The organism is Collimonas sp. PA-H2 (assembly GCF_002564105.1).
In the GTDB taxonomy this organism is placed as follows: domain Bacteria; phylum Pseudomonadota; class Gammaproteobacteria; order Burkholderiales; family Burkholderiaceae_D; genus Collimonas.
Genome location: NZ_PDBX01000001.1, coordinates 1262256 through 1492941, shown reverse-complemented (window position 1 = coordinate 1492941; position 230686 = coordinate 1262256). Strand labels below are relative to the sequence as shown.

The following is a 230686-nucleotide window of genomic DNA, read 5'->3' as shown; positions in this document are numbered from 1 at the left end:
CGGGCGGCAGCGCTGAAGCAGGCGATGCTCCCGACGCAGCATCGGAGTAAAGCAGGCAATGCGCGGCTCAGCCAGCCTGGGCCGCGCAGGTTTGATTCACCATAAAGCAACAACACAGTAACGCCATCGCTGGACCACAGTTTTCAAATCAGTTCTACGTAGTTTCTGCAATCCCGGTTCTTTATCTGACGACATTCATCATGCCTATCTATAATTTTTCTGCTGGTCCTGCCGTGTTGCCAAAAGAGGTGCTGCAGCAAGCTGCTGCTGAAATGCTGGACTGGCAGGGCAGCGGCATGTCGGTGATGGAGATGAGTCATCGCGGCAAGGAATTCATGTCTATCCTGGCCGCCGCGCAGCACGATTTCCGCGAACTGTTCGCGGTGCCGGACAACTACACGCTTCTGTTCATGCAGGGTGGCGCGATTGCCGAGAATGCGATTGTTCCGCTCAACCTGCTGGGGCGCGGCGGTCGCGCCCAGCCGGCGACCAGCGATTACATCAACACCGGTTCGTGGTCGACCAAGTCGCTGAAAGAAGCGCGGCGCTACGGCAACGTTAATGTCGCCGCTTCTTCCGAAGACAGCCATTTCGCGCAGATTCCCGAGCGCGACAGCTGGCAGCTGTCCAAGGATCCGGCTTACGTGCATATCTGCACCAATGAAACCATCGACGGCGTCGAATACCAGTTCACGCCTGATGTCGCCGCTGAAACAAACGACGCACCGCTGGTGGCCGACATGTCGTCGCACATCTTGTCGCGTGTGGTGGACGTTTCCAAATACGGCGTGATCTATGGCGGCGCACAAAAGAACATCGGCCCCGCCGGACTGACGCTGGTGGTGGTGCGTGAAGACTTGCTCGGCCATGCCTTGCCGGCCTGTCCCTCCGCCTTTAACTGGAAAATCGTCGCCGACAACGATTCGATGTACAACACGCCGCCAACCTATGCGATCTACATCGCCGGGCTGGTGTTCCAGTGGCTCAAGAAGCAGGGCGGCGTCGCTGCGATGGAGCAGCGCAATATCGCCAAGGCGGCACTGCTGTACGACTACCTGGATTCCACCGACTTCTACCGGACCAAGATCGCCAGCAGCTGCCGCTCGCGCATGAACGTGCCTTTCTTCTTGGCCGATGAAACGCTCAACGAATCATTCCTGAGCGGCGCCCAGGAGCAGGGTTTGCTGCAGCTGAAGGGCCATAAATCGGTAGGCGGCATGCGTGCTTCGATCTATAACGCCATGCCTTTGGAAGGGGTGCACGCGCTGGTGGCGTATCTGAAGGAATTTGAAAAGCGGCGCGGCTAGCGTGCCATGTTGCGCGCGCTTTTGCGGCAAGCGGTTGCCGATGTGTGCCGGACCCGGTAGTAGAACCAGAGATAGAAACAAACATGAGCGAAGACAAACTCCTACCCTTGCGTCAGCAGATCGACGCGATTGACGCCGAAATCCTGGCCTTGCTGAACCGACGCGCGAAAATCGCGCAAGAGGTCGGCCACGTCAAGGCTGAAACCAATGCCCCCGTGTTCCGTCCAGAACGCGAGGCGCAGGTCTTGCTCAAGGTCGCCGAACGCAATCCCGGACCGCTGCAAGGCGGCGATGTACAGACCATTTTTCGCGAAGTGATGTCGGCTTGCCGCGCGCTGGAAAAGCGCGTGACGGTAGCTTACCTGGGACCGGCCGGCACCTTCAGCGAACAGGCGGTGTACCAGCAGTTCGGTCACGCGGTGGAAGGCCTGCCGTGCGTCTCGATTGACGAAGTATTCCGCGCGACGGAAGCTGGCACCGCCGACTTCGGCGTGGCGCCTATCGAGAACTCGTCGGAAGGCGTGATCAACCGCACCCTCGACCTGCTGCTGCAAACCACGCTCAACATCAGCGGCGAAGTGTCGATTCCGGTGCATCACAGCCTGATGACCAAGGAAGGCACGATGGCCGGCATCGCCCGCATTTGCGCCCATTCGCAGGCGCTGGCGCAATGCAATGCCTGGCTCAACCAGCACTACCCGAATATCGAACGGCAGGCGGTGGCGTCGAATGCCGAAGCGGCGCGCATGGCCAGCGAAAATGAAGCCGTGGCGGCGATCGCCGGCGAGATGGCTGCGCAAAAATACGATTTGCAGATTGTTAGCGCGAATATCCAGGACGACCCGCACAACCGCACCCGCTTCGCCGTGGTTGGCCGTCTGCAGAACGGCGCCAGCGGCAAGGACCAGACTTCGCTGGTGCTGTCGGTGGCGAACAAGGCCGGCGCCGTCTACAAACTGCTGGCGCCGCTCGCCAAGCATGGCGTTTCGATGACCCGTTTTGAGTCTCGGCCGGCGCGCATGGGCGCATGGGAATACTATTTCTATGTCGACGTCGAAGGCCATGCGGCAGACGAGAAGGTAGCCAAGGCACTTGACGAACTGCAGCAGAACGCGGCGTTCTACAAGCTGCTCGGATCGTATCCGCGCAGCTTTTGAGCGGCGCCTGGGCAGGCACTTATTTAGCTCATTTACTTAACTCATTTACCTAATTATCTCGTTCAATATTTCGTCCTGAAAGCAGACAATGTCAATTCAATTTGGTCCAGAGTATGTACGTGCTATCGCCCCGTATCAGGGCGGCAAGCCGATTGCCGAAGTAGCGCGCGAATTCGGCCTGGACGAAGCCAAGATCATCAAGCTGGCCTCCAATGAAAACCCGCTGGGCATGCCGGAGTCGGCGCGCCTGGCCATGCAAAAGGCAGTGGCCGACATCGGCCGCTATCCGGATGCCAACGGCTTCGACCTGAAAGCCGCGATCACAGCCAAGTACGACGTGCCGGTAGAGTGGATTACGCTGGGCAATGGCAGCAACGACATCCTGGAGCTGGCGACCCATGCTTTCGTCCAAGCCGGGCAAGCCGCCATGTATGCCGAATATTCTTTCGTCGTGTATGCGCTGGCGACGCAGGCGGTCGGCGCCCGCGCCATCGTGGTCAAGGCCAAGGATTATGGCCATGACCTGGAGGCGATGGCTAATGCGATCACCGCCGACACCAAGCTGATCTTTATCGCCAATCCGAATAACCCTACCGGCAGCTTCATTCCGGCCGCTGAGCTGGAAGCATTCCTGGCGCGCGTGCCGCCGCAGATCGTGGTGGTGCTGGACGAGGCCTATAACGAGTACCTGCCGCCGGAATTGCAATACGAGTCGATCTCCTGGGTGCGCAAGTATCCGAACCTGCTGGTGTCGCGCACCATGTCCAAGGCCTATGGCCTGGCCGGCCTGCGCATCGGCTTCGGCATCGCGCAACCGGTGATCACCGATTTGCTGAACCGCATCCGCCAGCCGTTCAATGTCAACTCGCTGGCCCAGGCTGCGGCCGTGGCCGCCTTGAACGATACCGAGTTTCTGCAGCGCAGCGCGCAGCTGAACCGCGACGGCTACCGCCAACTGACGCAAACCTTCGATGAGCTGGGCCTGGAATATGTGCCGTCGTTCGGCAACTTCGTGATGGTCAAGGTCGGCGCCGACGAAGGCGCCGGCGCGCGCGTCAACCTGGCGTTGCTGAAGCAGGGCATCATCGTGCGCCCGGTCGCCAACTACGGTTTGCCGCAATGGCTGCGCGTCACCATCGGCCTGCCGCAAGAGAACGCGGCATTCATCGACGCATTGAAGAAACTGCTGGCCTGAGCGGCAGGGTCCTGATTAATCTTTATTGAAGCAACGCTAGTGTTCAAGAAAATCGCAATTTTCGGTGTCGGACTGATCGGCGGATCCTTTGCCCTGGCTTTGAAAAAAGCCGGTGCGGCGGAGCAGATCGTCGGCGTCGGCCGCCATCTCACGACTTTGCAGCGCGCGAAGGAATTGGGAATCATCGATCAGATCGCCAACGGCGTGGCTGATGCTGTCGCCGATGCGGACCTGATCCTGATCGCCGCGCCGGTGGCGCAGACCGGCGCCATCCTGGCTGGCATCGCGCCGCATCTGCAAGCCGGCACCGTCGTCACCGACGCCGGCAGCACCAAGTCTGACGTGGCGCTGGCGGCGCGTGCTGCGCTGGGCAGCAAGATCGGCCAGTTCGTTCCCGGTCATCCGATTGCCGGCCGCGAACAGAATGGCCCGGAGGCCGCGCTGGCGGAGCTGTATGTCGGCAAGAAAGTGGTGCTGGCGCCGCTGCCGGAAAATTCGGCCGCGGATGTGGCCAGGGTGGCCACTGCCTGGCAGCAGTGCGGCGCCCTGATCCACCAACTGTCGGCGCAGCAGCACGATGCTGTGTTTGCAGCGGTCAGCCATTTGCCGCATGTGCTGGCGTATGCGCTGGTGGACGACATTGCCAACAAGCCGCATGCGGCTTCGCTGTTTCAATACGCGGCCAGCGGTTTTCGCGATTTCACCCGCATCGCCGGCTCGTCGCCGGAAATGTGGCGTGATATTTCATTGGCCAACCAAAGCGCCTTGCTGGGCGAGCTGGATGCTTACATGATTCAGCTGAGCCGTTTGCGCGGCTTGCTGGCAGCCGGCGACGGCCCGGCGCTGGAAGCGATCTACAGCAACGCGCAGCAGGCAAGGCACAACTGGATCAGCGCCATCGAGGCTGCAGAACAACAGAACAAGGAAGGTGGCGATTAATGACTATGCAACGTAAACAGAGTTATCCCGAATACCTGGATTTGCATCCGGTAGCGCAAGTGCACGGCACGGTGCGGCTGCCGGGTTCGAAAAGTATTTCCAATCGCACCTTGCTGCTGGCCGCGCTGGCCAACGGAGCCACGCAAATCCACGACTTGCTGGCCTCGGACGATACGCTGGTGATGCTGACTGCGCTCAAAAAGCTGGGTGTCGCCTGGGAACAAGCGGAAGGCACCCAGACTTATACTGTGCACGGCTGTGGCGGCGCCTTTCCGGTGCACCAGGCCGATCTGTTCATGGGCAACGCCGGCACCGCGATCCGTCCTTTGACGGCGGCGCTGGCAGCCATGGGCGGCGACTACACGGTGCACGGCGTGGCGCGCATGCACGAGCGTCCTATCGGCGACCTGGTCGATGCGCTGAATGCAGTCGGCACACGGATTGCGTATACCGGCGTGGCCGGCTTCCCGCCCTTGCATATCCAGCGCGGCCAGCTGCATAGCCAGCGGATCCAGGTGCGCGGCAATGTTTCCAGCCAGTTCCTGACCGCGCTGCTGATGGCGGCGCCGCTGATGGCGAAGCATGAGGCGGTAACGATAGAAGTGATCGGCGAACTGATTTCCAAGCCCTACATTGAAATCACCCTGAACCTGATGCAGCGTTTCGGCGTCACCGTCGCGCGCGACGGCTGGCAGGCGTTCACGGTGGCTGCCGGCGCGCAGTATCAAAGCCCGCAAGCGATCCACGTCGAAGGCGATGCCTCGACTGCTTCCTATTTCCTGGCGGCTGGTGCGATTGCAGGCGGCCCGCTACGGGTTGAAGGCGTCGGCAAGGACAGTATCCAGGGCGACGTCCGTTTTGTCGAAGCGCTGGAACAGATGGGCGCCAGCATCACGCTGGGCGATAACTGGATCGAAGTCTCATCCAACGGCGCGCTGAAGGCCATCGACGCCGATTTCAACCATATTCCCGATGCCGCCATGACGATTGCGATCGCGGCGCTGTACGCCGAAGGCACCAGCACCTTGCGCAATATCGCCAGCTGGCGCGTCAAGGAAACCGACCGCCTGAGCGCCATGGCGACCGAGCTGCGCAAACTGGGCGCCACCATCGAAGAGGGCAGCGACTATTTGCGCGTGACGCCGCCGGCGCAGCTGCAGCCGGCGACTATCGATACCTATGACGACCATCGCATGGCCATGTGTTTTTCGCTGGCCTCGCTGGACGGCGCCGCGCGGCGCGGTACTACGGTGCGTATCAACGATCCGCAATGCGTCGCCAAGACCTTCCCGGATTATTTCACCGTGTTCGCGCAAATCGCCGAGCAGAAATTATTGTAAATGACGGGTCGCGCATGAGCATGAATCTGACACTTGCCGATGTGCGCGACCTGTTTCGCCAGGTAACCTACGATCGCGGCCAGGAATACGTGCGCCAGCGCCGCGTGCTTGCGCTGGAACAGGACGGCGACGTCCTCAACGCTACGGTCCAGGGCAGCGGCAGCAACGTCTATCAGCAGGAAATCACGCTGTCGATGTTCCGCGATGCGCCGGACATCGATAGCGTCTGTTCCTGTCCGGTCGGCTCCAACTGCAAGCATGTGGCAGCAGCCTTGATCGAATATCTGCAGCGTCCTTCCGCCGATCAGCTGGCGCTTGCCCCTGTGCCGTCAGCGCTGCCGTCGCCGCCCGCCGTCGCCGCACCCAAGCCGGCGGTCGCCAAAGCTAGCCTCCCGCCTGCTCTGGCACGGCCGATGGAAGCCTGGCTGAGCCGGGTCCAGGGCGAAGTTGCTGGCGCCGCCGCCATCGCCCCGCAGCAGCAACAGGCCGGCCTGCGTCAAAAGGTTGCGACACATCAGGTGGTTTTCGTGCTGACCTCGGCCTACAACGGCAAGAAGGCGGTGCTGCACCTGTGCAAGGCGCAGCCGCGGCCGAATGGCCAGTTCCAGGCTGCGCAGCCGGTCACCGACGTGCCTCGCCTGCTGGCTGATCCGGCGTTGTTCCTGCGGCCCGAAGATCGCGATCTGATCGGTCTGTTCGTCGCTCAGAACGACGGCAATCATGCCCAGCATGCGGCCTGTGAGCTGAGCGGGAAACTCGGCGCCCAGCTATTGCGCGCGCTGCTGCAGCAACAGCGTCTGCTGTGGGCCAATTCCCTGCCTGACCTGGCTAAGGGCACCGCCTACCCATTGCAACTGGCGGCGCCGCGCCGCGCCAGCCTGACCTGGCATGAAGCGCCGGACGACGGCCGCGACGCTGCGCGCGATCTGTGGCAGCTGGGCTGGCAATTTGAAGCGGAAGCTGGGAGCGGGCCGGCGTCTGTGCGCAAGAGCCTTGACTACATGCTGCCTACCGAACCGCCCTGGTATATCGACAATCTCTCCTGCGGCGAGCTGCTGCTGTCGCAGCGCGATATCCGCATTTCCAGCAAGGCGCTCAACGATCTGGTGATCCAGGCGCCGATGCTCGACCCTGACGATAGCCTGGCGGTTGCCCAGCAATTGCTGACGCAGGGTTTGAACGATGTGATTCCCTTCCCGCCGCAGGTGATACAAACCGTGCGCCGCGACATTGCGCCGCAGCCCTTGCTGGTGCTGGGCAATCTTCCCAGTGTCAGCAATCCATCGATGCAGGATTTCGCCGAGCTGCATTTCCGTTATGACGGCGCGATCGTCTCGGCCCGGTTTGCCGCGGCGCTGAGCCGCAACACGCCGGCGGGGATCGAACAGATCATGCGCGACCAGGCCGCTGAAAACGCGTTGCAGCAAACCTTGCTAGCGTTTGGCATGCGAGCGCTGGAAGGGACCCAACATCCGCTAGCCATGATGCCCGGCATGTTCATGCTGCCGGACCAGTCAGCCTGGCTGCGCTTTGCGAAAGAGGGATTGCCGCAGTTGATCGCGCAGGGCTGGCAGATCGAGAAGCGTGCCGAATATCGTTTCGATGTGGCCGAAGTGGAAGACTGGTATGCCGAGATCGCCGAGGCAGACCAAGCAGACGATACGGCAGGCAGCGCCGGCGCTTCCTTCGACCTGCAGATGGGTATCGTGGTCAACCGCCAGCGCGTATCGCTGCTGCCGCTGTTGGTGGATTTGATACGTCACGCGCCGCAGGATTTCGATCCGCGCGCCATGGCCTTGCGTGATGACCAGGACGAGCTGCTGGTGCGCCTGAGCGACGGCGTGCATGTCGCCATGCCCTGGGGCCGCATCAAGCCCATCCTGAATACCCTGGGCGAATTGTATTTCACTGAAAAATCCGAAGGCCCGGTACGCTTGTCGGTGCTCGACGCCGCCCGCTTGGCCGAGCTGGATGCCGGCAACCAGCTGCGCTGGGTGGGCGGCGAACGGCTGCGCGGCATGGGGCAGAAGCTGCTGACTTTCGGCGGCATCAAGCAGGTGTCGGCGCCGCCCGGCCTGCAAGCCACCTTGCGCGACTACCAGCTGCAAGGGCTGGCGTGGATGCAGTTCCTGCGCGAATATGACCTGGCCGGCATCCTGGCCGACGACATGGGGCTGGGCAAAACCGTCCAGACCCTGGCGCATATCCTGATCGAAAAGCAAAGCGGGCGCCTGACCGCGCCGGCGCTGGTGATTGCGCCAACCAGCCTGATGGATAACTGGCTGCAGGAAGCGGCGCGCTTTGCCCCGGATCTGCGGGTGCTGGTATTGCAGGGCAAGCAGCGCCTAGAACAGTTCGAGCAGATCGCCGGCTTCGACCTGGTGCTGACCACCTATGCCTTGCTGCCGCGCGATGAAGAGCGCTGGCGCGAGCACGCTTTCCATCTGCTGATCCTGGACGAAGCCCATTACATCAAGAACCCGCGTTCCAAGGTGGCGCAAAGCGCTGCTTTGCTGAATGCGCGGCATCGGCTGTGCCTCAGCGGCACGCCGGTGGAAAACCATCTGGGCGAGCTGTGGGCGCAGTTTCATTTCCTGCTGCCGGGTTTGCTGGGCGATGAAAAGACTTTTAACCGCGACTTCCGGCATCCTATCGAAAAGCAGGGCGATGCTACCCGGCGGGCCTTGCTGAGCCGGCGCATCAAGCCCTTCCTGCTGCGCCGGACCAAGGACAAGGTGGCCAAGGAGCTGCCGCCGAAAACCGAGATGCTGCGCAGCGTGACCTTGAGTGGGGCGCAACGCGATCTCTACGAAAACGTGCGCCTGGTGATGGATAAGAAGGTGCGCGAGGAAATCGCCAAGAAGGGCGTTGCGCGCAGCCATATCGTGATCCTGGAAGCGCTGCTGAAGTTGCGCCAGGCTTGCTGCGATCCGCGCCTGCTCAAGACCGACCAGCCCGAGGTTGAGGCAGCGCAGGCTGAAATGCCGTCCGCCAAGCTGCTGGAGCTGTTGGAGATGGTGGAGGAGCTGCGCCAGGAAGACCGGCGGATTCTGGTCTTTTCGCAATTTACCAGCATGCTGGCGCTGATCGCCGCCGAATTGCGCCAGCGCGATATCGGCTATGCGCTGCTGACCGGCGCCACCCAGGACCGGGTCGAGCCGGTGCGCCAGTTCCAGGAGGGCGAAGTGCCGGTGTTCCTGATCAGTCTGAAGGCCGGTGGCGTCGGCCTCAACCTGACCGCGGCCGACACTGTGATCCATTACGATCCGTGGTGGAATCCGGCCGCCGAAAGCCAGGCGACCGACCGCGCCTGGCGGATCGGCCAGGATAAGCCGGTATTCGTCTACAAGCTGATTGCCAAGGGCACGGTGGAAGAGAGCATCCAGCTGCTGCAGCAAAAGAAGGCCGACCTGGCGCAAGCCATGTTGTCGCCGCAAGGGGATGAAACCCAGAACGTCGCCCTGACCCAGGACGATCTGCAGGCGATTTTTGCGCCGCTGGCTGAGTGAGATGTTTTCGAACTGGTCAAAAAATAACTAACTGTATCAATTCAACAATAACAACTGAGTATTCCTATGCCTAATTCCCCTATCCCCGTCATCACCATCGATGGCCCCACGGCATCCGGCAAAGGCACTGTCGCGCAAAAGGTTGCGCAGCATCTGGGTTTCCACTATCTCGATTCCGGCGCGCTGTATCGCTTGACGGCCTTGTCGGTCCTGCGGCGCAATACTCCGCTGGATGACGAGCATGCGCTGGCCAAGGCGGCCGAGCATCTGCATTGTCATTTCAACGGCGCCCACATTTTCCTGGCGAACGAGGATGTCACCAACGATATCCGGGCCGAAGCAGTGGGAAATATGGCCTCGAAAATTGCTGCAATACCAACGGTGCGCCAGGCCCTGTACGGTCTGCAATTGAGTTTTCGGCAACATCCGGGGCTGGTGGCCGACGGCCGCGACATGGGCACCGTGATATTCCCCCATGCCGCCCTCAAGGTGTTTTTGACCGCGAGTGTTGAAGCGAGGGCCCAACGGCGCTATAAGCAATTGATTGACAAGGGTTTTTCTGCTAATATGGAAGACCTCTCAAAGGATTTGACGGAGCGTGATGCGCGCGATAGCAACCGCAGCTCGGCACCGTTAAAGGCCGCGCCAGGGGCGTATCTGCTGGATACTTCTGCGATGACTGCCGATCAGGCGGTCGAACAGATACTCAGCTGGCATGCCGCTGTCAAGCCGATCTGAACGGGAAATAAGTTGTGAATAAGCTGTAACCCGGCGTTTCTAGCAGCAAGCAGTAACAAAATTTGTTGTTTTTTTGCAGTACCTTGGTGTCCGGTCTGACGCAAAGTCTGGCCGGACGTTGAAAAACCTAACCCAATATTGACCGCATCTTAGTAAGTACTGTTGTAACCGCCGCTGTAAGCGGTTTCCTAAGTACTTTGTTTAGATAAGGCGGCAATACTGTCAACTAGTCAAAACTATGTCCATCACTGTTCTGTCCCCCGCATCTGCCGGCGCCGATGAATTTGCCGCGCTGTTTGAAGAATCGCTGTCACGTCAAGACATGCGTTCTGGTGAAGTGATTTCTGCTGAAGTCGTGCGCCTTGACCATAACTTCGTTATCGTCAACGCTGGCCTCAAGTCAGAAGCCTTCATTCCAATTGAAGAATTTAAAAATGACAACGGCGAACTCGAAGTAGCTGTCGGCGATTTCATCTCCGTCGCTATCGAATCGCTGGAAAACGGTTTCGGCGACACCATCCTGTCGCGCGACAAGGCCAAGCGTCTGGCATCGTGGCTCTCGCTGGAAAAAGCGATGGAGTCCGGCGAGATCGTTACCGGTACTGTCAATGGCAAGGTCAAGGGCGGCCTGACCGTTCTGACCAACGGCATCCGTGCCTTCCTGCCGGGTTCGCTGGTCGACACCCGTCCGGTCAAGGACACTACGCCGTTCGAAGGCAAGACCATGGAGTTCAAGGTCATCAAGCTCGATCGCAAGCGTAACAACGTTGTGTTGTCGCGTCGCGCGGTTATCGAAGCTTCGATGGGCGAAGAGCGCCAGAAGCTGATGGAAACCCTGAAAGAAGGCACCATCGTTACCGGCGTCGTCAAGAACATCACCGACTATGGCGCATTCGTGGACCTGGGCGGCATCGACGGCCTGTTGCATATCACCGATCTGGCATGGCGTCGTGTGCGTCATCCTTCGGAAGTGCTGACAGTCGGTCAAGAGATCACTGCCAAGGTTCTGAAGTACGATCAAGAAAAGAATCGCGTTTCCCTGGGCGTCAAGCAACTGGGCGACGATCCTTGGACCGGTCTGTCGCGTCGTTACCCGCAAAGCACCCGTCTGTTCGGTAAAGTCACCAACCTCACCGACTACGGCGCATTCGTTGAAGTCGAACAAGGTATCGAAGGTTTGGTCCACGTTTCCGAAATGGATTGGACCAACAAGAACGTGGCGCCAAACAAAGTTGTCCAACTGGGCGACGAAGTTGAAGTCATGGTTCTGGAAATCGACGAAGACCGTCGCCGTATCAGCCTGGGCATGAAGCAATGCAAGGCTAATCCTTGGGACGATTTCGCTGTTACCCACAAAAAGGGCGACAAAGTTAAGGGCGCGATCAAATCGATCACCGACTTCGGCGTGTTCATCGGCCTGGCCGGCAACATCGACGGTCTGGTGCATCTGTCCGATCTGTCCTGGACTGAAACCGGCGAAGAAGCCGTTCGTCGCTTCAAGAAGGGTGACGAGCTGGAAGCCATCGTTCTGGCAATCGACGTTGAGCGTGAGCGCGTTTCCCTGGGCGTCAAGCAACTGGAAGGCGATCCATTCAACAACTTCGCTGCAATGAACGACAAGGGCGCACTGGTTTCCGGTACCGTCAAGTCGGTCGAGCCTAAGGGCGCAGTGATCCAGTTGTCGGACGAAGTCGAAGGCTACCTGCGCGCTTCCGAAATCTCCCGCGACCGCGTGGAAGATGCCGGTACGCACCTGAAGGTCGGCGATACAGTCGAAACCATGGTCATCAACATCGACCGCAAGGCTCGCAGCATCCAGCTGTCGATCAAGGCGAAAGACAATGTTGAAACGCAAGAAGCAATGCAAAAGCTGTCCTCGGCTTCGGACTCCAATGCAGCTTCCGGCACGACTAGCCTGGGCGCTCTGTTGAAGGCCAAGCTCGACAACAGCAAGAACTAAGCAATAACTAAAGTAAGCGAGTCAAGCTAATGACAAAGTCGGAGCTGATTGCCCGCTTGGCCGAACGTTATCCGCAACTGGTAGCCAAGGATGCGGATTACGCGGTGAAAACCATACTCGATGCAATGGCGGATGCCTTGGCAACCGGCCAGCGCATCGAGATTCGTGGATTCGGCAGTTTTGCGCTGAATCGGCGGCCACCGCGGATCGGGCGCAATCCCAAGTCCGGCGACAAGGTGATGGTGCCCGAAAAACGGGTGCCGCATTTCAAGCCTGGCAAGGAGCTGCGCGAACGAGTCGATGCGATGGTCGGGCAACCGATCCGGGAAGACTGAGTTATAAGTTTTGTACAAGCTACTTGTACGAGCAAAATCGAAACGGCATCTTCGGATGCCGTTTTTTTTCACATAGGGCCTGTCCCATCCGATTTGGGAGTGCGAACGCGCGGCATGCGACGCCTGCAGCCGTTCCCGGAAGGTTCAAGCCAAAATGCGCGCTGGCCGCGTTGCATGGCTTGCAGGGGCGGCCCGCCCCTGCTACGCCACGCGCCTTGCCACCACGCATTTTGGCTTGAACGCATCTCCCAAATCGGATGGGACAGGCCCTATAATTTCGCATCATTTAAAGTTATATTGTTTGTGTATTAGGTGAGAATTTGCAAAAATGACAATGGTAAAGCCGGTCAGCTGCAAATCGGACTAACTCATCAGCCACCATTACCCAATCACACGGAAAGGCATCATGAAAATCATTTCCAGAATTCTTTCGATCCTGCTCTTCGTCGTATTTTTCGGATTCGCGCTGCAGAATAAAGATAGCGTCAATCTCCAGTTCTTCCCCGGCACCACCATGCAAGGGCCGCTGGTGCTGTTCCTGCTGGGTTTCTTTGTGTTCGGCGCGATCCTGGGCGTACTGGCGATGGCGCCAGCGGTATTCCGGCACCGCCGCAATGCCACAAAAACCAAGAAAGCCCTGACCTCCATGCAGAAAGAACAAGAAGCACAACGGCTGGCAGAGTCACAAGCACCGCAACCGGACAGCATCAAGAATATATAATGCCGCTAGGTTCCGTTAAGACATAAGTTGGGCATTTGTGCGGCCGTAGCTGGATGCGATGCAAGGCGCCCGACGCGCCGCAGTGCGAGCATTGCAAGCGGTGGGCAACACAGCAGCGCGCCAGCTACGGCCAGCACAAATGTTCAACTTATGTCTTAACGGAGCCTTAGTATCAAATCGCGTGTGCCGCTGCCGTCGTAGCGGCGCACGCGATTTGCCGGCATCTTCACACCTGGGTTCACACAGAATCCAGGTCACGCATAAAGCACACCCGTATGGAATTTGAAATTTGGTGGTTACTCGGCATCCCGGTCTTTTTTGGACTAGGCTGGATTGCCGCACGGGTCGATATCAATCAGCTGATATCCGAGTCACGCAGTTTGCCCCGCGGTTATTTCAAGGGTTTGAATTTCCTGCTCAACGAGCAGCCTGACAAGGCCATCGACGCCTTCATCGAAATCGTCAAGCTCGATCCGGAAACCGCCGAGCTGCATTTCGCGCTCGGCAATCTGTTCCGCCGCCGCGGCGAAACCGAACGTGCGATCCGGGTCCACCAGAACCTGCTGGCGCGTCCCGACCTGGCGCAGGAACATCGTCTGCATGCCCAGTATGAGCTGGGGCAGGATTACCTGAAAGCCGGCCTGCTGGACCGCGCTGAAGAAAGCTTCCATTTGCTGGCCGGCAGCCAATACGGCGCGCAAGCCGGCCGCGCGCTGCTGGAAATCTACCAGCGCGAAAAGGAATGGCTGCGCGCCATCGAGGCGGCCCAGACCTTGCAGCAGTCCGGGGCAGGTGGCCGGCAAAAGGAAATCGCGCAGTTTTATTGCGAGCTGGCGCAGGACGAACTGGTCGACGGCCATCCCGAGCAAGCCAAATCCTTGCTGGACCAGGCCCTCAGCAACGACCGCAACAGCGTGCGCGCCACCATGCTGCTGGGCGATGTGCACCTGGCGCAAGGCGACGTCGAGGGCGCCTTGCATGTCTGGCGCCGGGTTGAGCAGCAAAGCGTGCTGCACGTGGCGCTGGTAGCGCAGCGCCTGATGGATGGCTATCGCGCTGTCGGCCGGCCGCACGAAGGCGTCAGCCTGCTGCGTTCCTACCTGGCGGAAGCTTCCTCCATCGATTTGCTGGAAGTGGTGTTCAAAGCCGTGCTGGAACTGGATGGGGTGGACGCTACCAATCAGCTGGTGAGCGATGAACTGCGGCGTACACCGACCTTGCTGGGACTGGATAAGCTGCTGGAAGCGCGCTTGATGAAAATAACGCCGGAAATGCATACCGAGCTGTCGGTAGTCAAGAATCTGGTGCACGGCTATACCCAGAAGCTGGCGCGTTACCAATGCAGCCACTGCGGCTTCAAGGCGCGCCAGTTCTACTGGCAATGCCCGGGTTGCAGCCGCTGGGAAACCTACCCGCCGCGTCGTACGGAAGAATTGAACGTAATGAATTAATCCCGCTGGCCCGCGCTGGTTGCGGCGGGCAGCGCATTCACGGAATAACATGAAAATTACTATTATCGGTACCGGTTATGTCGGCTTGGTCACAGGCGCTTGCCTGGCCGAGCTGGGCAACGATGTATTCTGCCTCGACCTCGATCAGGCCAAGATCGCCATGCTGAATGGCGGCGGCATTCCTATCCATGAGCCTGGCCTGGCTGAAATCGTCAGCCGCAACCGCGCTGCCGGCCGCCTGCATTTCTCCACCGACGTCGCTGCCAGCGTGGCGCATGGCCAGGTGCAGTTCATCGCCGTCGGCACGCCGCCGGATGAAGACGGTTCGGCCGACTTGCAGTATGTGCTGGCTGCGGCTCGCAACATCGGCAAGCACATGACCGGCTTCAAGGTGATCGTCGACAAATCGACGGTGCCGGTGGGCACTGCCGACCGCGTCAGCGCGGCGATCCAGGAAGAACTGGACGCGCGCAAGCCAGCTGGCGATGGGATCCAGTTTTCAGTGGTCTCGAATCCGGAATTCCTGAAAGAAGGCGCCGCGGTGGAAGACTTCATGCGGCCTGACCGCATCGTCATCGGCTGCGACGAGAGCGCCGCCGGCCAGCAGGCGCAAGCGCAGATGAAGCAGCTGTACCTGCCGTTCAACCGCAACCACGAACGCACTTTCTGGATGGATGTGCGCTCCGCAGAATTCACCAAATACGCCGCCAACGCGATGCTGGCGACCCGCATCTCGTTCATGAACGAACTGGCCAACCTCGCTGACAAGGTGGGCGCCGATATCGAAGCCGTGCGCCACGGCATCGGCTCCGACCCGCGCATCGGCTACAGCTTCCTGTACGCCGGCTGTGGCTACGGCGGCTCCTGTTTCCCCAAGGACGTACAGGCGCTGGAGCGTACCGCCCGTACCTATGGCCAGGAATTGCATATCCTGCGCGCGGTGGAGCAGGTCAACAACAACCAGAAGCACGTGCTGGGGCAAAAGATCAGCGAGCGCTTCGGCGCCGACCTGAGCGGCAAGCACTTCGCGCTGTGGGGCCTGGCGTTCAAGCCGAATACCGACGACATGCGGGAAGCCTCGTCGCGCGTGCTGCTGGGCGAACTGATCGCGCGCGGCGCCACGGTGGCGGTGCACGATCCGGTGGCGATGACCGAGGCCAAGCGCGTACTGGCGCTGGATCTGGCGGCGACGCCGGGCGCCTTCGAGCGCATCCGCTTCTGCGACAACCAGACCGATGCCTTGCAGGACGCCGACGCGCTGGTCATCGTGACGGAGTGGAAGACATTCCGCAGCCCGGACTTCGACCAGGTAAAAACGCTGCTGAAGACCCCGATCGTGTTCGACGGCCGCAATCTGTACGAGCCTGAAGTCATGGGCGAGCAAGGTTTCGAATATTACGGCATTGGCCGTTCGGTATTGGCGCGCGGATAAGACCATGACTAAGCAAAGCTATAAGCTGCCGGCATCTCTCGAACATGTGCAGATCCTGGTGGTCGGCGATGTCATGCTGGACCGTTACTGGTTCGGCGAAGTCAGCCGCATCTCGCCCGAGGCGCCGGTGCCTATCGTCCGCGTTGAAAAGCGCGAAGAGCGCTTGGGCGGCGCCGCCAACGTGGCCCGCAATATCGTCACGCTGGGCGGCAGCTCCGGCCTGCTGGGCGTGGTAGGGCAGGACGAAGCCGGCGACACCGTCAACAGCATGCTGCAGGAAATGGGCGTCGACAGTTTCCTGACCCGCGACCCGACCATCTCCACCATTATCAAGCTGCGCGTGATCGGCCGCCAGCAGCAGCTGCTGCGCATCGATTTCGAAGAAGCGCCGACCGACGCCGTCTTGCGCGACAAGCTGACCCGCTTCAATACCTTGCTGCCGCAATATCCGGTGGTGGTGCTGTCCGACTACGCCAAAGGCAGCCTGGTCAACGTCGCTGAAATGATCGCCGCCGCCAAGCAGGCTGGCAAGTGCATCCTGGTCGATCCCAAGGGCGACGATTTTTCGCGCTATGTCGGCGCGACCGTGCTGACGCCGAACAAGTCGGAGATGAAGCATATCGTCGGCAACTGGAAGAACGAAGAAGAGTTGACCGTGAAGGCGCAAAACCTGCGTGAGTCGCTGCAGCTCGAAGCCTTGCTGCTGACCCGTTCGGAAGAAGGCATGAGTTTGTACACGGCCCAGGAAATTCGCCATTTCCCAGCCATGGCGCGCGAGGTGTACGACGTCTCCGGCGCCGGCGACACCGTGATTGCGACGCTGGCGCTGATGCTGGGGGCAGGACTGCCGATCGCCGACGCCGTGGCGCTGGCAAATCGCGCCGGCGGCATCGTGGTCGGCAAGCTTGGCACCGCCACGGTCAGCCGTGAAGAGCTGTTAGGTTAAGGCCCCGTTAGGTAATAAGCAATTTCTCATTTATGGTGTAAACGTCAATTTCTCGTTTGTGCGTGACTATAATTAATTGGACGTTTTCGCGTCTGATTGATTTTTCAGTCACCACCACAACTACGGGAGATAGACGAAATGCTGAAGAGAATATTGCTGATAGTTTGCATGCTGACGGCGTCTGCCAGCTTTGCCCAGGTCGATGTCAATAAAGGCGACCAGGCTGCCCTGAGCAGCATCAAGGGCATAGGCGCAAGCACCGCCAAACGCATTGCCGACGAGCGCACCAAGGGCGGCAACTTCAAGGATTGGGGCGACTTTGAAAGCCGTGTGCAGGGGATAGGCGAGAAGAAAGCCGTCAAGCTGTCGGAAGCCGGCTTGCAAGTGAACGGCAAGGCCAAGGGCGAGGCAGCTGCGGCGCCTCCTGCGAAAGCCTCTTCAAAGCCTGCAGCCAAGCCCAAGTAGACTGATCTGCAGGAGGATCAAAGGCCGGGCTGGGCGGACCAGCCTCGCCTTGATCGCAGCCTGCTTGTCATGCTGTTCCCGGATAGTGTTTATCAGGCTTTCATACGCGTAGCAAAGTCTCATATTAAAATGGGTTCTTTGCACACCACGCCTGATCGCACACTATGCCTTATCTGACTATCGAAGACACCATCGGCAACACCCCCCTGGTCCAACTCAAACGCATTCCCGGCAGCGATGCCGAGCAGCGCAATAACGTGATCCTGGGCAAGTTGGAAGGCAATAATCCCGCCGGTTCCGTGAAAGACCGGCCGGCATTGTCGATGATCAAAAATGCCGAAGCACGCGGCCAGATCAAGCCTGGCGACACCCTGATCGAAGCTACCAGCGGCAATACCGGCATCGCGCTGGCGATGGTGGCCGCCATGCGCGGCTACAAGATGATATTGCTGATGCCGGAAAACCTGAGCGAAGAGCGGCGCCAAAGCATGGCGGCATACGGCGCCAAGATCATCCTGACGCCTAAGACCGGCGGCATGGAATATGCGCGCGACCTGGCTGAAAAAATGCAGAAGGATGGCGAAGGACTGATCCTGGACCAGTTTGCCAATCCGGACAATCCGTTGGCGCACTACGAAACCACCGGTCCTGAAATCTGGCGCGACACCGAAGGACGGATTACCCATTTTGTCAGCGCGATGGGCACCACCGGCACCATCATGGGCGTCTCTACCTATTTGAAAGAACAGAATCCGGCTATCCGCATCATCGGCGCGCAGCCGGAAGAAGGTTCGCAAATTCCAGGCATCAGAAAATGGCCGGAAGCCTATCTGCCGAAAATATTCGACCATTCGCGGGTCGACCAGACGGAGTCGGTCAGTCAGGCGGCATCCGAGCATATGGCGCGCAGGCTGGCGAGTGAAGAGGGGATTTTCTGCGGAATTTCGACAGGAGGGGCTTGCGAGGTGGCGTTACGGATTTCGCAGCAAGTAGAAAACGCGACGATTGTGTTCGTCGTCTGCGATCGCGGCGACCGCTATTTGTCTACAGGCGTTTTCCCCGCCTAAAGCGACTGCAAGCAGCGCGCTCTAGGCAGGGACGGAGTCGGCATGCTGATTACTTCAGCTTTTCGGCTTCGATCTTGCTCTTTGGCTTGAACTGCTTATCGCTGATACGGAATTTTTCTCGGCGGTCACCCATCAAGGCGCGCAATTCACGGATCGTCAGGTCGCTGACTTCGTGCATGCGAATCAACAGTGAAGCGCCAACCGGCAAGCGGCGATGGCGGATTTTGCTGATGACCGGTGGCGCTACTTCGAGTGAGCGCGAAAGAGCCGCATCGTTCTTCAAGTGCAACTTGTCGATGAGCGAATCCAGCAAGTGATTTGGATCATAAGTCACTTGCTCATCAAGCTTGTTGCTGATTGGTGCGTCGGGGGTAGTGTTCATAGTCATAATCAATTGATTCCGTTATCCTAGTTGATATTTGGGAAGTGGTTGTGCAATAAGTACAAAACTATTACCAAGTGCACCTCCCAGTTTTATTGGCAAACTTATAAGCCGCCGTATTTTATACTGATTTTGAGCACATTTTTATCATAAAGAAACTCCCTATTTATTTCTTCATGGAACTACAGATACAGCTAAGTACATTGCACAGCATCTTGTACGTTCGGTTGGTGACAAACAAGGTACGTCTGTTTAGTGACCAAATATACAAATAAGTTGCACAAGCTCAATTTAAAATTTTCTTGTTACGATGTCTATTACTATTTGGTAACTTTCCGTAAAAAATTGCAGAAAATACCATTTTTGCAACAGTAATCAGCCTACATGGCATCAATTCAGGCGCGTTTTTGTCCCTCCCCTAATATTTTCTGCCAGCCATCGAGTCCCAGTTGCTGCAGGGTTTGCATGTTCTTGTCGAATATTTCCGAGGCCTCCGGGAAGGCATCGACCGCGCGCCCCACGCTGATTTCACGTAATAGATGCAAAGTCGGGTAGGGCGAGCGATTGGTATAGTTGCTGATGTCATCGACGTCGCTGCCGGCAAACTGATATTCCGGATGAAAGCTGGCTACCTGGATCTCGCCGCTCAGGTCTAGCTCTTCGACCGCGGCATCGGCAACATCGAGAAAATCGTTATAGTCCAGGAAGTTGCGCAGTACGTCGGGGTGAATCAGCAACGTGGTGTCGATCTTTGCCGGATCGGCCTCCTGCAGGAATTCCAGCTCCCTGATCAGGTCGGCCACCAGCTCTTCCGGCGTTTGCGCGCTGCTGACCACATAGCGGATCTGATCCTTGATATGCACGGCCTTGGCAAACGGGCAGAGATTGAGCCCGATCACAGCACGCTCCAGCCACGTCTTGGTGTGGGCGATTACTTCGCTGGAGAATGTCGTTGTTGCTGTAGGGGAAGCGGTTTTCATTAAGTATGTAATAACATCTGTAAACAATTTATACCATATAGGGATGGATGCCGCGGCATCAAGCCCTGCCACTGCCGCCGTGTCGGCGGTCATTTATATTTTCCGTGCCGCCAAATCGGGTTATTCTTCCGATCCCGTGAGTGCGACACACCGGGTTTGATTCATCTTTATATAACAATAGGCGTTATGGCCCTTAAAGCAACTATTTTTAAAGCCGATCTGCAAATTGCCGATATGGATAGGCATTACTACCAGGAACACGCCCTGACCTTGGCCCGCCACCCGTCAGAAACCGACGAGCGCATGATGGTGCGTCTGCTGGCGTTCGCCCGCCATGCATCGGCTGCCCTGGTATTTGGCAAAGGCCTGTCAGATGCGGAAGAACCGGATTTATGGGCCAAGGATCTGACCGGCGCCATCGATCTCTGGATCGAAGTCGGACAGCCGGACGAAAAGCGCATCCTCAAGGCTTGCGGGCGTGCCGCGCAAGTGGTGGTGTACAGCTATAGCAGCACCAGCCATATCTGGTGGAATCAGATCGCCAGCAAGGTGGCGCGTGCGCGCAACCTGACCGTCATCAATATCGCCGCCGCCAGCAGCGAAGCCCTGACCGGCTTCGCCCAGCGCAATATGCAGCTACAGTGCACCATCCAGGATGCGCAGATCTGGCTGAGCGCTAACGGCCAGACGGTCGAAGTCGAACTGACGGTCAGCAATCCCTGACGGCTTGCTGTCGCTTCTGCTATTGAGGAGTGCGCGCAACCCTGACTGCGCGCCCCAGATCAACCACTGACATGGCGTAGAAGAAGCTGCGGTTGTACTGTGTAATGGCGTAGAAATTTTCGGTGCCGATCCAGTATTCGGCCGGATTCTGGCCGTTCTGCAGGTCGATCAGGCCGAACCGCATGTCGCTTGGCAGCACCACGCCCGGCACCACGCCGGCCGCCGTCAGCTCGTCCAGCGAGTACTTGGCTTCCAGGCCTTGTCCGATAAATGCCTGCCAGCGGTTTTCAGCGCTGGTGTCGGTCGACAAGGTCACCGGGAAGACAATCGGCATGCCGCTTTTCCAGCCGTGCTCGGCCAGGTAATGGGCGACGCTGCCAATCGCATCGACCGGCGAATTGCGCAGGTCGATCTTGCCCTTGCCGTCAAAATCCACGCCGTACTGGCGTATGCTGCTCGGCATGAACTGCGGCCAGCCGATGGCGCCGGCATACGAACCCAGCAAGGTGAACGGATCGATGCCTGATTCCTTGGCGTACAGCAGGGTGTTTTCCAGCTCGCCGCGGAAGAAGCTCATGCGTGCTTCGCGCGTCGGCGTGTTGGGATAGTCGAACGCCAGCGTGGTGATGGCATCCATTACCCGGAAGCTGCCGACATTGCGGCCATATACGGTTTCAACGCCGATGATGCCGACGATGATTTCAGCCGGCACGCCATATTGCGCTTCGGCCCGGCTCAGGGCATCAGCATAGGTATTCCAGAAATCGACGCCGGCCTGGATGCGCACCGGCTCGACAAAGCGTGCACGGTAGGCTGCCCAGTTTTTCGGCTTGCTGGCGGGCGCCGGCTTCATCAGCTGGATGGCGCTGTCGATGTAGCGCACCTTGTTGAACATGGTCACTAGTTCGGCGCGGTCGAAGCCGTGCTTCTCGACCATCTGGTCGATGAATGCGGAAACCTCTTTCCAGTCGGCGAAATTGGCGAACTCGCCGTCGTCGGCGTTATTCATGGCTTTGCGCACGCTGACTTTGGCCACGGTGGCTTTGCCGCCGCTGCTTTGCTGCGCCAGCAGGTTTGGGCTGATGCTGATCGCCAGGGCGAGAGCGCACAGCCGGGCGACGGTATGGAGACGGACAGTTGATTTCATCGACATTGGGAGAGCAGTAATTTGAGTTGTGCCATTAAATGCGCCGGCGGCTTGTTGTGCGGCCCGTTGCCGGACTCGGCGCCATACTGCAGGGTTTCGTACAAAGCGATAAAGCGCTGTACTGCAATCTTGACAGGCGGCGCCAGCGGTGAATTACTGGCGCACAGGCGCTGGCCGTACGTGCTCGGGCCTTCATGCGCTTTCCGATCCAGGCCGCGCCGCGCCATCTGCGCGCACAGCGAGGAGTATACCGCATCAAGCGGCTTCTTCTTGTTTCGGGCCAGCAGCAACGGCAGCGTGACGCTGGCGACCGCCACCGTACCGATGGTCAGCATCAGGATGCTGAGAGTGCGCCAGTCCAGCTGATCGAAGCCGAGCCATTGCATGAGGCCCATCTGCCGTGCCGGCGTGTAATTTAGCACCCATTGATTCCAGCCGTTGCCGAGCGCTTCCCAATTGGCGCGCAGCAGCGCGACGCTGCTGTTCAGCGTCGACCACCAGTTTTCACGGCCGGGAGCGGCGCCCAGCAGATCGCCGAAAAAAGAGCGCGGCATCAGATTGCCGAGCTGGGTTTCGATCCGGCTTGGCGCCACCGCGGCAGTCGGGTCGACCCGGACCCAGCCACGCGGCGGCAGCCAGACTTCGGCCCAGGCGTGGGCGTCGGACTGGCGCACCGTCATCATACCGTCGACCGGATTGATTTCGCCGCCCTGGTAACCGGTCACCACGCGTGCCGGGATACCGGCGGCGCGCATCAGCACTACGAAGGAGCTGGCATAGTGCTCGCAAAAGCCGGCGCGGCTGGAAAACAGGAAATCGTCGACACTATCCTTGCCCAGCAGCGGCGGCTCCAGGGTATAGCTGAAATTCTCGCGGCGGAAGAAGGCAAGTACGGCATTCACCAGCGCCGCGTCGTCTGCCCATTGCTGGCGCAGGCTGGCTGCGAATTCCCGGGTGCGGGGATTGAAACCGGGCGGCAGCATGCGCGCTTGCTGCAGGCTGCTGACGGTGGCCTGCTGCGTCGGAAGCGGTCTGAGATTCGAGACGACGTCGTAGCGCACGCGCTCGCCGATGGCGCGTGCGGCGCGGAGCTGATGATCTGCCGTCAGCCTGACCGGGATGCCTTCCAGGGTTGGCGCCAGCTGGGGTGTTTCCAGCGCAAACAGCCAGCGCTGGCCGTTTGGTTCCATCGTGATCTGCTGGCGCACTTCGGCGTCTGGATTGAGTGGCGCGGCCATGGCGACCTGCTGTAAATGTTCGGTCGTTTCGATGTTGGCGCGGCCGATCTGCCCCTGAGTCCAGGTGCGGCCATCGAAATCGTTCAATACGGCGCCGCGCCAGTAGCGTTTGGCAGGCGCGGGCGCGATATCCGCGAATTTAACGCGGAAGGCGATGTCGTCGGACATGGCCAACTGGGAGATATTTCCCGGCGCCATGCTGTCGGACAAGCCTGTGCGGCCGCCATGGGCGTCGCCAGGCAAGCCCCACAACGGTCCCTGGATCCGCGGAAACAGCAGGAACAGGATCAGGGTCAGCGGCAGCGCCATGGCGAGTATCAGGCCGCCCAGGCGCAGCCTTTGCCTCAGCGGCGGCACGCTGCCGGTGTATTGAAACGATAGCTGGGCGGTCAGCAGCAGTACCAATGTGGCTATCATCCACAGCAAGGACAATATCGACTGCGAATAGAAAAAGGTAGTGAGCAATAAAAAGAAACTCAGCAGCAGCACTACGAACAAATCGCGCCGGGCGCGCATTTCCAGCAGCTTGAAGGTCAGCAGCAGCGCCAGCATGGCGACCCCGGCGTCGCGCCCGAACCAAGTGCGGTAATCGAGATAGACCGCGCCCATGGTCAGCGCCGCCAGCGGCATCAGCAGCCAGAGCGGTGGCAGCCGTTGGCCGCGTAAGGTGATCCAGGCACGCCACAGCATGAGGCCGCCGCAGATCAGCGAAATCCACCAGGACAGATGCAGGAAGTGCGGCAGCAGCACCATGGCGCAGGCCCCCAATAACAACAGGGTGTCGCTCTTGTCGCGCGGCAGTGTCTTGACGTAGGTGCTGGAAATGCGGAACAGCGGCTTGTTCTCAAGCTCGGTCCGGAGTTGCTGCAGCGTGGCGGTTTTAGGCGCGAAGGTCATATCTGCCCCTCATACAAGGCCAGCGCCCGCAGGCAGGTGCGCTGATGCGCCGGGCCCAGCGCAGCCGCGTAGACGCTGTCGCCGAGACGGAAAGCATAGGGCAGCTGGCGCGCTTCCGCTTCCAGTATCCAGCGCGTCATGCGCGAAAGCTTGCTTTCCACCGGCATGCCATATGGCAGCGCTTCGTAGTCGATTGACAGGTCGCTGACGGCGCCGCCTTCGAATTGCTTGGTGATGAGCTTGGCGTCTATGTCGGTATCCAGTCTGGCGATCTGGCGCCACGCCAGGTGTTTGGGCGAGTCGCCGCTCTGGTAGCTGCGGATTCCCGCAAAATCCTGGTGACCGGCGGCGCCGTTGCCGTCGCTTTTTTCGATAGGCGCAAGCGGCAGCGGCGGCGTAGAGATCGACTCTTCCGGCTGCGGGTAGACCAGCGCCTTGCTGTCTGGCTGCCAGTAGCTCCAGGCGCGCAGCAGGCCAAGCGGGAAGCGCGTTTGCAAACGTATCCTGGGCGCCGGCTGCCAGCCGCGCCGGCTGGTCGTCACCGCCAGCGTCAGATGGCTGGCGCCATGCGCCGCCACGTCCACGGCCCGCTCGATGGCTGGCAAGCCGCGGCCGATGAAGCCGAGCCAGATCGCGTAGCGGGCATGCTTGCGGCGATTGATCAGGTGCAGTTCAAACAGCGCATCTTCGCCGGCAAATACCGCCGCTGTCTTGCCGGCGCTCAGATGCAGATAGGCTAGGTTGCGGAAGGTCAGATGCATGTCGATGACCGCGCATGCAGCCAGCAGGAAGGTCAGGCCGAAGCCAAGACTCAGGTTGTAATTGATAGAACACAAAAACAGCAGCACCAGCATGAAAGCGAACGCCAGCCCGGGCCGGCTCGGGACGATGAACACGCGGCGCTGGGTGAGCAGCACTTCGCCCGGTTCGGCATCGCGCAGCTGGAATAAGGAGTGATCCAGCCAGTGGCGGATTTGCTTGCGCAGAGACGTCAGCATGGGAGAAGAAACGCCTAAACCGCGACCGACTTCATCAGTTGCAACACCAGGTCGCGCGCGCCCAGTGCGCTGCCGGTGTGGGCTTTGAGCGGACGCAGGCGATGGGCGGCGACCGGCACCAGGACCGCCTGCACGTCTTCCGGGATCACGTGGTTGCGGCCCTCAAGGGCGGCCCAGGCGCGTGCCGCCTGCAACAGCGCGATGGCTGCGCGCGGGCTCATGCCGTCGGCAAACAAGCCGTTCTGGCGCGAGGCGTGCGCCAGCGCCTGGACATAATCGACCAGCGCGCTGGAAGTATGGATCAGCTTCAACGCTTGTCGGGCTTCGATCAGTTCTGCCGCCTGCATCACCGGCGCCAGCGATTTCAGCAAGGTGCGGCGGTCTTCACCCATCAGCAGCGCGCGTTCCGCGCTGGCGTCAGGGTAGCCCAGCGAAAGGCACATCAGGAAACGGTCCAGCTGGGATTCGGGCAGGGCGAAGGTGCCGACCTGGTGCGCCGGGTTCTGGGTGGCGATGACGAAGAACGGTTCCGGCAGGTCGCGCGTCACGCCTTCCGCGGTGACCTGGCGCTCTTCCATCGCCTCCAGCAGCGCCGACTGCGTCTTGGGCGTGGCGCGGTTGATCTCATCGGCCAGCAGCACCTGGGTGAACACCGGCCCGGGATGAAATACAAAGCCGCTTTTTTCACGGTCGAAAACGGAAATTCCGACCACGTCTGCCGGCAGCAGGTCGCTGGTGAACTGCAGGCGATTGAAACGCAAGCCGAGTGAAATCGCCAGTGCGTGCGCCAGGGTGGTCTTGCCGACCCCGGGTACGTCTTCGATCAATAAATGGCCGCCCGCCAGTAGGCACACCAAGGCTTGGCGGATCTGGTGGTCCTTGCCGACGACTATCTGGCTGACTTGCAGGGCAACTGCGTGGATTTTTGCGAACATGGCATCGTATGTGAGGGCGGGATTGCCGAGAGAGAATCATACAAACTTCCCCCAAGTTAACCTAGTTTCTTTGAGAAAATATTATTTGGAGCGGTCCGGCATATACAACATCGTTTGGCCAGTTCCATGTGAATTCAGCCGGGAATTGTTCCGCGTGTACACTATCAGCATTTCCAGCAAGACTTTTGGCGAGCTCAATTGACTACTGCTTTCTATACTCATCCCGATTGCAAGCTGCACGACATGGGCGCCGGTCATCCGGAATCGCCGGCGAGATTGCAGGCGATCGAAGACCAGCTGATTGCCAGCCGTATCGATCAATTGCTGGATTACCGCAGCGCGCCGCTGGCGCTGGAGAGCGAGCTGGCGCGGGTGCATAGCGCCGCCATGATCGCCCTGGTGCGCGAGCGCAGCCTGGCCTTGGCCGGCACGGCCGGCACTTATCCGCTGGATCCCGACACGGCAGTCAATGCGCATAGCTGGCAAGCGGCATTGCGCGCGGCCGGCGCCGCGTTGGCGGCGACTGATGCCGTCATCGCCGGGGAGGTCGACAACGCATTTTGCTCGGTGCGCCCGCCCGGCCATCACGCTACCTCCACTACACCGATGGGATTTTGCCTTTTCAATAACGTTGCGCTGGCCGCGCGCCACGCGCTGGAGGTGCACGGACTGGAGCGGGTAGCGATCGTCGATTTCGACGTCCATCACGGCAATGGCACCGAGGAGATCTTTGCGCACGATCCGCGGGTACTGATGGTGAGTTTCTTCCAGCATCCGTTCTATCCCTTCAGCGGCGCCGAGGCGAGCGGCGGCAAGGCAGTCAATATTCCGCTGCCGGCCTACAGCGACGGCAAAGCGGTGCGGCAGCTGGCGACCGAACAATGGCTGCCTGCCTTGCAGGCGCACCGGCCGCAAATGATTTTTGTCTCCGCCGGCTTTGACGCGCACAGGGAAGACGACATGGCGCAGATGGGTTTGGTCGAGGCCGACTACACCTGGCTTACCAGGCAGATCATGCAAGTCGCGGCAGAACACGCGCAAGGCCGGATTGTCAGTTGCCTGGAAGGTGGCTACGACCTCTCGGCGCTGGGGCGCAGCGTGGTCGCGCATATGAAAGTGCTGGCAGAACTGGAATAATTTACTTGTCTTGGTGCAATACAATAAAGTGCCAGCCCCTCCCTGAGGGCGATCTGGCACGCTTCGCCATGCAACGCTTGCGGCCGGGATTGCGGTAGAACCGGAATAAGTCCGTACAATAGCGGTTTATTTTAGTCAGACAAGACAACGCATGTCCATACAATGGTTCCCAGGTCATATGAACGCCGCCCGCAAGAAGGCGGCGGAAGCTATGGAGAAGGTCGATCTCGTGATCGAAGTGCTCGACGGCCGTTTGCCGCAAGCTAGCTGCAATCCCATGATTGAGCAGCTGCGCGTGCATCGCCAGCGTCCCTGCCTGAAAATCCTCAACAAGAGCGACCTGGCCGATCCGGCCGCTACCCAGGCATGGCTCAACTTTTACAACGCGCAAAAAAATGTGCACGCGGTGGCCCTGAGCTGCAAGAAGCCGTCCGATGTCGCCAAGATCCCGGGCTTGTGCCTGACGTTGGCGCCGCATCGCGGCACGCCGCTGAAGCCTTTGCGCATGATGATCATGGGGATTCCCAACGTCGGCAAGTCGACCTTGATGAATGCCTTGCTGAAGCGCCGCGTGGCGGCCGTCGGCGACGAACCGGCAGTGACCAAGGTGCAGCAGCGTCTGTATTTGGGCAACAACATGGTGCTGATCGACACTCCCGGCATGCTGTGGCCGAAGATCGCTCACCCTAGCGATGGCCTGATGCTGGCCGCCAGCCATGCCATCGGCAGCAATGCGCTGATCGAAGAAGAGGTCGCAACCTTCCTGGCCGACGAACTGTTGCTGCGCTACGCGCCATTGCTGACGGCCCGTTACGGCATCAAGACCGATGGCATCGATGGCGTCAGCGTCATCGAAGGCGTGGCGCTGCGCCGCGGCTTCCGTCTCAAAGGCGGCGACCTTGACCTGGAGAAGGCGGCGCACACTCTGCTGCAGGACTACCGTACTGGCGCGCTTGGCCGGATCAGCCTGGAGACGCCGCAAACACATGCAGCACTGCTGGCTCTGCATGCGGAAGAAATGGCAAGGCGCCAGGCCGAAGCGGACGCTGAAAAAGCTGAACAGGATGAGCGGGACAATAACAATAGCCGATAAAACTGCTTATTCCTGAGCCTGCAATGACGATGTGATTGCGGGCTTTTTGTTGCCCGGACCGGCTGCTGCTTTAGGCTATTGCCGGGTTGGCGATCAATTTTACATTTCCATCTGCGTGCCCGCGCCTTGCTCGCACCTGCCCAAGATCTTTTTTCAAGCATGTATCCCATTGTACGGACATACAGGTCTGTACGCTTAATCACTTCCTGATCTTTGCTGGCCGCGCCTGCTTTTGCATTTTTTACGCGAAGTTGCCATTGATGCTAGGCAAAATGGCATTTTTCCGCAATTAATTTTCCAGCCTGCACCCCCTAAACGACGTCCTCGTATGGACATTTTCTTTCATTTCAAATAGTTAATATTGAAAAACACATTTATCATTTCCGTGAGGAAATAAAGTGTCGAAATTGTTGCCTGTGAGAATTTTTATATCCGAGAGCATCTAATTATTCTCTCTAAAATTAGTTGTTTGCGGGTAACTGTAAATTTTAGATATTTAAAATTCATATATCTTAGAAACCCCAATATTTATAAGTACTTATAGGTAAATTTTGCGGTTATTTAACTAGAAATAGAAGAAAAATGGCAGCTTTTAAAAATAGTTCCAACTGTCATATATGAATAAATTCGTTGTTTATTGGCGACTTTAGGGAACTTATTTAGGTGACATAAATATTAATTGAAATTAACATTTGGCACTTTCTCTAATTTATGAATATGGACATTTATTGATGTCTAAATTGAAACGATGAGGAAGTGCTAAAAGCAGCAAGATATAGCGCATGCAGACTAGTAGCAATATCTTTACTTTCAGCAAACTGCTTCGATGAATACGACGCGGTTCTGATGTGGTTTTAGTGTTTTTATGCAATAAATTGGCTGGCAAAAAAACAATCTAAAGCGTCAATGAATATTACTTAAAGTCCAATATTGTTACTTTAAGTAAAGCGCAAAAGCAGTAGCACTCTCCGTCAGTTTTACCGGTTTTCCGAGCTCTAAATTTTTCGATCGAGATACGAGGTAAGTGGCGTGGCTGCTTGAATCTCGGCTCCCCGGTGCGATGAGGCTGAGTTCTTTGTGGTCGTAGAGGCATCAAATTTTCAGGGTGGAAAATGAAAAAAACAAATCAAATGATGCGCCTCAAGGCTCGGCTCGCCAAAGTTGAGCCGATCGCTATCAGACTTAGCCGCGTCGTTAATTTCGGCAAGCTGTGTTTGCTGTTCACTGTTGGCATGCTGTCCTCTGCCGGCGCGATGGCGCAGCAGGCCGCGGCAGCCGATTCGGCAATTGGCGTCGCCCGCCATTGGCTGAGCCTGGCCGATGCCAATCAGACGGTGCAGATGTGGGAGCAGAGCAGCGCGCTAATGAAAGCGCAATCGGATCAGAACACCTGGGTCACTTACATCGGCAGCATGCACGATCAGTTTGGTCCGGCGCCAGACTCGCGATTCTGGCAGGCGCTGGAACATCAGCTTGATCATCCCAGTTTGCCGCCCGGCGAATTTGCAAGCGTCACCTTTGTGTCCGGCTATGCCAAGGCGCGTGCCTGGGAGAAGGTTGCCCTGGTCTGGCAGAACGAACATTGGGTGCCGGTCGGATACCAGTACGGTCCCATAGAGACCATTGGCAAATGACGCTGCGCCGGCAACAACTATCTGTCTTCCGTTAATTCCCTGATTTTTTCGCATTTTTCCATGTGATCTCGCTTGCGCGAACGGTCTGATCCCATGCTGCAAGCCGTACCACCTTTTGCATAGAGCCCGTCATGAATAAAATTTATCGCACCGTGTACAGTGAAACGCTTGGCACCTGGGTTGCCGTTTCTGAAAACACGGCAGCACGCGGCAAGCGCAGCAAGTCGACTGTGGCGGCAGCGGTGGCCATTGCTGTTGCTGGCGTAGTGGCGGGTTATGCGCCGGCGGCGCAGGCAAGTTATGTCGGTAGTAGTTCGACAGTTGGTACGGCTAGCACTACCGGCATTGCAATTGGTGCGGGTACCACGACTGGTACAGGCCGAGCGACAGCCAACGGCACCAACGCGACGGCGATAGGTTTCAACGCAAACGCCAGTAATACCAATGCGACCGCGATTGGCAATGCCGCCAGCGCTAGCGGCACCAGCTCTGCCGCATTTGGCGATGGCGCGAATGCCGGCGGCAACAGTGCGACTGCGATAGGAGTCGGCGCGAACGCTTCCAATGTCTCCGACGTGGCCTTGGGCAGTGGAGCCAATGCCGGCAGCGGTGGCTCAGGCTACAACGTTGCTATAGGCAACAATGCGATGGCCAACGCCACGGGCGGCAGCTCGACCGCGATCGGTTCGGGCGCCAAGGCCAGCGGCACAGGCTCTTATGCTCTGGGGAATGATGCCGTATCCACCGGAGCCTCATCAGTCGCCATTGGTGGTGGCAATGGCGGCAGCTTGGCGGGCGCGACCGCCAATGGCGCCCAGTCGATTGCGATCGGGCAAACAGCCGTCACGTCGGCCGCAGCGACCAATTCCATGGCTTTCGGCAATGGCGCGACGACGTCCGTTGTCAATGGCATCGCGATCGGCACCGGGGCGAATGCGAGTAACGCCAATAGCGTTGCGTTGGGCAATAATTCAGCAACCACGGTTGGTGCGCAATCTGGTTACACCGCTTTTGGCCTAGCCGCAGCTCAAACGTCAAGCGGTGAAGTCAACGTTGGCAATCGTACTATCACCGGCGTGGCCGCCGGTACGGCTCAAACCGATGCAGTCAACGTTTCTCAATTATCTACGGTCGCGGGTTCGGTTTCTACTGGTATCGCATCGCTGTCGACTTCGACTTCGACCGGCCTGTCGAGCCATACCAGCAGCATCAATTCTTTGTCGACTGGACTGAGCACCACCAACAGCAGCGTATCGTCACTGTCGACTTCGACCTCGACCGGCTTGTCCAGTCACACTAGCAGCATTAATTCTTTATCGAGTGGTCTGAGTACGACCACTAGCAACGTCACTTCGCTGTCCAGTGGCCTAAGCACCACCAACAGCAGCGTGTCGTCACTGTCGACGTCAACTTCGACAGGTCTGAGTACGACGAACAGCAACGTTACTTCTCTGTCCAGCGGTCTCAGCACCACCAACAGCAGCGTATCGTCGCTGTCAACATCGACCTCGACCGGCTTGTCCAGTCACACTAGCAGCATTAATTCTTTGTCGAGTGGTCTCAGCACCACCAACAGCAGCGTATCGTCACTGTCGACGTCAACTTCGACAGGTTTGAGCACAACGAATAGCAGCCTGTCGTCGTTGTCGACCTCGACTTCGACAGGCTTGAGTACGACAAACAGCAACGTCACTTCGTTGTCTAGCGGCCTGAGCACGACTAACAGCAATGTGTCCTCGTTGTCGACCTCGACTTCGACGGGTCTGAGTACGACGAACAGTAACGTTACTTCATTGTCCAGTGGTCTGAGCACCACCAATAGCAGCGTGTCGTCACTGTCAACATCGACTTCGACAGGTCTGAGCACGACGAATAGCAGCGTATCGTCGTTGTCGACATCGACTTCGACCGGCTTGAGCACGACAAACAGCAACGTCACTTCGCTGTCCAGCGGTCTCAGCACCACCAACAGCAGCGTATCGTCGCTATCGACATCGACCTCGACCGGCTTGTCCAGTCACACTAGCAGCATTAATTCTTTATCGAGTGGTCTGAGTACGACTAATAGCAACGTATCGTCGCTGTCGACCTCGACTTCGACGAGTCTGAGCACGACGAACAGCAACGTCACTTCGCTGTCCAGTGGTCTGAGCACCACCAACAGCAGCGTGTCGTCACTGTCGACATCAACTTCGACAGGTCTGAGCACGACCAACAGCAACGTTACTTCGCTGTCCAGCGGTCTGAGCACCACCAATAGCAGCGTGTCGTCACTGTCAACATCGACTTCGACAGGTCTGAGCACGACGAATAGCAGCGTATCGTCGTTGTCAACCTCGACCTCGACGGGTCTGAGTACGACAAACAGCAACGTCACTTCGCTGTCCAGCGGACTCAGCACCACCAACAGCAGCGTGTCGTCGCTGTCGACTTCGACTTCAACAGGTCTGAGCACGACGAACAGCAACGTCACTTCGCTGTCCAGTGGTCTCAGCACCACCAACAGCAGTGTTTCGTCCTTGTCGACTTCGACTTCGACAGGCCTGAGTACGACGAACGGCAACGTTACTTCGTTGTCCAGTGGCCTGAGCACTACTAACAGCAGCGTATCCTCGCTGTCGACTTCGACTTCAACAGGTCTGAGTACGACGAGTAGCAACGTCACTTCGCTGTCCAGCGGTCTGAGCACCACCAACAGCAGTGTTTCGTCCTTGTCGACTTCGACTTCGACAGGCCTGAGTACGACTAACAGCAATGTGTCCTCGTTGTCGACCTCGACTTCGACGGGTCTGAGTACGACGAACAGTAACGTTACTTCATTGTCCAGTGGTCTGAGCACCACCAATAGCAGCGTGTCGTCACTGTCAATCTCGACTTCGACAGGTCTGAGCACGACGAACAGCAACGTTACTTCGCTGTCCAGTGGTCTGAGCACGACTAACAGCAGCGTATCGTCGCTGTCGACGTCAACCTCGACCGGCTTGAGCACGACAAACAGCAACGTCACTTCGTTGTCCAGCGGTCTCAGCACCACCAACAGCAGCGTATCGTCACTGTCGACCTCGACCTCGACCGGCTTGAGCACGACAAACAGCAACGTCACTTCGTTGTCCAGCGGCCTGAGTACCACCAACAGCAGCGTATCTTCACTATCGACGTCGACTTCGACCGGCTTGAGCACGACCAACAGCAACGTTACTTCGCTTTCCAGCGGTCTGAGCACCACCAACAGCAGTGTTTCGTCCTTGTCGACTTCGACTTCGACAGGCCTGAGTACGACGAACAGTAACGTTACTTCATTGTCCAGTGGTCTGAGCACCACCAATAGCAGCGTGTCGTCATTGTCAACATCGACTTCGACAGGTCTGAGCACGACGAATAGCAGCGTATCGTCGTTGTCAACCTCGACCTCGACAGGTCTGAGCACGACGAATAGCAGCGTATCGTCGTTGTCAACCTCGACCTCGACGGGTCTGAGTACGACAAACAGCAACGTCACTTCGCTGTCCAGCGGTCTCAGCACCACCAACAGCAGTGTTTCGTCACTGTCAACATCGACCTCGACCGGCTTGTCTAGTCACACTAGCAGCATTAATTCTTTATCGAGTGGTCTGAGTACGACCACTAGCAACGTCACTTCGTTGTCCAGTGGTCTGAGCACCACCAACAGCAGTGTTTCGTCCTTGTCGACTTCGACTTCGACAGGCCTGAGTACGACGAACAGCAACGTTACTTCGCTTTCCAGCGGTCTGAGCACCACTAACAGCAGCGTATCGTCACTGTCGACGTCAACCTCGACCGGCTTGAGCACGACAAACAGCAACGTCACTTCGTTGTCCAGTGGCCTCAGCACGACTAACAGCAGCGTATCGTCACTGTCGACCTCGACCTCGACGGGTCTGAGCACGACGAACAGCAACGTCACTTCGCTGTCCAGCGGTCTCAGCACCACCAACAGCAGTGTTTCGTCCTTGTCGACTTCGACTTCGACAGGCCTGAGTACGACGAACAGCAACGTTACTTCGCTTTCCAGCGGTCTGAGCACCACTAACAGCAGCGTATCGTCACTGTCGACGTCAACCTCGACCGGCTTGAGCACGACAAACAGCAACGTCACTTCGTTGTCCAGTGGCCTCAGCACGACTAACAGCAGCGTATCGTCACTGTCGACCTCGACCTCGACGGGTCTGAGCACGACGAACAGTAACGTCACTTCGTTGTCCAGTGGCCTGAGCACGACGAACAGCAACGTCACTTCGCTGTCCAGCGGTCTCAGCACCACCAACAGCAGTGTTTCGTCCTTGTCGACTTCGACTTCGACAGGCCTGAGTACGACGAACAGTAACGTTACTTCATTGTCCAGTGGTCTGAGCACCACCAACAGCAGCGTATCGTCGCTGTCGACGTCGACCTCGACCGGCTTGAGCACGACAAACAGCAACGTCACTTCGTTGTCCAGTGGCCTCAGCACGACTAACAGCAGCGTATCGTCACTGTCGACCTCGACCTCGACGGGTCTGAGCACGACGAACAGCAACGTCACTTCGCTGTCCAGCGGTCTCAGCACCACCAACAGCAGTGTTTCGTCCTTGTCGACTTCGACTTCGACAGGCCTGAGTACGACGAACAGCAACGTTACTTCGCTTTCCAGCGGTCTGAGCACCACTAACAGCAGCGTATCGTCGCTGTCGACGTCAACCTCGACCGGCTTGAGCACGACAAACAGCAACGTCACTTCGTTGTCCAGTGGCCTCAGCACGACGAACAGCAACGTCACTTCGCTGTCCAGCGGTCTCAGCACCACCAACAGCAGTGTTTCGTCCTTGTCGACTTCGACTTCGACAGGCCTGAGTACGACGAACAGTAACGTTACTTCATTGTCCAGTGGTCTGAGCACCACCAACAGCAGCGTATCGTCGCTGTCGACGTCGACCTCGACCGGCTTGAGCACGACCAACAGCAACGTCACTTCGTTGTCCAGCGGTCTCAGCACCACCAACAGCAGCGTATCGTCGCTGTCGACGTCGACTTCGACCGGCATGAGCACGACCAACAGCAACGTTACTTCGCTGTCCAGTGGTCTCAGCACCACCAACAGCAGTGTTTCGTCCTTGTCGACTTCGACTTCGACAGGCCTGAGTACGACGAACAGCAACGTTACTTCGCTTTCCAGCGGTCTGAGCACCACCAACAGCAGCGTATCGTCGCTGTCGACTTCGACCTCGACCGGCTTGAGCACGACAAACAGCAACGTCACTTCGTTGTCCAGTGGCCTCAGCACGACTAACAGCAGCGTTACTTCGCTGTCCAGCGGTCTCAGCACCACCAACAGCAGCGTATCGTCGTTGTCGACCTCGGCTTCGACGGGTCTGAGTACGACGAACAGCAACGTCACTTCGTTGTCCAGTGGCCTGAGCACCACCAACAGTAATGTGTCCTCGTTGTCGACTTCTGCATCGACCGGCTTGAGCACGACGAATAGCAACGTCACTTCGCTGTCCAGTGGCCTGAGCACGACGAACAGCAACGTTACTTCGCTGTCCAGCGGTCTGAGCACGACGAACAGCAACGTTACTTCGTTGTCCAGCGGCCTGAGTACCACCAACAGCAGCGTATCTTCACTATCGACGTCAACTTCGACCGGCTTGAGCACGACGAATAGCAGCGTATCGTCGCTGTCGACCTCGACTTCGACGGGTCTGAGTACGACGAACAGCAACGTCACTTCGCTGTCCAGTGGCCTGAGCACTACCAACAGCAGCGTATCCTCGCTGTCGACTTCGACTTCAACAGGTCTGAGTACGACGAATAGCAACGTCACTTCGTTGTCCAGTGGTCTCAGCACCACCAACAGCAGCGTATCGTCACTATCGACCTCGGCTTCGACGGGTCTGAGCACGACGAACAGCAACGTCACTTCGTTGTCCAGCGGCCTGAGTACCACCAACAGCAGCGTATCGTCACTATCGACCTCGGCTTCGACGGGTCTGAGCACGACGAACAGTAACGTCACTTCGTTGTCCAGTGGTCTGAGCACGACGAACAGCAACGTCACTTCGTTGTCCAGTGGTCTCAGCACCACCAACAGCAGTGTTTCGTCCTTGTCGACTTCGACTTCGACAGGCCTGAGTACGACGAACAGTAACGTCACTTCGTTGTCCAGTGGTCTGAGCACCACCAACAGCAGCGTATCGTCGCTGTCGACGTCGACCTCGACCGGCTTGAGCACGACAAACAGCAACGTCACTTCGTTGTCCAGTGGCCTGAGCACCACCAACAGTAATGTGTCCTCGTTGTCGACTTCTGCATCGACCGGCTTGAGCACGACGAATAGCAACGTCACTTCGCTGTCCAGTGGCCTGAGCACGACGAACAGCAACGTTACTTCGCTGTCCAGCGGTCTGAGCACCACCAACAGCAGTGTTTCGTCCTTGTCGACTTCGACTTCGACAGGCCTGAGCACGACTAACAGCAATGTGTCCTCGTTGTCGACCTCGACTTCGACGGGTCTGAGTACGACGAACAGTAACGTTACTTCATTGTCCAGTGGTCTGAGCACCACCAATAGCAGCGTGTCGTCACTGTCAACATCGACTTCGACAGGTCTGAGCACGACGAATAGCAGCGTATCGTCGCTGTCGACCTCGACTTCGACGGGTCTGAGTACGACGAATAGCAGCGTATCGTCGCTGTCGACCTCGACTTCGACGGGTCTGAGTACGACGAACAGCAACGTTACTTCGCTGTCCAGCGGTCTGAGCACGACGAACAGCAACGTTACTTCGTTGTCCAGCGGCCTGAGTACCACCAACAGCAGCGTATCGTCGCTGTCGACGTCGACTTCGACAAGCCTGAGCACGACGAACAGCAACGTTACTTCGTTGTCCAGTGGTCTCAGCACCACCAACAGCAGCGTATCGTCACTATCGACCTCGGCTTCGACGGGTCTGAGCACGACGAACAGTAACGTCACTTCGTTGTCCAGTGGCCTGAGCACGACGAACAGCAACGTCACTTCGCTGTCCAGCGGTCTCAGCACGACGAACAGCAACGTCACTTCGCTGTCCAGCGGTCTCAGCACCACCAACAGCAGTGTTTCGTCCTTGTCGACTTCGACTTCGACAGGCCTGAGTACGACGAACAGCAACGTTACTTCGCTTTCCAGCGGTCTGAGCACCACTAACAGCAGCGTATCGTCACTGTCGACGTCAACCTCGACCGGCTTGAACACGACAAACAGCAACGTCACTTCGTTGTCCAGCGGCCTGAGTACGATTAACAGTAATGTGTCCTCGTTGTCGACTTCTACATCGACTGGCCTGAGCACAACGAATAGCAGCGTATCGTCACTGTCGACCTCGACTTCGACGGGTCTGAGCACGACGAACAGTAACGTCACTTCGTTGTCCAGTGGCCTGAGCACCACCAATAGCAGCGTGTCGTCACTGTCGACCTCGACTTCGACAGGTCTGAGTACGACCAACAGCAACGTTACTTCACTGTCCAGTGGCCTCAGCACCACCGACAGCAACGTGTCTTCATTGTCCACGTCTACTTCGACAGGCTTAAGTTCGACGAACAGTAATGTCACTTCGCTGTCCAGTGGCCTGAGCACGACTAACAGCAATGTGTCCTCGTTGTCGACTTCGACTTCGACAGGCCTGAGTACGACGAACAGCAATGTCACTTCGTTGTCCAGCGGCCTGAGCACCACCAACAGCAGCGTGTCGTCGCTGTCGACATCGACCTCGACGGGTCTGAGCACGACAAACAGCAACGTTACTTCGTTGTCCAGTGGCCTCAGCACCACCGACAGTAGCGTATCGTCGCTGTCGACTTCGACTTCGACAGGCCTGAGTACGACGAACAGCAACGTTACTTCGCTGTCCAGCGGCCTCAGCACGACTAACAGCAACGTGTCGTCGCTGTCGACTTCGACTTCGACAGGTCTGAGCGCGACGAACAGCAACGTTACTTCGTTGTCCAGTGGTCTCAGCACCACCGACAGCAACGTATCATCGTTGTCGACCTCGACTTCGACTGGCCTAAGTTCGACGAACAGCAACGTTACTTCACTGTCCAGCGGCCTCAGCACGACGAATAGCAATGTGTCCTCGCTGTCCAGCGGTCTCAGCACCACCGACAGCAACGTGTCTTCATTGTCCACGTCGACTTCGTCCGGCCTGAGTACGACGAACAGCAACGTTACTTCGCTGTCCAGCGGCCTGAGCACCACCAATAGCAGCGTGTCGTCACTGTCGACCTCGACTTCGACAGGTCTGAGCACGACGAACAGCAACGTTACTTCGTTGTCCAGTGGTCTCAGCACCACCGACAGCAACGTATCATCGTTGTCGACCTCGACTTCGACTGGCCTAAGTTCGACGAACAGCAACGTTACTTCACTGTCCAGCGGCCTCAGCACGACGAATAGCAATGTGTCCTCGCTGTCCAGCGGTCTCAGCACCACCGACAGCAACGTGTCTTCATTGTCCACGTCGACTTCGTCCGGCCTGAGTACGACGAACAGCAACGTTACTTCGCTGTCCAGCGGCCTGAGCACCACCAATAGCAGCGTGTCGTCACTGTCGACCTCGACTTCGACAGGTCTGAGCACGACGAACAGCAACGTTACTTCGTTGTCCAGTGGCCTCAGCACCACCGACAGCAACGTATCATCATTGTCGACCTCGACTTCGACAGGTCTGAGTACGACCAACAGCAACGTTACTTCACTGTCCAGTGGCCTCAGCACCACCGACAGCAACGTGTCTTCATTGTCCACGTCTACTTCGACAGGCTTAAGTTCGACGAACAGTAATGTCACTTCGCTGTCCAGTGGCCTGAGCACGACTAACAGCAATGTGTCCTCGTTGTCGACTTCGACTTCGACAGGCCTGAGTACGACGAACAGCAATGTCACTTCGTTGTCCAGCGGCCTGAGCACCACCAACAGCAGCGTGTCGTCGCTGTCGACATCGACCTCGACGGGTCTGAGCACGACTAACAGCAATGTGTCCTCGTTGTCGACTTCGACTTCGACAGGCCTGAGTACGACGAACAGCAATGTCACTTCGTTGTCCAGCGGCCTGAGCACCACCAACAGCAGCGTGTCGTCGCTGTCGACATCGACCTCGACGGGTCTGAGCACGACAAACAGCAACGTTACTTCACTGTCCAGCGGTCTCAGCACAACCAACAGCAGCGTGTCGTCGCTGTCGACATCGACCTCGACAGGTCTGAGCGCGACAAACAGCAACGTCACTTCGTTGTCCAGTGGCCTCAGCACCACCGACAGCAACGTGTCTTCATTGTCCACGTCGACCTCGACGGGTCTGAGCACGACAAACAGCAACGTTACTTCACTGTCCAGCGGTCTCAGCACAACCAACAGCAGCGTGTCGTCGCTGTCGACATCGACCTCGACAGGTCTGAGCGCGACAAACAGCAACGTCACTTCGTTGTCCAGCGGTCTCAGCACCACCGACAGCAACGTGTCTTCATTGTCCACGTCGACCTCGACGGGTCTGAGCACGACAAACAGCAACGTTACTTCACTGTCCAGCGGTCTCAGCACAACCAACAGCAGCGTGTCGTCACTGTCGACCTCGACTTCGACAGGTCTGAGCGCGACGAACAGCAACGTTACTTCGTTGTCCAGTGGTCTCAGCACCACCGACAGCAACGTATCATCGTTGTCGACCTCGACTTCGACTGGCCTAAGTTCGACGAACAGCAACGTTACTTCACTGTCCAGCGGCCTCAGCACGACGAATAGCAATGTGTCCTCGCTGTCCAGCGGTCTCAGCACCACCGACAGCAACGTGTCTTCATTGTCCACGTCGACTTCGTCCGGCCTGAGTACGACGAACAGCAACGTTACTTCGCTGTCCAGCGGCCTGAGCACCACCAATAGCAGCGTGTCGTCACTGTCGACCTCGACTTCGACAGGTCTGAGCACGACGAACAGCAACGTTACTTCGTTGTCCAGTGGCCTCAGCACCACCGACAGCAACGTATCATCATTGTCGACCTCGACTTCGACCGGCTTGAGCACGACCAACAGCAACGTTACTTCGTTGTCCAGTGGCCTCAGTACCACCGACAGCAACGTGTCTTCATTGTCCACGTCTACTTCGACAGGCTTAAGTTCGACGAACAGTAATGTCACTTCGCTGTCCAGTGGCCTGAGCACGACTAACAGCAATGTGTCCTCGTTGTCGACTTCGACTTCGACAGGCCTGAGTACGACGAACAGCAATGTCACTTCGTTGTCCAGCGGCCTGAGCACCACCAACAGCAGCGTGTCGTCGCTGTCGACATCGACCTCGACGGGTCTGAGCGCGACGAACAGTAACGTCACTTCTCTGTCCAGCGGCCTCAGCACGACTAACAGCAATGTGTCCTCGTTGTCGACCTCGACTTCGACCGGCCTAAGTTCGACGAACAGCAATGTCACTTCGTTGTCCAGCGGCCTTAGCACCACTAACAGCAGTGTTTCGTCGCTGTCGACCTCGACCTCGACTGGTCTGAGCACGACCAACAGCAACGTTACTTCGTTGTCCAGCGGCCTCAGCACGACTAACAGCAATGTGTCATCGTTGTCGACTTCTACGTCGACCGGCTTGAGTTCGACCAGCAGCAGCATCGGCTACCTGTCGACCGGCTTGAGTACGACCAACAGCAATGTGGGGTCGTTATCGACGAGTGCTTCCGCTCTCAAAAGCTCCGGGGTTGTCAATTATTTCAAGGCAGACGGCAAGCAGAATGATCTGGATAATGCGTTTGTGAGCCCGGGTTCCAATTCGGTGGCGATCGGCGCCAATTCGAATAACGGTACGCGCCTTAACGTGGTCTCGGTAGGTTCGCTTGCCAATGAGCGGCAGATCATCAACGTGGCAGCCGGTACGCAGAACACCGATGCAGTCAACGTCAGCCAGCTGAATTCGCTGTCGACGGCTACATCCACTGGCCTGGGATCGCTGTCAACCGCTCTCAGCTCAACCAACAGCAATGTGAATTCGCTGTCGTCGTCGACCTCGACTGGTTTGTCCACCAACACCAGCAGCATCAATTCCTTGTCGACGGGATTGTCGGGCAGCACGTCGAACGTCAACTCGCTGTCGACCGGGCTGTCGACCACCAACGGCAATGTCAGTTCCTTGTCGTCGTCGACTTCGAGCGGGATCTCTTCTCTCTCGACCGGCATCTCGTCGCTGTCGACCGGCTTGAGCCAGGTTACGTCGATCTCTAGCGGCTTGAGCAACATCGCCAACGGCACTACCTCTTTGTCGACAACGCTGACATCACTGGTGGACGCGTCGAAGAATGCAACTGCGAATGGCGGTACGCTGGGTGGCACTACGATCGGCGGCGCTAACAGCAACGGCACGGTGCAAACGCGCGGCACCAGCGGCGTTGCAATCAGCAATGTGGTGGCGTCGACGTGCAGCAGCGTCAACGGCGTGGATGCCACCGGTTCCGGTTTGTGCGCGCAAGCGACCAAGGATGGGACAACGGCGATCGGCTCGAACGCCCAGGCTACCGACACCAACGCCACGGCGGTGGGGTTCCGTGCCCTGGCTTCGCAGGCAGGGTCGGTGGCGATTGGTTATAACGCCCGGGCAACAGGCGATCCTACCGTTGCAATCGGTAATAATGCCTTGGCGTCAGGTAACGACGCGGTGGCGACGGGAGCCGGCGCGCAAGCCACGGCGAACAACTCGGTTGCGCTGGGCGCTTATTCGGTGGCGGACCAGGCGAATACGGTATCGGTCGGTTCCTCCGGCAATGAGCGCCGTATCACCAATGTCGCTGCGGGCGTCAATCCGACCGACGCCGTCAATATGTCTCAGCTGAATAACGTGCAAAACCAGATCGGCGATGTCAAGCGCATTGCCTACTCCGGTGTGGCCATGAGCATGGCGATGTCGGGCGCGGTGACAAGCGCGTTGGAACGCGGTGAAGGCCGGGTAGGGGTCGGCATCGGCTCCTATCAGGGCTATGGCGCGCTGGCCTTGCAGTTCCGGGCGAAGAGCAGTACTGGCAATAACACCTGGGGCGTTGGCGTCAGCACCACCGGCAGCGCCTGGGGCGTATCGGCTGGCGTCGATTTCAAATTATGGTGATCCTGCCGGCGGATAGCTTGCTAGGGACCGCATGAGGTAAGCAGTAAGACGTTCTATATAAAAACCCGCAATGACTCAGTCATTGCGGGTTTTTTATCGCCTGGACTTTAACAATTGCTTCTGCTCGGTTGCTTAACAATTGTTTTCAGAAAATTTTAAATCGGGATTTTACTTGCCGTTCATCAATTTCAGTGGTGCGCGAGATACAAATAGTTGTTGTGCGGCAAATAAAGTGTGAACAACTGTTACTCACTGTCAAAGATTGTTAAGTTGCGAAAAATAGAACAGGGCGCGGTGATAAATTGCGGCTGTCTCAAGATTTATCTGAGATCTGAGCTCTTGATGTTTGAAGCGGCAGCAGGGATACGACAGATCAAAAAAAGCAAATCAGGTCAGTTCTCCCCGTCGCCCTTGATGTGATTAAAGAGTTCTTTGCGGTTAGGACAACGCTAAATTTCCGAGGGGAAAATATGAACAAATTGCATCAAGTGGTCAAAGTCCAGCCGTTGCTGGCTCCAAACATGACTCCTGACTTTGTACGACAAAACGGCGAGGGCCTTGCTGGCCTGGCTTTGTTGTTCCCCTTGGCCATTGTGTTTTCCGTGAGCACTGCAGAGCGCTTGCTGTCGGCCGTCAGCTACCTGTTTTCCATCTAGTTTTTCCAAATTATCTGTTTCTGCGCGATCGATTCGATCCCTTAAAGCAAGTTGTACTCACTTTTGTATAGAGCCAACCATGAATAAAATTTACCGCACCGTATATAGCCAAATCCTGGGTACCTGGGTTGCCGTCTCGGAACTGGTTGCCGCCAAGGGTAAGCGATCGGGATCGAGCCGCAGCGTCGGCGCACCTGCCGCGGCGCGGGGCGCTATATGGGCGGCTTTCCTGGAGGGCGGTTTGCCGCTGAAACCTGCGGTAGTAGCCTTGGTATTGGCGCTGCCGTTGTCCGGATATGCGTCCACCATCGCGAATACCGGGGGATCCGGTTGCGGTCCTACCTATACCGGGCCGGATGGCACGGTATTTACCGCACCGGGGCTGCATCTATGTACCAGACCGACGGTTCCGGCTATTTCTCGACGGTGGCCGGTTGTGGCGCTAGCGGCGGCGGTTTCACTGGTGTAACGTTGTTTGGCACCGGTACCCAGGTGACAGGAAATTACGGCACTGCATTAGGCTTCATGAGCCAGGCAGGGAATCTGGCGACAGCGGTGGGGGTGCAGGCAAATGCAGCTGGCCAGAGCAGTGTAGCTATTGGTTTATTGAGCCAGGCGGCTGCGCTGAATGCCGTTTCCATCGGTTCGGGCGGCAGCGCAACAACGCCGACCAAGGCCACTGCCACGCAAGCGGGAGCAGCCGGCGCGGTGGCGATCGGCGGCAACGCCACCAGCGGTGCGCAGGCGATGGCCGCTGACGGCCTGGCGATCGGCGGGCAGTCGTCGGTTGCGAATGGCGCAACTGCCGGCGTGGCGCTGGGACGCGGCGCTACGGCGTCGTATGCAAACAGCGTGGCGCTGGGCGCCGGTTCGACTACCGGCGCGGCAGCGCCTACCGGTACCGGTTTCCTGACAGGTACAGCGGCCCCGGCATCTGAAGTGTCGGTTGGTTCTGCCGCTGCGCTGCGCCGCATCACCAATGTGGCAGACGGCTCGGCGCAGCAGGATGCGGTAACCGTAGCGCAGCTGAGCACCGGCATGAGCAGTACTAACAGCAGCATTACTTCGCTGTCGACTTCGACTTCAACCGGCTTGAGCACGACCAACAGCAGCGTGACTTCGCTGTCGACTTCGACCTCGACCGGCTTGAGCACGACCAACAGCAGCGTGACTTCGTTGTCGACTTCGACCTCAACCGGCCTGAGCACAGCCAACAGCAGCATTACTTCGCTGTCGACTTCGACTTCAACCGGCCTGAGCACGACTAACAGCAGCGTGACTTCGTTGTCGACTTCCACATCGACTGGCCTGAGCACAGCCAACAGCAATGTGACATCGTTGTCGAGCGGCTTGAGCACTACTAACAGCAGCGTGACATCGCTATCGACTTCGACCTCGACCGGCTTGAGCACGACCAACAGCAGCGTGACTTCGCTGTCGACCTCGACGTCAACCGGCTTGAGCACCGCCAACAGCAATGTGACATCGTTGTCGAGCGGCTTGAGCACTACTAACAGCAGCGTGACATCGCTATCGACTTCGACCTCGACCGGCTTGAGCACGACCAACAGCAGCGTGACGTCGTTGTCGACATCGACATCGACTGGCCTGAGCACGGCTAACAGCAGCGTCACTTCGCTGTCGACTTCTTCCTCGACCGGCTTGAGCACCACTAACAGCAGCGTGACATCGCTGTCGACTTCGACCTCGACCGGCTTGAGCACCACCAACAGTAGCGTGACATCGCTGTCGACTTCGACGTCGACTGGTCTCAGCACGGCCAACAGCAGCGTGACTTCGCTGTCGACCTCGACTTCGACCGGCTTGAGCACTACCAACAGCACTGTGGCATCGCTATCGACCGGCCTCAGCACTAGCGCCAGCAGCGTAACTTCGCTGTCGACTTCGGTCTCGACCGGTTTGAGCACTGCCAACAGCAGCGTGACATCGCTGTCGACTTCGACCTCGACCGGCTTGAGCACGACTAACAGCAGCGTGACATCGCTATCGACCTCGACTTCGACCGGCTTGAGCACGACCAACAGCAACGTGACTTCACTGTCGACTTCGACTTCGACCGGCATCAGTACCGCCAATAGCAATGTGACCTCGTTGTCGAGCGGCCTGAGCAGCACCAACAGCAATGTGTCCTCGTTGTCGACTTCTACCTCGACTGGCTTAAGCACCGCCAACAGCAGCGTGAGCTCGCTGTCGACCTCGACGTCGACTGGCTTGAGCACCACCAACAGCAGCGTGAGTTCGCTGTCAACTTCGGCCTCGACCGGCCTGAGCACCACCAACAGCAGCGTGAGCTCGCTGTCGACCTCGACTTCAACCGGCCTGAGCACTGCCAACAGCAGCGTGAGTTCGCTGTCGACCTCGGCTTCGACCGGTCTGAGCACTGCCAACAGCAGCGTGACCTCGCTGTCGACCTCGACTTCAACCGGCCTGAGCACCACCAACAGCAGCGTGAGTTCGCTGTCGACGAGCCTGAGCACCACCAACAGCAGCGTGACATCGCTGTCGACCTCGACCTCGACGGGCCTGAGCACCACCAACAGCAGCGTGACTTCGCTGTCGACTTCGACATCGACCGGCCTGAGCACGACCAACAGCAGCCTCACTTCGCTATCGACTTCGACCTCGACCGGCCTGAGCACCACCAATAGCAGCGTGACATCACTGTCGGCCTCGACCTCGACCGGCTTGAGCACTGCCAACAGCAGCGTCGCCTCGCTGTCGACATCGACATCCACCGGCTTGAGCACGGCCAATAGCAATGTGACGTCCTTGTCGACCGGCTTGAGCACCACCAATAGCAGCGTGACATCACTGTCGACCTCGACCTCGACCGGCCTGAGCACGGTCAGCGCCGGCGTCGCTTCTTTGTCGACCAGCTCGTCAAGCCTGAAGGCTTCCGGTGTCTACAATTATTTCAAAGCCGATGGCTTGCAAAACGGCCTCGATGACGCCCGGATTACTGCCGGCAAGAATTCGGTAGCGATCGGTGCGAATTCGTTTGACGACGGCCGCCAGAGTGTAGTGTCCGTGGGCGATGTCGGTAAAGAGCGGCAAGTCATCAACGTGGCAGCGGGCACGGCGCTGACCGATGCTGTCAACGTCAGCCAGCTGACCTCTTTGTCGACTTCAACTTCGACCGGCCTGAGCACAGTCAACAGCAATGTGTCTTCGCTGTCGACCGGCCTGAGTACGACCAACAGTAGCGTGACTTCGCTGTCGACCTCGACCTCGACTGGCCTGAGCAGCACCAACAGCAGCATCACTTCGCTGTCGACCTCGACCTCGACCGGCCTGAGCACGACCAACAGCAGCGTGAGCTCGCTGTCGACTTCGACGTCTACTGGCTTGAGCACCACTAACAGCAGTGTGACCTCGTTGTCGACCTCGACTTCGACCGGCCTGAGCACCACCAACAGCAGCATCACTTCGCTGTCGACCTCGACTTCAACTGGCCTGAGCACGACCAATAGCAGCATCACTTCGCTGTCGACCTCGACTTCAACCGGTCTGAGTACCACCAACAGCAGCGTGACTTCGTTGTCGACTTCGACCTCGACTGGCCTGAGCACTACCAACAGCAGCATCACTTCGCTGTCGACTTCGGCCTCGACCGGTCTGAGCACGACCAACAGCAACGTGGCTTCGCTGTCGACTTCGACTTCAACCGGCCTGAGTACGACCAACAGCAGCGTGACTTCGCTGTCGACCTCAACCTCAACTGGCTTGAGTACAACCAACAGCAGTGTCACCTCGTTGTCGACTTCGACTTCAACAGGTCTGAGCACCACCAACAGCAGCGTGACTTCGTTGTCGACTTCGACCTCGACCGGCCTGAGCACCACCAACAGCAGCGTGACTTCGCTGTCGACATCAACGTCTACCGGCCTGAGTACGACCAATAGCAGCGTGTCATCGCTGTCGACTTCCACCTCGACCGGCCTGAGTACCGCCAACAGCAGCGTCACTTCGCTGTCGACTTCAACCTCGACTGGCTTGAGCACGACCAACAGTAGTGTGGATTCGCTGTCGACCTCGACTTCGACCGGCCTGAGCACGACCAACAGCAGCGTGACTTCGCTGTCGACCTCGACTTCCACCGGCCTGAGTACCACCAACAGCAGCATCACTTCGCTGTCGACATCAACGTCTACCGGCCTGAGCACCACCAATAGCAGCGTGACTTCGCTGTCGACCTCGACTTCAACCGGCCTGAGCACGACCAACAGCAGCGTGAGCTCGCTGTCGACTTCGACGTCTACTGGCTTGAGCACAGCTAACAGCAGCGTGACCTCGCTGTCGACCTCGACTTCGACCGGCCTGAGCACCACCAACAGCAGCATCACTTCACTGTCGACCTCGACTTCAACTGGCCTGAGCACGACCAATAGCAGCATCACTTCGCTGTCGACCTCGACTTCAACCGGTCTGAGCACGACCAATAGCAGCGTGACTTCGTTATCGACTTCGACCTCGACTGGCCTGAGCACTACCAACAGCAGCATCACTTCGCTGTCGACTTCGACCTCGACCGGTCTGAGCACGACCAACAGCAACGTGACCTCGCTGTCGACCTCGACTTCAACCGGCCTGAGTACGACCAACAGCAGCGTGACTTCGCTGTCGACCTCAACCTCAACTGGCTTGAGCACCACCAACAGCAGCGTGACTTCGCTGTCGACCTCAACGTCTACCGGCCTGAGTACGACCAATAGCAGCGTGTCATCGCTGTCGACTTCGACCTCGACCGGCCTGAGCACCACCAACAGTAGCGTCACTTCGCTGTCGACTTCAACTTCAACCGGTCTGAGCACGACCAATAGCAGTGTAGACTCGCTATCTACTTCGACTTCAACCGGTCTGAGCACCACCAACAGCAGCGTGACTTCGCTGTCGACCTCGACTTCAACCGGCCTGAGCACGACCAACAGCAGCGTGACTTCGTTGTCGACTTCGACCTCGACCGGTCTGAGCACGACTAACAGCAGCGTGGCTTCGCTGTCGACTTCGACTTCAACCGGCCTGAGCACGACTAACAGCAGCGTGACTTCGCTGTCGACCTCAACCTCAACTGGCTTGAGCACAACCAACAGCAGTGTCACCTCGTTGTCGACTTCGACTTCAACCGGTCTGAGCACCACCAACAGCAGCGTGACTTCGTTGTCGACTTCGACCTCGACCGGCCTGAGCACGACCAACAGCAGCGTGACCTCGTTGTCGACCTCGACCTCGACCGGCCTGAGCACGACCAACAGCAGCGTGTCTTCGTTGTCGACTTCGACCTCCACCGGTCTGAGCACGACCAACAGCAGCGTCACCTCGTTGTCGACCTCGACCTCGACCGGCCTGAGCACGACCAACAGCAGCGTGTCTTCGTTGTCGACTTCGACCTCCACCGGTCTGAGCACGACCAATAGCAGCGTCACCTCGCTGTCGACCTCGACTTCTACCGGCCTGAGCACGACCAATAGCAGCGTCACCTCGCTGTCGACCTCGACTTCTACTGGCCTGAGCACCACCAACAGCAGTGTCACCTCGCTGTCGACCTCGACTTCGACCGGCCTGAGCACCACCAACAGCAGTGTCACCTCGCTGTCGACCTCAACCTCGACCGGCCTGAGCACTGTCAACAGCAGCGTAGACTCGTTGTCGACTTCGACCTCGACCGGCCTGAGCACCACCAACAGCAGCGTGACTTCGTTGTCGACTTCGACCTCCACCGGTCTGAGCACCACCAACAGTAGCGTCGCCTCGCTGTCGACCTCGACCTCGACAGGGTTGAGCACCACCAACAGCAGCGTGACTTCGCTGTCGACCTCGACCTCGACAGGGTTGAGCACCACCAACAGCAGCGTCACCTCGCTGTCGACATCAGCCTCGACCGGCCTGAGCACCACCAACAGCAACGTCAGCTCGCTGTCGGCTTCGACCTCGACCGGCCTGAGCACCGTCACCAGCAATGTCAGCTCACTGTCGACTTCGGTCTCCAGCTTGCAGAAATCCGGCGTCAGCTACTACTTCAAGGCTGACGGCAAACTGGATGGCTCCGATGATGCTTCCGTCAGCGCCGGCTCGAATTCGGTGGCGATCGGTGCGAACTCGACCAACGGCAATCGCCCCAATGTGGTGTCGGTGGGCTCCGTCGGCCATGAACGCCAGATCATCAACGTTGCCGCCGGCGTGGAAAACACCGATGCGGTCAACGTCAGCCAGTTGAATTCGCTGTCAACCTCGACCTCGACCGGCCTGGGTTCGCTGTCGACCGGCCTGAGCTCGACCAACAGCAGCGTGAACTCGCTGTCGACCTCGACCTCGACCGGCTTGTCGACCAATACCAGCAGCATCAATTCCTTGTCCACTGGCCTGTCGAACAACACTTCGAACGTCAATTCCTTATCGACCGGCTTGTCGACGACCAGCAGCAGCGTGACTTCCTTGTCGACTTCCACCTCGACTGGAATCGCTTCCTTGTCGACCGGAATCTCATCCTTGTCGACCGGCCTGAGCCAGGTATCGTCGCTCTCAACCGGCTTGAGCAATATCACCAACGGCGCCAATTCGCTGTCGACCACGCTGACTTCGCTGGTGGATGCCTCGAAGAACGCGACTGCCAACGGCGCCACGCTGGGCGGCACTACCATCGGCGGTTCCAACGGCGATGGTACGGTACAGACGCGCGGCACCAGCGGTACAGCCATCAACAATGTGGTGGCGGCCACTTGCACCAGCGTCAATGGTGTCGACGCCACCGGTTCCGGCCTGTGCGCGCAAGCGACCAAGGACGGCGCAACGGCAATCGGCTCCAACGCGCAAGCGACCGATACCAACACCACTGCAGTGGGCTTCCGGGCCCTGGCTTCACAAGCCGGTTCGGTAGCGATCGGCAACAACGCAAGGGCCACAGGCGATCCGACCGTGGCGATTGGCCAGAATGCGCTGGCCTCCGGCAATAATTCGGTCGCCATGGGAGCGAATTCTCAGGCTGCGGCGGCTAATTCGGTGGCCTTGGGCGCCGGCTCGGTAGCAGACCAGGCGAATACTGTCTCGCTTGGTTCTGCAGGTAATGAACGTCGTCTCACCAACGTCGCGCCAGGTATCAATCCGACCGACGGCGTGAATGTTTCGCAGCTCAACAATGTGCAAAATCAGTTGGGCAATGTCCAGCGCATCGCTTACTCGGGGGTGGCGATGAGCATGGCCATGTCGGGCGCGGTGATGCCGAACCTGGAAGCGGGTGACAAAGGTGTGGGTGTTGGTCTTGGCACTTATCAAGGATATGGCGCGCTGGCCTTGCAGTTCAAGGAAATCAGCAAGACCGGCAAGAGTGCCTGGGGAGCGGGAGCAAGTACTACCGGTAATGCGACGGGCTTCAGTGTTGGTTACGGCTTCAAGTGGAAATAAGCCGTTCGATCTGATTCTTCTCGCAAACCGTAGTTATTTTGTATCGAGCCAACTATGAATAATATTTACCGCACCGTATATAGCCAAGTCCTGGGCACCTGGGTCGCGGTCTCGGAGCTGGTTGCCGCCAAAGGCAAGCGCTCCGGATCGAGCCGTTCCGTGGCTGCGCCGCTGACGGCAGGGGGATCTGCCTGGGAGGCATTCCTGACATCGAGGTTTCCGCTAAAGAAATCGGTATTTGCCTTGACGCTGGTTTTGCCACTCTCGGGTTATGCCGCTACCATCGCGAATTCGGGGGGGGTCATCTGCACTACCACATCGGCTTCGTCTTTTACTGGCCCGGATGGGACGACCTACAACGCGACCCAAACTGATGGCAACGGCTATTATTCACTTGTCGCTGGTTGCGGAGCTAACGGGAATAATTTTCTTGCCGTGACCCTGTTCGGAGCCGGCAGCAAAGTCAGCGGCGACTATGGAGCAGCCTTGGGTTTCATGAGTCAGGCCGGCAATCTGGCGACGGCTGTCGGTGTACAAGCAAATGCGTCCGGCCAGAGCAGTGTGGCGGTTGGTTTATTGAGCCAGGCGGCTGCGCTGAATGCCGTTTCCATCGGTTCGGGCGGCAGCGCAACAACGCCGACCAAGGCCACTGCCACGCAGGCGGGAGCAGCCGGCGCGGTGGCGATCGGCGGCAACGCCACCAGCGGTGCGCAGGCGATGGCCGCTGACGGCCTGGCGATCGGCGGGCAGTCGTCGGTTGCGAATGGCGCAACTGCCGGCGTGGCGCTGGGACGCGGCGCTACGGCGTCGTATGCAAACAGCGTGGCGCTGGGCGCCGGTTCGACTACCGGCGCGGCAGCGCCTACCGGTACCGGTTTCCTGACAGGTACAGCGGCCCCGGCATCTGAAGTGTCGGTTGGTTCTGCCGCTGCGCTGCGCCGCATCACCAATGTGGCAGACGGCTCGGCGCCGCAGGATGCGGTCACCGTGGCGCAGTTGAGCACCGGCATGAGCAGTACTAACAGCAGCATTACTTCGCTGTCGACTTCGACTTCAACCGGTTTGAGCACTGCCAACAGCAGCGTGACTTCGCTGTCGACTTCGACCTCGACCGGCTTGAGCACGACCAACAGCAGCGTGACTTCGTTGTCGACTTCGACCTCAACCGGCCTGAGCACCGCCAACAGCAGCGTGACTTCGCTGTCGACTTCGACCTCAACCGGCCTGAGCACGACTAACAGCAGCGTGACTTCGTTGTCGACTTCCACATCGACCGGCCTGAGCACCACCAACAGCAGCCTGACATCGTTGTCGAGTGGATTAAGTACGACCAACGGTAACGTTACATCACTCTCGACTTCCTCTTCGACCGGCCTGAGCACCGTCAACAGCAGCGTAAGCTCGCTGTCGACCTCAAGCTCGACCGGCCTGAGCACCGCCAGCAGCAACCTGACATCGTTGTCGAGCGGCCTGAGCACGGCCAAAAGCAATGTCACATCGTTGTCCACCTCCACTTCGACCGGTCTGAGCACGGCTAACAGCAATGTGACATCGTTGTCGACTTCCACATCGACTGGCCTGAGCACGACGAACAGCAGCGTGACTTCGCTGTCGACTTCGACATCGACCGGCTTGAGCACGGCCAACAGCAGCGTGACGTCGCTGTCGACCTCGACTTCGACCGGCCTCAGCACGGCCAACAGCAGCGTGACGTCGCTGTCGACCTCGACTTCGACCGGCCTCAGCACGGCCAACAGCAGCGTGACGTCGCTGTCGACCTCGACTTCAACCGGCTTGAGCACTACCAACAGCACTGTAGCATCGCTGTCGACCGGCCTCAGCACCAGCGCCAGCAGCGTAACTTCGCTGTCGACTTCGGTCTCGACCGGTTTGAGCACCACCAACAGCAGCGTGACTTCGCTGTCGACCTCAACCTCTACCGGCTTGAGCACGACTAACAGCGGCGTGACATCGTTGTCGACTTCGGCTTCGACCGGCCTCAGCACAGCTAACAGCAGCGTCACCTCGCTGTCGACCTCTACCTCTACCGGCCTCAGCACGGTCAACAGCAACGTCACATCGCTGTCGAGCGGCTTGAGCACCACCAACAGCAATGTGTCATCGTTATCGACTTCGGCTTCGACCGGCCTGAGCAGCACCAACAGCAGCGTGACCTCGCTGTCGACCTCGACTTCAACTGGCTTGAGCACGACCAACAGCAGCGTGACTTCGCTGTCGACCTCGGCTTCGACCGGTCTGAGCACCACCAACAGCAGCGTGAGCTCGCTGTCGACCTCGACTTCAACTGGCTTGAGCACGGCCAACAGCAGCGTGACTTCGCTCTCTACCTCGACTTCTACAGGCTTGAGTACTGCCAATAGCAACGTGGGTTCGTTATCGACCTCCACGTCAACCGGCCTTAGTACTGCAAACAGCAATGTCAGCTCGCTGTCGACCGGCCTCAGCACCACCAACAGCAGCGTTTCTTCATTGTCGACCTCGGCTTCGACCGGCCTGAGCACCGCCAATAGCAACGTGACTTCGCTGTCGACCTCAACCTCGACCGGCCTGAGCACCACCAACAGCAGTGTTTCCTCGTTATCGACCTCGGCTTCGACCGGCCTGAGCACCATCAATAGCAACGTGACTTCGCTGTCGACCTCAACCTCGACCGGCCTGAGCACCACCAACAGCAGTGTTTCCTCGCTATCGACCTCGGCTTCGACCGGCCTGAGCACCACTGGCAGCAATCTCGTTTCCTTGTCGACAGGGCTGAGCAGCACCAACAGCAACGTGGGTTCGCTGTCGACCTCAGCCTCTACCGGCCTGAGTACGGTCAGCGCCGGCGTCGCTTCTTTGTCGACCAGTTCGTCAAGCCTGAAGGTTTCCGGTGTTTACAATTATTTCAAGGCCGATGGCTTGCAGAACGGCCTCGATGACGCCCGGATTACTGCCGGCAAGAATTCGGTAGCGATTGGTGCGAATTCGTTTGACGACGGCCGCCAGAATGTAGTGTCCGTGGGTGATGTGGGTAAAGAGCGGCAAATCATCAACGTGGCAGCGGGTACGGCGCTGACCGATGCTGTCAACGTCAGCCAGCTGACCTCTTTGTCGACTTCAACTTCGACCGGCCTGAGCACAGTCAACAGCAATGTGTCTTCGCTGTCGACCGGCCTGAGCACCACCAACAGCAGTGTTAGTTCGCTGTCGACCTCGACCTCGACTGGCCTGAGCACCACCAACAGCAGCATCACTTCGCTGTCGACCTCGACCTCGACCGGCCTGAGCACGACCAACAGCAGCGTGAGCTCGCTGTCGACATCGACCTCAACCGGCCTGAGTACCACCAACAGCAGCGTCACCTCGCTGTCGACTTCTACCTCGACTGGCTTAAGCACCGCCAACAGCAGCGTGACTTCGTTGTCGACTTCGACCTCGACTGGCTTGAGCACCACCAATAGCAGCGTAGATTCGTTGTCGACCTCGACCTCGACTGGCCTGAGCACTGCCAACAGCAGTGTATCCTCGCTGTCGACATCAACCTCGACTGGTCTGAGTACAGCCAACAGCAGCGTGACTTCGCTGTCGACCTCGACCTCAACCGGCCTGAGCACGACCAACAGTAGTGTATCCTCGCTGTCGACATCAACCTCGACCGGCCTGAGCACGGCCAACAGCAGCGTAACTTCACTGTCGACTTCTACCTCGACCGGCCTGAGCACGGCCAACAGCAGTGTGGCCTCGCTGTCGACCTCAACCTCGACTGGTCTGAGCACTACCAACAGCAGCGTAGACTCGCTGTCGACTTCGACCTCTACCGGTCTGAGCACGGTTAATAGCAGCGTGACTTCGCTGTCGACCTCGACCTCCACGGGTTTAAGCACGGCCAACAGCAACGTAACTTCGCTGTCGACATCAACGTCTACCGGCCTGAGCACGACCAACAGCAGCGTGAGCTCGCTCTCGACCTCGACGTCGACGGGCCTGAGCACCACAAATAGCAGTGTCACCTCGCTGTCGACCTCGACGTCGACCGGCCTGAGCACGACCAACAGCAGCGTGACTTCGCTGTCGACCTCAACCTCCACAGGTTTGAGCGCCGCCAACAGCAGTGTAGACTCGTTGTCTACTTCGACTTCTACCGGTCTCAGCACGACCAACAGCAGCGTCACCTCACTGTCGACATCAACGTCTACCGGGCTGAGCACCACCAATAGCAGCGTGTCATCGCTGTCGACCTCGACTTCTACCGGCCTGAGCACCACCAATAGCAGCGTGAGCTCGCTGTCGACCTCAACTTCCACAGGTTTGAGCACAGCCAACAGCAGCGTAGACTCCCTGTCTACTTCGACTTCGACCGGTCTGAGCACGACCAACAGCAGCGTGGCCTCGCTGTCGACTTCGACCTCGACCGGCCTGAGCACCACCAACAGCAGCGTGACTTCGCTGTCGACCTCAACTTCCACAGGTTTAAGTACGGTCAATAGCAGTGTAGACTCATTGTCTACTTCGACTTCGACCGGTCTAAGCACCACCAATAGCAGCGTGAGCTCGCTGTCGACCTCAACTTCCACAGGTTTGAGCACAGCCAACAGCAGCGTAGACTCCTTGTCTACTTCAACCTCGACTGGCCTGAGTACGACCAACAGTAGCGTGTCTTCGTTGTCGACTTCGACCTCCACCGGTCTGAGTACGATCAACAGCAGCGTGACCTCGCTGTCGACCTCAACTTCCACAGGTTTGAGCACAGCCAACAGCAGCGTAGACTCCTTGTCTACTTCAACCTCGACTGGCCTGAGTACGGCCAACAGTAGCGTGTCTTCGTTGTCGACTTCGACCTCCACCGGTCTGAGTACGACCAACAGCAGCGTGACCTCGCTGTCGACCTCGACTTCTACCGGCCTGAGCACCACCAACAGCAGTGTCACCTCGCTGTCGACCTCAACCTCGACTGGCTTGAGCACTACCAACAGTAGTGTGGATTCACTGTCGACCTCGACTTCTACCGGCCTGAGCACGACCAACAGCAGCGTGACCTCGCTGTCGACCTCGACCTCCACCGGTCTGAGCACGACCAACAGCAGCGTGACCTCGCTGTCGACCTCGACTTCTACCGGCCTGAGCACCACCAACAGCAGCGTCACCTCGTTGTCGACCTCAACCTCCACAGGCTTGAGCACCGTCAACAGCAGTGTAGACTCGTTGTCTACTTCGACTTCTACCGGCCTCAGCACGACCAACAGCAGTGTCACCTCACTGTCGACATCAACGTCTACCGGGTTGAGCACGACCAACAGCAGCGTGACCTCGCTGTCGACTTCGACCTCGACCGGCCTGAGCACCACCAACAGCAGCGTGACTTCGTTGTCGACTTCGACTTCCACCGGTCTGAGCACGACTAACAGCAGCGTGGCTTCGCTGTCGACTTCGACTTCAACTGGCCTGAGCACCGCCAACAGCAGCGTCACCTCGCTGTCGACCTCGACTTCGACCGGCCTGAGCACCGCCAACAGCAGCGTCACCTCGCTGTCGACTTCAACCTCGACTGGCTTAAGCACCGCCAACAGCAGCGTGACTTCGTTGTCGACTTCTACCTCGACTGGCTTGAGCACCACCAATAGCAGCGTAGATTCGTTGTCTACATCGACCTCGACTGGCCTGAGCACTGCCAACAGTAGTGTATCCTCGCTGTCGACATCAACCTCGACTGGCCTGAGTACAGCCAACAGCAGCGTGACTTCGCTGTCGACCTCGACCTCAACTGGCCTGAGCACGACCAACAGTAGTGTATCCTCGCTGTCGACATCAACCTCGACCGGCCTGAGCACGGCCAACAGCAGCGTAACCTCACTGTCGACTTCTACCTCGACCGGCCTGAGCACCGCCAGCAGTAGCGTGACTTCGCTGTCGACCTCGACCTCGGGAGGCCTGAGCACCGTCACCAGTAATGTCAGCTCGCTGTCGACTTCGGTCTCCAGCTTGCAGAAGTCGGGCGTCAGCTACTACTTCAAGGCCGATGGCAAGCTGGATGGTTCGGATGATGCATCCGTCAGCGCCGGCTCCAACTCGATCGCGATCGGCGCCAATTCTACCAACGGCACCCGCCCCAATGTGGTGTCGGTGGGCTCGGTCGGTAAAGAACGGCAGATCATCAATGTCGCGGCCGGCACGCAGAACACGGATGCCGTCAACGTCAGCCAGTTGAACTCGCTGTCGACGGCTACCGCCACCGGCCTTGGTTCATTGTCGACCGGCCTGAGCTCGGCCAACAGCAACGTGAACTCGCTGTCGACCTCGACCTCGACTGGTTTGTCGGCCAACACCAGCAGCATCAATTCGCTGTCGACCAGTTTGTCGAGCAACACCTCGAACGTCAATTCGCTGTCGACCGGCCTGAGTTCGACCAAAAGCAGCGTCACTTCCCTGTCGACTTCAAGCTCGACCGGAATCGCGTCTCTGTCGACCGGCATTTCATCCTTGTCGACCGGTTTGAGCCAGGTATCGTCGCTCTCAACCGGCTTGAGCAACATCACCAACGGCGCCAATTCGCTGTCGACCACGCTGATTTCGCTGGTCGATGCCGAAAAGAATGCGATTGGCAACGGCGGCACACTGGGCGGCACCACCATTGGCGGTTCCAACGGCAACGGCATGGTGCAGACGCGCGGCACCAGCGGTACGGCTATCAACAACGTGACGGCGGCGACCTGCACCAGCGTCCGCGGTGTCGACGCCACTGGTTCCGGCCTGTGCGCGCAAGCGACCAAAGACGGCGCAACGGCAATCGGTTCCAACGCCCAGGCGACCGATACCAACACCACCGCGGTAGGCTTCCGTGCCTTGGCATCGCAGGCCGGTTCGGTAGCCGTCGGCTACAACGCCCGGGCAATCGGCGATCCGACAGTGGCGATCGGGAATAATGCGTTGGCCTCTGGGAATGACGCGGTGGCGCTGGGAGCGGAAACGCAGGCGCTGGCCAATAACTCGGTCGCTCTGGGCGCTTATTCGGTTGCGAACCAAGCGAACACGGTTTCCGTGGGATCTGCCGGCAATGAACGCCGCCTGACCAATGTCGCGCCGGGTATCAACCTGACCGATGGCGTGAATGTCTCGCAGCTCACCAATTTGCAGAACCAGATCGGTGACGTCAAACGTATCGCCTACTCAGGTATCGCGATGAGCATGGCGGCAACCGGTGCGGTGATGCCGACGCTGTATGGGGGTGAAAAGGGAGTTGGCATCGGTGTCGGCGCCTTCCAGGGATATGGCGCGCTGGCCTTGCAATTCAAGGCGGTCAGCAAAACCGGCAACAGCACCTGGGGTGTGGGCTTCACCTCCACCGGCAGGGATAGCGGCATCAATGTCGGTTTCGGCTACCGCTGGCAGTAAGCGGCCTGTCATGACATCGCAGGCAATTCCGAGGCGATAGCGGCAGACGAAAAAAAGCCCGCGCTGCAACCGCAGCGCGGGCTTTTGTCGTTCCAGGCTTATTACCAGGCAGGGATTACCGAGCTCTTGAACTGTGTCATGACGTATTGTTTTACTTCAGGGCTGTGATAGGCCTTCACCAGCTTGGCTACCCAAGGCTTGTCCTTGTCAGCAAGGCGTACGGCGATCACGTTGGCGTAAGGACCTTTTGCCGCTTCGATGGCGATGCCGTCCCGGGTCGGATCCAGTCCGGCCGATTCCGCATAATTGCCGTTGATTGCCGCTGCATCCAGGTCATCCAGCGAGCGTGGCAGCTGGGCTGCGTCGATTTCGACGATCTTCAGCTTCTTCGGATTGTCGGCGATATCCAGCGGCGTCGCCTTCAGGCCGGCATCGGCCTTTAGCTTCAGCAAGCCTTGCGCTTGCAGCAGCAACAAGGCGCGGCCGCCGTTGGTCGGATCGTTAGGGATGCCGATGCGGGCGCCGTTCTTCAGGTCCTTGAGCGATTTAACTTTCTTCGAGTACACGCCCATCGGGAAAGTGATGGTGTAGCCGACGTTCACCAGCTTGTAGCCGCGGTCCTTGATCTGCGCTTCCAGGTAGGGCAGGTGCTGGTAGCTATTGGCATCCAGGTCGCCGGCCGCCAGCGCCGCGTTGGGCTGCACGTAATCGCTGAATTCAACGATCTGGATAGCCAGGCCATCCTTGGCCGCCACTTTCTTGACGACTTCGAGAATCTGCGCGTGCGGGCCGCCGGTAGCGCCGATCTTGATCGGCTTTTCCTGGGCGGAGGCGATGACGGGAGCGCTCAGGCTGGCGATCACGCCCAGGCCGGCAAAGAATTGCACTAGTTGACGACGGTTCATTTTCTTCCTTTCAAAAATCATGATGAATCCGCAGCCTTAAAGAGGCAGCGGCAGCGGATTCTGAAGCGTTAGCGGTGGCTGAGGCGGCGCACTAGAATGTCGCCCAGCGTTTGCACCAGTTGTACGAAAACGATCAGGATCACCACCACCAGCAGCATCACTTCCGGCAGGAAGCGCTGGTAGCCATAGCGTATCCCCAGGTCGCCCAGGCCGCCGCCGCCTATGGCGCCGGCCATGGCCGAGTAGCCGACCAGGCTGACGAAGGTAATCGTCAGGCCGGCGACGATGCCGGCGAAGGCTTCCGGCACCAGCACCTTGTAGACGATTTGCCAGGTGGTGGCGCCCATGGCCTGCGCCGCTTCGATCAGGCCGCGGTCGACTTCGCGCAGCGCGGTTTCCACCAGCCGTGCAATGAACGGCGCCGAGGCAATCGTCAATGGCATGATGGCGGCCGCGGTGCCGATGGAGGTGCCGACGAAAAAGCGGGTAAAGGGAATCACCGCCACCAGCAGGATGATGAAGGGCGTCGAGCGCACCGCATTGACGATCAATCCGGCGATGCGGTTGAAAATCGGCTGCGGCAGAACGCCTTCGCGGCCAGTCAAGTGCAGGGCGATTCCCAGCGGCACGCCAAGCAGGGCGCCGAGGATGCCGGAGATGCCGACCATCATCAGGGTCTCGCCGAACGACGATAAAAACAGATCAAGCATTTCAGATGACATGGTTCAACTCCTCCACAGTGACGCCCTGGGCCGTCAGGTAAGCCATGGCGGCCTGGATATTTTCAGTGGTGCCGTTGGCCAGGATCGCCAGCGAGCCGAACGCCTGTCCTTGTATTTCGTCGATCTGGCCATGCAGGATGTTGAAATCGAGGTCGAACTTGCGTACCGCTTCCGACAGCAGCGGCTGATCGACGCCCGAGCCGGTGAAGGCGAAGCGGAACAGATGATCGGTGCCGCTGCCGGCATCGCTTTGCGCCAGCCGCGCGCGCAGGCGCTGCAAGACGCCTTGCGGCAGTTCCTGGGCGATCACGTCGCCGATCAGGGCGCGCGTTACTTCATGTTTGGGCGCGCGGAACAGTTCCAGAACTTCGCCGTGTTCGATCACTTCGCCGGCTTCCATCACCGCCATGCGGTCGCAAATCATCTTGATCACTTCCATCTGGTGCGTGATCAGCACAATCGTCAGGCCCAGTTCGCGGTTGATCTTGCGCAGCAGTTCCAGGATGGAGCGGGTGGTTTCCGGATCGAGCGCAGAGGTGGCTTCATCCGACAGCAGGACTTTCGGTTCATTGGCTAGCGCGCGGGCGATGCCGACGCGCTGTTTCTGGCCGCCGCTGATCTGCGCCGGATAACTGTCCTTGAGCGCGGTCAAGCCCACCAGCTCCAGCAGCGGCGTAACTTTGGCGGCAATGGCGCTTTTCGACAAACCGGCCAGTTCCAGCGGTAGCGCGATATTGTCGTAGACGGTGCGTGACGACAGCAGGTTGAAATGCTGGAAGATCATGCCGATTTCGCGCCGCGCGCCGCGCAGCTGCTCGGCGTTCAGCGCGGTCATGTCCTTGCCGTCGACGATGATGTTGCCGGAAGTAGGGCGGTTCAGCAGGTTGAGGCAACGCACCAGGGTGCTTTTGCCGGCGCCGCTGCGGCCGATGATGCCGAAGATCTCGCCCTTGCGTATCGTCAGATTGACGTTACGGACCGCATCGACCGGGCCGCGCGCGCCGTTGAAGCGCTGGGTGACTGCTTTGATTTCTATCATTTCAGAATGAAAAAAGGCAGCTGATTGTCGCAATATCAACAATCTCGCCGCCATTATGTTTTTTAGTAGGTGCTTATTTTATAAGCGTTTGTCAGGCAAGGGAAGGAACATTTAGACATGGTCATATTACTGTCATGTCTATACACCCACCACGACCACCAGCAGTAGTTCAATCGGGGTCAGAGTTGTTTTACAACGGCTGTATCGTCGTAAATTACTCTGACCCCGATTGAACGGGCTACGGAGCGCAGTGCGCGCGCAACAACCATTCTCTCTTCGGTTGCCGTCAATAGGGGACAGAGCTGCACGGGAAGTGTAACTCGCCGCGCTGCGGCGGCTCGCAAACTCTGTCCCCAATTGACTGCTATTGGCCGCACAATAAAAAAAGCCCACGACGGATAACCATCGCAGGCTTTTTCAAAGAAAAACAGCAAATGCTTTATCGGGACCGGAATATTCCGGCCCGTCAAAATTACATCATACCGTCCATACCACCCATGCCGCCCATGCCACCCATGCCGCCAGGCATGCCGCCAGCCGACTTGTCTTCTGGCTGTTCAGCGATCATCGCTTCAGTAGTCAGGATCAGGGAGGCAACCGAAGCGGCGTTTTGCAATGCCGAACGGGTAACCTTGGTTGGGTCCAGGATGCCCAGTGCAATCATGTCGCCATAAGTGCCGTCGGCAGCGTTGTAACCGTAGTTGCCCTTGCCTGCCAAGACCGCGTTGACCACAACCGATGGCTCGTCGCCAGCGTTGAATACGATCTGGCGCAGTGGCTCTTCGATCGCGCGCAGCACGATCTTGATGCCGGCTTCCTGGTCAGGATTGTCGCCCTTCAGGTCCTTGATATTGGCACGTGCGCGCAGGAATGCAACGCCGCCGCCTGGCACAACGCCTTCTTCAACTGCTGCACGGGTAGCGTGCAGAGCATCTTCAACGCGTGCTTTCTTTTCTTTCATTTCAACTTCGGTAGCAGCACCGACTTTGATCAGAGCAACGCCGCCGGCCAGCTTGGCAACGCGTTCTTGCAGTTTTTCACGGTCGTAATCCGAAGATGCTTCTTCGATTTGCGCGCGGATTTGCTTGACGCGAGCTTCGATAGTGATGGCTTCGCCTGCACCGTCGATGATGGTGGTGTTTTCCTTGCTGATTTCGATGCGCTTGGCTTGGCCCAGTTCAGCCAGAGTAGCTTTTTCCAGGGTCAGGCCGACTTCTTCGGCGATCACTTGGCCGCCGGTCAGGATAGCGATGTCTTCCAGCATGGCTTTACGACGGTCGCCGAAACCTGGAGCCTTGACAGCTGCAGTCTTCAGGATGCCGCGGATGTTGTTGACCACCAGAGTAGCCAGTGCTTCGCCTTCGACATCTTCTGCGATGATCAGCAGTGGACGGCCGGACTTGGCGACTTGTTCCAGGATCGGCAGCAGGTCACGGATGTTCGATACTTTTTTGTCGAACAACAGGATGAACGGATTTTCCAGAGCAACAACTTGCTTTTCCTGGTTGTTGATGAAGTATGGCGACAGGTAGCCGCGGTCGAATTGCATACCTTCGACGATGTCCAGTTCGTTTTCCAGCGACTTGCCATCTTCAACTGTGATCACGCCTTCTTTGCCGACTTTGTCCATTGCCTTGGCAATGATTTCACCGATGTCGGTGTCGGAGTTAGCGGAGATCGAACCAACTTGGGCGATTTCCTTGCTGGTTGTAGTTGGCTTCGACAGAGTCTTGATTTCAGCAACGATGGCGACAACAGCTTTGTCGATACCGCGCTTCAGGTCTGTAGGGTTGAAACCGGCGGCAACGTACTTGAAGCCTTCGCGAACGATAGCTTGTGCCAGCACGGTAGCGGTAGTGGTACCGTCACCAGCGTTGTCGGAAGTCTTGGAAGCAACTTCTTTCACGAGCTGCGCGCCCATGTTTTCCAGCTTGTCTTTCAGCTCGATTTCTTTAGCGACCGAAACACCGTCCTTGGTTACTGTAGGGGCGCCGAAGCTGCGCTCCAAAACCACGTTACGGCCCTTAGGACCCAAAGTGACCTTGACTGCGTTAGCCAGGATGTTGACGCCGTTGACGATCTTGGCGCGTGCTTCATCGCCGAAAATTACTTGCTTTGCTGCCATGTTTGATTCTCCTGAATAGGGTTGAATTCGATTGTGTAGTGCACGGACCTGATGAGGCGCGCTGGGCGCCGATCAATCAGATAATCCCGGTTTAACCGAAATTACTTGCCTTCAACTACGGCAAACAGGTCTTCTTCGCGCATTACCAGCAACTCATTGCCGTCGATCTTGACAGCCTGGCCGGAGTATTTGCCGAACAGAACGCGATCGCCAACCTTGACTGCCAGCGCACGGACATTGCCGTTTTCCAGAATCTTGCCGTTACCGACGGCCAGCACTTCACCTTGATCCGGCTTTTCAGCAGCCGCTTCAGGCAACACGATACCGGATGCGGTCTTGGTTTCCTGGTCGAGACGCTTGACGATAACGCGATCGTGCAAAGGACGAAGATTCATATGTGACTCCTTAAGATTCAACAGGTTATTTGTATTTGCAGCAACATCGCAGCAAAGCACCACTGTTCTGCTTTGCTATATATATGCGCCGCACAGTGACTAGTTAGTTCGGGGAGATTGTTAGCACTCTCTCCTAACGAGTGCTAAGTATAGGGACGCTCTGTTGATTTTTCAAGCCCGCATTCCGGTTTGCATTGATCTTGAATTGCGTAATTTGCAATTATCGATATTCGTTTAATGCTTAATGGCAATGATTGGGATCGACGGAGGCTCTTTTATTTCTGAAAAGAGTGTGCACAGCTATTGGCGCTGGTGCGAAGGCCGTCGAAAGGCAGAGCCGGAAATACCTGTAATGCAAACGGCCGCCGGGCAGCTTATCTGCCCGGCGGCCGGCACATCATGCAACACAGTCCTTAAGCAGACTACAGAGACCTGAGGAACGCCAGCAGGGCTTCGCGGTCGGTCGCGGACAGGGCCTGGAAGCGCTGGCGGGTGCGGTCCGCCTCGCCGCCATGCCAGAGGATGGCCTCGGTGAGATTGCGGGCGCGGCCATCATGCAGATAACCGACTTTGGCGCTGTTGCCCATCACCTTGTCGGTGTAGCCGATACCCCACAAAGGCGCCGTGCGCCACATGCTGCCCTTGGCCTGGCCCTCGACAAACTTGTCGGCAAGGTCGGCGCCCATGTCGTGCAGCAGCAAGTCGGTGTACGGGTGGATGGTCTGGTTACGCAACTCGGCAAACAGATGGCCAGATCCGGTCTTCATCTCCACTGCGTGGCAGGCGGTGCATCGTATGCCCTGGAAGACCTTGGCGCCGCTGCTTACCTGGGCCGGGTCGACGCGGTGTTCATCCAATGGCGCTACGCCCTTGGGGAAGCCGCTGGCAAGACTGCGCTGGGCCGGCACGCCCACCAGTGAAAGATAGTGCGAGATCGCTTGCAGATCGGACTCCGAGATGCCTTTTTGCACGCCGGCGGAGGCGCAACCGGCAGGGTCGGTGTTGCAGGCACGGTTGGGGTAGACCGGCGAGGTCACCGCCATGTCCAGCAGCAAGGCGGAAGCAGCTTGCTGGCGCAGTGTCGCCTTGGATGCCTTCCAGCCGAAGCGGCCCAAGCGCACGGCGCGGGTCTCAGGATCGAAGACGAAGTTAGGCAGGCCCTTGACGCCATCTTCATCCGGCGTCGCGCGTGCGCGCGCAAGGATGTCCGCTTCCGGCACGGCTTCCAGCAAGCCGGTGCCAATCATCGGCTGCGCGGCGCGCAGCGAGAAGGCGTCCGGCACCGGCCCCTCGAAGGCAAGCGTCGGCTTGCGCAACTCAACTGCCGTGCCGTCCGCCAGCTTCACTGAACGGCTCTCGAATCCGCCGACGTTGACGCTGTTGCCCCAGTTCTGCGAGGTTCCGCTCACCGACGCGCCGTTCATCTGTACGGCGGTGCCATACTGTGGATGCGGCAGCTGCTGTCCGCTGGCATCGATCATCGCCACCCGCACCGACATGCTGTCAAGGCGCTGGTTCAATGCACCCGGCGCGACGCTGCGGCCGTTGTTGACGTGGCAGGCGATACAGGCGGACTGGTTAAAGCGCTGCCCCTGCAAGCCGACGGCAGGTGCATAGCGGTCATTGCCCGGCTCGTTATGATCACCGGTGGTGAAGTTGGTATGCACCAGCCGCCGGCCTTCGACGAAGCGCTGCATGTTCTGCATGCCGACATTGTTTTGCGGCTGCTGGAACATGAACAGTCCATTGTTTGAATAGTTGTAGGACACCGAGCCGACACCGCCCGACAAGGTATCAGCCGGCAGCGGCACCGAGTTCAGGCGCGGCTGCACGCCGTACCATGGCCTGAGGCCGGTGCCCACCACGTAGATCCATTCGGCCGAGTAGTAGCGGATGCCGCCGTCGTCGCCTTTGGCCAGCATGGCGTCCTTGGTGGAGAAGAACGACGGCGAGACTTCGATCACATCGCCCACCACCAGCGGCCGGCCGGGAACGTTTTTGCCATTGGGGAAGCCGTCGGCGCCAAGGTCGCCGTGCCCCGGGTAGCCGCTGACAGTCAGGCTGCAGCCGTTGTTGTACAGGTTGGCGTTGGCCAGCTTGCCGTTCGGCGGGTAGGGTACGGGCGGGCAGATGGTGAGGCTGTGGTCGACCAGCTCGCCGGGATTCATCCAGCCGTAGCCGGTGACGCCAGGCCGGTCGAAGGCGCGGAACCAGGCCACGCCGCCGGGCAGCTGGGCTTGCTGGAAGTACTCGTTGACTTTCAGCGTCGGCTTGGTCACGCCTGCAACGCGGCTATTGTCGATGACCTCGAAACCCCAGGTGCGATTCTTGAAATATTGTGGCACGAAAGTCAGATAATTGCCCGGTCCTTTATCCACCGGCAAGCCGGTGACCGGGTCGACCGTTTCGTTGGGACCATAACCGATCTCGTTCCATTCCTCGCGGCGCTCGCGGCCGTGGCGGGCCAGGCCGCGCGCGCCGAAGCGCGTCACCAGCGTGCCGTCGGGCAGCGTGAATTGCAGCGTTTCCAGCGGCTCGGCGGAGCTGGGCAATGGCATCATGCCGTTGCCGCTGGCGGGAAATTTCAGCGCTGAGGTGGTGGCGCTGGGTAGTGTGTTGTCGCTGCCCGGTGTTTTGAACTCGACCTCGAACAGCGAGTAGCCATACTGCGTGGCCCGGGCTATTCCTTGCAATCGGATGTAACGGGCATTGGCGCCGAGATTGAAGAATTCCTCGGTGCCGCCCTGGCCGTTGCTCACGTAGCGTAGTTGCGACCAGGTCTGGCCGTCATCCGATACACGCAGCGTGTACTGCTTGCCGTAGGAGTTTTCCCAAAGCAGCTTCATGTAGCCGACCTGTGTCTTGGCGCCAAAGTCGAACTGAATCCAGGCGCCGTCCTCGGACGCGCTGGACCAGCGGGTAGTCATTTTGCCGTCGATCGCCATGGCGGCCGACAAGCCCGGATTCTCCAGAGCCGACGAGGTCGCCGCTACCGGCTTGATGGCCACACCCGGCTTGCTGGTGTCGACCGGCACGGGCACCGGATTAGATACGGGCGGCGCAACCGGGGTGCCTGAGAAGGCCTGGATCTCGAAGATGGAATAGCCGTACTGCGTCGACCGCTTGATGCCCTTCATGCGCAGATAGCGGCCCTGGCCTGAGAGCCCGCTCCAGTCCTCGGCGCCGCCCTGGCTATTGTCCACGGTCTTGATCGTGCTCCAGTTTGCATTGTCGTCGGAGACTTGCAGCAGGTACTGGAGAGCGTGGGCGTTTTCCCAGTCGATATGCACGCGATTGATGACCTGGGATGTGCCGAAATCCAGCGTCAGGTATTCATCGTCGGAGAATCCGCTGCCCCAGCGCGTGTTCTCATTGTGGTCGATGGCCGCGGCGGCGGACAGGTCGCCGCGCTCCACCGAACTGGCGCTGGCGCTCACCGGCGTCAGCACGATTTCGGCCGCGGCGCTGGCGGCGGCCAGGGCCTTGGCGCTCTTGGCCGCAGCATCCTGGGCAGCAGGATCGCCGCTGCCGCCGCCGCAGGCTGCAAGCAACAGGCTCAAAGCGAGGACTAGTCCCTGCGTGGAAAGGCCGCGTACGGATTCCGGTTTTAACCGATGCCGATATGGCAGTTTGTTCATGATGTATACCTTTGCTTTTTTGTTAGTGCGTTCTAATCAAAAAATGACCAGTTTGATCAACCGTCAAAACGTTTTCAGGTCTTGCTTGCAGATGAGGCGTTGGAGCAGCGGGCAGGTAGTCATGCGAAGCTTGCTTGCGGATTCGCCCGTGCCCGGGATGTATACAGATCAGATAAATTTCACTTGCCGATGAGTGCGCCATGACACAGGTCAAACGCCTCATTCCGCGAGCCGAGGTTCGCGAGAATTGATCCGTGGCGGATTCAGCGCGTTCGCAGTGCGGACATTTGCGTAGGAGCAAATGTTGTACCAGCAATATTGCTGGCATTTTCTTGACATTTAATGGCAGTAAAAAATTTATTGCCACGCGTTTGTCAGATACTGACATTTTTTGTCGGCGGGACTGATGCCTGTGACAGGCAGACGTTTACTTGTTTAGCGCGTCTTTGATTTGTTTAGCGCGTCATCAGCGCCGGCATTGCTTCAGGCGCGCAAAGGAGATATCGGGTGGCGCAGGAATGCGCCGCGGCAGTTGGCTGTGGTGAGCAAAGTCAGGCTTGATTGATAAGCGCCGATTCGACTGGTCGAGCGCTGAAGGGGAGTGCGCGATAATCCTCGAATCTTCGGATCCGCAACGCAGGGATTCGCGTCCTGTATAGGCACTAAAAAATGCGTCGCGAATTTCAGTCGCTGCGCGGGATTTTGTTAGCCGGATTCAATGCATCGTGCGATAGCCGGTAAAATTTGAGCCATTACTCGCTTTCTGCCAGGTGGCATCGTGACGACAAAAAAACGCGAATCATTAAAGCCGCGCAAGGTTCCCCAGCAATCGCGCGCCGGACAAACCGTTGCTGCGATCCTGGAGGCAGCGGCCCGTATTCTGGAAACCAAGGGAATCGAGGGACTCAATACCAATATCGTTGCGCAGCGCGCGGGCGTCAGCATCGGCTCCCTGTATCAATACTTCCCCGGCAAGGATGCGCTCATCGTTGCCTTGTGCCAGCGTGAGCGTGCCGTGTTCTTCGCCGAGGCTGAAGTGGCGCTGAGCGAACCGAGCGGCCAGCAAGCATTGATGCGCCTGATTGCCGCCTCGGTCCACCAACAGCTACGTCGACCGACGCTCGCGCGGCTGCTCGACGTCGAGGAAAATCGTCCCGCAATTGCCAAGGAGCTGGCGCCATTCATTGTCGCCATGAGCGAATTGATCCGAGAGATTCTTGCGCATGAGGATATTCCGCCGCAGCCGAGCATCGAGATAGCCGCCGACGACATCATCGCCATCGTGCGCGCCATGGTGGATGCGGCGGGATATCGCGGCGAAGTGGATCGCGCTGCTCTGGAGTTCCGTGTCAGCCGCGCCTTGTTCGGATACCTGGGGATCGTGGAGCGCCGGCCGGGATAGCCCTCGGACGGCTCAGGAAATGTGAGCAATCGCCCAGGCCGTTGCTGCGCCTGGCGCGCAAATCCCCCGTGGTTTCTATGGTCGCGTGCTGCAGGCAGGCGCCGGGGGCAATGCGAGTTTTAAAATCGAGCAATTACTCGCAAAATGGATGCCGTGGAGAGTTACATGACCGGCGCAGCCGCATTGGTGGCCGATCGGCGACAACTCCCTCCATCGCGTATTCCAACCTTTTTGCGAGAGCTATCATGCAGATTCATACACAAGCAAAGCTGAACCATTTGAGTTTCCCCACCACCAATGTGGCCGAGACGGCTGCATTTTTCGAAAAATACCTGGGCTGCGAAATCGTTGCTTTCGGCGACAGCTGCCTGCTCAAGCGGCACGATTTTGACATTGTCCTGGACTATGTCTCGGAGGAAGCGCCTGCCTGGCCAAAAAATTTCCACTTCGGCGTAGAGCTCGACAGCCTGGATGATGTCCATGCCCTCTATAAAGAATTTCTGGAAAACGGCGTCCATATGGAGACGGAGGTCTTCAACAACTCGCGCGGATCGCGTTTCTTTTGCCGTACGCCTGGCGGTGTCCTGCTCGAGGTCAACACCCGTGCGGATATGCAGCAACAGGAGCAATGGCAAAAGCTGTTTTCATAGCGGCTGCCAATAAGCTCCAGCATCATTGATCGCTTGAGCTGCAATCGTCGTTTCCAGCGGCCGGCGTGATTCCCTGCGCAATCTGCGCTTTCACCTGGGACATTTCGCTACGGGACAAGGGGCGCACTTCGACGCGGGCCGTGCCTTTGCTGGCGAAGCCCAGTTGCTTGGCCGCGCTGTAAGAGACGTCCAGTATGCGTTTACTGTGGAAAGGGCCGCGGTCGTTGACTTTCAGTATCGCCATCTTGCCGTTGCCAACATTGCGCACCAGTACCCAGCTATGCAAGGGCAGGCTCGGATGTGCTGCCGTCATGGCATGCATATTGAAACGCTCGCCGCTGGCCGATTTGCGGCCATGCAGCTTGGCGCCGTACCAGGAAGCCGTGCCGCGCTGGACTGGCTTCTTCGGCGCGTCCTCATCGGCGGTAGTCTTGTCATCGGCCGGCGCGGCACATTCGCTCGATGGCGACGGCGTAGTCATTTCATGCTGGGTCGCGGCTGCTGCAGCGTCGTCGTCGACGGCGGCAGCCGCCACCGTTTGCGCGGCAACGGCAGCCGGACTCGCCAGGACAATCGGCAGCCACAGCATGCCGGCGCAAGCGCCCGTGCGCAGGAGCTGCGCGAAGGTGCGGTGCGGCTGTCGGGGCCATTGTGGCATCTTGAAAATCGTCATCTGGCCAAGTCTACATTTCAACTTGCATTGGTGACCACTGATGTTGCAGAAAAATACAAATTGCATGCCGCCTTGTATATTCTGTCTTCGCTGGCACTGGTCGCCTGACGCGCTTGCAGCATGATGGCAAGGCCCTCTTGATCTCATATAGAAGAATCAACAAAACAAGCGGGAAGCAGGCTATTATTGCCGCTCAGAAATTTCGCCGATCCTTTTAAGTCACTGAGATAAATTGTCATTTATGTAATTTTAATGCATATTTCATAAAACCCGCCCCGATTGCATTCCATCCTGCGTTTTGGTCGATTTATCCCATCAATTCTGCAGATTGTCGCAATCGCGTACTCAGTAGCAATTTTCCTCTTTACAGTGTCGGCACACCCTGTACATTGGAGAGCTGCACAGAATAATCAAAGATCTCGTTACACCTTGTCAGGCAGTACAAAAACAGCATAAAACGATTAAAAAATCCCGCATTTGGGAGCCCCGCAAAAAAACTAAGTAAGGGAAAAAGGATGCGTTTACTAAAGATGCTCGGCAGCGTACCCCTGCTGTCCGTGATCGCCGGTTGCGTGGTCGGGCCTACCTATCAGGTACCCTCGCCAACCACATCATCGCAAGCAGTACTGCCGCAATTTCAAAGCGCTTTGCCGAAGCCGTCGGGAGCCGAGGGCGCAGCGACTGACCTGACGCGCTGGTGGTCGCAATTCGACGACCCGCTGGTGGCTGAACTGGTCGCCACGGCCGAGGCCAGCAACCCCAGCGTGGCGCAGGCGCTGGCGCGGATTACGCAGGCGCGCGCCACGGCCGGTACTGCCGGCAGCGCGCTCTATCCTTCGGTGGCTGCCGACGCCAGCAGCACGCGCAGCAAATCCCTATCGGGCCTGACCTCCAACGTGGGCAATGTCGCCACCGTCGCCACCAGCAGCAGCGCTACCTTCGACGCCAGCTGGGAGCTCGACCTGTTCGGCGGCAAGCGCAAGACTGCCGAAGCAGCCAATGCGCGGGTGTTTGCCCGCAATGCCGACTGGTACGGCGCCAAGGTATCGCTGGCGGCGGAAGTCGGCAGCGCGTTGGTGAACTACCGCGCTTGCGTGGCCACCGCGGCGATGCTGGAGCAAGACTTGAAGTCGCGCGAACAAACCGCCCAGTTGACCTCGCTCAAGGTCAAGGCCGGCTTTACCGCGCCGGCCGACGGCGCATTGATCAACGGCTCGACCGCGGACGCAAGGCAAAAACTGGTAGTGCAGCGCACCGAGTGCGACCTCGACGTCAAAGCGCTAGTGGCGCTGACGGATATTCCTGAACCTTTCTTGCGCGCCAAGCTCGCGCTGAACCAGCGTTTACCGCAGCCGCGCAGTTTCGTGGTCGAGAGCGTGCCGGCGCAAGCCTTGTCGCAACGGCCAGACATCGCTGTCGCCGAGCGGGAACTGGCGGCCGCCAGCGCCGAGATCAATGTCGCCCAGGCCAATCGCTATCCCAGCATTTCGCTGCTGGGCAGCATCGGCATAGGCGGCTTGCGCTTCGACGGCGGCAGTTCTCGCTCCGACACTTGGTCGTTCGGTCCCTCGCTCAAGTTGCCGTTGTTCGATGCCGGGCTGCGCAAGTCGCAGGTCGACCTGGCGCGCGGCCGTTATGACGAGGCCTATGCCGGCTACCAGGCGCAGGTGCGGAGCGCGGCGCGCGAAATCGAAGAAGCCTTGGTGCGCCTGGATGCGGCGGCGCGGCGTGAAGACGATGCGGCGCTGGCGGCGCGCGAGTACGAAAGCTACTTCCACGCTAACGACGACAAATTCAAGGCCGGCAGCGGCAGCTTGTTTGAGCTGGAGGATGCACGCCGCACCTTCCTGGCCGCGCAGCAGACCCAGATCAGCGTGCAGCGCGATCATGTGGCGGCCTGGATTGCCCTGTACAAGGCTTTGGGCGGCGGTTGGCGCAATCAGGCGGAACAGGCGGCCTTGCCGGCTGTATCGCCAATTGCAGCGCCAAACTCCGATCGTTCTTAATATAGACAAGTAAAGAAGAGAGTCTTCTCATGAAAAAGCCATCTTTGAAACTGGTAGCAATCGCGGCGCTGGTCGTCGTCATCGGTTCCGCCGCGGTCTGGGCTACTACAGGCAAGAGTAGCAAGCCTGCCGACAAGGAAGCCAGCAAGCCGAAAGCGTCCTTGACCGTCACCACCACCAAGGCGCAAAGCGCCAACTGGCCGCTGACATTGTCAGCCAACGGCAGCGTCGCCGCCTGGCAGGAGGCCGTGGTCGGCAGCGAACTGGGCGGCTTGCAGCTGGCCGAGGTGCGAGTCAACGTCGGCGATATCGTCAAGCGCGGCCAGGTGCTGGCGCGCTTCAGCAATGACAGCGTGGAGGCCCAGGTGGCCCAGCAAAAGGCCGCGGTAGAAGAAGCGCGCGCGGCGCTGTCGGAAGCCGACGCCAATGCCGAACGGGCGCGCACGCTGGTCAACAGCGGCGCCTTGAGCGGTCAGCAAACCACGCAGTATGAAGTCGCCGAGCGCAGCGCCAAGGCGCGCTTGCAGTCGGCCCAGGCTAGCCTGGAAATGCAGCAGATCCGGCTGCGCCAGACCCAGGTCCTGGCGCCCGACGATGGCGTGATTTCTTCACGTACGGCGACGGTCGGTTCGGTGGCGTCGCAAGGGCAGGAACTGTTCAAACTGATCCGCCAGAACCGCCTGGAATGGCGGGCCGAGGTGAATGCCACCGATCTGTTGCAGATCAAGGTCGGTCAGGAGGTCAAGCTGCGCGTCACCAACGGCGTGGTGGTAGACGGCAAGGTGCGTATGGTGGCGCCGACCGTCGATCCGCTCACGCGCAACGGCCTGGTGTATGTCGATCTGCCGGCGCCGGGCAGCGCCCATGCCGGCATGTTCGGCACCGGCCAGTTTGCGCTGGGCCACGCCGAGGCGCTGACCCTGCCGCAGAGCGCGGTGGTGATGCGCGACGGCTATAGCTACGTCTATCAGCTCGGCAAGGATGACAAAGTGATCCAGACCAAGGTGACGCTGGGACGGCGGGTTGGCGATCGCATCGAAGTCGCGGAGGGCCCAAGCGGCATCACGACGGCGATGACGCTGGTGGAAAAGGGCGCAGGTTTCCTGGCCGACGGCGATACCGTGCGTGTAGCACCGGAATCGAAGCCGGCTGCACCGCTGGCAATGAAATAAGCGAGGACCGGCCATGAATTTTTCCGCTCTCTCGATCAAGCATCCGGTTCCCGCCATCTTGCTGTTCATCCTGCTCACCATCATGGGCCTGATGAGCTTCAAGGACATGCTGGTGCAGGATTCTCCCGATATCGATTTTCCCTTCATTTCGATTTCCACCAGCCTGCCGGGCGCTTCTCCCTCGCAGCTGGAAACCGAGGTGGCGCGCAAGATTGAAAATTCGGTCGCTACCGTCACCGATATACGCCACATTTACACCACCATCAATGATGGCGTGGTGAATACCACTGTCGAGTTCCGCCTGGAAAAGGATATTTCGGAAGCGATGGATGATGTGCGCGATGCGGTCAACCGTGTGCGCAGCGATTTGCCCACCGACGTCCGCGACCCGGTCTACGGCAAGGCCAGCACTTCCGGCCAGCCTATCATCACCTATACCGTCAAATCCGACCAACTGGATGAAGAAGCCTTGTCCTGGTTTGTCGACAACGATGTTTCCAAGGCCTTGCTGTCGGTTGCAGGCGTTGGCAAGATCGCCCGCGTCGGCGGCGTCAACCGCGAAGTACTGGTGGAGCTGGATCCGGAACGGATGGCAGCCCTGAACGTATCAGCGGCGCAGATCTCGCGCCAGCTGCAGCGCGTGCAGCAGGAAGCGCCGGGCGGCAAGGCTGACATCAGCGGCGCGCGGCAATCGGTGCGCACCATCGGCACGGTCGGCAACGTGGCGGAAATCGCTGCCTTGCAGATGGCTTTGCCGGACGGCCATGTGATCCGCCTGGACCAGGTCGCCAAGGTGACCGACGGCATCGGCGAGCGCACTGCGCTGACGCTGCTGGACGGCAAGCCGGTAGTCGGCTTTGAAATCACACGTAGCAAGGGCGCTAGCGAAATCACGGTCTCCGACGCGGTCAACAAGGCGGTGGCCGAGCTGAACAAGAAAGCGACCCACGTCAAGATCGAGGAAGCGTTCAACAACGTCGATGCGGTCAAGGAAAACTATGCCGGCTCGATGTCCCTGTTGTACGAAGGCGCGCTGCTGGCGGTGCTGGTAGTCTGGTTCTTCTTGCGCGACTGGCGCGCGACGCTGGTGGCCGCCGCCGCGCTGCCGCTGTCGATTATCCCGACTTTCATGGTGATGAAGTTCCTCGGTTTCTCCCTTAACGGCGTGACCTTGCTGTCGCTGGCGCTGGTGATCGGTATCCTGGTGGACGATGCGATTGTCGAAATCGAAAACATCGTACGCCATCTGCGCATGGGCAAGACGCCGTACCAGGCTGCGATGGAAGCCGCCGACGAGATCGGCCTGGCGGTGGTGGCGACTACCTTTACCCTGGTCGCGGTATTCCTGCCGACTGCGTTCATGAGCGGCATCGTCGGCAAATACTTCAAGCAATTCGGCTGGACCGCTGCGATTGCCGTCACCACCTCGCTGGTGGTGGCGCGCTTGCTGACGCCGATGATGGCGGCATACCTGCTCAAGCCTCTGGTGCATGAGAAGAAAGAAAGCCGCCTGATGGCGAAATACTTGGCAGTCGCTTCCTGGTGCATGCACCACCGCGTCAAGACCATGGCCATGGCCGCGGTGTTCTTTATCCTGTCGCTGGCCATGATCCCCTTCCTGCCGACCGGTTTCATTCCGCCTAGCGACCGCGGCCAGACCCAGGTTTCGCTGGAACTGCCGCCCGGCAGCATCCTGGCGGAAACCCGCGCCAGTACGGAACAGGCACGCCGTCTGCTGATGACCAACAAGAATGTCGCCCAGGTATACAGTGCGATCGGCGGCGACGAGGCGCGCCGCTCCACCTTGACGGTATTGCTCAAGGATCCGCCTGAGCGCAAGGAAAAGCAGACCGAGGTGGACAGCGAATTGCGCAAGCTGCTGACGCAGCTGCCGGGCCTGCGCTTTACCGTGGGCGGCGGCGGCAACGGCGAAGAGATACAGCTGCTGCTGTCGGGCGACGATCCGCAGGCGCTGAGCTCGGTGACGCGGGCCATTGAGCGCGAAATCCGTACCATTCCCGACCTTGGCAACATCACTTCCAGCATCAGCCTGGTGCGTCCGGAAATCATCGTCACGCCGAATTTTGCCAAAGCTGCCGACCTCGGCGTGACGTCATCGGCGATCGGCGAAACCTTGCGTATCGCTACCTCCGGCGATTACGACCAGTTGGTCGCCAAGCTGAACCTGCCGGAGCGGCAGATTCCGATCCGCGTGCGTTTGCCGGAAGATGCACGGCACGATTTGAGCGTGCTGGAGCGTTTGTCGGTGCAGGGCAAGAACGGCAACGTGCCTTTGAGCTCGGTGGCGGATATCCGCTTCGACAGCGGCCCGGCGCGCATCGACCGTATCGACCGCAACCGCCGCGTGATCATCCACGTCGAGTTGAACGGCCACGAAATCGGTGAGGTGATGGCGAAGATCAATGAGCTGCCGAACGTCAAGAACCTGCCGCCTAACGTCAAGCGCGGCGCGCTGGGCGATGCCGAAATCATGAAGGAACTGTTCTCCGGCTTCGCGCTGGCGATGCTGACCGGCGTGCTGTGCGTGTACATGGTACTGGTGCTGCTGTTCAAGGGCTTCCTGCAGCCGGTGACGATCCTGGCGGCCTTGCCCTTGTCCATCGGCGGCGCCTTCGCGGCCTTGCTGATCACGCATAACTCGTTCTCGATGCCGTCGCTGATCGGTCTGCTGATGCTGATGGGGATCGCCGTCAAGAACTCGATCCTGCTGGTGGAGTACGCCATCGTGGCGCGCCGCGATCATGGCATGAGCCGTTTCGAAGCGCTGATGGATGCCTGCCACAAACGGGCCCAGCCTATCGTCATGACCACCATCGCCATGGGCGCCGGCATGCTGCCGATTGCTCTCGGGCTGGGCTCGGATTCCAGCTTCCGCGGACCGATGGCGATTGCCGTCATCGGCGGCCTGGTGACCTCGACATTCCTGAGCCTGCTGGTGATTCCGGTGGTGTTCACCTATGTTGACGACTTGCTGCTCTGGGCCAGCCGCAAGTTCCGCCGCAAGCCGGGCGAAAGCGTGGCGCATATGGTGGCCAGCAAGTTGCACATTACCGAAACCTGATCGCAACATGATCCAGAAAACGCCCGCAAGGGCGTTTTTTTATTGCCATGTGTTTTTGATTGCTTACCGCTCAGGCTGTTGCTGGTTTTATCCGGCGGCAGCCAAGCTACCTGCGAGTTCGGCGAAAGCCTTGGCGGCGGCGCTTTGATAGCTGTCCTTGCGCCACAACAGCGAGACGGTGCGGTGCGGCAGGGCAGGGTTCAGCTGGATTTCCTGCAGCCCCGGATGTTCGCGCGCAATCGCATCCGGCAGGATGGTGGCGACGCCGCCGCGGCGGACGATTTCCACGATCGCGCTGATGGTATTGGCTTCGATCGCGATCTTGGGCGAGATGCCCTGTTGCTGCAGATAGGCGTCGACAAAGGTACGGGTGGCGAAATCGCTGCTGAGCAACGCCAGCGATTGCTGTCCCAGCTCGCTGGCGGCCAGCGCCGTGGCGGCAGGGCGCTGCGCCAGCGGATGCGTCAGGCCGACCACCACGCACAGCTTTTCCACGAACAGCGGCCGGCTGCTGATTTCCAGCGAGCGCACCTGGCTGAAGGCGAGTCCCAGGTCGACCTGGTCCGCGGCCAGCGCGGTTTCGATCGCATCCAGCGTTTTTTCAATCACCTGCAGCGCGATACCCGGATAGCTGGCGTTGAAGCGGGCGATCAGCGGACCCGCCAGATAGGATGTCAGGCTGGGCGTCATGGCCAGCCGCAGCGTGCCGCGCGCCAGGTCGCGCACATCGTGGATCGCCCGCTGGCCAGCCTCCAGTTCGCGTAGCGCCCGGCGCGCGTAGGCGATATAGGCTTCGCCGGCGTCGGTGGCGCGCACCACTCTGCCGCTGCGGTCCAGCAACTGCACCCCCAGCATTTCTTCCAGCTGGCGGATCTGCTGCGACAAGGTAGGCTGGGAAACGTATAAAGCTTCCGCCGCCCTGGTGAAGTTGCCCTGTTCGACGACGGCGAGCAGGTAGCGAATGTGGCGTAATAGCATGTTTGATAACTATAGGTATTTATTATGGCAATGATTGTATATCGGTCTTAGACCTAATAGCTGAATACCTTCATCATGGCTTCGTTACTTCAACACCTACAAGGAGAAGCGCCATGAAGTCCATCGTCGATGGGGTCTTGAAATTCCAGAAACACACGTTCCCGGGCTTGTCCGGTCTGTTCAAGGAACTGGCCACTACCCAAAGTCCGAGCGCATTGTTCATCACCTGTTCCGACAGCCGCGTCGTGCCGGAGCTGCTGACCCAGCAGGATCCAGGCGACATCTTCGTGATCCGTAATGCCGGCAATATCGTGCCTTCCTACAGTTCGGCGCCGGGCGGCGTCACCGCCACGGTCGAATACGCGGTCGCCGTGCTGGGCGTGAGCGATATCGTAGTCTGCGGGCATTCGGATTGCGGCGCCATGACGGCCATCTCCAGCTGCAAATGCCTGGATCATCTGCCCGCAGTGGCCGGCTGGCTACGCCATGCCGACTCGGCCAAGGTAGTGAATGCGGCCCGTACCCATGCCTCGCCTGCAGCCCGGCTAAGCTCGATGGTGCGTGAAAACGTCATCGCCCAACTGGTGAACATCAAGACCCATCCTTCCGTTGCGCTGGCGCTGGAACAAGGCACCTTGAACCTGCATGGCTGGGTGTACGACATTGAAACAGGCTCGATAGTGGCGCTGGATGGCGCCAGCAATCAGTTCGTCTCGCTCGCCGAATTTCCCCAGACCGTTGCTACGCAAGCCAAGCGTAGCGCCCTGGCCGCTTAAGGTTTAACCATAGTCAGTTCTTAACCCGTTCTCTCACTGAAAAGGAAACATCATGCAACAAGCAAACGTATATCAAGACAACCGCGTCGCCCTCACTTCCCGCGTCATCGCCACCAAGGCGCTGAAGGACCTGTCCTGGAAACAGCTGGCCGAAGGCACCGGCCTGAGCGTGGCCTATGTCACGGCAGCGCTGCTAGGACAGCATGCCCTGCCGAAGGCTGCAGCCGAAGTGGTTTGCCGGCACCTCGGCTTCGAGCCGGAAGCGGCGGCAGAGCTGCAAATGATTCCTCTGCGCGGCAGCATCCCGGGCGGCATCCCTACCGATCCGACCATCTACCGCTTCTACGAAATGCTGCAAATCTATGGCACCACCTTGAAGATGCTGGTGCACGAAGAACTGGGCGACGGCATCATCAGCGCCATCAACTTCAAGCTGGACCTGAAGCGGGTGGAAGATCCGGACGGCGGTTCGCGTGCAGTGATCACCCTTGATGGCAAGTTCCTGCCGAACAAGCCTTACTAAAGCCGGCGTTGCCGCCTGGGGTGCATCAACCCAGGCGGCAATTGCGCATGTTTTTTTTGAATCAAGCGGAAAGGTAGTTGGCGATGGAAACAGGGACGTCTTCCAGGCTCAGTCCTGGCCTGGTGGCATTGATGGCGATGGCGACCGGCGTCGCGGTGGCCAGCAATTATTACGCGCAGCCGCTGCTGCATACGATAGCCGGCCAGTTCGGCATCAGCAACGGCGCCGCCGGGTCGATCGTGACAGTGGCCCAGCTCAGCTATGCCTTGGGCTTGCTGTTGCTGGTGCCTTTGGGCGACATGTTCGAGCGCAAGAAGCTGATCGTGGTAATGACTCTGCTGTCTGCCGCAGGGTTGGCGCTGACCGCGCTGGCATCGAATCTCGCGCTGGCATTGCTGGGGACTGCGCTGACCGGGATGTTTTCGGTGGTGGCGCAAATCCTGCTGCCGTTTTCCGCAACCTTGGCGGCGCCTGCAGAACGCGGCAAAGTGGTCGGCCACGTGATGACCGGTTTATTGCTGGGCATCCTGCTGGCGCGCACCGTGGCAGGATATCTGTCGGCCATCGGCGGCTGGAAAACGGTGTACTGGTTCGGCGCCGCCATGATGTTTCTCACTGCACTGGTGCTGGCGCGCGCGTTACCGCGCTATCACCAGACGCTGGGCCTGTCCTATCCGCGCCTGCTGACGTCGGTGCTGCGCCTGTTCGTTGACGAGCCAGTATTGCGCATGCGCGCCTTGCTGGGAGCGATTGTGTTTGCCGTATTCAGCATCTTGTGGACCTCCATTTCTTTCCTGTTGTCGGCTGCGCCATATCACTACGGCGACGGCGCCATCGGCTTGTTCGGACTGGTAGGCGCCGCCGGTGCGCTGGCAGCCTCGCAAGTGGGGCGGCTGGCGGACCGCGGCAAGGCAGGGCTGGCCACCAGCATCGGACTGGCGCTGTTGCTGCTGTCCTGGCTGCCGCTGGCGTTTTCAGAATATTCGCTGGCGGCTCTCCTGCTTGGCGTGCTGCTGCTCGATCTGGTGGCGCAGGCGGTGCATGTCACCAACCTGAGCGTGATCAATCACCTGCATGGCGCTGCCCGCAACCGTTTGACTTCGGGCTATATGACCTGTTATTTCATCGGCGGCGCCGCCGGTTCCATGCTCTCCACTTTTCTCTATGAACATGGCGGCTGGCTGGCGGTATCGGCCAGCGGCGCCTTGCTCAGCGCACTCGGCCTGGCTATATGGCGCTGCAGCTTGCGGCTGAGCGCCGCAACAGAGGCGCTCAGCCCGGGCTGATCTTGGGCCAGCTGCGGCCAGGAATACCTGCCTTCAGTCGGCTCTGGTAAAGTGCGCTTATTTACAAGCCGAGCAAAGGAAGCAGCGTCATGTGGTTCAATAATCTGGTTTTTCGTACCCACCCGCGTTTGATCATCGGCATCGTGGTGGGTTTGATCGTCTGGGCCGTGGTGCCGCAGAATTCGGCGATTACCCGCGCCCTGATCGGCTGGAACGCCGGAGTCTGGAGTTATCTGCTGATGCTGTGGTGGATGATGACCCGCGCCAGTTGCGAGCTGGTCAGGAAAAGAGCGGAGATCGAGGATGAGAATGACACCATGATCCTGATCCTGATTTGCATCGCTGCTGTCTCCAGCATTGCCGCAGTGGTGTTCGGCCTGACCCAGGCCAAGGATTTCCTGCCGGGACCGAAAGAGATCCGCTATTTGTTTACAGGTATGACAGTGCTCGGTTCGTGGTTCCTGGTCGGGACCATCTTTACCTTGCACTATGCGCGGCTGTTCTACGCGGCCGATGCGGAGACGCCGCCGCTGCGTTTCCCGGATGAGGAAAAGAATCCGAACTACTGGGATTTCCTGTATTTCTCGTTCACCATGGCGGTCGCAGTGCAAACCTCGGACGTCAGCGTCATGACGCGCTCCATGCGCAAGATCGTATTGTTGCAATCGGTGCTGACTTTCCTGTTCAATTCGGCCATTCTCGGCTTGTCGATCAATATCGCGGCAGGGCTGGTGGGATAGCTCAGGGGACAGCAGGCGGCGACGTTTGCTGCAGCCGAAAACAAAAAGCCAATCGTTTCTGCGATTGGCTTTTTGTTTTGTCCGGATGGAGATGAATATTGTCGTCTCCATCCGCAGGACTACGGCGGCTTTTTATTGCCAGCCGTAGCGCCTTGCGTACCAGCCCTTCATTGCCTGCGTCAGCACGGCATAAGCCACCAGGATAAGCGCCAGCCACGGGAAGTAGGTCAGCGGCAGCGCCTGCAGCTTGAAGTAGTGGGCCAGTGGCGACATCGGCAGCAGGATTCCGACCAGCATGATGATGATGGTCATGCTCATCAGCGCCCAGGAAGCGCGGCTCTGGAAGAATGGAATCTTGCGGGTACGGATCATGTGCACGATCAGCGTCTGCGACAGCAAGCCTTCGATGAACCAGCCAGACTGGAACAGGGTCTGGTGCTCCGGCGTATTGGCGCCGAAGATGTACCACATCAGGGCAAAGGTGGTGATGTCGAAAATCGAGCTGATCGGGCCGAAGAACACCATGAAGCGGCCGATCTCGGCGGCATTCCAGCGCTGCGGCTTTTCCAGGAATTCCTTGTCGACGTTATCGAACGGGATAGTAATCTGCGAAATGTCGTACAGCAGGTTCTGCACCAGCAGGTGCAAAGGCAGCATCGGCAGGAACGGCAGGAAGGCGCTGGCGACCAGCACCGAGAACACATTGCCGAAGTTGGAGCTGGCCGTCATCTTGATGTACTTCAGCATGTTGGCGAAGGTCTTGCGGCCTTCCAGCACGCCTTCTTCCAGCACCATCAGGCTCTTTTCCAGCAGGATGATGTCGGCTGCTTCCTTGGCGATATCGACTGCGGTGTCGACCGAGATGCCGATGTCGGCGGCGCGCAGGGCCGGCGCATCGTTGATGCCGTCGCCCATGAAGCCGACCACATGGCCCTTGTCATGCAGGATGCGCACGATACGTTCCTTGTGGGTCGGGCTGAGCTTGGCGAATACAGTGGTGGTGTCGACCGCGACCGCGAGTTCGGCATCGCTCATTTTCTCGACGTGGGAACCGAGCAGCATGCCATCCACCGCGAGGCCGACCTGGCGGCAGATCTTGGCGGTGACCAGTTCGTTGTCGCCGGTCAGGATCTTGACCGTGATGCCGTGTTCCTTGAGGGCGTCCAGCGCCGGCTTGGTTGACTCCTTCGGCGGGTCGAGGAAGGCGATATAGCCAATCAGCACCAGGTCGGATTCATCGGCAACGCCGTACACTTCCTTGGTCGGCGGCAGGTCTTTGGCGGCGACTGCCACCACGCGCAAGCCTTCGGCGTTCAGGCTGGAAGTGGTGTCGTAGATTTCCTGCAGCAGTTCCTTGGTGAACGGCACCACCTGGCCGTTATGGCGTGCGTGGGTACAGACGGAGACGATTTCTTCGACCGCGCCCTTGCAGATCAATTCATGGTGGTCGTCGCGTTCGCTGACCACCACCGACATGCGGCGGCGCTGGAAATCGAACGGAATTTCATCGACCTTGCGGTAGGCCGAAGCCAGCGCCATTTCACGCTGTAGCTCGGCATGTTCCAGCACGGCGACGTCCAGCAGGTTCTTGAGGCCGGTCTGGTAGTGGCTGTTGAGATAGGCATATTCCAGCACCAGGTCGTCCTGTTCGCCGAGGATGTCGGTATGGCGCTCCAGGAAAATCTTGTCCTGGGTCAGGGTGCCGGTCTTGTCGGTGCACAGTACGTCCATGGCGCCGAAGTTCTGGATCGCATCCAGGCGCTTGACGATCACCTTCTTGCGCGACAGCGCAACCGCGCCCTTGGCCAGGGTCGAGGTAACGATCATTGGCAGCATTTCCGGCGTCAGGCCGACCGCGATCGACATGGCGAACAGGAAGGCTTCGACCCAGTCGCCCTTGGTGTAGCCGTTCAGCAGGAACACCACCGGCGTCATCACCATCATGAAACGGATCAGCAGCCAGCTGACCTTGTTGACGCCCGACTGGAACGCGGTCGGCGTACGGTCGGAGGCGGTGACGCGCTCAGCCAGGGCGCCGAAATAAGTACGGTTGCCTGTAGTGACGACAATGGCAGTGGCGGATCCACTGACCACGTTGGTGCCCATGAAGCACAGGTTGTCCAGTTCCAGCGGATTGCTGGTGTCGAGGCCGCGATGGACCACGAATTTCTCCACCGGCAGCGATTCGCCGGTCATGGCCGCTTGGCTGATAAACAAATCCTTGGCAGTCAGCAAGCGCAGGTCGGCCGGGATCATGTCGCCGGCGGACAGCTGGACGATATCGCCCGGCACAAGCTTCTTGATCGGCAGTTCGATGCGGCGCGCGCCCTTGGGGTGCAAGGTGACATCGAAGTAGCGCAAGGCTTCTTCCGCAATGTCTTCGGCCAGGTCATGGCGCAGCACCGTAGCAGTATTGCTGACCATCGCCTTGAGCTTGTCGGCTGCGGTGTTGGAGCGCGACTCCTGGATGAAGCGCATCAGGGTCGATAGCACTACCATCGAACCGATGACGATGGTGGCCTTCATGTCCTCAGTCAGATACGAAACGCCGGCCAGCACCGTCAGCAGCAGATTGAAGGGATTTTTGTAGCATTGCCACAAGTGGGACCATTTCGAGATCGGCTTTTCATGCTCGACTTCATTCGGACCGGCACTGATGCGGATGTCATCGGCTTCGGCGTCGGTCAGGCCATCGGCGCGGCTGTGCAGTCTCTGGAACAGTTCGCTGACGTCGATGCTGGCTGCGGTCGACAGCGCATCCGCCAGCGTAGGCGGCACTTCCTTGTTGACCGGGGTGCTGCGGAACATGTCCGGGGCCAGCCGGCGGAAATGGCGATCCATGCCATGCGTGCGGACAAAGCTAACGAATGTATCTTTGAGAATATTCAGATTCATGGAATTCTTCTTTTTTCATGCAGTGCGGTCGGCTGTCGTCGATCAGAGGAGGCTGGCTGGGCGTTTTTAGCTTTATCGCCTTTAATTTTGTCGCATTAACCTTGTATTAACGACTTGTTATCCATATGGATGACAAGTTCTTTGCAAAAGGCAAAAAACGCTCAGCGCGGCACAGACTGTAAATTCGATCGGTGACATCTTGATGACAATATCAAGAGCCCGGAGACGGACGCTACATTCGATTACCCGGCGCGCGGACGCGGAACACGGGATTAGCCAAGCATGCAGCCGCTATAACTCGGCTGCGTAACTTTGCATAATTAGTGGACTGTAACAGCCAAATCAAGAGTGCCTGCCACGTATCCGACGCGCATGGCGGCGTTGCACATGCTCGCAATAGTCCCGCTATTGCTCCGCTGTGCGCCTTGCCCTGCGCGCCGGATACGTGTCCTTCACTCTCGATTCGGCTGTGACAGTCCACTAGATCAGGTGGTGGAATACTGCGTGCCGGAAAGATGCTCCGTGCACTGGGGATACCATCATCCGCCGCTGGCGAGATGACGGCAGGGGAATCCTGCGTTATCTTGCCGAGGCGATGCCAGAACGGGTCTGGCAACAACTGTCACTCGAACAAGTGCCCATTAAAGGGGCTCCATAAAATTTAGACTGGTGGATAGTAGCCGCGCAGTTGATGGTGGTCAAGAAAATTGTGCAGGACAGCAGAGGGTTTGTTGTACTTATTTTCATTGTCTTTTTTGAATATGTTGATCGTTGTCATTTTTTTATTCCTCCTTGCTTTCAGGCATGCAAAACCTATACTGAAATCACAAGTAAACCAAGGAGACGATCATGATCAGACTGATTATGGATAACCTGCTGTTCTTCGTGCCGATGGCAATTGCCGGGATCATCTTGTGCGGAGAAGTGCCGGTTGCGTCGAAACTTGCACGTGGCAGCTTGCGCGCCATCGGCGCCGTTTGCGGCGCCTTGCTGGCGCTGATTATCCTGGAAGCGATACCTGCACTGTTGTAAAAGCCAAGGGTATTGCTGCCGCAGCTGGCGAGACCCTGGCGTCTCGCGGTATTCCTCTTATTTTCAAATTTGTCACAACAACAAGCTTTGCATCGCGTGAACGCGTGGGATAATCCTTCGCAACTTTTCTTTTTTCGCCGGTGCTCACTTGAAAAAAATCTTCGCGCTAAGTCTCCTGCTTTCATCTTCTTTCCTGCTGGTTAGCGTTCAGGCGCAAGAATCATCCGTTCCCGCATCGTTTAGCAAAGCCTTGCAGCTGGCCGGCATCCCGGCCCAGAGCGTTGGCGTGTACGTGCAGGAAGTCGACGGCAGCGGCAAGGTGCTGGCTTCGTCGAATGCCGCCACGCCGTTCAATCCGGCCTCGACCATGAAACTGGTCACTACCGACGCCGCGCTGGAGCTGCTGGGGCCGGCCTATCGCTGGAAGACCCAGGCGTACGCTGACGGCAGCCAGGTCGGCAATGTATTGCAGGGCGATCTGATTTTCAAAGGCAATGGCGACCCCAAGCTGGTGCTGGAAAACTTCTGGCTGTTCCTGCGCCAGATCCGCGCCAAGGGTATCCGCGATATCCGCGGCAATATCGTGCTGGACCGCAGCACATTCGATGACAATGCCTACGACCCTTCCGAGTTCGACGGCGATCCGATGAAGCCGTACAACGTCGGCCCGGATGCCTTGCTGCTGAACTACAAGACGCTGACCTTCCAGTTCGTGCCCGACGCCGACAAGCGCCAGGTCAATGTCTTGCTCGATCCGCCCATGAGCGGCTACCAGGTCAAGCCGCCACGCCTGGGACAGGGCAGCTGCGATGACTGGCAAGGCAAGCTGCAAGCGGCGGTCGACGCCGATGGCGCCAGCTTCAACGGCGTGCTGCCGGCCTCCTGCGGCGAAAAAACCTGGTATGTGAATCCCTACAAGATGAACTCCACGCAATACTTCGGCGTGGTGTTCCGGCAGATGTGGAGCGATCTCGGCGGCACTTTCAGCGGCAGCGTCAAGAACGGCGTCACACCGCCCGATGCCCGTCTGGTCACTGAGTGGAACTCGGTCACCTTGCCGGAAGTGATACGCGACATCAACAAGTACAGCAATAACGTCATGGCGCGGCAAGTGCTGCTGACTATCGCCTCGGATATCCTGAAAGTCCCGGCCACCCCCGAGCGCGGCGCCCGCGCCATCCAGAGCTGGCTAGCCGGCAAAGGCATAGACGCCAGCGGCCTGGTGATCGAAAACGGTTCCGGGCTGTCGCGCAACGAACGGATCTCAGCCAAGACCATGGGCCGCATGATGACCTCGGCATTCCAGTCGCCGACCATGCCGGAATTCGTCTCGTCGATGCCGCTGGTAGGTTACGACGGCACCATGCGCAAGCGCCTGAAAGACCAGAGCGTCGCCGGCCAGGCCCACGTCAAGACCGGCACCCTGAACGACGTCCGCGCAATCGCCGGCTACGTCCTGGCGACATCGGGGAAATACTATGCGGTGGTGTGCCTGATCAACCACCCCAACGCTCCCAGAGGACAGGCAGCGCAAGACGGCTTGCTGCAGTGGGTATATGAAAATGGTTGAAATGCGCCGAAGATAAATCGACTCTGACCCCAATTACTTAATTGGGGTCAGAGTCGATTTGATTGAGGTAATTACAGGACTATCGGTTTGTCTGACAGCTCGTTCTTTTTCCGGCCCTGGTCCGGGAAATGCTGGGTCAGGTAGCCGTTCATTTGTTCCAGCGCCGCCAGGGTGCTGTCATGGAAGGCGCCGCTGGCGAACTCCTTGGTCATGGTCTTGCACACGGCTTGCCATTCCTCACTCTTGATGGCGCGGCCTACCGCGCGGTCGACGATGATCTCGACCTTGTGATCGGCCAGATTCACGTACAGCAGGACGCCGACGTTTTCTTCGGTGTTCCAGATGCGATAGTGCGCGAACAGCTCATGCGCGCGATTGCGGGAGGTCATGCCATTGAGCACGGCCGGCAGGCTGAGCGAGCCTTCCACTATCATTTTCACTTCCGCCCGGTGCGTGACTTCGCCTTCGGCGATCTTGTTCTGGATGGCTTTCAGCGTTGCCGCGGGAAAGGTGCGCCGCGCGCTGCCTTGCGTGGTCGTCAGGTGACGCCAGAGTCGTTGTAGAGTTCCCATTACCAATCCCCCGAGGCGCCGCCGCCGTCAAAGCCGCCACCGCCGCCGGAAAAGCCGCCGCCACCGCCACCGAAACCCCCGCCGCCGCCAAAGCCGCCACCGCCGCCGCGCCCACCCTGGCTCAGGATGCTGCCGATGATGACGCCGGCGGCATTACCCCAGACATTGCTGTTGAGCGCGCGGCCGGAACCAGCGCTGCCGCCGCGCGAGCGGGAAATGATGGTGATCAGGATGATGAAGCCGAAGAACAGCAGCGGCGCCAGGGCGCCCAGCAGGTCGGATGAGGGTTCTTGCGCTTGTGCCGGTTTACGGCTGGGCGGCGCAAAATTTTCCTGGTCCAGCAGCGGCATGATGGCCGAGATGCCTGCCGTCAGGCCGCCGTAGAAATCGCCCTTGGAAAAATACGGCGCGATGATTTCCTGCAGCACGCGCTTGGACTGGGCGTCGGTCAAAGTGCCCTGGACGCCGCGCCCGGTGAGTATCATCATGCGCCGCAAGGCCTTGGGATTATCCTTGGCCACCAGCAGGATGACGCCATCGTCGATGCCTTTACGGCCGAGCTTCCAGGCGTCGGCGACGCGCACCGCATAGTCTTCTATGCCTTCCGGCTCGGTCTTGCTGAGCAGAAGGATGGCAATCTGGCTGCCGGTGCGGGTTTCGTATTCGCTCAAGGTATTGTCGAGCGCGGCGCGCTGGTCCGGCTGCAGCATGCCGACCAGATCGGTGACATGCGACTGCAAGGGCGGCACCGCTACCTGCGTCGCCATGGTCTGCGCGGCGGCCGATAAGGAGGCCAGAAGCGCCAGCAAGCCAAGCAGCGCCAGCCATGCGGCAGGCGCGCGGATTACGCTACGCGACATTATTTTTTGCCGCCGAAATCGACATCGGGCGAAGTCGAAATCGCTTTTTCGTTATCCACCGTGAAAGATGGCTTGACCTTGTAACTCATCGCCATGGCCGTCAGGTTGGTCGGGAAGCTGCGCGCCAGCACGTTGTAGTCTTGCACGGCGACGATGTAGCGGTTGCGCGCTACCTTGATACGGTTTTCGATGCCTTCCAGTTGGGATTGCGCGTCGCGGTACAGGCCGTCAGCTTTCAGTTGCGGATAATTTTCCGACACCGCCATCAAGCGCGACAAGGCCGACGACAACTGGCCCTGTACTTGCTGGAATTTCTCGAACGCGGCCGGATCGTTCAGCACTTCCGGCGTGATCTGGAAGCTGGTCGCCGCAGAGCGGGCTTTGGTCACGGCTTCAAAAGTAGCTTCTTCATGGGTGGCATAGGCTTTCACGATCTGGGCGATCTTCGGCACCAGGTCGGCGCGGCCCTGATACTGGTTGACGACTTCGCCCCAGGCGGCTTTCACGGCTTCATCCTTGGTTTGGAAATCGTTATAGCCGCAAGCGCTTAGAAGAGAGGCGAAGACGGCAATTGCCAGCCATTTGAAGAAAGTTTTCATGGAATATCCCTGATAAAAGAAACAATGTAATGCACGTTAGCAAACTATCGCAGGCTGCTCAAGTGTTAAATAACGGAGAAAGGCAGCAAATTGCAAGCATATCGGCTTGTTTGCCAGTTAATCCCGGGGTTTTTGGATTTACAATGTGGGGTTAGCATTATTGAGGCCTGATCGTGACTTTTATAGAAAAACTATCCGCCGCCTGGCGCACCAACAATTCCTTGCTGTGCGTAGGCCTGGACCCCGATATTGCCAAATTCCCCGCACATTTGCAGCATCAGCCGGACGCGATCTACACTTTCTGTAAGGAAATTATAGACGCTACCGCCGCCACCGCCTGCGCTTTCAAGCCGCAAATCGCCTATTTCTCGGCCATGCGCGCCGAAGATCAGCTGGAAGCGATCTGCGCCTACCTGCGTGAAAACCACCCCGATATCCCGATCGTGATGGACGCCAAGCGCGGCGACATCGGCGCTACTGCAGAGCAATATGCACGTGAAGCTTTCGAGCGCTACGGCGCCGATGCGGTGACTGTCAGCCCGTACATGGGCTTCGATTCGGTCGCGCCCTACCTGGAATGGAAAGACCGCGGCGCCATCGTGCTGTGCCGCACTTCCAACGCCGGCGGTTCCGACCTGCAGTTCCTGACGGTGGACGGCGTGCCGCTGTACCAGCACGTTGCCCGCCTGGTGGCGGAGAAGTGGAACACCAACGGGCAGTGCGGCCTGGTGGTGGGAGCGACCTTCCCGCAGGAGCTGGCGCAGGTGCGCAGCATCATCGGCGACATGCCGCTGCTGGTGCCGGGCGTCGGCGCCCAGGGCGGAGATATCCAGGCGACCGTACATGCCGGCAAGACATCGAACGGCATGGGCATGATGATCAATTCATCGCGCGCCATCCTGTACGCCAAGCCGGACCTGGCGGCGGGCGAGGATTTCGCGCAGGCAGCCAAGCGCGTGGCGCTAGAAACCCGCGACGCTATCAATCTGCATCGCGTCTGAGGCTTGCGCCTGAAGCGCATCAGCGGGATTACTTCTGCGGGATTATTTCAAGAAGCGCAGCAAGCCCTGCAGTGCATGGATCACAGTCTGTTCACGCACTGCGCGGCGATCGCCCGCAAACACCAGCCGTTCAGTGTGAGTGTGATGACCCACTGACCAGCCGAAGCAGACCGTGCCGACCGGCTTGCCCGGAACCGCACCGCCGGGGCCGGCGATACCGGTGGTGGAGACAGTGACATCGGCATTGCTGTTAGCCAGCGCGCCTTCAGCCATGGCGGCGGCGATTTCCTCGCTCACCGTGCCATGCTGGGCGATCTCGGCTTCCGGGATATCCAGCAGTTCCGTCTTGGAGGCGTTCGAGTAGGTCACGAAGCCGCAATCAAACCATTCCGAAGAACCGGCGATTTCCGTAATCGCCTGCGACACGCCGCCGCCGGTACAGGATTCCGCGGTGGACAGGAACCAGCCCTTGGCTTGCAGGGCACGGCCGACTTGTGCTGCCAGATCAATGATTTGTTCAGTGTTGTCTTCGAGTGCGGTGTTCATGTAGCAACTCCTGTATTCTGCCTGGTCGGTGCTCACATACTGCCACTTGTTGCAGGCAGATGCAATCCGTCCGCGCCATGCCGCCAACTTAAATCAGGCGCTAAATCAGGCGCCACACCGCCAGTAACAGCAGGGTGTAGAAGGCTGCCACGATGTCATCCCACATGACGCCGAAACCGCCCTTGAAATGGCGGTCGAAATAAGCGATCGGCGGCGGCTTGACCATGTCGAAAAAACGGAACACGACGAAGGCGCCGAACTGCGCCGACAGGCTGGCCGGCGTCACCAGCACCAGCACCAGCCAGAACGCGATGATCTCGTCCCACACCATGCTGCCGTGATCCGGCGCATGCAAATGGCGGCCGGTGGTCTGGCAAGTCCAGACGCCGACCACGAAGCCGGCAACAATGATCACCAGCCAGTTGAGCGGCGTAAAAATTTCCGGCCAGCGCGTGGTCATCACCACATACGAGAGCCAGGCAAACAAGGTGCCGAAGGTGCCCGGCATGATGGGCGACAGTCCACTGCCGAAACCTTGAGCGATGAAGTGGGCGGGATGCGACAACATGAAACGAGGGCCTGGCCGGATCGGTTGCTGTGAAGGGTTGCTGTCCGCTGTTGTCATGTGGTTTGAAAGTGATCGAAAGAGCTGAGTTGCAGGTTGAGTGGCGCCAGGCTGGCGTCTTGCAGGCGCAGCCCCGGGGCTGCATCGATGCAGCCGATGCGCGTCACCGCAGTGGCGCTGGCCTGGGCCGCGGCCAGTATGGCATCGCGCTGGCTGGCGGCGGCGGTAAAGCACAGTTCATAATCGTCGCCGCCGGCCAGCGTGAAATGGCGGCGGATGGCTTGCGCTTGCTGGCTCAGTACGGGACCGGCCGGCAAGCTGTCGACCGCCAAGGTGGCGCCGACGCCGGAACGCTTCAGGATATGGCCAAGATCGCCGACCAGGCCATCGGAAATGTCGATGGCGGCATGGGCGATCCCGCGCAAGGCCAGTCCCAGCGCAACGCGCGGGCTGGGCTGATGCATGCGGCCGGCAGCCAGCAGGAAATTCTCGCTGCCGAGTTGCAGGTCGGGATTCAGCTGGCCGGCCAGTTCCTGGCGGTAAACCGCCAGCGCCAGCCGCGCATCGCCCAGCGTGCCGGAGACCCAGATGTCATCGCCCGCTTGCGCGGCATCGCGGCGCAAAGCCTGGCCCGGCAAGGTTTCACCGAAGACGGTAATGCAGATATTCAGTGGCCCCTTGGTGGTGTCGCCGCCGATCAATTCGCAATGATGGGCATCGGCCAGTGCCAGCAGGCCGCTGGAAAACGGCGCCAGCCATTCCTCGCGCGCAGCGGGCAGCGCCAGCGCCAGCGTAAACGCCAGCGGCCGCGCGCCCATCGCCGCCAGGTCGGAGAGGTTCACCGCCAGGCATTTATGGCCCAGCGCGAAAGCATCTGCATCGGGGAAAAAATGCCGTCCTTCCACCAGCATGTCGGTGGAAATGGCCAGCTGCATGCCAGCCGTAGGCGTCAGCAAGGCGCAGTCGTCGCCGACGCCAAGCGCAATATGCTCGATATTGCTGCGCGCGGTGCGAGTAAAGTAGCGGGAGATCAGGTCGAATTCGGACAACATACGCAGATTGTACCGAATGGCGGGCTGCTACATAGGCATTTTGCCAAAATTGAGTATCGGCAATGGCCGGATTGCTTCAAAACCCCGAGCCGCAGGAGGTGGTGCGCGAAACGGCGCCCTTTTGCATGATGTCTTCGCCCTTGGTGTTGCCGACCGAAATCTGGGTGACGCAATAGGTGCCGTTCGGCCCGGTCACCTTGGTGACCCGCTGGCCGTTCGGCAGCGTGATGTCTTCCATGGTGGTTTCTTTCGGCGAGCGAGGTTCCGGAGCCGCCGCGGGCGCAAGGCCCATTTCCAGTTTCTGTTGCATGGTCGGCGTTGCGGCCGCGGCTGCCTTCTCCTTGGGTGGCGCATCCTTGCGCAGTTCGCGGTCTATCTTGCCGGCATCGCGTTTAGCGGCCTCGACCATGCCTTCGGCTGACGGCCGGCCGGATGCTGTCGGCAATTGCGTCGCCGCGCCGGGAGAGGCGGGCTGATAGCGGGTGTCTTCAACCGTGATGGCTCCAGGCGGCAGCGGCGTTGCTTGCTCTCCCGCCTGCGCCAGAGAGATATGAGACAAGGCAAGCAGTGACGCCGAGGCAGCAAGCCTGGCGAGCCGGTTGTCGATACGGGGGAAAAATCGGATCATCAGCATACTGCGGCTTCCTCTAACAATTCAGCTCAAACGCGTGTGAACACCAGGTCCCAGACGCCATGCCCAAGACGCAGGCCGCGATTCTCGAACTTGGTCACAGGCCGATATTCCGGCCGTTCCGCATAAGTGTCCGCGGTATTCTTTAGCAGTGGCTCGGCGCTCAATACTTCCAGCATCTGTTCAGCATACTCCTGCCAGTCGGTGGCGCAATGCAGGTAGCCGCCCGGCGCAATGCGCGACGCCAGCAAGCTCACCAGCGGCCCCTGGATCAGGCGGCGCTTGTTATGCCGCGCCTTATGCCAGGGATCCGGGAAGAACACATGCGCACCGGCCAGCGAGCCAGGCGCAATCATGTTGGTCAGCACTTCCACCGCATCGTGCTGGATCAGGCGCAGATTGCTCAACTGCTGTTCGCCGATCAGTTTCAGCAAGCTGCCGACGCCCGGGGTATGCACCTCGACGCCGACGAAATTCTTTTCCGGCATGCCGGCAGCAATCTTGGCCGAGGTCTCGCCCATGCCGAAACCGATCTCCAGGATAGTCGGCGCAGTGCGCCCGAAAACCTGCGCCAGATCGACTTCAGCCTTGTTATATGAGACACAGAATTGCGGCCCCAGTTCCTCGATGGCGCGCGCCTGCGCCGTCGACAAGCGCCCGGCGCGCGTGACAAAGCTGCGGATCCGGTGTTCGGTCGGATCGTAAAAGAGAGGTTTGCCGGATTTGTTTTCTGACATGCTAATTAGACTTTAAGTGGAGCGAAGCAAGCGCTGGATTGCCCTTGCGGACCGGGCCATTGTAACGCCAGACAAATACCTGCCTCAAAAATACAAATGGCACCCTGAAATAGCGGGTGCCAACGCTGGTCTGGAGCGGGTAGAGGGGATCGAACCCTCGTCTAAAGCTTGGGAAGCTTTCGTTCTACCATTGAACTACACCCGCGACATCTGGATTTTACGCGGGATTTGACGTGGTTCGCAAACTTGAAAGATGTTTGAGGGGATGGGGAATGTGATGGTCGATTTATCTGAAATCTGATTGCTTGTGCTAGGCGCAAAGTAATATTGTGTGTCGCGGCGATGTTGTCGATTCGCATCGCGCCCGTTGGCCTGCAGAGGTTATGAAGACTTTCGGTGCGATCAACGGTATTGGCCCAGCGGATGGCGATGCCTTTCATAAATGTAATGTTGCTTTAGTAATTTCTAAGTGGCAACATACGTCAACTATTTCTGTCAAGTTTAGGTTTCTATTATTGACGCATACCCCTGATGGAAAAGCTGGCACCGTTCGAACTACGAAATCACAGGAGACGGTGAGATTGATGGCCAGTAGCAAGAACAACGAACGGCAACTTAACGCTCTCAGAACCAGTTTTTGCCAGTAGAACCCAACGGAAAAGTTCGTCAGACAACTTTAGATCAATAAAAACGGAAAATCTCGTGCATACAAATATTTTTGTGACTATCGGACTTCTTCTACTGACCGTGACTGATGTCGCAACCGGGGCCAACTCTCTGTGCAAAAAAAATGAAGAGGTTTATTTTTCTTGCGCTACAAATGGTGGAAAAATAATTTCTTTGTGCGGAGAGGTTTTTGACAGCGATAAAGATAAATTCGGAAACCCCATTGAATTGGACAGCCCATGGCTTCAGTACAGATTCGGATCGCCAGGAAAAATTGAATTGTCTTATCCCCGTCAAAAAAAGAATTCGCTTGAAAGATTTAAAGCACAGAGAATTCGAGCCCAAGGAGGAGATATTCGTCTGGATGCAATTGTTTTCGCCAGCGCTGGGATTGGTTACAGCGTAGAGCATGCCGTCCCGGATACACAAGAGATAATTGAAGGAGTGAGCGTTGGCGATCCGCGAGACTTCGATATTGAAGCTCTCGACAAATCCAGAAAAAAATATCCTCAAAGCAGAATAGATTGTGCGGAGCAGGCGGACACAAAAAATTTCTTTGATCTTGTCGATGACCTGGCCAAATGAAGAGTCCACTTCTTCTGGGAGATCGTATCAGCGTGCCTATCCTTCGCGCGTTCAATTAATCGACTTGCCTGAAGATATGTCAAAGCCAAATATCCGGACTCGCAGCATGAGATTTTTATTAATGCCAACCCTGCTATCAGCACTCACGTTCTTGACGATCGCACATGCTTCGACTTTTCCCAATTTGACCGCATTCAAAGACTCAATCTCGGCGAATACAGACAAAGCTGAAACAGTTTATGAAGCGACAGGGGATCTAAATGGTGATGGACTAGATGACTTCGCACTCATTGTTCGCAGAAATAATGGTGAAGCGGTTGGATTGACTCAGCAACTATATGTACTTCTGCAGATTCCATCGGGCGGCTACGTAGTCGCAGAAAAAACGGCAGAATCCTATTTCTTGGGAGGAGGGTGCTGTTATGTCGAAAGCATGGAAATACGGAATTCCAGCATCTATATACAAACCAATTTCATAGAACCTGATGGAGGAAGCGGAGCAACGACCAATCAATTCAAACTCTACAAAGGTGTGTGGAAGTTGGTCGGTATGAAAAGGTTTTACCATGAACCTGGTGGCGTCGGTAAAGAGACGCAAACTGACACGAATGCGCTCACCGGTTCAGTGATTGAAAAGACACAAATAAGCGACAACAAGCTTGTTATCAGAAATCGCAAGGTAGGAGTTTCGCCCCGATATCTGCGGGACTTCGATTTCGACGCCGATTTTGGAATAACCGGAAGAAAAGAACCAAGCCAATAAATTTCAGCTCGTTATCGTCACAAAATTCTTCGACATTGACCCTGTGGTCCAGATTTCCAGATCTCGTTCATTATAGTGATCGATGCATTGGCGATTTATTGCTGCGATTCGTATATCGAAAGCTGACTTCGCGTCAGTGCTGTTGGCTTTTCTGATCAGCATATGAGAACACTACCTATATTCGATATGACATGAAAATCATTCAGGCGTACGTCAATTTCATATGGGAATTTTTCGTGGCGACAATCAGCGATTTGTTGACGATATCTGAAAAAAATTACCCAGGATACCTACAAATTTTAGATGTCGACTCCCCAGGTTCGAGTCGTAAGTACTAAACAGAATGTAATTATTTCTCACGGTACTGCTAGCTATGAAACTGCTTGCCACCCCGCTAAATAACGTCCCCAGTGCCTGAGTCAAGTCATCCCGTTTATTGGCTTCCTGAGTGATTATTTGATGAATGTGCTGCTCATAGCTGTCTAGCGTAGGATTTGTAAATGCCAACAACCCTACAATCGATACCATTATGATGGTTGATGATAGTTTCATTCTTCGTGTCTATCCGGCGTCGCTTCATTGATAAACTGGTACGCAGCGAAAGGCAAAACTAATGTGCCAATTACCCACGCAACGCATTGTTTCCACTCTGTGCTATTGCGATATTTTGGGATGAATGGAATTTTATTTTTTGCGTAAATTTAATACTCTCTTCCAAAACGCCACCTCGAACAGAATACCTGCAGCAAAGAGAATTGCCGCCCCCGATTCTAAACCAAGAATGTACATGACTACGGCACCCGTTAAGCATCCTAGAGTAATGACGTGTTTCATTGGCAGATCCTTCCTGTCTGGTTCACGAGTTACGGCACGGTTGAATGCAAGTTTATCCCACATCATGTTGCAACTGCTCGACCAGTTTTTCAAGCAAATATCTACGATGCGGCGACAATTCCTGAGTTTTCGCCGTGAGACTGAGCAATTCCGGCGGTAGTTTCTTCACACCCTTCGCAGCCACGTCTTTTGCCTCAGGCATTAACTTCGTTGGCGTTGGTCCATAGTGCAACCAATGCTGATCCACATTTAACTATTTCGCGATTGTCGCCAGCTTGTCGCTGGTGGAAATCGCCCGTCCCGTTAGCCATTTGTGAGCCGTCTGCGACGAGATTGCATTTCCTTCGTGCCGAAGATTGAATCTCAGCGCTAGTTCTGTCGTGCCCAGAACTGATTCGAGGCTGCGTCGCAATGCAAATTCCAGGCGCTTCGTGAACGCCTCTTTTTCTGGGTTGATAGGCATGATCGCATTCTGCGATAACTTTAATCAATATACGTAGATGCCCTGGTTTACGCCAACGTCTTTCCGATTTGTAAAAACATCTCCATTTTGTTGTGAATTTTCCAATTGATAATGTAATATGCCATTTTTTCCATGCGGCAATCTCTTTTGGGTTTTGCCATTTTCCGGCCTGTAGCTATACGGCTTAATCAATTGAAATAAATGAGCTTTAATGGACGATGTATCTTCCACGCAAAACGGCGTGAGTAATGCCGCAAACCTCGGTATTCAGCCGAAATCCCATGCTTGCAGATGGCTTGCGGCCATTTCGATAGTCCTCTTCATATTGCTCACCGCAACGGCGTGGTATTCGGTTGATCAATACAACGGTATGCAACGCAACGATGAATTGGTTGATGCCGAATGGAGCCACATGTTGAATCAATACGCTCGCCGTACCGATCTGATTCCGAATTTGGTTTCAGTGGCCAAATCTTATGCCACTCATGAGTCGAAACTGTTCGCTGAGATCGCAGCTGCACGTAGCCGGCTTGTCGCTCTTCCGACCTCTCCAGAACACAGCCGAGACCCGCACGCCGTTACGCAATTCCAGCAAGCACAAGATCAATTGTCTGCACCGCTGTCTCGACTATTAGTACTTGCAGAAAGTTATCCGGACTTGAAGGCTAGTGAACTGTTCAGAGACTTGATGGTGCAGCTTGAGGGGACGGAAAATCGTATTTCCTATGCGCGTCAACGCTACATCGCAGCCGTCGCTGAATACAATCTCATATTGCGCCGCTTTCCAAGCAATTTGATCGGGAACTGGGCCGGCTACAAGGTTAGAGCAAATCTCAGCGCGGGAAACACTTCGGCGCTGCCTCCTGTACCGAAAGTAGAGCTGGAATGATGCTGCGCAGATTCTGGATCTTTGTGGCGCTGATATGCTGTGCCGCCGCTTATGCGCATGCCGCCGAAAATGCTCAGCAAGCTGAGGAAGCCTTTCCTATTCCCGATCGTTACCAGCTGGTCAACGACTATCTTGATGTTCTCGACATGTCGAAGAGACTGGAGATAAGCAAAAGACTCCAGGCATTGGAGAAGCGTAACGGAACCCAAATTGTGTTCTTGTCGGTACCGTCGGTCGGCGCTGACGGCCCGTATCCCTATGCGGTGAAAGTGGCCGAGAAATGGGACATTGGAAATAACGGGCAGGGAAACGGGGTATTGTTTCTGGCGGCTCAGGGCTACGGCCCCGTTATTTTGACAGGCCCCGGCATTGCTGGCGCGCTCCCCGATGCAAAGCTCGCACAAATCGTCAGAGAACTCATAGAGCCGCGCTGGAAAAAGGAAGAATTTGCCGAGGGAATTGAGGATGCTATCGATGCCATGATTCTAGCCGCGCAGGAGGAGGATACCAAAGCTACTTCCCATGAGTATCAGGCAGCCCAGGTCGCTCCCAACCAACCGAAGTATCTCTTGATCGGGGCTCTGGTCTTGCTTGGCGCCGGATACGCAGTAGTTCTATTCTGGTTTCGAAGCAGAAAGAAAAAGCATATTGGCGTATTTATCATCCTTGCCTGCGCGATTTATTTCGCTTCCACCTGGAAGACGGACCTGGAAAAATTAATGGTGCCGGTAACAACCTATGTGGAGTCACAGGCTGGCAATCGATTTGTTGCGGTCGACCCAGCCAAATTGCCTATTACCCCAAAAGATCTGACAGAGCCCGGGGTGACCACCGTCGTGTATTTTCATGACGATACCTGCGAAGCATGCATGCAACTGGATCGGAATCTAGCTGATTTTCAGCGCGTTCGTCCGGATGTCGCCGTGCGCAAGATACCTATCAGCAAAGGGACTAACGCATACTCGGAGGCGATCAGGGACTACCAAACGAGAATCTACAAGGCGCCTTTTATTTTGATTTTTGGCGCGAATGGCAAATTGATCGCCGCAGATGATCGCACCGATTCGACTGGCGAAGACCTTCTCGAGCGCTGGATGGCTTTAGAACTGGTTCAAGCCGCATACCGCAAGTAGTTCTCAAAATCCCCCCGATTTCGGCTTCGATGCGCGTCAATCGTCCATGTACCTCCTTCATTGCAACGAATGATAGGAGTAATGGAAGTAAGATGTTCAAAGGGATCGGGAATATGATGGCTACTTTATCCGAAGTGTGATCGCTAGGTCGATTACTTCGGCTGAGTCGGAGCCAATACAATTAAATCAATCGTCGATTTCATGATGAGTTACTGGGAAGGGGATATGCAGTGTAAAACTCACTTGCTATTTTCCAGGTGCCTTTCACCTTCAGGAGCTGGATGACTTTCCAGCCGTAACCACCTTTTTGCGATTTTGATTCTTTTGTCACGAAATCCAGAGACGCCTGCGCGAGCCTGCCGTCTTGCTCTATGCGGACATTATAGAAATGTTGTTCGTATTTCTTGTCGCTTGAGAAAACTGCCTGACGAAAATCTTCGTATTGGTGCGTGTCAAGACGCTTGTTGTCAGTACTGCGGCTATCCAGGGAATTTGTCGCCATGAAGGGTATTTGTTCATCAAGAAGAAGTGCCGCAAATGCCTTCTCGTCGCCGGTGTTCACCGACTTGGTGTATGAAGCCAGCAGCTGTTCGATAGCTTGTCTATCCTCAGGGGAGGAATGGTGGTCAGAAAGAAAAGACGGAGTCTCCTGTGCTGCAAGCGATGCAGTGACGAGCAGCAAAGCTATCGCTGCAAGAAAAGTCTGAGATTTCATTGCGACTCCCGGAATTGAAAATTATGGCATGCGACTACTTGGCGGAAATTTGTATGGTGCTGGTGCCGTACTGAGCGGAATTATCTGGTGTTGTCGTGGAGCCGATAGAGCCGGCGCCCGTGCTTTAATTGTATGGTCCGCGGGCGGTCGATAGCAGCGACTGATTCGACAGCAAGCTATTTGCTTCTAGGAACATATACTGGAAAGTATATTGGCGCTGCGGCACATGGAGTTCGAGTGGGTAGCAGGTCAAAAGGAAGGTATTCCAGTTTTCCTTGCAATGCGGGGAAATTTTTATCCAGATGTACCCGTGCAGCTTCCATGTCTTGGCCGTAGTGCACTTTCACGCTTTTGCCGCCGAACGTGTATTCAACATCACCCAAATAAATAACCTTACCCTTTGGCACTTCAAAAACCATCGTTTTTGTATCGTCACAGGGATGGAAGTTGGTGCCCAGAAATACGGAGCTGCTATCTTTAACAACGCGGACATTGGTTACAGCCACCACATCGCCTGCTGACGCTTTGCCGACGACATAGCCATCCTTGGCTGCGGCATAGACAGCAGCGGGCAAGAAAATATTTTGATGAAATACGCCATCTTTTATCGATCCAGGAAAGATCGAAACGCGATAGTTGTCTGGAGCCACCCCCATAATAAAAATCGATTCGTTGTCCGTAGGCGCAAGCGTGGTGCTGTCCAGTTGTCCCATTGAAGTACATCCGTTTAACAACACCAGCAAACTAACGGCTAATCCTACCCTCTTCATTGTTTGTCCTTTTATAATTTTATTTCAGACGTTAAGGCTTTTTTCGGCACACGTTGTCGAAGTACTGTCACAAAGGCAGGCGCACAGCTAAACGTATGGGTGACGCATGTTGCCACTAAGTAATCATTAACGCAATAATGAATTCCCGCCAGTATTGGCAGACTAACGCTGTTCATCTGGGATTCCGAGCTGGAACCTGTGGAAGACGTTCGTGGTTTGGAATAGTTGAGCGAAGGAGAGTATTGAAGGCAGATGTCCAGTCTTCTGCTACACGCATTTCCGATCGTGCCGATGGCATTTCCCTGGCAGTTATCGTGATTGCGGTGCGTGTCCTGCTCGGGCTGCCGGTTTGACCTATGCCGTGAGTGCTGCGGAGTGACTAAGGTTACAGGTGATGACTGCCTGTGGCCATTTGCTCCCACTCAGACCATCCTGTCGTTCGTCCAGGAAAAGCTATTGCCTTGAACGGCCACGCTTCCTTCATCCACGTCTGCAGTTCCGCCAGAACCTGTTCCGCGAAATTGCTGGTGTTTTCCCGGGTATCCAGCCAGAAGAAAGCTTGTGCGCCGTAGGCGGACTTGCGAAGATCGTTCTCAATTCTCGACTTGATTGGCTTGATGTAAAGGCAGCCCAGATAAGCTTCCTTGTCGTGGCTGAGGATCGCATAGGCGCAAGCCTCGCGCGCAAAGAATTCACGTTCGTGCCGCTCAAGATCTGCGAGATTTTCAGCATAGCTCATATGCGGATCAGGCCATCCATTCGCTGGGCCAAATACATGGCGAATGGCATTCGCACTGGCTGTCACGCTGGCGAAATCCTGCGCGGCAAATTGTGGAGACAAGATCTCAAGGCAAAATGAATCTGATTTGTAAGCTTGAGGCGGAGCGTAGCCATCCGGAATAAATGACATCGGTGATCGCAATCAGTATGTTGAGAAGTGGACGGATGTGAAGTTCTGCCATTGAATGAGATCTACGGCAGATCGATTTTACCCGGATTTGGACAGTTGATGACGACCTCGGATTGAGCCTTGAAAGTAATCAAGACGTAGTTCTCTTGTGATTCCTATTTTTTCCGCAACGGCACATCCTCAAACAACCAAGCCAACACAAACGCCAGCGCAATAATGCATCCCGCAACAATATAGACCGTGCTCAGTGCGCCGCCAAACGCTTGCAGATAATCATCGCGCAGTGCTGCCGGCAAATGATGCACCGTGCTCGGGCCGAAGGTTTGCGGCAGGTCGGTGCCGGCCGGAATCAGCTCGGCAAGCCGTGCGTGCAATCCCTGTGTGAACAGCGCGCCGAAGGCGGCGACGCCGATGGAGCCGCCGATCGAACGGAACATCATGGCGCCGGAGGTCGCCACGCCCATGTGTTTGTAGGCCACGGTGTTTTGCACCGCGAGCACCAGCACCTGCATCACCATGCCGAGCCCGGCACCGAGCAAGCCCATGTACATATACATCGTGCGCAGCGGCGTCGTGTTATCCAGGGAAGCAAGCAGGAACATGCCGATGCAGGCAATCAATGTGCCGGCAATCGGGAAGTAGCGGTATCTGCCGATCTTGCTGATGATCTGTCCGCCGATGATCGATGTGACGAGCAGGCCGCCCATCAACGGCAGCAGCTGCATGCCGGCTTCCGATGGCGTCGAGTTCTTGACCACCTGGAGGTAGAGAGGCAGGAAAGTCACCGATCCGAACAGGGCCATGCCGACGATGAAACCGATCAGGCTGCTCAGCACGAAGGTGCGTTCGCGGAAGAGTTCGAGCGGGATGATGGGTTCGGCAGCCATCCTTTCTTCATAGATGAAGCCGGCGATCGACAGGATGCCGAGCGCCAGCGTGAACCAGAGTTGCGGCGACGACCATGGCAGGATGGTGCCGCCCTGGCTGGTGAACATGATGATGCAGGTCAGCGCCGAGGCTAGGAAGGCGGCGCCCATATAATCGATTTCGTGCTTCACGCGCACGATGTGCGGCTTGAACGCGGTGCCGATCACCAGCAGCGCGACGATGCCGAGCGGCAGGTTGATGTAGAAGATCCAGCGCCAGGAAAGATGCTCTACCAGAAAGCCGCCGATCAGCGGGCCGACCACGGTCGCCAGCCCGAACACGCCGCCGAACATACCTTGGTAGCGGCCACGGTCTGCGGGTGGAATGATGTCGCCGATGGCGGCCATCGTCACCACCATCAGGCCGCCGCCGCCAAGTCCTTGCAGCGCGCGCAGCAGCACCAGTTGCGTCATGTTCTGCGCCACGCCGCACAGTACCGATCCCAGCAGGAACAGCACGATCGCCGTCTGCAGCACGATCTTGCGGCCGAACAGGTCGCCGAATTTGCCGTAGAGCGGGACCACGATGGTCGACGCCAGCAGGTAGGCGGTGACTACCCATGACAGGCTTTCAAGGCCGCCCAGGTCGCTGACAATCGTCGGCAATGCGGTCGACACGATGGTCTGGTCGAGCGCGGCCAGCAGCATCACCAGCAGCAGCGCCGAAAAGATCAGGCGCACCGGCGGATGGTCTTGTGCTTGATCACTGGCGTTGGCAGTGTCTTCAATGCTTACGGTAATATCGGCGCTCATAAGGTGGCGATCAGCTTGGAATTAATTAAATGATCGTTTAATATATGTGAAATTTCCTGGGTAGTCAAATGGCCGAATCAAAGATAGTAAAGAAGCAATCCTCCGTGCGTACGAAGGTTGCTGCGGACAAGGACGCGAAGCCGGCTGCCGCGGTCAAGCGTCCGGGGCGGCCGATGGGCAGTGCGCGCGGGCCGGAACAGCGCAGCCTCTTGCTTGACACGGCGCTGGCCTTGTTCGCACGGCAAGGCATCGCCGACACCACGCTGGCTTCCATCGCGCGCGAAGCCAAGGTGACGCCGGCGATGGTGAATTACTACTTCACCAGCCGCGAGCAGTTGATCGACGGCTTGATCGAGGACCGTTTCATGCCGGTGAAAGCTGCGTTGGGAGGCGTGTTCCAGAGGCATCCGGACGATCCGGTGGCCGCCATCACGGAGCTGACACAGCGGTTCGTGGATGTCGCAACGGCCAATCCATGGTTTGCGCCGCTATGGCTGCGCGGGATCATCACGCATGACAGCCTGCTCAAGCAGCGCATGCATGCGCGTGCCGGCGATGAAGACCAGAAGGCGGCGCTGCTATGCATCAAGAAATGGCAGCGCGACGGGCTGCTCAACGCCGACCTGGAACCGCCGCTGGTATTCATGTCGCTGATGGGGCTGACGATCCTGCCGCTGGCGGCGATCATGACGCGGCAAATCGGTCCGGAGAACAAGCCGATTGATGCCAAGGCAATCGCACGGCATGCGATTGCTCTGCTGGTGCAGGGGGTTGGAGCTTAGATTGACTGGATGATGTCATCTCCATAACGACAGCGTGCGCCACTCATTGCAATGTCGCTGAGATCGACGCCATCCTAATTCTGCGCTAATTGTTTACTGTTAGCGTGACGCCGGCTTATGAGAATATTGAGCCTGTCGTAGCCGATAAATTAGCTGTCCGGCACAGGAAATTCATCAACTCCTAGATCAAATACATGAAAAATTTCACCTTCAGCAGTTCGGCCATGGCTGCGGCCTGTGCCCTCGCGTTTTTGCAGATTGCCCTTGCCGCGACCGCCCACGCTGCCACGCAGGAGAACTACAAGATCGTCTCGCGTTTTCCCGTAACTGGCGTGGAGGGATGGGATTACATCGCCGTCGACAGCAAACGGGACCATCTGTTCGTCAGCCGCTCCGACCATGTCCAGGTCATCGATACCCGCTCGGGAGAAATGGTTGCCAACATAGCCGATACCGCCGGCGTTCACGGCGTGGCGATCGCGCAGGATCTGAAGCTCGGTTTCACCACCAATGGCCGCGCGGACACGCTGACGGTTTTTGAGCTCGATAGCCTCAAGACCATCGATACCATCAAGGCCATCGGCGCCGGCCCAGACTCGATACTTTATTACCAGCCGTTGCAGCGGATCTACAGCTTCAACGGCAAAAGTCAAAGCGTGACGATCGTCGATGCCGTCACGCGCAAGGTGATCGACACGCTACCGGTCTCCGGCCAGCCGGAGTTCGCCGTCAGCGACAGCCTGGGCCATGTCTTTTTCAATGTGGAAGACAAGAACGAAATTGCGGTGATCGATGCGCAGTCTTCAAAAATCGTCAAGCGCTGGACCATGGCTGCCTGCGACGGACCGAGCGGCCTGGCGATCGATGACCTGCATCACAGGTTGTTTTCGGTATGCGGCAACAAGAAAATGATGGTGGTCGATGCCATATCGGGAAAAACCATCACGACGGTAGACATCGGCGACAGGCCGGACGCGGCCGCGTTTGATCCGGCTACGGGGCTGGTCTTCGTTTCCAATGGTGGCGGAACCTTGACGGTGGTGCATGAAGATACGGCTGACAAATACACGGTAAGAGCCAACCTCGCCACGCAAAAGGGCGCGCGGACATTGGCGCTCAATCCGGAAAGTCATCTGGTCTACCTGGTAAGCGGGGCATTCGGCGCGGCGCCGGCGCCAACCCCAGCCAATCCGCGCCCGCGTGCTCCGCTGTTGCCGGATACCTTCAATGTATTGGTTGCCGCGCCAAATTAAGTAAGAGCGATAGGGATTTTCAACGATCCTTTCTCTTCACCGAAGAGCAAGCTAACTGCTGGCTCAATATCGATACCGCACCCGCTAGCGGAGATGCGCGCCCTTGTGCGCGCATGAAGTTCTTGATAGCAGGCGTGCAATGCGCTGACCAGGCTTGGCTTTTAGCGGATTAATGTTTTGATAGTAATTTGCGGCAGAAATGCCGCTTCTTTCTCTTCATGAAATGTTGCCTTGCTGCATTTTCATCAAGCCAGTACGATGTGAAATTCCAAGGCAGCAGGGCGAGCGTGGCCAAGCCCGTTCAAAAAAAAATGCGCAGTTTTGAATCCAAACTGCCATCCAGCCTCATCCAAGCAGGGTAAGCCTTTCACGAACCCCTTTCAGGAGACAGCATGAACTCGGAAACCATCTCAAACCTCGGCCCCCTCATCATTCCCGTGCTGGGACTGTGCATTCCCATCGTCGCTATCATCATGGGCGTGCTGGCCAAGATGCGCCGCGCCGAACTGATGCACGAAACGGTGCGTCAGCTGGTTGCGCAAGGCCGCGAGATTCCGCCGCAGCTGCTCGACGGCAGCTTGCTGGCGGATCGTCCTGCCGGCGGCAATTCCGGCTGGCAGAACAAAAGCGTCCAGCTGATCTTCGGCGCGACCAACGCGGCGGCGGGCTTAGGGTTGATGGTGATGTTTTACGCCATGCGGCCAGACGAATGGCTGTGGGCGATCGGCTGCATTCCCTTGTTTGTCGGCATCGCGCTGCTGGTGGTGTGGAAGATGGAATCCAAGTCCGCACCGCGTTAAACCTCTGTGAAACCCGACGTCGCCGCGCTGGCGGAAGATCCCGATCTCGCTCTGTTGCAGCGGGTGCGGCAGCATGACGATCGCCAAGCCTTCGGACTGCTGGTAAGGCGCCATCAAGGGGTTGTGCGGGCGCTGCTGCGGCGTCTGGCCAGAGGCGATGCGGCGTGGGCGGACGAGCTGGCGCAGGAGGCGTTTTTGCGTGCTTACCAGAACCTCGGCGGCTTTCGCGGCGAGGCCCGCTTCCGCACCTGGCTGATCCGTATCGCCACCAATGTGTTCCTGGAACAGCGCCGCCGCGGCGACGCCCAGCTGCAGGCGCAGACCCAGGCTTTGAACGATGAGACGGAACAGCATCAGATTGCAGCCGGGGGCATGGCTCAGGCGGACCATGCCCTGTCTTTGAGCGACACGGTAGCGCTCTCGCTGGACGTGCAGCGGGCGCTGGATGTGCTTAGCGAAGCCGAGCGGCAAGCTATCGTGCTGAGCTACTGGGGCGACCTCTCCCACGCGGAAGCCGCGCTTGCCTTGGGATGCCCGCTGGGCACCCTAAAAACCCATTTATTGCGTGGCCGCGCCAAGCTCGAAACGGCGCTTGCCGCCTGGGGCCCTTGCCAACCTTTGGAGCAGTGCAAATGAAGCAGATTCCCACTTCGGATTCATCCGGCTCGATGCGGCAAGATGAGCTGCAGAGAGAGGCAGTCGATCTTGCTTCGGACGGGAACGGCTGGCTTGCGGAGATATTACGCCGCCAAGCTCAGCTCGATGAACCTGCAGACGAAGGATTTGCCGCCGCCGTGATGCAAATTCTACCTGAGCGTTCAACCGGGTCTGTTGTGACTACCCGAAAGAGTATCTCGGGTGATAGCAGCACTTCCGTATTGCCGGGCTGGCTGGCGACGTTACTACCTTTGCTTGGAGTATATGGATTGGTGGTTACGGCCGCGACGATGCAGTGGTTAGCACTGACACTGGCGGTGATTCCTGGCGTCGGGGCGCCGCCGTTGCTTGGTCCTGGTGTGCTTGAAGCTTGGGAAAGTCTGGCTAATTCTCTTGTGATCGGTCTGGCTCACTGGCTGGCGCCGGCTATGATCCTGGGCTGGCTCGCCTGGTGGTTACACCAGCAGGAGTGGCTTCTGGAATAGTTGGCCGGATCTCCCAAAAGATACGGCCGCTGTGAAATTCTCTGGCTTATTGCTGAATTACTTCAATACTCTTTTCCAAAAAGACAGTTCAAATATCATGCTCGCGGCAAAGAAAATGACGACGCCGGATTCCGAGCCGATGGCGTACATGGCCAAGGCGCCGGCTAAACAACCGAGAGTAATCAAGTGTTTCATGAGAGTTCCTTAATCATTGGATATTAAGCTTGTGGTTAAGACAGTATCACGTTGAAACAGCCCCGGCTAATACGCCAGCTATTTGCCTGGATCAAAAATCCAACTTCCCAAAACAAAAAAGGCAGCGCTCCGGGGGGAGGCGCTGCCATCAATCGACTATTCAAGGAGACCCAAAGAGTCGAAGTTACCTAGTGTCCTGAATCGGAAGTTCGTTGAAGAAAAGCGATGAAATCGGCGCCATGCGTCGTTGCAAATACTCGCAAGGGACCACACCCTTGCTCCGTTTTGCGCGGGGCGGCCATCCGCCTAGCCTGACGCCGATTTCATCACTTTTCTTATTCAACGAACTTCCGATTCAGGACACTAGTTTTGCTAAGTCTTAAATCGCCCAGCCACCCGCATAGAAGACTGCCAGGGCAATCGCGATGGCGACGGTGCCGACGTTCAGCTTGCGGAATTCGCCAGACACCACGCGGCCGATCACCAGGGTGCAGAAGCCGAGCATGATGCCGGTGACGATGTTGCAGGTGAGGACGATGAATACTGCGCACAGCAGGCCGGACATGGCGTCGACCATGTCATCCATATGCATGCGGCTGACGCTGCCGAGCATCAGCAGGCCGACGTACATCAATGCCGGTGCTGTCGCATAGGAAGGCACCAGGCCTGCCAGCGGCGAAAAGAAAATCACGGCCAGGAACAGCAAGCCGACCACGACGGCGGTCAGGCCGGTGCGGGCGCCGGCTGCGGTGCCGACAGTCGATTCGATATACGCGGCAGCAGGAGCGCCGCCTACCAGGCCGGCGAAAATCGAGCTCAGCGAATCTGCTGTCAGTGCTTTGCCGCCATTGTGGATGTAACCCTTTTCATTGACTTGCCCGGCCTGGCCGGCGACGGCGCGGATGGTGCCGGTAGCGTCGAATACAGCAGTCATCACCAGCGCCAGCACGCTAGGTAGCACGGCCATGCTGAGCGCGCCCTTGATATCCATCGAACCGATCAGGCTGGCATGCCCTGGCGAGCTGAGTGCAGGCATGGAGAAGATGCCGGTGAACTTGACTGCCGGATCGAAGATCAGGCCGATCACTGACAGCGAGACCACCACCAGCAGAATCCCACCCGGTACGCGGCGGCGCTCAAGGCCGAAGATGGCGGCCAAGCCGACGATGCTCATGACGACCGGGAAGGCAGTGATGTGGCCGAGCGCCACTGGCAGGCCAGGACCGGCATTCTTGACCACCAGGCCGACGTCGTTGGAGGCGATCAGCAGCAGGAACAGGCCGATGCCGACGCCGGTGCCGTGCGCTACGCCGGACGGCAGGTTTTGCAGGATCCAGGAACGGATGCCGGTCACGGAAATTGCAGTGAACACCAGGCCCATCAGGAACACGGCGCCGAGGGCGACCGAAGGCGACAGTCCTTTGCCGAGCACCAATCCGAAAGCAGTGAAGGCGGTCAGTGAAATGGCGCAGCCGACGGCGATCGGCAGGCGCGCCCACAGGCCCATCAGCAGCGAACCGAATGCAGTGGTCAGGCAGACTGCGACGAATACCGCGCTGACGTCGAATCCGGCCTTGCCCAGCATGCCCGGCACGACGAACACGGAATACACCATGGCCAGGAAAGTGGTGATGCCGGCGACGACTTCACGCCGTTGGGTGCTGCCGCGTGCGGTAATCTGAAAGTACTGGTCGATTTTACCTTCGGCCACGGCGATAGGTTCACCCAGGCCCACAACAGGCTGGGGCTGGAGTTGTTGTTCCATCATGATCGAGCTGCTCCTTTGTATGTCCACTGCAGCGGCCGGTAACCGGCTTTGAATCGACTGTTAGCCGACCGTCAACAGGGTGTCTCGTGTTATGTTTTGAATTGCCAGCAACCGCACACCGAACCCTGGTAACTGGACTGCTCGTCGTTTGCAAAGAAGATCAGTTCGGCGAAGACAGCTTAGGGTATGGATAGCCGCGAATCCATCATGAGGGTTCAATAGACGCCATTCGCATTTCCATATGCGGGGCAAGGCGGCGCAATGAAAAGGCCGTTCGCGCAGAGTGAAACCGCAAGGGAGAAGGCAATCAGGGAGGGCGGCGCAGCCGGAATATAAATCCGCTGGCAAAACGGCAAGGCTTGCCGTGCGCCTACTTACTGGTGGATGGTGTAGGTCAGGTCGTGCCAGTTGTGCGAGGTCTTGGCGCCGCGGCTCTTGCCGGGGAAGCGCATTACCGCGATTTCGCGCTGCGCCCGTGCATCCAGTTCCGGATCGCCGCAGCTTTTCCTGATCGCCACATCGGTCACGTGGCCTGCGCTGTCGAGATACACGCGCACCAAGATCTTGACCGCCTGCGCGGCGGGCGCGGCGTTGGATGGGGCAGCTTTGGCGAGCAGTTTTTCGATGAGACTCATGGCGTATCCTTATCTGCAACAATTCTCTCTCACTTTACTTGTTTAAGATATAGCAGCATTCCATAAACATCGGGTCCGATAACAGAAGCCGTTACCGGGAGCCGTTACCGGGGGAACACAATGCGTCTCAGCTTGCTTTGTCCTTTGTTTTGCGCGCTGCTGCTGTCAGCCTGCGCGACCGTGCCGGAGGGCGCCGGCGGCGCTTTGTGCACGCAGGCGGGCGGCAGCAGCCAGTTGCAGGCCGAACTATTGTTTGGCCGCGACATCAATGGCCGCGGACCGGTAAGCGATGCCGAGCGCGCCGGCTTCATGGCTGAGGTGGTGACGCCGCGTTTCCCGGATGGCCTGACTACCTGGGACAGCCGCGGCCAATGGCGCGATGCGGCCAGCGGCAAGACCATCCAGGAAGACAGTTTCGTGATCCGCATCGTCGCCGCCGCAACGCCGGAGACGCTGACGCGGCTGGCGCAGATACGCAGCGCCTATACCAGCCAGTTCCATCAAGATTCGGTGGGTTTACTGTTTACCCCCATTTGCGCCTCGTTCTGAGAGCTGCGTGATCCACAACCGCCGCCAGCCTGGCGATGACAAATCGTTAGCTGGCGTGTCGTTCATCCGCAAGCCGCGCCCGCCCGCTGAAGCCTGGTGACGTATCAAATTGTTGCCATCGGGAAATATATCTGTCATTGTCGTTTTGCACATATTTGTGTGTAACTTCTCGTGGAGATGACATGACAACGACTATTGAATCGCTACAGCTTACCCTCAAGGAAAAGCACAATCTGTTGACAAATCATGCTGTTTTTTCGGCCATCTGCAACCAGAACGATTTGCGTCTGTTCATGGAGTGGCATGTTTTTGCAGTATGGGATTTCATGTCGCTGGTGAAGCGCTTGCAGATGGACCTGACCACCACCTCGATTCCGTGGTACCCACCGGCCAATCCGCATGCCGCGCGCCTGATCAACGAGATTGTGCTGGGCGAGGAGTCGGATATCACGCCCAAGGGAGCGATGACGCATTTCGATCTGTACCTGTCGGCGATGAAAGAGATCGGCGCCTCCACGCGGCAGATCAATCAGTTTTTAAACATGATCAGGAAAGGCGATACGGTCGCTACCGCGCTCAAGCGGGTGGAGGCGCTGGCGCCGATCCAGCGCTTTGTCACGGCCACCATCAACACCTGCCAGGAAGGGCAGACGCACCAGGTCGTCGGCAGCTTTTTCTACGGCCGGGAAAATGTCATCCCGGAGATGTTCCAGGCCTTGCTGAAGAGCTGGAGCATCGCGCCGGTGACCGTACCCGAACTCAACTTCTACCTGGAGCGCCACATCGAGGTCGATTCCGGCGACCATGGACCGGCGGCGCAACGCATGATTGAAGAGATCACCGGCAACGATCCGCTGCAGATGCGCGAGGTGCTGGAAGCCGGGATCAAGGCGATCGACGAGCGTCATCGCTTATGGGATAGCTTGCTGGCGGCCCTGCAGCATTCGCCATCCTGAAAGCGCATTGCCGGCAGCGCTTGCAGGCACGCATGGCCTGGGACGCCGAAATCATTTTTCAGCGCCGGCGGTGGTTTTATGAGCAAGGCGTTGTATTGGCAGGCGTAGTCCGCTGCTTCGGCCGGATGCCTTGGTCTGGCCGGAGCGGTTCTAGCATCAAAAAATATTTAAATTGCTATTAAGAAATTTATTTCCATGTGGAATTTAATGTACTATTGTTGTTGATAGGCAATCACAATAATAAGCAAGTAATACTCCGATAATTACTCCTGCACGGGGACTGGCGAGGTGAAATATGTGGCTTAAAACAATTTTCAGCAAACCCGCGACCAGTAGCCACGATGAGGAGATGCACGACGCAGCAAAAAAAACGCATAGCCAGCAGCCAGCAACGCCAGCCAGAGGACCCGCACCGATAGCCGAGCGGGCTGCACTGGAGCCGGCGAAAAGCGCCAGCCATCAGATCGAGTACGACGAAAAGCTGATTCCGCAACTGAAGGGCGACCATGCGGCGTTGCTGTTGATGTATTCGACGGTGGCGAACAGGATGAGCGCCGACAAATGGGATGCCGTGCCTGCCGCATTGCGCGAGATGCGGATGGCGATGTACGGCCATTTGCTGACTGAAGGCGTCAAGCTGTATTCCTACATGCGGCGCAGCCTGGCTGAAGATCCTGCCCTGCACGATGTCTATCGTTCCTATAAGCGGGAAATGGATGGCATCGGCCGCGTGGCGTTTGATTTTTTCGACAAATACCAGGGCAAGGAATGGATAGTCTCGCGCGATGCGCGCAGCACATTCAAGGATGAGTTTGAAAATCTCGGCAAGGTGCTGGTAGACCGCATCACGCGCGAAGAAAATATTCTCTACCCTCTGTACATCCCGTCATAACCGCTGCCGCATGGCGCGGCGGCTGGCGCCGGTTCACGGTTGCCAGGCGCCGCTCCGATACACCACTGCATCGTCCAGGTAGACCGCCTCGGTCACCGCAAAGACGTCGATATGATATCTGGCGCTGGCGCGCTTGATGTTCGCCTTGTTGTAGACCCCATGTTTGGCGCCGAGCGAAAGGTGGATGCCGCACATCCGCTCGTAGGTGCCGATGTCGCTCACCATGCGCTCCTGCGAAAACGCCCGGTTCATGCCGAAGCCAAGCTCGCGCAGCCACACTTCGCCTTCATCGGCGCGGATGTTGGCCAGCACCTGGTCGAAATCCGGAGTGGAATCGATGACCTCGGCGACCCGGCCTTTGCTGATCACCAGGGTGATCGGCTGCGCCGGCTGGTTGACCCGGAACGCGGTGTCGCCGAACACGAATATGCGCACCTTGCCATTGACCGCTTCCAGGTCCTGCGCCTCGGTGAAGACTTCGCCGATGGGGAACTGGCCGCCGACATTGTTCATCTCACTGTAGTCGCCGATATTCAGCTTGGCCGCCTCGAACGGTGAATCGAACACCAGCTGCGCGCCGCCGCTGTCGACCACGCCGCGCCGGGCGCGGTCGATGCGCGCCTTGAGCGCGTAACCGACGCCGCGGTAATAGGCAGGATCGTAAGCCAGCGATTCGATGTAATACAGCGCCTCAGGTCCAGGCATGCGCGACAGGTGCGGATGCTCTATTACCTTGAGGCCGCGCTTGAAGAGTTCGACGCGGATGCGGAACGCTTCCAGGCGGAAGTTGGTGGACTGCACCAGGATCACCAGATCGCCCGCCTGCAGCGGCGCAAAAGCCGCCAGTACGGCGTCCGGCGCGAGCGCATCGAAGTCGATGAAGGTGGCGTCCGGCAGGCAGCGCCGGTAAGCGGCGGTCAGCGTTACGGCCAGTTCGCAACGGGCGTCCGAGACCACCACGGCGGTATGCGGCGCTGCATGCTCGACCGCCAGCGACAGGATGTCGCGCAGGTGTTTTTCTGCAGTGTCCTGCGCGTCCTGGCTGATCACGTTGGCGGGGGCTTGGTTCTGTATCGGGTTCATCTTCACATTTATCTCGGCGTGGGAGATGGCATGCATGCTAGCCCTGCCACTCCTGTTGGAACAGCATTTTAATCGACAACCCGTACCGGAGGCGGTTTTGCCGGGAATTGCATGCAGGCTGGGCTAGTTCAAATCCGATGGCGCAGAGTAAAGATGCGGTGGTCCGATAAGTCTTTGTGGCTTGCTAGGAGTTACTTGGAAAAGCCGTAATCGACAAGGGTTTGCCGGGCTTCCGGCGTGAGCAGGAACAAGGCGAAGCGGTAAGCTGTATCGTGCGAGCCGCTGCGTGGATTCAATACGGTCAGGCCGAAATCGGCAGAAACGGCGAGCTCGGCCGGCAGCTCAACCTTGGTGAAGCGGGCGTCATGGGTGGTTTGCCGCGAGCTGCAGTAGCCGATGAAGGCATCGACCTGTTTTCGTTCCAGGAAATATTTCGCTGCGTCCTGGCCGGCCGGCGCCGGCGGGCTGTTCTTGCCGCCGACCAGCTGCTGCGCTTTGCCTTCCAGCAGTTCGCTGGCGCCTGGCTGGACCTTGCCGGCTTTGGCAAACAGTATCCAGGCATAGTCGCCGCCGGGGTCGGCCTTGGGAGTGGATGTGCCGATGTTGACGGCGGGATCGAGCAGCTTGGCCAGCAGATTTTCCGTGTTCAGCTGCAGCTCCGGGCGCGCCAGCACGCATACGCGGTTGCGGGCAAACACCAGCGGCGGGGTGGCCTTGCCTTCGCGCGCGAGTTGCCGGGGATGCGCCATATTGGCCGAGGCAAACACATCCACAGGTTCTCCCTGCTCTATGCGCTCCAATAACAACCCGGAGGGGCCGAACACCAGCTCGACCGGTGCGCCGGTGTCGGCCTCGAATTGCTTGGCGAGCACTGTCAGCGGGCCGGTCAGGCTACCGGCGGCAAAGACCTTGAGCGGATCCTGGGCGAGAGCGGGATTGCTTGCCGCAGCCAGCAGCGCCAGGGGCAGCACCCCGTACGTGAAAAGTGAAAATCTGGGCATGGTTTGGTATCGCGGCGGTAGAGGAGGGTGGGTTTGCTTTCGCTGTATTTTAAAAGATATAGCGAGGGGTTGAAAAAAAGCCGTCAATCCGGCTTTTCTCATGCATCGTTTTGAGGAACAGGCTTAGTTTGCCAGACCCTTCGCCAGCAGTTCGGCCACCAGCTGGTTGAGATCGAGTTCGCGCTCTTTCGCCAGCGTTTGCAACTGCTGCACCAGCGTGCTGTTGAGCTTGACCGCGAACGGCACCAGGCCTAGCGCCTGATCGCGTTTGCGCTGTTCCTTGCGGTCGACCACGGCGGCATCGCTGTTGCCAAAGCCGCCTGCGCCAGGCGCGGTCATTTTGCCCATGAGTTTCTTGGCGTCGCTCTTTGCCATTCCGGTCTTTTTCACAATTGCTATCCTTCTCTATTAATGATCACGGAGTATAAGCCTGTTAGCGTCGTTTGCCGCGCAATCTGGCTATTCGCGCCGCTGCCAGCTCATGGCCCAGGAGTAGAAGCCGACCAGGGCGCCGAACTGGATCAGGCTGGAGCACAGCAGGTAGATGAGGGGGTGCCACAGCAGCGAGTAGCGCAGCATCAGCCAGGCGGCAAAGGTGTATTGGAATGGCGTCAGCACGGTCAGGTAAAGCACGGCCAGCAGGGACAGCAGGATTTTGCGAGCGATGCCGAAGTCGAAAATATTGTACAGCAGGCCATAGATCCAAGGCGTCAGCAGGATCAGCACCATGGATGCTTGCGCCAGCGCCGAGATGGAGGAGGCCGACTGATAAGGGAATTCCGCCGCCCAGAAGTAAAAATACAGCTGGCTGGCCAGTTGCACCAGGCCGATCACGCGCAAGGCATAGGATATCGGCAGCATGCGGGCCGGCAGCAAGGTGGTGGCCAGCAGCAGCGTGGTGCTGATCAGCATGCCGCTCCACCATTGCAAAGGATTCGGCAGCGCCGCTTCGACGTAGGCGTAGGGGACTGAGCGGATACCGGGAAAAGCGCTGTGGCCCATACTTAGCGTCATGTCGTCGCCAAGGCGGTTGGCCCAGAATCCGATAATCGCGGCCCACAACTCGGCAATCAAAGGCCAGGCGAGCAGCGTGCAACAGAAGATCAGCGCCGGCAGCAGCAAGATATCGATCCAGCGGCTGCGCGGAAAAGCCAGCCGGCGCAGGGCGCGATGGGTTTGTATCAGCTGGCCGCCAAAGCCGGTGAAACGCGGATTGACCGCTGCCGGCTTGCCGCCGCTGCCGTCCTGCCGCGCTTTCATCTGAAACTCCAGCGCCAGCCGAGATTGAGGGAGAGCCGGTCGTAGAGCGGGCTCTGGTAGTACTCCAGCCCTGCCAGCAACATGCTGATGTGGTTGATCCGTTCGCGCCATTGGAGGTTGACGGTATTGCTCTTGAAGTTCACCAGTTCCGGTCCGCCCGGCAATACCTTGTAGGTTTCCTTGGCATGCTCGTAGCGGACGATGACGGCGCGCCGGTCGTCATTGCCGAAGGTCGCCGCGATATATTCGCTGGGGCCAAGTATCGAACCCGGATCGGCCCAGTTCAGGCGTACTCCGCCTTCAATCACCACCCCAGTCAGGTAGGCGATGCCGGTCAACAGCAAGCCTTTATCGGAACGCGCGCTTTCATTGCCCTTGGCGTAGTAGGCGCCGATGCCGGCGACGTACTGGCGCTCGCTGCCGAACTTGCGATAAGCGGTGGCATCCGTGCGCCAGCTGGAAAACAGAGGACTGTTGCCGGTGCCGACGCTGACGGTGCTGTAGTAATCCGGCGAGAAATCATGGGTCAGCGAGACGCCGCCATAGTTGCCGGTATAGCCGAAACGAGACTGTTGCGTCAATTCGCCTTGCACCACGCCGAGGGAGGTCACCGCCATGCCGCGCAGCGACATCAGGCGCGCGTGGCCATAGCCATTGGTCATGTGGCCATCGCCGCCGGTCAGTTCGAGAGCCGCCAGCTCGGGGCTCAGTTCGGGAGCCGCGGCGGCGGTGCTTTCGGGCGGCGCTACTGCAACCGGGGCTGCATCTACCGGAACCGCCAGCGCCAGCGGCATAGGTGCCGGATCGAGCGCGGCGGGCACTGCATTGGCCGGGGCAGGCAGTATTGCCGGCGCAATTGATGCGGCCGGTGCAGCCGGTGCGCGTGGCTGTGCCGCGGCGATAGGTGCGGCGGCCGGTGCGGGCAGCGTGCTCATCAGCGGCATCAAGCGCGCATGCTGCAATAAGGGAACCTGTATGTCGGTGCTGTCGTCAGCTGATGCACAAGCAGGAAATGCGACACAGCCGAAGGACAGGCCCAAAGTTGCCAGTGCTGTTTTCAATGCAGTGCTTCCTTTATCAACGGTGTTGAAATGCGAAGTTGCTTGCTGTCGCCGGCGATCACGGTCCAGTTGTCGCCGTGTTGCTCTACTCTAGCATTGCCGGCCAGAATGTGTGGCTTTGCATACAGCGCAACCGGAAACAGCCAGCTTAGCTGCTGCAATGAGGCTGCATTGGCGGCATCGACCACGACAGCATGCCTGTCGCTGGAAATATTCCATACCGTCTGTTCCCGGCGGTTCATGAAGCGCGCCAAGTCGGTCATGGTGCGCCAGCGGAAACGGCCGTTCTTTCCAGCCTCGTCAGCGGCCAGCATCAGCCGGTTGATGGCGTCGGGATACAGCACTGCTCCCGGCGGGTGGAAATAAATCAGCCGGATCTGTCCGGTATCCTCGGTAAATTGCACCAGCGACGTCAGCCAGTTGCTGATTTCGCTTTCCGGTATGTGTTCCATATAGGCTTCTTCGATGGTGCTGATATGGCCATAGGTCTGCACCGGGAATGACCAGATACGCTTGTCGCGGCGGCCGTCGCGATAGGTATGGGTCGGACCCTGCCCGATATTGCCGGTGAAGTAGTAGGCCAGCACATCCTGGTCGTCTAGCCAGTTGGTGACCCAGACCGGCTGGTTGCCGGTCGGCGCCGAGTATTCGGTCTGCGGGTGACCGATCAGGTTTTTCACGGCATCGGCATTCTGTTCCAGATAAGGGGTCATTTTTTCGGCATTGCCGGCGCCCAGGTTCTTGCCGAACCAGTCATGTATCCAGCCGCCGTGGCTGCCGATTTCATTGCCCTGGACTAGCAAGGTTTGCAAGCGCGCTTGAAACGCGCGGTTATGGTTGAGGTCGACGCCGAGGCCGTCGCCAAAGGCGCGCTGGTCAGGACCGGCGGTGACATGGATGCTGAACGGCCCGCGCGTAAACACGCCGGCCTTGATCAGCTGGTCCATGGCGGGAATGCAGATCTTGGCGTCGCAATGCCAGTTCAAGACCAGCCCGCCGATCGCGTCCGGCGCGGCGGACAATTGCGGCTGGCCCATGATGCGGTTGGCGAAGTAGTGCAGGAAGCCATGCATCAGGATGCCGTCGGTGCGCAGCTTCAGGTATCCCAGCGGCAGGTTGACGAACAGCACGTGGCCCTTGCCGACATCGTGTTCTCCCGCAATCACGGTATTGCCTTCGGCTTGCATGAGCAGGGTGCCGGCGTAGGTAGCGGCGGTACGCAGGGCCGGATAACGCAAGGTATCCTCGCCGTAGCCGGACAATACCGCCAGCTCACCGCTTTTGATCCAGCGTCCCGGCGGAATCTCCAGCGCCTGCATGATCTGCGGACTGCCTGAGATGGTTGGGTTGAACGACATTTTGTCATGCAGCGCGCCGTACATGGCATAGCTGGTCCCGGCCAACCTGGAAAAGCGCGACGCCGGTTCGCTGTAGTAGCCGTTCTCGTCCAGCACGCCGGCATCGCCCACCAGCATCAGGGCGCCGCCGTTTTCCACAAAGCGGCTGATCTGATTGACGAAAGCGGTACTGATCTGGCGATGGATGGTGTCTGGCAGGATCACGCCGGCAAACGGCCGTTCGCCTTGCAGTCCGCGCCGTGAAAATTCAGAGGCCGTAATGGTTAGCAGGCGGATCCCTTCTTCCGCCGCGCCGTCCAGCCATGCCTCGGAAAACAAGCGGTTGGCCTCGGACAGTTCGTCCGGCAAGACCAGGACAATGGCGTCGCTTTGCCATTGCGCCGGGCTGATCTGATTAATGAAATAGACCCAGCCGGCGCCGCCGCCGATGATGATGGCAAGCGCCAGCGTCAGCAGGATCTTGCGCAGATTGGGGTGGCGTAGGGCGCTCATGATGGCTGCTACGGATTCCAGGTTTTGAGAGCGTTGTGCAAGCCGATGCGCACGCCTTCTTCGACGATGTTCCAGCGACCCGCCGCGCGCCAGGCGGCGGAATTGTCAAGCCAGCTCTGCGCGCTGGCCTGGTCGCCGCTGCGATAGGCGGCCCAGGCGATCAGTCCCCAGGGATAGTGATCGCTTGCACCGGCCAGCCATTGCGCGCCATAGCGTTCCATCCACTGGCGCCAGTAACGCGCGCCGCTGGCGCCGCCGCGCAGGTCGTACAGCCACAGATAGACGGGCGCCACTGCATTCGGATAGAAGCCGTATGGTGTCGGCGGCATGCTGGCGCGCGCCGGCTCAAGGGCGCCTTCCGGATCGTAGCCGTAAGTGAGGCACAGGCCTTTGAGCATGCTGGCGCTGTCCGGCAGCGCCACCAGCTGGACGGCGAAGCGTGTGCTTGCCGTGCTGCTACGGCGCAGATGGCGCAAGGCGCCGATGACTTCGACGTTGTCGGCGAAATACGCCGCGCTGCCGCCGGAGACGGCGTGGAATGTCTGCTGCGCCGGATTCCACAGGGTTGCCAGGTGTTGCAGGGACCTGACGCAACTGGCGGCCAGCACTTTGTCTGCAGGCAGGACCTCGGAGGCCAGCAGGCACCATAGCGCATCCAGGGAGTCGTCGGCATCCGCCGGGCCGCAGGCCAGCCACTCCGTCGCGCCGCTGCGGCAGATGCGCGGGAAGGGGCCGTTGGCTTGCTGGAAGGGCAGCAGCCAGTGGCTGAAGGCGCTGGCCGCCGGAGCGACGTCGACGCCCAGCCAATGCGCCGCCAGCATGGCCTTGAGCGCGAAGTAGGGCTCGACGTAGTCGCCTTTGGGAAAGACGGTGAGGGCGCCGTTCGGCTCGACGAAATCGGCGAACACCGGGGGCGCAGGCAAGTCGTCGGCCGCCGCCGGGCGGCAGGCGCAGCAAAAGAAAAAGGCGAATGCGCAGAGGGCAGACACGGCTCGCAATTGCGTCCGGCGTCGATCAGCTGGCATGCGATTTCTCCTCCAGCGCGACCGTGGCGCCGTCATGCGTGGTAATGACGCCATGCACCGTGCAGCCGGCAGCGATGCTTAGCTTGCGGCAGATCATGGTGGTTGCCGCCTCGGGCGTGCCGATGCGGCAACCGGGGCCGATCACGATATCGTTCTGGCTGATCACAGGGCCCAGCACGGAGCAACCGCTGGCCAGCACGATGTCTTTGTTGCAGACCAGGCTGCCGGCAATGCAGCTGCGCTCTCCCAGATGCAGCTCGCCATAGGTCTTGATATTGCCGAACACGGTGGTGTCCGGAAGTATGCGGTAGGCGCCGCGCACCACATAGTCGCCGTATTGGCTGAGGGCGGTCGATTGCTGTGCGCCGTCATCCAGCAGATAGCGCATGCGCGGCGATGGCGTCAGCGGCGCCGCAGCGGCGGCAGCGCTGGCATCGCCGAAGTGCATGGCTGGCGCACCGGCGCGCACAAAGCGGCTGCCGCCGGAAAAATGGATTTCCTTGAGCGCGGTAATGCGGCCGTCGATCGCGGCGTTGCGGCCGACCCGGATGCAGGGCGCGTCGATCCAGCGATGCACGACCGTGTCGGCGCCCAGCGTAATGACACCCTGCGCCGAGCAGGCGCGCAGGCTGGCGCCGGCGCCTACCAGCAGATCGGCGGCGGCAAACAGATCGGCCTGGCTGTGGCTGCCTGGCCGCAGCCGGGCGCGGTGGAGAAAGATGACGATGCCGTTCTTTTGCTGCAGCACTTTCAGGGTCGCCGGCAGGTAGCCGTTGCCGATATCATCGTCCAGACGCTGATGGACGACGTGCAGCTTGCCGTTGATGCTGACGGTGCGGTCGGTCTGGATGCGTTGCAGTTTCTGCAAATCGATGGTCAGCATGCTGGCGACGGTGTGCCGGAAACTGTCGGCGAAATAGCGCAGCTTGTTGATCTCGTTGCGCCTGACCGGCAGCGGCGCCACGTCGCTTGGGCGCAGCCACTCGCGCAGCGCCGGGATAAAGGGCAGCGCCATGATCAGCAGCACGCTGATCAGCAGCAGCGTCGGCGCAGCCATGCTCAGGAAGCCTTTGCCGGCAAGCCCGGCAGCGCGTCATCGCGCGGCAGAATCAGCCCCTGGGCAGGGGTTGCCGGCGCCGTCCTGAATCGTTCGGTCTTGTGCCATACCAGTTCGCGCTTGCGCAGCGCATCCACCAACTGGGTAATGGCCGCATGGGAAATCGCCACCAGGCTGACCAGGAAACCGAAGATGTTCAGCGGCAACAAGCGTATGCGGTTGCGGTTGCCGTCCAGGTAAGTGGCGGCGGCCATTTCAAAAAAGGCCGCGTTGGTGCCGAAGGCGCCATAGGCCACCATGCCGCTCAGGGCCAGCCAGCCGAACAGCCATTGGTGCGAGGTCATGAAAAACTGGATGATGGTGATGCCCCAGCCGATCAGCAGCAAGGGCGGCATGATGAATACGCACAGCAGCAGGACGCCGTCGGCTCTTTCGCGCCGGCTGATGCGCGGGTTTTTCAGCAGGCGCATCAGGTTGCGGCTCATGACCTGGTTGTGGCCGCGCGACCATCTGCTGATCTGCCGGATCCTGACCGGCCACGCCTCGGGCACTTCTTCATAGCATTCAGAGCGGTTCTGGTAGACCGTTTTCCAGCCATGCTGCAACAGGCGAAAGGTGACGTCGGTGTCTTCCGCCAGCATGTCGCTGTTCCAGCCGCCGATTTCCTCCAGCGCGCTGCGTCTGACGCCGCCGACGGTGCCACCGTACTGCGGCACCAGCCCCAGGTTCATGCGCGCCGCCTGGTCGACCTGGTAGCCGCCGGCCCGCTCCAGGTCGAGCAGGCGTGTCAGCAGGTTGGCGCCGGCATTGATTGGTACCACGCGGCCCATGATGGCGCCTACTTCCGGGTCGAAAAACGGCGCCACCAGCTGCTTGATCAGGCCGCGCGCGGGAAGATAGTCGGCGTCGAAGATGATGACGATTTCGGCCTGGATTCTCTTGCTGGCGTCGCGCAATGCAGCTGCCTTGCCGGGCCGTCCGCTGTCGCGGTGGAACAAGGTGAAGCGGCCGGGATGGGCGGCGGCGATGCGGTCGATGATGGCGCGGGTGCCGTCGCTGGAGCGGTCGTTGACCGGCATGATGATCAGCTTGTCGCGCGGATAGTCGACTTCGAGCAGGGCATTCAATGCATCCGCGATCACCCGTTCTTCATTGTGGGCGGCGACGCACACCACGACTGTGGGCCACAACGCCTGCTCGATATCCAGGTAGGGCTGGCGCTGCTGTCCGAACAGGCGGTTGAGTGTGAACAGATAATGGCGGACCGTGTAGATCACCAGCAAGAATATTATCCCCGCCAGGATAGCGGTCATCAGATCCAGTTCTACTGCGCGGGCGTTGAATGCCAGCGACGATGCCTGCGCCTTGCCCGCGGCCGCCATCAGGCTGGCAATGAGAAAGAAAACAGGCCGGTGCGCCGCCGCCGGCCGCCGGCATGCCGCTGCCTTGCCAGGAATATCAGGCCAGCTGTCCATATTTCTCCCTGATTCCGCCGCAACACTAGCCGCGCGTCTATATTTTTTGAAAGCTCTTCGCGACCAGACGTATTTTTTCCAGTTGTTCAAATTTTTCCACACCAAATTCATCGATCTCCCTGCCGCACAGCACAGCGGCGATCCGCTCCGCCGCATGACCGTCGCCATAGGGATTGACGCGTTGCGTCGCCAGCTGCCAGATGGCGTCGTCTTCGTAAAGCCGGGTCACTGCGGCGACGATGCGCGCGGCGTCGGTGCCGACCAGTTGCACGGTGCCGGCGGCTACCGCTTCCGGCCGTTCCGTGACATTGCGCATCACCAGCACCGGCTTGCCGAGCGACGGCGCCTCTTCCTGCACACCGCCGGAGTCGGTCAGGATTACGTGAGAATGTTGCATCAGCCGCACAAACAGCAGATAGTCCAGCGGTTCGATCAGATGGATATTCGGCAGCTGCGCCAAGGCCGCCTGCACCGGTCCCTGCACGTTCGGATTGAGGTGTACCGGATAGACGATCTGTATATCGGAGCGGCGCGACAATATCGCCAGCGCATTGCAAATTTCGGCGAACCCGGGGCCGAAATTCTCGCGCCGGTGGCCGGTCACCAGCAGCAGCTTTTTATCGGCACGCAGGTAAGGGAAGTGGGCGTCGAGGCGCTCGCGCAACTTGCGGTCGCAGGCTATCGATTCGGTCGTCAGGCGCAGCGCATCGATCACCGTGTTGCCGGTGATGACCACCCGGCCGGCAAGGTGCTCCGCCGCCAGGCTGCTCTTGGCCCTGGCGGTGGGCGCCAGCAGCAGGTCGCTCACCACATCGACGTAGCGGCGGTTCATTTCTTCCGGCCAGGGTTGCGTCAGGTCGCCGGTGCGCAGGCCGGCTTCGACATGGGCCACCGGTATCCGGCGATGGAAGGCGGTAAGGGCGGCGATCATGGCGGTGGTGGTGTCGCCGTGCACCAGGATGCGGTCCGGCCGGGTAGCATCGAGCACCGGGTCGAGCAAGCCGATCAGGCGCGCGCTCAAGCCGTTCAGGCTCTGGTCCGGCAGCATGACGTCGAGACTGTGATCGACCTTGATGTTGAACAGATCCAGCACCTGCTGCAGCATGAGCCGGTGCTGGCCGGTGACGCACACCAGCGACTGGATGCTCGCTTCGCGTGCCAGCACCCGCAGCACCGGAGCCATTTTTACCGCCTCCGGGCGTGTCCCGAAAATAGATAGAACTTTCACTTTATACACTCGGCTGTTCGAGTTAAAAAGCCGGCCTGGCGAGATCAGTCTTGTCAGGGCCATGATGTTCTTGCTGCGAGCGCCTATCCGGCATGGGCCCCGAACCGAGGGGGAAGTCGACTGCCCCCGACTACGTCGGGCAGCGACAAGCATGACATCGATGCTTAATTATTCTTATGGGCAAGTTTCTTTTAAGGAAATATCTTGATTCCGGATGTTATTGTTGAGTAATGTAAATCTTATAATAAAAAATGTGATTTAACTGTTACTTATTGTTAAGTATTTAATACGCTTGGGAAATAAGTTGAAGGCTTGTTGGATTAGGCGCATTGCACGGCAAGGATCCTGGGCGCATCGCGGCGCCAGGCAGTTTTCCGGCGTACAAAAGTAACAATGAAAGAAATCGGTGTCAGTTGTGCACGTGTAAGCCGGGTTGCCGGGTGAGCTCGCTCAAGCATGGTCCGGATTTCACCGCTATCATTACCAGCATTGCGCATTCGGCGCGGAACGTTTCATCCACCTCCTGGCATCCCATGCTTTCCACTCTTCTGATTCTTAATCCTTTGTCCGAACAAAGTCTGCAGCGCATTGCGCAAGAATGGCAGATCGTCTATGCCCCTACGGCTGCGCAACGCAGCGACGCCATCTCCAGCCATGCAGAGCAGATACGGGCGGTGCTGACCATCGGCTCGATCGGCCTGCGGGCGCAGGAAATTGCCGCCTTGCCCAAACTGGAACTGATCTGCGCGCTAGGCGCAGGTTTTGAAAACATCGATGTGGCAGCTGCGCGCGAGCGCGGCATCACGGTCGCCAACGGCGCCGGCACCAATGACGCCTGCGTTGCCGATCACGCCATGGGCCTGCTGCTGGCGACGGTGCGCGGCATTCCGCAGCTGGGCGTGGCGCTGCACCAGGGCGTCTGGCGCGATGCACTGCCTTTGCCGCCCAGCGTCTCCGGCAAGCGGCTGGGGATCGTCGGACTGGGCACGATCGGCAAGCAGATCGCGCGCCGCGCCGCCGCTTTCGACATGGCCATCGGCTATCACAACCGCTCGCCGCGCGATGATGTAGCGTTCACTTATTTTGCGACGCTGCAGGCCCTGGCCGAATGGACTGACTTCCTGGTGATCGCCACGCCGGGCGGCGCCGGCACCCGCCACATGGTGGGCGCGGCGGTGCTGGATGCATTGGGGCCGCAGGGGTTTGTCGTCAATATCGCGCGCGGCAGCGTGATCGATACCGCGGCACTGGCGCGAGCCCTGCGCGAGAGCCGGCTGGGCGGCGCTGGCCTCGATGTTTATGAGAGCGAGCCGCTGCCGCCGGCAGAATTGCTGGGTTTGCCGAATGCAGTGTTGACGCCGCATGTGGCCGGATGGTCGCCGGAGTCGGTGGCCGAAACCGTGCGTCTGTTCCTGGAAAACAGCCAGCGCCATTTCTCCGGACAGGCGGTGTTGACGCCGGTCTGATGAAACAAAAAATCCGGCAATTGCCGGATTTTTTTTGCTGCTGCCCACAGGCATATCAGTTCAGGAATTTCTTGTCCTTGGTGATCATGGTCATGTCGACGAACGTCGAGCCGTTATGATTGCTGCCGCTGAAGTTGACGTCGAAACCGCCGCCGTTGTAGTTCTTCATGTTGATCGATTCCAGCGCCTTGACCAGTTTTGCCCGCGTCAAATCCTTGCCGGCGCGCTTCAGCCCCTCGACAAATACCTTGGCCGCGATAAATCCTTCCAGGCTGGAAAAGTTGGATTCCTTGACGCCGGATTTTTCCATCAGCTTGACATATTCGGCGACCACTGGCGCCGACGAACTCCACGGGAATGGCACAACCTGGGAAATCACCACGCCTTCGCCTTCCTTGCCCAGCGTATCGGCCAGTGCCTGGCTGCCGACGAACGAGACGTTATAGAACTGGCCGTTGTAGCCAGCCTTGCGCATTTCCTTGATGTAAGCGGCGCACGAAGCATAGGCGCTGATCTGGATCACAGCGGCGGGACGTTTCGGCAGGATTTTGCCGACGGCCTTGCTGACGTCCGTGCTGTTGCGTTCCACCGTGGCCGATTCGACCATTTCCAGATTCAATTTCTTCAAGGCCCGCTGCACGCCTTCCAGTCCGGCGCGGCCATAGGCGTCGTTCTGGTAGAACACTGCGATGCTCTTGATGCCGACGTTCGCCAGTTTTTCGACCAGATGTTCGGTTTCGTCGAAGTAGCTGGCGCGAACGTTGAAGACCTGGCGGTTGAGCGGCTCGCGCAGCGATTGGGCGCCGGTGACCGGCGCGAAAAACGGCACGCCGGCTTCCGTGAAAATCGGCAAGGCGGCATTGCTGGTCGGCGTGCCGACGTAGCCGAACAAGGCGAATACATCGTCTTTTTCAATCAGCCGCTTGGTGTTGGCGGCGGCCAGGTCAGCTTCATACTTATCGTCGGCCTTGATGATCTCGATACGGCGTCCAAACACGCCGCCTTGCTCGTTCACCGAATCGAAGTAGGCCTTGGCGCCGGCATTCATCTGTATCCCCAGCTGCGCGGCCGGGCCGGAAAACGCTGCCGACTGTCCCAGCAGGATTTTCTGGTCGGTGACGCCGGATTCGGCAAAGCTGGCGGTCAGTGGGCTGCAGACGCCGATGATGAGAGGCAGTACAAAGGATAAGAGACGACGGTGCAGATGCATGATTGCCACTTTCTGATGTTGATCAAGCGATGGAATGGAGCAAGCATGAATCATACCTTCTCGCATGGCGCCGCTGCGTATTATAGATATATTGCTAGAAGAAAACAAAAGAAAGGGTAATTTTGGCAGTAGTTAGTGCTTGCTGGGTGGAAATGACTTTTTCCACTCGTTGCCGGAATAGGCCTGGCGCATGAATGCGAGTCAATGCGAATCAATGCGAATCAATGCGAAGGTGCGGGGCGCTACCCGCGTCTCAAGCGCAAAATAAAAAAGCCACCGGGATGACCGGTGGCTTTTAGCTTGCTGCGGCAGTTGTTACCACATGATGACGCGCTGTTCCGGCGGCAGATACATCTTGTCGCCAGGCTTGACGTCAAAGGCGCTGTAGAAGCCGGGCTGGTTGCCCAGCGTGCCGTTGCCGCGGAAGCGTGGCGGCGAGTGCGGATCGGTTTTCACGTACACGATAGCTTGCGCATCGCGCACCTTGGCGCGCCATACCTGGCCCCAGCCCAGATACAGGCGCTGGTCGCCGGTGAGGCCGTCGATCACCGGCGGAGTCTTGCCGTCCAGCGACAGGTGGTAAGCCTTGTAGGCGATCGCCAGGCCGGAGTTGTCGGCGATGTTCTCGCCCAGGGTCAGTTCACCGTTGACCTTGTAGCCGGCGACCGGGCTGTAGGCATTGTATTGCTGCACCAAGGCCTTGGTCTTGACCGCGAATTTCTCGTGGTCTTCCTTGGTCCACCAGTCGCGCAGGTTGCCGATTTCATCGTACTGGCTGCCCTGGTCGTCGAAGCCGTGGCTGATTTCATGGCCGATCACGCCGCCGATGCCGCCGTAGTTGACTGCGTCATCCGCGTTGGCATTGAAGAACGGCGGCTGCAGGATCGCTGCCGGGAACACGATTTCGTTGAGTTCCGGGTTGTAGTAGGCGTTCACGGTCTGCGGCGTCATGCCCCATTCTGCGCGGTCGACCGGCTTGCCCAGCTTGTCGATATTGCGCTTGAATTCGAATTCGCTGGCGCGCATGGTGTTGCCGACCAGGTCGTCACGCTTGATGCTCAGGTTCGAATAATCGCGCCACTTGTCCGGATAGCCGATCTTCAGCATCAAGGTCGACAATTTCTTTTGCGCCTGCTTCTTGGTGTCGGGACCCATCCAGTCCAGGCCGTCGATGCTGTGGTTGTAGGCGGCGATCAGGTTGGCCACCAGTTTTTCCATGCGCGCCTTGTTCTCAGGCGGGAAGAACTGCTCGACATACAGCTGGCCCAGGCCTTCGCCGATGCCGGCTTCGACCACACTGATGCCGCGTTTCCAGCGTGGCTCGTTTTGCGGCACGCCGCGCAGCACAGTACCCTTGAACGAGAAGTTCTGGTCGACATATTCTTTCGACAGCTGAGATGCGTAGCTGCTCAGCACATGCCATTTGAAATACGCTTTCCAGACCGGCAGCGGCGTGTCTTGCAGGATCTTGTCGAGGCCTTTGATGTAGGTTGGCTGGCTGATCACCAGGTAGCTGACCTTGTCTTTCAGACCGGCGCCGGCCAGGTAGCCATCCCACTCGAAGTGCGGCGCCAGCGTATGCAGCTGGTCCAGTTCCACCCGGTTGTAAGCCTTGACCGGATCGCGCAGCTCGACCTTGGTCCATTGGATCTTGGCCAGTGCGGTTTCCAGGGCGACGATGCTGGCGGCGTTTTTCTTGGCGGCCTTGTCGCCGGACATGGTCAGCATGGAAGCGACATGGGCACGGTACTTGGCCAGCGTGTCCTTCAGCTTGGCGTCGTCGGCTTTCAGGTAGTAGTCGCGGTCAGGCAAGCCGAGGCCGCTCTGGCCGAGGTCGGCGATGACCTTGCTCGAATCCTTGGCGTCCTGGTGGATGCCAAGGTCGTAGGGAGCATTGACGCCGATGCTGTTCAGATGGGCGATCAGACCCGGGATCTGTTTCTTGTCTTTCAAGGCGTCGACTCTGGCGAATTCCGCTTCAAGCGGTTTGATGCCGAGTTTTTCGAGCGCCGGCTCATCCATGTAGCTGGCGTACAGGTCGGCGATCTTTTGCTTGTTGGAGCCGGCCTTCAAGTCTTTCTCGGCGCTGACGGCATCGACGATGGTGTGCAGCTGGGTCAGCGAATTTTCACGCAACTCATAGAAAGCTCCCCAGGACGACTTGTCGGCCGGGATTTCGGTTTTCTTGAGCCAGCTGCCGTTGACGTAGCTGTAGAAGTCGTCCTGCGGGCGCACCGCCAGGTCGGCGTTCGTCATGTCGATGCCGCTGGCCGGCTTGGCCGAGCTTGTCATGGCGGCGGCAGCTACGGTGCGGGGTGTTTGGGCAAAACTGGCGGTGGAGCTGGTATAGCCTGCAACCAGTGTCAGCACAGCTGCACAGATGAGAGAGCGTTTCACGAGTAAGTAATCCTTATGAGAAGTCATCGGAAAAAACAGCCTGGTAAGGCATTCTAAAAAACTATTGCAGATTCATTTATATTGTCCGTCTTTCAATGCAGAAGCGCTGCCGGATCTTGTTTTTCGCGCAAGGCCGTGCATAGCAAGGTCTTTTCGCGGGTTTGCGCCAGGCCGCGGTCGGCGCCCGGCAACTGCCCCAGCAACGGCTGGAAGAAGCTGCTCAGGCGGTCGGCCTCGCTTTGCGAGCAGCTGTCGCCAGCTACCAGGTCCGGCAAACGGCCGCCGGAGGATTCGCCGCTGCGCTTGATCAGCTGTTCATGGTTGAGTGTAAACCACTTCCACAGGGCTTCGCGGCCTTCGCCGTCTTCCCTGCTGGCGCGCAGCAGCGTGCCCATTTCGCCGACCTTGACCAGCGGATCGAGCGCCAAGTTGCGTGCACGCTGGGCGCTGGCCGAGGCGGTGGCGGCGCCCAGGCCGCTGAGGATCGCCATGCGCTGCGCCGGTTCGCTGGTATTGCCCAGCGCCTTGATCAAGACGTCGACTGCCGGCGTCCCTTGTTCTTGCGCGGTGACCGACAGTACGGCGCACAGCAGGTCAGGATTGGCTGCCGCCAGGTCGAGCTTGCCGTCAGCGTTTTTCTCCAGTGCTTTGCCGCCTTGCAGCAGCAGGGCCTGGCGTACTTCCGGCAACTTGACGTCGAGCGCCAGGAACTGGGCCAGCGCTGCGCGCAGCAGCGCATCGTCCTGGCTTTCGCCGACGCGGCGCTGGTAGCCGAGCTGCTGCAGGCGCGGCAGATATATTTTACGCGCCAGGTCGGTCAGGCGATTGCGCTGGGCGTCGCTGCGGACTTCGTATTTCGCCAGCCACTTGAGGGTAGGAATCAGGGCCGTCGCCACTTCGCGCGTGCTCGACTGCGCCAGGCGCGGCGCGGCCGCCAGCACTGCGGCGGCATCCAGGTCGCCACGGCCGAAACCGGCATTGATGGCGTCTGCGTATGCCAGTTGTTCGGTATCCGGCAGCTGCGCCAGGTTGCTGGTCAGGCGCGCCAGGTCGTCGCGCGCCATGTCGAAACGGTAGTAACCGGCGGCGTCTGCATTTGGCATGTACCAGCTGCCGGCAGTGGCGCCGGGCAGCACCATCTTGCCTTGCGCCTGATCCAGCAGTTCGCACTGCGTCCTGGCGTCGCCGCCGGCAATGCTATAGCGCACGCAGACCGGGATGCCCCACAGCCGCTTGGCGTCGCCAGTGGAGCCGAGCGGCAGGTAGCGCTGCTGTTTCAGATGCAGCACGGCCTTGCCGTTTTCCATGCTGAGGGCAGTGTCGACCAGCGGCACGCCGGCCTGGTCGAGGAAGCTCTGCATGGCCTTGGCAAAGCGCTGGTCCTTGCCCGAGGCCTTGGCCAGCGCGCTCACCAGGTCATCCGCGGTGGCGCTGGCAAACTGATGCTGCTTGATATAAGTGCGCACGCCTTGGCGGAAAGTGTCCGCGCCGAGGTAGCGTTCGAACATGTTCAGGACCGCGGCGCCTTTCTCGTAGGTTATGCCGTCGAAAGCCGTATCGATATCGCCGTTGCCGGTGATCGGCTGGCGGATCTTGCGCACGCTGACCAGGCTGTCGCTTTGCATGGCGTAGTTGGCGCCGCTGATCAGTCCCAGGTCGGCGCGGTATTCCGGGTGTAGCTGCTGCGTGATCTTGGCCTGCATCCAGGTGGCGAACGCTTCGTTCAGCCACAGGTCGTCCCACCATGGCATGGTGACGGTATCGCCGAACCATTGGTGCGCCAGTTCATGGGCGTTGACGTTGAACGAGCTGCGTACATTTTGCGCCGGCGAGTTGGCGTCCAGCAGCATCAGGTAATCGCGGAAGGTGACCAACCCGGGATTTTCCATGGCGCCGGCGGCAAAGTCGGGCGCGGCCAGCAAATCCACCTTATCGAAGGGATAGCCGAAGCCGAAGTAATCTTCCAGCGCCGTGATGATGGCCGGGGTCTGCGCCAGCGCCGGCTTGATGCGCTCGCCTTCGCCGTGCGGCGCAATGCCGCGCAGCGTCGTCGCCTGGGCGCGCCATTGGGTGGCTGGAATCTGCGGCCCGCCGACCACATCCCACGGACCGACCGCGAAGGCCACCAGATAGGTCGGCAGCGGCCTGGTGGCGGCGAAGCTGAGCTTGCGCCAGCCCTTGTCGAGCTTCTCTTCCGCCACTTGCCGGGTATTGGCGACCGCGACCTGGTTTTCCGGCACGGTCAGGCTGAGCGTGAAAGGCGTCTTGAAAGATGGTTCGTCGAAACCGGGGAAGGCGTAGCGTGCGCTGATCGCTTCCATCTGCGTGATGACATACGGCGCGCCTTGGCTGCTGACCTTGTACACGCCTTCCAGTTGCTGGTTGAACGGCGCGCTGTACTCCAGCGTCATGCGATAGCGGCCGGCCGGCAGCGTCTGGCCGAACTCTACAGTGGCGACGCCTTCCTTTTTCGCGGCAACCTTGTATTGCGCGGCATGAATATGGTTCGCGCTGTCGCTCAGGCTGACTTTGCCGACGCTCAGGTCCTGGCCGTGCAGCCACAGGTGATCGGCAGCTTGCTTGAGTTCGAGATCGATGGTGGCGCTGCCGCTGTAGGCAGACTGTTGCGGGTCGACGCGCAAATCGAGGTGATACGCCAGGGGCTGGGCCCAGCGCGGCAGTTTTCCCAGCGGTGCAGTGTCATTCGGGGTCGCCGCTGCGGCGTTGAATGACGAGATGCTGAGGGCGAGAGCAGCTAGTGTGAAACGACGGGTAGTACACATCACAGGTCAAATCCTCCCAAATTTTGTCTTGGGATTCTAGCGCGCACCAGTGTGATCCGCTAGGAAAATAGTATGAACAAAAAAACTAAAAAAATCCGCCCCGGTACGGCTCGGCATTTTGTGCCTGTTTAGCGCATGGATACTGGGTTTCGGGGCGGTTGCCGATGATGATCTCTGTCAGTTTGTCTTATCTGGAATAAGCAAAGGTGATAGATCTGAGTGGCTCTGTTTGCTGCGTAATGGGAAGTGCAGTATGAACATCGCGCCGCCCAGTTCTGAACTCGCGACCCGTACCCCGCCGCCAAGCCGCTCGGCGATTTTCTTGACGATCGCCAGTCCCAGTCCGTAGCCGCCGGTGGCGCGGTCGCGGCTGCGGTCGAGCCGGTAGAACGGTTCGAAAATCCGTTCCCGGTCATTCTCCGGAATGCCGACGCCGTCGTCTTCCACAATCAGTTTCCACGAAGCGGGGCTGGCTTCAGCCCGCACCCGGATGGTGCTGCGGGTGTAGCGCAATGCATTTTGCAACAGGTTGGAAAAGGCGCGTCCCAGGCTGCGCGGTTCAATGACGATTTCTTGCATGGCGGGTGCGATCTGCCAGACGATGGTGCAGTGGCGCAGGCTGAGCTCTTCATCGGAGACGCCGGCGGCGGAGCGCAGGAAATCCTCCAGCATGATTTTTTCCCTGCTTTCCGGCAGCGTAGCCTGTTCCAGCATGCTCAGCGTCAGCAGTTCGCCGACCAGGATATCCAGTTCTTCGACGTCCTTGCGCATGGCCTGGATGCGTTTATGGGTCCTGCTGTCGTCGGTGGTATCCATCAGGTTGACGAGGCCGAATTCCAGCCGCGCCAGCGGCGTGCGCAATTCGTGCGAAGCGGCGTTGACCATGTCCCTTTGCGCAGTGATCAGGGCGCCGATGCGGTCGGCCATATTGTTGAAGTAGGCGCACAGCTGCTTGATCGAGGAGTTCTCGGACAGCCTTGCGCGCGCGTCCAGTGCACCGTCGCCAAAGCGGGCGGCAGCGATGCGCAGCTTTTCCAGGTCGCGCCAGTGCGGCGTCAGCCATACCAGTATCGCTGCCAGCATGACGCTGAAAATAATCACATAGGCGAGCATCTCCATCCAGTCGGGAATAAGCGGATGGACTTCCACCAGGCTGCCGTCATTCAGCGCGATGTAGACATTCGTGCGGTTGATGTCACCGGTGCCGCTCCACGCCAGGCCGTATTGCGCCAGATCCTGCCGGGTGGCCGGCGACAGCGCACGCTTCTGTTCTTCGGACAGGTGGCGGTAGCGCTGTCCATTGGAATGGTTCATGCTGTCCAGCCTGGCTTGTCGGGTACTGTCATCGAGCGGGTCCAGGTAGTCGCGCAGCAGCATCGCTTCACTGGCGTATTCGCGATGCATCTGCGCCATCAGGTGCGTCGAGAACAGGTAGGGGAAGCCCTTTTGCACGAACACGATCGACAGGAGCAGCAGCACGGCGACGGTCAGGTACAGGCGTATCAGGATTCTTAGCATTATTCGTCCCAGGCGATGGGGCTGAACAGATAGCCGCGCCCCCACACGGTCTTGATTTTGCGCGGTTCGTTGGCGTCGTCGTCGAAGCATTTGCGCAGGCGCGAAATGCTGACGTCGACGGTGCGGTCGAGGCCGTCGAAGCCGATGCCGCGCCAGCGCTTGAGCAGCTCGTCGCGGCTCAGGACCTTGCCGGCGGCCTGCACCAGGATCACGAACAGATTGTAGTCGGCGGTCTTGAGATCGATTTCCTCGCCTTTCCAGCACACCTGGCGCGCCGACAGGTCGACCTCCAGCTCGCCGAACTGCAGCAGGGTGCCGCGCGCCGGCTGGTCGCGCAAGTCCATCCAGCGCAGGATGACGCGCAGGCGCGCCAGTAGCAGGCGCGGTTCCACCGGCTTGAGCATATAGTCGTCGGCGCCGATCTCGAGACCGGCGACCTGGTCGAAAATGTCGGCGCGGGCGGTCAGCATCAGCACCGGCAGCGCCGAGGTCTTGCGGATGGCGCGGCAGATATCCATGCCGTCCATGCCGGGCAGCATCAGGTCCAGCACCACCACATCCGGCTGTTCGCGGGCGATGGCGTCCAGCGCCAGGTCGCCGCGCAGCACCAGGGTCACTTCAAAATCGTAGCGGCACAGATATTCCGATATCAATTCGGCAAGCCGTGCATCGTCTTCAATCAATAAAACCTTCTTCATGCCATTTTCCCTTTTTTTCATCATAGCGTCTGGCTCCGGCTGCCGATGACCCGATTACAAACAAACACATAAATGCCAAGGATTCACACATATTCCCTACCAATGCTTCACAGACATGCGGCTCCGGCGTGTCGACAATGTGCTCTGTGAAATGCCTTGCGAATTTGCAGCACGCATCTGTACTGCAAATTTGCGCCACGAATTTACGTCACCCCCACCCCGGAGAAACAATGAAACACCAGACCAAGTCCATCCTCGCTCTCGCCCTGTACGGCGTCCTGGCCTCGCGCGCGGCGCTGGCGCAGCAGGCGGCGCCGGCGCCGTCCAAATCCTGGCTACAGGACAGCCAGGTTACGATCGGGCTAGGCGCCGGCGGCATGGCGCGCTATGCCGGCAGCGACGAATACCATGTGGTGCCGGTGCCGATACTGAAAATCGTGACGCCATCCGGATTTTTTGTCGACACCATGGAGGGAGCCGGCTACCGTTACGACATCAACGACATGTTTTTCGCAAGCGCCGCCATCGGTTACGGCGCCGGCCGCAAGGATTCCGACGACGGCCTGCAGCCCGGCTCGGCAAAGCTGAAAGGCATGGGCGAGATCAAGGGCTCGGTGCTGGCCAATATCGAGGCCGGCATCAAGCTGGGCCGCATCGGCACCCTGTCGTTGGCTATCTCGGAACCGGTCAGCAACCGCGAACGCGGCCTCAGCTACCGGGTCCAGATCAGTAGCACCGTGCTGGAGCTGGCCAAGGACAAGGTCAGCGTCAGCGCTGCCGCCATGTTCGGCGATGCCAAGTACAACCAGACTTTCTTTGGCGTCAATGCCGTCCAGAGTCGTAATTCGGGCTATGCCCAGTACACGGCGGAATCCGGCCTGAATGCGGTCAATGCCTCGCTGGTCTGGACTCACAGTTTCAACCGGACCTGGTCGCTGTCCACCATGCTCGGCGCCACGCATTATATGCAAAAAGCCGCCGATAGCCCGCTGGTGCAGGCCAAGACCAACTACAGCGGATTTGCGACCGTCAATTATTCATTTTGACCGAATCGAGACTGGTGCGCCAACATGGTATTTAATCTGTTTCCAAGATCGAAGTGGTTGCGCGACAAGCTGCAGGCCGAACAGCAGAGTTTGCCGGCTGCGCCACCGCGGATTTTCCTTACCGGCGTCACCGGTTTTGTCGGCGGCGCGATTGCCGCCGAACTTGCCGGCAGCGAAAGCTTCAAGGAAATGCTATTTCTGGTTCGTGCGGAGTGCCCGGCCGCCGGGGTACGCCGGGTGCGCGAATCGATCGCTCGCTTCACCCCGGCCGAAACGCCGCTGCACATCGCGGAAAGCCAGATCATCCTGGCTGACCTGAGGGATGCGCAGGCGTTTGCCGATGCGCGGCTGGAGCAGGTCAGCCATGTCATTCATTGCGCCGCCGTGACGTCCTTTGCCGAGCGCTCGGATATCTGGGAAATCAACGTCGACGCTACCATGCGCCTGGCGGAGCGCTGTTCGCGGCTGCCGGGCTTGCAGCGCTTCGTGTATGTCGGCACGGCCATGGCGTGCGGCGTGGCGCGCGGGCCGGTGGTCACGGAAAGCCTGCGCCTGCCGCTCGAGCGCGCCCATCTGGTGCCGTATACCGCCTCCAAGGCGCGAGCGGAAAATCAGTTGCGCGAGCTGTTCCCGGAGTTGCCGCTGGTGACTGTGCGGCCGTCGATTATCGTCGGCCATTCGTCGCTAGGTTGCAAGCCATCGGCCAGCATCTTCTGGCTCCTGAAAGTGGTTGCGCAGCTGAATCGTTTCGTTTGCCCGCCAAGCGCCTATCTGGATATCGTGCCGGTCGATTATTGCGCGCGTACGATTGTTGCGCTGACCTTGAAGGCAACGCTGAGATTTTCCGCGTATCACATCTCCGCCGGGCGCAGCGGAAGCGTCATGGTGGAGCAGTTGCTGCAGGCATTCCACGGCGCCAGTGCGGCAGCCCGCACAAAGTCTTACGAGCGGGTGTCGGAGACGGCATTGCGGCAGATGGCGCTGGCGTTTGGCGTGCGCCACGCTGTGCAAGGCAGCGCCACCAGGAGCGGCCGCAACGAACCGATCAACACGCGCATGCTGCACAAGGCGCTGATGCTGTACGGCCGTTTCTCCAAACTCAATTATGTGTTTGACGAACGACGGACTCTGAGCGAAGGGCTGGCGCCGGCGCCTTGCTTCCTCGACTATATCGGCCGCTGTGAACGTAGCGCCGAGGGCATGTCGCTGAAGGCGCAGATGGCGTATGACTTCAAATAGGCGGGGAAACATCTTTGCGCCGGAATAGAAAAAACCCGCCGAGGCGGGTTTTTTCGATGCATCTTTTACTGTCGCCGAAACTCAGGCGCGCTTGATCAGCCTTAGAATGAACAGCAAGATCACTGCACCGACCGTAGCCGTCACGATTGAAGCGATCCAGCCGCCGCCAACCTGAATGCCAAGTACCCCAGCCAGCCAGCCGCCGATGAAGGCGCCGACGATACCGACGATGATATCAACCAGCACGCCGAAGCCGCCGCCCTTGACCAAAACACCTGCCAGCCATCCTGCAATCGCGCCAACTATCAACCAAGCGATGATGCCCATGAGATTTCCTTTCAAAGTTGACCATGTTTAGACTACCCGACAAGAGTAGCGTAAACATCATCAAAAAAAGTCGTCCAATTGTAAAAGATAGATAAACCCGAAAGACTGCTTTGCCGGCTGCGGCGCTGCAAGAAAAGCGGCCGCACATGCAAACAGGGCCAGGCTATGCGCCTGGCCCTGTAGTGTCAGCTGTTAGCTGCAAGCCTTGCCATGATCGGCGTGGTTGCCTGCTGCCTTGGCGGCTGCCTCTGTCATGTAAGAACCTGCCTTGGTTGTGCCATAGTACTTGGTGCCTGCACAGTGATATACCTTGCTCGAGCTGTTGACCCAGACGTCGCCTGGTTTAGCGCCGGCTGCAGGAGCGGTTGCCGCTGCAGCTGGTTTTGCCGGAGCCATTGCTGCAGGTGCGGCAGCAGCTGGCTTAGCCATGGCAGCTGGAGCTGCAGCAGGTGCAGCTGCTGGAGCAGCGGCAGGTGCGGCCGCAGCGGCTGCAGGTGCGGCGGCGGCAGCTGTGTACCATTCCTTTACGCCTTTATGGCCGGCGCAAGCGCCTTTCTTGGTTGCGTTGGAGGAATAGCTGCCGTCCTTGCACAGGCCGGTGCTGCCGGCTGGCGCTGCTGCCGGCGCTTGGGCGAAGCTGGCGGCGGAAGTCAGTAAAGCTGCTGCAACTGCTGCTGAAATAAACAATGCTTTCATTTTTTTCTCCATGGAGTAAATAGTGCTCATGTGTTGCTGATCTCAACACCTTGGGTGTCAATCTGTCTACTTGCAGCACGACCATGCAACTTGTTGTGCGCCGCACCTGGCAATATGACCGAGGTAGGTAATCAACGCGGTCATATTGGATATGGCTGACATAAACTTCGATACAAATGAAAACAATTGTGAGATTTTTATGCTCACAGGCGTATCAGTGTTGCGCATGAAGCATCTTAATTGCCAAAGAGGTATTGGTCCGCGGGATGGCGGCCGACAGCGGACTGCCGGCCGCATTTTGCTAGAACGCGTAGCGGACGCCCACTGTCGCGGTATAGCGCGGAGCAAGCTGCACGCCGTTGACCTTCTGGTAGACCGGCAACTGCACAAAGCCGTATAGCGAGATTTGTTGCGAGATTGGCACGTTCACGCCCGGACTCAGGTAGACCAGGGTGCCGCCGGTGCTGACGGTGTCGGCATTGGCGCCGACGTCATGCAGCACGCGCCGCATGTTGAGCTGGATCTGCGGCGTGAAGTTGCTGTTGCCCACATAACGCAGGCCCAGGTTCAGATTGGCGCCGTCGCCGGGACGGTACTGATCGCTGGAATTTAGCGCCTTCTGTACGATGCCCTGGGCGAAATAGTCCCAGTTCTGGCTGAGCGTATCCATATAGTAGACGCCGAGGATGGCATCGGTGGTGCCTGTGCCTGGCTGCAGGCCGCGGTCGATAGGCACTGGTCCCGGCGCAGTCGGATCGCTAGACATGGCGGTATCGGTATGGCTGCCGGTGGGCAGTTTCAAGCCGAACAGGATGCCGAAGTTATGCTCCGGCGTAAAGCCCTGGTAGCGGCCGATGACCTTGAGGTCGCCGATGCTGGAGGTGCGGGAGTCATACTGGCCGCCGCCGGCGCCGGGAGTGACGCCGTCCGAGGCGGTGCCTAGGGTGCTATGGCTGCGCATGATGTAAGGCAGTTGCAGATTGATGCCCCAGTCCGGGTTGAAACTGTAGTCGAGACCCAGCGTCAGGTAGTTGTTGCGGGTGTATTTTTCGACTTCCTGCGGATCGCCGTTATTGGAAATCTGGCTGGCGGCGCCGGGTGAGATCTTGCTGGTGCCGCTGCGCAGCTGGTTCTGGTTCAGGTAGTCGTAGCGCAGGTCCATTTTCAGCCCGGACGAGCTGCCGATGCCGAGGTTGTCCCAATCGGAACTGAGGGTGCAGCCGCAGCTGGCGCAGGCTAATGCTGCCTGCGGCAAAAGGGCAGTCAAGGATATGGCAGCGAGCGGCAGCAAGGCAAGGCCGGCGCGGCGAGAGAATGGCGTAGCCATGGTAAAGGGCTTTCTTGTTCGGTTTGTAAGGCGTCAAGGCACACTTTCATTGAATGAAGCTGCACCGCCGGCTAAGCAAATCAAGACAAGGCGGGCGGCCCGCGCGATTGCGGATGCAGCCGGACGATGCTGGCGTGCAGGGAGAATGGGGCTTGCGGAAGAGCGATGCCTTCGCTGGCCGGCAGCTGCCATTGGCTGATGCCGGGCGGCAGGCCGATGTTGGCGGCGTGCAGGAAACACAGCAGGCAATGGCCCTGGTGATCCTGGTCCGGGGTATCGTGATTACCGGCGGCGGGCGCCTGCAGATTGCCGGCGCTGCTGCACAGTTCACCCAGCCCGAGCGGCTGGCCATGGGCAGCCGGCAGCAACTGCACCACGCTGGGCAGCAGGGCTGCAAACATGGCCAGGCAGACGGCAAGCTGGCGCAATCGGCGGGGCAGGTGGAACATAGAGCGGCACGGGTAAGCTGTTCGCCGAAATGGCAAACTTAGCCGTATGGTAACGCCTCGCCAGGAGCGCAGCAAGTCGGGTAAACCCTATGGGTGTATTGAGGGCCCGCCGATGCGGATGGCAACCGCCCAAGTGTCGTGTCACGCCTCCCCTGTCGGCATCTCACTTGTCCTTGACCCGTATCGCGTCGTTGCGCCTCGTCGCCATAGCCCCGCTATGTCTCCTCGGCACGCCTAGCGCTACGGGCCAAGGCCGGCGCGATATACCGACAGGGGAGGCGTGACACGACACTAGGCTTCCGGATGCAGGTCGACCTCGAACAAATTCTTGCCGTCGACATTGTGCAGCGACACTGTCATGACCTTGCTCTTGGCGTTGACTTTCCCCATACCGAAGAATTGCAGCAGCTCGCTGGGCGGGCGGTTCTGCTTCATGTCGCCTGGGATGCTGACGTAGCGGACTTCCGGGCCGAAGGTGCGGTCGATTTCTCCCGGACCGAAAGTGCCGGCATGCAAGGGGCCGCCGACGAATTCCCAGAACGGCTTGAAATCGGTGAACTGGGCTTTCTCCGGCGAGTAATAGGTGGCGGAGGCGTAATGGACGTCGGCAGTGACCCACACGACGTTCTTGATATCGTGCTGCTTGATGAATTTCAGCAGGCTGGCCACTTCCAGCTCGCGCCCGCACGGCTTGCCGTTATCGCCGTTGGCCCATGCTTCAAACGTCCCTTGCGGCACGTCCGGGTTGAGGTCGGGCACCACGATCGAGAGCGGCATGTCGCTGGCGATGATTTTCCAGGTCGAGCGCGAGCGCAGCAGCGCCTGTTTGATCCAGCGCAGCTGGGCCGCGCCGAGAAAGGCGGCATCCTGCGTCAGCGCGCTCTGGCGATTGGGCGAGTTGGGGCCGCGATAGCTGCGCTCATCGAGCATGAAGACTTCCAGCAGCGGGCCGTAGTTGAACATGCGGTAGACCCGTTCCGGATCGCTGGGATCGATGCGGAACGGATTGTATTCGAACATCGCGCGCTTGGCGTTGGCCGCCAGCGTCGACAGGTCGCGCTGTTGATAGCGCTTTTCGGCGGCGCCGATGGTCTGGCCGGGATACCAGTTGTTGCGCACTTCGTGGTCGTCCCATTGCACCAGGAACGGCACCTCCGCGGCAAAGCGGCGCTTATTGACATCCAGCAGATTGTAGGCGAAGTTGCCGCGATAGTCGTCCAGCGTTTCCGCTACCTTGGACTTGGCCGGCGTCACCAGGTTTTGCCAGAGCGAGCCGTCGTCCAGCCTGACTTCTTTTTCGATGACGCCGTCGGCGTAGATCTGGTCACCCGAGTGGATAAAGAAATCCGGCTTGAAACGGCGCATGGTTTCATAGATCCGGTAGCCGCCCCAGGCTTCGTTGATGCCCCAGCCTTGGCCGGCTTCATCGCCGGAAAAAGCGAAGCTGATGTCGCGCTCGGCGCCGCCGGGAATCAACAGGCTGCCGCTTTGCGGTGCGCTGTGGATTGCCGGATTCTGGATATCCTGGAAACGCACGCGGTAGAAAATGGAAAGTCCGCTGGGCAGACCGCTGAGATCGACCCGCGCCGAGAAGTCGCTGCTGGAAAGGGCTATCGGCCCGATAACAGTCTGCGCGCTCTGGAAATTTTCGTTGGTGGCATATTCCACCACCATGCGCGCAGGCCGGTCGGTGCGGCTCCAGATAATCGCCTTGTCGCGGCTGATGTCGCCGCTCATCACGCCGCTCGGCATTTGCGGCCTCAGCTTGTCGGCGGTGACCAGGGCTGGCGCCGTGCCTGGTCCTGTGCTTTGCGCGATCACGCTATGCAGCGGCGCTCCGCTCAGCAGGACGCCGGCGCCGGCGCCGACTTTACGTAGAAAAGTACGGCGTTTGTAAGTTGTAGCGTCGTCGGAGGACATGGCGGGCTCGGCGAAATGGGGGCGGAGCGACGATTCTAGCGTGCTTGTGTTACAGGCAGATGAACTGCGCTTGCTGTTGCGGAGGTAAAAAGGGAGGCAAAAAAAAGCCGGCCAGCGCTTTGCTGTCCGGCTTGTTCAGTAACGCTGGAATTAATTGTTCTTGACTGCTTCGACCTGGATAGCCAGTTTCACTTCCGGCGCGAATTTCGGCACGCCATAGCTGATGCCGAAGTCGCTGCGGTTGAATTCCGCGGTGGCGTCGGCGCCGCAAACTTCGCGTTTCAGCATCGGATGCATGATGCACTTGAACGAATTGATGGTCAGCTTGACCGGCTTGGTGACGCCATGCAGGGTCAGCTCGCCGTCGACGGCCACCGGCTTGTCGCCGTCGAACTGAATCGAGGTGCTTTTGTAAGTCACGTCAGGAAATTTCTTGACGTCGAACATGTCCGGGCCGGAGGCATGCTCGTTCATTTTGGCCATACCGAAATCGATGGTGCTCGGGTCGATATGGATATCGATCGAACCGGTCTTGGCTGCGCGGTCCAGGGTGACGCTGCCGCTGGTTTTTTCAAACTTGCCGCGCCAGAACGAGATGCCCATGTGGTCCGCTGTGAAGCTCGGATAGGTGTGGTTGGGATCGATGGTGTATGTGTCCGCGGTGGCAAAAGCGCTGGCGGCGCTGGCGGCCAGCAGGGAGGCGATGATGAGCTTGAGTTTCATTTCGGGTGATCCTTTCAGTGGGATGATATCTCTGGTTAATTCGCTACAAGATGAAACTTGATGGTGATTTCGTCCGCCACCATGCTGGTGTCTTTCCATTCGCCCTCACCGATATTGTAGGTGAGCCGCTTGATCGGCAAGGAGCCGTCGAATACCTGGGCGCCGCCTTCTTTCTTGACGCTCAGGGGGAAGCTGACATCGGTAGTCTTGCCCTTGATGGTCAGCTTGCCGCTGACGTCGTACTTGCTGCCCGCCGGCGCGCCGGCGCTGGCCTTGATCGAACTGGCGACAAAGCTAGCCTTGGCGAATTGCGCCGCATTGAACCATTCTTTTTTCAGCACTTCCTTGTTGTATTCAGGATCGCCCAGGTCGAAACTGGCGATGTCGATGTCGACGCTGGCTTTCGTGGAAGCAGGCTGGGCGCTGTCGAAATCGATGGCCGGGGTGAATTTCTTGAACTTGGCTTCGACCGGCACGTTCATCTGCTTGAACACGATGGTCACGTTGCTTTTCGCCAGGTCGGCTTTCAGCGGCGCGGCCATGGATGAGCAGCTGGCGCCCAGGGCCAGCAGGCCGGCGGCGGTTGTGAGGGTGAGCTTTTGCAAGGTCATGGAGATTCCTTTTGATTGAGAGAGGGACTAGGGCAGCATGCGTTTCAGCACGCCGTCGCGATCGATGAAGTGATGTTTGAGCGCCGCCAGCACGTGCAGCGAAACCGCACCCAGCATGATCATGTTGAGTGTGTAGTGGACCAGTTTCAGGACGGGCTTGAGATCCGGATTGGACGCGATCAGCACCGGCATCGGCCAGATGCCCAGGTAAGTTACCGGCACGCCGGCCGCCAGGCTGTAGAAATAGCCAGACAGCGGCACCGCGAATATCAGCACATACAAGAGCACATGCAGGCCATGCGCGGCCATTTGCTGCCAGGGCTGCATGCTGGCCGGATAAGGCGGTGCGCCCTTTGCCTTGCGCCAGAGCAGGCGCAGGCAAGCCAGGCCGAACACCGTCACGCCCAGCCATTTATGCCATGAAAAGTATTTCAGCTTGGTGGGCGTCAGGCCGGGAATGTCGACCATGGTCAGGCCCAGTGTAAAAGCTGCAACGATGAGAATAGCGACCAGCCAGTGCAGCACGATGGCTGGGATTGAGTAACGTTGCATAAAGTATCTGGACGTAAATGTAACAGCGAAAATAGGGTTCAGAAGCGCCGATTGCCGGCTGCATCCCGTAAGGCCCATGCATCCGGGTATGACCTGCAAAACGGCAACGAGTTTCCGTCAGCGCATTCAGCGAGTCGCTATAGTATCGGAAATTTCTGAACCATGTTTTTCCGCGCCGCCCCGCACCAATGTTAAGGCTTGCGCTGATAGCTGCCCTCGATGGCAGGGGCGCCGTCCATGTCGTCACCCTGGCCATACAGAGAGATCGTCACCTTGCCAGGTGTTGCCGAAGGTCTGATGCGTAGCTGTTCGACCTGCACTTTGTCGATGATGCAAGGACTGCCTTTGCTGATCTGCAGCCGCACCAGCTGCGGGCTGCTTTCCAATACCTGCGTCCTGGCCTGGTTGCAGGTGATGGCATTCACGGCATGCGCGGAGATCGCCACCGCGTCGCCCGAATAGATCTCGGCGTAAGGCGATGGAGTGGCGCTGGTCGGCAGCCATGCGCCGGTTGCCCAGCGCGGCACTTGCGGCGGCGGTGGCGGTGGGATTGGAACCAGCGGCACGGCCGGCACGGGAGATTCGACCGCAACAACAGCCGGCGCCATGGCCGCTTCTTGCGGCAGTGCGGATGGCGCCGGATCTGCTGCCCGCGCTGCGCCGAGGTCCGGCGGTGTAGGTGGAATCGGCAGCAGCGGCGGTATTGGCGTATTCGTTTCCGGCGCGGTCATTGCCGTCATTGCTGCCGCGACTTCCGGTGCTGCATCTGCGACTGTTGGCGGCGCCTCCTGCGGCGCGTTGGGCTCCGGCGTTGTCATTGCTGTCATTGCTGCAGCGGCCTCCGGCGCTGAATCCGTGACCGTTGGCGGCACCACCTGCTGGGCTTGCGCCTCGACCGGCGGCATGGCGAACAAAGGTTCTGGATTGCCGGCGGGCGCTGCCGCCGCCACGGCTGGCCGGGTGGCAGGCGGACTGGCGCCATTCACGCCCAGCAGGTTTGGCAGGAGCGCGATGGCGGCCTGCCTTGATATGGAGACACGCATCTGCGGTGCGTCGATAGCGCTTTGGACGCGCGACGTGCTGACCGCCTTGCCGTCGATCAGCACGGTCAGGTCTTGCTCCAGCGCCGCGCTGGTGGCCGTCTGCATGCGCTGCTGCGCATCCTGGTTGAGCGTCACTTCCAGTTCGATGGAATCCGGGTTACCGTTATAGGTATCCCGGATGTTGAGGCTGATTTCGGTGAAATCGCTTTGCGAGGAAAAGGCGATTTCGGCGGCATTGGCTGCTGTCGTCGCGCCGGCCGCAAATGCCGCGCAAAGCGCGGCTGTCATTATTTTCCAGCGTGCACGCATGATTATTCTCCCTGGATGATATCGGTAGCTTGTTTGGTTGGTTGTTGCGCCGTCAACGCCAGGTGCACCGCCTCGGCGACGCTCAGCGCACTGAGAGAGGCGGCCGGGAATGCAGGCGCGACGGCGTTTTTCATGATGTCGTAAACCGGATCCTTGAGGCGCGCGAGCAGCAACCGCAAGCCGCTGGCGCTGACGAAACCGAAAAAATCGTGCAGGCCTTCCAGGCTGGAACTGTCCAGATCGGGCGATTCTTCCAGGCTGAGGATCACGGTATGCAGTCCCGGCGCGGCGGCGATGGAACGGCGCGCCTGGCTCAGGATGCGTTCGGCGTTGGCGAAGAACAGCGGCTCGTTGGGACGCAAAATGATGATGCCGGCTACCGGCTGGGCGGCGGGATGGGTGCGCATGTTGACGAAGTCATGCGTATCGCCGAGCTGGCCGAGGACAGAAATGGTGGATTGCGAAAACTGCCGCAGCATCATGAAGATGCTGATCACGATCGACGCCAGCAAGCCGTCCAGCACGCCCAGCAACAGCACTGCGACGACCGAGGCGATCACCACCAGGCGGTCGCGGCGCCACTGGAAGTAAGGACGGAACACCATCGGATTGAGGGTATGGCTAACGGCGTGGATCACGATTGCCGCCAGCACCGGCTCCGGTGTCAGGGCTATCCCCGGCAGCAAGGTCAGCACGATCGCCAGCATCACCAGCGCCGCCACCCAGCCGGACAGGCGCGAAGTGGCGCCGGCCGCTTCATTGGCGGAGGTGGCGGAATAACCGGCGCCGACCGGCATGCCGTGGAACAGGCCGGACAGCAGGTTGGAAGCGCCCAGCGCCAGCAGGTCGCGGTTGGGCGCGGTGGTGTCGCCGTGCTTGATGGCAAAGCTGCGGATCGCTCCATACGATTCGGCATACAGGATCATGCCCATGGCAAAGCCCAGCTCGCCGAGGCGCAGCCAATCGGCGCGCGACAGCATGGGCAGGGTCGGCACCGTCAGCTGCAGATGGATGCTGCCGACCAGGCCGACGCCATATTGCTGCAGATTGAACCACTGGCCGGCAGCGACGCCGATGACGATCACCAGCAGCGCGCCTGGCACCCGCCGCAGCCGCGCAAACAGGAACAGCAGGGCCAGCGCCGCCGCCATGACGGCGACGCTGATCCAGTTCCAGCGGCCGGCCTGCGCCAGCATTTCCGGAATGAAGCGGGTCATGTCGCTATGTTCGGGATGGACGCCGACCACGCCGGCGAACTGCTTGAGAATGATGACGATGGCCAGGCCGAAAGCAAAGCCGCGCAGCACCGGCTTGGCGATGAAGTCGGTGACGCTGCCCATGCGCGCCAGTCCCGCCAGCAGGAAAAACAGGCCGGTGATCATCACCAGGCCGATCGCCAGCGTCATGCGCAAGCCGATGTCGCCGTTCGCCATGGAGGCGGTGGCTGCCGCCAGCACTGCCGCGGAGGACGAGGTGGCGGAGACGATCGCAAAGCGGCTGCTGCCGAACAGGCCGTAGCACAGCAGGCCGGCGAACAGTGCAATGACGCCGGTTTGCGGCGGCAGGTTGGCGATGCTGGAGTAGGCGACGGCTTCGGGCAGCAGCAGCCCGGCGATCGAGAGGCCTGCCACAAGGTCCGCCGTGATCACGCGTTTCGGCGGCGGATTCAGGTCGGCATGTTGTGATTGTGCAGCGCTCATGCGCCTCCCTGACGATGAATGTTTATATTCTGATTTTATGCTGTTTTCGCAACAATGCGAAGCTGCAACTAGCCGTAATTAGCCGCAACCAAGCAGTTTCCTCTTACTCACGATCATGGGTAATCGTCAAATGTTGTTGAGTTTAAGTCAAATATCATTTACTGATACACCCATTTTTCTCAACAAACTATGCGCGCATAGTGTCGCTATTGATCGCCGTTCAGGCATCACTCGGACATAACCCAGATCAGGAGAGAACATGCAGGTATTTATCACTGGAGCAAGCGGATTCATTGGCGGCTCTGTCGCCACCCGTTTCATGCGGGAGGGATACAAGGTGCGCGGGCTGGTGCGTACGCAGGAACAGGCCGAGCGGCTGGCCGCGCTGGGCATCGAGCCGGTGCTGGGAACGCTGGCCGACGGCGGTATCCTGAGCCGCGAGGCCAAGCGTGCCGATGCCGTCGTCAATGCCGCCAGTTCGGACAATCTGTTTGCGGTGCAAACCCTGCTGGATGCGCTGGCCGGCTCCCGCAAGGTGTTCATCCACACCAGCGGCTCCAGCGTGATCGGCGACGATGCCCGCGGCGACTGGCTGTCGGAGCAGGTGTTCGATGAAGACACGCCGTTCACGCCGGCGCCGGAGAAGGCAGCGCGCGCTGCCTTGGACAAGCTGATCCGCGACGCCGCGCAACGCGATGTGCGTTCGGTCATCCTGTGCAACACCATGATCTACGGCAGCGGTCTCGGCCTGAAGCGTGACAGCGTGCAGATTCCGCCGCTGGTGGCGCAGGCGCGCAGCAGCGGCGTCGCGCGCTATGTCGGCAAGGGCGTCAACGTCTGGTCCAATGTACATATCGAAGACGTGGCGGAATTGTATTTGCTAGCCTTGAAAGAGGCGCCGGCCGGTTCTTTCTATTTTGTCGAAAACGGCCAGGCTTCGTATGCCGAGATCGTCGGCGCGATTGCCGAACGGCTAGGGCTGGGGCCGGCGCAATCGTGGCCGGTGCGGGATGCAATCGATGCCTGGGGATTCGGCCACGCGGTATATTCCTTCGGCTCGAACAGCCGGGTGTCGGCGGCCAAGGCGCGCAGGGAACTGGGATGGCAGCCGCGGCACGCCTCGGTGCTGGACTGGATCAAGAACGATATGCAGCTGGATTGAAAAAAAGCCTGGGACAGTCCCAGTAATGCTGTTCAGTTAGGGCGAACGACATGGCGTAGGGTGGGCACTCCGTGCCCACGCAGTATCATGGATATTCGTGTCCCGGCTACGCGCCCCGGCCGGTCCGCGTGGGCACGGAGTGCCCACCCTACGAGTTCCGCAAATAAAAATGCCATTCAGTCTTAACTGAACGGCATTAGGGACAGTCCCAGGCTTTTTTCATTTTGCAGCTGTTACGGGATGCTGCCCCGGCTTGATGATGACGGTGCAAGTCATACCGGCCGCCAGCGTGATGCCTTCCGGCACCTTGTCGATATGGATGCGCACCGGCACCCGCTGCGCCAGCCGCACCCAGTTGAAGCTAGGATTCACGTTGGCCAGTCCGTAAGTGCCGAGCGCATTGTCGCGGTCGGTGATGCCGCGCGAGATGCTGTCGACATGGCCGTTGATAATCTGTTCGCTGCCGAGCAGGCGCATTTCGACCGCGTCGCCGACCTTCATCAAGGGCAGCTTGTTCTCTTCAAAATAGCCGTAGACCCAGAAGGAATTGGCGTCGATCACCGCCAGCTTGGGCGATCCGGCCTGGGCGAAATCGCCGGCATGCACGTTCAGGTTGGTGATCCAGCCGTCCACCGTGGCCCGCACTTCGGTCCGTTCCAGGTTCAGCTTGGCGCTGTCGCGCGCGGCCAGCGCAGCCTGGTACAGGGCTTGGGCGGCAGAGGCGTCGGCACTGGAGTTTTCCCGGCTTTCATTGGAGATGACGTCGCCGTCGAGCTTGGCGCGGCGCGCGGCGTCGCGCTGCTTGGTGGTGAGGCCGACGCGGCGTTCGGTCACCTGCGCTTCCGCTTGCGCCAGCGCCAGCACGTAGCGCGCCGGATCGATTTTCATCAGCAGGTCGCCCTTGTGCACATAGCCGTTGTCGGCCACCGGCACCGCCACCACGATGCCGGAGACATCGGCGGCGACGCTGATGACGTCGGCGCGCACCCTGCCGTCGCGGGTCCAGGGCGTGTTCATGTAGCGCTCCCACAGTGCGCGCGCCAGCAAGACGGCAATCAGGACTACAAGCAGGGTGATGATGACCTGCAGCAGGGTTTTCAAAATGGCGGATGATTTCATGTCGACCTTAGAACAAATTTTTTACAGCGAATTAAATAAGGTATTACACAACGTGCAGCAACAGCCCGGCGCCGCCGAAAATGCAAAAGAACAGGGCGATGCGGAACAGGCTGGGATGCCAGACGTAGCGGTACAGCCCGAGGCGGGTAAACAGCCAGTCGATCGCCATCTGCAGGAACAGGCAGGCGATGAAGACCAGCAGCAGGGTCGGGATGAGTGCATCGAAGAGGGCGATTTCGCGTGGCATGGTCAATTCCCGGTAGGAGCGTCGGTGGCTGGATTGAGGGGCGATGGCGGCATCGTGGTTTCGGCCGGCGTCAGCACGGTGACGCGTTCCAGCATGGCGCCGCGCATCAGGTGTAGGTTGGCCAGCACCGCCGGCATCTCGGCGCATGCGGCAATCGCCGCCAGCACGGCATCCAGCGCTGCTCGCAGGCGGCTTTGGCTGGGCCGCGCAAACAGAAAGGCGATGCTGCCTATGCTTGCCTCGATCTTGCCGTGTACTTCCGGATTGCCGATGCTCAGGGTTTCCTGGCGCAGCTGGATCACGGCGCGGCCGATTTCCAGCACCGACAGCAGCCAGGTCACGATGGCGCGGTCATCCTCGTTATCCAGCGAGTGGGTGATGGCGAAGCGCGCCAGCAGATCGCGGGTGCCGCTTTCAAAGCGGCCGGCCAGGCCCGGCAGTGGCCGGTTGCAGGCTTCCACTACCTGGTTGCGCAGGGCGCGCGCCAGGCGCCGCTTGATCCAGCGGCTGTCGGACGGATCGATGATCTGATACATGACCGAGGCGATGGCGACGCCGAACAGGCCGCCGGTCATGCCGTTGAGCAGTTCCAGCATGTCGAACTGATAGTTGCTGCCGATGCTGGCGTAGGACAAGAAAAACAGCAGGATGCCGGTGCCTATGCCGGAGTATTTCTTGGTGGTGGTGAGCCAGGCGCCGATCAGGATGAAGGGCGCCAGCGCGATGCACAGCATGGTGAAATTTTCGGCCTGCGCTTGCAGGTAATACGCCGACAAGAAGCCGAAAAATCCGCCCAGCGCGCCGCCGATCATGAACTGGCGCACCACCTTGATGGGTGAGGGAGCCGCCGCAAACAGGGCGCTGACCACGGTCGCCATCACCACCGCATCGGTGCCGGAAACCCAGCCGGTCTGGATCCAGAACCAGGCAGAAAGGATGAAGCCGATTGCCGCCCGCAGCGCCGAAGTGGCGATCAAGGTCGGATCGGTACGCGCGACATAGTGCGCGGGCAGCTGGACGTCGTCCGCCATATGCATCTCGGCCTGGATCACAATGGCATGGATCCTGGCGTAGATCAGCAATTCGTCGGCGAACCTGGCCAGCAGTTCGGTGGCAGAATCGAAATCCAGCAGATTGCTGCCGTCGCTGTTGATGCTGCTGGCGGCCAGGCCGCGGCGCAGGGCCGCCAGGCGCCCAGGAATTCCGTTGCGGACCTGTTTCAGTTGCATACGGTCCTGGCTGGAGAGGGCACGCACAATCGCCCTGTATTCCATCATCAAGGCATCCAGCGTGCTGTGCTTGCCGGCTGCCTGCAAACGGCCGAACAGCTGGTCGAGCGAGTGGAAGGTGGTGGATGCGGTCATGAAGGCGGTGTTCAGCTGGCGCAGCTGCAGGCTTTGCAGGTGGCCGCTGGCGCTTTCAAATACCGAGGAAGTGCGCAGCGCTTCCAGCGAAATCACTTCGCCGATAAAGCGCAGCACCATGCGTTCGCGCGCCGGCCGCGAAACCGCGGCGCTGTCGTCCAGTGCGATGAATTTCTTGAAGTCGGCGAAGCGCTTGCGCACCGTCAACAGCAAGACGTCGGACAAATGTTTGGGAAACAGCACGTCGCTGACCACGCCGGCGCACAGCAATCCCAGCATCACTTCGCTCAGGCGCGTCATGGCGATGTCGAAAGCCTGGGCCGGCTGCAGTGCGGCCGGCAAGCCGACGATGACCAGGGTATAGCCGGCCAGCACGAAAGCGTAGGACTGGAAGTTGCGGAAGATGGTCGAGCCGGCGGTGCAGAAAGCCAGCCAGCAGGCGCCGGCCGCCAGGAACAGCACCGGCTGCTGCGTAAACGAGGCGGCCAGGATGATTGACACGATGACGCCGACCGCGGTGCCGATGAAGCGGTAGAAACCCTTCGCCAGCACCAGGCCACTGCGCGGCTGCAGCACGATGATGACGGTGACCATGGCGGTGCCGGGCTTGGAAAGGTCGAACAATAGCGACAGCCCCAGCGCCAGCAAGCTCGCCAGCAAGACTTTACTGACATGCAGCAGGTCCTGGCCATGGTTTTCTACCCAGATGACGCCGGCCTGCGCCAGGTGATGCGGCCAGGACTGGCGGCTGCTTGCGGTCTCGCTCATGATGGCCGCCGCTTATTTGTCGGCGGCGATGGCGCCGGCGGTGGGCAGCGGCAGGTCGTCGCCGAGGCCGCCGCCCAGCGCCTGCATCAGCTGCGCCCAGCTATCCAGATAGCCGGCGCGGATTTGCGCTACGCGCAATTGCTGCTGCAGCAGCACCAGCTGGGTTTGGATGACGTTGATGTTGGCGGTCAGGCCGGCCTGATAGCCGCGCTTGGCCAGGTCGTAGGATTTCTTCGACAGCGCCAGCGCCTGTTCCGACTGGCCGCGCTGCTGCTGTTCCGATTTCAGCTTGATGATCTGGTCGGCCACGCTTTGCAGGGCTTGCACCAGCGTGTTGTTGTAACTTTCAATAGCGCCGTCGAGAGCAGCGGTCTGGGCGCCCAGATTGGCGCGCAGGCGGCCGCCTTCAAAAATCGGCAGCGAAATCGCCGGACCGGCGCCGCGCACGCCGGAAGAGGCGCTCAGGAAATTGCTGAAGCCGAGCGCCTGCAGGCCGATGAAGGCAGAGATATTGATATCCGGATAGAAAGCGGCCTTGGCGACATCGATATTCTTGTTCATGGCCTCGACCCGCCAGCGTTGTGCGATCACATCCGGACGGCGGCCGATCAGGTGCGCCGGGACGTTGTCGGGCAGGGCGATCGACAGTTGCGCGTTGCTGTCGCTGCCGTCGGCAGGGGCAGTCAGTGCTGTGGCCAGAAGCGGCCGCTGGATGGATTCGCCGCTGCCGGGGCCTTTGCCGCTCAGAGCAGCAATCTGGTTGCGCAGCAGGGCGATGTTTTCGTCGATTTTTTCGATGTTGGAGCGGGCATCGGGCAAGGCGGTTTCAGCCTGGCTGACTTCCAGCCGCGTACCGAGGCCGGCGTTCAGTTTGCGCTGGGCGATGCTGGCGATAGAAGTCTGCTGCGCCAGCGTCGCGCTGGCGATGTCGCGCAGCGCGAACTGGGTCGCCAGCTGCAGGTAGCCGCGCACTATCGCCGTTTCCAGATTCAATTGGGCGCTGCGCGCTTCGGCGGCGCTGACGTGGACCGTATCCAGCGCCGATTCCAGCGCGCTGCGATCCTTGTCCCAGAGGTCGAGGTCGTAGCTGGCCTTAACGGTGATTTCATTGTCCCAGTTCCAGCTGCCGCCCAACGGCGGCGGGAAAATGTATTCCTCGGAATACAGGCCGCGCGTGCTGCTGGCCTCGGCGCCGACCTTGGGCAAGGTCGCTGCGCGCGCCATGCCGGCCAGTGAAGAAGCCTGGCGGATGCGGGCCTGGGCGATTTTCAGGCTAGGGCTGTCGGCGACTGCCTGCTGCACCAGTGCATTGAGCTGCGGATCGCGGTAACTTTCCCACCAGGCGCTGGTCGGCCACGCTGCGTTGCCGACGTTGCTCAGTGCAGAGCCTGCGGCCAGCGTGCTGCCGTCCGTCAGCTTGGATTGCGGATTGATGCCCGAGAAATCAGCGCAGCCGCTTAGCAGGATGGCCAGCGTACAGGCTGTCAGCAGGCTGGCGGAAAGGTGAGGCTTGGAAGGGGTAATGGACCGCATGGTGACCCGAAATAGTGGAGCGAAAAAGAGGTCTGAGTAATTATCTTTTGACGCGATCTTTTGAAGCGATCTTTTGCAACGATCTTCTGAAGCGATCCTTTGGCGCGGTCTGTTGATGCAGCGTAACGCCGCTGACCGCGCTATGGCATGGTGTACGGGACCATGACCGGATAATAGCAAAACGCCAGCATCGCTGGCGTTTTGCTTAACTCTTTAAACCTGAAGAGTTACGGTCGCATCAGTTACTGATTGCTAGTTGCTGTTACGACTTAGTTGCCGCTGTAAACCGATGGCTCGGTCTTGTCGATCTGGCTCACGACTTCAGCGCGGGTGACCGTCTTGCCGGCGGCAGCAACCGTCGGATACTGGTTACGCGCCTGGTTCAGCGTACCGTCTTTTTGCGCTTGCGCGACTTCAGCCTGGACATCGGCACGCGATTTGGTGGAGACGAACGGTGTTTCAGGTGGATATGGGGTAACTGCAAAAGCGCTGCCGGCAACGGCTAAAACGGCGAGACCAGCGATAAGTTGTTTGGCATTCATGTTTTTCTCCAGTGATTGATAGATGGCACCGGGCTCGGCGGTACAGGCATGTAGCTATGTTGCCCGTCGGGTCCTGCCTCGGTGAGCGGCGCACTTGCATTGCTGATTCAGTGTTGCTTGTGTGTTGCGCCCATCGATGAAGTTCAGTGTAGAGACTTCACTATCAACAATAAATGGCCTTATTGGAAATTTACTATTCCATATTCAGCAATAATATTTGGGAACTTATTGTTGCAATTGCACGACAAAGTGTGTTTTGGCAAAAGTTTCGGATGTGTCGGATGAATGATCCGGCCAGGACGGCGCGGAATGCGGGGACGCCCGGTTTTACGCCTGCAAGACGTAAAACCGAGACGGGCCTCAGACTATATGTCTGAGGATTCGATGATGCCGCCGCCGAGGCAGACGTCGCCGTCGTACAGCACGGCAGACTGGCCTGGCGTCACGGCCCATTGCGGATCGCTGAAGCGCAGCGCGAAATTCTCGCCGGCCTCGACCTGCACGCTGTCGAATGCACAAGCCATGTCAGCCTGCCGGTAACGCGTCTTGGCTGACAAATGCGTATTTTTCGGCGCCTCGCCGGCGACCCAGCTGAGCTGGCCGGCCTGCAGCGTCGACGACAACAGCCAGGGATGATCGTGGCCCTGCACGATGTACAAAGTGTTGTTTGCCACATCCTTGCGCGCCACATACCAGGGATCGCTGTCGCCGCCGGCGTTCTTGTGCGTTTTCATGCCGCCCAGGCCGATGCCCTTACGCTGTCCCAGCGTGTAAAAACTCAGGCCGACGTGCTCACCCACCACATCGCCGTCCGGCGTTTTCATCGGTCCAGGCTGGTACGACAGGTAGCGGTTCAGGAATTCGCGGAATGGCCGCTCGCCGATGAAGCAGATGCCGGTGGAATCCTTCTTCTTGGCGTTCGGCAGCTGGATCTGTTCAGCGATCTTGCGCACTTCGGTCTTCTGGATTTCGCCCAGCGGAAACAAGGTGCGCGACAGTTGCGACTGGTTCAGTCGATGCAGGAAATAGCTTTGGTCCTTGCTGGCGTCGACCGCTTTCAGCAGCTCGAAGCGGCCGGAAGCTGCCTGCCGTACGCGGGCGTAGTGGCCGGTGGCGATCAGGTCGGCGCCGAGTTTCATGGCGTGGTCGAGGAAAGCCTTGAACTTGATTTCGGCATTGCAGAGGACGTCCGGATTGGGCGTGCGGCCGGCCTGGTATTCGCGCAGGAATTCGGCGAATACCCGGTCCTTGTACTCGGCGGCAAAATTCACGGCTTCGATATCGACGCCGATGACGTCGGCTACGCTGACCGCGTCTATCCAGTCCTGGCGGGTCGAGCAGTATTCTGAATCGTCGTCGTCTTCCCAGTTCTTCATGAACAGGCCGATCACTTCATAGCCCTGCTGCTTCAGCAGCCAGGCCGAGACTGAAGAGTCGACGCCGCCGGACATGCCGATCACCACGCGCTTCTTAGGAGAGCTCATGTTCTACTCCATAGGCGCTGGGATGGGTATTGAGCATGGACAAGGGCGCGCGCTGGCCGCGCAGGTAGTCGTCTACGCATTGCAGCACTTGCGGACTGCGGTGGCGTTCGCTGCAGGCCGCCATTTCGTCGCGCGACAGCCACAGGGTGCGCAGGATGCCGTGATCCAGCGGCTGCTCGTGCTGGGCCCCCAGGTCGCCGCAGAAAGCGAAACGTAAGTAAGTGACCGCTTTGCCGGTACGCGCCGACACATAACGAGCCATATACATGCCGACCAGCGCGGTCGGGGTGAATTCGTGTGCTGTTTCTTCCAGCGTTTCGCGCGCGACCGCCTGCAGCAGCGACTCGTTGGGATCGAGATGGCCGGCTGGCTGGTTGATGCGGATGCCGTCACTGGTCGCTTCTTCTATCAGCAAGAAGCGGCCGTCGCGCTCTATGATCGCGGCGACCGTGACGGAGGGTTTCCAAACGTCAGTCATAAATTCCTCGGTTAATCCGATATTTTAACTTGCCTGCCGTTTTTCGATCAGAAGTACCTGCGCAGTGCAAAGAGATGCCCCGATACGGCGACCGGATCAGATTCTAGCCATAATTGCAACAGGGAAGCTAATTTTAGGATAAATAACCTACATCAAGACTCAGGTTGTTTGGCCGCAATTTTTCCGTGTAATATTCCATGCAGATAATTGCGCGCCAGTACCCAGGCCATCTGGGCGCGGCGGATTAGGTCTGTTTCAGACCCGTTTGTGGGGGATTACCAAGGTAAATCCTCTATAAATCCACAGAATTCTTAACATAGTGGGAGAAGTACATGAAAATCGGCATCCCCGCCGAGACGCGGCCTGGTGAAACCCGGGTTGCCGCGACTCCGGAGACGGTAAAGAAGCTGGTAGCGGCCAAACACCAGGTCCTGGTGCAGTCCGGCGCAGGCATTTCTTCCAGTATTACGGATGAAGCCTACGCCGCCGCCGGCGCTGAAGTGGTCGGCGCTGCTGCCGCCTTCGGCATGGAAACCGTGCTGAAAGTGCGTGCTCCCAGCGCCGACGAATTGCCCCTGCTGAAAAGCGGCACGGTGGTGGTCGGCATGCTGAATCCTTTTGATGCCGACAATATTGCTGTTATGGCAAGCCATGGCCTGACCGCCTTTTCACTGGAAGCTGCACCGCGTACTTCGCGAGCGCAATCAATGGACGTGCTGTCGTCGCAAGCCAACATCGCCGGCTACAAGGCGGTGCTGATGGCAGCCAATACCTACCAGCGTTTCATGCCGATGCTGATGACCGCTGCCGGCACAGTCAAGGCGGCGCGCATGCTGATCATGGGCGCCGGCGTCGCCGGTTTGCAGGCGATTGCTACCGCCAAGCGCTTGGGCGCGGTGATCGAAGCTTCCGACGTGCGGCCTGCTGTAAAAGAGCAGATCGAGTCGCTCGGCGCCAAATTCCTCGATGTGCCCTTCATCACCGATGAAGAAAAGGAAATCGCCCAGGGCGTCGGCGGCTATGCGCGGCCGATGCCGGCCGACTGGATGCGGCGCCAGGCAGAACTGGTGCACGAGCGCGCCAAGCAGGCTGACATCATCATCACCACGGCTCTGATCCCTGGTCGCAAGGCGCCCGTATTAATCAGCGAAGAGACGGTCAAGGCCATGAAGCCGGGCTCGGTAATCCTCGACATGGCGGTCGACCAGGGCGGCAACTGCCCCTTGTCGGAAAGCGGCAAGACCGTCATCAAGCACGGCGTGCACATCATCGGCGAAGGCAACCTGGCGGCGCTGGTGGCGGCCGATGCCTCGGCCCTGTATGCGCGCAACCTGCTGGATTTCCTCAAGCTGATCATCAATGCCGAAGGCGGGCTTGTGATTAATCGTGAAGACGATATAGTGGCGGCCACTTTGCTGTGCAGTGCCGGCGAGGTATTGCGCAAATAAGGTAGGTAGGCAAGCAGGCAAGTATCTTGAACAATCACGTTTGAACGTACTACCGTTTTAATCAATAGCTGTAAAAGATCACCGGCTGCGGCCGGCGGTTTGTAAACTGGAGAAATAACTATGCAACGCATCATGCTGCGCGCAAAGATTCATCGCGCCACCGTTACCCAAGCCGACCTGCACTATGAAGGTTCGTGCGGGATCGATGAAGACCTGCTGGAAGCGGCCGACATCCGCGAGTTTGAAAAGATCGAACTGTACAACGTCAACAATGGCCAGCGTTTTTCGACCTACGCCATCCGCGGCAAGCGCGGCAGCGGCGAGATTTCGCTGAACGGCGCCGCCGCCCGCTGCGCCCACCTTGGCGATCTGCTGATCATTTGTACCTATGCTCCACTTTCCGACGAAGAAGCGCGCAGCTACGTGCCGAAAGTGGTGTTTGTCGACGACAACAACAAGATCACCGGTTTGAAAAAGATCTAAAAGACGTGTCATCCCCGCGTTCGCGGGAATGACGTAGTGGAAGTCATTCGAGCTCGCTCCATTAAAGGGAAACCATGGAAGTCACGCACACCATCACTAACCTGATCATCTTCGTACTGGCGATCTACGTCGGCTACCACGTGGTCTGGACCGTTACGCCAGCCTTGCACACGCCGCTGATGGCGGTCACCAACGCCATCTCCGCCATCATCATCATCGGCGCCATGCTGGCGGCTGGCCTGACCGAGGGCATGGTCGGCCAGGTCGCCGGCACGCTGGCGGTGGCGCTGGCGGCAGTCAATGTGTTCGGCGGCTTCCTGGTGACCCAGCGCATGCTGGAAATGTTCAAGAAAAAAGAGCCGAAGGCCAAGCCGGCGGCTAAAGAGGGAGCGGCGCAATGAGCATGAACCTGGTGACCTTGCTGTACCTGATCGCCTCGGTCTGCTTCATCCAGGCGCTCAAGGGTTTGTCGCATCCATCTTCGGCGCGGCGCGGCAATGCTTTCGGCATGGCCGGCATGGCGATCGCGGTAGTCACCACGATTGCCCTGATCGTCAAGCTGAAAGCGGAATCGCAGGGTGCTGGCCTGGGTTTCTGGCTGGTGGCTGGCGGCGTGATCGTCGGCGGCGGCATCGGCGCGATGCTGGCCAAGCGCGTCGAGATGACCAAGATGCCGGAGCTGGTGGCGGCGATGCACTCGCTGATCGGCCTGGCGGCGGTCTGTATCGCGGTGGCGGCGGTGTCCGAGCCCTGGGCTTTCGGCATTGCGGCGCACGGCGAGGCGCTGCCGGTCGGCAACCGCATCGAACTGTTCATCGGCACCTTCGTCGGCGCGATTACCTTCTCGGGGTCGGTGATCGCCTTCGGCAAGCTGTCGGGCAAGTATAAATTCCGCCTGTTCCAGGGCGCTCCAGTCAGTTTCAGGGGGCAGCATTTCATCAACCTGTTGCTGGCCGTAGCGATGCTGGGGCTAGGGCTCATCTTTGTGCTGACCCAATCCTGGCTGCCCTTCATTCTGATGGCCGTCATCGCGTTTGCGCTGGGGGTGTTGATCATTATCCCGATCGGCGGCGCCGATATGCCGGTGGTGGTGTCGATGCTCAACAGCTATTCGGGCTGGGCCGCGGCCGGCATCGGTTTTTCGCTGAACAATTCGATGCTGATCATCGCCGGTTCGCTGGTCGGTTCCAGCGGCGCGATTCTGTCCTACATCATGTGCAAGGCGATGAATCGTTCGTTCTTCAATGTGATCCTGGGCGGCTTTGGCGGCGACGCCGCCGCTGCGGCAACGGGTGGTGCGCAAACCCAGCGTCCCGTGAAATCCGGCTCCGCTGACGACGCCTCGTTTTTGCTGGGAAATGCTGAAACCGTCATCATCGTTCCTGGCTATGGCCTGGCGGTGGCGCGCGCCCAGCACGCCTTGATGGAACTGGCTGAAAAGCTGTCGCACAAGGGTGTCACCGTCAAGTTCGCGATCCATCCGGTGGCAGGGCGCATGCCAGGTCATATGAACGTGTTGCTGGCGGAGGCCGAAGTGCCGTACGACCAGGTGTTCGAGATGGAAGACATCAATAGCGAATTCGCACAGGTCGATGTGGTGCTGGTGCTGGGCGCCAACGACGTCGTCAATCCGGCTGCCAAGGATCCGAAATCATCGATTGCCGGCATGCCTATCCTGGAGGCCTACAAAGCCAAGACCGTCATCGTCAACAAACGCTCGATGGCCTCCGGCTATGCCGGGCTGGACAATGAGCTGTTCTACATGGACAAGACCATGATGGTGTTCGGCGACGCCAAGAAGGTGATTGAAGATATGGTGAAAGGGATAGACTAAGCCCCGGCCGCTCTTGCCGAAAAGCCGCGCCAGGTTTATCCGGCGCGGCTTTTTTTATATTGAGCGCTGCTTGAGATCAGCGGCGGCCGAACATCATCTGCTGCGCCAGCAGGCGCCGCGCTGGCTTGACCACATCGACCAGGCCGAGGGAAAGACCGAGCAGGGTTTGCGACAAGGCGCCGTCGGGAGCGCTGGCGAAGATTCGCGCCATGACGTCGGTCAGGTGTATCGTCAGGCTGCGGTCGGACTGCCTGGCGGCGGTGAATTGCAGCAGCGTCTCCGAGGACATGTCGGCCGCCAGCATGCGCGCCAGCACCGTGGCGTCGCGCAGGCCCAGGTTCAGGCCCTGGCCGGCGACCGGATGCAGGGTTTGCGCCGCGTTGCCGATTGCTACTGTCCTGGCAGAGGCCGCGGGACGTGCATTCAGGCCGAGCGGAAAACTGTTGCGCGGCGTGGTCTTGGTGAATCGTCCCAGGCGGCCGCCGAAGGCTTGCATCAACGCTTCCAGGAAAGCGGCGTCGTCCAGCGCCAGCAAATTATTGGCGGTAGCGGGGCGCACGCACCAGACCAATGCATAGTTGTTGCCGTGGCCATCGTCCTGCGGCAGCAGCGCGAGCGGGCCCTGGTCGGTGAAGCGTTCAAAGGCGCGCTGGGCAATCGGGGCGCTGGCCTGGACATGGGCGACGATGCCGACCTGCTGGTAATCGCGCTGCAGCGCTTTGTCGCTTTGCGCGCCGAACACGCCGCCTTCCGCCTGCACCATTAATTTAGCGTGCAGGGCGCGGCCGTCTGAGAGCTGCAGTTCCACCCGGTTTTCATGTTCGGTGCTTGCAGTCACCTGCAGTGGCCGCAGCAGCTGGACATCTTGCAGCGCCGGCAGTGCAGCGAGCGCAGTCACTAGCGTGCCGTAGCGGGTGACATAGCCGAGCGCCGGCAGCTGGAACTCGTCGCGCTGGATCAGGGTGCGGCCGAAGTGGCCGCGGCGCGAGACGTGAATCTGGTGAATTGCGGTGGCTGCAAGCGGCCAGGCGCCGATTGCCTGCAGGATCTGGCTGCTGCCAAAGGACAGCGCCAGCGAACGTGGATCCTGGCGCGCCAGTTCAACCGTCTTGGCGTCGATCAGGGCGATGCGCGCCGCCGGCACTCCGCGTTTTACCAGCAGTGCGGCCAGGCTGAGGCCGACCGGGCCGGCGCCGCAGATGGCGATGTCGGCATCGGTCTCGCTTTGCTGGTTGCTGTTATCGCTCATACCGGCAAACCCCAGTTACGCAGTTGCGCGGCGGTTGCCGCCGGATCGCTGTGATGGATGGCGCGCCAGCCGAGTGCGCGCGCGGCCAGCACATTCCGTTCGACGTCGTCGATGAAGACCAGATGCTCTGGCTGAGCCTCGGGATAATGTACGCGTATGCGTTCCAGCATGCGCTGGTAGATGCGCGGATCCGGCTTGATCAGTTTTTCTTCGCCCGACACCAGGATGTCCTTGAAACGTTGCAGGACCGGCTGGTAAGGGGCGTTGCCGCGAGCGTAAGGGAAGGTTTCGGCCGACCAGTTGGTCAAGGCGTACAAGGGCACGCCGCCAGCTTCCAGCGCCTCGAAAATCGCCAGGCCCGGCGCCAGCGTGCCGCCCAGCATTTCCGCCCAGCGCGCATAGAAGGCTGCAATCAGGGATGCGTGTTCCGGATGGCGCGCGCTGAGGCTGGCGGTTGCTTCAGCCAGCGAGCGGCCGCCGTCCTGCTGGATATTCCATGCACCGTTGCAGATGTTGGCGAGGAACCACTTGCGCTCTGCTTCGTCGGCGATCAGCTTGCGAAACAGGTAGTCCGGATTCCAGTCGAACAGGACGCCGCCGAGATCGAACACGACGATGGTGGGTGTAGTAGCGATGGTGGCAAGAGTCATAGCCGTCATGATAACAGCGCCCGCGGCGTATCGCAGTACGCTAACGGGCGCTGCTTCACTTGCGCATCAAGGCTTCGATCTCGGCCACCGAGGTCGGGACGTCGCGGGTCAGGTTGAGGTTGCCGTCGGCAGTCACCAGGATGTCGTCTTCGATGCGGATGCCGATATTCCAGAATTGCTCAGGCACGCCTTCCGCGGGCCGCACGTAGATGCCGGGTTCGACTGTGGTGACCATGCCCGGCTGCAGCTTGCGCCATGGCTTTTGCTCGCCTGCCGGTGCGGCTTCGCCTGGTTCGCGGTAAGCGCCGGCGTCATGCACATCGAGGCCGATCCAGTGGCCGGTGCTGTGCATGTAGAACTGGCGATAATCGCCGTTGGCAATGACATCGTCGAGGCTGCCGACCTTGTTCTTGATGAGCAGGCCAGTGTCGAGCATGCCTTGCGCCAGCACGCGCAGGGCGGCATTGTGTCCATCGATGAAGCGTTGGCCTGGGCGGGTGGCGGCAATCGCCGCGTGTTGCGCCGCCAGTACGATTTCATACATGGTTTTTTGCGGGCCAGAGAAGACGCCGTTGGCGGGAAAGGTGCGGGTGATGTCGGAGGCGTAGCTTTCGAATTCGCAGCCGGCGTCGATCAGCACCAGGTCGCCGTCTTTCAATTCGGTATTGCCGGCGCGGTAGTGCAGCACGCAGGCGTTGGCGCCGGCGGCGACGATCGAGGTATAGGCCGGCGATGCGGCGCCGTTGCTGCGGAATTCGTGCAGGATTTCCGCTTCCAGGTGGTATTCGCGCAGGCCGGGACGCGCCATGCGCATCGCCCGGCGATGAGCGCCTGCGGCAATCTGGCCGGAGCGCTGCATGATGGCATGTTCGGAGGCATCCTTGAACAGTCGCATCTCCGCCAGCAGCGGATCCAGGCTGTGGATAGTGGCCGGCGCGCTGACGCCGACACGCGCCTGGCGAGCCAGCTTGCCTAGCCAGCCTTGCAGCTGGTCGTCGCGCTTGGCTTGTTTGCCGAGCGTGTAGAAAATCGCCGGCGCATCGGCCAGCAGCTTCGGCATTTCGCTGTCGATTTCATCGATGGCAAAAGCGGCGTCAAAGCCGAGTTGCTCGCGAGCTGCGACCGGGCCGAAACGGTAACCGTCCCAGATTTCATGTTCCAGGTTCTTTTCACGGCAAAACAGGATCGCCTTGGGATCCTTACCGGCCACCAGCACGATCACGGCGTCCGGTTCGGTAAAGCCGGACAGATAGTAGAAGCTGCTATCGTGACGGTAGGGAAAATCGGAATCCGCGTTGCGTATTGCCTCCGGCGCTGTCGAGATGATGGCGACGCCGCCACCCATGGCTTGCATTTGCGCGATCAGTTTGCTGCGGCGTGTGCTGTAAGGAGTCATGTTGGCGCTCATTCCTAATTTCTGTAACAGGTTGTCGTGCGCTGCCTTACAGCGGCGCGTTGAGTTGATCCAGGCGTTCGATAGTGCCGACGTCGGTCCAGTCGCCGCGGTACACCTCGCCGCCGAGCTGGCCGCGCGCTGCGTATTCGCGCATCAGGGTGACCAGTTTTTCCGGCTGGCCGGGGTTGATCGCATCGAACATCGAGGGGCGATAGACGCCGATGCCCGAGTAGGTATAGGTGTGGCCGGGTTCGCCGTCGTTGCTGACTGAAAAGCTGTGCAGGCCAAAGTCGCCTTGCGGATGGTGGGGCGGGTTCTTCACCAGGTAGAGCCAGGCCACGTCGCGCTTGTCGAGCGGATGGGGCTGGCCCCACAGGTCCTTGTCTTCCAGCGTATTCTTGACCTGTTCAAAATCGAAATGCGGGCAGTAGACATCGCCGGCGATCGCCACGAACGGTTCTTCGCCGAGCAGATGGCGGGCCTTGGCGATGCCGCCGGCGGTTTCCAGCGCCACCTCTTCTGCTGAATATTGGATGGCGGCGCCGTATTTGCTGCCGTCGCCCAGCGTTTCTTCGATCATTTGCCCCAGATGGGCGTGGTTGATGACGATCTCGGTAATGCCGGCGCGTACCAGGTTGACGATGTGCCAGACGATCAGCGGCCGGCCGCGGACCTTGAGCAAGGGCTTGGGAATGGTGTCGGTCAGCGGGCGCATGCGCTCGCCGCGACCGGCGGCAAATATCATTGCTCTCATTGTTTTGCGAAATTCATCTGATACTTCAATCTTCTTGCTTGATCAGTTGAGGACAGAGTCGCACGGATAGTGCTGCACGGGAAGTGTAATTCGTCGCGCTACGGCGACTCTTAAACCCTATCCGGGCGACACTTCTCGTGCAGCTCTGTCCCCAATACGTTAGAAGGTGTAACCAACTTGCACCGTCTTGTCTTCCAGCTTGTCCAGCAAGCGCACCAGCGGTATCAGTTCGCGGTAGCGCAAGGCCGTCTTGCGGACGTAATCCATGACCAGCGGGATATCCTTGAGGTAGGCTTCCTTGCCGTCGCGGTGATACAGGCGCGCGAACAGGCCGAGGATTTTCAGGTGCCGCTGCAAGCCCATGTATTCGAAATCGCGGTAGAAGCTGTCGATGTCCGGCGCCACCGGCAGGCCGGCACGCTTGGCCCGTTCCCAGTAGCGTATCATCCAGTCCAGCACCTGGGCTTCGTCCCACTGGATGTAGACGTCGCGCAGCAGCGAAACGATGTCGTAGCTGATCGGGCCGTATAGCGCGCCCTGGAAATCCAGCACGCCGGGATTGCCGTCGGCGAGCACCATCAGGTTGCGCGAATGGTAGTCGCGGTGGATAAATACCTGTGGCTGCGCCAGGTTGTTGGCGAGGATGGCGTCGAACACCTTGTTGAGATCGGCGCTTTGCTGGTCGCTCAGGGTTGCCTTCAGATGCTTGCCGATATACCACTCAGGAAATATTTGCAATTCTCGCAACAGGAAGGCACGGTCGTATTCAGGCAGCACATCCGGTTGACTCTTGGTTTGCAGCAATACCAGCGCGTCGACGGCATCCATATAGAGCTTGTGGGCATTTTCGATGCTGCTGTCGCTGGTGAGTTGCTGTAGATAGGTCGTGGAACCCAGATCGGACAGCAGCAGGAAGCCGCGTTCGACATCTTGCGCCAGGACCGCCGGCACCGACAGGCCGATGCCGGCAAACAGCGCGCCAATCTCGATGAAGGGCCGCACGTCTTCCTGCGGCGGCGGCGCATCCATCACGATCAGGGTGCCGGCGGCGGCCGTATCGATGCGGAAATAACGGCGGAAACTGGCGTCAGCAGAGGCTGGCCGCAAGGTTGCCGGCAAGGTGGGAATGTCGTTGAGCGTAGTTAGCCATTCGACAATTTGAGTCTGGCGCAGATCGGGCAAAGCAGGGGCAGACTGTGATAAAGACATTAAGCAATCCAGTAAAACGGCTGTTGGTGGTGAGTTCCCATATAATAAGGGATTAATTTCAAAAAATCGCCTGCTATGGTGTTTGCCAAATTCATTTCATGACCCGGTCCTCCTCAGCGCTTCCTAAGTCTCTCCAGCCATGTTCAGGTCCAGTCCGGTCCGGTCCGGCTGCGTCCCAATTGCCGGCCCTGCGGCGCATGACTGTCCTGGTGGCCTCGGTCATTGCGGCGGTGTCCATGCCGATGTGGGCCTGGGCGCAGTCTGTCGAAGTGACGACGCCGGTAGCGCCAAATACGCAGGCCAGCCCGCCGAAGGCCAAGCCGCCGCGCGTCAACGATACCGATGCGCCGACTACGGTTGAAGCGGAGCAGATGACCGGGCGTCCTGACCGTTTGCTGAACCTGGACAATGATGTTGACTTGACCCGCGGCGGCACCAATGTCAAATCCAATACAGGGATTTACCGGATTGTCGAGAATGAGGCGGAAGCCCATGGCTGCGTACGGATGAATCGCTATGGCGACAGATACACCGGCGACGATCTGAAGTTGAACATGGATTCCGGGCAAGGCTACCTGACCAATCCGACTTACTGGTTCCAGGCCAATGATGGCCACGGTAGTGCTGAACGCATCAATTTTCTCGATGAGGACCGGTCAGAAATCGTCAAAGGCAACTATACGACCTGTCCTGGCACCAAGCCGGACTGGTATATCAAGTCCAGTACGCTGGATGTTGACAGTGGCTTGGGCGAAGGGGTCGCCCACAATGGCATTCTGTATTTCAAGAGCGTGCCTATCCTCGGTTCGCCGAGCTTGTCTTTCCCCTTGTCGAACGACCGGCAGTCCGGCGTCTTGCCGCCGATTATCGGCACTACCAACAATGGCGGCCTGGAATTCAACTTGCCGTATTACTTCAATATCGCCCCGAATCGCGATTTGACGATTTATCCGAACATCATCAGCCAGCGTGGCTTGCAGATGGGGGGGGATGCGCGTTATATGGGTGCGGGTTATAGCGGTCAGACCAAGGTTGAGTACTTGCCTGATGATAGGCTGACCAAGAGCGATCGTTATGCGGTGCAGTCAATTCATACGCAGACACTGTTTCCCGGCTTGACGATGGGCTGGAATGTTAACTTCGCCTCGGATAATAATTATCCGGACGACTTTACGCGTTCGATTACCCAGAGTTCTTTGCGTAGCTTGAATCGAGAATTCGATTTGAACTATGGAGGATCTTTCTGGAGCGTGGCGGCACTGGCTTCACGCTATCAGATCTTGCAGGATTTTAATTCTGCAAACCAGCCAACGATTAGCCGTCCGTATGATCGCATGCCGCAAGTGACATTTACTGCCGGCAAACAGGACATCTACGGATTTGACTGGACCGTGAACGCGCAATACACACGTTTCTGGAATAGCCAGTTTGACTTTCCGCAAGGCAGCGGCATGTCTTATATGAGTACCACTTTGAATCCGTTGGGTGGCGAACGGGTCTATATCAATCCGCAGCTTTCCTATCCGATCATTCGTCCCGGCTATTTCATTACTCCGAAGATCCAGCTGGATGCGACGGCCTATAGCGTTACGCCGAATAAATTCGGGGTAGCGAATCTGCCTACCCAGGCGCCGGGCCTAACCGGCTCGACATCCCTGGGCAACGATTTCAGCCGGGTCCTGCCGACTTTCTCGCTGGATGCCGGCCTGGTCTTCGAACGCGATGCCAAATTCTTTGGCAAGACAATGACGCAGACGCTGGAGCCGCGCGTGTTCTATGTGCGTACGCCGTACCATGATCAGAGTCAGTTTCCTATATTCGACAGCGGCGCGGCGGACTTTAACTTTGCCCAGATTTTTACGGAAAACCGCTATACCGGTCATGACCGCATCAGTGACGCCAATCAATTGACGACTGCGTTGATTTCCCGATTTATCGAGGAATCTGGCGTGGAGCGCCTGCGCCTTGGTATTGGCCAACGCATGTACTTTACCCAGCCGCGCGTTGCCCTGACCGCTACCGATAACATTACCACCAGCCGCTCTGATTTGCTGCTGATGGCGGGTGGCCAGGTAACGCCGACGCTGGGTGTCGACAACACCATTCAATACAGCCAGAGCAATAATCAATGGGTGCGCGCCAATTCGACCATCAAATGGCAACCGGCTCCGAAAAAAGTCATCAATTTCTCCTATCAGCTGGATCACACCAACTTTGATCCGCTCCTCCTGGATAATAAATACCTGAAGCAATTTGACGTATCTGCCCAGTGGCCCTTGAGCAAGCGCTGGTACGGCGTTGGCCGCGTTACTTATTCCTTGCAGGAAAAAGCCGTCGGACAAAGCCTGCTTGGACTGGAGTACAAGGCCGATTGCTGGGTCTTCCGCGTGGTGGGACAGCGTACGCCGACGTCGTCAACCCGCACGACTACGGGTATATTCGTGCAACTTGAGTTGAATGGTTTATCAAGTATCGGGTCGAATCCGATGCAAGCCCTGCGTAGCAGCGTTCCAGGTTATCAGAATATCAATCAGCCCGACTCTTTCATTAGCCGTTGAACCTGTTATTCTCCCGTCATTCTTCAGATTATTCTCACCCATGAACGTTTTTCCAATTATGCGTAAAACCAATCAAACTCAACTCACAGCGATGGCATTCGTGCTGTTGTCCGCAACTGCCGGCGGCGCCTGGGCGCAAGCTGTGTCGAAGCAGATTACGCCACCTCTGGTTGCCCAGGCTGCAGCCGCAGCACCGGCAGCTGCAACGGCAGCGCCGGTATCCAAGGCAACTCCGCAAACCGTCGACGCCATCCTCGCAGTGGTGAACACGGATGTGATCACTCAGCAGGAGTTGGCCAAGCGCATGGGCGATGTGGTGCAGCGCATGAAGGCACAGAATATTGAATTGCCGCCAGTGGCTGAGCTGCAAAAACAATTGCTCGAGCGCATGATTCTTGAGCGCGCCGAAGTGCAGTTGGCGAAAGAGAACGGTTTGTCGGTGGACGACGTCATGCTGGACCGCGCAATCGGCCGGATTGCCGAGCAAAACAAGCTGTCGATGGGGGACTTCCAGAAACAGCTGGCGGTCGACAAGATTCCTTACCCGGCTTTCCGTGAAGAAATCCGGCAAGAGATGCTGCTGCAGCGCCTGCGCGAACGCGAAGTTGACAACAAGATCCAGATTTCGGAATCGGAAGTCGACAACTACATCGCCGCCGACAGCAGCAACAAGCAAAATGCACAGGAACTGGATTTAGCGCAGATTCTGGTGCGCGTTCCTGAAAACGCAACGGCCGAGCAGATTGCGCAGCGCTCCAAGCGTGCGGAAGAAGCCATGCAGCAGATCAAGTCTGGCGGCAACTTCGCCGCCGTCGCTGCCGCATTTTCCGATGCCAGCGATGCCCTGACCGGCGGCGACATGGGGTGGCGCTCGCAAGACCGCCTGCCTTCCTTGTATGTCGAGGCAGTAGCCAACCTGGCTCCCGGCCAGGTATCGGCCATCCTGAAGAGCGCCAACGGTTTTCATATCGTCAAGCTGATCAACAAGCGTGCCGCTGCCAGCGTGCCCAAAGATACGGCCGCGCCGGTGCAGCAGACCCATGTGCGCCATATCCTGATCAAGGTCACGCCAACCGTGACCGCAGCGGAAGCGCGCCGCCGGCTGGTCGATTTGAAAGAACGCCTGGACAACAACGCCGCCAAGTTTGAAGACCTGGCCAAGCAGTATTCCAACGATTTGTCGGCATCCAAGGGTGGCGATCTGGGTTGGGTTTATCCCGGCGATACCGTGCCTGAATTCGAACGCGCGATGGATGCCTTGAAGCCCGGCCAGGTCAGCGAACCTATCGAATCGCCATTCGGCTACCACCTGATCCAGGTGGTGGAACGCAAGACCAACGATGTGTCGAAAGAGCGTCAGCGCCTGGCGGCCCGCATGGCGATCCGTGAACGCAAGACTGAAGAAGCCACCAACGAATGGCTGCGTCAGTTGCGCGACCGTACTTATGTCGAATACCGTAACGACGATCACTGATCGCGTTGTAATCCTCGCATCGGGCAATTCTTGAAAGCTGCGCATGTCTGATTCAATCACGGCCGCTGCGACCGGCGCACGGCAGCGGCCAGTATTGGCCGTCACCTGCGGCGAGCCGGCCGGCATCGGCCCAGAAGTCTCGATCAGGGCCGCCTGGGAACTGCGCGCCCAGATCAAGAGTGTGCTGATCGGCGACGCGGCTTTCCTAGCGATGACTGCAGCGGCGATCGATCCGCAGATCAGGCTGGTAGCCTTGTCGCAGCAAGCCTTCCGCAACAATGGTTTACCGAATTTCTCAACTGACCAGATTGCCGTGATCGACTGCCAGCTGGATGCCCATGTGCAGCCGGGCGTGCTGGATGCGCGTAACGGCCGGGCAGTGCTGCGCACGCTGGATATCGCGATTGATGGCGCGCAGCAAGGTATTTTCGACGGCATAGTCACCGCGCCTCTGCAAAAAAGCACGATCAACGATGCCGGCGTGGCGTTCACCGGCCATACCGAATACCTGGCTGAAAAAAGCGCTACCGCCCAGGTAGTCATGATGCTGGCTACCGATCGCACCACGCCGCCGCTGCGGGTGGCGCTGGCGACCACGCATCTGGCGCTGAAAGATGTCGCCGCGGCGATCACTTTTGAAAGCCTGAGCCGTACTATCGCTATCCTGCACGCCGATCTGAAAAATAAATTCGGGCTGGCGCAGCCGCGTATCCTGGTGACCGGCCTCAATCCGCATGCGGGCGAGGGCGGCTATCTGGGCCGCGAAGAAATCGATATCATCAGCCCTGTATTGCAGGCAGCCAAGGCAAACGGCATCGCAGTCAGCGGGCCTTATCCTGCCGATACCCTGTTCCAGCAAAAATACCTGGCGGATGCCGACTGCGTTTTGGCGATGTATCACGACCAGGGTTTGCCGGTATTGAAATACGCCAGCTTCGGACACGGCATCAACATCACGCTCGGCTTGCCGTTTATCCGTACTTCGGTGGATCACGGCACCGCCCTGGATCTTGCCGCCGCCGGCCTCGGCCACGCCGATCACGGCAGCATGCTGGCGGCGCTGAATGTCGCGGCGCAAATGGTGCGCTTGAGCCAATCCGGGAAAAAGTAGCACCTTGCTTCGACGCTTGAACAACGCCTGTTTGTTTTAGCTGCTCTGCCTCGCAAATAAAGAAAAATATGAAGAATCACATTCCCCGCAAGCGCTTCGGCCAGAATTTCCTGACTGATGACACCGTGCTGTACAACATCATCAGCGCGATAGCGCCGCAAGCCGACGACAACATGGTTGAAATCGGCCCCGGCCTGGCTGCCATGACCAGTCTGCTGCTGGAGTCCTTGCAGCAATTGCACGTGGTCGAACTGGATCGCGACCTGGTAGCGCGCCTGCAAAAGAATTTCGATCCGGCGCGCCTGCATGTGCATTCCGCCGATGCCTTGAAATTCGACTTCAGCAGCATTCCCCTGAGCGGCGACAAGAAATTGCGCGTGGTCGGCAATCTGCCTTACAACATTTCCAGCCCTTTGCTGTTCCACTTGGCGCAGATCGCGCCGCAGGTGCAGGACCAGCACTTCATGCTGCAAAAGGAAGTCGTGGAACGCATGGTGGCCACACCCGGCGGCAAAGCCTTCGGCCGCCTGTCCGTCATGCTGCAATGGCGCTACACCATGCAACTGATGTTCATCGTGCCGCCGACCGCTTTCGATCCCCCACCGAAAGTGGAGTCTGCCATCGTACGGATGATTCCGATCGCCCAGCCCCTGGCTTGCGACCAGAAGAAACTGGAAGATGTCGTGCTGAAAGCGTTTACACAAAGACGCAAGGTGATCCGCAACTGCCTGGCCGGCATGTTTACCGAGAATGACTTGATTGATGCTGGCGTCGACCCGCAGTCGCGGCCTGAAACCGTGTCGATGGAATTGTTTGTGGCGTTGGCGAACCGTCTGGCCTGATTCTTTCGCAGATATGGTTTGTTGCCTTGTTTGCTGCCTTACCAGCCGAAACTGACGCCGACCGTACCGCTGGATTCACCGCCGCTGGCGACAGAAGCGCCCACCAGCAAGGCGCCGCTGTTGGAGATGCGTCTGGCGTAGCCCAGGGACAGCGCCGTTTGTCCGCCATAACCGCCGAGCGCGGCGCTGACCCGGTTGTCATTCGGCGGTGCAGCCGCTATCGCGCCAGCCATGCCGGCCATCGCACTGGCCATGGCGCCGACCCGGCTGATCTTTTTATGCACCGTGTCAAAGCGCTGGTCGACACTGCCCTTGAAGTCGTTGAAGTCGCTTTGCGTGACCATGTTCGCCACCTTTCTATCGGTATATTGGTTGGCGCTGCCTAAAGTCTGCTTGTTACCCGCATCGGCATAGTCCTTGACTTCATCAAGCTGGTCCTGCGTCACGATATCCTTGCCTGTATCTGCACCGGCGCCAGGAGCCGCGGCCGGCGCCGCTGGTGGTGCGACGTCGCGCGCTATCTTGGCGACTGGCTTGGGCGAGTTCGCGGCTGCCTGAACGCCACCGCTTTCCAGGTTGCTGACACGATTTCCGAGGGAGTCCAGTGCTCCGTCCAGGGCGCCCAAGGCATCGCCGACATTGTGATAGCTGCCGCCCTGGACACCAAACACCGGGCCCGTAAATCCGTTCACTCCCATCATCGCGCCGCCACCCAGCATTTGTGCAAGATTGTCGCTGAGCTGAAACAGCTGGCCACCGTTGACTGCTTGCTTGCTGCCGGCAGTCAGCGTACCGTCGGCCAGGTTGTCGATGACAGAACCGTTGACGCCGGCCAAAGTCAGTTTTTGCTTACTGGCGTCGCCATACGTCAATGCGCCCGCGATGCTGGTGTTCACTTCGCCGATGGCGCTATTCATTTGCCCTACGTTGACTGCGTCGTTGTCTTCAGTGCCGGCGGCGACGTTGACGATTTGACGGGTTTGTACGACGGTGCCATCTGAGGCTCTGGCATTGCCAACTGAGACGGTATTGGTGCGGTCAGCAAGGGCGTGGTCACCCAGTGCGACAGAATTATTTGCTTCCACGATTGCTCTTGGGCCGAGCGCAAGACTATCTGTTGCATATGCGGTCGCACCTGCACCAAACGCAATGGCATTGCGTCCATTTGCGTAAGCTGCCTCTTGGATGCCAATTTCACCCTCAGCCTCTTGATACTGGCTACCGATAGCGATTGCACCCGTATTTTCGGTTTTTGCAAAATTACCCATGGCGATTGATGCTGTGCCTATCGCTGCGGATCTGGAACCAACCGCAATGCTCTGGTCGCCAAAGGCAATCGACTCAGCACCCAGCGCGGTAGTGCCGTCCGATAATGCGGAGGCATATGGCCCTAGCGCCGTACTAAAATCGCCTAGCGCATAACTCTCTGACCCGACCGCGGCGCTAAAATGTCCTTGTGCGGTGCTGTAGGCGCCGACTGCAAGTGAACCTCCATTACCATTGGCCTGCGCATCTATGCCGAAGGCACTTGAGTTGACACCGGCCGCTATCGCATCATCGCTGCCATCGCCCCTGCCGTTGACTGCCAGGTAATGGCTGGCATCGCCAACGCTGTAGGCCAAAGCGTCCAGCTGCGCTTTGTTGATTGCATCGGCGGCTTGGGTGCCAGCTGCGACATTGGTGATCTTGCGTTCGTTGCCTGCTTTGCCGGCGGATATGCTGTCGACGCCCGCGGCGTCGGAGCGCGCACCGGGCGCCATGCTGTTTGCGGCCAGGGACTGCTCGTCTGCTGTGGCGTCGGCGCCGGAGTTTGGAGGCGCAGCAATCCTGGTGCGAGCTTGTGCGCTGGCGTCAAGCGTCGAAGAGGTAACACCAGACCCTTGCAATGCAGTCGTAAATGTACTCGGGCCAGCTTTGATTGAATCGTCCTTGCAGTCGTTTTTATCGCTGGCATTGAGGCGGCGTTGGGCACGCTCGTCGGCGGCGATGCAATTGGCCTGAAGCTGGCTGCCGGTAGTTGCCTCTTCTGTGTTTTCCGTATTGGCAAGCGCGGCGCCAGCTCCCGTCACGCCGAGACTGAGTGCGACAATGCGGGCCAGCATTTTGGCGTGCCCCGTCTTGCGAGACTTGGATTTTCCCTTGGTTCTAGCCAGTTCCGAGACGGCGCAACAAGTATTCGTGGACGCTTGCCAAACTACGCGATATGACTGATTCATGATGACTCCTCCGATATATTTTTAATAACTACCGTTGAAGCATGGGATGTATTTTTTATCTGGGAAATAGGACTATTCCGAGATTTTTGTAGGTTATTTCCAGGGGAGTTCGGGCTGGCGAGGGAATAAATCGGGAGGCTGGCCGAATGGGCTCGCATTCTTCATTATTAAAATGCAGAGGCAGAAAATCAGAGAGCAGCACAGTCGCCATCAGGCGGACGAGGCAGGTGCGAGGACGCCATGGATTGGCGAAATTGATGAGCAGATCTAATGCTCAGGGAAAACCGCAGCGCGTTCTTTCCCGGATCTGGCGGACTGTAATAGCCCGCTAGTCTGGGATAAGACGCGGGTCAATATCGGAATTGATCACCCTCGATGACCACGGCTATACGAAGCCGATGCTGTCGTAGGTGTCTCTATCGGGCATAAAACGCATTGGGAAAAATGCGCATTGCCATCCGCAACTTGTCATCTTTCTGTATAGGATGGCTTATAAAGCAGCGTTGGCGGAAATGCCATCCTTGCGTTCGATCAGTTCGACTTTATAGCCATCGGGATCCTGCACGAAAGCGATCACCGTGCTGCCGCCCTTTACCGGGCCGGCTTCGCGCGTCACATTGCCGCCTTGCGCCTTGACGTCGGCGCAAGCCTTGTAGGCGTCTTCCACCGCCACCGCGAGGTGGCCGAATGCCGTGCCCTGCTCGTAGCTTTCAACACCGTAGTTATACGTCAGTTCGAGTTCGGCATGATCGGGATTGCTGCCGTAGCCGACAAAGGCCAAGGTATATTTGTACTCAGGATTATCGTTGGTGCGCAGCAGCTTCATGCCCAGCACCTTGGTGTAGAAATCGATGGAGCGTTGCAGATTGCCGACGCGCAGCATGGTATGGAGGATACGCATAAGTGTTCTCGATGGTTGGGAAGGGAGATTTTTTTCAGGCCTGAGCCGCTATTTTAAAGCGATGCGGCCGACTGCGTGCGCCGGCCTCAGAAAACTGGCAGGGTTTCCTGGGCGCTGTCACGCAGGGTCTTCCTGGCTGTTTCAAACTCGGGGAAAATCGATTGCACCGTGGCCCAGAAACGCGGGCTGTGGTTCATCTCGCGCAGATGCGACAACTCGTGGGCGATCACGTAATCGATCAGCGGCAGCGCGAAATGCATCAGCCGCCAGTTGAGGCGGATCTTGCCTTCAGAAGTGCAGGAACCCCATTGCGTGGTGGCCGACGATAGCGCAAACGACTGGTAAGTGACGCCCAGCTTTTTCGCATAGATCGGCAGGCGCTCGCCGAACACGCGCTTGGCTTCCAGCTGCAGCCAGCCCAATACGCGATCCTTGAGTTGCTGCTCGCCGGCATCGGCCGGCAGGCAGATGATCAGCTGGTCGCTGGCGTCGTCGAAATGGATGCCGGCTTTTTGCGTGGCGTGGATGCGCAGGGTAATGCTGCGGCCCATGTAGGGCAGCGTCTCGCCGTCGCGCCACTGCATCTGCGGCTGCATGCGGCGGGTGGAACGATCGCGGTACTCGCTCAGCTTGGTAAAAATCCAACGTTTCTTTTCGCGGATGGCCACTTCGATATCGCCCAGCGTGACCCATTTTGGGGCGGTGACGCGCAGGCCGTCGTCGCTGATCAGGAAGCCGATGGAGCGTCGTTTGGAGCGCAGCAGGGTGTAATCGAGGGTGTGTTCGCCAAAATGCAGGCGGCGCTTGCCTGGCGCCAGCGCGCCAGCTTCGCCGGCCAGGGGCGTCTGTGGCACCGGGGTCAAGCGAGGATTCGATCTTGGATTGGGGGTTTGCGGCGCTGCCGGCGTGCTGGCGATTGAATCGTCGGCAAACAGGTCCAGCTGCAACGCTTGTTGCAGCGGTAGCTTGCCCTGGGGCCGTGCATCCGGCCCCAGGCGTGGCTTAGTTGGTTTTTGATGCAATAGTTTCAATGTTGGCTAGTGAATATTATTTTTGCTTGGAATAGACATGGGGTGAAATCACCCGCATTTCAGATTCTATCCAATTTTCGACTTTTGCCATGAGCTCGCTGCTATCCAGGTTTTCCGGAGCGATCGGCTTGCCGATGGAGACCGTGATCAGGCCCGGCTTCTTGATGAAGGAATTCTTCGGCCAGCATTCGCCGGCGTTATGGGCAATCGGCACCACCACGGTATTGGTTTCAACCGCCAGGCGGGTGCCGCCGTTCTTGTACTTGCCGGTCTGCCCGACCGGGATCCGCGTGCCTTCCGGGAACATGATGATCCATTGGCCGTCAGCCAGCCGCTTGCGGCCTTGCACCACCACCTGGGCGAAAGCGTCGCGGCCTTTGCTGCGGTCGATCGGAATCATGCGCAGCAAGGCAATGCCCCAGCCGAAGAAGGGGATGTAGGTCAGCGATTTCTTGAACACGAACACCAGTGGCCGCGGCGTCATCTGCAGCAGGAAGATGGTTTCCCAGGCCGACTGATGCTTGCTCAGTACCACCGCAGGCGCATCCGGAAAATTCTCGAAGCCCTTGACCTCATAGCGGATGCCGCAGATGACCTTGGCCATCCAGATCACGATGACATTCCAGCGCGCTGTCAGGTAATAACGGCGGGCGTATGGGAAGGGGGCAAACAGAACGCAGGCTAGCGACCAGACTACGGTCAGGATTGCCATCAGCACGGCAAACAGCAGCGAACGCAAAAACAGGGAAAAACGCAACATGCAGACTCCAGGTATTTTTTCTAAATAAGCATTATTGCCGAGGCGCCCACGGCCCCTCGGCGTGCAATCACACTGCCAGTTCCATCGGCTTTTTCAACAGGAAATCGACCACCGCCGCCAAGTCCGGATACACCAGGGTGCCGGGTGGCAGGCCGCCTTTTTCGCGGGTCTTCTCGCCTTTTCCGGTCAACACCAGATACGGCGCGCAACCGGCGACGAAGCCGGCCTGCAAGTCGCGCAGCGAGTCGCCTACCGTGGCGACGCCGCCGCGCAGGCTGATCTCGAAGCGCTTGCCGATATCGTGGAACATGCCGGCTTTCGGCTTGCGGCAATCGCAGTTGTCGTCGGCCGCATGCGGACAGAAAAAGATGGCGTCGATTTCGGCGCCGACCAGCTGCGCTGCCTCATGCATTTTCTGATGGATAGCCATCAGCGCCTGCATGTCGAACAAGCCGCGCGCGATGCCCGACTGGTTGGTGGCCACCACCACCCGGTAGCCGGCCTGGTTCAGGCGCGCGATGGCTTCCAGCGAACCCTTGATAGGCACCCACTCGGCGGGCGATTTGATGAAGGCGTCCGAGTCGTGGTTGATGACGCCGTCGCGGTCCAGGATGATCAGTTTCATAGCTGTTCGGTGTCCGTTTAGGCCGCCAGCTTGGAAATATCGGCGACCTGGTTCAGCATCACGTGCAGGTTCGCCAGCAAGGCCAGGCGGTTGTTGCGCAATTGCAGGTCGTCGGCCATCACCATGACGTCGTTGAAGAAGCCGTCGACATTTTCGCGCAGCCGCGCCAGGGCTTTCAGCGCGGTGCTGAAATCGCCTTTGGCAAAGGCGGCATCGACTTCCGGTTTGAGCGTATTCATGGCTGCGAACAGCGATTGTTCTGCGCTGTCCTGCAGCAGATCCGGCTGCACCGTGCTGCCGACGCCTTCGGTCTTTTTCAGGATGTTGGTGATGCGCTTGTTGGCAGCCGCCAGCGCTTCCGCTTGCGGCAACGCGGCAAAGGCCTGCACCGCATCGAGCCGCTCGATGATGTTGTCGAGCCGCTCAGGCTGTTGCGCCACGACTGCTTCGATTTCGTTCGGCGAATAGCCGCGTTCGCGCAGCAGGCCGCGCAGGCGGTCGTACAGGAAAGGCAGCACATCGCTGCTCGGATCCTTGAAGTTGGCATTGCCGGCAAACTGCTGCGCCGCGTTGCTCAGCAATTGCGTCAGCGACACTGGCAGACGCTTTTCCAGCAGCATGCGCAGAATGCCCAGGGCATGACGGCGCAACGCGAACGGATCCTTGTCGCCGGTCGGTTGCAGGCCGATACCCCAGATGCCGACCAGGGTTTCCAGCTTGTCGGCCAGCGCTACCGCGGTGCTCGTGTCTGTGGTCGGCAGGGCGTCGCCGGCAAAGCGCGGCTGATAGTGTTCCGAAATCGCCAGCGCCACCGCTTCTGCTTCGCCGTCATGGCGTGCGTAGTAGTTGCCCATCACGCCTTGCAGTTCGGGGAACTCGCCGACCATATCGGTCAGCAGGTCGGCCTTGGCCAGCAGGGCGCCGCGCTCAGCCAATGCGGCCAGCGCTGCATCGCTGCCGAGCAGGCCGGCGATCGCCACTGCCAGAGTCTTGACCCGTTCCGTGCGTTGCAGCTGGTTGCCGAGCTTGTTGTGATACACCACGTTGGCTAGCAGCGGCACGCGCTCGGCCAGTTTCTTTTTCTGGTCTTGCTCGAAGAAGAATTTCGCGTCGGACAGGCGCGGCCGCACCACGCGCTCATTGCCTTCGATGATGTAGTGCGGTTCGTTGGTCTGCAGGTTCGAGACGATCAGGAAGCGCGAGCGTAGCTTGCCGGCGCTGTCGGTCAAGGCAAAATATTTCTGGTTGGTTTGCATGGTCAGGATCAGGCATTCCTGCGGCACGCTAAGGAATTCATCCTCAAACTTGCAGGCATACACCACCGGCCATTCGACCAGCGCCGCCACTTCATCCAGCAGCGCTTCCGGCATCAGCACCTGGTCATCTGCGGCGGCGGCCAGCAGGGCGCTACGGATTTTTTCCTTGCGTTCGCTGAAGCTGGCGATCACCTTGCCTTGTTCCGCCAGCGTTGCTGCATAACTGCCGGCATCGGCCAGCGTGATGCGGCCTTGCGACAGGAAGCGATGGCCTTCCGTCAGGCGGCCGGCATCCAGGCCCAGCAAGGTCAGCGGCAGCACCTGGTCGCCATGCAGCGCTACCAGGCTGTGCGCCGGCCGCACGAAGCGTACGGTATGGCCGGCGGCATGGCCGTGCTGACGCTGGTAGCTCATGACTTTCGGGATCGGCAGCTTGGCGACGCTGTCTTCCAGCACTGCTTGCAAGCCGGTTTGCAGCGCTACGCCTTTGGCGGTGTAGCTGAAGAAGAAGCTTTCGGCCTTGCCGTCGGCTGCGCGTTCCAGTTCGGTTGGCGTGATCATCACCTTGCCGCATTGGGCGGCGAGGGCAGCCAGTTTTTTGACCAGCGGCGCCGATGGCCGGCCTTCTGCGTCCAGCGCCACCGATACCGGCAGCACTTTTTCGCGCATGGTCTTGTCGAGGGAAACGGCGCGCACATTGCTGATAGAGACTGCCAGCCGGCGCGGCGTGGCGAACGCGGTGGCGAGCGCACCTTCTTCCAGGAAATCGCGCGCTTTCAAGCCATTGAAGATACCCATGGCGAAGGCGTCGCCCAGTTTCGCCAATGCTTTCGGCGGCAGTTCTTCGGTAAAAATTTCGATCAGCAGGGTATCGCTCATGCTGCATCCCCTGCGCGCTGGGCTACAGCCGCCATGTATTCATCTCCAAATTCTTGCAATAACAGTTCGGCGTTTTCCTTGGTGATTTCCCACATAGGGAAGCCCAGTTTTGCCCGTGAATCGTAGTACGCCTGCGCCACCGCGCGCGACAGGTTGCGGATCCGGCCCATGTAGGCGGCGCGTTCGGTGACCGAAATGGCGCCGCGCGCATCCAGCAGATTGAAGGTGTGCGCCGCCTTCAGCACCATTTCGTAGGCCGGCAGCGCCAGCGGCACTTCCAGCAGGCGCTTGGCCTGGGTTTCGTAGTTGCCGAACAGCGGGAACAGGAATTCGGTATCGGCGTATTCGAAGTTGTAGGTCGACTGCTCGACTTCATTCTGGTGGAACACGTCGCCATAACTGAGGGTCTTCTTGACGCCGTTTTCAATCCACTCGGTCCATACCAGGTCGTAGACGTTTTCCACGCCTTGCAGGTACATGGCCAGCCGTTCGATGCCGTAAGTGATCTCGCCCAGCACCGGCTTGCAATCGAGGCCGCCGACTTGCTGGAAATAGGTGAACTGGGTCACTTCCATGCCGTTCAGCCAGACTTCCCAGCCGAGGCCCCAGGCGCCCAGGGTCGGGTTTTCCCAGTCGTCTTCGACAAAGCGCACGTCGTTGCGCTGCAGATCGAGGCCGAGCGCCGCCAGCGAGCCGAGATACAGGTCAAGGATGTTTTCCGGCGCTGGCTTCAGCACTACCTGGTATTGATAATAATGTTGCAAGCGGTTCGGGTTTTCGCCATAGCGACCGTCTTTCGGACGGCGCGAAGGCTGGACATAGGCGGCGCGCCAGGGCTCCGGACCTATGGCGCGCAGGAAGGTCGCGGTGTGCGAAGTGCCGGCGCCGACTTCCATATCGTAGGGTTGCAGCAGGGCACAGCCTTGCGCATCCCAGTAATCTTGTAATTTGAGAATGATTTGTTGAAATGTAAGCATCGTTTTTGTTGCTTTTCCATACGGCAAAATGCCGGTTAATGAGCTAAATACTGAATGAAATACCGGGGGCGACGCAGAGCGCTATAAAAGACCCGCTAAAAGCAGCGATTTTAACGGGTTTTGCTGGCTTAGTCCCGTTTCTGGCCCAGCCCGCCGCGCGCCTGGCGGCAGCGCCACCAGGCGCCGGCCAGCATCAGCAGCGCCGCAGCCAGCAAGGTGCGGTTGCCAAACAGGATGTACGGTGTCATGCCGCTGTAGCCCTGCACCGAGACCGCCAGCGTGGCGCGGGTGTATGGCGCCAGCTGAGCGCTGACCACGCCGTGCGGATCGATCAGGGCGGTGGCGCCGGTATTGGTGGCGCGCAGCATAGGCCGGCCGCTTTCCAGGCTGCGCATCTGCGAGATCTGCAAATGCTGCGGCAAGGCGATGGTGTTGCCGAACCAGGCGATATTCGACATGTTCAGCAACAGCGTCGCGCTTGGCTTGCCGGCGGCGTTGGTGGCGGCCAGTTGGGCGGCGATTTCGTCGCCGAACAAGTCTTCGTAGCAGATGTTCGGCAGCACCCACTGGTCTTTGACAGCGAAGGGCGCTTGTACCGCCGCGCCGCGCTGGAAATCGCCGAGCGGGATATTCATCATGTCGACAAACCAGCGGAAGCCGAACGGCACGAATTCGCCAAACGGCACCAGGTGCTGCTTGTCGTAGCGGAAAGCGGGCAGCGTCTTGTCTTGCGGAGCGATGCCGATGACGCTGTTGGAATAGCGGTAGGGGCCATCGATATAGGGAATGCCGAGCGCGATATGGCTGCCGCTCTGGCGCGAGAAATCCGACAAGGCAGGGAGGAAATCCGGCGGCAGCTCGGTTTGCAGGATCGGCACCGCGGTCTCCGGCGTGGCGATCAGGTCGGCCGGCGCGGCGCGGATCATGTCGACATACAGGCGCAGCGAATTGATGATCTGGGCCGTATTGAATTTCTCTTCCTGTGGCACGTTGCCCTGCAACAGGCGCACGGAAATCGGCTTGCCATGCGGTGCGGTCCAGTTGATCTGGTGCAAAGCGAGGCCGGCCAGCAGCGCCAGCAAAGCGGCGACGGCCGGCAGTTTGCGTTGCGGCAGCAAAGCCAGGCAACCGGCAATTACCGCCGAGATGCAGCCCAAGCCGTAGACCCCGACCAGCGGTGCGAAACCGCTCAGCGGACCGGTGGTATGGGCATAACCCGAAATCAACCAGGGGAAGCCGGTGAATATCCAGCCGCGCAGCCATTCGGTCAGGCCCCACATGGCCGGGAAAATCGCCAGCGCAAACAGCAGCGGCGAGGCATTCCAGCGCCGTTGCAGCCAGAGGCTGAGGCTGACGCAGAGCGCTGTGTACAAGCCCATGATGGCCGCCAGCACGGCCACCGCCAGCACCGCCAGCCAGCCTGGCAAGCCGCCGAAATCGTGCAACGAAATATAGATCCAGTAAACCCCGTGGGCGACCCAGCCGAAGCCGTAGGCCCAGCCAAGCAGGGCGCCGCGCTTGATGCTGCCCGCACCTACGCCGGCCGCACCTACGCCGGCCGCACCCATCCGCAGCAGGCAAAAGACCAGCAGCGCCAGGGTCAGCAGTTGCAGCGGCCAGAGGCCGTAGGGAGCAAAGGAAAGGACGTTGACGGCGCCGGTGACGGCAGCCAGCGCCAGCAGGATGGGAAATGGAATAGAGCTAAGGCGAAAACGCATAGGCAGCGATTGCTAGTAGAGGTAGGTCGGACAAGCGCAGCGCCGGACCGACCTACGCTCTCATCTTCAGGATTCTTCCTGGGCAGATTCTGACAGCTTTTCGACCAGCAGGACATGCACTTGGCGGGCGTCGGCGCGCAATACTTCGAAGCGCACATTGTCGATGGTGAATTCATCGCCTTTGCGCGGCACGCGGCCCAGGTGATTGGCGACCAGGCCACCGATGGTGTCGACATCTTCGTCCACTAAGGCGGTTGCCAGCGTCTCGTTGAATTGCTCGATCTCGGTCAGCGCCTTGACGCGCCAGCGGCCGCCGTGGTCGCCGTCGCGGATCGCCAGGATATTGTCTTCTTCCTCGTCGAAATCGTATTCGTCCTCGATATCGCCGACGATCTGTTCCAGCACGTCTTCGATGGTGATGAGGCCGGCGACGCCGCCGTATTCATCGACCACGATCGCCATGTGGTTGCGGTTGGCGCGGAAGTCGCGCAGCAAGACGTTGAGGCGTTTGGATTCAGGGATGAACACCGCCGGACGCAGCATGTCGCGCACGTCGAAGGAATCTTCGGCGTAGTAGCGCAGCAGGTCTTTCGCCAGCAGGATGCCGATCACCTTGTCGCGCTCGCCATCGACGGCAGGAAAGCGCGAGTGGGCGGTCGACAGGACTTCGGGCATCCAGTCTTCGATCGGCTTGGTGACGTCGATCATGTCCATTTGCGAACGTGGAATCATGATGTCGCGGGCGGAGAGGTCGGATACCTGGAACACGCCTTCGATCATCGACAGCGCATCGGCGTCGATCAGGTTGCGTTCGTGTGCGTCTTGCAGCACATCGAGCAGTTCAGCGCGATTTTCAGGTTCGGGAGAAATCAGTGCGGTCAGGCGTTCAAATAGTGACCGATGGGGTTTAGCGTCAAATGATTTGACGCTACTAGGGTGCTCTGGCATATGGCGTTAGCCTTGGTTTCACATTGTTTCGGAAGCAATAGCATACAACAAATATGTGACAGGACGACGAAACGCATGTGTCATCGATGTCATATCCTGGCAGAAATCACAGTTTAAGCGCATAAAAAAAGCGGATAGTGCTTAAAAGCATTATCCGCCTGTATTGCTAAAGAAGTAATTATTTCTTCATTTCATCTTTAGCCATGCCGCCCTTGCCCATTTCGTCTTTCGGCATGGCGTCCTTGGACATGTCTTTCTTGTGGTGCATTTTCTTGTGCGGCTTGGCCATGCCGTCCTTATCCATGCCGTCCTTAGCCATGTTGTCCTTGCTCATAGCGTCTTTGGACATGGCGTCCTTAGCCATCGGGGCAGCGTCCTTCGACATTGCGTCTTGGGCAAAAGCGCCGCCGGCAGTCATCATCAGGCCGCTAAGCAACAGGATTGTGAGGCTTTTTTTCATTTTGAATCTCCAGGTAAAAGTGGCAAAAGCGCCATAAAAAGTCATTATTGAGAATTTCATAAAACAGGACAAGCCATCATTCTGAGAATCGATGTTGCAGGGTGGGCACTCCGTGCCCACGCGGTGCTGTGGGCATTCATGTTCCGGGCTTCGCGCCCCGTCGCGTCCGCGTGGGCACGGAGTGCCCACCCTACGGGAGATTTGTCGTGATTTACGAAAGTATCAATAAGTGCAGCAAATGGCAGAGCCCGTATCAGGATCCGCCAAACCAGTTGTACCCCTGGTCTTCCCAGTAGCCGCCGGGGTATTTATTAGTCACCTCCATCGAAACGATATGTTTCGGATTCTTGTAGCCAAGCTTGGTCGGCATCCGCAGTTTCATCGGGAAGCCGTACTTCGCCGGCAGGATCTGGCCGTCGTAAGTCAGGGTGAGCTGGGTCTGCGGATGCAGCGCGGTCGCCATGTCGATGCTGGTGTGGTAATCGTCGCCGCACTGGAAGTCGATATATTTGGCGCTCAGGTCGGCGCCTATCATTTTCAGGAAATAGGAGAACGGGATGCCGCCCCAGCGGCCGATGGCGCTCCAGCCCTCGACGCAGATATGGCGGGTAATCTGCTCGTTCTGCGGCATCTTGTGCAACTGCTCCAGCGTCCAGGGGCGCTTGTTGGCAACCAGCCCGAGGATTTCCAGCTGATAGTCGCTGCCGTCGATCTCCGGTACATCTTCGATGCCGTAGAAGGCGTTGAAGGGGAAGGGCCGGGTCATTTGGGCCTGCGTATAAGTGGGCGCCAGCCGCTTGGGATCGAACAGCCATCCCTGCACACCATCGTTCATGCGTGAAATGCGTTCCAGCATGCGGTTGATGGATGGCTCGTCGGTAATATTGCAGCCGGTCAGCAGCGACAGGCCGCCCAGGGTCAGCGCTCGCTTGGTGAACAGGCGGCGCGACGGCTGCGCCAGCTCGCGGCGGGCATCTTTCAATATGGATTCGGCGTCGAGCTGCGAAGCCGGTCCGAGATTTTTCTTGATCATCATGATCTCCTCAGCGGCCGCGCAGCATGGCGAGCAGCGTGCGTGGAACCAGCGCCACCATGATCACGTGCACCACGATGAAAGCGACCAGGAAAGCCATGGCGCAGAAATGGACGATACGGGCACTGTCATAGCCGCCCATCAGATCGCGCAGGACAGGCAACTGCACGGATTTCCAGATCGCCAGGCCCGACACCACCAGCAGTATCAAATCCAGGATGACCGACACATAGGCCAGCTTCTGCACGGCGTTATAGTGATCGAGGGAATCGTGCTGCAGCTTGCCGCGCAGCGCCTTGAGCATGTCCTGGATCACTTCAGCCGGGCGCAGAGGCAGGAATTTCTTCCACAGGCGGCCGCTGCCGGTATTCATCAGCAGGTACACCAGGCCATTGAAGACCAGCAGCCACATTGCCGCGAAATGCCATTGCAGGGCGCCGCCCAGCCAGCCGCCCAGGGTCCATTCGCTGGGAATGCGGAACGGGAAGATCGGCGAAGCGTTATAGATGCGCCAGCCGCTCAGGATCATGATGATTACTGCCAATACATTGAGCCAGTGTGTAATGCGCAGCCAGACCGGATGAACGAGCGGTTTCTTGAGCGTATTGAGGACGGAGGATGCCATTTAAACCTCCTGCAGCAGGAGGGGCGCGGCCAATATGAGCAGCGTGACTGGATTCATGATTGTCTCCGGAGACTGAGTAATGTTGTTTTCATGTGCCTTAGTCGCAGGCCAAATCAATTCATTACATCATTTCATCATAATCTTATTACTTAAAAATGCATGGAATGGATTTGAGGCGTTTGATAATTATTTGTTGTCATTTTAATATTCAAATCCATGAATATAGAGAATGTCTTAGGTTAGGGAAGACAATCCGGGGGAAAACAGGCGCCGTAAAAGAAAAACGCCGCAAAGGCGGCGTTTCTTGAAAGCTGGGCGAGATCTGCGCGTTCAGCGGTCCGCATAGGGATTGGGCCAGCCCAGTGCTTCCAGGATTTCAATTTCCAGGCCTTCCATCTCATTGGCTTCTTCCTCGTCTTCATGGTCATAGCCTTGCGCATGCAGGACGCCATGCACCACCAGATGCGCCGCATGTTCCACTACGGTCTTGTTCTGTTCCTTGGCTTCGCGTTCCAGCACGTCTGTGCAGAGGATGATGTCGGCCTGGGTGACGCCGTTGTCGTCTTCCTCTTGGTCTTCGGAGTAGGCAAAGGTCAGTACGTTGGTGGCGTAATCCTTGCCGCGGTAGTCGCGGTTCAGAGCGCGCCCTTCTTCGGCATCGACAAAGCGGACCGTCAGTTCGGCCGGCGCCAGCAGGGCGGCTTGCACCCAGCGCCGTAATTGCGGGCGCGTGACGCTGTCTTGCAGGCGCTGGTCAGGATATTGCACCGACAGGGAGAGTTTATTTTTTTGCGGCATTGTGCTTACTTACGATTCCGTGCTGTTTTGGTGATGCCGGTCTGTACCGGCTTGGCTGGTTTCGCTGCTGGCGGAGTCGCGCCTTCGATGACGCCATGGGTGGATGCCACCGGCGCCGCCTGCGAGGCGGTTTCGTAGGCGTCGACGATGCGGGCCACCAGGGGATGGCGCACCACGTCGCTGCTGTTGAAGCGGGTAAAGGCGATGCCGCGCACGTCTTTCAGGATGTTCATGGCATCGATCAGGCCGCTCTTCTGGCCGCGCTGCAAATCGATCTGGGTAACGTCGCCGGTCACCACGGCCTTGCTGCCGAAGCCGATCCGCGTCAGGAACATCTTCATCTGTTCCGGCGTGGTGTTCTGCGCTTCATCCAGGATGATGAAAGCATGGTTCAGGGTGCGGCCGCGCATATAGGCCAGCGGGGCGATTTCAATCGCCTGCTTTTCAAACATCTTCTGGGTACGGTCAAAACCCAGCAGATCGTAGAGGGCGTCATACAGAGGACGCAGATAGGGATCGACCTTTTGCGCCAAGTCGCCCGGCAGGAAACCCAGGCGTTCGCCGGCTTCGACCGCCGGCCGCGTCAGTACGATGCGCTTGACCGCGTCGCGTTCCAGCGCATCGACCGCGCAAGCCACCGCCAGATAAGTCTTGCCGGTGCCGGCCGGGCCGATGCCGAGCGTAACGTCGTGTTCCAGGATGGAGTGGATGTATTGGCTTTGATGCGGGGTACGCCCGCGCAAATCGCTACGGCGGGTTTTCAGGACCGGGCTTTCGATATCGGTCTCGGTCAGTTCGGCATCGGCCGGATCTGCACCGGTTTCGTCGCCAGGTTCTGCACCGGCCTTGCCATTGCTCTTGGCCACTTTCAGTTTCTTGCCCATGCCCAGTTTGGCGCGCTGTTCCACCAGCGCCAGCTGGATTTCACCGACCGAAATCACCTTGTTGGCGACGGCGTAAAACTGGTCGAGGATCTCGACCGCGCGCTCGGCATTGCCGCCGGCTGCGATAAATTTGTCGCCGCGGCGGAAAATCGAGACATCCAGCGCCGCCGAAATCTGCCGCAGGTTTTCATCCAGCGGTCCGCACAAGTGTGCCAGCCGCGTATTGTCGAGCGGCTGCGGGATGAAGTAATGCGGCTGGGTAGGGGTTTTAGTTTTCAAACTGGCGTGTGCGTATCTGGGTTGATTGGTCGGTGAGCGCTGCCGGCTATTCGGTGACGACGATTTCGCCGCGCAAAGTATAGGTCAGTGTTTCTGTAATCGTGACGTCGATCAACTCGCCGATCAGGCGCGCGCCGTTTGGACCGGCGTTGAAATTCACCACCCGATTGTTCTCGGTGCGGCCTTGCAGCTCGGCCGGATTTTTCTTGGACGGGCCTTCCACCAGGATGCGCTGCACGGAACCGACCATCGCCGCGCTGATCTTGGCCATGTTTTGTTCCACCACGGCTTGCAAGTGCTGCAGCCGCTTCAGCTTGACTTCATGTGGCGTGTCATCCTGCAGGTTGGCGGCGGGCGTGCCCGGACGCGGGCTGAAAATGAAACTGAAACTGTTGTCGTAGCCAATATCGGTGATCAGTTTCATCAGCGCCTCGAAATCGGCGTCGGTCTCGCCCGGGAAACCGATGATGAAGTCGCTCGAAATCGTGATGTTGGGGCGCACCTGGCGCAAGCGGCGGATCACCGACTTGTATTCCAGCACGGTATAGCCGCGTTTCATGGCCGACAGGATGCGGTCAGAGCCGTGCTGCGCCGGCAGGTACAAGTGATCGACCAGCTTAGGCACCTTGGCGTAGGTATCGATCAGGCGCTGCGTGAATTCCTTCGGATGGCTGGTAACAAAGCGGATCCGTTCGATGCCTGGGATCTCGGCGATGTACTCGATCAGCAAGGCGAAATCGGCGATCTCGCCATCCGCCATGGCGCCGCGGAAGGCATTCACGTTCTGGCCCAGCAGCGTGATTTCCTTGACGCCTTGCTCAGCGAGCCCGGCCACTTCGGTCAGCACGTCTTCAAAACGGCGCGACACTTCTTCGCCGCGGGTGTAAGGCACTACGCAGTAGCTGCAATACTTGCTGCAGCCTTCCATGATCGAGACGAACGCTGTCGCGCCTTCCACCTTGGCCGGCGGCATGTGGTCGAATTTTTCGATTTCGGGAAAGCTGATGTCGACCTGTGCATGGCCGGTGGCACGGCGCTGGCTGATCATTTCCGGCAGGCGGTGCAGGGTTTGCGGACCGAACACCATGTCGACATACGGCGCGCGCTTGACGATGGCAGCGCCTTCCTGCGAGGCCACGCAGCCGCCGACGCCGATCAGCAGGTCGGGATTGTTGCGCTTCAGCTCGCGCAGGCGGCCGAGGTCGGAAAACACTTTCTCCTGCGCCTTTTCGCGCACCGAGCAGGTATTCAGCAAGATCACGTCGGCATCCTCCGGACGGTCAGTCTTGACCAATCCGTCGGAGGCGTTCAACACATCGGCCATCTTGTCCGAGTCATACTCGTTCATCTGACAGCCGAAGGTCTTGATGAATACTTTCTTTTGCATCGTTTTTTCCATGACTACTTCATTACCGTTTCAAACTGTTGCGCTGTGCTTCGATTTTTACGCCGGCTTCATCGGGCGTCAGGACCCAGACGCGATCGATGTCGCCTTGTATGTTCAGGGTGTAATTCACCAGATAAGTGTCGCTGCCCAGCGAACTCGGCACCTGGGTCAGCTGCTGGGTGTTCCAGATGCGCGAGCCGGGCGAAAGCCGCAGCACGTTGCCGCTCATGGCGACGGTGGGGTAGGCAGTGATGGTCATTTTTCCGCGCAAGGTGGTGGCGGGGAAATCGCGCTCGACTGCCATTGCGGAAAAGGCCAGCGTCGCCAGCAGGAAAATCATGAGCAGGCGGATTGGCCGCATTGTTGCTGACATAAGAAACTCCATTATTGAAAGCCGCGTGCGTGATGTTGGAAGCGCCGCGCAGACCGGGGAGAACGTGATTCTCGGTCTGCATGCGGGAAGCGCGGATTATAGCATTTGGCGACCACGGCATGAGATAGAGCTGGGGCCGACTTCTTGGAGGAGGCGGATGGAGCTTATCTTTGCTCCCTTATCTAAAAATTGCATATTTAATCATTTTGGCAGATGAGTGGCGCTTTGGTGGCGATAGTCGGGGCTCTGGATACTTTCTTTGTGGAAATGTAAAACCTATAATTTGGCATTGGTTGGAATCAGCGTTTTCCAGGGGGCGTAGCGTGCAAAGAAATACTGGGATTGTCTTGTCTATTGAGAAAAATAATAAACACATCGTGTCCATTGTCAGCAGAGGATTCACCTTAATTGAGCTAATGGTCACTATTGTAGTAGTGGCTATCCTTGCAGCGGTCGGGTTGCCGTCCATGGGTAATTTCATTGCCCAGAATCGCTTGTCGGGCAACGTCAACGAATTCATAGGCGCCACCATGCTGACTCGTTCCGAGGCGATTCAACGCAGCGGCGCTGTCACCATCTGCCGTAGCGCCAACGCAGAAACCGCGACAACTCCGGCCTGCGATACTACCGCCACGGACTGGAACAGCGGCTGGCTGGTGTATGTCGGAACGGCTGCTACCACCCCGGCTGCCTCGAACATTCTGGCGCGCCAAGGGCCGTTTACCAGTGGTACAAACATCGCGGCGACTTCGGCTGCGACGACGCCGACCCTGACTTCCATCACTTATAACGCAAGCGGCACGCCGATGCCGGCACCGCCCGACTATTTTACGTTTTCATTCAACAGCAAATTTTCACGCCTGGTGTGCTTTTCCCCGAGTGGACGCACCAGCGCACTCCCGGCCGGCAGCACCAGTTGCCCAACTTGATTTCTTTGATACACGTGAGAGAGATGAGAGACATGGCTTTTCTCGGTAGAAAAAAGATGCTCGGACGCCGCAGGCAACGAGGCGTCGGCATGATCGAAGTATTGATCTCGATTACGATCTCGGCGTTTGCGCTGCTCGGGTTGGCCGGCCTGCAAGTGGCTGCGCTGCGTTATGAGAAGGTGGCGAATTTCCGCTCGTTGGCCAGTCAGTACGGATCAGATATCGGTGACCGGATACGCGCCAATGCCGCAGGAGCCATAGCGGGTAACTATACGGCCGGCGGGACGTATTCTGCTTCTTACTCCACTACATCACCTAGCTGCGCCACCGCCAGTGCATGCACTCCGTCCGAGATTGCTGGTGTCGATATAGACACATGGCGGCTGGCAATGAACAGTGCTATGGCCGGTGGCTGGGGCACAGTATCAGGTGACAGCACCAACGGCTTTGTCGTGACCGTATATTTCAGCGAGCCGGATAAGTCGCTGGTTTCCACGTTGGATTCTGGCTGCGACAGTACGGTCTTCCCTTCAACTATGAGCACCAGCGACAAAGCTGCGATGCGTTGTTTTATAACGGTGGTGTCGCCATGATGAATCTACGATCGCCCACGCTAAGGCAAAACCGCAGGATGCAAGGATTTACGCTGGTCGAGCTGATGGTCTCGGTGACAATCGGCTTGATACTGGTGATGTTCCTCAGCAGCTTGTATCTCAACAGCAAATCCAGTTCACGCTTGAATGACGACAACGCACGCATACAGGAAGACGGCCGCTATGCCCTGAGTGTGATTGGCCGCAGCCTGATGCAAGCCGGATTCGGTAATATGCTGACTGGCAATACCACCGATTTCCCGCCGTCGGCGAATCCGACCTTGACCGGACTGATGGGGTGCGATAAGGGCTTTGCGCAGCCAATCACAACCACGCCTCCGACTTGCGCCACCACGTTGACTGCGCCGGCTTTTGCGGTCAGTTACACCAGCGAACCGTACGATACTGTCAATACGCCGTCCAACAGCGTTATCAGCGGAGCCGGGACTGATTGCAGCGGCACTCAGGCTACCGGCGCGACCAGTACTGCCGGCGGCCTCGTATCCAATAGTTTTTATCTGGATACGAGCAAGAACGTTTTGTATTGCAAGGGCAATGCAGGAAGCACCGCCCAGGCAATATTGAGCAACGTCGACAACATGACGATTACCTATGGCATTGACACCGGCAATCAATATACCCCCATGCAATCGACGACGTCCGCGAGTACAGCTGGCGCGTCCAGCATCAATGGAAATAACAAGGTAGGTTGGGACCGGGTAGTTACTGTCACGGTTTGCCTGGAAATTCACAGCACGAACAACGTGATCACCACAAGTTCAGGCCAGACTTACTACAAGTGCGGCGCTACGACTGCCACTACGGCAAGCGATCATCTGTTGCATACCACCATGACACGCGTTTTTACTTTGCGTAACAACGCTGCCGCCAGCCTGGTCAGCTGAGCGGCGCCAGACCAACTTATTCCGGCATATCTATGGCAAACACAAAACTCCAGCAATCAGGCATTGCGCTACCGATGGTGCTGATTTTCCTGGTCGTCATGATGCTGATTGGCGCAGTGGCCATTCGCAACGTCACGCTCAACGAAAAAATGGCGGGCAATACGCGTAACCAGCAAGCAGCTTTCCAGGCCGCTGAACGGGCTTTGCGCTACTGCGAAACCGGCACGCAAAACAACAGCATAGGCAGCAAGAGCCTTAGCAGCATGCTGACCACGCCGGGTACCACTTCGAATGTGTGGGATAGCGCGGCAACCTGGGCTAGCGGGGCGACGAAAACGGCAACCTTGCCGGCAGTGACTTTGGCCTCAGGGATCACCTGGACCGGCGCGCCCCCTGCGCCGCAGTGCATCGTCGAAGATGTGACTTCAACCATAGGTTTGGGGCCGACGCAGGCAAAGCGGGATTTGACCACGAAGGTTTATCGGATTACTGCGCGTGGCGTCGACGGCACGTCCAACGCAGTAGTGCTGCTGCAAAGCTATTTAAAATTATGAGCGTAGGGAGAATTTCCATGTTACGAACGAGTGTATCGCGGCGCATGCCGCTTGGCCGGCTGGTCAAGCTGCTTGCGCATTGCGTCTGCCTGGGTATGGCCGCGGTATCGGGTGTAGCGCTTGCCGAAATAGCGCAAACCCCATTGTTCCTGCCGGTGCCGCCGCCACCGAACATCATGTACATGCTGGACAACTCGGGCAGTATGGTGTGGGGTACTGTTACCGGTCTTGATGCTACGGCTGAGTACAATTCAGCAAAAGACCGTCGATCGTATTATTCCAGTGACTGGAATCAGATTTACTACAATCCTGCCACAACCTATTCTCCGGGCGTAACCTCGGCTGGGACCTCTATGGGGGCTGCTAGTACTGGAGCGACGATTATTGACCCGTATCTAGATACAAGTACGACGTTGGACAATATCAGCGAAGGTTGTTACGTTTCTTCGACAATTACCTTGCCGCTTTACGATCCATCGAATTTCTCCCCTTATAACAACTGCCAAAGTTCCAAGGGTAATGGCTACAATACACTCGTGGCCCAATATGCGTTTTATTATACCTGGGCAGGTAGCGGCACACCGAACGGCAGTTCCAGCCAGAACAACACCAGTAGCAACTATACGCGGGTGGACATTCTTCCGAGTACGGCGACTTATACACGGGCAGCGACGCGTACCGATTGCGCAGCCGCGTCGACCTGTACTTATGCCGAGGAAATTCAGAATTTCGCCAACTGGTTTTCTTATTATCGTACGCGGATACTGATGACGAAAACATCGCTTGGCGTTGCTTTTTCGGGAATCAGCGATCGGTTCCGTGTCGGGTTCGCAACAATTAACGATAACAGCAGCAGAACAAATACAACGGCCGCCAATTTTGTCCCCCTTTCGACATTCAGCGCCACCCAAAAGACTGCATGGTACGCCAAGTTATATGCTATCAAACCTGGTGGCGGCACTCCGCTTATCAACGCATTGAATCAGGTCGGTCAATATTACATGGGGAATGGCATGACCGGAGCCCCAAGCTCGACGCCAGACCCGATTCAATTGAAGTGTCAGGCGAATTACACGATCTTGTCAACGGATGGCTTTTGGAACGGTACAGTGCCAACTACGATCGGCGACGAGGATGGGACGGTGCCTACCTTGCTTGCGCCTGTCGCAAACGATCCAGTCTCCGGCACTGCTTTGACTGCAGGTCAGGCATTCCCAAGACCCTTTTATGAAGGAGCAACAGCCAACTCCAATACATTGGCGGATACGGCGATGCAGTATTGGATTACTGACGTCGGAGCTCGCTCCGGCAACGGCGGAACTGTAGGTAAAATTACGGCGACCCCGACTGATCCAGCGACCTGGCAGCATATGGCCACCCATACGATTGGTCTTGGGGCAAATGGCACACTGGTGTACCGACCTGACTATAAGACAGCGACGACCGGAGATTATGCTGCGATTAAAGCGGGGACTAAAGACTGGCCAGCGCCGTCGGCAGATGACCCAAGCGCTATTGACGATTTGTGGCATACGGCCGTGAACGGTCATGGCAGTTATTTCAGCGCGAAAAATCCTCAGCTTCTGCAAGCCGGCCTGAATAGCATTCTGGCCGAGATCGGCAGGGCAACCGGATCTGGTTCCAGCATCGCCTATCCTGGAACTGCCGTGAGTTCTTCGGCTTATGCCTACGTGCCAAGTTTTGATTCCGGTACCTGGGCCGGCCATATGAAGGCCTTCTCGGTGAATACTAATGGTACTCTCAATACGACAGCCCAATGGGATGCGGCGACATTGCTGCCCGCTTACGGTTCGCGCAACCTCTTTACCTGGAATCCGACCTCGAAAGCGGCTGTCAGTTTCGCCTGGGGAAATTTGACGACAGGCACGGGCAGTCAGCAGGCCGCTTTGGTGTCAACCAATGTCGTGGATTATCTGAGAGGTAATTCCGCGATGGAGCAAGCCTCCGACGGCAGCGGCAGCGGCAGCGGCATATACCGTTACCGCCAATACAAGCTCGGGGACATCGTCAATTCCTCCCCTCTGTTTGTACAAAGCACCGACTTTGGATATACGGTGCTGCCGACGGCAAGCGGTGGCGGCAGCACTTATACGACCTTCCTGTCCACCAAGTCGACGAAGAATGCAAATGGCGTGGTATATGTCGGCGCCAACGATGGCATGCTGCACGCGTTTGACGCCAGTACCGGCGTTGAGACATTTGCCTTCATTCCAAACAGTGTCTATCCCAACCTCAAGACCTTGAGCGATCCAAACTACGGCCATCATTATTTTGTCGACGGGCCGCTGGCGGAAGGGGATGCCTATATCGGCTCGGCCTGGAAAAATATCTTGCTGGGTACAACTGGCGCAGGCGCGCAAAGCGTGTTCGCGGTGGACATCACACCTACCGGCACGACGTTCAATGGCTCGGCATTGGCTGCGGGTAGTGTGTTGTGGGAGTACGCTGCCGGCAGCGATGCCGACCTGGGTAATGTATTGGGCGCGCCAGCGGTGGTGCAGCTGGCCAATGGAAAATGGGCCGCCCTGTTTGGTAACGGCTATAACAGCACAAATGCTCATGCCGTGTTGTACCTGGTGGATGTCAATAGCGGCGCATTGCTGAATAAAATCGATACCGGCGTCGGCAGCGCCACTGCATTAAATGGCTTGTCCGCTCCGACCTTGCTGTTCAACAGCCAACGCCAGGTGGTCGCGGCGTATGCTGGAGACTTGCAAGGGAATCTCTGGAAATTCGATCTAAGCAACACTGATTCTACAAAGTGGACCAGCAGCTCGTTGTTCACAGCTAAGAATGCAAGTTCCGTTGTGCAGCCGATAGTGCAAGCGCCGGCCATCGCCCCCCATCCACTGGGTGGTTATATGGTGATGATAGGCACAGGCAAATATATAGAGACGACCGACAAGGCCAATACCGATACGCAAAGCGTTTATGGCATATGGGATAAGACCGGCGCCGCAGCAGTAACCGGGCGCAGTCAATTGGTTCAGCAGACTTTGACGGACGTGACGTCGTCGACGGGCGCCTTGCTTGGCCGCACCGTATCCAGCAATGCAATCAACTGGGCATCGCAGCGCGGCTGGTACATCGATTTGCCTGCCAGTGGTGAGCGCGCTGTCGGTAATTTGCAGGTATTGAAAAACATCATCCTGCTGGCTACCACATTGTCCCCTAATACGGCGGACCCGTGCGCCGGCGGCGGCAGCTCTCAGCTCATGGGCGTCAATTATTTGACTGGCGCCTATTCATCAAAATTTGTATTGATAGTGGCTGGCACCACCGAGGGCGACCTTGCTTCCGCCACTGTTGCCGGTACGGTAGGAACGCCTCTTCCAATGAATCTTGGCGACCCGACAAAAACGCCATGCCTGGAGTACGTCGACCTTACGGGAAAAACGTCATGTCAGCCATTTACGCTCAAAGGCGTTGCTGTACGCCGCTGGCGGCAGTTGTCGCTACATCCGTGATAAGGGGATCTCAATGAAATACGGAAATATGCATAAGCAGCGTGGTTTTACCCTGATTGAACTGATGATTGTAGTAGTGGTGATCGCCATTCTGGCTAGAGTCGCGGTGCCCAGCTACAGGGCATATGTGCAGCGGGGCGATCGTGCCGCTGCGATGGCGGCATTGCTGCAGGATAGCAACTGGATGCAGCAGCAGTTCACGATCAATAACAGCTATCCGATCGCGGACACCTCGACTGTGAAGGCCGCGCTGCCTGCGCGTACCTCGCCAGCCAGCGGGACTGCAAGATACAACATCAGCATCAGTTCCGGCACCGGCACCAGCTATGTGCTGTCGGCGGCGCCGGTATCTACTGACAAGTGCGGTACTTTTACATTGGACAATACTGGCGCCAGGGGAGCCAACGCTTCCACTGACACGACCTTTATCGGAAATTGCTGGGCTGCTCGCTAGAGTTTGTGCGCTTTTATACCGCGAAGTAACGCCTCTTGCAGGACTGGCTTACTTGGAGTATTTGACATGATCGCCAAATCTGTCGCCCTGGTTAACAGCACTTTTTTGCGTTTGCAGCTCGCGAAATAAAAATGCCGTTCAGTCCAAACTGAACGGCATTAAATATTCACAATCCGTCTTTCTTGTCTGCTGGCAATCGAAATATTTTAGGCTAGCGATCCGTCATCCGAATCGCTATCGTTGCTGGCAATATTATCCGTGCTGTCTGAGCTATCGTTCGATGAAGCATCATCTCCGTAGTAATTATTGATGGTTGTATTTTCCACCGGTGTTGCCAATGGCGCCGCCTGCTGACCAAACAGCCCGGCGCTGTGATTGCCGCCATTCCCCATCAGATGTTCAATCCCCTGGAACAGGAACGCGCCGCCGGCGACACCCGCAGCGGTGGTCGCGACGCTGCCAAGCACATTGCCAATACCGCCGCCAAAAAAGCCTGATGCCGCGGCCGGCGCTTGTAGCGGCGCCTGATATGCCGCAGGAGCTTGCTGCATTGGCGGCTGCGGATAAGGCGCTGTCGCCACCGGACGCGATGCAGGCGCTGCGCTGTTGCCCCAGCTATTTGCTGGATCAAGAAAACTGCGCACCGGGGCTGGCGCTGCCTGGACCTGGCTTTGCAAGTTCGCGATCTGCGCCTTTGCCGCGTTAAGAGCCTGGTCCATCAGCAGTGCGCGTTGCACCAGTAAATAAGCGGCATCGGGCTGCTGCGCTACCGCACTTGCTATCAATGCATCGGCTTGCGGATCCTTGGCGATGCCTCTGGCTTGCGTGAGTTGATTCAGGAAATCTTGCAAAGCTTGCGATTCTTGCGGACTCATATGAAGTGCTCCTTCGGGATTTCGATGGTCAGGTGCTCTATATTGAGTCGTTTGCCAGAGGCTTCAAGAGGTGTTCAGCATAGGCATGCTGATTTGGGTCGTTTAGATGGACAAAATACCAAGGGAAATATTCGCAGTAGATGGGGAATCTGTTCGGCCTGATGTTTGTACGGGATAGGTGGACTCGTATAAAGCCTTTAAGCCCTTATATATAAATGGTTTATTTTTTATATATCAAAGATGTATATGCAAAAATATATGCAAAAATTATTCCTTAAGCAATCACGCAGCAGCGCACTGTTCAAATCTTGTTAAAGCGCTATATGAATTTCGGCCAAATGAAAGGTGTTGCAATTATGCGACACTTGTGTTAATCTCGCTGCTAACTTAAGGAAATATCATTTTTCAATATTTGTCAAGCGATATTTCAATATTTATAAACGCAAATTTGGATTGGCCATTTTTGTATTTTAATCATTTAGTCACAGGAGATTTATGACAACACCTTTAGCATGTCTGCAAATGAAAGCGTTAACCAAGAAACTGAGTATGTCTCGAAGCAGTATCTACAAATTGATCCAAAACCAAGAAAGTAAATTTCCTGTTGGATTTCCATTGATGGGCGGAAGGGCAATGTACTATATCGAAAGTGAGGTCGATGAATGGCTAATTTCTCAGCGACAAAAAAGCCAGCTAGTACATTAAGTCATTCAAATACGCATCACATTACTGATTTTTAATCGGCCAAATATCCCAGTAATGCCCCTTGCATTAAAAATTCCGTAAAAACGCATATTCCAACAGCGTATCAATCCAATAGCACTCCTGCATCAAGTCAGGGTTTTGCTATCTGCTAGTCAGTGCCCCAATCCAAACAGCTTTTCAAAATCCAGTTTTTATGGGGATATTTCCGATGGGCTTAACATATTGAGTCCATGGGACGTTCTAGTTATCGATTTGGACGGACTAGAAGAGACTTTGAGCGACTTATTGAGGGTGGGTAATGGGTGAGTGCGGCTAATACCTTTTATGCATTTAAAGCGCGTATGGCAAGTCATAATTATTGATTTGAAGTTTTAATTTAAAACTTCAAAAACATTGGTGCATATTACAAATTCCGGCTTGGTTGGCGGTAAAAAATATGTGCCAACATCCGCATTGTTAGAAGATGTTTAAATTTTCGTGAAATATACGAAATTCCCTCTATGGAAATTGACAATTTTATTTTCGTCAATTATCTATTTTTCAAATTCAAATAAAAATGACCCAAATGCATAGCCTATAAGGCTTGCAATGGAATTCCGTATTTTAAAAATTTTGTTGTACTTAGTAAGTGATCTATTCAAGTGATCTATCCCAATAACTTAAGGAACGTAATTATGGTAAAAAAAGAAACAAGTATTACATTGGCAAATGGTGACATGCACAGTCAGAAGGCTCATTTGAAGGCGGAAGAAATGTTAACTGAGTGCAAATATCTGCAGTCCCGACTGTACCATCTCATTATGATGGGTAGTGAACGAAAGGATGAATATCAAGCTTGTTTAAAAGCATTATGCTTTGAGTTAAGAAGAAAAAATATTCCATGTGAATGGAGGGGATGCGTGGAAGTAGATGAAACCAGAGGATTGCATTACCACGCTTTCATTTTAGTTGAAGCCAAACATAGAAATCCCTGCACTATCCTTAATCACAAGGGGCAAGGCTGGCTGAATGTAATGATGCAAAAGAGAGGGCTGACGTACTATATTGCCCCGCCAAAGTCTGCAATTCATCAAACAAGACCAGATAGAGAATTAAACTATGCCAGCTTAGCTGGTGAGAAATTGGCAGATTGCCTAATCTGGATTTCATATTTAGTGAAGAATAGATCAAAGCCAACTGATATTACATATATCTATTCTGGTTCCAGAGAGAGAAAATCCGGCAGTAAGCAGTCGGGTTTGAGGAAACCACCAATAAACAAAAGAGTCGAGTTTGGAAACTACAGTCTTCTTGCCTAATCGGTCCTTGTCAGAGCATTAATGCGTCGAACTAGTTGCGTCTTTGTAGCTAAAGAGTGAAAGGCAGATTAAATGAACGTTAATTTCATATTGAAAGCTAAATAAGCGTCAAATTTATAGTTTATATGTGCCTACCGCTCTATAGCGCAAAACCAATCACGGGAAATATTTTGCACAGTTTTGGGGTGCGATAGCAGACCCAGAAAACTAATCACTGGCGATAATCAGATGCTATGTAAATGAGAAACTACTGCTTGATATTTTTCAGCCAGATCTGACACATTCGTCTCACGGAGTGTGTTGACCGCACTTAATACTTCATAGATAACGGCGTCTCTTCTTTCAACTATCACTTGCTTTAGCGATTCAGATAACTCCATCTCGTAATGTAGATGGTGGTGGAGAAACAAACCACAGTCCAAGGCAATTTGACTGTCGTCAAATATGAATCGATGCTGTTCATCAGGAAGCTCATTTCGCTGATTTTTTAAAAACAGTGAAAAGGCTTTATCTGCATTTGCAAAGTTTTCTTCGTCTATGAACAGAGACGCCATTCTCCAGTAGCAATATACGTTGCCTCTGCGAACCCCTTCTTTGTAGAAATTCAGTGCTTTTTCTTTATTTTGTGATGTGCCCCTGCCTTCTTCATGCATGCCTCCTATGCGCTGATAAGCCGCAAGACAGCCTAGCTTTGCCGCCTGACTATATAGACGGAGTGCTTCTGCATAATCTTGGAAGATATCGCCCCATCCATAGTATTGGCTTTCAGCCTCGTCAAAAAGAGAGTACCAAGGGTATGAGGCAGGAAGCACCGCGCTCTCAATCTCAAGAGTCATATCGTCTAGCTCATCTTGGCCGTGTTCGCCAAAAAGCTCATCTTCTTCCTCGGTGTTTGCCAGCGGCAGTGCTTCACTCCCCTGAATTGCACCAGGGGCTAAAGTGATGGCCTTAACGACCTCGTTGACGGGCGCATTGAAAAACTCACGATTGGCAGAAATTCGATAGCCTTTTTGTCCAAGTAACGCATGGATAAAAGTTTCGGCAGCAGTACAGTCCTCAAAGAGCTGTTCGTAGACCACGATAAACGGCGTAGGCAGGCCGGTCGCGCCGGAAAGCTCCTGAGACCGCTCAGCGGTGCTTCGCTTCGTTTTGCCAACTTTGATGGCGTTCGGCATCGAGCTATTGGCAAGGACGTAGATGAATCCAATATCTTTCATTGATTGCTCGTCGTCTTTTTGTATTCTGAAAATTTTATAAAATTGCAATGCGTTGATAAAGAAAGCCGAATTTCGTGCTCGGTGCGAAACAGGAAATCACCTAGGGACGATTTGCGCAATCCGATTTTTATACGCATCGAGCAGACAAGTCTCATCGGCGCATTGATCGCGTTCATTTTTGAGCCAATCATTTTGTTGCCGCTGAAGCGTGTCTTTGTCAGGGGAGACGATGAAAGCCATCCGATATACTTTCTTGAGATTCACGTCCGCCTGAGATAGCTTCTCGCTGGCGCAAATAAGGTGTTCGGACTTGGTTGAAGCCTTGCCGCAATCGAAACTGGGATGCCCAGTGATTGTAAAGTTATTTGTATTTGTCACTGCAACCGGAACACGCTGTGCTGGTGCTGGTGCTGGTGCTGGTGCTGGTGCCTCTGTGACGACAGGCAAATTTTCGACTTGAGAAGCGGGTTTCACTTCGCCTGACGGCGCGTCCGGTGGACTTGCCGCCACTGGCTGTCTCGCCACGTCAGCAGACGGAGGAACCTTGTTTTCGGCAATTGCAGGTGGACTCTTCACTTCAGCAGCAGCGGACTGACTAATTTTTTTAATCGCAACTGGCTGACTCTTAACTTGAACAGCGACTGGTCGACTCTTGTTCTCAGGGGCGTCATCGGATTTTGAGCTTTTTATTGCATCTGCCAGAAAAATCATTCCACCAAACGCGATAAATACGCTAATGAATTGCGGGCCAACCATCCAGAATATTCTTGTTCTGAACGTCTCGCCCGCGCTGCTAGTGAAAAACATGTCCGGCTGCGTAAACTTCCGAATTTGGTCGCCGATAGTCCACGCAATCGGGGCTACAAACACATAGCCAACACCACATACAATTTTGGCTAGCCCGGCTAATAGATGCGATTCCCTAAAATCGGATATCCCCACGCAGAACAAAAAGAGGAAGCCGAGTCCGGCGCAAATCCAAGCCATCGGAGAAACTGATTTTCTGATCTTTGTCAGATCCGATGCGTCTTTTGGGAAGGTATTTAGTCCGAACATGTGGCTTGCCCTATCGTTGTTGTTTTCAATGGCCCTGAAACCGCTTCGGCATATCAAGCGGACTAGCAAGATTTTATCATTGCTACTCAAACTCTGTAGACCTAAAGTCATCATATAATCAATCTTTGGTTCGTGCAAACCAAAGAATCCAAAGCCTCAAAACGCCAGCCAGCCAAAATACGATTTGGTTTGGTGCTTCGTCATGCCCGTGAAGAATTGCAGTTATCTCAAGAGGTTTTAGCCGAAATGGCTGGCTTGCACCGTACCTATATTGGGCAAGTGGAGCGCGGAGAGAGAAATATCTCCATCGATAACATGGAGCGATTGGCAGATGCGGTGAATTTGCCCCTGTGGGAAATGCTTCGACCTCACTGATCGCAAGGAAATTTAAGGCCCAAGTGGTACATTAGAAAAATCAGTAAACTTGGAGCCCAGAATTTAGTTGTTGGAACTTCCATCCAAAAACGGTATCACGGTCGGGGATCAGAACTCTTCGAGTTTGCTAGAAATAACAAATATGCGACGTTTTGAATTTAAGCGACGAAATTAATCGTCTGTTTGAAATGGCTTTGGTCGTGGCCTTCATATTTTATTGTTTACGGGGCTGAAAAACGGATCGCTTGTAAGCTGCGCGTTGTATATAAGCCGATCTCCTATCTAGCAGTTAGGGCACAATGAGAACAACCACTAAAGCAATAACAGGCCTTTCAAGTTTTTTCGAAGTTTTGGAACGCTTTAAGACCGTCGATGGGAGAGTAGATCTTTACCGAGGGCATACGGACAAACTCTACACACTGCAACCCAGTCTCTTCCGTACACTAAAGCACCGCAAGGACGAGAAAAATATTTTTCGTGAATTGATCTCCCTTCATCCGAGTGAATTCGAGGGCGATGGAAACGTTTTCGAAAAACTAGTCAGAATGCAGCACTATTCGCTCCCTACTCGCTTACTGGATTTGACCTACAACCCATTGGTCGCGCTATTCTTTGCCTGTAACTCCCGTCCTACCAAAGATGGCGAATTCATTCGATTCTCGATAAAGAAGGCAAAAATTCGGTACTTCGATAGCGACACTGTAAGTTGTGTTGCCAACCTTTCCAATCTCACTGGAAACGAACGGGACAAATTGAGGCGCATCAAAGACTTTGATCAACTTCAGAACTCTGATGCTGGTAAGCGGTTGCTGCAATTCATAAAAGCAGAAAAACCTTATTTTCTCCCACAAATTGATCCTGCCGACTTGCAAAGCATCTTGGCAGTCAAGCCGAAACAAAGTAATCGAAGAATTCTGGCTCAGCAGGGCGCATTTCTGTTGTTCGGCCTGCCGATATTGCTGAATCAGAAAAATGATTTAGACATAGAGATTAGTCGTGTGCCGATTGCTTCGAATCATAAGCGTGCAATACTGGATCAGCTAGATAAGATCAACATCAATGCAAGTACGCTGTTCCCAGAAATCGAGTCTGCCGCAAAGTACATAATGAGCAAATTATCGCCATTGGAACGAGGAGCAGGAGACTAAACGTTGAAAATAGGTTTTTGGCAAACACACTCTTGTCGAGTCGTTTCCTGACGCCGCTCAAGTGAGAACGTTTTCGGGTCCGTTACACCGGGCGGAATGAGCCATTTTCCACTCTGTCATTTGACACGCGATTAAACAGTGGAGAGCGCGATCTCAGCTTCGCTTTCTGTTACTGTCGATGCCAATTGTTGTGTGAGTCGAGCCAGTTGGCGGGCTGTGTAGCAAACGTGATGATTCATGTCGGCTATGACCCAGGTAGCGAGTGAACCTGGCTTAATTAGGCGTCTTGCGCAATCATCGATATAAGTATCACCAAAGCTGCGCGTCCGGCCCACATATCGAAAATCTGCGCTAACGCGACTGGCTAGATCGTGGTACTGATCATAGTCCTTGATGGGGTGGTGGAGCGCATGACCTCTAAAATAGATGATTTTGTCGCCTGCCGTATAGCGAATTTTGGCGTTCACGTACCGACTTGTTGTCTGATCACTGAAATCGGGATGTATGATGCCGTAATCCCCAAATGTTGGTTTGATTGTATCGGGCATGTCCCGCCAGAGAGCTGACCAAAGACGCAGCTCTTGGCGAATCACCTCGCCGACCTTATTTTTCTCGATACTACCCACGGTTTTCAGTGCAGAAGAACCGGCAATTACGATTGATCTATAACCGGCGATGTTCGGGTTGTGAAAGAGAAAAGAAACTATGTTCTCTGCTAGGTTCGATGTGTCTTCCCCATCTATGTGTCGCAAGTCTAGAAGTAAATCAATTTTGTTTTGTGGCAGTCGCATCTGAGCGGTGCGTTCGATAATTTGGGCCCACACATCATCAAAGAGATATTCGGCTAGATCATCACGAGACAAACGGAAGCAAAACCCTTTATCGAAATCCCGAGCAATCGCACCGAGCGTATCCCACAAATCATCATTTCGTTCGAATCCATACGCCGGAGTCACAGAGCGTCCGAATGCTTTTAATAGTGCGAATCCATGAAGGGTGGCGTTTGTGCCATCTGAGATCGTCGCGTCCGGCATCAAACCGTGGAAATCTACGAAAATCTCACCAAGCGGCAAATGCTTTCGAATGTACTCGCAGAGTTTGAAGACGTGCTCCTCCACCAGTGGAGCTTTGGGATTGATTGGCATCGCTTCGATGAACGGTTTCATCAATTGACGGACATCATTGTTGACCCGTCCAACGGCCATCAAATCATTTTTTTTGCCCTTGACCAGCGGCACATAAACTGAGCGACTATCCATCGATATCTCCTGCTTACGTCATCAAGATTTCATTGAAAATGCTGTTGTACCAATCCCTGCTCTAAAAATTCACGAAAATGCTCGTAGTGACCGCTCTCGAACTGAATTCGTCCAGCCACAATTGCTGGGTGAATATGCAGACTGTCCGCAAGTTCTTGAATGCTTTGATTTGTAGGGGCGAGTCTAGCCGACGAACGCTCCCAAACGGCACGGCGAATAAATGAATCGCGTGCTATACGATTCGCTTCATTCTCTTTTTGTTCGCTCTTCTCAGTGCTCGCAATTCGTTCAATGCGATCAATAAACGCCTCGTCGGCAGTATTCAAGTGTCTCCATACGTGCGCGACCTCGTGCATCAATGTGAACCAAAAATAGTCAGTTCGATCAATTCGCAGCGTCAGACCAATCACCGGGGTGCCTCGCTCAGACAGCATCGCTGCGCCATCTATTACAGCGTTCGGTAGCCGAGGCTCGACGATCACTGCAATACCACACTTCGATAGGAATTCAACTGCCAGGCGAGGGCCATTACTGAACCAACTTAGTCGTGCAAGGTCTCGCAACGTGTCAGCAGAAATTTTTCCAGGATCAAATTTAGGTAAATCATTCTCGACATCCTTGGCTCGCATCAAGACCCGCGCTGTCCATGCTAATGTCGAATAGTACGCCTTTTCATCGAGCTTATCGCCCCGAAACCTGCGTCTAAACATGATCGGCACTTGGCGGCTCGGAACAATCTGGGTAAGGAAAGAGCGAAGCATCTCTTCTGCATTCTTCCCGCTAATTTTTGCTGCGCTGAACCAGCCACGCCTTTCCATCTCCCGATAGGGAAACCGTTTCCAGTCGATTTCTTCGACGTTGCTCTCACTGTCACGTGATGGAACGGGTTCTCTTCCAATGAGAGCGTCTGCTGGAATTCCAAGGCCGCTCGACAGTGCGCGAATCATTTGTACTGTTAGGGGTCGTTTCCCACCTAGCACCTCAGAAACTCTGCTTCTGCTGCCCAAAAGCGGAACGAGGTCCTTCTGTCGAAGCCCCTGTTCAGCCATCCGAAATTCAATTATCTCGATTGGATCAAGTGCCTCGAATTGATACGCACGTTTTTCGTAATCTTCAATCAGAAGAGCAAGCAATGCGAGGCGATCACCTTCGGTCGATCCAGTCGGTGGATCAAGCGCAACAAGCCCCTCTGCTTCTAGCAGCGCAGTTTGATGTTCAGTTTCGCTTTTGAGAATTCTATATTCCATATCAACGCATCCGCTTCGTGTACTGGTCATGTGTGCCCACCCATTTGATGGCGATCACTCCTGCGTTGTAAGCCACCTGGGTTTCCAGGCGATACTCATTGCCGCGCACGTTAAAGATGACAATGTTTGTCGCTAAAAAGCTGGCGGATGGATACCTGTCCTTGATATCGTGACTAGTCTCCCAGCGACTGGCGCGTGCATCTGCGATCCAGTTCGATATCCACTTGCGGCAGTCTGCGTGCTTGTCGCAAAAGGCGGCAAGCACCCCAAGTCCAACAACCCTCATGAAAACCATGCTCCCATAAATGCTTCGAATCTCGAATCCCATTGTGGGAACAGATTTATTGTTACCGATTTGGGAGCAAGCGTCAAGACAAAATTACACCTGAGTAAGTACCTTGCCGCCGTGGCGAGTCAGGCAATTGAGGAAATAGTGTTTAGCTAGAAGCAGACATGTGAGGATATTCATGCAGCGCGACAAAAACAGCGTCATATGCATTTCCCAATTGTGAGTATTGCTAAAATGAAAATAATTCTTAGCTTGTATGCGATATTGCCAGCGCGTCCAACAAGGCATACTTTCTTTGCAATCTCAGCTCGCCTGCATTTGCCCCACAAATTTTGTCTAACAAGTATATGTGCAAGATTTTCTTTACATATTCTACAAAGTACTAAATACTTGTTATGCATTATCAGAAGAGGGGAACAGAATGGCAGTAGGGCAAATCATTGGATACGTTCGCGTATCGACCGCTGGGCAAAATACAGCACGGCAACTTGACGGTATTGTGCTAGATCAAATATTTGAAGACAAATGCAGTGGAAGCACGACGGATAGGCCACAACTTACGGCCATGCTCAAACATGCTCGATCTGGTGACACAGTTATGGTGCATGACATCAGTCGTCTAGCGCGTAACACGGCTGACCTACTTGACCTCGTAAAGCGATTGACCGACAAGGGCGTGACAGTTTCCTTCATTAAAGAGTCGATGACCTTTGCCGCTGGCAAAGATAACCCGATGAATACAATGTTCCTAACCATCATCGGCGCTATCAGTGCATTCGAGCTATCGATGATCAATGAAAGACGCGCAGAAGGGCAAGCCAAGGCAAGAGCCGAAGGCAAGCATATGGGGAGGACAGCCAAGTTAACAGCCGATCAGATTGCAGCAATCAAGCAACGTGCCACAACTGAGAATAAGACGGCGCTGGCTGATGAATACGGCGTATCACGAGCGACGCTGTACTCTGTATTGAAGACGGCTTAGGCGCACCTAACCATCCAAATCAAGACACGGTATGCGGGCTGGGACAGTTAGCCTTTTCCACTCAGCAGGCAATAGCAATGTACGCCACACGGGGGAAAACTCCTCGCAAGTTACACATTCCTTATCGCGTAATTGTTCTGCGATGAAAATCAATTGCATGCGGTTTAACGTGAGATATTCATCGGCCCTTTGTTGACATTCACTGCGTAAGCGGCAAATTGCCATAATATTGGCAGCCTCTTGGGTGGGATTTTCCGTCTTCGTAAAATACTGAGTATTGGGAGAGAGCCTCGCTAGTCGTACAATGAAATTGTCCGCCATCTCATAATCTTGTGAAGCGCCTTCGCAGTGTGATCCGAAAACGAGCCGTTCTGCCGCAGCACCAGCATATGACATCGTTGTCTGCCATAGCAGAATATCGGTTGTAGCATCAATTGGATCGAGCGAATGAATGGGTGTAACAAATCCGCCGAAACCATACTTAGGCTCTCGATCAACTACTGCAATCGCGTCTTCAGGAACTGCGTTCAATTGCCCGTACAGAAGTAGGTGACCAGCCTCGTGCACGCAAACTCGCCAATACTCTTCGTCGTTGAGGTGATATCGGTCACTTCCGATGTCCAACCGCTTGAGCCGGCGTCTCTTTTGCCATTGCAGCGAATCTACCAAATATTCCAGAATTCCAGAAAAGACAAACCAGAGCACGAGGCATACGCCCATTGCCATTAATTGTAAGACCGAATTTCCACGAAACCAATAACAAACAACATAGGACGGAATAAAGAAAATCGCAGCACGTAATCCAATAGAGCGCAAGGCAGACATAAAGGGAACTAGTAGGCTACCATGGAGGAAAGTGACTGACATCGTTACAATCGTGAGTAAGACAGCAAGCGCGATCATAAAACAGACAGTCAGCGCGGCGATTGGTGATCGGAGAGTTCCATATCGAGTGATCATCACAATGATGATGAACGCAAAGATAAGGGGGACGAACCGAAGGAATTTCGCAATAGCTATTGGACGATCATGAATCACGTCCGAAAGACGGTTTCTAAAGACAAGTAGGTAAAACGAAATCAGGCCCAGAACGTCGAATTTCTTGAGAAACGACCAGATGATAATAAGTGCAATACGCATCGTTTATCAGTGAAAACTAGTAGCAGTTAAAAATTATCGAGTTGGCCAAAAATACCTCCGGTCCAACACGAGCTATGCATTCGAATTACACGTCCTACCGCCTCGATAGATATTTCCCTAGACCAGAAAATCTTTCACCCCAATTATCCCCATCTACGATTTTTTATTTTGGTTTCTTACTTGGGACACCTGAGGCCCACAGACCGAATATAAAATCAGGGTCCTTGTCCTTGGGCGTTATCTGAAGGTCCTTGCGCATTTCATAGAATAATCGAGACATTAGCTTGTCATGCCCTTGATTGCTTCGGGCACTGTTGCTTACTTTAATTTCTTCCTGAAACGCTTGCAGCGCGCCGATTACGGATTGCGGCGCAATCAAATTCAACTTATTGCATGAGCGAGAGAAAGCGCGTTGATCATCCGGCGTTGACTCCCCAGAAATGATACCGCTGAGGCTGGCAACGAAATCTTTGTAGTGCTCCAGCTTTTCTTTTCGTAGCTCTGCTTCCCTCTCCCGCTTCTTGGTGAACCAGTAGCCTGCGACCGCCACCCCAACAGCGGCAGTAGCTCCAATACATGCAGCGACAATATCAGCGGCCATATCACTCCATAGATTTGATTGTATCGGTCATGTGTGTCAAATCTCTCATAAATTGGCGGCACATTTAACGATACTCGCATTAAAGAATCCGTCTTCCCACAAGCCTTTCTCCACTCGGTTTTTCATTTCATCGTAACTAAAACGCCAGAGTATTTCCCCATTCTCTTCCACAGTCCCTTTATTCACTGGATTTATTTGGTAATGGGTATTCTCGAAAGTGAGGATGTAAACAATGCTCTCTGTTATCAAATAATTTTGATCAAACGTCGGTGGCTCAATAGCCACATTGTAGGTAGTTGTATTTGACGCCAGCCGCGATCTTACACTTGGATATACCACGCCAGTACGTGGCGCAATCGGGTAATTTGCTATGAGCTGCCCAAGTAACATGTTGCCGATTGCGATTGTCGAATTATAGTCATCGAAAATGACTCTATCCTTAGTCATCTCTGCTTGAAAATAATCATGAATAATTTTTTCGGCCTGTGTAGGATTGTGTTGATCGCCGATGAGTTTAGGAATGCCTATCGGAAAAAAGAACATCTTCGAATCATCACGGCGAACAATTTTAGAAATGGTGAATACGTTGCCTACCCCGACAGTCATCTCGATAATTGTTCCGAGTTCGCATGCTGCTGCATACAGCACACTCTGACCGACATCATTCAATCTGCCTTTGTTTTTGACAAACTCGGATTTCGGATATGTTATTTCTTCAACGCGACAAAACAACCGACCCTGCTCATTGAATCGCCCTCGATAGAGAATAGGATTGGCGACGTTTATTGCGACCAACTTCACACCATCCATTGCCTGCTTTAATATCGGAACGAACTCATGTGCGGGTGCCTGCCCCTTTGAAAGAGCATGCAGATTTTCTATAGCTCTTTTATTTTGAAAGTAACGTGCGATATCGTTCTTATTCATATACCTAGAGGATAGAGTACGAACGCGATTTTTAGGCGTCAGCTATTGTTTTAAGTAGCCCGGGATATGCTGAGAACACGTATCCAGCGCATCATCGCTGTTAGACGCTACTCCAAAACGGTATTTGCAGTAATCAACAAGTGACTTTCTGTCCACCGTGGAAAGATCAGCGATTGCAGGACTGTCGCCCTCATTAGCAAATGGATCGACAAATTCAACTTGAAAGGTGGGAAATTTCTTGATGAAAAATGTGGTTTGCTGTCCTTCATCCAGATACGAGCGCACGTATCCCGTAAACAGCCAAGCAATCAACAGTACGAAGATCAAAGCCGTGACGTAGATGATTTTTCTATTGAATGGTTTTTGCATTGAATTTGAGTGTTCTGTCATGGCGCTGCAAGTCCGCTGGTAGCACGAGCTTTTTTCACAAAAGATAGACCGACATTACCCGGGCAAATCTTCCCTTCCTTCGTTTGCTCCGGGAATTCTCTATGGCCGCCTAACGTAGTAATGGCGAAGAACTCACGCAATATAGCAATGAATTTTGTAGCTGATTCGCTTTGTGCTGCCGGTACGACAGGCTGCTCATTGGCACCCATGGCACTAAAGAACTTCCTCACAGCTGATACGGTGTCTCCACCCTCTTCAGGCTCTGCCAGATTCTCCAGCAGCACGATACCGATTACGCCGGTATTGTAGTTATGCACATGCTCTCCTTTGAACCGGATATCTCGGCCCTCAAAGACATTCCCAAAGCAATCGAGCGCATAGTGATAGCCGATATCGTCTGCCGAGATACGCTGCATTTGCTCACCTTGGATTTCCTGCAATTGTAGTGCGGCAGGCCCACAGGAGAAACTACGTCCGGCATGATGGATGGCTATCTTGGTGTAATTCCAGTCATCCTTCATTTTCTCTGAGCGGTTCTTATGTGCGGCCCAGTTGGATCGTTCTACGAACTCCATTCCCTGCTGTCGAACGCGAGTAATGATTGCTTCTCGGGTCGCTGCTCTGTCATTAACAGTAACCAGCTTGAACGGCTTGCATATGTAGTCTGACTCTGTAAATGCAGTTGCCCACTGCGTTGGCGTGTAATGCGCGTCTGCTCCCATCTCAAGCCTCTCCGTGCATCAACGCGCCTGTAGGGGCATTGAAAATTAAATGCAATTGAATGGTCTGCCCAGGAGCTGCATCGACATTGGCATACCCATCACCATCAGTAACACCGCTCTGCTGTGCGCCTCCAATTTTGGCAAGATATGCGCGGTTAACCAATGGCTTTCCGGTTTCGCTATCTTGAAACAGGAAACGCTTACCTTGCTTTTCTTGGGCATTCTGAGTGCCGACAGTAGAGGCAATTGCTGTAGCTGCCGTTACGGCAGCAGACGCTGCACCAGCACCTGTAGGAGGCGATACGGGACCAGATGACTCTATGCCGTCATCGTAGGTCATCGTTTGATGTAGGTTTGCTATGAGTTTCGGATGGACTGGGCAGCCACATATAACAATGTCGTTTTCCAATGCCACCTCGCCCATGAATTGCATCCGGCGTGGCCCTCCAGCCTTAGCAATGACTCCCTCGCTCTTGCAGGCTAAGCACGTTGCCTGCCCACCAATTAGCGCCGCCTTGTGCCCAGCATCACCTAAAGAGAACGTTGAATTTGCATTCGGCAGAATCATGCCGTTTGTAGTTGTCTTGTCGCTCACAACGACAATTTTACGCATTGCCATAGCCCATCCTTAAAATTACTCCAAGGCTATCCTTGCAGAAGATTAATTATATTGCAAGTGGAGCTTGGTCGGCTATTGGCGGCTTCAGCCATTTTTTCAAAATCCCGTAGCTATTTTCGTATTTTTCATCAAAGATTTCACTCTTTCTGCTAACACCGTCGCTTTCAAACATGATGACTATCAGCACATCGAGTACATTTACGAGTACCAGAGCAATCGGAGCACGCATTTTTTTTAAAATTCTGTTTAATATCAATATGTTACATATTAAAAAATAAATGAATCGATCTAACTCATTACGTGAGTTGACATTATTTGTGCGTACTACAATAATGTATTAACACTAAAAAGCTAACCAAGCTCTACCCAGTTAGGATTATTCGTACGTTGGCATTCGCTTTGAAGTAGGTGAGAATTCGAATCATTAGATGACAACATGCAGCGAAGGAAATCTTATGAACGCGACACAAGCCGCTACAAAAAAGAACAATATGACCGAACGAGCGAAGGGGCTTAGGGAAAATTTTTTCCCGGAAGTTGCCCAAGAATGGCTCTGGCTTCGGAAGCGTAATGACGGCTTCACTACGATCCCGCGTACTCTCGCAATTGTGATGGCAATCATAGACAGCCTCTCGAAAAACAAGCCGTGTGGCCTCACCTATTTTGTGCTCTGGTGTCGGGCTTGGGATGATCCGATGCTGACTATTGAAAATCCTGCAATTTTTGCCGCTGAAGCTGGTTTTTCCGGGGAGCGAGCTGTGGTTACTTGGCGTCAACGCATGAAAGCGTTAAGTGATCTTGGGTTTATTAAGTGCAAGGAAGGCTCGGCTGGGGAGTTCCACTACGTTCTTATTCTGAATCCACATCTGGTTATCTGGAAACAAAAGAGTTCAATTGCCGAAAGTCTGCTAATGCGACTCTATGAACGAGGCCATGAAATAGGTGCAAAAGATATTGTAAATCCTGAGGCCGCATTGATCCCTAAACCATCGATACCTCCTGCGTCGATAGCTGGAGTTATGTTATCCGGGGTCGCACCAGTATTGCCCGTTGTTCCGCCGCCGCCAACAAGCGTATCCTCAGCCACGGAGGCACAAATCAAAGGACTAGCGGCAGGGGAGTTATTTGGAGGGGACAGTGATATTTGAGAAAACAAAAGTCGGAAAGACCTGCCGACGCCTCTTTACCTTGCACGGTGGAGGACTTGATTCCAAACCAAGTCCTGACAAAAAGGGGAATCGCTTGAAACTTGCTGGTCTCCAAAACCAGTGCGTTCATCGACAGGCACTATTATTTTACATCCCTTCAATAACTTGGAGGGATGTATGGGGGAAGCGCTGATTATTTCGCCGACATCGTCCGGTCCAGCAATTTGACGCCAGTTCGGGTATCCGTCTCATCAGTTCTCAAATCTGCTGCACTCCAATTGCGCACGATAGCCTGAAATTCCGCATAAATTCTAGTTTCTCGGTCTCATCAAATATCGGCCCGAACCCTCTGAGCTGGATGTTTATCGTATGGGTATCATGCGCGCGATACAGCATAGGACAAACATAGGAAATTATTCCGGGAATTTCTGGCAAAAAAAAACTGGCCCCCGGGGGGCAGGATCATTTGGCCACGTTTTCTAGGTAATCTGCGTATTGCTGCATCATCACCTTACGCTCTTCAAGGAACAATGCCCTGTCATAAGCCTCACCGTAGACGTCACCGGAAGCGTGAGATAGCTGACGGTCTACCACTTCATGCCGATATTCTAAACGCTCTTTAATCACGCCCATGGCCAATGATCTAAATCCGTGCCCAGTCATTTTTCCGCTGTAGCCCATACGTTTTAGTGCCGCCAGTATTCCAAAGTTCGTTGCATGCTGTTCTGGGTTTCTTTGATTCGGGAACAGATATTTATTATTGCCCGTCTTGGCGTGCAATTTGCGTAACAATGTCCAGCCCTGACGCGGTAAAAATACATGATGATTTACTTTGCGAGGGTTGAGCTTCTTCTTTCCCATTTTCATGCGATGCCAGTCGATTACCCATGATTCATTTTCTAGGTCGATCTCTGACCATGGAGTTTCTGTTAACTCGCTTGTTCGAACAAACGTCATCATCATGATTCTGAACATTACGCTAGTTGGTACAAACATGCGCCCCTCAATCTCCTCAAACGCACGGATAAATTCCGGTAGTTCATCCGGCGTAATCGCTGCGTGGTGGCCTCTAGCTGTTGATTTGAGCGCACCCCTCAGGTTTGGTATCGGATTGATGTCGGCCTTTCCTGAGATGACGGCGTAATTGAATATCTGACCGCAGACTTGCAGTTGCCGCTTCGCCATATCGGAAGCCCCTCGATTTTCGATCTGACGCAATACATCCAGCACGGTCGGTGCTTTGATGTCTGCAATGGGATGCCTCCCAATTGAAGGAAAGACATCCTTTTCCAGCCGATGCAAAACATTTTTAGCGGTGCGCTCTTGCCATGATTCGATTTTGTTTGCATGCCATTCTCTAGCTACGGCTTCAAATGTATTGGCGGAGTTCGTCGCCCTCTGATTTTTTTCAATTCGCCTAACTTGTGCGGGGTCAATACCTGCCTTGATACGTGTCTGGGCCTGTTGGCGCAGGTCTCGAGCAGCGGAAAGAGAGACGCCAGGGTATTTCCCGAAGGCTAGCAGTCGTGACTTGCCTCCGAAGCGGAATTGCATGCGCCAATATTTACCGCCATCAGGATTGACTAATAGGTGTAGTCCACCGCCATCAGGCAGCGTATAGGGTTTGTCGGTGGGCTCATCCTTTAACCGTTCACTAAACCCCTTTGGCTTCATGCCACCCTTTGCAGTGCGTGCTTGGATATCGGTCAGTGGCTTAGCTAATTTAGGCATTTTGCATATACCTTGTTTCTATATACGTTTTCATATATTCAAACGTATATGCAAAAAAGATTGATGTCAATGCACCTTGTTGGACGTTGATAAACAAAAAACCCGCATCAGCACTAGGCTAGAGGCGGGTTATTGTACGTTGCTGGACTTCTTGAAACGTGTTCTTGGTGGTGATAGGTGGACTTGAACCACCGACCCCAGCATTATGAGTGCTGTGCTCTAACCAACTGAGCTATATCACCAATGAAGCCCTAAATTATGACGCATTTCTTCAAATGCTGTCAAGAAAAACAGGTTTGCGATGCTACAAAATGGCAACCAGGTCGTATTGTCAGCGTTTCAGGGCGCTTACCACGGTCTCCAGCACCGTATTCGCCACCTGATCGCCGATACAGTCGATCACGATCCGCTCCGGCATGGCGCGAAGCCAGGTGAGCTGGCGCTTGGCCAGCTGGCGGGTGGCGGCGATGCCTTTTTCGCGCATTTCCTGGTAGCCGTACTGGCCGTCCAGGTATTCCCAGGTCTGGCGGTAGCCGACGCAGCGCATCGAGGGCAGGCCAAGATGCAGGTCGCCGCGGGCGCGCAGGGTTTCTACTTCATGGATCAGGCCGCCGCTCTGTGGATCCAGCATGAGGTCGAAGCGCTGGGCGATGCGGCCGTGCAGGACGCTGCGGTCGGACGGTTCCAGGGCGATCGGCAGTATCTCGAAGGGCAGTTCCGGCGCCGGCTGGTTGGTCAGCAGAGAGGACATGGTTTGGCCGCTCAGTTCGATGATTTCCAGGGCGCGCTGGATGCGCTGGCTGTCGTTGGGCTTCAGGCGTTCGGCGGTGGCGGGGTCGAGCAGCGCCAGCTTGGCGTGCATGCCGGGCACGCCGATCACGGCGGCTTCGGCGTCGAGCCGGGCGCGCAGCGCCGGATCGGCTTGCGGCAGGGCGTCGAGGCCGTCGCGCAGGGCTTTGAAATACAGCATGGTGCCGCCGACCAGCAGCACCTGCTTGCCGCGCGCATGGATGTCGGCGAACAGGCGCAGGGCGTCGTCGCGGAACTGCATGGCCGAATAGGATTGGGTCGGCTCCATGATGTCGATCAGGTGGTGCGGCACCGCGTCCAGTTCGGCGCGGCTGGGCTTGGCGGTGCCGATGTCCATGCCGCGGTACACCAGGGCCGAATCGACCGAGATGATTTCAGAGGGAATATGGCGGGCGATTTCCAGCGCCGAGGCGGTCTTGCCGGAGGCGGTGGGGCCCATGATGGCCACCACCAGCGGCTTTTGCGAGGGTGTGGCCAGGGATGACGACATGCTGCTTTGCTCCGCCATCACTGGCCGCGCAGGAAAAATTTATCCAGGTCGGATAGCGCCAGCTGGCTCCAGGTCGGGCGGCCGTGGTTGCACTGGTCGGCGCGTTCGGTGGCTTCCATCTGGCGTAGCAGGGCGTTCATTTCCGGCGCCGTCAGGCTGCGGTTGGCGCGCACCGCGGTGTGGCAGGCCAGCGTGCCCAGCAGTTCGTTGCGGCGTTCCACCAATACCCGGGAGCCGCCGAACTCGCGCACATCGCGCAGGACGTCGCGCGCCAGCGTCTGGGCATCGGCGTTCTTCAGCAATGCCGGCACCGAACGTAGCGCCAGCGTGGTGGGCGAGATCGCGGCGATGTCGAAGCCGAGCGCATGCAGGGTTTCCTGGTTTTCTTCGGCGGTGCCGACTTCGACCGCATCGGCAAAGAAGGTGACCGGGATCAGCAGCGGCTGCACTTGCATCGCGTCTTCATCCAGTGCGCCTTTTAGCTGTTCGTAGAGGATGCGTTCGTGGGCGGCATGCATGTCGACCAGCACCAAGCCCTTGGTGTTTTGCGCCAGGATGTAGATGCCGTGCAGCTGGGCCAGGGCGAAGCCGAGCGGGAAATCGTCGCTGGGCAGCGTCTGGCTGGCAGCCTGCGGCAACGCTTGATAACCCGGAACGCCATCGCTGGCCGGGTGCGCGGAATCCGCAAACAATGCGCCATAGTTGGCGGTGCTTTGGGCGACGCCGCTGGCGCCGTGGGCGAATTGCGGGCCGAACGAGGTTTGCTGCTGCGGTACCTGCGAGACGCCGGGTTGCAGAATTGCTTGCAGATGTTCCTGCGAGCCGCGGATCCAGGGCATGGCGCCGCTAGGCGATGCCAGCGGCGCCGGCGTCGCACCGAAAGAGGTGGCGGAGGTCTGCGCCAGCGCCCGGCTGACGGCATGGAACACGAACTGGTGCACCGCGCGGCTGTCGCGGAAGCGCACTTCGATTTTCGAGGGGTGGACATTGACGTCGACCAGCGCCGGATCGAGGTCCAGACCCAGCACGTACGAAGGATAGCGGTCACCGTGCAGCACATCCTGATAGGCGGCGCGCACCGCGTGCACCAGCAGCTTGTCGCGCACGAAGCGGCCGTTGACATAGAAATACTGGGCATCGGCGCGCGCCTTGGAGGCGGTCGGCAGGCCGACGAAGCCATGCAGGCGCAGCGGGCCGGCGGCTTCGTCCAGCGCCAGGCGGGCGTTGGCGAATTCGTTGCCGAGGATGCTGGCGCTGCGCTTGCCGATTTCGGTGACGATCCAGTGATCGACGGTCTTGCCGTTGTGCGTCAGCGAAAAGGAAACATCCGGCCGCGCCAGTGCGATGCGCCGGACCACTTCGGCGCAATGGCCGAATTCGGTCTGCTCGGATTTCAAGAACTTGCGGCGCGCCGGGGTATTGAAATACAAGTCCTGGACATCGACCGTGGTGCCTTGCGCGCCGGAGGAGGGCGTCACTGCCTGGGTGCTGCCGTCGATCTCCGAGGCGTGCGCGGCGTCGGCAGTACGCGAGGTCAAGGTCAGCTGCGATACCGAGGCGATCGAGGCCAGTGCCTCACCGCGGAAACCCAGGGTGGCGACGTTTTCCAGGTCGTGCAGCGAGGTGATTTTTGAGGTGGCATGGCGCGCCAGCGCCAGCGGCAATTGCTCCGGCGCGATGCCGCGGCCGTTGTCGGTGATGGCGATGCGCTTGACGCCGCCTTGTTCTAGGCGGACCGTGATCTGGCTGGCGCCGGCGTCCAGGGCGTTTTCCAGCAATTCCTTGACCACGGCGGACGGCCGTTCGACCACCTCGCCTGCTGCAATTTGCGAAATCAGGTTGTCGGGCAGCTGCTGGATGGAGCGGATAGGGGAGAGCGGTGCGTTCATGCAGCGATTATACCGAAGCCGGCGCTGCCGGTTGGCTGCGCTTGCGTGCGCAAACAATTGCCAAAACCGCCTTTGTCCAGTCTTCGGTAGTGTATTATTCCGGCGCGCCCTGAGCAAAAGCTGGCGGGACTTACCGGCCGCACCGGCAGGATTGCACGACGCGCCTGCCGCGTTTCGCTCAGGCGGGTGAACTTAATTCAACAAAGGAAAGTCAGTGTGCATAAGACTTTTCAAACATAAAAGCGGTTAACTGAGGAACTCAGACTATGGACTTTATGCAATTCATCGATGTCATCCTGCACGTCGATAAATCCCTCGGCTTCCTGATCAGGGAGTATGGCACGCTGGTTTACATGGTCCTGTTCCTGATCGTTTTCTGCGAAACCGGCCTGGTGGTGCTGCCTTTCCTGCCCGGCGATACCTTGCTGTTTATCGGCGGCGCCTTTTGCGCCACCGGCGAGATGAATATCTGGGCGCTGATGGGCTTGCTGATCATTGCCGCAACCACCGGCAACACCCTCAACTACTGGATAGGCAGCCTGATCGGGCACAAGGTCTATACCCATGACTACCGCTGGCTGGACAAGGCGGCCTTGCAAAAGACTCACGCTTTCTATGAGCACCATGGCGGCAAGACCATCATCCTGTCGCGCTTCGTTCCTATCGTGCGGACTTTCGCGCCGTTCGTGGCTGGCGTGTCTGAGATGAATTTCTCCAAATTCCAGTTCTTCAATATTACCGGCGCCCTGATCTGGGTGGTCGGCCTGGTCGCGGCCGGCTACTTCTTCGGCAATATTCCTGTGATCCGCGATCATCTGAACACCATCGTGCTGGTCGGGGTCGGCGCGGCGATCGTGCCGGTAGCGCTGGGCGGCTTGTGGAAGTTTTACAAGAAGATGCGCGGCGCGTAGGGTGGGCACTCAGTGCCCTCGCGAACGTAGCGGGGCGCGCAGTCCAAGATGCGAATGTCCGCTGCACTGCGTGGGCACGGAGTGCCCACGCTACGACTAGGCAAGCTAGTCACGCGCCCTGAATAAATGGGCGCACAGGCCTATTGATACTTCCTTAAATCACAACAAATCACCGGTAGGGTGGGCACTCCGTGCCCGCGCGGACGTAGCGGGGCACGCAGTCCAGGACGCGAATGTCCGCTGCACTGCGTGGGCACGGAGTGCCCACCCTACGACTAGGCAAGCTAGTCACACGCCCTGAATAAATGGCGCACAGGCCTATTGATACTTTCTTAAATCACAACAAATCACCGGTAGGGTGGGCACTCCGTGCCCGCGCGGACGTAGCGGGGCGCGCAGTCCAGGACACGAATGTCCGCTGCACTGCGTGGGCACGGAGTGCCCACCCTACGACTAGGCAAGCTAGTCACGCGCCCTGAATAAATGGGCGTACAGGCCTATTGATACTTCCTTAAATCACAACAAATTACCGGTAGGGTGGGCACTCCGTGCCCGCGCGGACGTAGCGGGGCACGCAGCCCAGGACGCGAATGTCCGCTGCACTGCGTGGGCACGGAGTGCCCGCCCTACGACTAGGCAAGCGACTGCGGTTGAAAATGAAATAAGGGCGCGCTGCAAGATTTGCAGCGCGCCCTTATTGTTTTGCGTCATTGCTGTTTTGATATCATACCTGCGCGGCATGAAGCAGCTCAGGTCAGGATATTCCTTGCCAGCGGCGGATTGCGGGCAAAGTACTTCTTGATGCCTTTCAGGATCGCATCCGCCATCTGGTCCTGGTAGGCGTTGTCGGTCAGCTTGGCTTCTTCTTCCGGATTCGAGATGAACGCGGTTTCGATCAGGATGCTCGGAATATCCGGCGCCTTTAGCACGGCAAAGCCGGCCTGTTCCACCGAACCCTTGTGCAATTTGTTGATGCCGCCGATTTCGCCCAGCACCGCGCCGCCGAGTTTCATGCTGTCGCTGATCTGCGCCGTGGTCGAGAGGTCGAGCAGCACGCTGGCCAGCTGGCGGTCGTGGCTCTTGATGTTGATGCCGCCGATCATGTCGGCCGAGTTTTCCTTGTTGGCCAGCCAGCGCGCGGCGGTTGAGCTGGCGCCTTTTTCCGACAGGGCGAACACCGACGAGCCGCGCGCCGACGGCGTCACGAACGCATCGGCGTGGATCGAGACGAACAGGTCAGCTTGCACCTTGCGCGCTTTTTGCACGCGCACGCCGAGCGGCACGAAGAAATCGGCGTCGCGCGTCAGCATCACCCGCATGTTCGGCTGCTGTTCGATCCTGGCCTTGAGGCGCTTGGCGATCGACAGCACCACGTGTTTCTCGTGATTGCCGCCGCTGCCGGTGGCGCCCGGGTCTTCGCCGCCATGGCCGGGATCGAGCGCGATGGTGATCATGCGCGTGAGGTTGGAAGTACGGTCCGGCTTGGGATCGATTTTGGCAATCTGCGGCTGCTCGGGCTGCGGCTGCAACGGCGGCGTCGGCTTCGGATCTGGCTTGGTCTGGGCCACAGGCGGCGCCACTTCGCCCGGATTGGCGGAGGGCCATTCACCTTTTTCGATCATCATCGCGATCGGATCGGGCGGGTTGACCGGATACAGGTCGAACACCAGCCTGTGCTGGTAGCCGGCCACCGGCGGCAGGGTGAAGACCTGGGGTTTGACCTCTTCCTTGAGGTCGAACACCAGCCGCACCACGCCCGGACGGTTCTGGCCGACGCGCACTTGCTTGATATAGGGATCGTTGGGTTGGATCTTGGCGACCAGTTCCTTCAGCGTCGCATTCAGTTCGATGCCTTCGATGTCGACCACCATGCGGTCCGGATTCTGCACCACGAAGTGCGTGGTTTTCAGGTCCGAATCGTTTTCCAGGGTGACGCGGGTGTAGTCATCCGCCGGCCAGACTCGAACTGCGACAATTTGCGCGGCGCGCGCCACGCTTGGCACCAGCACCGAAATGAGCAGGGTCCCGCCCGCCTTCAGAACGGTGCGGCGGGTCTTCGATTTTAGAGGTTTGGTGCAAATTTCAGTCGAGCGAGACATTGACTACCCTTATCAGATAACGCCTGCAATTCTACATCACGTCCCGCATTGGAAATACTGGAAACACTGGAAACGCTGAGTAATATACTGATGTCGGGCGGCGGCAACGCTGCGGCGGCTTTTTCCGGCCATTCGACGATGCAGATGGTGCTTTGGTTGAAATATTCGCGGAAGCCAGCCTCCAGGAATTCATCCGGGCTGGCCATCCGGTACAGGTCGAAGTGCATGACTTCGACGCTGTGTTTGTCTATCAGGATGGAATAAGGTTCCACCAAAGTGTAAGTCGGACTTTTTACATGGCCCTGGTAACCGGCCGCATGCAGCAGGGCGCGCGTCAGCGCGGTCTTGCCGGCGCCGAGATCGCCATGCAAATGGATCGCCAGTCCGGGCAGCAAGGCACGCGCCAGGGCAGCGCCGAGGGCATTGGTGCCGGCTTCATCATGCAGGTGGGTTGTAAAATGCGGCATCGCGTAACATAGTCCTCTATAGTAAATTCAGTAGTGTCTTTTAGAATCGCAGCAACCATGGCCGTCACGCAGCAACACTTTACCGGGAAAACCCCGCCGCCTCCCGATCTGGCGGCGCTCGCCGTCGCCATCAAGGCATGGGGGCGCGAGCTTGGCTTTGCCGATATCCGCATCAGCGATGTCGACCTCGCCGAGCAGGAGGCAGGATTCCAGGCCTGGCTAGCGCTCGGCTATCACGGTGAGATGGATTATATGGCAGCGCACGGAATGAAGCGCGCCCGTCCGGTCGAATTGGTGCCGGGGACGATCCGGGCGATCGCGGTGCGCATGGATTATCTGCCGCGCGGCTACCAGGATGCGCCCGGCGAATGGCGCCCGCGCGAACAGGCGCGGCTGGCGCCGGCCGCCGCGGGCACGGCGACGGTGTCGCTGTACGCTCGCGGCCGCGATTATCACAAAGTGATCCGCTCGCGCCTGCAGCAGCTGGCCGATCGCATCAAGGGTGAAATCGGCGAATTCGGCTACCGCGTGTTCACCGATTCGGCGCCGGTGATGGAAGTGGCGCTGGCGCAAAAGGCCGGTCTCGGCTGGCGCGGCAAGCACACCTTGCTGCTGAATCGCGAAGCCGGTTCGTTCTTCTTCCTCGGCGAAATCCTGACCGATCTGCCGTTGCCGGTCGACCCGCCCACCAGCTCGCATTGCGGCCAGTGCAGCGCCTGCATCGATGTCTGTCCGACCCAGGCCATCGTCGGCCCTTACCGGCTCGATGCGCGCCGTTGCATCTCTTATCTGACGATTGAGCTGAAAGGCAGCATCCCGCTGGAACTGCGGCCTCTGATCGGCAACCGTGTCTACGGCTGCGACGATTGCCAGTTGTTTTGTCCCTGGAATAAATTTGCCCAGCCATCGACATTGGGCGATTTCGATGTGCGCAACGGTCTTGACCAGGCTACGCTGGTGGAACTGTTCGGCTGGAGCGAGGAGCAATTCAACAGCCGCATGGAGGGCAGTCCGATCCGCCGCATCGGCTATGAACGCTGGCTGCGCAACATGGCGGTCGGTCTCGGCAACGCCGCCGCGGCGGGCGTCAGCACGCCGGAAATCATCGCGGCGCTGCAGTCGCGCAGCGCCGACCCGTCAGCGCTGGTGCGCGAGCATGTGGCGTGGGCCTTGCAGCAGCACGGCGCCTGATCGAGCATTTAGTGTTGCAACATCCACAGCCAGAACGGCAGCGTCAACGCTGACAGCATGGTGCCGGCAGAAATCAGGAATGCCACCAGCGGGCCGTTGCCACCCATGCGCGCGGCCAGTATGTAAGCGCTGGAAGCGGTAGGCAGGGCGCAGAACAGCACCACGATCTGCAGTTGCGACGGCGCTAGGCCGAGCCACTGTCCCAGCAGCCAGGCCATGGCAGGCAGCGCCATCAGCTTGAGCGTCAGGAAATACGCGGATAGCGCCTTGGCTTGATGCACGCCGCTCAGCCGCAGGCCCGCACCCACCAGCAGCAAGCCTAGCGCCAGCGCAGCGTTGCCCAGGCGCGACAAGACCGCGCCGGCCACTTCCGGCATCGGCAAGCCGCACAAGCTATACAGCAGGCCGCAGGCGGTGGCGATCAGCAGGGGATTGCGCGACAGTTCCTTGAACAGGCCGCCGCTTTTATGCGCCAGCGCATGCACCGCGGCGAGATTGCACAAAGGTACGCCAAAGCCGATCAGCAGGGCCATCATGCCGGTCGCCTGCTCGCCGCCGAGCCGCGCGGCCAGCGCGAGCGCCATATAGGAATTGAAGCGGTAACCGGTTTGCATGCCGGACTCATAATCCATAGGCGCCGCCTTGATCCAGGGTTTGCCCAGCCAGGTGAGGATGATGGAGCCGAGCAGGGCGCACATGCCGACCGCCAGCATTTTGCCGCTGGTGTCGAAGCTCAAAGGGGTGCGCGCAGTGGAGTAAAACAGCAGGGCAGGGAACAGCAGGAAGTACACCAGTTTTTCCGCACCGGTCCAGAACGCGCTGCCCCAGTCGCTGAAACGGTGCAAGACCGCTCCCAACAGTATCAGTGAAAAATCGGGAAGCAGCAGGTTGACGATATACATGGAGAGGCGGATATTGTGTGAAGTGGTCTGGTACAGCGCGGCGTTTCGGGCAAATTACGATGCAGTGGCGACGTTTATTTCCGCGTGGAAATTTAATCGAAGTTAATTTGATTGGTTTGATAAGGGTTTAGTCTAAACCTATGTTGTTTGCGCAAATTCATTCATATAAATTATTTGTTAAATCCGGGTAACACCTGTTACAGTGCGACCACAATTTGACATTGCGAGACAAAAAGCAGCTGGTTACCGCAGTTGAACCGGGTTTTTGGTTTCCCGCCATGTAGTAGACAGGTTGTACAGGATTCGGATTTTTAAGCAGCAAAAAAGCGGCAACGCGCTTGAATCACAGAGTTATAGGTGGTGGTGCATAAAAACGGTATTGATACCGGGGATACTGAGGAGACCGTGCGGTCCAAATGAAGCTGTCTAAACAGCCGGGATTGCACACGGAGTAATTTGAGGCGCATCGACAGATGCGCCTTTTTTATTTTATGCTAGCGGTATGAATATAAATTCCGATAGTCCATTGAAGCGCGTTGCCGGCGGCCAGCTCCCCGCTCAGCACTTCACTGCCGTGATCGCCGCGCCATTCGGCGCGATGGGTATACGCACCGACGCCGGCCTGCTGCGCGAACTGGTCTATCTGCCGCCTTCCTTCCACGAAAAAGACGCCAGCGACGAATTGTCGGCGCGCGTGGCCGAACAGGTCAGCCGTTACTTCGAACAGCCCGATTTCCGTTTCGACCTGCCGCTGGCGCCGCTGGGCACCGCCTTCCAGCAGCGCGTCTGGAAAGCGATCTCAGCGATACCGCGCGGCCAGGTCCTTACTTACGGCCAGGTCGCCAAGCTGATCGAATCGGCGCCGCGCGCAGTCGGCCAGGCTTGCGGCGCCAACTGGTTTCCGCTGGTGATCCCCTGTCATCGCGTGACTGCCTCCGGCGGCATCGGCGGTTTTTCCCACCACGACGACGCCGACGGCTTTCACCTGCGGGTCAAGCGCTGGCTGCTGCAGCACGAAGGCGTGACCGGCCTGTGAGAAGATCCAAGGCCGAGCTCGAGGCCAGACCCGTGCTGCAGGCAGAGCATCAAAGCGCCATTGACGAGTTTTGCGACAGCCTGTGGCTGGAAGACGGGCTGGCCAAGAATTCCCTGGAAGCCTATCGGCGCGACATGACGCTGTTTGCCTTCTGGCTGCAGGAGCAGCCGGACAGCAAGTCGCTGTTGGCGGTCGATGCCGGCGACCTCAACGCCTATTTTCTCGCCAGGCACGACAGCAGCAAGGCCACCTCGTCGAACCGGCGGCTGGCGGTGCTGAAGCGTTTCTATCTGCTGGCGCTGCGGCAAAACCGTATCAGCGTCGATCCCTGCCTGCATCTGCGCTCGGCCAAGCAGGCGCCACGCTTTCCCAAGGTGCTGTCGGAAGCCCAGGTGGAAGCGCTGCTGGCGGCGCCCGACGTCAATACGCCGCTGGGCCTGCGCGACCGCACCATGCTGGAACTGATGTATGCCAGCGGCTTGCGAGTGTCCGAGCTGGTGCTGCTGAAGTCGCTGGAAGTCGGCATGAATGAAGGTGTCTTGCGGATTACCGGCAAGGGCAGTAAAACCCGTTTGCTGCCGTTTGGCGAAGAGGCGCGCAACTGGATCGTGCGCTACCTGAAGGATGCGCGCGGCCAGATCCTGAACGGCCAGATGGACGACGCCTTGTTCGTGACGGCGCGCGGCGGCGCCATGACGCGCCAAATGTTCTGGACCTTGATCAAGAAATACGCCGCCAGGGCGATGATCAACGCCCCTTTGTCGCCGCATACCCTGCGCCACGCATTCGCCACCCATCTGCTGAACCACGGCGCCGATTTGCGCGTGGTGCAGCTGTTGCTGGGGCACGCCGACATATCGACCACGCAGATTTATACCCATGTGGCGCGGGAACGCCTGAAAGCCTTGCATGCCGCGCATCACCCGCGCGGGTAAAATCACGGCCATGGAAGTTGCCATAATGAAACAATAAATAGGCGCTTTGGCAAGCTTTCGCGCTGCCGAATTCTGCATCTTCCCAATTATTCTCCTGTATCCTGTACTACATCATTCAAGAGTCTATTTAGGGGGCGCAATTGGCAAAAACGAATTTTCAGTATGAAAAACGGCAAAAGGAATTAGAAAAGAAGAAAAAGAAGGAAGAAAAGCTGAAGCGCAAGCTGGAGAAGGGTTCTTCCGCCGAAACCGAGGCCGAAGAGGCAGCCGACGAGGGCGTCGAACCTGCGGCAGGCGAACCTGCGGCTGGCGAACCTGCCGCCGACGAGCCGAAGCAGCCTTGAGCACGATGACGGCAGCTTGACTCCATGGATTGCGGATCGAGGACAGCTCTTATCCGCGGTCTGTCGCTGCATCAGGTTTTAAGAAAGATCATTGCAAGCAGGCGTCCGGCACCGGACGCTGCATCCGAATTCCCAGTATGACAAAACACATTTCAGAGACCCCGGCCACGCAATTCCTGCGCAAGCACGGTGCGCTCTTTTCCGAACATCCCTATGCATATGAAGAACACGGCGGCACCACGGTATCGGCGCGCGCCCTCGGCGTTGATGAGCACCATGTGGTGAAGACCCTGGTTATGCAGGATGAAGCGGCCAGGCCGCTGATCATCCTGATGCACGGCGACCGCAAGGTGTCGACCAAGAACCTGGCGCGGCAGACCGGCCATAAATCGGTCGAGCCTTGCAAGCCGGAGGTGGCCAACCGTCATTCCGGCTACCTGATCGGCGGCACTTCGCCGTTTGCCACGCGCAAGCCGCTGCCGGTCTATATAGAAGAAAGCATCCTGAGCCTGCAGAAGATATATATTAACGGTGGCCGGCGCGGCTATCTGATTGGCGTGGCGCCGCAGGTCGTGGTCGATCTGCTGCAAGCGAAAACGGTCCAGTGCGCGCTGGAAGAGTAAGCGCCCCTAAATTGATTAAGACAAAAAGAAAGAGACACGCATGTACACATTGTTATTCGTGATTGGCGCCTACCTGCTGGGTTCGGTTTCATTCGGCATCATCACCAGCAAGCTATTCGGACTGAGCGATCCGCGCAGCTACGGTTCCAACAACCCGGGCGCCACCAACGTCCTGCGCAGCGGTAACAAGCCGGCGGCTGTGCTGACCTTGCTGGGCGACGGTTTCAAGGGCTGGCTGGCGGTATGGCTGGCGCAAAGATACGGGCCGCAGTTCGGCCTTGGCGATGGCACTGTGGCGCTGGCCGCGGTGGCAGTCTTCCTGGGCCATCTGTGGCCGGTGTTCTTCCGCTTTGCCGGGGGTAAAGGCGTGGCCACCTTGCTGGGCATCCTGATCGGCCTCAATCCCTGGCTCGGCCTGGCCACCATCGGCACCTGGCTGATCATTGCCTATGCTTTCCGCTATTCGTCGCTGGCAGCCCTGGTCGCCAGCCTGTTTGCGCCTTTCTTCTATGCCTTGATGGAAGGGCCGGACATGATCCTGCTGGCGATCGTGGTGATGAGCGCCTTGCTGATGTACCGCCACGCCAAGAACATCGGCAATCTGCTGGCCGGCAAGGAAAGCCGGATCGGCGCCAAGAAGAATGGCGGCAAGGCGGCATAGTTACAGTCCAATGGGCTGCTTCTGAGTTTATCAATGCAAAGGGGAAAAATGAAAAATCTGATTTTGATGCTGGCTGCGGCCGCAGGGATGTTGTCAAGCGCGGCGCCGGTCCTGGCCGCCGACCGGGTCGTGATGCTGCCACTGGCAGCCGCGATGGCGGATAACGATGCCAAGACCCGTCTGGGCGACAGTGTCCGCTTTTATTTCGGCAGTCAGCCGACGCCGGCGCTGCTGGATAAGCTGGGCAGCGAGAAGACCAGCCAGAAAACCAATGCCTTTGGCAAATCGGATGAAAAAGCCTGCAACTGGGCCTTCTTGTCGGCCATGCTGCGTTTGCAGAAACGGGCGCAGGACCTGGGGGCGAACGCGGTCACCAACATCGTCAGTAACTACAATAATGTGGAGCATTCGAGTCCGACGGAATTCGAATGCCATGCCGGTGCGATCATGGCGGGCGTTGCCCTGAAGGGCGATTTCGCCAAGATTGCCAAATAAAAGATAAAAGATGCGGCCGGGCTTAGTCCGTTCGCGCAGCGGAAGTTGCTGATAAACACGGAATTCCACCTTGCATGCAGTGGAAATTGTGTTTGAAGAATAAAAAAAGCGCTGGCCATTTTCGGTCCAGCGCTTTTTTATTTGGATTTATGGAATTCCTTATATCGAATTGACTATAAGTCGTAAATTAATGATGTCTATATGTAATCATTGTTGCGTCGCGACATATGAATAAGCCTGCATATTTTGCTTACAGACCAATGACATTACTTTTGAGATAGATGTTTTCATGAGGATTCGCCTTGCTATGCAGCATATTTTCATAATATGAAACGCCATATCGCTATTTGGAAATGGAAAAAACTCCTGTTAGAATTTGGCGTCCGTCTACAAAGTGACGTAGATGCTTGCGACCCAACCCGCTAATCCGATGCTAAATTGGACAGGCGCACAAATTCAGGAGACTCAGCATGTCAGCCCAGCTCGACCAGGTTTTGGCCCAAGCCGCCAACGATCCAGATGTCATAGAAACCCAAGAGTGGCTTGATGCGCTCGAAGCTGTTATTGAAACCGAAGGTCCTGAACGCGCCCACTATCTGATGGAAAGAATGGTTGACCTGGCGCGCCGCCGCGGCGCCCAGATCCCGTTTTCCAGCAATACCGCTTACGTCAACACCATCCCTGCCCACATGGGCGAGCATTGCCCGGGCGATCTGGAGATCGAAGAGCGCCTGCGCTCGTGGATGCGCTGGAATGCGATGGCGATGGTGGTCAAGGCCAACCGCCTCGACGGCGACCTCGGCGGCCACCTGTCCAGCTTTGCCTCGCTGGCCAACATGCTCGGCATCGGCTTCAACCATTTCTGGCACGCGCCTTCCGAAAACCATGGTGGCGACCTGTTGTACATCCAGGGCCACTCGTCGCCAGGCATCTACGCCCGCGCTTTCCTCGAAGGCCGCCTGACTGAAGAGCAACTGCTGCATTTCCGCCGCGAAGTCGACGGCAACGGCCTGTCTTCCTATCCGCATCCGAAGCTGATGCCGGACTTCTGGCAATTCCCTACCGTATCGATGGGCCTGGGCCCGCTGATGGCGATCTACCAGGCGCGTTTCCTCAAGTACCTGCATGCACGCAGCATCGCCGATACCGCCAACCGCAAGGTCTGGGCCTTCTGCGGCGACGGCGAGATGGACGAACCGGAATCGATGGGCGCGATCGGCATGGCCGGCCGCGAACGCCTGGACAACCTGGTGATCGTGGTCAACTGTAACCTGCAGCGCCTGGACGGTCCGGTGCGCGGTAACGGCAAGATCATCCAGGAACTGGAAAGCGATTTCCGCGGCGCCGGCTGGAACGTCGTCAAGGTGATCTGGGGCGCGGGCTGGGACGATCTTCTGGCGCGCGACAAGGAAGGCATCCTGCAGCGCGTGATGATGGAAACCGTCGACGGCGAATATCAGAACTACAAAGCCAAGGATGGCGCATTCGTACGCAAGCATTTCTTCGGCAAGCATCCGAAATTGCTGGAGCTGGTCAGCAAGATGTCCGACGACGATATCTGGCACCTGACCCGCGGCGGCCACGATCCGCACAAGATTTACGCTGCCTTCAAGGTGGCGCAGGAACACAAGGGCCAGCCTACCGTATTGCTGGTCAAGAGCATCAAGGGCTACGGCTTCGGCAAATCGGGCGAAGCGCGCAACACTGCGCACAACACCAAGAAGCTGGACGACGAAGCCATCAAGGCCATGCGCGACCGCTTCCAGCTGCCGATCTCCGACGACAAGCTGCCTGAAGTGCCGTTCTTCAAGCCGTCCGACGACACCCCGGAAATGCAATACCTGCACGCTCGCCGCAAGGCGCTGGGCGGCTACCTGCCGCAGCGTCGCCAGAAAGCTGACGAAGTGCTGGTAGTGCCGGAACTGTCGGCATTCAAGGGCGCCCTGGAACCGACTGCGGAAGGCCGCGAGATTTCCACCACCCAGGCTTACGTGCGTATCCTGAACACGCTGCTGCGCGATCCGAGCCTGGGCCAGCGCGTAGTACCTATCATGGTCGACGAATCGCGTACCTTCGGAATGGAAGGCTTGTTCCGCCAGATCGGTATCTTCAGCCAGGTCGGCCAGCTGTACGAGCCGGTCGATAAAGACCAGGTGATGTACTACCGCGAAGACAAGGCTGGCCAGATCCTGCAGGAAGGCATCAACGAAGCCGGCGGCATGAGCTCGTGGATTGCGGCAGCGACTTCGTACTCGACCAATAACCGGGTCATGATCCCGTTCTACACCTACTACTCGATGTTCGGCCTGCAGCGTATCGGCGACCTGGCCTGGGCAGCAGGCGACATGCGCGCCCGCGGCTTCCTGCTGGGCGGCACCGCCGGCCGTACCACATTGAATGGCGAAGGCTTGCAGCATGAAGACGGCCACAGCCATGTGCTGGCATCGACCATCCCGAACTGCGTGCCTTACGATCCGACCTTCTCGCACGAAGTGGCAGTCATCATGCATGACGGCCTGCGCCGGATGGTCACCAACCAGGAAGACGTGTTCTACTACCTGACCCTGATGAACGAGAACTACAGCCATCCGGGTTTGAAGGAAGGCCAGGAAGAGGGCATCATCAAGGGTCTCTATCTGCTGCAAGAAGGCGGCAAGAACAACAAGCAGCGCGTCCAGCTGATGGGTTCCGGCACGATTCTGCGCGAAGTCATCGAAGGCGCAGCGCTGCTGGCCAGCGACTGGGGCGTGGATGCCGATGTCTGGTCGGCGCCGTCGTTCACCCTGCTGGCGCGCGACGGCCAGGACGTGGAACGCTGGAACATGCTGCACCCGACGGATACCCCGCGCGTGGCGCACATCACCCAGTGCCTGCAAGGCAGCAGCGGTCCGATCATCGTCTCCACCGACTACATGCGAACCTTTGCCGAGCAGACCCGCGCCTTCGTTCCGGCCGGCCGCACCTTCAAGGTCCTGGGCACCGACGGTTTCGGCCGTTCCGACACCCGCGCCAAGCTGCGTGAATTCTTCGAAGTCAACCGCTACTACGTGGCAGTGGCGGCGCTGAAGGCGCTGGCGGACGAAGGCAAGATCAAGGCCTCGGTTGTGGCCGAAGCAATTACCAAGTATGGTATCAATCCGGACAAGCCGAATCCGGTCACGCAATAACCGTATAGGATAGTAGGGTGGGCACTCCGTGCCCACGCAGTGCCGTGGATATTGATGTCCCGCGACGTCCGCGTGGGCACGGTGTGCCCACCCTACGAACACAAATTTCCACGAATGTGAAGTATGGGGTAGTACTTCACAGCAGGCAGAATGAATGGAGCTAAGCGATGAGTATGGTGGAAGTCAAAGTCCCGGATATCGGCGACGTCAGTGAAGTTGAAGTCATTGAATTGATGGTCAAAGTCGGCGACACGGTCAAGGTTGATCAGTCGCTGATCACGGTCGAATCCGACAAGGCCAGCATGGAGATCCCGTCCAGCCATGCGGGCGTGATCAAGGAATTGAAAGTCAAGCTGGGCGACAAGGTCAAGGAAGGCACTTTGGTGCTGGTGCTGGAAGCCGATGCTGCAGCTGCAGCGCCGGCTAGCGCTCCTGCCGCCGCACCAGCTGCAGCGCCGGCAGCAGCTGCTCCGGCTCCTGCGCCAGCAGCAAGCGCACCGGCGCCTGCGGCTCCTGCACCGGTAGCAGCAGCCCCAGCCGGCGGCAGCATCCCGCATGCATCGCCATCGGTACGCAAGTTTGCGCGCGAGCTGGGCGTGGACCTGAGTAAAGTCGCCGGCACCGGCATCAAGGCCCGCATCACCCACGAAGATGTGCAGAACTACGTCAAGGGTGTGATTGCAGGTAGCGCCAGCACCAACGGTGCGGCAGCCGCAAGCAAGGGCGGCAGCGGCGTCGGCCTCGATCTGCTGGCATGGCCATCGCTGGACTTCAGCAAGCAAGGTCCGACCGAGTTGCTGCCTTTGTCGCGCATCAAGAAGCTCAGCGGCCCCAACCTGCATCGCAACTGGGTCATGATCCCGCACGTCACGCAGTTCGACGAAGCCGATATCACCGAGCTGGAAGAATTCCGCAAGCAAGCCAACGACAGCTACGCCAAGGCCAAATCGCCGGTCAAGCTGACCATGCTGGCGTTCGTGATCAAGGCCAGCGTCGCGGCGCTGAAGAAATTCCCGGCATTCAATGCCTCGCTCGACGGCAAGGGTGAAAATCTGATCCTCAAGCAGTACTACAACATCGGTTTTGCCGCCGATACGCCGAACGGCCTGGTGGTTCCGGTGATCAAGGATGCCGACAAAAAGGGCATCGGCCAGATCGCTCAGGAAATGGGCGAGTTGTCAGCCCAGGCCCGCGACGGCAAGCTGAAGCCGGCCGACATGCAAGGCGCGACATTCACGATTTCGTCGCTGGGCGGCATCGGCGGTACGGCTTTCACGCCTATCATCAATGCGCCTGAAGTTGCGATCCTGGGTTTGTCGAAAGCCTCGATGAAGCCGGTCTGGGACGGCAAGCAGTTTGTGCCGCGCCTGATGATGCCGACTTCCCTGTCCTACGACCACCGCGTGGTCGATGGCGCCATGGGTGCGCGTTTCAGCGTCTACCTGGCCGATGTCCTGGCCGATATGCGCAAGACATTGTTGTAATGTAGGGTGGGCACTCCGTGCCCACGCCCTGCAGCCGAAACACGCACATCCGGGTGGGCACGGAGTGCCCACCCTACCGGTCAATTGGCATACAGATGGAGAGCAATGATGACTACCTGTGTTGTCGTCAAAAAAAATGGGCAGATCGCGATTGCCTCGGATTCGCTGGTGACATTCGGCGATACCCGCTTGTCGCATGCCTACGAGGTCAACAACAAGATCTTCCAGGTCGGTGAATCGTATATCACCCTGGCCGGCACCGCCGCCCATTTCCCGGTGATGCGCAAGCTGCTGACCGGCATGGGCGAAGACTGCAAGCTGACTAACCGCGAAGACGTGTTCGAAACCTTTTCCAAGGTGCACGGCATCCTCAAGGACCAGTATTTCCTGAACACCAAGGAAGACGAGGATGACCCGTACGAGTCGTCGCAGATCACCGCGCTGATCGCCAATCCTTACGGCATCTTCGGGGTGTATTCGTATCGCGAGGTATTCAGTTTCGACCGTTTCTGGGGCATAGGCAGCGGCCGCAATTTCGCCCTGGGGGCGATGTATGCGGTCTACGACCAGGATATCAGCGCCCAGCGGATTGCCGAGATCGGTATTCATGCCGGCGTCGAATTCGATAAAAGTTCTGCCACACCGCTGCGTATCCACAGTTTTGAAATGAAATCCTGAGCGGCGCACAAGGCATCGCCACTACACATCACACACACTTCTTCTTCCCGCAGGAAGAGAGCATGGAGCAAACGCTATGAGCATGGTTGAAGTCAAGGTCCCGGATATCGGCGACGTCAAGGAAGTTGAAGTTATCGAACTGATGGTCAAGGTCGGCGACACCGTCAAGGTCGATCAGTCGCTGATCACCGTCGAGTCCGACAAGGCCAGCATGGAAATTCCATCGAACCAGGCTGGCGTCATCAAGGAAATCAAGGTCAAGGTTGGCGACAAGGTCAGCGAAGGTTCGCTGGTCCTGGTGCTGGAAGCCGCTGGCGCCGCTGCGGCGCCAGCCGTTGCTGCCGCGCCCGCGCCTGCCGCGCAGGCGGCTGCTCCTGCAGCGGCTGCAGCATCCGCAGCTCCTGCTGCCGGCGTCGCCAGCACGATTGAAATCAAGGTGCCGGATATCGGCGACGTCAAGGAAGTCGATGTCATCGAATTGATGGTCAAGGTGGGCGATACGGTCAAGGTCGACCAGTCGCTGATCACGGTCGAATCCGACAAGGCCAGCATGGAAATTCCATCCAGCCAGGCCGGCGTTATCAAGGAAGTCAGGGTCAAGGTCGGCGACAAGGTCAGCGAAGGTTCCGTGGTGGTGCTGCTGGAAACCACCAGCGCTGCCGCTGCTGCCTCTACCGCAGCTGCGCCTGCGCCGGTGGCAGCGCCTGCCGTTGCCGCGCCGGCTGCCGTCAGTTTCGGCGGCAAGGTCGATGTCGAGTGCGATACCGTGGTGCTGGGCGCCGGTCCGGGCGGCTATACCGCAGCTTTCCGCGCCGCTGACCTGGGCCAGAGCGTGGTCATGATCGAGCGCTATCCCAGCCTCGGCGGGGTTTGCCTGAATGTCGGCTGTATCCCGTCCAAAGCCTTGCTGCATGCTGCCAAGGTGATCACCGAAGCGGAAGAAATGGCGCATTTCGGCGTCAAGATGTCGGCGCCGGAAATCGATATCGATGCGCTGCGCGGCTGGAAGGAAAGCGTCATCAAGAAGCTGACCGGCGGTTTAAGCGGGCTGGCGAAGGCGCGCAAAGTGCAGGTGTTGACCGGCAAGGGCGAATTCAGCTCGGCCAATACGATCACCGTGGCAACCGCGGATGGTCCAAAGGTGGTCGGCTTCAAGAATGCAATCATTGCCGCCGGTTCTTCGGTCGCCAAAATCCCTGGTTTCCCTTACGACGATCCGCGCCTGATCGATTCCACCGGCGCGCTTGAGCTGCGCCAGATTCCAAAGAAGCTGCTGGTCATCGGCGGCGGCATCATCGGCCTCGAAATGGCTTGCGTGTATGACGCGCTAGGTTCCAAGGTCACCGTGGTCGAATTCGCCGACGGCCTGATTCCCGCAGCCGACCGCGATGTTGTCAAGCCGCTGCAGAAACGCATCGAGAAGCGCTACGAAGCGATCTACCTGAAGACCAAGGTCACCAAGCTGGAAGCCTTGAAAGAAGGCTTGCGCGCAACCTTTGAAGGCGCCGACAGCAGTTCGCCGGCAGCACCGGAACCACAACTCTACGATATGGTGCTGGTGGCCGTGGGCCGTCGTCCTAACGGTAAGGAAATCGCGGCAGAAAAGGCTGGCGTCATCGTCAACGAGCGCGGCTTCATCCCGGCCAACAAGCAGCAGCGCACCAACGTCGCCCACATCTTCGCCATCGGCGACATCTGCGGCGATCCGATGCTGGCGCACAAGGCCACCAACGAAGCCAAGGTGGCGGCGGAAGTCATCGCCGGCCACAAGGTTGAATTCGATGCCATGACGATTCCTTCGGTGGCTTACACCGATCCGGAAATCGCCTGGATGGGCCTGACCGAAACCGAAGCCAAGGCCAAGGGAATCCCGTTTGAAAAAGCCAATTTCCCGTGGGCCGCAAGCGGCCGCGCGCTGGCGATGGGACGCGACGACGGCATGACCAAGCTGCTGTGGGATCCAACCACCAAGCGTATCATCGGCGCCGGCATTGTCGGCGTGAATGCGGGCGAGCTGCTGGCGGAAACCGTGCTGGCGATGGAAATGGGCGCCGACCTGGAAGACCTGGCGCTGACCATCCATGCTCATCCGACCCTGTCGGAAACGCCGATGTTCGCGGCTGAAATGGGCCTGGGTACGATTACCGACCTGTTCATTCCAAAGAAAAAATAAGCAGGTAGGGTGGGCACTCCGTGCCCACGCCGGATTGCCGCCGGATTGCATATGGGATTCAAGTCGACTCAGCTTCCGCGTGGGCACGGAGTGCCCACCCTACAAAAAAACGCCGCTCCGGTTTGCATCGGAGCGGCGTTTTTATTGTTGGAAGTCAATCAGTCGAAATATCTGCGGACAGCTTCAAAGCGTGCCGCGTAATAGCTGTTGTCGAGACGGTCTATGCGTACCTTGCCGTTGGTCGACGGCGCATTGATGAAGCGGCCGTCGCCGATATAGATGCCGACATGCGAAAACGCGCGGTGCATGGTATTGAAGAACACCAGGTCGCCCGGCCGCAGCTCGGCCTTGCTGATAGAGCGGCCCTGGCGCGCAATGTCGGCCGCGCTGCCGTTGACCTTGAGGCCGGCCGCCTGGCGGTAGACATAACTGACCATGCCGCTGCAATCGAGCCCGGCTTCCGGATTCTTGCCGCCGAAGCGGTAGTTGGTATCGATCAGGCCGAGCGAGTAGATGACGATATCGTTGCCCTTATCGCTGATCGGCGTGTTGTCGTCGGAGCCGGGGCGGACCGAGCCGGTGCCGCCGCAGGCTGCCAGCAACAAGGCCAGGCAGCAGATAAAGAAATTTCTGATCGTCATCAAACATGCACCCTTATTCAGTTTTGCTTCTTCAGCTGGCTGATCACGTCCGACAGCATGGCAATCATCTGGTCGATTTCAGCAATCGTCACGTTCAGCGCCGGCATGAAACGCAGCAGGTTAGGCCGAGGCGAGTTCAGCAGCAAGCCGACCGGATTCAGGTCGCGCGCGATATCGACGATCTGCGGACCGATGTCGCTACCCAGTTTCAAAGCCCGCAGCAAGCCTTCGCCGCGTTCGCCTTCGAGCCCGTGCTTCTCGGTCAGTTTCAGCAACTCGGCGCTCAGGTAAGCGCCCTTGTCCTTCACCGACTGCAGGAAGCCCGGCGCCAGCAAGGTTTTCAGCACAGCGACGCCGACTGCCGTCATCAGTGGATTGCCGTTGTAGGTTCCGCCTTGGTCGCCGGCTTCAAACACGGCGATCTCTTCACGCGCCAGCAGCGCCGCCAGCGGTACGCCGCCGCCGATGCCTTTGCCGAGCGTCATGATGTCCGGCTCGATGCCCGACAACTGATAGGCAAACAATTCGCCGGTGCGGCCCATGCCCGATTGCACCTCGTCGACGATCAGCAGGATGCCGCGCTGCTTGGTCAGTTCGCGCAAGCCTTGCATGAATTCGCGGGTCGCCGGGATCACGCCGCTTTCGCCTTGCACCGGTTCCAGCATGACAGCGACCGTCTTGTCGTTGATCAGCTGTTCGACGCTGGCCAGGTCGTTCAGTTCCGCTTTCGGGAAGCCCGGCACCTGCGGCGCGAAAATCGTATCCCAGCCCGGCTTGCCGCTGGCCGACATGGTGGCCAGGGTGCGACCGTGGAAGCTGTGGTTGAAAGTGATGATTTCAAAGCGGTTGTGGCCAGCCTGGTTGGGATTTTTCTTGCCCCATTTGCGCGCCAGCTTGATCGCGCCTTCGTTGGCTTCGGCGCCGCTGTTGGTGAAAAACACGCGGTCGAAGCAGGAGTTGGCGGTCAGCAGATTGGCCAGTTCTATCGATGGCGCATTGTAGAAAGCGGGCGAAGGATTGAGAATCTTCTTCGATTGCGCGACCAAAGCGTCTTGGATGCATTGCGGGGAATGGCCCAGTGCATTGACTGCCCAGCCCTGCAGATAATCCAGGTAGCGCTTGCCGGTGTGATCCGTCATCCACATGCCGTCGCCTTCGGTAAACACCAGCGGCGGGCGATTGGTGATGTACATCAGGTCATTGACTGGATACTGGTTGAATTCCCGCATTTCCCGCTGTTCCATTCGATAGACTCCTAAA

193 protein-coding genes, 2 tRNA genes and 3 pseudogenes (1 of these 198 running past the window's edge) are annotated in these 230686 nt (G+C 58.0%); 87 read left to right on the top strand and 111 right to left on the bottom strand.

The window, feature by feature from the left end:
- The 16 genes from gyrA to cysM form a co-directional block, all read left to right on the top strand.
- A protein-coding gene (gene gyrA / locus BCF11_RS06685; RefSeq protein WP_098494055.1) for a DNA gyrase subunit A crosses the window boundary here: on the top strand, positions 1-50 show its 3' portion. 2620 nt of this gene lie to the left of the window's left edge; only the last 50 of its 2670 coding nucleotides appear in the window; the start codon falls outside the window, past its left edge; it ends in the stop codon at positions 48-50.
- Positions 51-200: 150 nt separating this feature from the next.
- Entirely contained in the window at positions 201-1307 is a 1107-nt protein-coding gene (serC, locus tag BCF11_RS06680; RefSeq protein ID WP_098494054.1) for a 3-phosphoserine/phosphohydroxythreonine transaminase, read from the top strand.
- Positions 1308-1390: 83 nt separating this feature from the next.
- Positions 1391-2464 carry a prephenate dehydratase gene (pheA, locus tag BCF11_RS06675; RefSeq protein ID WP_098494053.1) on the top strand — a complete coding sequence of 358 codons (1074 nt, stop codon included), beginning with the start codon at positions 1391-1393 and terminating at the stop codon, positions 2462-2464.
- Positions 2465-2552: 88 nt separating this feature from the next.
- Positions 2553-3659 (top strand): histidinol-phosphate transaminase, encoded by a 1107-nt coding sequence (gene hisC / locus BCF11_RS06670; protein WP_098494052.1) that lies wholly within the window; start codon positions 2553-2555, stop codon positions 3657-3659.
- Between the two features lie 39 nt (positions 3660-3698).
- Positions 3699-4598, top strand: coding sequence for a prephenate dehydrogenase/arogenate dehydrogenase family protein (locus BCF11_RS06665; protein ID WP_098494051.1), 900 nt, complete (start codon positions 3699-3701; stop codon positions 4596-4598).
- Entirely contained in the window at positions 4598-5938 is a 1341-nt protein-coding gene (gene aroA / locus BCF11_RS06660; protein ID WP_369827734.1) for a 3-phosphoshikimate 1-carboxyvinyltransferase, read from the top strand. The genes BCF11_RS06665 and aroA overlap by 1 nt, the downstream gene beginning before the upstream one ends.
- Positions 5939-5958: 20 nt before the next feature.
- On the top strand, positions 5959-9447 hold the full coding sequence (locus BCF11_RS06655; protein WP_098494050.1) for a DEAD/DEAH box helicase: 3489 nt from the start codon (positions 5959-5961) through the stop codon (positions 9445-9447).
- Positions 9448-9513: 66 nt separating this feature from the next.
- The gene (gene cmk / locus BCF11_RS06650) at positions 9514-10185 is read left to right on the top strand and encodes a (d)CMP kinase (RefSeq protein WP_098494049.1); all 672 of its coding nucleotides are present in this window, start codon (positions 9514-9516) and stop codon (positions 10183-10185) included.
- A 238-nt stretch (positions 10186-10423) separates the two neighbouring features.
- Positions 10424-12145, top strand: a complete 1722-nt coding sequence (rpsA, locus tag BCF11_RS06645) for a 30S ribosomal protein S1 (RefSeq protein ID WP_061943781.1) — start codon at positions 10424-10426, stop codon at positions 12143-12145.
- Positions 12146-12174: 29 nt separating this feature from the next.
- Complete coding sequence (locus BCF11_RS06640) at positions 12175-12480, top strand: integration host factor subunit beta (RefSeq protein ID WP_098494048.1); 306 nt, start codon at positions 12175-12177, stop codon at positions 12478-12480.
- Positions 12481-12886: 406 nt separating this feature from the next.
- Positions 12887-13201 carry a lipopolysaccharide assembly LapA domain-containing protein gene (locus BCF11_RS06635; RefSeq protein ID WP_098494047.1) on the top strand — a complete coding sequence of 105 codons (315 nt, stop codon included), beginning with the start codon at positions 12887-12889 and terminating at the stop codon, positions 13199-13201.
- Positions 13202-13476: 275 nt separating this feature from the next.
- Entirely contained in the window at positions 13477-14652 is a 1176-nt protein-coding gene (gene lapB, locus BCF11_RS06630; protein ID WP_098494046.1) for a lipopolysaccharide assembly protein LapB, read from the top strand.
- A gap of 49 nt (positions 14653-14701) precedes the next feature.
- A complete protein-coding gene (locus tag BCF11_RS06625) occupies positions 14702-16084 on the top strand; it encodes a UDP-glucose/GDP-mannose dehydrogenase family protein (protein ID WP_098494045.1) in 1383 nt (460 codons plus the stop codon).
- Between the two features lie 4 nt (positions 16085-16088).
- Positions 16089-17030, top strand: coding sequence for a D-glycero-beta-D-manno-heptose-7-phosphate kinase (rfaE1, locus tag BCF11_RS06620; protein ID WP_098494044.1), 942 nt, complete (start codon positions 16089-16091; stop codon positions 17028-17030).
- A 138-nt stretch (positions 17031-17168) separates the two neighbouring features.
- On the top strand, positions 17169-17495 hold the full coding sequence (locus BCF11_RS06615) for a helix-hairpin-helix domain-containing protein (protein ID WP_098494043.1): 327 nt from the start codon (positions 17169-17171) through the stop codon (positions 17493-17495).
- 164 nt (positions 17496-17659) lie between these two features.
- On the top strand, positions 17660-18562 hold the full coding sequence (gene cysM, locus BCF11_RS06610) for a cysteine synthase CysM (protein WP_098494042.1): 903 nt from the start codon (positions 17660-17662) through the stop codon (positions 18560-18562).
- Between the two features lie 49 nt (positions 18563-18611).
- Here the strand turns inward: cysM and BCF11_RS06605 are convergent, their stop codons facing one another.
- Together BCF11_RS06605 and BCF11_RS06600 are read right to left on the bottom strand one after the other, a co-directional pair.
- Positions 18612-18944, bottom strand: coding sequence for a hypothetical protein (locus BCF11_RS06605; RefSeq protein WP_098497357.1), 333 nt, complete (start codon positions 18942-18944; stop codon positions 18612-18614).
- Between the two features lie 395 nt (positions 18945-19339).
- Positions 19340-19924 carry a DUF1415 domain-containing protein gene (locus tag BCF11_RS06600; protein ID WP_098494041.1) on the bottom strand — a complete coding sequence of 195 codons (585 nt, stop codon included), beginning with the start codon at positions 19922-19924 and terminating at the stop codon, positions 19340-19342.
- A gap of 186 nt (positions 19925-20110) precedes the next feature.
- Between BCF11_RS06600 and BCF11_RS06595 the strand changes: the two genes are divergently transcribed.
- Positions 20111-20647 (top strand): YaeQ family protein, encoded by a 537-nt coding sequence (locus BCF11_RS06595; RefSeq protein ID WP_098494040.1) that lies wholly within the window; start codon positions 20111-20113, stop codon positions 20645-20647.
- A 19-nt stretch (positions 20648-20666) separates the two neighbouring features.
- Here BCF11_RS06595 and mltB read toward each other — a convergent pair whose 3' ends face one another.
- Genes mltB through BCF11_RS06575 form a run of 4 tightly spaced genes read right to left on the bottom strand, consistent with a single transcriptional unit; the run spans position 20667 to position 25862 of the window.
- Positions 20667-21800 carry a lytic murein transglycosylase B gene (mltB, locus tag BCF11_RS06590; RefSeq protein ID WP_098494039.1) on the bottom strand — a complete coding sequence of 378 codons (1134 nt, stop codon included), beginning with the start codon at positions 21798-21800 and terminating at the stop codon, positions 20667-20669.
- On the bottom strand, positions 21791-23929 hold the full coding sequence (locus tag BCF11_RS06585) for a DUF3488 and transglutaminase-like domain-containing protein (RefSeq protein ID WP_098494038.1): 2139 nt from the start codon (positions 23927-23929) through the stop codon (positions 21791-21793). Before BCF11_RS06585 ends, mltB begins: the two co-directional genes overlap by 10 nt.
- Positions 23926-24927: a DUF58 domain-containing protein gene (locus BCF11_RS06580; RefSeq protein WP_098494037.1), complete on the bottom strand. Its 1002-nt coding sequence runs from the start codon at positions 24925-24927 to the stop codon at positions 23926-23928. The genes BCF11_RS06585 and BCF11_RS06580 overlap by 4 nt, the downstream gene beginning before the upstream one ends.
- Positions 24928-24941: 14 nt before the next feature.
- A complete protein-coding gene (locus BCF11_RS06575) occupies positions 24942-25862 on the bottom strand; it encodes a MoxR family ATPase (RefSeq protein ID WP_098494036.1) in 921 nt (306 codons plus the stop codon).
- Between the two features lie 198 nt (positions 25863-26060).
- On the opposite strand from BCF11_RS06575, the gene BCF11_RS06570 reads away from it, so the two are divergent.
- From BCF11_RS06570 to BCF11_RS28605, 4 genes and pseudogenes are all read left to right on the top strand, one after another.
- On the top strand, positions 26061-26999 hold the full coding sequence (locus BCF11_RS06570) for a histone deacetylase family protein (RefSeq protein WP_098494035.1): 939 nt from the start codon (positions 26061-26063) through the stop codon (positions 26997-26999).
- Between the two features lie 151 nt (positions 27000-27150).
- Positions 27151-28092 (top strand): ribosome biogenesis GTPase YlqF, encoded by a 942-nt coding sequence (gene ylqF / locus BCF11_RS06565; RefSeq protein WP_098494034.1) that lies wholly within the window; start codon positions 27151-27153, stop codon positions 28090-28092.
- Between the two features lie 1130 nt (positions 28093-29222).
- Complete coding sequence (locus BCF11_RS06560) at positions 29223-29726, top strand: DUF4019 domain-containing protein (protein WP_158229159.1); 504 nt, start codon at positions 29223-29225, stop codon at positions 29724-29726.
- Positions 29727-29857: 131 nt separating this feature from the next.
- Positions 29858-29938: pseudogene (locus BCF11_RS28605) on the top strand (ESPR domain-containing protein); the annotation flags it as partial.
- A gap of 503 nt (positions 29939-30441) precedes the next feature.
- On the opposite strand, the gene BCF11_RS28600 reads toward BCF11_RS28605, so the two are convergent.
- Positions 30442-30708, bottom strand: a complete 267-nt coding sequence (locus tag BCF11_RS28600) for a hypothetical protein (RefSeq protein ID WP_369827733.1) — start codon at positions 30706-30708, stop codon at positions 30442-30444.
- 309 nt (positions 30709-31017) lie between these two features.
- Positions 31018-31197 carry a hypothetical protein gene (locus BCF11_RS28595; protein WP_369827732.1) on the bottom strand — a complete coding sequence of 60 codons (180 nt, stop codon included), beginning with the start codon at positions 31195-31197 and terminating at the stop codon, positions 31018-31020.
- On the opposite strand from BCF11_RS28595, the gene BCF11_RS06555 reads away from it, so the two are divergent.
- From BCF11_RS06555 to BCF11_RS28585, 6 genes and pseudogenes are all read left to right on the top strand, one after another.
- Positions 31115-41854 carry a hypothetical protein gene (locus tag BCF11_RS06555; RefSeq protein ID WP_369827842.1) on the top strand — a complete coding sequence of 3580 codons (10740 nt, stop codon included), beginning with the start codon at positions 31115-31117 and terminating at the stop codon, positions 41852-41854. The genes BCF11_RS28595 and BCF11_RS06555 overlap by 83 nt on opposite strands.
- Positions 41855-42324: 470 nt before the next feature.
- Positions 42325-42510, top strand: a complete 186-nt coding sequence (locus BCF11_RS06550) for a hypothetical protein (RefSeq protein ID WP_098494032.1) — start codon at positions 42325-42327, stop codon at positions 42508-42510.
- Between the two features lie 79 nt (positions 42511-42589).
- A complete protein-coding gene (locus BCF11_RS28590) occupies positions 42590-42979 on the top strand; it encodes an ESPR-type extended signal peptide-containing protein (RefSeq protein ID WP_098494031.1) in 390 nt (129 codons plus the stop codon).
- A complete protein-coding gene (locus BCF11_RS28140) occupies positions 42937-49929 on the top strand; it encodes a YadA-like family protein (protein ID WP_369827841.1) in 6993 nt (2330 codons plus the stop codon). Before BCF11_RS28590 ends, BCF11_RS28140 begins: the two co-directional genes overlap by 43 nt.
- Positions 49930-49983: 54 nt before the next feature.
- Positions 49984-56268 (top strand): annotated as a pseudogene (locus BCF11_RS06535) (ESPR-type extended signal peptide-containing protein); the annotation flags it as partial.
- 312 nt (positions 56269-56580) lie between these two features.
- Entirely contained in the window at positions 56581-57318 is a 738-nt protein-coding gene (locus BCF11_RS28585; protein ID WP_369827840.1) for a YadA family autotransporter adhesin, read from the top strand.
- A 101-nt stretch (positions 57319-57419) separates the two neighbouring features.
- Here BCF11_RS28585 and BCF11_RS06530 read toward each other — a convergent pair whose 3' ends face one another.
- From BCF11_RS06530 to BCF11_RS06505, 6 genes are all read right to left on the bottom strand, one after another.
- Positions 57420-58223 carry a MetQ/NlpA family ABC transporter substrate-binding protein gene (locus tag BCF11_RS06530; RefSeq protein WP_098494030.1) on the bottom strand — a complete coding sequence of 268 codons (804 nt, stop codon included), beginning with the start codon at positions 58221-58223 and terminating at the stop codon, positions 57420-57422.
- A 68-nt stretch (positions 58224-58291) separates the two neighbouring features.
- Positions 58292-58945 carry a methionine ABC transporter permease gene (locus BCF11_RS06525; protein ID WP_098494029.1) on the bottom strand — a complete coding sequence of 218 codons (654 nt, stop codon included), beginning with the start codon at positions 58943-58945 and terminating at the stop codon, positions 58292-58294.
- Positions 58935-59984 (bottom strand): methionine ABC transporter ATP-binding protein, encoded by a 1050-nt coding sequence (locus BCF11_RS06520; RefSeq protein ID WP_098494028.1) that lies wholly within the window; start codon positions 59982-59984, stop codon positions 58935-58937. The genes BCF11_RS06525 and BCF11_RS06520 overlap by 11 nt, the downstream gene beginning before the upstream one ends.
- 472 nt (positions 59985-60456) lie before the next feature.
- Positions 60457-62109 (bottom strand): chaperonin GroEL, encoded by a 1653-nt coding sequence (gene groL / locus BCF11_RS06515; protein ID WP_098494027.1) that lies wholly within the window; start codon positions 62107-62109, stop codon positions 60457-60459.
- A gap of 101 nt (positions 62110-62210) precedes the next feature.
- Entirely contained in the window at positions 62211-62504 is a 294-nt protein-coding gene (gene groES / locus BCF11_RS06510; RefSeq protein ID WP_061534450.1) for a co-chaperone GroES, read from the bottom strand.
- A 422-nt stretch (positions 62505-62926) separates the two neighbouring features.
- A complete protein-coding gene (locus BCF11_RS06505) occupies positions 62927-66142 on the bottom strand; it encodes a di-heme oxidoredictase family protein (protein ID WP_098494026.1) in 3216 nt (1071 codons plus the stop codon).
- Between the two features lie 775 nt (positions 66143-66917).
- Here BCF11_RS06505 and BCF11_RS06500 point away from each other — a divergent pair.
- Positions 66918-67544, top strand: a complete 627-nt coding sequence (locus BCF11_RS06500) for a TetR/AcrR family transcriptional regulator (protein ID WP_369827839.1) — start codon at positions 66918-66920, stop codon at positions 67542-67544.
- A 245-nt stretch (positions 67545-67789) separates the two neighbouring features.
- A complete protein-coding gene (locus tag BCF11_RS06495) occupies positions 67790-68194 on the top strand; it encodes a VOC family protein (RefSeq protein WP_098494024.1) in 405 nt (134 codons plus the stop codon).
- 22 nt (positions 68195-68216) lie between these two features.
- Here BCF11_RS06495 and BCF11_RS06490 read toward each other — a convergent pair whose 3' ends face one another.
- The gene (locus BCF11_RS06490) at positions 68217-68852 is read right to left on the bottom strand and encodes a septal ring lytic transglycosylase RlpA family protein (protein WP_233212399.1); all 636 of its coding nucleotides are present in this window, start codon (positions 68850-68852) and stop codon (positions 68217-68219) included.
- Between the two features lie 530 nt (positions 68853-69382).
- Between BCF11_RS06490 and BCF11_RS06485 the strand changes: the two genes are divergently transcribed.
- The 3 genes from BCF11_RS06485 to BCF11_RS06475 are packed head-to-tail and all read left to right on the top strand — an operon-like array spanning position 69383 to position 75127.
- The gene (locus tag BCF11_RS06485; protein WP_098494023.1) at positions 69383-70873 is read left to right on the top strand and encodes an efflux transporter outer membrane subunit; all 1491 of its coding nucleotides are present in this window, start codon (positions 69383-69385) and stop codon (positions 70871-70873) included.
- 29 nt (positions 70874-70902) lie between these two features.
- Positions 70903-72045 carry an efflux RND transporter periplasmic adaptor subunit gene (locus BCF11_RS06480; protein ID WP_098494022.1) on the top strand — a complete coding sequence of 381 codons (1143 nt, stop codon included), beginning with the start codon at positions 70903-70905 and terminating at the stop codon, positions 72043-72045.
- Between the two features lie 13 nt (positions 72046-72058).
- On the top strand, positions 72059-75127 hold the full coding sequence (locus BCF11_RS06475) for an efflux RND transporter permease subunit (protein ID WP_098494021.1): 3069 nt from the start codon (positions 72059-72061) through the stop codon (positions 75125-75127).
- Between the two features lie 87 nt (positions 75128-75214).
- Here the strand turns inward: BCF11_RS06475 and cynR are convergent, their stop codons facing one another.
- The gene (cynR, locus tag BCF11_RS06470; protein ID WP_098494020.1) at positions 75215-76105 is read right to left on the bottom strand and encodes a transcriptional regulator CynR; all 891 of its coding nucleotides are present in this window, start codon (positions 76103-76105) and stop codon (positions 75215-75217) included.
- Between the two features lie 113 nt (positions 76106-76218).
- On the opposite strand from cynR, the gene BCF11_RS06465 reads away from it, so the two are divergent.
- The 4 genes from BCF11_RS06465 to BCF11_RS06450 all read left to right on the top strand — a co-directional run bounded on the left by BCF11_RS06465 (position 76219) and on the right by BCF11_RS06450 (position 79430).
- Positions 76219-76881, top strand: coding sequence for a carbonic anhydrase (locus tag BCF11_RS06465; protein WP_098494019.1), 663 nt, complete (start codon positions 76219-76221; stop codon positions 76879-76881).
- Between the two features lie 52 nt (positions 76882-76933).
- Complete coding sequence (gene cynS, locus BCF11_RS06460; RefSeq protein WP_098494018.1) at positions 76934-77404, top strand: cyanase; 471 nt, start codon at positions 76934-76936, stop codon at positions 77402-77404.
- An 83-nt stretch (positions 77405-77487) separates the two neighbouring features.
- Entirely contained in the window at positions 77488-78690 is a 1203-nt protein-coding gene (locus BCF11_RS06455) for an MFS transporter (protein ID WP_098494017.1), read from the top strand.
- Between the two features lie 89 nt (positions 78691-78779).
- Entirely contained in the window at positions 78780-79430 is a 651-nt protein-coding gene (locus BCF11_RS06450) for a DUF1345 domain-containing protein (RefSeq protein ID WP_098494016.1), read from the top strand.
- Between the two features lie 132 nt (positions 79431-79562).
- Here the strand turns inward: BCF11_RS06450 and mgtA are convergent, their stop codons facing one another.
- Positions 79563-82325, bottom strand: a complete 2763-nt coding sequence (gene mgtA / locus BCF11_RS06445) for a magnesium-translocating P-type ATPase (protein WP_098494015.1) — start codon at positions 82323-82325, stop codon at positions 79563-79565.
- 849 nt (positions 82326-83174) lie between these two features.
- On the opposite strand from mgtA, the gene BCF11_RS06440 reads away from it, so the two are divergent.
- A complete protein-coding gene (locus BCF11_RS06440; RefSeq protein ID WP_098494014.1) occupies positions 83175-83357 on the top strand; it encodes a hypothetical protein in 183 nt (60 codons plus the stop codon).
- Positions 83358-83505: 148 nt separating this feature from the next.
- Positions 83506-84927 carry a D-alanyl-D-alanine carboxypeptidase/D-alanyl-D-alanine-endopeptidase gene (dacB, locus tag BCF11_RS06435; protein ID WP_098494013.1) on the top strand — a complete coding sequence of 474 codons (1422 nt, stop codon included), beginning with the start codon at positions 83506-83508 and terminating at the stop codon, positions 84925-84927.
- A 71-nt stretch (positions 84928-84998) separates the two neighbouring features.
- Here the strand turns inward: dacB and BCF11_RS06430 are convergent, their stop codons facing one another.
- From BCF11_RS06430 to BCF11_RS06420, 3 genes are read right to left on the bottom strand one after another with little or no spacing between them, the layout of a single operon-like run.
- On the bottom strand, positions 84999-85499 hold the full coding sequence (locus tag BCF11_RS06430) for a TPM domain-containing protein (protein WP_098494012.1): 501 nt from the start codon (positions 85497-85499) through the stop codon (positions 84999-85001).
- On the bottom strand, positions 85499-86359 hold the full coding sequence (locus BCF11_RS06425) for a YgcG family protein (RefSeq protein WP_098494011.1): 861 nt from the start codon (positions 86357-86359) through the stop codon (positions 85499-85501). The genes BCF11_RS06430 and BCF11_RS06425 overlap by 1 nt, the downstream gene beginning before the upstream one ends.
- On the bottom strand, positions 86359-86958 hold the full coding sequence (locus BCF11_RS06420; RefSeq protein ID WP_098494010.1) for a LemA family protein: 600 nt from the start codon (positions 86956-86958) through the stop codon (positions 86359-86361). The genes BCF11_RS06425 and BCF11_RS06420 overlap by 1 nt, the downstream gene beginning before the upstream one ends.
- A gap of 173 nt (positions 86959-87131) precedes the next feature.
- Between BCF11_RS06420 and pyrF the strand changes: the two genes are divergently transcribed.
- Positions 87132-87959 (top strand): orotidine-5'-phosphate decarboxylase, encoded by an 828-nt coding sequence (gene pyrF / locus BCF11_RS06415; RefSeq protein WP_098494009.1) that lies wholly within the window; start codon positions 87132-87134, stop codon positions 87957-87959.
- A gap of 42 nt (positions 87960-88001) precedes the next feature.
- Here the strand turns inward: pyrF and BCF11_RS06410 are convergent, their stop codons facing one another.
- The 6 genes from BCF11_RS06410 to BCF11_RS06385 all read right to left on the bottom strand — a co-directional run bounded on the left by BCF11_RS06410 (position 88002) and on the right by BCF11_RS06385 (position 91695).
- Positions 88002-88505: a CinA family protein gene (locus BCF11_RS06410; protein WP_098494008.1), complete on the bottom strand. Its 504-nt coding sequence runs from the start codon at positions 88503-88505 to the stop codon at positions 88002-88004.
- Positions 88506-88605: 100 nt separating this feature from the next.
- The gene (locus tag BCF11_RS06405; protein WP_098494007.1) at positions 88606-89130 is read right to left on the bottom strand and encodes a phosphatidylglycerophosphatase A; all 525 of its coding nucleotides are present in this window, start codon (positions 89128-89130) and stop codon (positions 88606-88608) included.
- The gene (gene thiL, locus BCF11_RS06400) at positions 89127-90122 is read right to left on the bottom strand and encodes a thiamine-phosphate kinase (RefSeq protein WP_098494006.1); all 996 of its coding nucleotides are present in this window, start codon (positions 90120-90122) and stop codon (positions 89127-89129) included. The genes BCF11_RS06405 and thiL overlap by 4 nt, the downstream gene beginning before the upstream one ends.
- Before the next feature lie 76 nt (positions 90123-90198).
- A complete protein-coding gene (locus BCF11_RS06395) occupies positions 90199-90756 on the bottom strand; it encodes a hypothetical protein (protein WP_098494005.1) in 558 nt (185 codons plus the stop codon).
- A 26-nt stretch (positions 90757-90782) separates the two neighbouring features.
- A complete protein-coding gene (gene trmB, locus BCF11_RS06390) occupies positions 90783-91490 on the bottom strand; it encodes a tRNA (guanosine(46)-N7)-methyltransferase TrmB (RefSeq protein WP_098494004.1) in 708 nt (235 codons plus the stop codon).
- A 131-nt stretch (positions 91491-91621) separates the two neighbouring features.
- Positions 91622-91695, bottom strand: a tRNA-Gly gene (locus BCF11_RS06385).
- A 497-nt stretch (positions 91696-92192) separates the two neighbouring features.
- On the opposite strand from BCF11_RS06385, the gene BCF11_RS27465 reads away from it, so the two are divergent.
- Positions 92193-92741, top strand: a complete 549-nt coding sequence (locus BCF11_RS27465) for a hypothetical protein (RefSeq protein WP_143751272.1) — start codon at positions 92193-92195, stop codon at positions 92739-92741.
- 106 nt (positions 92742-92847) lie between these two features.
- The gene (locus tag BCF11_RS06375) at positions 92848-93504 is read left to right on the top strand and encodes an FG-GAP repeat protein (RefSeq protein WP_158229156.1); all 657 of its coding nucleotides are present in this window, start codon (positions 92848-92850) and stop codon (positions 93502-93504) included.
- Positions 93505-93750: 246 nt separating this feature from the next.
- Here the strand turns inward: BCF11_RS06375 and BCF11_RS28580 are convergent, their stop codons facing one another.
- From BCF11_RS28580 to BCF11_RS06360, 3 genes and pseudogenes are all read right to left on the bottom strand, one after another.
- Entirely contained in the window at positions 93751-94032 is a 282-nt protein-coding gene (locus tag BCF11_RS28580; RefSeq protein ID WP_369827838.1) for a DUF4359 domain-containing protein, read from the bottom strand.
- Positions 94033-94188: 156 nt separating this feature from the next.
- A complete protein-coding gene (locus BCF11_RS06365; RefSeq protein ID WP_098494000.1) occupies positions 94189-94404 on the bottom strand; it encodes a hypothetical protein in 216 nt (71 codons plus the stop codon).
- Positions 94391-94801 (bottom strand): annotated as a pseudogene (locus tag BCF11_RS06360) (transcriptional regulator). Before BCF11_RS06360 ends, BCF11_RS06365 begins: the two are co-directional and overlap by 14 nt.
- Positions 94802-95012: 211 nt before the next feature.
- On the opposite strand from BCF11_RS06360, the gene BCF11_RS06355 reads away from it, so the two are divergent.
- Together BCF11_RS06355 and BCF11_RS06350 are read left to right on the top strand one after the other, a co-directional pair.
- Positions 95013-95690 carry a LemA family protein gene (locus tag BCF11_RS06355; RefSeq protein ID WP_098493999.1) on the top strand — a complete coding sequence of 226 codons (678 nt, stop codon included), beginning with the start codon at positions 95013-95015 and terminating at the stop codon, positions 95688-95690.
- Entirely contained in the window at positions 95687-96823 is a 1137-nt protein-coding gene (locus BCF11_RS06350) for a YgcG family protein (RefSeq protein WP_098493998.1), read from the top strand. Before BCF11_RS06355 ends, BCF11_RS06350 begins: the two co-directional genes overlap by 4 nt.
- 199 nt (positions 96824-97022) lie before the next feature.
- Here BCF11_RS06350 and BCF11_RS06345 read toward each other — a convergent pair whose 3' ends face one another.
- From BCF11_RS06345 to BCF11_RS06330, 4 genes are all read right to left on the bottom strand, one after another.
- A complete protein-coding gene (locus BCF11_RS06345) occupies positions 97023-97538 on the bottom strand; it encodes a nuclear transport factor 2 family protein (RefSeq protein ID WP_098493997.1) in 516 nt (171 codons plus the stop codon).
- A 176-nt stretch (positions 97539-97714) separates the two neighbouring features.
- Positions 97715-98308 (bottom strand): hypothetical protein, encoded by a 594-nt coding sequence (locus BCF11_RS27460; RefSeq protein WP_143751270.1) that lies wholly within the window; start codon positions 98306-98308, stop codon positions 97715-97717.
- A gap of 385 nt (positions 98309-98693) precedes the next feature.
- Positions 98694-99218 (bottom strand): hypothetical protein, encoded by a 525-nt coding sequence (locus BCF11_RS06335; RefSeq protein WP_098493995.1) that lies wholly within the window; start codon positions 99216-99218, stop codon positions 98694-98696.
- 155 nt (positions 99219-99373) lie between these two features.
- Positions 99374-100897, bottom strand: a complete 1524-nt coding sequence (locus BCF11_RS06330; protein ID WP_098493994.1) for an MDR family MFS transporter — start codon at positions 100895-100897, stop codon at positions 99374-99376.
- A 104-nt stretch (positions 100898-101001) separates the two neighbouring features.
- On the opposite strand from BCF11_RS06330, the gene BCF11_RS06325 reads away from it, so the two are divergent.
- The 5 genes from BCF11_RS06325 to BCF11_RS06305 all read left to right on the top strand — a co-directional run bounded on the left by BCF11_RS06325 (position 101002) and on the right by BCF11_RS06305 (position 104874).
- Complete coding sequence (locus tag BCF11_RS06325; RefSeq protein ID WP_233212398.1) at positions 101002-101679, top strand: TetR/AcrR family transcriptional regulator; 678 nt, start codon at positions 101002-101004, stop codon at positions 101677-101679.
- Positions 101680-101873: 194 nt separating this feature from the next.
- On the top strand, positions 101874-102932 hold the full coding sequence (locus tag BCF11_RS06320; RefSeq protein WP_199110772.1) for a YncE family protein: 1059 nt from the start codon (positions 101874-101876) through the stop codon (positions 102930-102932).
- Between the two features lie 392 nt (positions 102933-103324).
- Entirely contained in the window at positions 103325-103732 is a 408-nt protein-coding gene (locus tag BCF11_RS06315) for a DUF6249 domain-containing protein (protein WP_098493992.1), read from the top strand.
- A gap of 6 nt (positions 103733-103738) precedes the next feature.
- Complete coding sequence (locus BCF11_RS06310; RefSeq protein WP_098493991.1) at positions 103739-104368, top strand: RNA polymerase sigma factor; 630 nt, start codon at positions 103739-103741, stop codon at positions 104366-104368.
- The gene (locus BCF11_RS06305) at positions 104365-104874 is read left to right on the top strand and encodes a hypothetical protein (protein WP_098493990.1); all 510 of its coding nucleotides are present in this window, start codon (positions 104365-104367) and stop codon (positions 104872-104874) included. The genes BCF11_RS06310 and BCF11_RS06305 overlap by 4 nt, the downstream gene beginning before the upstream one ends.
- Positions 104875-104931: 57 nt before the next feature.
- On the opposite strand, the gene BCF11_RS27930 is transcribed toward BCF11_RS06305, so the two are convergent.
- The 3 genes from BCF11_RS27930 to BCF11_RS06295 form a co-directional block, all read right to left on the bottom strand.
- Entirely contained in the window at positions 104932-105069 is a 138-nt protein-coding gene (locus tag BCF11_RS27930) for a hypothetical protein (RefSeq protein WP_158229155.1), read from the bottom strand.
- Positions 105070-105448: 379 nt separating this feature from the next.
- The gene (locus BCF11_RS06300; protein WP_369827837.1) at positions 105449-106804 is read right to left on the bottom strand and encodes an NCS2 family permease; all 1356 of its coding nucleotides are present in this window, start codon (positions 106802-106804) and stop codon (positions 105449-105451) included.
- Positions 106805-107211: 407 nt separating this feature from the next.
- The gene (locus BCF11_RS06295; protein WP_098493988.1) at positions 107212-107472 is read right to left on the bottom strand and encodes an energy transducer TonB; all 261 of its coding nucleotides are present in this window, start codon (positions 107470-107472) and stop codon (positions 107212-107214) included.
- 120 nt (positions 107473-107592) lie between these two features.
- On the opposite strand from BCF11_RS06295, the gene BCF11_RS06290 reads away from it, so the two are divergent.
- The 3 genes from BCF11_RS06290 (at position 107593) to BCF11_RS06280 (ending at position 109869) form a co-directional block, all read left to right on the top strand.
- On the top strand, positions 107593-108021 hold the full coding sequence (locus BCF11_RS06290) for a DUF3574 domain-containing protein (protein WP_098493987.1): 429 nt from the start codon (positions 107593-107595) through the stop codon (positions 108019-108021).
- A 182-nt stretch (positions 108022-108203) separates the two neighbouring features.
- A complete protein-coding gene (locus tag BCF11_RS06285) occupies positions 108204-108977 on the top strand; it encodes a DUF3050 domain-containing protein (protein WP_098493986.1) in 774 nt (257 codons plus the stop codon).
- Positions 108978-109326: 349 nt separating this feature from the next.
- On the top strand, positions 109327-109869 hold the full coding sequence (locus tag BCF11_RS06280; protein ID WP_158229154.1) for a hemerythrin domain-containing protein: 543 nt from the start codon (positions 109327-109329) through the stop codon (positions 109867-109869).
- Between the two features lie 33 nt (positions 109870-109902).
- On the opposite strand, the gene BCF11_RS06275 is transcribed toward BCF11_RS06280, so the two are convergent.
- The 10 genes from BCF11_RS06275 to wecB all read right to left on the bottom strand — a co-directional run bounded on the left by BCF11_RS06275 (position 109903) and on the right by wecB (position 120864).
- On the bottom strand, positions 109903-110952 hold the full coding sequence (locus tag BCF11_RS06275) for a hypothetical protein (RefSeq protein WP_098497351.1): 1050 nt from the start codon (positions 110950-110952) through the stop codon (positions 109903-109905).
- 191 nt (positions 110953-111143) lie between these two features.
- Entirely contained in the window at positions 111144-111953 is an 810-nt protein-coding gene (gene modA, locus BCF11_RS06270; protein WP_098493984.1) for a molybdate ABC transporter substrate-binding protein, read from the bottom strand.
- 123 nt (positions 111954-112076) lie between these two features.
- Positions 112077-112343 carry a hypothetical protein gene (locus BCF11_RS06265; protein WP_098493983.1) on the bottom strand — a complete coding sequence of 89 codons (267 nt, stop codon included), beginning with the start codon at positions 112341-112343 and terminating at the stop codon, positions 112077-112079.
- A 69-nt stretch (positions 112344-112412) separates the two neighbouring features.
- Complete coding sequence (locus BCF11_RS06260; protein ID WP_199110770.1) at positions 112413-113213, bottom strand: hypothetical protein; 801 nt, start codon at positions 113211-113213, stop codon at positions 112413-112415.
- Positions 113210-114274 carry a YaiO family outer membrane beta-barrel protein gene (locus BCF11_RS06255; RefSeq protein ID WP_233212397.1) on the bottom strand — a complete coding sequence of 355 codons (1065 nt, stop codon included), beginning with the start codon at positions 114272-114274 and terminating at the stop codon, positions 113210-113212. Before BCF11_RS06255 ends, BCF11_RS06260 begins: the two co-directional genes overlap by 4 nt.
- Positions 114271-116124, bottom strand: coding sequence for a hypothetical protein (locus BCF11_RS06250; RefSeq protein ID WP_098493981.1), 1854 nt, complete (start codon positions 116122-116124; stop codon positions 114271-114273). The genes BCF11_RS06255 and BCF11_RS06250 overlap by 4 nt, the downstream gene beginning before the upstream one ends.
- 8 nt (positions 116125-116132) lie before the next feature.
- Complete coding sequence (locus BCF11_RS06245) at positions 116133-117149, bottom strand: hypothetical protein (protein WP_233212396.1); 1017 nt, start codon at positions 117147-117149, stop codon at positions 116133-116135.
- On the bottom strand, positions 117139-118206 hold the full coding sequence (locus tag BCF11_RS06240) for a polymer-forming cytoskeletal protein (RefSeq protein ID WP_098493979.1): 1068 nt from the start codon (positions 118204-118206) through the stop codon (positions 117139-117141). The genes BCF11_RS06245 and BCF11_RS06240 overlap by 11 nt, the downstream gene beginning before the upstream one ends.
- Before the next feature lie 2 nt (positions 118207-118208).
- Positions 118209-119519 (bottom strand): glycosyltransferase, encoded by a 1311-nt coding sequence (locus BCF11_RS06235; RefSeq protein ID WP_199111086.1) that lies wholly within the window; start codon positions 119517-119519, stop codon positions 118209-118211.
- Positions 119520-119718: 199 nt separating this feature from the next.
- The gene (wecB, locus tag BCF11_RS06230) at positions 119719-120864 is read right to left on the bottom strand and encodes a non-hydrolyzing UDP-N-acetylglucosamine 2-epimerase (RefSeq protein ID WP_233212395.1); all 1146 of its coding nucleotides are present in this window, start codon (positions 120862-120864) and stop codon (positions 119719-119721) included.
- A gap of 578 nt (positions 120865-121442) precedes the next feature.
- On the opposite strand from wecB, the gene BCF11_RS06225 reads away from it, so the two are divergent.
- On the top strand, positions 121443-122375 hold the full coding sequence (locus tag BCF11_RS06225) for a 2-hydroxyacid dehydrogenase (protein ID WP_098497349.1): 933 nt from the start codon (positions 121443-121445) through the stop codon (positions 122373-122375).
- 55 nt (positions 122376-122430) lie between these two features.
- On the opposite strand, the gene BCF11_RS06220 is transcribed toward BCF11_RS06225, so the two are convergent.
- From BCF11_RS06220 to BCF11_RS06200, 5 genes are all read right to left on the bottom strand, one after another.
- Positions 122431-123585 (bottom strand): ABC transporter substrate-binding protein, encoded by a 1155-nt coding sequence (locus BCF11_RS06220; RefSeq protein WP_158229153.1) that lies wholly within the window; start codon positions 123583-123585, stop codon positions 122431-122433.
- 315 nt (positions 123586-123900) lie between these two features.
- Entirely contained in the window at positions 123901-125982 is a 2082-nt protein-coding gene (locus BCF11_RS06215; protein ID WP_098493976.1) for a M13 family metallopeptidase, read from the bottom strand.
- 92 nt (positions 125983-126074) lie between these two features.
- On the bottom strand, positions 126075-128765 hold the full coding sequence (locus BCF11_RS06210) for a M1 family metallopeptidase (protein ID WP_233212394.1): 2691 nt from the start codon (positions 128763-128765) through the stop codon (positions 126075-126077).
- Between the two features lie 177 nt (positions 128766-128942).
- On the bottom strand, positions 128943-130283 hold the full coding sequence (locus tag BCF11_RS06205) for an ATP-binding protein (protein ID WP_158229152.1): 1341 nt from the start codon (positions 130281-130283) through the stop codon (positions 128943-128945).
- Entirely contained in the window at positions 130283-130981 is a 699-nt protein-coding gene (locus tag BCF11_RS06200) for a response regulator (protein ID WP_199110768.1), read from the bottom strand. Before BCF11_RS06200 ends, BCF11_RS06205 begins: the two co-directional genes overlap by 1 nt.
- Before the next feature lie 230 nt (positions 130982-131211).
- Here BCF11_RS06200 and BCF11_RS06195 point away from each other — a divergent pair, with 230 nt between their 5' ends.
- On the top strand, positions 131212-132027 hold the full coding sequence (locus tag BCF11_RS06195) for a MipA/OmpV family protein (RefSeq protein WP_158229151.1): 816 nt from the start codon (positions 131212-131214) through the stop codon (positions 132025-132027).
- Positions 132028-132051: 24 nt separating this feature from the next.
- On the top strand, positions 132052-133266 hold the full coding sequence (locus BCF11_RS06190) for an SDR family oxidoreductase (RefSeq protein WP_098493972.1): 1215 nt from the start codon (positions 132052-132054) through the stop codon (positions 133264-133266).
- Positions 133267-133347: 81 nt separating this feature from the next.
- Here the strand turns inward: BCF11_RS06190 and BCF11_RS06185 are convergent, their stop codons facing one another.
- The 10 genes from BCF11_RS06185 to BCF11_RS06140 form a co-directional block, all read right to left on the bottom strand.
- A complete protein-coding gene (locus tag BCF11_RS06185; RefSeq protein ID WP_061943502.1) occupies positions 133348-133593 on the bottom strand; it encodes a GlsB/YeaQ/YmgE family stress response membrane protein in 246 nt (81 codons plus the stop codon).
- Between the two features lie 192 nt (positions 133594-133785).
- Positions 133786-134289 carry a DUF3761 domain-containing protein gene (locus BCF11_RS06180; RefSeq protein ID WP_098493971.1) on the bottom strand — a complete coding sequence of 168 codons (504 nt, stop codon included), beginning with the start codon at positions 134287-134289 and terminating at the stop codon, positions 133786-133788.
- Positions 134290-134590: 301 nt separating this feature from the next.
- Positions 134591-135616: a TonB-dependent receptor gene (locus BCF11_RS06175; RefSeq protein WP_098493970.1), complete on the bottom strand. Its 1026-nt coding sequence runs from the start codon at positions 135614-135616 to the stop codon at positions 134591-134593.
- An 80-nt stretch (positions 135617-135696) separates the two neighbouring features.
- A complete protein-coding gene (locus BCF11_RS06170; protein ID WP_098493969.1) occupies positions 135697-136065 on the bottom strand; it encodes a DUF2946 family protein in 369 nt (122 codons plus the stop codon).
- A 291-nt stretch (positions 136066-136356) separates the two neighbouring features.
- Positions 136357-137985 carry an alkaline phosphatase gene (locus BCF11_RS06165; RefSeq protein WP_098493968.1) on the bottom strand — a complete coding sequence of 543 codons (1629 nt, stop codon included), beginning with the start codon at positions 137983-137985 and terminating at the stop codon, positions 136357-136359.
- A gap of 150 nt (positions 137986-138135) precedes the next feature.
- A complete protein-coding gene (locus tag BCF11_RS06160; RefSeq protein WP_098493967.1) occupies positions 138136-138708 on the bottom strand; it encodes a YceI family protein in 573 nt (190 codons plus the stop codon).
- Between the two features lie 35 nt (positions 138709-138743).
- The gene (locus tag BCF11_RS06155; RefSeq protein WP_098493966.1) at positions 138744-139319 is read right to left on the bottom strand and encodes a YceI family protein; all 576 of its coding nucleotides are present in this window, start codon (positions 139317-139319) and stop codon (positions 138744-138746) included.
- Between the two features lie 27 nt (positions 139320-139346).
- The gene (locus BCF11_RS06150; RefSeq protein WP_098493965.1) at positions 139347-139871 is read right to left on the bottom strand and encodes a cytochrome b; all 525 of its coding nucleotides are present in this window, start codon (positions 139869-139871) and stop codon (positions 139347-139349) included.
- A 191-nt stretch (positions 139872-140062) separates the two neighbouring features.
- Positions 140063-141202 carry a hypothetical protein gene (locus BCF11_RS06145; RefSeq protein ID WP_098493964.1) on the bottom strand — a complete coding sequence of 380 codons (1140 nt, stop codon included), beginning with the start codon at positions 141200-141202 and terminating at the stop codon, positions 140063-140065.
- Positions 141203-141225: 23 nt separating this feature from the next.
- Complete coding sequence (locus BCF11_RS06140; RefSeq protein WP_098493963.1) at positions 141226-142923, bottom strand: SulP family inorganic anion transporter; 1698 nt, start codon at positions 142921-142923, stop codon at positions 141226-141228.
- 259 nt (positions 142924-143182) lie between these two features.
- Between BCF11_RS06140 and BCF11_RS06135 the strand changes: the two genes are divergently transcribed.
- Positions 143183-144085 carry an NAD-dependent epimerase/dehydratase family protein gene (locus tag BCF11_RS06135; RefSeq protein ID WP_098493962.1) on the top strand — a complete coding sequence of 301 codons (903 nt, stop codon included), beginning with the start codon at positions 143183-143185 and terminating at the stop codon, positions 144083-144085.
- Between the two features lie 219 nt (positions 144086-144304).
- On the opposite strand, the gene BCF11_RS06130 is transcribed toward BCF11_RS06135, so the two are convergent.
- The 7 genes from BCF11_RS06130 to BCF11_RS06100 all read right to left on the bottom strand — a co-directional run bounded on the left by BCF11_RS06130 (position 144305) and on the right by BCF11_RS06100 (position 151620).
- The gene (locus BCF11_RS06130) at positions 144305-145204 is read right to left on the bottom strand and encodes an efflux RND transporter periplasmic adaptor subunit (RefSeq protein ID WP_098493961.1); all 900 of its coding nucleotides are present in this window, start codon (positions 145202-145204) and stop codon (positions 144305-144307) included.
- 43 nt (positions 145205-145247) lie between these two features.
- Entirely contained in the window at positions 145248-145451 is a 204-nt protein-coding gene (locus BCF11_RS06125) for a DUF1656 domain-containing protein (RefSeq protein WP_098493960.1), read from the bottom strand.
- A 2-nt stretch (positions 145452-145453) separates the two neighbouring features.
- Complete coding sequence (locus tag BCF11_RS06120) at positions 145454-147583, bottom strand: FUSC family protein (protein WP_098493959.1); 2130 nt, start codon at positions 147581-147583, stop codon at positions 145454-145456.
- Between the two features lie 12 nt (positions 147584-147595).
- Positions 147596-149116, bottom strand: coding sequence for an efflux transporter outer membrane subunit (locus tag BCF11_RS06115; protein WP_098493958.1), 1521 nt, complete (start codon positions 149114-149116; stop codon positions 147596-147598).
- Positions 149117-149385: 269 nt separating this feature from the next.
- Positions 149386-149658, bottom strand: a complete 273-nt coding sequence (locus tag BCF11_RS06110) for a DUF4148 domain-containing protein (RefSeq protein WP_098493957.1) — start codon at positions 149656-149658, stop codon at positions 149386-149388.
- A gap of 365 nt (positions 149659-150023) precedes the next feature.
- Positions 150024-151142, bottom strand: coding sequence for a tRNA 2-thiouridine(34) synthase MnmA (gene mnmA, locus BCF11_RS06105; RefSeq protein ID WP_098493956.1), 1119 nt, complete (start codon positions 151140-151142; stop codon positions 150024-150026).
- Positions 151129-151620 carry an NUDIX hydrolase gene (locus BCF11_RS06100; RefSeq protein WP_098493955.1) on the bottom strand — a complete coding sequence of 164 codons (492 nt, stop codon included), beginning with the start codon at positions 151618-151620 and terminating at the stop codon, positions 151129-151131. Before BCF11_RS06100 ends, mnmA begins: the two co-directional genes overlap by 14 nt.
- A 332-nt stretch (positions 151621-151952) precedes the next feature.
- Between BCF11_RS06100 and BCF11_RS06095 the strand changes: the two genes are divergently transcribed.
- From BCF11_RS06095 to BCF11_RS06080, 4 genes are all read left to right on the top strand, one after another.
- On the top strand, positions 151953-153068 hold the full coding sequence (locus tag BCF11_RS06095) for a Re/Si-specific NAD(P)(+) transhydrogenase subunit alpha (RefSeq protein WP_098493954.1): 1116 nt from the start codon (positions 151953-151955) through the stop codon (positions 153066-153068).
- Between the two features lie 120 nt (positions 153069-153188).
- On the top strand, positions 153189-153551 hold the full coding sequence (panD, locus tag BCF11_RS06090; RefSeq protein WP_061534353.1) for an aspartate 1-decarboxylase: 363 nt from the start codon (positions 153189-153191) through the stop codon (positions 153549-153551).
- 74 nt (positions 153552-153625) lie between these two features.
- The gene (locus BCF11_RS06085; RefSeq protein WP_098493953.1) at positions 153626-153952 is read left to right on the top strand and encodes an NAD(P) transhydrogenase subunit alpha; all 327 of its coding nucleotides are present in this window, start codon (positions 153626-153628) and stop codon (positions 153950-153952) included.
- Complete coding sequence (locus BCF11_RS06080) at positions 153949-155385, top strand: NAD(P)(+) transhydrogenase (Re/Si-specific) subunit beta (protein ID WP_098493952.1); 1437 nt, start codon at positions 153949-153951, stop codon at positions 155383-155385. The genes BCF11_RS06085 and BCF11_RS06080 overlap by 4 nt, the downstream gene beginning before the upstream one ends.
- A gap of 76 nt (positions 155386-155461) precedes the next feature.
- Here the strand turns inward: BCF11_RS06080 and BCF11_RS06075 are convergent, their stop codons facing one another.
- The 5 genes from BCF11_RS06075 to BCF11_RS06055 form a co-directional block, all read right to left on the bottom strand.
- The gene (locus BCF11_RS06075) at positions 155462-156634 is read right to left on the bottom strand and encodes an FAD-dependent monooxygenase (protein ID WP_098493951.1); all 1173 of its coding nucleotides are present in this window, start codon (positions 156632-156634) and stop codon (positions 155462-155464) included.
- The gene (locus BCF11_RS06070; RefSeq protein WP_369827836.1) at positions 156631-157284 is read right to left on the bottom strand and encodes an HAD family hydrolase; all 654 of its coding nucleotides are present in this window, start codon (positions 157282-157284) and stop codon (positions 156631-156633) included. The genes BCF11_RS06075 and BCF11_RS06070 overlap by 4 nt, the downstream gene beginning before the upstream one ends.
- A 55-nt stretch (positions 157285-157339) precedes the next feature.
- Positions 157340-158692 (bottom strand): aminopeptidase P N-terminal domain-containing protein, encoded by a 1353-nt coding sequence (locus BCF11_RS06065; RefSeq protein ID WP_098493949.1) that lies wholly within the window; start codon positions 158690-158692, stop codon positions 157340-157342.
- Positions 158693-158726: 34 nt separating this feature from the next.
- On the bottom strand, positions 158727-159434 hold the full coding sequence (gene murU / locus BCF11_RS06060) for an N-acetylmuramate alpha-1-phosphate uridylyltransferase MurU (RefSeq protein ID WP_098493948.1): 708 nt from the start codon (positions 159432-159434) through the stop codon (positions 158727-158729).
- A gap of 159 nt (positions 159435-159593) precedes the next feature.
- Positions 159594-160643: an aminoglycoside phosphotransferase family protein gene (locus tag BCF11_RS06055; protein ID WP_098493947.1), complete on the bottom strand. Its 1050-nt coding sequence runs from the start codon at positions 160641-160643 to the stop codon at positions 159594-159596.
- 197 nt (positions 160644-160840) lie between these two features.
- Here BCF11_RS06055 and BCF11_RS06050 point away from each other — a divergent pair, with 197 nt between their 5' ends.
- The 4 genes from BCF11_RS06050 (at position 160841) to rsmA (ending at position 166628) form a co-directional block, all read left to right on the top strand.
- Positions 160841-163201, top strand: coding sequence for an LPS-assembly protein LptD (locus BCF11_RS06050; RefSeq protein WP_233212393.1), 2361 nt, complete (start codon positions 160841-160843; stop codon positions 163199-163201).
- 58 nt (positions 163202-163259) lie between these two features.
- Entirely contained in the window at positions 163260-164675 is a 1416-nt protein-coding gene (locus tag BCF11_RS06045) for a peptidylprolyl isomerase (RefSeq protein ID WP_233212392.1), read from the top strand.
- Positions 164676-164718: 43 nt separating this feature from the next.
- Entirely contained in the window at positions 164719-165786 is a 1068-nt protein-coding gene (pdxA, locus tag BCF11_RS06040) for a 4-hydroxythreonine-4-phosphate dehydrogenase PdxA (RefSeq protein ID WP_098493944.1), read from the top strand.
- A 68-nt stretch (positions 165787-165854) separates the two neighbouring features.
- A complete protein-coding gene (gene rsmA, locus BCF11_RS06035; RefSeq protein WP_098493943.1) occupies positions 165855-166628 on the top strand; it encodes a 16S rRNA (adenine(1518)-N(6)/adenine(1519)-N(6))-dimethyltransferase RsmA in 774 nt (257 codons plus the stop codon).
- A gap of 38 nt (positions 166629-166666) precedes the next feature.
- On the opposite strand, the gene BCF11_RS06030 is transcribed toward rsmA, so the two are convergent.
- The 16 genes from BCF11_RS06030 to BCF11_RS05955 form a co-directional block, all read right to left on the bottom strand.
- Entirely contained in the window at positions 166667-168844 is a 2178-nt protein-coding gene (locus BCF11_RS06030) for an ESPR-type extended signal peptide-containing protein (RefSeq protein WP_098493942.1), read from the bottom strand.
- Between the two features lie 490 nt (positions 168845-169334).
- Positions 169335-169745: a lactoylglutathione lyase gene (gloA, locus tag BCF11_RS06025; protein ID WP_098493941.1), complete on the bottom strand. Its 411-nt coding sequence runs from the start codon at positions 169743-169745 to the stop codon at positions 169335-169337.
- A gap of 86 nt (positions 169746-169831) precedes the next feature.
- Positions 169832-170776, bottom strand: coding sequence for a M48 family metallopeptidase (locus tag BCF11_RS06020; protein ID WP_199110766.1), 945 nt, complete (start codon positions 170774-170776; stop codon positions 169832-169834).
- 16 nt (positions 170777-170792) lie between these two features.
- Positions 170793-171536 (bottom strand): 1-acyl-sn-glycerol-3-phosphate acyltransferase, encoded by a 744-nt coding sequence (locus BCF11_RS06015; RefSeq protein ID WP_098493940.1) that lies wholly within the window; start codon positions 171534-171536, stop codon positions 170793-170795.
- 67 nt (positions 171537-171603) lie between these two features.
- Entirely contained in the window at positions 171604-172161 is a 558-nt protein-coding gene (gene gmhB / locus BCF11_RS06010; protein ID WP_098493939.1) for a D-glycero-beta-D-manno-heptose 1,7-bisphosphate 7-phosphatase, read from the bottom strand.
- 17 nt (positions 172162-172178) lie between these two features.
- Positions 172179-174296: a glycine--tRNA ligase subunit beta gene (glyS, locus tag BCF11_RS06005; protein WP_098493938.1), complete on the bottom strand. Its 2118-nt coding sequence runs from the start codon at positions 174294-174296 to the stop codon at positions 172179-172181.
- A complete protein-coding gene (gene glyQ / locus BCF11_RS06000) occupies positions 174293-175273 on the bottom strand; it encodes a glycine--tRNA ligase subunit alpha (RefSeq protein ID WP_098493937.1) in 981 nt (326 codons plus the stop codon). The genes glyS and glyQ overlap by 4 nt, the downstream gene beginning before the upstream one ends.
- Positions 175274-175401: 128 nt before the next feature.
- Positions 175402-176991, bottom strand: coding sequence for an apolipoprotein N-acyltransferase (gene lnt / locus BCF11_RS05995; protein WP_098493936.1), 1590 nt, complete (start codon positions 176989-176991; stop codon positions 175402-175404).
- Between the two features lie 66 nt (positions 176992-177057).
- The gene (locus tag BCF11_RS05990) at positions 177058-177939 is read right to left on the bottom strand and encodes an HlyC/CorC family transporter (protein ID WP_098493935.1); all 882 of its coding nucleotides are present in this window, start codon (positions 177937-177939) and stop codon (positions 177058-177060) included.
- 178 nt (positions 177940-178117) lie between these two features.
- The gene (locus tag BCF11_RS05985) at positions 178118-178399 is read right to left on the bottom strand and encodes a pentapeptide MXKDX repeat protein (protein ID WP_098497346.1); all 282 of its coding nucleotides are present in this window, start codon (positions 178397-178399) and stop codon (positions 178118-178120) included.
- Between the two features lie 253 nt (positions 178400-178652).
- Positions 178653-179432 carry a molybdopterin-dependent oxidoreductase gene (locus BCF11_RS05980; RefSeq protein WP_098493934.1) on the bottom strand — a complete coding sequence of 260 codons (780 nt, stop codon included), beginning with the start codon at positions 179430-179432 and terminating at the stop codon, positions 178653-178655.
- Positions 179433-179442: 10 nt separating this feature from the next.
- On the bottom strand, positions 179443-180057 hold the full coding sequence (locus BCF11_RS05975; RefSeq protein WP_098493933.1) for a cytochrome b/b6 domain-containing protein: 615 nt from the start codon (positions 180055-180057) through the stop codon (positions 179443-179445).
- A 330-nt stretch (positions 180058-180387) separates the two neighbouring features.
- Positions 180388-180855, bottom strand: a complete 468-nt coding sequence (ybeY, locus tag BCF11_RS05970) for an rRNA maturation RNase YbeY (protein ID WP_098493932.1) — start codon at positions 180853-180855, stop codon at positions 180388-180390.
- 5 nt (positions 180856-180860) lie between these two features.
- Positions 180861-182018 carry a PhoH family protein gene (locus BCF11_RS05965; RefSeq protein ID WP_098493931.1) on the bottom strand — a complete coding sequence of 386 codons (1158 nt, stop codon included), beginning with the start codon at positions 182016-182018 and terminating at the stop codon, positions 180861-180863.
- Between the two features lie 46 nt (positions 182019-182064).
- Complete coding sequence (miaB, locus tag BCF11_RS05960; protein WP_098497345.1) at positions 182065-183405, bottom strand: tRNA (N6-isopentenyl adenosine(37)-C2)-methylthiotransferase MiaB; 1341 nt, start codon at positions 183403-183405, stop codon at positions 182065-182067.
- A gap of 22 nt (positions 183406-183427) precedes the next feature.
- Positions 183428-183778 carry a hypothetical protein gene (locus tag BCF11_RS05955; RefSeq protein WP_143751269.1) on the bottom strand — a complete coding sequence of 117 codons (351 nt, stop codon included), beginning with the start codon at positions 183776-183778 and terminating at the stop codon, positions 183428-183430.
- Between the two features lie 323 nt (positions 183779-184101).
- On the opposite strand from BCF11_RS05955, the gene BCF11_RS05950 reads away from it, so the two are divergent.
- The 6 genes from BCF11_RS05950 to BCF11_RS05925 are packed head-to-tail and all read left to right on the top strand — an operon-like array spanning position 184102 to position 190701.
- Positions 184102-184707, top strand: coding sequence for a GspH/FimT family pseudopilin (locus BCF11_RS05950; protein ID WP_369827731.1), 606 nt, complete (start codon positions 184102-184104; stop codon positions 184705-184707).
- 32 nt (positions 184708-184739) lie between these two features.
- The gene (pilV, locus tag BCF11_RS05945; RefSeq protein ID WP_098497344.1) at positions 184740-185300 is read left to right on the top strand and encodes a type IV pilus modification protein PilV; all 561 of its coding nucleotides are present in this window, start codon (positions 184740-184742) and stop codon (positions 185298-185300) included.
- A complete protein-coding gene (locus BCF11_RS05940) occupies positions 185297-186205 on the top strand; it encodes a PilW family protein (RefSeq protein WP_098493928.1) in 909 nt (302 codons plus the stop codon). The genes pilV and BCF11_RS05940 overlap by 4 nt, the downstream gene beginning before the upstream one ends.
- A gap of 32 nt (positions 186206-186237) precedes the next feature.
- Positions 186238-186759, top strand: coding sequence for a PilX N-terminal domain-containing pilus assembly protein (locus tag BCF11_RS05935; protein ID WP_098493927.1), 522 nt, complete (start codon positions 186238-186240; stop codon positions 186757-186759).
- 17 nt (positions 186760-186776) lie between these two features.
- Positions 186777-190247 (top strand): pilus assembly protein, encoded by a 3471-nt coding sequence (locus BCF11_RS05930; RefSeq protein WP_158229150.1) that lies wholly within the window; start codon positions 186777-186779, stop codon positions 190245-190247.
- Positions 190248-190260: 13 nt separating this feature from the next.
- Positions 190261-190701: a type IV pilin protein gene (locus tag BCF11_RS05925; protein ID WP_233212389.1), complete on the top strand. Its 441-nt coding sequence runs from the start codon at positions 190261-190263 to the stop codon at positions 190699-190701.
- Between the two features lie 206 nt (positions 190702-190907).
- Here BCF11_RS05925 and BCF11_RS05920 read toward each other — a convergent pair whose 3' ends face one another.
- Positions 190908-191576 carry a DUF2076 family protein gene (locus BCF11_RS05920; RefSeq protein ID WP_098493924.1) on the bottom strand — a complete coding sequence of 223 codons (669 nt, stop codon included), beginning with the start codon at positions 191574-191576 and terminating at the stop codon, positions 190908-190910.
- Between the two features lie 495 nt (positions 191577-192071).
- Between BCF11_RS05920 and BCF11_RS05915 the strand changes: the two genes are divergently transcribed.
- Both BCF11_RS05915 and BCF11_RS27455 read left to right on the top strand, forming a co-directional pair.
- Positions 192072-192281, top strand: coding sequence for an AlpA family transcriptional regulator (locus BCF11_RS05915; protein ID WP_098493923.1), 210 nt, complete (start codon positions 192072-192074; stop codon positions 192279-192281).
- A 674-nt stretch (positions 192282-192955) separates the two neighbouring features.
- The gene (locus BCF11_RS27455; RefSeq protein ID WP_143751267.1) at positions 192956-193579 is read left to right on the top strand and encodes a hypothetical protein; all 624 of its coding nucleotides are present in this window, start codon (positions 192956-192958) and stop codon (positions 193577-193579) included.
- Positions 193580-193803: 224 nt separating this feature from the next.
- Here BCF11_RS27455 and BCF11_RS05910 read toward each other — a convergent pair whose 3' ends face one another.
- Complete coding sequence (locus BCF11_RS05910; RefSeq protein ID WP_143751266.1) at positions 193804-194796, bottom strand: GIY-YIG nuclease family protein; 993 nt, start codon at positions 194794-194796, stop codon at positions 193804-193806.
- A gap of 96 nt (positions 194797-194892) precedes the next feature.
- On the bottom strand, positions 194893-195966 hold the full coding sequence (locus BCF11_RS05905) for a lysozyme inhibitor LprI family protein (protein WP_143751265.1): 1074 nt from the start codon (positions 195964-195966) through the stop codon (positions 194893-194895).
- A gap of 18 nt (positions 195967-195984) precedes the next feature.
- On the opposite strand from BCF11_RS05905, the gene BCF11_RS05900 reads away from it, so the two are divergent.
- Together BCF11_RS05900 and BCF11_RS05895 are read left to right on the top strand one after the other, a co-directional pair.
- Positions 195985-196227: a helix-turn-helix domain-containing protein gene (locus tag BCF11_RS05900; protein ID WP_098493920.1), complete on the top strand. Its 243-nt coding sequence runs from the start codon at positions 195985-195987 to the stop codon at positions 196225-196227.
- 299 nt (positions 196228-196526) lie between these two features.
- On the top strand, positions 196527-197375 hold the full coding sequence (locus tag BCF11_RS05895; protein WP_098493919.1) for an FRG domain-containing protein: 849 nt from the start codon (positions 196527-196529) through the stop codon (positions 197373-197375).
- 131 nt (positions 197376-197506) lie between these two features.
- Here the strand turns inward: BCF11_RS05895 and BCF11_RS05890 are convergent, their stop codons facing one another.
- Genes BCF11_RS05890 through BCF11_RS05880 form a run of 3 tightly spaced genes read right to left on the bottom strand, consistent with a single transcriptional unit; the run spans position 197507 to position 200167 of the window.
- Complete coding sequence (locus BCF11_RS05890; protein ID WP_098493918.1) at positions 197507-198634, bottom strand: beta family protein; 1128 nt, start codon at positions 198632-198634, stop codon at positions 197507-197509.
- Positions 198635-198663: 29 nt separating this feature from the next.
- Positions 198664-199881: an ImmA/IrrE family metallo-endopeptidase gene (locus BCF11_RS05885; protein WP_098493917.1), complete on the bottom strand. Its 1218-nt coding sequence runs from the start codon at positions 199879-199881 to the stop codon at positions 198664-198666.
- Position 199882: 1 nt separating this feature from the next.
- Positions 199883-200167, bottom strand: a complete 285-nt coding sequence (locus tag BCF11_RS05880; RefSeq protein WP_098497343.1) for a type II toxin-antitoxin system HigB family toxin — start codon at positions 200165-200167, stop codon at positions 199883-199885.
- Between the two features lie 424 nt (positions 200168-200591).
- Between BCF11_RS05880 and BCF11_RS05875 the strand changes: the two genes are divergently transcribed.
- Positions 200592-201152, top strand: coding sequence for a recombinase family protein (locus tag BCF11_RS05875; RefSeq protein WP_098493916.1), 561 nt, complete (start codon positions 200592-200594; stop codon positions 201150-201152).
- A 6-nt stretch (positions 201153-201158) separates the two neighbouring features.
- Here the strand turns inward: BCF11_RS05875 and BCF11_RS05870 are convergent, their stop codons facing one another.
- The 7 genes from BCF11_RS05870 to BCF11_RS28500 all read right to left on the bottom strand — a co-directional run bounded on the left by BCF11_RS05870 (position 201159) and on the right by BCF11_RS28500 (position 205723).
- On the bottom strand, positions 201159-202292 hold the full coding sequence (locus BCF11_RS05870) for a hypothetical protein (RefSeq protein ID WP_098493915.1): 1134 nt from the start codon (positions 202290-202292) through the stop codon (positions 201159-201161).
- A 163-nt stretch (positions 202293-202455) separates the two neighbouring features.
- Complete coding sequence (locus BCF11_RS05865) at positions 202456-202893, bottom strand: hypothetical protein (protein WP_098493914.1); 438 nt, start codon at positions 202891-202893, stop codon at positions 202456-202458.
- Between the two features lie 45 nt (positions 202894-202938).
- A complete protein-coding gene (locus BCF11_RS05860) occupies positions 202939-203820 on the bottom strand; it encodes an RES domain-containing protein (RefSeq protein WP_143751263.1) in 882 nt (293 codons plus the stop codon).
- Between the two features lie 42 nt (positions 203821-203862).
- Positions 203863-204210: a hypothetical protein gene (locus tag BCF11_RS05855; RefSeq protein WP_233212388.1), complete on the bottom strand. Its 348-nt coding sequence runs from the start codon at positions 204208-204210 to the stop codon at positions 203863-203865.
- Complete coding sequence (locus BCF11_RS05850) at positions 204207-204932, bottom strand: peptidoglycan recognition family protein (protein ID WP_098493912.1); 726 nt, start codon at positions 204930-204932, stop codon at positions 204207-204209. The genes BCF11_RS05855 and BCF11_RS05850 overlap by 4 nt, the downstream gene beginning before the upstream one ends.
- 1 nt (position 204933) lies before the next feature.
- Positions 204934-205551 (bottom strand): PAAR domain-containing protein, encoded by a 618-nt coding sequence (locus tag BCF11_RS28280; protein ID WP_233212387.1) that lies wholly within the window; start codon positions 205549-205551, stop codon positions 204934-204936.
- Between the two features lie 46 nt (positions 205552-205597).
- Positions 205598-205723: a hypothetical protein gene (locus tag BCF11_RS28500; protein WP_255407777.1), complete on the bottom strand. Its 126-nt coding sequence runs from the start codon at positions 205721-205723 to the stop codon at positions 205598-205600.
- 283 nt (positions 205724-206006) lie between these two features.
- Here BCF11_RS28500 and BCF11_RS05840 point away from each other — a divergent pair, with 283 nt between their 5' ends.
- Entirely contained in the window at positions 206007-206699 is a 693-nt protein-coding gene (locus BCF11_RS05840) for a hypothetical protein (protein WP_098493911.1), read from the top strand.
- 462 nt (positions 206700-207161) lie between these two features.
- Here BCF11_RS05840 and BCF11_RS05835 read toward each other — a convergent pair whose 3' ends face one another.
- The 4 genes from BCF11_RS05835 to mutL all read right to left on the bottom strand — a co-directional run bounded on the left by BCF11_RS05835 (position 207162) and on the right by mutL (position 211619).
- On the bottom strand, positions 207162-208430 hold the full coding sequence (locus tag BCF11_RS05835) for an integrase arm-type DNA-binding domain-containing protein (RefSeq protein WP_098493910.1): 1269 nt from the start codon (positions 208428-208430) through the stop codon (positions 207162-207164).
- 165 nt (positions 208431-208595) lie between these two features.
- Positions 208596-208672 (bottom strand) — tRNA-Met (locus tag BCF11_RS05830).
- Positions 208673-208761: 89 nt separating this feature from the next.
- Positions 208762-209730: a tRNA (adenosine(37)-N6)-dimethylallyltransferase MiaA gene (gene miaA / locus BCF11_RS05825; RefSeq protein ID WP_098497341.1), complete on the bottom strand. Its 969-nt coding sequence runs from the start codon at positions 209728-209730 to the stop codon at positions 208762-208764.
- 17 nt (positions 209731-209747) lie between these two features.
- Positions 209748-211619 (bottom strand): DNA mismatch repair endonuclease MutL, encoded by a 1872-nt coding sequence (gene mutL / locus BCF11_RS05820; protein WP_098493909.1) that lies wholly within the window; start codon positions 211617-211619, stop codon positions 209748-209750.
- A gap of 266 nt (positions 211620-211885) precedes the next feature.
- On the opposite strand from mutL, the gene BCF11_RS05815 reads away from it, so the two are divergent.
- A complete protein-coding gene (locus BCF11_RS05815) occupies positions 211886-212530 on the top strand; it encodes a VTT domain-containing protein (protein WP_098493908.1) in 645 nt (214 codons plus the stop codon).
- A gap of 749 nt (positions 212531-213279) precedes the next feature.
- On the opposite strand, the gene BCF11_RS05810 is transcribed toward BCF11_RS05815, so the two are convergent.
- Together BCF11_RS05810 and tsaE are read right to left on the bottom strand one after the other, a co-directional pair.
- Positions 213280-214629, bottom strand: coding sequence for an N-acetylmuramoyl-L-alanine amidase (locus BCF11_RS05810; RefSeq protein ID WP_098493907.1), 1350 nt, complete (start codon positions 214627-214629; stop codon positions 213280-213282).
- Positions 214593-215096, bottom strand: a complete 504-nt coding sequence (gene tsaE, locus BCF11_RS05805; protein WP_098493906.1) for a tRNA (adenosine(37)-N6)-threonylcarbamoyltransferase complex ATPase subunit type 1 TsaE — start codon at positions 215094-215096, stop codon at positions 214593-214595. Before tsaE ends, BCF11_RS05810 begins: the two co-directional genes overlap by 37 nt.
- A 57-nt stretch (positions 215097-215153) precedes the next feature.
- Between tsaE and queG the strand changes: the two genes are divergently transcribed.
- Positions 215154-216287 (top strand): tRNA epoxyqueuosine(34) reductase QueG, encoded by a 1134-nt coding sequence (gene queG, locus BCF11_RS05800; protein ID WP_098493905.1) that lies wholly within the window; start codon positions 215154-215156, stop codon positions 216285-216287.
- An 8-nt stretch (positions 216288-216295) separates the two neighbouring features.
- Here queG and BCF11_RS05795 read toward each other — a convergent pair whose 3' ends face one another.
- Entirely contained in the window at positions 216296-217189 is an 894-nt protein-coding gene (locus BCF11_RS05795; RefSeq protein ID WP_098493904.1) for an AEC family transporter, read from the bottom strand.
- A 502-nt stretch (positions 217190-217691) separates the two neighbouring features.
- Between BCF11_RS05795 and BCF11_RS05790 the strand changes: the two genes are divergently transcribed.
- The 10 genes from BCF11_RS05790 to lpdA all read left to right on the top strand — a co-directional run bounded on the left by BCF11_RS05790 (position 217692) and on the right by lpdA (position 228785).
- A complete protein-coding gene (locus BCF11_RS05790; protein ID WP_098493903.1) occupies positions 217692-218225 on the top strand; it encodes a methylated-DNA--[protein]-cysteine S-methyltransferase in 534 nt (177 codons plus the stop codon).
- Complete coding sequence (gene xerD / locus BCF11_RS05785) at positions 218222-219160, top strand: site-specific tyrosine recombinase XerD (protein WP_199110764.1); 939 nt, start codon at positions 218222-218224, stop codon at positions 219158-219160. The genes BCF11_RS05790 and xerD overlap by 4 nt, the downstream gene beginning before the upstream one ends.
- A 140-nt stretch (positions 219161-219300) precedes the next feature.
- Positions 219301-219504 (top strand): hypothetical protein, encoded by a 204-nt coding sequence (locus BCF11_RS05780; RefSeq protein WP_098493902.1) that lies wholly within the window; start codon positions 219301-219303, stop codon positions 219502-219504.
- Positions 219505-219641: 137 nt separating this feature from the next.
- Positions 219642-220127, top strand: coding sequence for a Cys-tRNA(Pro) deacylase (gene ybaK / locus BCF11_RS05775; RefSeq protein ID WP_098493901.1), 486 nt, complete (start codon positions 219642-219644; stop codon positions 220125-220127).
- 40 nt (positions 220128-220167) lie between these two features.
- Positions 220168-220788 (top strand): glycerol-3-phosphate 1-O-acyltransferase PlsY, encoded by a 621-nt coding sequence (plsY, locus tag BCF11_RS05770; protein ID WP_098493900.1) that lies wholly within the window; start codon positions 220168-220170, stop codon positions 220786-220788.
- A 48-nt stretch (positions 220789-220836) separates the two neighbouring features.
- Positions 220837-221283 (top strand): excinuclease ATPase subunit, encoded by a 447-nt coding sequence (locus tag BCF11_RS05765; RefSeq protein WP_098493899.1) that lies wholly within the window; start codon positions 220837-220839, stop codon positions 221281-221283.
- Positions 221284-221753: 470 nt separating this feature from the next.
- Positions 221754-224450, top strand: a complete 2697-nt coding sequence (gene aceE / locus BCF11_RS05760; RefSeq protein ID WP_098493898.1) for a pyruvate dehydrogenase (acetyl-transferring), homodimeric type — start codon at positions 221754-221756, stop codon at positions 224448-224450.
- A 167-nt stretch (positions 224451-224617) separates the two neighbouring features.
- Positions 224618-225934 (top strand): dihydrolipoyllysine-residue acetyltransferase, encoded by a 1317-nt coding sequence (gene aceF, locus BCF11_RS05755; RefSeq protein WP_098493897.1) that lies wholly within the window; start codon positions 224618-224620, stop codon positions 225932-225934.
- Between the two features lie 108 nt (positions 225935-226042).
- On the top strand, positions 226043-226612 hold the full coding sequence (locus BCF11_RS05750; protein ID WP_098493896.1) for an MFS transporter: 570 nt from the start codon (positions 226043-226045) through the stop codon (positions 226610-226612).
- Between the two features lie 76 nt (positions 226613-226688).
- The gene (gene lpdA, locus BCF11_RS05745; RefSeq protein ID WP_098493895.1) at positions 226689-228785 is read left to right on the top strand and encodes a dihydrolipoyl dehydrogenase; all 2097 of its coding nucleotides are present in this window, start codon (positions 226689-226691) and stop codon (positions 228783-228785) included.
- 158 nt (positions 228786-228943) lie between these two features.
- On the opposite strand, the gene BCF11_RS05740 is transcribed toward lpdA, so the two are convergent.
- Both BCF11_RS05740 and BCF11_RS05735 read right to left on the bottom strand, forming a co-directional pair.
- Complete coding sequence (locus BCF11_RS05740; RefSeq protein ID WP_233212386.1) at positions 228944-229426, bottom strand: C40 family peptidase; 483 nt, start codon at positions 229424-229426, stop codon at positions 228944-228946.
- A 17-nt stretch (positions 229427-229443) separates the two neighbouring features.
- Entirely contained in the window at positions 229444-230670 is a 1227-nt protein-coding gene (locus BCF11_RS05735; RefSeq protein ID WP_233212385.1) for an acetylornithine transaminase, read from the bottom strand.
- Between the last annotated feature and the right edge of the window lie 16 nt (positions 230671-230686).

What these genes read in the sequence shown, in the direction of transcription:
- BCF11_RS06185 (WP_061943502.1), bottom strand. Translation starts at nt 133,593, where the DNA reads ATGGGCATCATCGCTTGGTTGATAGTTGGCGCGATTGCAGGATGGCTG.
- BCF11_RS06475 (WP_098494021.1), top strand. Translation starts at nt 72,059, where the DNA reads ATGAATTTTTCCGCTCTCTCGATCAAGCATCCGGTTCCCGCCATCTTG.
- BCF11_RS06200 (WP_199110768.1), bottom strand. Translation starts at nt 130,981, where the DNA reads ATGAAGAAGGTTTTATTGATTGAAGACGATGCACGGCTTGCCGAATTG.
- BCF11_RS06075 (WP_098493951.1), bottom strand. Translation starts at nt 156,634, where the DNA reads ATGAGCGATAACAGCAACCAGCAAAGCGAGACCGATGCCGACATCGCC.
- plsY (WP_098493900.1), top strand. Translation starts at nt 220,168, where the DNA reads ATGTACACATTGTTATTCGTGATTGGCGCCTACCTGCTGGGTTCGGTT.
- BCF11_RS06430 (WP_098494012.1), bottom strand. Translation starts at nt 85,499, where the DNA reads ATGGGAACTCTACAACGACTCTGGCGTCACCTGACGACCACGCAAGGC.
- BCF11_RS06600 (WP_098494041.1), bottom strand. Translation starts at nt 19,924, where the DNA reads ATGAAAACCGCTTCCCCTACAGCAACAACGACATTCTCCAGCGAAGTA.
- mutL (WP_098493909.1), bottom strand. Translation starts at nt 211,619, where the DNA reads ATGAACGCACCGCTCTCCCCTATCCGCTCCATCCAGCAGCTGCCCGAC.
- BCF11_RS28585 (WP_369827840.1), top strand. Translation starts at nt 56,581, where the DNA reads ATGGTGCAGACGCGCGGCACCAGCGGTACGGCTATCAACAACGTGACG.
- BCF11_RS06585 (WP_098494038.1), bottom strand. Translation starts at nt 23,929, where the DNA reads ATGACCTTCGCGCCTAAAACCGCCACGCTGCAGCAACTCCGGACCGAG.
- BCF11_RS06240 (WP_098493979.1), bottom strand. Translation starts at nt 118,206, where the DNA reads ATGGCTGCGCCGACGCTGCTGCTGATCAGCGTGCTGCTGATCATGGCG.
- BCF11_RS06420 (WP_098494010.1), bottom strand. Translation starts at nt 86,958, where the DNA reads ATGAAAACTTTCTTCAAATGGCTGGCAATTGCCGTCTTCGCCTCTCTT.
- BCF11_RS06260 (WP_199110770.1), bottom strand. Translation starts at nt 113,213, where the DNA reads ATGAAAGCGCGGCAGGACGGCAGCGGCGGCAAGCCGGCAGCGGTCAAT.
- BCF11_RS06365 (WP_098494000.1), bottom strand. Translation starts at nt 94,404, where the DNA reads ATGATGTGGGATAAACTTGCATTCAACCGTGCCGTAACTCGTGAACCA.
- gmhB (WP_098493939.1), bottom strand. Translation starts at nt 172,161, where the DNA reads ATGAAACTGATCATCCTGGACCGCGACGGCGTCATCAACCACGACTCG.
- BCF11_RS06465 (WP_098494019.1), top strand. Translation starts at nt 76,219, where the DNA reads ATGAAGTCCATCGTCGATGGGGTCTTGAAATTCCAGAAACACACGTTC.
- BCF11_RS06030 (WP_098493942.1), bottom strand. Translation starts at nt 168,844, where the DNA reads ATGAATCAGTCATATCGCGTAGTTTGGCAAGCGTCCACGAATACTTGT.
- BCF11_RS06280 (WP_158229154.1), top strand. Translation starts at nt 109,327, where the DNA reads ATGCACGACGCAGCAAAAAAAACGCATAGCCAGCAGCCAGCAACGCCA.
- BCF11_RS05815 (WP_098493908.1), top strand. Translation starts at nt 211,886, where the DNA reads ATGGACTTTATGCAATTCATCGATGTCATCCTGCACGTCGATAAATCC.
- BCF11_RS05890 (WP_098493918.1), bottom strand. Translation starts at nt 198,634, where the DNA reads ATGGATAGTCGCTCAGTTTATGTGCCGCTGGTCAAGGGCAAAAAAAAT.
- hisC (WP_098494052.1), top strand. Translation starts at nt 2,553, where the DNA reads ATGTCAATTCAATTTGGTCCAGAGTATGTACGTGCTATCGCCCCGTAT.
- BCF11_RS06085 (WP_098493953.1), top strand. Translation starts at nt 153,626, where the DNA reads ATGGAAGTCACGCACACCATCACTAACCTGATCATCTTCGTACTGGCG.
- BCF11_RS06195 (WP_158229151.1), top strand. Translation starts at nt 131,212, where the DNA reads ATGAAACACCAGACCAAGTCCATCCTCGCTCTCGCCCTGTACGGCGTC.
- BCF11_RS05875 (WP_098493916.1), top strand. Translation starts at nt 200,592, where the DNA reads ATGGCAGTAGGGCAAATCATTGGATACGTTCGCGTATCGACCGCTGGG.
- BCF11_RS05740 (WP_233212386.1), bottom strand. Translation starts at nt 229,426, where the DNA reads ATGACGATCAGAAATTTCTTTATCTGCTGCCTGGCCTTGTTGCTGGCA.
- BCF11_RS06140 (WP_098493963.1), bottom strand. Translation starts at nt 142,923, where the DNA reads ATGAGCGCTGCACAATCACAACATGCCGACCTGAATCCGCCGCCGAAA.
- BCF11_RS05930 (WP_158229150.1), top strand. Translation starts at nt 186,777, where the DNA reads ATGTTACGAACGAGTGTATCGCGGCGCATGCCGCTTGGCCGGCTGGTC.
- ybaK (WP_098493901.1), top strand. Translation starts at nt 219,642, where the DNA reads ATGACAAAACACATTTCAGAGACCCCGGCCACGCAATTCCTGCGCAAG.
- BCF11_RS06225 (WP_098497349.1), top strand. Translation starts at nt 121,443, where the DNA reads ATGCTTTCCACTCTTCTGATTCTTAATCCTTTGTCCGAACAAAGTCTG.
- BCF11_RS05940 (WP_098493928.1), top strand. Translation starts at nt 185,297, where the DNA reads ATGATGAATCTACGATCGCCCACGCTAAGGCAAAACCGCAGGATGCAA.
- BCF11_RS05835 (WP_098493910.1), bottom strand. Translation starts at nt 208,430, where the DNA reads ATGCCTAAATTAGCTAAGCCACTGACCGATATCCAAGCACGCACTGCA.
- BCF11_RS06190 (WP_098493972.1), top strand. Translation starts at nt 132,052, where the DNA reads ATGGTATTTAATCTGTTTCCAAGATCGAAGTGGTTGCGCGACAAGCTG.
- BCF11_RS27930 (WP_158229155.1), bottom strand. Translation starts at nt 105,069, where the DNA reads ATGAAACACTTGATTACTCTCGGTTGTTTAGCCGGCGCCTTGGCCATG.
- BCF11_RS05975 (WP_098493933.1), bottom strand. Translation starts at nt 180,057, where the DNA reads ATGGCATCCTCCGTCCTCAATACGCTCAAGAAACCGCTCGTTCATCCG.
- BCF11_RS06345 (WP_098493997.1), bottom strand. Translation starts at nt 97,538, where the DNA reads ATGAAATCTCAGACTTTTCTTGCAGCGATAGCTTTGCTGCTCGTCACT.
- BCF11_RS05850 (WP_098493912.1), bottom strand. Translation starts at nt 204,932, where the DNA reads ATGGGAGCAGACGCGCATTACACGCCAACGCAGTGGGCAACTGCATTT.
- aceE (WP_098493898.1), top strand. Translation starts at nt 221,754, where the DNA reads ATGTCAGCCCAGCTCGACCAGGTTTTGGCCCAAGCCGCCAACGATCCA.
- BCF11_RS06640 (WP_098494048.1), top strand. Translation starts at nt 12,175, where the DNA reads ATGACAAAGTCGGAGCTGATTGCCCGCTTGGCCGAACGTTATCCGCAA.
- ylqF (WP_098494034.1), top strand. Translation starts at nt 27,151, where the DNA reads ATGTCCATACAATGGTTCCCAGGTCATATGAACGCCGCCCGCAAGAAG.
- BCF11_RS05855 (WP_233212388.1), bottom strand. Translation starts at nt 204,210, where the DNA reads ATGACAGAACACTCAAATTCAATGCAAAAACCATTCAATAGAAAAATC.
- BCF11_RS06305 (WP_098493990.1), top strand. Translation starts at nt 104,365, where the DNA reads ATGAAGCAGATTCCCACTTCGGATTCATCCGGCTCGATGCGGCAAGAT.
- BCF11_RS06655 (WP_098494050.1), top strand. Translation starts at nt 5,959, where the DNA reads ATGAATCTGACACTTGCCGATGTGCGCGACCTGTTTCGCCAGGTAACC.
- mgtA (WP_098494015.1), bottom strand. Translation starts at nt 82,325, where the DNA reads ATGAATCTGAATATTCTCAAAGATACATTCGTTAGCTTTGTCCGCACG.
- cynR (WP_098494020.1), bottom strand. Translation starts at nt 76,105, where the DNA reads ATGCTATTACGCCACATTCGCTACCTGCTCGCCGTCGTCGAACAGGGC.
- trmB (WP_098494004.1), bottom strand. Translation starts at nt 91,490, where the DNA reads ATGTCAGAAAACAAATCCGGCAAACCTCTCTTTTACGATCCGACCGAA.
- BCF11_RS06615 (WP_098494043.1), top strand. Translation starts at nt 17,169, where the DNA reads ATGCTGAAGAGAATATTGCTGATAGTTTGCATGCTGACGGCGTCTGCC.
- BCF11_RS06405 (WP_098494007.1), bottom strand. Translation starts at nt 89,130, where the DNA reads ATGACAACAGCGGACAGCAACCCTTCACAGCAACCGATCCGGCCAGGC.
- aceF (WP_098493897.1), top strand. Translation starts at nt 224,618, where the DNA reads ATGAGTATGGTGGAAGTCAAAGTCCCGGATATCGGCGACGTCAGTGAA.
- BCF11_RS05925 (WP_233212389.1), top strand. Translation starts at nt 190,261, where the DNA reads ATGAAATACGGAAATATGCATAAGCAGCGTGGTTTTACCCTGATTGAA.
- pdxA (WP_098493944.1), top strand. Translation starts at nt 164,719, where the DNA reads ATGTCTGATTCAATCACGGCCGCTGCGACCGGCGCACGGCAGCGGCCA.
- BCF11_RS06065 (WP_098493949.1), bottom strand. Translation starts at nt 158,692, where the DNA reads ATGAGCGCCAACATGACTCCTTACAGCACACGCCGCAGCAAACTGATC.
- BCF11_RS05750 (WP_098493896.1), top strand. Translation starts at nt 226,043, where the DNA reads ATGACTACCTGTGTTGTCGTCAAAAAAAATGGGCAGATCGCGATTGCC.
- BCF11_RS05840 (WP_098493911.1), top strand. Translation starts at nt 206,007, where the DNA reads ATGAACGCGACACAAGCCGCTACAAAAAAGAACAATATGACCGAACGA.
- tsaE (WP_098493906.1), bottom strand. Translation starts at nt 215,096, where the DNA reads ATGCCGCATTTTACAACCCACCTGCATGATGAAGCCGGCACCAATGCC.
- BCF11_RS06045 (WP_233212392.1), top strand. Translation starts at nt 163,260, where the DNA reads ATGCGTAAAACCAATCAAACTCAACTCACAGCGATGGCATTCGTGCTG.
- BCF11_RS28590 (WP_098494031.1), top strand. Translation starts at nt 42,590, where the DNA reads ATGAATAAAATTTACCGCACCGTATATAGCCAAATCCTGGGTACCTGG.
- BCF11_RS27460 (WP_143751270.1), bottom strand. Translation starts at nt 98,308, where the DNA reads ATGAAGAGGGTAGGATTAGCCGTTAGTTTGCTGGTGTTGTTAAACGGA.
- lapB (WP_098494046.1), top strand. Translation starts at nt 13,477, where the DNA reads ATGGAATTTGAAATTTGGTGGTTACTCGGCATCCCGGTCTTTTTTGGA.
- BCF11_RS05895 (WP_098493919.1), top strand. Translation starts at nt 196,527, where the DNA reads ATGAGAACAACCACTAAAGCAATAACAGGCCTTTCAAGTTTTTTCGAA.
- BCF11_RS06520 (WP_098494028.1), bottom strand. Translation starts at nt 59,984, where the DNA reads ATGATAGAAATCAAAGCAGTCACCCAGCGCTTCAACGGCGCGCGCGGC.
- ybeY (WP_098493932.1), bottom strand. Translation starts at nt 180,855, where the DNA reads ATGCCGCAAAAAAATAAACTCTCCCTGTCGGTGCAATATCCTGACCAG.
- mnmA (WP_098493956.1), bottom strand. Translation starts at nt 151,142, where the DNA reads ATGAGCTCTCCTAAGAAGCGCGTGGTGATCGGCATGTCCGGCGGCGTC.
- wecB (WP_233212395.1), bottom strand. Translation starts at nt 120,864, where the DNA reads ATGGCTCCGGTGCTGCGGGTGCTGGCACGCGAAGCGAGCATCCAGTCG.
- BCF11_RS06150 (WP_098493965.1), bottom strand. Translation starts at nt 139,871, where the DNA reads ATGCAACGTTACTCAATCCCAGCCATCGTGCTGCACTGGCTGGTCGCT.
- BCF11_RS06160 (WP_098493967.1), bottom strand. Translation starts at nt 138,708, where the DNA reads ATGAAACTCAAGCTCATCATCGCCTCCCTGCTGGCCGCCAGCGCCGCC.
- BCF11_RS06530 (WP_098494030.1), bottom strand. Translation starts at nt 58,223, where the DNA reads ATGAACCGTCGTCAACTAGTGCAATTCTTTGCCGGCCTGGGCGTGATC.
- lnt (WP_098493936.1), bottom strand. Translation starts at nt 176,991, where the DNA reads ATGCGTTTTCGCCTTAGCTCTATTCCATTTCCCATCCTGCTGGCGCTG.
- BCF11_RS06440 (WP_098494014.1), top strand. Translation starts at nt 83,175, where the DNA reads ATGATCAGACTGATTATGGATAACCTGCTGTTCTTCGTGCCGATGGCA.
- BCF11_RS05865 (WP_098493914.1), bottom strand. Translation starts at nt 202,893, where the DNA reads ATGGCCGCTGATATTGTCGCTGCATGTATTGGAGCTACTGCCGCTGTT.
- BCF11_RS05810 (WP_098493907.1), bottom strand. Translation starts at nt 214,629, where the DNA reads ATGTCTCGCTCGACTGAAATTTGCACCAAACCTCTAAAATCGAAGACC.
- BCF11_RS06135 (WP_098493962.1), top strand. Translation starts at nt 143,183, where the DNA reads ATGCAGGTATTTATCACTGGAGCAAGCGGATTCATTGGCGGCTCTGTC.
- BCF11_RS06170 (WP_098493969.1), bottom strand. Translation starts at nt 136,065, where the DNA reads ATGTTCCACCTGCCCCGCCGATTGCGCCAGCTTGCCGTCTGCCTGGCC.
- cynS (WP_098494018.1), top strand. Translation starts at nt 76,934, where the DNA reads ATGCAACAAGCAAACGTATATCAAGACAACCGCGTCGCCCTCACTTCC.
- BCF11_RS06625 (WP_098494045.1), top strand. Translation starts at nt 14,702, where the DNA reads ATGAAAATTACTATTATCGGTACCGGTTATGTCGGCTTGGTCACAGGC.
- BCF11_RS06550 (WP_098494032.1), top strand. Translation starts at nt 42,325, where the DNA reads ATGAACAAATTGCATCAAGTGGTCAAAGTCCAGCCGTTGCTGGCTCCA.
- BCF11_RS06375 (WP_158229156.1), top strand. Translation starts at nt 92,848, where the DNA reads ATGAGATTTTTATTAATGCCAACCCTGCTATCAGCACTCACGTTCTTG.
- BCF11_RS05910 (WP_143751266.1), bottom strand. Translation starts at nt 194,796, where the DNA reads ATGAAAGATATTGGATTCATCTACGTCCTTGCCAATAGCTCGATGCCG.
- aroA (WP_369827734.1), top strand. Translation starts at nt 4,598, where the DNA reads ATGACTATGCAACGTAAACAGAGTTATCCCGAATACCTGGATTTGCAT.
- mltB (WP_098494039.1), bottom strand. Translation starts at nt 21,800, where the DNA reads ATGTCGATGAAATCAACTGTCCGTCTCCATACCGTCGCCCGGCTGTGC.
- BCF11_RS06425 (WP_098494011.1), bottom strand. Translation starts at nt 86,359, where the DNA reads ATGTCGCGTAGCGTAATCCGCGCGCCTGCCGCATGGCTGGCGCTGCTT.
- BCF11_RS06055 (WP_098493947.1), bottom strand. Translation starts at nt 160,643, where the DNA reads ATGTCTTTATCACAGTCTGCCCCTGCTTTGCCCGATCTGCGCCAGACT.
- BCF11_RS05880 (WP_098497343.1), bottom strand. Translation starts at nt 200,167, where the DNA reads ATGAGGGTTGTTGGACTTGGGGTGCTTGCCGCCTTTTGCGACAAGCAC.
- lpdA (WP_098493895.1), top strand. Translation starts at nt 226,689, where the DNA reads ATGAGCATGGTTGAAGTCAAGGTCCCGGATATCGGCGACGTCAAGGAA.
- BCF11_RS06495 (WP_098494024.1), top strand. Translation starts at nt 67,790, where the DNA reads ATGCAGATTCATACACAAGCAAAGCTGAACCATTTGAGTTTCCCCACC.
- BCF11_RS05935 (WP_098493927.1), top strand. Translation starts at nt 186,238, where the DNA reads ATGGCAAACACAAAACTCCAGCAATCAGGCATTGCGCTACCGATGGTG.
- BCF11_RS05790 (WP_098493903.1), top strand. Translation starts at nt 217,692, where the DNA reads ATGAATATAAATTCCGATAGTCCATTGAAGCGCGTTGCCGGCGGCCAG.
- pheA (WP_098494053.1), top strand. Translation starts at nt 1,391, where the DNA reads ATGAGCGAAGACAAACTCCTACCCTTGCGTCAGCAGATCGACGCGATT.
- BCF11_RS06095 (WP_098493954.1), top strand. Translation starts at nt 151,953, where the DNA reads ATGAAAATCGGCATCCCCGCCGAGACGCGGCCTGGTGAAACCCGGGTT.
- BCF11_RS06080 (WP_098493952.1), top strand. Translation starts at nt 153,949, where the DNA reads ATGAGCATGAACCTGGTGACCTTGCTGTACCTGATCGCCTCGGTCTGC.
- BCF11_RS06155 (WP_098493966.1), bottom strand. Translation starts at nt 139,319, where the DNA reads ATGACCTTGCAAAAGCTCACCCTCACAACCGCCGCCGGCCTGCTGGCC.
- groL (WP_098494027.1), bottom strand. Translation starts at nt 62,109, where the DNA reads ATGGCAGCAAAGCAAGTAATTTTCGGCGATGAAGCACGCGCCAAGATC.
- BCF11_RS06395 (WP_098494005.1), bottom strand. Translation starts at nt 90,756, where the DNA reads ATGCTGATGATCCGATTTTTCCCCCGTATCGACAACCGGCTCGCCAGG.
- BCF11_RS06115 (WP_098493958.1), bottom strand. Translation starts at nt 149,116, where the DNA reads ATGCGGTCCATTACCCCTTCCAAGCCTCACCTTTCCGCCAGCCTGCTG.
- BCF11_RS06120 (WP_098493959.1), bottom strand. Translation starts at nt 147,583, where the DNA reads ATGAGCGAGACCGCAAGCAGCCGCCAGTCCTGGCCGCATCACCTGGCG.
- BCF11_RS06245 (WP_233212396.1), bottom strand. Translation starts at nt 117,149, where the DNA reads ATGCCAGCTGATCGACGCCGGACGCAATTGCGAGCCGTGTCTGCCCTC.
- BCF11_RS06315 (WP_098493992.1), top strand. Translation starts at nt 103,325, where the DNA reads ATGAACTCGGAAACCATCTCAAACCTCGGCCCCCTCATCATTCCCGTG.
- BCF11_RS06505 (WP_098494026.1), bottom strand. Translation starts at nt 66,142, where the DNA reads ATGAACAAACTGCCATATCGGCATCGGTTAAAACCGGAATCCGTACGC.
- BCF11_RS06350 (WP_098493998.1), top strand. Translation starts at nt 95,687, where the DNA reads ATGATGCTGCGCAGATTCTGGATCTTTGTGGCGCTGATATGCTGTGCC.
- BCF11_RS05905 (WP_143751265.1), bottom strand. Translation starts at nt 195,966, where the DNA reads ATGATGACTTTAGGTCTACAGAGTTTGAGTAGCAATGATAAAATCTTG.
- groES (WP_061534450.1), bottom strand. Translation starts at nt 62,504, where the DNA reads ATGAATCTTCGTCCTTTGCACGATCGCGTTATCGTCAAGCGTCTCGAC.
- BCF11_RS06145 (WP_098493964.1), bottom strand. Translation starts at nt 141,202, where the DNA reads ATGACAGCCGCGCTTTGCGCGGCATTTGCGGCCGGCGCGACGACAGCA.
- thiL (WP_098494006.1), bottom strand. Translation starts at nt 90,122, where the DNA reads ATGTTGTCCGAATTCGACCTGATCTCCCGCTACTTTACTCGCACCGCG.
- rsmA (WP_098493943.1), top strand. Translation starts at nt 165,855, where the DNA reads ATGAAGAATCACATTCCCCGCAAGCGCTTCGGCCAGAATTTCCTGACT.
- BCF11_RS06175 (WP_098493970.1), bottom strand. Translation starts at nt 135,616, where the DNA reads ATGGCTACGCCATTCTCTCGCCGCGCCGGCCTTGCCTTGCTGCCGCTC.
- BCF11_RS06235 (WP_199111086.1), bottom strand. Translation starts at nt 119,519, where the DNA reads ATGACCGCTATCCTGGCGGGGATAATATTCTTGCTGGTGATCTACACG.
- BCF11_RS06210 (WP_233212394.1), bottom strand. Translation starts at nt 128,765, where the DNA reads ATGTGTACTACCCGTCGTTTCACACTAGCTGCTCTCGCCCTCAGCATC.
- miaB (WP_098497345.1), bottom strand. Translation starts at nt 183,405, where the DNA reads ATGCAAAAGAAAGTATTCATCAAGACCTTCGGCTGTCAGATGAACGAG.
- BCF11_RS06015 (WP_098493940.1), bottom strand. Translation starts at nt 171,536, where the DNA reads ATGTTGCGTTTTTCCCTGTTTTTGCGTTCGCTGCTGTTTGCCGTGCTG.
- BCF11_RS06410 (WP_098494008.1), bottom strand. Translation starts at nt 88,505, where the DNA reads ATGAACACCGCACTCGAAGACAACACTGAACAAATCATTGATCTGGCA.
- panD (WP_061534353.1), top strand. Translation starts at nt 153,189, where the DNA reads ATGCAACGCATCATGCTGCGCGCAAAGATTCATCGCGCCACCGTTACC.
- BCF11_RS06450 (WP_098494016.1), top strand. Translation starts at nt 78,780, where the DNA reads ATGTGGTTCAATAATCTGGTTTTTCGTACCCACCCGCGTTTGATCATC.
- BCF11_RS06110 (WP_098493957.1), bottom strand. Translation starts at nt 149,658, where the DNA reads ATGAATGCCAAACAACTTATCGCTGGTCTCGCCGTTTTAGCCGTTGCC.
- cmk (WP_098494049.1), top strand. Translation starts at nt 9,514, where the DNA reads ATGCCTAATTCCCCTATCCCCGTCATCACCATCGATGGCCCCACGGCA.
- BCF11_RS06285 (WP_098493986.1), top strand. Translation starts at nt 108,204, where the DNA reads ATGACAACGACTATTGAATCGCTACAGCTTACCCTCAAGGAAAAGCAC.
- BCF11_RS06100 (WP_098493955.1), bottom strand. Translation starts at nt 151,620, where the DNA reads ATGACTGACGTTTGGAAACCCTCCGTCACGGTCGCCGCGATCATAGAG.
- BCF11_RS06635 (WP_098494047.1), top strand. Translation starts at nt 12,887, where the DNA reads ATGAAAATCATTTCCAGAATTCTTTCGATCCTGCTCTTCGTCGTATTT.
- rpsA (WP_061943781.1), top strand. Translation starts at nt 10,424, where the DNA reads ATGTCCATCACTGTTCTGTCCCCCGCATCTGCCGGCGCCGATGAATTT.
- BCF11_RS06605 (WP_098497357.1), bottom strand. Translation starts at nt 18,944, where the DNA reads ATGAACACTACCCCCGACGCACCAATCAGCAACAAGCTTGATGAGCAA.
- BCF11_RS06205 (WP_158229152.1), bottom strand. Translation starts at nt 130,283, where the DNA reads ATGCTAAGAATCCTGATACGCCTGTACCTGACCGTCGCCGTGCTGCTG.
- BCF11_RS06335 (WP_098493995.1), bottom strand. Translation starts at nt 99,218, where the DNA reads ATGTCATTTATTCCGGATGGCTACGCTCCGCCTCAAGCTTACAAATCA.
- rfaE1 (WP_098494044.1), top strand. Translation starts at nt 16,089, where the DNA reads ATGACTAAGCAAAGCTATAAGCTGCCGGCATCTCTCGAACATGTGCAG.
- BCF11_RS05955 (WP_143751269.1), bottom strand. Translation starts at nt 183,778, where the DNA reads ATGTCAGCAACAATGCGGCCAATCCGCCTGCTCATGATTTTCCTGCTG.
- BCF11_RS05870 (WP_098493915.1), bottom strand. Translation starts at nt 202,292, where the DNA reads ATGCGTATTGCACTTATTATCATCTGGTCGTTTCTCAAGAAATTCGAC.
- gloA (WP_098493941.1), bottom strand. Translation starts at nt 169,745, where the DNA reads ATGCGTATCCTCCATACCATGCTGCGCGTCGGCAATCTGCAACGCTCC.
- queG (WP_098493905.1), top strand. Translation starts at nt 215,154, where the DNA reads ATGGCCGTCACGCAGCAACACTTTACCGGGAAAACCCCGCCGCCTCCC.
- BCF11_RS28580 (WP_369827838.1), bottom strand. Translation starts at nt 94,032, where the DNA reads ATGGTATCGATTGTAGGGTTGTTGGCATTTACAAATCCTACGCTAGAC.
- BCF11_RS06560 (WP_158229159.1), top strand. Translation starts at nt 29,223, where the DNA reads ATGATGCGCCTCAAGGCTCGGCTCGCCAAAGTTGAGCCGATCGCTATC.
- BCF11_RS06580 (WP_098494037.1), bottom strand. Translation starts at nt 24,927, where the DNA reads ATGCTGACGTCTCTGCGCAAGCAAATCCGCCACTGGCTGGATCACTCC.
- BCF11_RS06250 (WP_098493981.1), bottom strand. Translation starts at nt 116,124, where the DNA reads ATGAGCGCCCTACGCCACCCCAATCTGCGCAAGATCCTGCTGACGCTG.
- BCF11_RS06125 (WP_098493960.1), bottom strand. Translation starts at nt 145,451, where the DNA reads ATGCCACGCGAAATCGCCCTCTTCGATGCACTCATCCCGACCCTGCTG.
- modA (WP_098493984.1), bottom strand. Translation starts at nt 111,953, where the DNA reads ATGCCCAGATTTTCACTTTTCACGTACGGGGTGCTGCCCCTGGCGCTG.
- BCF11_RS06485 (WP_098494023.1), top strand. Translation starts at nt 69,383, where the DNA reads ATGCGTTTACTAAAGATGCTCGGCAGCGTACCCCTGCTGTCCGTGATC.
- cysM (WP_098494042.1), top strand. Translation starts at nt 17,660, where the DNA reads ATGCCTTATCTGACTATCGAAGACACCATCGGCAACACCCCCCTGGTC.
- BCF11_RS06355 (WP_098493999.1), top strand. Translation starts at nt 95,013, where the DNA reads ATGGACGATGTATCTTCCACGCAAAACGGCGTGAGTAATGCCGCAAAC.
- BCF11_RS06220 (WP_158229153.1), bottom strand. Translation starts at nt 123,585, where the DNA reads ATGCATCTGCACCGTCGTCTCTTATCCTTTGTACTGCCTCTCATCATC.
- BCF11_RS05860 (WP_143751263.1), bottom strand. Translation starts at nt 203,820, where the DNA reads ATGAATAAGAACGATATCGCACGTTACTTTCAAAATAAAAGAGCTATA.
- BCF11_RS06130 (WP_098493961.1), bottom strand. Translation starts at nt 145,204, where the DNA reads ATGAAATCATCCGCCATTTTGAAAACCCTGCTGCAGGTCATCATCACC.
- BCF11_RS27455 (WP_143751267.1), top strand. Translation starts at nt 192,956, where the DNA reads ATGGTAAAAAAAGAAACAAGTATTACATTGGCAAATGGTGACATGCAC.
- BCF11_RS06295 (WP_098493988.1), bottom strand. Translation starts at nt 107,472, where the DNA reads ATGAGTCTCATCGAAAAACTGCTCGCCAAAGCTGCCCCATCCAACGCC.
- BCF11_RS05980 (WP_098493934.1), bottom strand. Translation starts at nt 179,432, where the DNA reads ATGATCAAGAAAAATCTCGGACCGGCTTCGCAGCTCGACGCCGAATCC.
- BCF11_RS06595 (WP_098494040.1), top strand. Translation starts at nt 20,111, where the DNA reads ATGGCCCTTAAAGCAACTATTTTTAAAGCCGATCTGCAAATTGCCGAT.
- glyS (WP_098493938.1), bottom strand. Translation starts at nt 174,296, where the DNA reads ATGAGCGATACCCTGCTGATCGAAATTTTTACCGAAGAACTGCCGCCG.
- BCF11_RS06165 (WP_098493968.1), bottom strand. Translation starts at nt 137,985, where the DNA reads ATGTCCTCCGACGACGCTACAACTTACAAACGCCGTACTTTTCTACGT.
- BCF11_RS28500 (WP_255407777.1), bottom strand. Translation starts at nt 205,723, where the DNA reads ATGTTTGAAAGCGACGGTGTTAGCAGAAAGAGTGAAATCTTTGATGAA.
- BCF11_RS05915 (WP_098493923.1), top strand. Translation starts at nt 192,072, where the DNA reads ATGACAACACCTTTAGCATGTCTGCAAATGAAAGCGTTAACCAAGAAA.
- BCF11_RS28280 (WP_233212387.1), bottom strand. Translation starts at nt 205,551, where the DNA reads ATGGCAATGCGTAAAATTGTCGTTGTGAGCGACAAGACAACTACAAAC.
- pilV (WP_098497344.1), top strand. Translation starts at nt 184,740, where the DNA reads ATGGCTTTTCTCGGTAGAAAAAAGATGCTCGGACGCCGCAGGCAACGA.
- BCF11_RS06490 (WP_233212399.1), bottom strand. Translation starts at nt 68,852, where the DNA reads ATGCCACAATGGCCCCGACAGCCGCACCGCACCTTCGCGCAGCTCCTG.
- BCF11_RS06290 (WP_098493987.1), top strand. Translation starts at nt 107,593, where the DNA reads ATGCGTCTCAGCTTGCTTTGTCCTTTGTTTTGCGCGCTGCTGCTGTCA.
- BCF11_RS05795 (WP_098493904.1), bottom strand. Translation starts at nt 217,189, where the DNA reads ATGTATATCGTCAACCTGCTGCTTCCCGATTTTTCACTGATACTGTTG.
- BCF11_RS06480 (WP_098494022.1), top strand. Translation starts at nt 70,903, where the DNA reads ATGAAAAAGCCATCTTTGAAACTGGTAGCAATCGCGGCGCTGGTCGTC.
- BCF11_RS05765 (WP_098493899.1), top strand. Translation starts at nt 220,837, where the DNA reads ATGAAAAATCTGATTTTGATGCTGGCTGCGGCCGCAGGGATGTTGTCA.
- BCF11_RS06050 (WP_233212393.1), top strand. Translation starts at nt 160,841, where the DNA reads ATGACTGTCCTGGTGGCCTCGGTCATTGCGGCGGTGTCCATGCCGATG.
- BCF11_RS05985 (WP_098497346.1), bottom strand. Translation starts at nt 178,399, where the DNA reads ATGAAAAAAAGCCTCACAATCCTGTTGCTTAGCGGCCTGATGATGACT.
- miaA (WP_098497341.1), bottom strand. Translation starts at nt 209,730, where the DNA reads ATGTCGTCATCCCTGGCCACACCCTCGCAAAAGCCGCTGGTGGTGGCC.
- BCF11_RS06575 (WP_098494036.1), bottom strand. Translation starts at nt 25,862, where the DNA reads ATGTTCGCAAAAATCCACGCAGTTGCCCTGCAAGTCAGCCAGATAGTC.
- BCF11_RS06525 (WP_098494029.1), bottom strand. Translation starts at nt 58,945, where the DNA reads ATGTCATCTGAAATGCTTGATCTGTTTTTATCGTCGTTCGGCGAGACC.
- serC (WP_098494054.1), top strand. Translation starts at nt 201, where the DNA reads ATGCCTATCTATAATTTTTCTGCTGGTCCTGCCGTGTTGCCAAAAGAG.
- murU (WP_098493948.1), bottom strand. Translation starts at nt 159,434, where the DNA reads ATGAGAGCAATGATATTTGCCGCCGGTCGCGGCGAGCGCATGCGCCCG.
- BCF11_RS06275 (WP_098497351.1), bottom strand. Translation starts at nt 110,952, where the DNA reads ATGAACCCGATACAGAACCAAGCCCCCGCCAACGTGATCAGCCAGGAC.
- BCF11_RS06455 (WP_098494017.1), top strand. Translation starts at nt 77,488, where the DNA reads ATGGAAACAGGGACGTCTTCCAGGCTCAGTCCTGGCCTGGTGGCATTG.
- BCF11_RS05920 (WP_098493924.1), bottom strand. Translation starts at nt 191,576, where the DNA reads ATGAGTCCGCAAGAATCGCAAGCTTTGCAAGATTTCCTGAATCAACTC.
- BCF11_RS06330 (WP_098493994.1), bottom strand. Translation starts at nt 100,897, where the DNA reads ATGAGCGCCGATATTACCGTAAGCATTGAAGACACTGCCAACGCCAGT.
- BCF11_RS06320 (WP_199110772.1), top strand. Translation starts at nt 101,874, where the DNA reads ATGAAAAATTTCACCTTCAGCAGTTCGGCCATGGCTGCGGCCTGTGCC.
- BCF11_RS05990 (WP_098493935.1), bottom strand. Translation starts at nt 177,939, where the DNA reads ATGCCAGAGCACCCTAGTAGCGTCAAATCATTTGACGCTAAACCCCAT.
- BCF11_RS05735 (WP_233212385.1), bottom strand. Translation starts at nt 230,670, where the DNA reads ATGGAACAGCGGGAAATGCGGGAATTCAACCAGTATCCAGTCAATGAC.
- glyQ (WP_098493937.1), bottom strand. Translation starts at nt 175,273, where the DNA reads ATGCTTACATTTCAACAAATCATTCTCAAATTACAAGATTACTGGGAT.
- BCF11_RS05885 (WP_098493917.1), bottom strand. Translation starts at nt 199,881, where the DNA reads ATGGAATATAGAATTCTCAAAAGCGAAACTGAACATCAAACTGCGCTG.
- BCF11_RS06070 (WP_369827836.1), bottom strand. Translation starts at nt 157,284, where the DNA reads ATGACTCTTGCCACCATCGCTACTACACCCACCATCGTCGTGTTCGAT.
- BCF11_RS06180 (WP_098493971.1), bottom strand. Translation starts at nt 134,289, where the DNA reads ATGAAAGCATTGTTTATTTCAGCAGCAGTTGCAGCAGCTTTACTGACT.